The following is a 223647-nucleotide window of genomic DNA, read 5'->3' as shown; positions in this document are numbered from 1 at the left end:
TCGTCCATTGGCGGCCCCCTCCTCCCTTATCCGCCCTGTCGATCGTGCCGGCCTGCTCGAAGCCCTCGGCCAGTCTCTCGAAGCCCATATGGCGCCGCTTATCGACACTCTGCACACGCGCACCGGACTGCCCAGACGGGCGATGTGGCGGCTGGTCGGCGACGCCGTCGCGATGCGCTTTCTGGAAGCCGGCCAGCGCCTTGGCTGCGAAGCCGTGGCGAAGGCGGATGTCATGGCGGCGTTGATGCGAACCGGCTCGCCGCTCGCCAACCGGCAACTGCATTTCTTCGATGTCGAAATCGTCGATGACGCGCGCCGGGTGCTGGCCCGCCGCACCTTCCGTGCGCGCGGTGGGTGCTGCCGCTTCTACACCGCGCCCGGCGGCTCGCTCTGCACCAGTTGCGTGCTGGTCAAGCCCGAGGACCGGCGACAGCGGATCGAGGCGCGGATGCGCGCCGAGCTTGGCCTGCCGCGTGTGGCTCAGGAACCGGTCGGCCAGCTCACGACGTCATCGCTGCTTCCAGGGGGCGAGGCATGATCCATCCGCTCGCAGTTCTCACGCTCGGTCTCGCCTTGCTAGGCGCGCTCAGCACCCCGACGCGAGCCTGCGAGGGGCGCGTCATCGACTCCGCGGACATTCTGCATTCGCCGGTCTGCGTACCCGCGGATCCCCGGCGTATCGTGGTGCTCGACCCGACCTTCAGCCTTGGCATGGGGCTGGAACTGGAGCTTCCGCTGCTGGGCGCGCCGCTCGCCGTGATGAGCGACAAGGCCCTGCGCGAGAAGGCGCTGGCACGCGGCGTCACCGATCTCGGCAGCTTCATGGAGCCCAGCGTCGAGCGCATCGTGGCCTTGAGGCCCGATCTCATCCTCGGCACAGCGCAGGCGGAGCGCGCCTATCCCCTGCTGTCGCAGATCGCGCCGACCGTGCTGATCAGCGCCGGCAACTGGCAGGACTATCTGAGGCTCGTCGCGGAGGTCGCCGGGCGAGTGGAACGCGGCGAGCAACTGCTCGATGGCTACAGGACGCGCGTCGCCGCCCTGAAAGCCCGCGTGCCGGACCGTACCGTCTCGATCGTGCGCATAACCCCTTGGGACTTCCAGGTCTATCTCGACAGTCCCAAGGCCTATGGGCCGTTCGCGGTGCTGCGGGATGTCGGGGTGCGGCGCTCCGCCTATGAGACGACGAACGGGGATGAAACCCTCAAAAGGCCGGACTGGGAAGCTCTGGCCGGGCTGGACGGCGATACCCTGCTCTACATCGTCGGCGGCGTGAACAACTCCGCCACCAGCGGCCGACACGAGGAGGTACTGGCCAATCCGCTCTGGCAGATGCTACCCGCCGTGAAGGCAGGGCGCGTGCATCGCCTCGATCCGGCGGTCTGGATGGAGTTCAGCGGCGTCGGATCGGCGCATCGCGTGCTGGACGATGTCGAGCGCCTCATCATCGCCCAGCCATGAGGGCGCCCGACGACACGGCTTGCGTCCGGCAAGACCATCCGACCCGGAGCCCGCGCGGCCTTGGCCTGGCCCTGGCCGTCGCGGCCCTGCCGGTGCTTGCGCTTTGGGCGCAGAATGTGGGCCATGCCGCCATACCCCTCGATCGGCTCGCGGCCGCCGTTTTCGCGTTCGACGCCTCGCGCGAACACGTCATTGTCTGGGACGTACGCCTGCCGCGGGTGTTGGCGGGGCTGCTGGTGGGCGGGCAACTGGCCGTCGCCGGGGCCATCATGCAGGCGGTGACCGCCAACCCCCTCGCCTCGCCCGGTCTTCTCGGCATCAATGCCGGCGCGGCCTTCGCGGTGGTGCTGGCGATCGCGATGGCGGGCATCGACGGCGCCGGCACGCTCATGTGGTTCGCCTTCCTCGGCGCCGGCGCCGCGGCGGTCACGGTGTATGCACTGGGCTCGGCGGGACGGGGCGGGGCAACCCCGCTCAAGCTCGCCCTTGCCGGCGCGGTGTTGACCGCGTTCCTCGCCTCGATGACCACCGTGATCCTGCTGCGCGACCAGTCCACGCTGGACAATGTCCGCCTCTGGTCGGTCGGCAGCCTGAGCGGCCGCCCTATGAGCGCCGTTGTCGCTATTGGCCCGTGGGGCGTCGCCGGCCTGGTGGGAGCCGTGCTGGCGAGCGGCCCGATCATGACTTTGAGCCTCGGCAGCGATCTCTCCCGCGCCCTCGGCCAAAGCCTCGCTCTCTGGCGGGCGGTCAGCGCCGTTCTGGTGGTCTTGCTCGCGGGCGCCGCCGTGGCGCTCGCTGGCCCTGTTGGTTTCGTCGGGCTGGTGGTGCCGCATATGGCGCGGCTGCTGGTGGGGTCCGACTATCGCTGGATCATCGCCTACAGCGCCCCGCTCGGTGCCGGACTGGTGGTGCTGGCCGATACAGCGCTGCGGGGACTGTCCGGCGTCGACATACCGGTGGGCGTGACGCTCGCGCTGGTGGGCGGTCCGGTCTTCATCGCACTGGTGCGTCGGCAGGGATGGAACCTGCGATGATGGCCGTGGCGCTGCCCGCTCTCCTCATCCTGCCCCTCGCCCTGCTCGCCCTCGCCTGGGGCGATGCCGGTGTGGCGCCGGGCGATATCGCGGCGTGGCTGTCGGGCGATCCGGTGGCGGCGATGCTCGTGGGCTCGCTGCGCGCCCCGCGTCTTGTCGCGGCGCTCCTCGTCGGCGCGTGCCTTGGCGTAGCCGGTGCGATCACCCAGGCGGTCATGCGCAACCCGCTCGCCGAGCCGGGCCTGCTGGGCATCAATGGCGGTGCCGGACTTGCTGTCATCGTCCTGATCGTCCACCTCACTGCACCGACTGGCCAGTGGCTTCCGGTCGCCGGTTTCGCCGGCGCGGCCCTTGCGGCGGGTGCGATCTACGCGCTGTCCTGGCAGGGCGGCACCTCCTCGATCCGGCTGATCCTGATCGGCATCGGCGTGTCCGCATTGACCGGCGCCGGCATCGCCTTCATCACCGCCTTCGGCGAGGTGAGCGAGGTCCAGCGCGCCATGAGCTGGATGGCGGGGAGCCTCTATGGCTCTGACTGGACGAGGGTTTTCCTTCTCCTGGCCTGGGCCGCTCCGGCGCTGGCGGCGACCTCGCTGCTCGCGCGCGAGCTCAGGCTGATGGCCTTTGACGACGATGCCCTGCAGGGATTGGGGATGCGCCTGCAGCTGATGCGGGGAACGCTGATCCTGCTATGCACCCTGCTCGCCGGCGCCGCCGTCGCCATGGCCGGCCCGATCGCCTTCATAGGTCTGATCGCCCCACACCTCGCCCGCCTGTCCGCGAAATTGCGCTATCTCATTCCAATCACAGCACTTTATGGCGCCCTCTTGCTTCTGGTCGCCGACATCCTGGCCCGAGCCCTGATGCTGCCGGCCGGCATCCTGACGCCGTTGATCGGCGTTCCCTTCGTCGCATTTCTCCTTCGGAAACAAAGCCATGAGTGAAGTGGCCGGGATGGTTCGCCTCCAGGCGCGCGCGATCAGGGTCGGGTATCGCAGCCGCGACGTGCTCGATGATCTGACGCTCGCCGTGCCACCGGGCCAGTTCACGGCCCTCCTCGGCCCAAATGGCAGCGGCAAATCGACCTTGCTCCGAACGCTCGCCGGCCTCACTGCACCGCGCGCCGGCGAGGTGACGCTGGACGGACACGCCATAAACACCCTGTCGCGCCGGCGCCTCGCGCAAAATTTAAGCCTGCTGCCGCAGACGCCGCGTGCCCCCGACGACATTGCTGTGGCCGATCTGGTCGCGCAGGGCCGCTACCCGCACCGCCGACTCTTCACACCCTGGAGCGCGAAGGATCAGGCCATTTGCAACGAGGCGATGCAGTTGGCCGATATCGATGATCTCGCGGCGAGGCCCCTTGGCGCTCTGTCAGGGGGACAACGCCAGCGTGCCTGGATCGCGATGACCCTGGCCCAGTCCGCCGATATCCTGCTGCTCGACGAGCCCACCACCTATCTCGACATCGCCCACCAGCTCGACATCCTTGCTCTGCTCCGCCGCCTCGTCCGCGAGCAGGGAAAGACGATGGTGGCCGTTCTGCATGACATCAACCACGCAGCCCGCTTCGCCGATCATATCTGCCTGCTAAAGGAGGGGAGAATAATCGCAAGTGGCTCTGCGCACAGAGTTATCGAGCCTGAGCACCTGAGGAAGACGTTCTCGATAGAGGCGACGATTCTGTACGATCCACAGGATGGCGTGCCGGTGTGCATCGCCCGGAGATGATGCGAAACGCTCGCGGTGCGGGTGGGAGCGCGTGACGCGCCCCGCGTCGCCTATTGCTGCGACAGCCACGCTTCAGGGCGCGTACGAAGGCCCGGCCATGCCATTAGAATCCGGGCTTTCGATCGGCGTCGCCAACGGCTCAAGGCCGACCTCGCGCGCGAAGCAGCGGGACTCCTGCGCGATGTGGCCATGCCGCAGAGTCCCGGCTCGGCCGGAGGGCCTTTTTTCAATGCCGAACGGGCCCGCGGGCGGGCCCGAGGAACAAAAGCGGCAGACCGGAAGCGGGGAACCCAAAACCATCAGTCGCCAACCTTCGGCCCCGCGCCCGCAGTGCCGGATGCCACCGATCGGCGCAGATCCCGTGGTGTCATGCCATAGCGTTTGCGGAACGCACGGCTGAAATAGGATGGGTCATCGAAACCCACATCGAAAGCGATCTGGGTGATCGGCGTGAAGGTGCCATTCAGCAGGATGGCTGTCTTGGCAAGATCGAGCCGCCGCTCGAGAATATAGCCGGAAAAGGTTGTTCCCTCCCGCGTAAACAGCTTTTGGATCGCCCGCGTCGTCACACCCTCCTTCCGGGCGACATTTGCAATTGAAAACATGCTGTCGGCCAGATGGTTCTCGATATGGGACTTGACCGAGCCCAACCGATCGGACGGCGGAAAGTGGGTAATCCCCCTGGCAACAGTGTCTGCAAGCACGGGAAGTAACGCATAGAAATGCGCGATCATCATGTCGGCATCGCTCCGCACTTGGTGATCGTACTGCAGCAGATAGCCCGCATAGGTGACCAGCAGCTGCAGCGGCAGACTTTCGCCGGCTATAGGCTGCAGCAGCAAGTGTGACAGCCGCCGCCGCCCCTTTCCGAGCGCGTGGCTGGGCAGGTAGGCGCAGTCGAGGCGCCCGCCATCCGGCAGAGCAATGGACAGCGGCGCATTGGCCGCCAGGAACACGACATCGGCCTTCGCGGCTTCGATCCGCCGCTGCCTCTGCGTGACGGAGAGACGCCCGTCCATCGCGCGCAGGACGATGATGCCCTCATTCCTCATGCCGACCGCTGCCAGCTGCGTAGCCGTTTCTGGGAAATACAACGTCGTCAGCGATAGCGATACGTGGCTCCAGAACAAGCCGCGCACGCGGGACAGGTCGCCCTCCGAAAACGATATCGTGGCTGCGCCCATCATATCCTGAAGGATTGCGCGGCAGATCGTGGCGCCATTTTCGTCAGATGAGGCACCTGCGCCGAATTTCAAAGGTTTTATAGTCATTCCATTTCAAAACAACGTAAGACTGCGGAAGTTCGTTCCCATCCTATCTCAGTTCGCGCCAGTCCATGCAACAGGTATGGCAATCACCTAAACATGGTTGGATTGCGATTCACTGACAATGCCATGGACGACGACTTCGCGCTCCTGCGTGAGTCAAGCTGCTGGAGACGAACTGTGCGCGAATACGAAACGACCGCCGCCATCCTGGCCTTGCTCGCCGCGGCTGGAATGGCTGGGCCAGCAACCGCGCAGGAAGCCGAACAGTCCACAGCCCAGGCAGACGCTGCCGTCAGCGAGATCGCCCTCGATGACATCACCATCACCGGCGGGCGATCACCGCAGCAGATATCCGAAATCCCGCGCACGATCTATGTGATCGACGAGCAGACCATCCAGTTGCGTTCACGCGCCGGCCAGACTCTCCAGCAGATCCTGGCGCAGGAGATACCCAGCTTCGACCCCGCGAGCTACGGCGCACGCACCTCCTATGGGCAGAGTCTGCGTGGCCGCACGGCGCTCGTTTTGATCGACGGCATCTCGATGAACTCCGTCCGCGGCATCAGCCGGCAGTTCGATGCGATCGATCCCTTCAATGTCCAGCGTATCGAGGTGCTCTCGGGGGCGACCTCGCTCTATGGCGGTAACGCCACCGGCGGCATCATCAACATCATCACCAAGAAGGGAAAGGACGCCGCCGAGGGCCTGCACGCCGAAGTGACCGGAGGTGTGGAGAGTGGCTTTCGGGGCAGCGACGATCTCGACCGTAGTGGCGCCGCCGCCGTGACCTATAACAGCGACAAGTGGGATAGCCGGCTCTCGGTCGCGTCCGCGCGAAGCGGGGCGTTCTACGACGGCACGGGCACGCTCCTCGTTCCCGACATTACCCAGACATCTACGGCCTTCAACACGCGGATTGACCTGATGGGTTCGGTGGGGTTGCAGATCGACGCCGGCCGGCGACTGGAATTCACCGGGCAATATTTCAACAGCGAGCAAGATTCCGATTACGGCCTCTACTATGGAAAGTTCTTCGCAGCACTTGCCAACCCGAACCTATTTGAAACGCGCGACGGCTACAGTTCGGACTTCAATCCCAGCACCGAACGTTCAATGTACAACGTAGTCTATTCGGACGATGACGTCTGGGGTCAGAAGCTCTTGCTTCAGGGCTTCTATCGCAGCGAGGCGGTGACGTTCAACCCCTTCCCTACCTCGACCTACTTCTACGGCAGCTCCCAGGATACCGATTATTACGGCATCAAGGCCGCCCTCGTGGCGCAGCTGACCGACCGGCTGAGCATCACCTACGGCGTCGACGCCGACAAGGACGCCTTCTCGTCCAGCCAGAACGTCTTCAACATGACGACGGCAGCATTGAGCGGTGGCCTCGACTTCGACACCATCGGCATTGTTGGGCTCTACCCGCAGATCGACGTCTCCACCGTCGCCGGCTTCGCCGAGGCTTCCTATGAGGCGACGGACAAACTTACCCTCACCGGCGGCATCCGCTACCAATACGTCAAGACGGACGTCTCCGACTTCGTAGGCGCGGCACAGCAGGTCGCGATCCTGCAAGGCCTGGCGGGGTCGGCGGACGCCATTCCCGGCGGCGCCGTCAGCTATGACGCCTCTCTCTTCAACGCGGGCGCGGTCTACCGGCTGAACGAGACGCAGCAGGTCTATACTAACTTCAGCCAGGGGTTCGAATTGCCCGATCCCGCAAAATATTACGGCATCGGTGTCTACAGTCTCACGGGCGGTCACTACAGCCTGCTCAATGGGGTGAGCGTGTCCGACTCGGCCCTCGAGGCGATCAAGACGAACTCGGTCGAGATCGGCTATCGGCTCGATGACGGCACCTACACCATCGAAACGGCCGCCTATTATTCCTGGTCGGATCGTTCGATCGAGCTCGACCGTACGACCCTTGCCGTCGATGTCGTGGACCAGGAACGGCGCGTCTACGGTATCGAGGGCAAGGTGAGCGCCAGGCTCGGCCATGGTTTCGATGTCGGCGTGCTCGGCCAATGGGTCAAAACCGAAGTCAAGAGCGGCGGCGATTGGGTGAACGACACCGTCGGTAGCGCCAGCCCCTCCAAGCTCGGCGGCTATGTCGGATGGCAGGGCGACGCCCTGAGCCTGAAGCTGCAGGGGCAGCATGTCTTCGACCTTTCCGACGCCGACGGTTATCGGATTGACGGCTTCACCCTGTTCGATCTTATCGGCGCCTATCGTTTCGAACAGGCCGGCACGACCGTGAACTTCGGCATCCAGAATCTGTTTGACACGGACTACACGACGATCTGGGGCGCTCGCGCCAAGGCCCTTTATGGCGCTCTCGCGAGCGAGGAGATCTTCGACTACAAGGGGCGCGGCCGGACCTTCGCCATTTCCCTTACGAAGGTCTTCTGATGAACGCGCACGACCTCCAGCACAGCATGGCTCGCGCGACCGGGGAAGCGCCGGGCAAGGATCGGCGCCTCTATGTGGTGCTGGGCGGGCTCTATCTCGCCCAGGGCATTCCCACCTACCTTCTGCTGGTGGCCCTGCCACCGCTGCTGCGCGAGAGCGGCGCGTCGCGGACCGCGATCGGCTTGTTCTCGCTGCTGATGCTGCCGCTGATCCTGAAATTCGCGATCGCGCCCCTGGTCGATCGCTACGCCCTGTTGTCCCGGCTGGGACACCGGCGGGGCTGGGTCATCCCGACGCAGATCCTGGTGAGCGCGGGCATTGCCAGCATGGCACTGGTGACGCCCGATCAGGTGGGCTGGCTGTTCGGCATCTGCCTTTGCATTACCATTCTGTCTTCGCTGCAGGATATCGCGACGGACGGCTATGCGGTCCGGCACCTGACCGCACGCAGTCGTCCGATGGGCAACGCCATCCAGGCCGGCGCCGTCGCGCTCGGCGTGATCATCGGCGGCACGCTGGCGCTCGTCCTCTTCCATGAAATCGGCTGGCGCCCGACCATCCTGATCGTTGCGGCCCTGTCGCTTCTGCCCCTACTTGCGGCGGTCTGGATGGAGGAGCCCCCTGCCGCGACACAGCCGCAGGATCGCCCGCGCGCGAGCCTGCGGGCATTCTTCGCACGGCCAAACGCCTGGCTCGTCCTGGGTTTTGCCGTGACCTACCGGGCGAGCGAGGGACTGGTCCGCGGCATGGAGGGTCCCTATCTCATCGATCTCGGGGTGCCTGTCTCCTGGATCGGCTATCTCTCCGGCAGCGCCGCCGCCAGCGCCGGCCTGGTCGGGGCCGCCTGCGCCGCGCTGCTGATCCGCCGGGCTGGACTTGCCGCGACACTGGTCCTGCTCGGCCTGCTGCGCAGCCTGTGCTTCCTCACCTTCGCGCTCAGTGCGGCCGACCTGTGGCCGGGCTTCGTCGTCGCGATGTCGGCATCGGCCCTGCAGACCTTCATCCGCTACATGGAGCTTGTGGCGCTCTATTCGTTCTTCATGCAGGCCTCCTCACGGGACCAGCCGGGCACGGACTTCACCATTCTCAGCTGCGCCGAACTGATCGTCTATCTGCTTGGCTCCACACTGGCGGGCGTCCTTGCCGATGCATTCGGCTATTCCGTGCTTTTCTCCGGTGCGACGGTCATCTCCGTTGCCGGCGTCGGTCTGGCGCTTTTCCTGCTGGAAACCCTGAAGGCCCGTTCGGCGGCTTTCGCCGGCAGCGGGGATGAAGGACTGCGGGCGTGACCGCTTTCGTGACGACGACCTTCCTCCGGTTCAAGAACGCCGAACGCCTGCTGGCCGAATTGCTCACGCATTTCGCGGAACATGCCACCGTTATCCGCACGGATAGCGGTGCACGCCTGCACACCTCCTACGGGACCGTCGATATAGCCCGGCAGCAGGAAGGCCTGTCGGTAGGCGTATCGAGCCGTTCCGCCGGGGCGCTGGCAATGATCAAGGTCTTCATCGCCGAGCACGTCTTCCAGTTCGCGCACGAGCCGGTGGCCATGGTCTGGTCCGGTGACGGTGCCGACGAGCGGCGCCTGCCGAATTTCCAGAGGTTGCGGGTGCTTGCAGCATCGAGCGTCACCCCGCGAATGCGCAGGATTACCTTCCAATGCGAGGACGCCGCGCCCTTTGTTGGAGAGAGCCACTATCATGCGCGTCTGCTGATCCCTCCTCAGGGGCGCGCTCCCATCTGGCCGTCGCTGGCTGCCAGCGGCCGGATCATATGGCCGGAGGGTAAGGACGCTCTCACCAGTCGCGTGTACAGCATCCGTTCCGTCGAGCCGGCTCGCAACATCCTCACCATGGATATCGTCGTGCATGGCCAGGGCGGCTCGCCTGGCGCATGCTTTGCCAAGGACGCCCGGGAAGATGCCATCGTCGGCGTGCTGGGGCCCGGCGGTGGCGGCCGCCCCGACGCCGGAAACCTCCTGCTTCTGGGCGACGAGACCGCGCTGCCGACGATCGCACGGATGCTTGAGAACCTTCCTTCCACATCCTCCGCCGACGTCTTCATCGAAGTCGAGGATGAAGGTGAGGAACAGATGCTGGTCTCGAACGCCAGAGTGCGGATCAACTGGCTGCATCGCCATGGCGTCGAACCAGGGCGGTCGGCCCGTCTGGAACAGATCCTTCGGGAGCAGGCCGCTCGTGAGGCAGAAGCCGGCCGGTTTGTCTGGGCAGGGTGCGAGCGCGGGCAGGCGGAAAGGTTGCGGAACATCCTTGGCGAACGGTCCTCGATGCGCCGCAGCAGCCACCATATCATGGGTTTCTGGACCCGCCAGAAAGCTGCTTACGAGCCCGTCGAACCGGCGCAACCGACGTCGCATTGAACCGCCCCGCGTTATTTAGACGCCGTCGGCTTTGGCTTGTCTGCGGTTCGTGCTTGAGCAGGTTGACGAAGCTCTCGGCCACAGCGTTGTCATGGCAATTCCCGTGACGGCTCATCGAGGGCGAGCAGGTGCCGCACCACAGGCGGTCGTTCGATCTTGTGGAAGGCGCGCACCTGCTGCTGCACGTCGGCGTCGGCGTGCGACACGCGGTGGTGCTGGCGCAAATGCTCGGCCCAGGACTCGACCATGAACCATTCCGTCACCCGCGTCGGCTCGGCTGCATCCTCCATCACGCCCCAGGAGGTGGCCCCGTCGCGCCGGCGGGCATGGGACAGGCGCTGCAGCACCTTCAGGAAAGCGGGCCGGTCTTCGGTCGCGATCTCATATTCGATCAGCACCAGCACCGGCCCGCGATCGCCCGCCACGGGCTGGGCGAGCAGCGGCTCGGGCCAGTGGTTCGAGGGCGCGAGGTCGCTCTCGCCCCTCGGCAGCGCGACGCGGTGCACGATGAGGCCCGACAGCACGAGCCCGGCCGCCGCCGTCCACAGCGTCGCCGCGAGCCCGATTTCCTGGGCGATGAAGCCCCAGCCGAGGCTGCCCCCGGCCATCGCGCCGTTGAACACGGTGAGGTAGACGGCGAGCGCGCGCCCACGCACCCAGTTCGGCAGGATCGCCTGCGCCGTGGCGTTGAGCGTGGTCAGAGCGACGATCCAGGCCGCGCCCATCACCAGCAGCACCAGCACCGCCGCCCATTGGGGGGGACCGAAGGCGAGCGCCGTAGATGCCGCGCCGGTGGCCAGCGCGGCGGCGAGCATCAGCCCGTCCGGGCTCAGCTTGTCTCGCGCCATCGGCAGGGCCAGCGCACCGCCAATGGCGCCGACGCCGACCGAGCCGAGCAGGAGGCCGTAAAACGCGGCATCTCCCGCCAGCAATTGCCGCGTGACCAGCGGCAGCAGCGCCCAGACGGCGCTGGCGAAGGCGAAGAACACGGCGGCGCGCAGCAGCACCACATGCAGCTCGCGACTGGAGCGGGCATAGCGCAGCCCCGCCCCGAAGGCGCCGCCGAAATGCTCGCTCAGTTCGTCCTGCGTGTTGGCCGGCCGCTTCCACCACAGCAGTGCCGCGATGACGATGAGGTAGCTGGCGACATCAGCCCCATAGGTCACGGCCGCACCGAAGGCGGCGAGCAGCAGGCCGCCGACGGCCGGCCCGATGGAGCGGGCGATGTTGATGCCCAGCGAGTTGAGCGCCACCGCGCTCTTCAGTTCGCCGCGCGGCACCAGCTCGGGCACGATGGACTGCCAGGTCGGCCCCATCAGCGCCGCGCCGATGCCGCCGACAAAGGTGAGCATGATCAGCCCGGACACCGTGACAAGGCCGCTCGCCGACAGCAGCATCAGCGTGGCGCTGACGCAGCCGAGCATGATCTGGATGAAGATCAGGAATTTCCGCCGGTCGAGAATGTCGGAGAGCACGCCGGCGGGAATGGCGAGCAGGAAGATCGGCAGCATGCCGGCCGCCTGCACGGCGGCGACGGCGGCGGGCGAGGCGGAGAGGTCCGTCACCAGCCAGGCGCTGGCCACGTCGCGCATGAAGCTGCCGGTATTGCCCAGCACGGTGGCCGCCCACAGCACGGCGAAGACCGGGCGCCGCAGCGGCGCGAAGCTGCCGGCGGGCGGCGCGGGCGACGGGGTGGCCGTGCTCATGTCTGTCTCCTCCTCGCGCGCAGGGCGCCTGTCAGACCGCCCAGCAGGCGCAGCCGAGCGCGCCCCAGAAGGCGGGCGCGTCCGAGGTCGGCACCTCGGCCCCCCAGGCCCCCGCATGGGCGTGGCCGTGGACGTTGCACGCCTGCGCGCAGCCGCACAGCCGGGCGAAGGCGTGCCGGGCAGTGCCCGCTTCCGCGCGCTGCGTGTAGCCGTCGAAGGTGCGCACCGGCGACCAGTCCGGCATCGCCGGCGGCAGTTCGGGGGCGAGGTCGCGGAAATCTCCGGCGCCATGCACCGGCGTGCCGCCGAGCAGCGTCAGGACCGAGGTGATGTCGGCGATGGCCTCATCAGGCACGGCGAAATAATCCTCGGAGAGCACGGCGAGATCGGCCAGCTGGCCGGCGGCGATCTGGCCCTTCTTGCCCTCCTCATTGGAGAACCAGGTATTCTCATCCGTCCACAGGCGCAGCGCGGCCTCGCGGTCCAGCCGGTTCGCGGCGGGGTAGAGGGCGAGCCCGCCCACCGTCCGGCCCGTGACCAGCCAGGCGAGCGAGACCCAGGGATTGTAGGAGGCGACGCGGGTGGCATCGGTGCCCGCGCCCACCTTCACGCCCATGTCGAGCATGCGCCGCACCGGCGGGGTGCGCTCGGCGGCGCGGTGGCCGTAGCGTTCCGCAAAATACTCGCCCTGAAAGGCCATGCGGTGCTGCACCGCGATGCCGCCGCCGAGCGCGGCGACGCGCGCAATGTTGCGGTCGCTAATGGTCTCGGCATGGTCGAAGAACCAGTTGAGCCCTTCCAGCGGCACATCGCGATTGACCTTCTCGAACACGTCGAGAGCGCGCGAAATGGTCTGGTCATAGGTGGCGTGCATCCGCCACGGCCAGCGATTCTCGGCCAGCAGGCGGATGACGGGTTCGAGGTCGCCTTCCATGCTCGCCGGCATGTCGGGGCGCTCGACCCGGAAATCCTCGAAATCGGCGGCGGAATAGACCAGCATCTCGCCGGCGCCATTGCTGCGGTAGAGGTCGTCGCCCTGGCCGGGCGTCACCTGCTTCGCCCAGCCGGCAAAATCGGCGAGCTCCTCCGTCGGCTTCTGGGTGAAGAGGTTGTAGGCGATCCGCACGGTGAGCGCGCCCTCGCGGTGAAGTTCCTCGATGATCGCATAGTCGTCCGGGTAGTTCTGGAAGCCGCCGCCGGCATCGATGACGCCGGTGACGCCGAGCCGGTTCACCTCGCGCATGAAATGGCGGGTGGAGTTCTTCTGATATTCGACCGGCAGCTTCGGCCCCTTGGCCAGCGTCGCATAGAGGACGGTCGCGTTGGGCTGGGCGAGCAGAAGGCCGGTGGGGTTGCCGGCGCCATCGCGCGCGATCTCCCCGCCGGGCGGGTTCGGCGTGTCCCTGGTGTAGCCCACCGCCCGCAGCGCGGCGCCGTTGAGCAAGGCGCGGTCATAGAGGTGAAGGATGAACACCGGCGTGTCGGGGGCGACCGCGTTGATCTCCTCCAGCGTCGGCAAGCGCTTTTCCGCGAACTGGTGTTCGCTGAAGCCGCCAACCACCCGCACCCATTGTGGCGCGGGCGTGTTGTCGACCTGCTGCTTCAGCATCTCCATCGCGTGGGCGAGCGAGCGCACGCCGTCCCAGCGCAGCTCCATAGTGTAGTTCAGCCCGCCGCGGATGATGTGCATGTGGCTGTCGATCAGGCCGGGAATGACCCGGCGCCCGCCAAGGTCGATGCGCACCGTCGCCTCACCCGCCAGCGCCATCGCCTCCGGCGCGGCCCCGGCGAACAGCACCTTGCCATCCGCGATCGCCACCGCCTCGGCCTGCGGGTTGGAACGGTCGAGCGTCGTGACCTTGGCGTTGAACAGGATCAGATCGGCGGTAGATGGCATGATCGCGGTCTCCGCTGAGAGGGGCGGCCGGTCAGGAACCGGGAGGCGCCTCGTGGCCCTCGCTGGCGCTGGCCTTGCGGCCGGGCAACTGGCCGAGCACATGATCGGAACAGTCGGCGAGGCCGATGGCGGCGCGCAGGCCATCGCCCTTGAGAAGATGGCGGGCGACGGGCACAACCTGCTCGCCGAGGAGGATGCCGAACAGGCCGACCAGCGCCACGACGGGCGGGGCCGGCGAGCGGACATTGATCAGGCTGTAGACGATGCCGACCAGCAGGCCGGCACCGAGCGAGGCGAAATAGAGCTTCATCGCAGCACTCCTGCGAGGCGCGCCCAGGCTCAGCCCTTGATGAAGGCGAGCAGGTCCGGGTTGATCACCTCGGCCTCGGTGGTCAGCATGCCGTGGGGGTAGCCCTTGTAGACCTTGAGCGTGCCGTTCTTCAGCAGCTTGACCGCCTTCAGCGCCGAATCCGCAATCGGCACGATCTGGTCGTCGTCCCCATGCATCACCAGCGTCGGCACGGTGATCGCCTGGAGATCCTCGGTCTGGTCGGTCTCGGAGAAGGCCTTGATGCCGTCATAATGCGCCTTGGCGCTGCCCATCATGCCCTGCCGCCACCAATTGTTGACGACGCCGGGATAGACCTTCGCACCCTCGCGGTTAAAGCCGTAGAAAGGGCCGGCCGGCACATCGAGGAAGAACTGGGCGCGGTTCTCGGCAGTGGCCTTGCGGAAGCCGTCGAACACTTCCAGCGGCAGGCCCTCCGGATTGGCGTCGGTCTTCAGCATCAGCGGCGGCACGGCGGAGACCAGCACCGCCTTGGCGACGCGGCCGGCCGGCTCGCCATGCTTGGCGACATAGCGGGCGACTTCGCCGCCGCCGGTGGAATGGCCGATATGCACGGCGTTCCTCAGGTCGAGATGCTCGACCACGGCGAAGGCGTCGGCGGCGTAGTGGTCCATGTCGTGGCCGCCGGAGACCTGCGCCGAGCGGCCATGGCCGCGCCGGTCATGCGCGACGACGCGGAAGCCGTTCTGGACGAAGAACAGCATCTGGGCGTCCCAATCGTCCGACGACAGCGGCCAGCCATGGTGGAACATGATCGGCTGGGCGTCCTTCGGACCCCAGTCCTTGAAGAAGATCTCGACTCCGTCCTTGGTGGCGAGTGTGGTCATATCAGGGGCTCCGTGAGTGGCGATGGTTGCGGCGAAAGCGGGAGTGAGCGGGCCGAGCGCGGAAAGGACCGCGGTCGCGCCTCCGATTTCAAGGATGGCCCGGCGCGACAGCGACAGAGACTGCCCGCTCATGGCTTCATCTCAATGACCTTCGGAGGCGCCGAACATCGTCTTGGCGTAGGTGATTCCCAACCCATAGGCGCCGCCGAACTGCTTGGCGATGCCGGTGGTCATCTCGTAGCTCCCGGTTCGGGCCCAGTCGCGCTGCAGTTCGAGCAGATATTGCAGCGCGGTCATCGGCCGGGCGCCAGCCTGGATCATCCGCTGCAGGGCGCGTTCATGCGCCTCGCCCGAGACGTCGCCGCAGGCATCGGCGATGACGAAGACCTCGAAGCCCTGGTCGAGGGCGGAAAGGGCCGGGCCGACGATGCACACGCTGGTCCACAGGCCGGCCAGCACGATACGGCTTTTGCCGATCTCATTGACCCGGGCGATGACCGCCGCGTCCTCCCAGGTGTTCATCGAGGTGCGATCGAGCATGGCCGGGCCGGGAAAGGCCTCGGTGATCTCGGCGAATATCGGACCGGAAAAGCTCTTCTCCGCCACCGTGGTCAGGATGGTCGGGACCTGGAATCCGGCGGCGGCGCGGGAGACCAGCGCCGCGTTGTTGCGCAGAAGGACGGCATCGATCGAGCTGGTCGCAAAGGCCATCTGCGACTGGAAGTCGATCAGCACCAGAGCGTGGTTGTCGGGATCGAGGAGTTCCTTGCCGGGGGTCGGAGTTGCGGTTGGCATTGCACATCCCTGCGTGATGGGGTCCGCCGCAAGTCGTAGAGCGCGGGGCGCGGGCGGAACAATTGTGCGCGGGATGGGGGGGCATTGGCCCTGGGGCTAGGTCGGCCCGCTCTGCCCGGTCGCTCGGCGCAGGCAGGCGAGCAACTCCTCGGGGACCACCGGCTTGGCGAGATAGCCGTGGAACCCGGCCCGCAACGCCCGCCGGCTCGTCGCCTCGTCGGGATAGGCGGTCACGAGGATGGTCGGCACATCCAGGCCTTCCGCCCGCAGACGGCGGTGGAGCACGATGCCGCTGAAATCACGCAGACGAATATCCGCCACAAGCACATCGACCGATCGTGCCCGATCCGACGCCAGGAAGTCTGTGGGATCGGCAAAACAAAGCGGCCGGTAGCCGAGCGCGTCGACCAGCCCGCCCAGGGCCGCCAAAGCTGCGGGATCGTCGTCGACGATGGCCACTGTCTTGCGCATGCCCGGGACGGGTCCATCGCGCCGGACAGCGAGTGGCCCGGCCTGTGCGAACGAGCTTTGCCGGCCGCTCCGGTGCGCCACAATTGGCTGGTGGGTGTAGGCCCCTACTCCCCGGGGCCAGTCGCGGCCAGTTGATCGGCGATCCGTACCAGGTCGGCAAGGGTACGGGCCTGCAGCTTCTGCATGATCTGGGACCGGTGCACCTTCACCGTCGCCTCGCTCAACTGCAGCTGGGCGGCGATCTGTTTGTTCATCAGCCCGCTGGCGATGAGCGGCATCAGCTCGCGCTCGCGCGGCGTCAATGCCGCCTGACGCCGGCGCAGCGACGAGATCTCGGCGTCGCGCGCCCGGCGGCGGCGATCACGGGCGATGCCCTCGCGCACCGCGTCGAGCAGGTCTTGGTCGCGGAACGGCTTGAGCAGGAATTCGACGGCGCCGGATTTCATCGCCGTCACCGACATCGGCACGTCGCCATGGCCGGTGATGAAGACGATGGGCGTGGCGATGCCGGCGCGCGCGAGTTCGCGCTGGAATTCAAGCCCGCTCGCCCCGCGCAGCCGCACGTCGAGGATGAGACAGCCGGGAAGATCCGGGCAGCGGGCGTTCAAGAAGTCCCTGGGCGATTCATAGGCCCGCACCTCATAGCCTTCAGACGACAGAAGGCTTTCCAGCGAGGCGAGGATGGATCGGTCATCGTCGACGACATAGACCACCGCGTCCGTCATCGGGCTTTCTCCTCCACGCCAGATCTCGCCTGCGCGTCTGCCACAGACAGGATCGCCACGGGAAGCGAGAAATGGAAGATGGCCCCGTGCGGCGTGTTCGCGCTGGCCCAGATGCTGCCGCCATGCGCCTCGACCACGGCGCGGCAGAACATCAGCCCCATGCCCATGCCGCCGGGCTTGGTGGTGACGAAGGGATCGAACAGCCGCTCGGCCACCTCACTGGCGATGCCGGCGCCGGTGTCGGCGACCCCGACATGCACCTCGCCATGCGGCTCCTGCGACAGGCGCACCGTCACGCGGCGCGCCCGCAACGGCGCCGCGCGCACGGCATCGACCGCGTTCTCGATCAGGTTGCGCAGCACATGATGCAGTTGCACGGCGTTGCCGATGACGGGTGGCACCTCGCGCTCGCCCTCGACCACGATCTCGACGCCATAATGGCGCGCGTCGCGGCTCGCCTCCCCGGCCGCCCTGGCGACGATGGCCGCGAGGTCCAGCTCGGCCCGCTCGCGCGTGCCCTTGGTGAACATGGTGCGGATGCCCGCCACCACGCCATTGGCCCGATGGCCGTCCTCGACGATCCGGCGCAGCGCCAGTTCCGCCTTGTCGATGCGCGGCTCGGCCTTGGAAAGCCAGCGCAGCGCCGCGTCGGCATTGGTCACCATGCTGGCGAGGGGCTGGTTGATCTCATGGGCGATCGAGGCGGAGAGCGCCTCCATCGCGGTCAACCGCTTCTCCCGGCTGCGCAGCTCGGCCGCGACGGTGCGGGCGAGACGGATATGCACCAGCGTGGTCTGGGCGATCAGGACCAGCAGGATGATGCTCATCGCCACCAGCCCATAGAGCCGCCCGGCCCACCAGCCCACGCTCAGCCGCGTGCCGCCACCGAGATAGGAGATGAGCAGCAATTCGATACCAAGCGAGAACAGGACGATGCAGACCCACAGGCTCAGCGCCGAACGGCGGAACCAGAGGAGTAGAACGATATCAACGGCATAAAGCGCCATGGCGAGGGCCGGCACCACCTGCCACAGCAGGTTGACCTGCCGCCCGTCGCGCATCAGCGGCGGCAGTGCGTCGCGGAAATACAGCGTCACCTCGATCAGCACGGTCGCCCCGACGCACACGCAGACCGCCACCAGCGCCGCACTGGTCGTGATCTCCCGACGCGGGGCGAGGGCGAAGGCCAGCACGAAAAGCGGAAAGGCCAGCCGGCGCAGCAGGCCGAAGGCGGCCGTCACCTGCAGCCCCGCATTGATGTCGAAGCCGGTAAAGACGCCCGGGAAGGTCAGTGCCCAGGGCGCGAGCATCAGCGCGCCGAACAGATAGCCGGAGGCGAGGAAGAGCAGCGGAAGCGAGCGGCGCGCGCTGTAGAGCGCGAAGAGGAGCGCGGCCGTCATAGCTTCCAGAACAAAGGTCGCCGCTGCATAGGCCGGCACCAGGATTTCGGTGTTCTGGGTGGGCAGGCGCGCGAAGGGCATTGTCGCGACGAACAGCGCAACCAGTGCAAGCGAAAGTCCACCCGCCAAGGCGAGTTGCGGCCGCGTGACACGGAAGGACGTCTCCGCCTGCTCCTCGCTGCTCGACACCATTTTTTCCCTGCCCAAGGGCCCGAAGCACAGCTTGGATGCGATGAACCAAGAACGGCCGAAGCGAAGCGTTTCCGAATTGGTTTCGTTTGTCCATCCGGCGCCAGGATTCCCTTGGTCCCTGTTCTTCACCGGATATGGCTGGCGAATGCTGACGGAGATTTCCGCGATCGACATCCCGCTGGACGGATCGACGTGTACCCTGCGCCGAAGGCTGGCCACGGATTCAGAAGGGTAATCGGATACGCTTGGCGTGTCCAGTTTGGGACTGAAATGGCGGAGACGGAGGGATTCGAACCCTCGAGGCCCTTTTGGGGGCCTGCTCATTTAGCAAACGAGTGCCTTCAGCCTCTCGGCCACGTCTCCAGCCGGCCTCGCGTTCGCCTTGCGGCGGCGCGGTTCGAGCCGGCGACCTGTCTAGGTTTCCCCCGCCCCCCGGTCAAGGCCGAATACGCAGTTGGTCCACTGCCGGCTTCATTCATCCGGCCGGGCGCTGGCCGAACAGCACGCTCTGCGCCTGTTTGTCGGTGGCGAAGTCGATTTTGGCGCGGTCCTCGGCGTTCAGCGCCAAGCCGCGTTTCACCGCCGGCCGCGCCAGCATCCGCTCCAGCCAGGCAGCGAAATGGGGAAACTCCTTGATGTCCTGCCCCTGCCGCTCCCACAATTTCGCCCAGCCGATGCAGGCGATGTCGGCGATGGAATAGTCCCCGGCGAGGAAAGGCCGATCGCTGAGGCGCGTGTTCATCACCCCATAGAGCCGGCGCACCTCGTTGGTGTAGCGCTCGATGGCGTAGGGAATTTTCTCCGGCGCATAGATGCGGAAATGGTGCGCCTGCCCCGCCATCGGCCCGAGCCCGGCCATCTGCCAGAACAGCCACTGGTCCACCTCCACCCGCCCGCGCTCGTCGGTGGGGTAGAACAGCCCGGTCTTGCGGCCGAGATATTGCAGGATCGCCCCTGATTCGAACACTGAGAGCGGCGCGCCGTCCGGCCCCTCGGGATCGACGATCGCCGGGATCTTGTTGTTGGGCGACAGGGCGAGAAAGTCCGGCTTGAACTGGTCGCCGCGGCCGATATTGACCGGGATCACCTCATAGGGGAGGCCGCATTCCTCCAGCATGATGGAGATCTTCCAGCCATTGGGCGTCGGCCAGTAATAGACCTGGATCGGACGGGACTGAAGCTGGGCCATTACGCGAGCGCTCCCCTGCGCCCTCCATGGGGCGCTGGCCATCAGAACTAGGGCCGCCCCGCGCGGCTGGCAAGCGGTGCGGGCCCGGCTTCATGACGTGCTCGCCTCATCAGGCGGATGCGGGTAGATTTGCCCCACCCGGCGCTCCCCCCGCGCCGGCAACAAGCGAGACCCTGCGCGTGAAACCTGCCGTCCTTTCCTGCCTGCTCGGCACGCTCCTCCTGGCCGGCGCCCTCCCCGGCGCCGCGCGGGCGCAGACGCCGGCGGCCCCGTCGCCGGCCAAGATCTGCGCCGACCGCTGGAACGAGATGAAGGCGAACGACCAGACCGGCACGCAGAGCTTTCGCGATTTTTCCGCGCAATGCCTGAAGGAGCCCGGCGCGACGGCGGAAAAGCCGGCTAGCGCGGGCGAGACGGCGCCCGCGCCAAAGCGCAACACCACCCCGACCGGCGCCTCGGCCACCGCCGCCCAGCCCTCGATCAAGCAATGCGCCGACCTGTGGAACGAGATGAAGGCGAAGAACCAGACCGGCAAGCGCACCTATCGCGACTTCGCCCAGGAATGCCTCGCCGGCACCGGTGTGCTGGACGACAAGCCGGCGCAGACACCCGTGCCGGAGGAGCCGAAGGACGCGGCGCCAAAGCCGAAGACCTCGGCTCCCTCCGTGCCGCGCCCGGCGGCGGCGCCCGCGCCCGATCCCGCCCCGGCGCTGACGCGCCCGCCTGATGCCAGCGACCGCGAGGCGCTCAACCGCTGCAATGGGGAATGGCAGGCCTACAAGGCCCGGCACAACCTCACCGGCGCCAAGGCCTGGCACGTCTTCATGGCGCGCTGCCTGCCGTGAGGCGGGGCGTGTTCAGTGGCCGACGAGGTCGATCTTGAAACCGTCGAGCCGCTTCTCGAAGCCCGCGCGCTCATAGAAGCGGTGCGCGTCGGCGCGCAGCTTGTTGGAGGCCAGCTGCAGCGAGCCCGCGCCCCGGCGCCGCGCCTCGGCGATGGCGAAGTCCATCATCGCGCCGCCGACGCCCTTGCCGCGCACATCGGGGTCCACCTGCACCGCCTCGGCATGGGCGAGCAGCGTGCCGTGGCGCAGCAGCGCGCGGAAGAACACCAGCTGGAAGGTGCCGACGACGCGCCCATCGAGCCGCGCGACATAGAGCGTCGCGCGCGGATCGGCGGCGATGTCGTCAAAGGCGCGCTCATAGGCGGGGAAGTCGGCGGGGTCGGCGCTGTCGCGCACGCCGAACATCGTCTCCCGGGCGAGAATCGACACGATCGCCGGCAGGTCGGCGCGGGTGGCGGGCTCGATGGTGACGGCACCGGCCGTCACGTCAGGCGCGGAGGCCGCGCTCATATCCCGAGCTTGGCCTTGAGAAGGTCGTTCACCACCTGCGGCGCGGCCTTGCCGCCGGTCTGCTTCATCACCTGGCCGACAAACCAGCCGAGCATGGTCGGCTTGGCCAGCACCTGCGCCACCTTGTCGGGGTTGGCGGCAATGATGGCGTCCACCGCTGCCTCAATGGCGCCGGTGTCTGTGACCTGCTTCATGCCGCGCGCCTCGACAATGGCGCGGGGGTCGCCGTCCTTCTCCTCGGCGATGATGATCGCCAGCACGTCCTTGGCGATCTTGCCAGAAATGGTGCCGTCGGCGATCAGGTCGACAAGCCCGGCGATCTGCACCGGGGTGATGTGGGTCTCGTAGACCGACAGGCCAGAGGCGTTGGCGAAGGCGGAGACGTCGCCCATGATCCAGTTGGCCACCGCCTTGGCGTCGCGCGCGCCGCCGCCATGGGCGACCGCCGCCTCGTAATAGGCCGCCGTCTCCTTCTCGGCCACCAGCACGTCGGCGTCATAGGCGGAGAGGCCATAGGCGGCGACGAAGCGGGCCTTTTTCTCGTCCGGCAGTTCCGGCAGATGCGCCTTCAGCTCGGCGACGAAGGCGTCGTCGAATTCCAGCGGCAACAGGTCCGGGTCGGGGAAATAGCGGTAGTCATGCGCTTCTTCCTTGGAGCGCATGGAGCGCGTCTCGCCCTTGCCGGGGTCGAACAGGCGGGTTTCCTGGTCGATCGTGCCGCCATCTTCCAGAATGCCGATCTGCCGGCGTGCCTCGACATCGACCGCCTGGCCGATGAAGCGGATGGAGTTGACGTTCTTGATCTCGCAGCGCGTGCCGAAATCATCGCCCGGCTTGCGCACGGACACGTTCACGTCGGCGCGCAGCGAGCCCTTTTCCATGTCGCCGTCGCAGGTGCCGAGATAGCGCAGAATGGTGCGCAGCTTGGTCACATAGGCCTTGGCCTCTTCCGCCGAGCGAAGATCCGGCTTGGAGACGATCTCCATCAGCGCCACGCCGGAGCGGTTGAGATCGACCAGCGACAGGGTCGGGTGCTGGTCGTGGATCGACTTGCCCGCGTCCTGCTCCAGATGCAGCCGCTCGATGCCCACTTCGATCGGACCGTCGGCGGTGTCGACCAGCACCACGCCCTCACCGACGATGGGGCTCTTGTACTGGCTGATCTGGTAGCCCTGCGGCAGGTCCGGATAGAAGTAGTTCTTGCGGTCGAACACAGAGCGGTTGTTGATCTCGGCCTTGAGGCCCAGCCCGGTCCGCACCGCCTGCTTCACGCATTCGGCGTTGATGACAGGCAGCATGCCCGGCATCGCCGCATCGACCAGCGAGACATGGGCGTTCGGCTCGGCGCCGAATTCGGTCGAGGCGCCGGAGAACAGCTTGGAATTGGACGTGACCTGCGCATGGATTTCCATGCCGATCACGATTTCCCAGTCGCCAGTGGCCCCCTTGATCAGCTTCTTCGGGTCGGCGGGGCGGGAATGCATGTTCATCGGACGAACCTGTTCTGGCGTGCGCAAGCACGAAAGCGCGGGAGTGGCAGTTCCCTACCCTGCCCCCGCCGGTCCTGACAACCGTTTCGCGCGGCCCCGCCGGCCGAACCGGTCTGTCGGCCGCCCCGGCTGAGGGGTGAAACACCGCCCGAAATCGACCGAGCTAGACCATTGGACAAGAGGACACGCCATTTTGTCTCGCGTATTCATGGCTCCAATGCGACGATGGTCAGAATATATTACCAACGCGCAGGCTCTCGGGAGGAGCGTCCACACCAATCAACGTCGCCGCTCCGTCTGGGCTCCTGGCGGAAAAAGGCCGGCGACACAGGAGGAAACAACGGGATGTCGACAGGTCTGCTCGCCTTCCTTGCCTTTTTGCCGATCATTTCGGCAGGCGTAATGCTCATCGGTTTTCGCATCGCCGCCCGCATCGTCATGCCCATCACCTATGTGATGGCGGTGGTCATCGCCCTGCTGTTCTGGGGCGTCAGCGCCAACCGGATCGCCGCCTCAACGCTGCAGGGATTGCTGCAGACCGCCGGGCTTCTGTGGATCATCTTCGGCGCCATCCTGCTGCTCAACACGCTGAAGCACTCCGGCGCCATCTCCACCATCCGCGCCGGCTTCACCTCGATCAGCCCGGACCGGCGCGTGCAGGTCATCCTCATCGCCTGGCTGTTCGGCTCCTTCATCGAGGGCGCCTCGGGCTTCGGCACCCCGGCCGCCGTCGCCGCCCCGCTGATGGTGGCGGTCGGCTTCCCGGCCATGGCGGCCGTCGTGTTCGGCATGATGATCCAGTCGACGCCGGTGTCCTTCGGCGCCGTCGGCACGCCGCTGATCGTGGGCGTGCAGACCGGGCTGGACCAGACCGCCATAACAGCGCAACTCACTGAAGTCGGCTCCAGCTGGGCCACCTTCTTCCACCTCATCACCACGGAAGTGGCGGTCATCCACGCCATTTGCGGCACGCTGATGCCGCTGTTCCTCATCATGGTGATGACGCGCTTCTTCGGCCGCAACAAATCCTGGACCGAGGGCCTGTCCGCCGCGCCCTTCGCCATTCTCGGCGCCTTCGCCATGACGGTGCCCTATGTGCTGGCGGCGACCTTCCTCGGCGCGGAATTCCCCTCGCTGCTCGGCGGGCTGATCGGCCTCGCCATCATGACGCTGGCCGCGCGCGCCGGCTTCCTGGTGCCGAAGACCAGCTGGGACTTCGCCCCGCCCTCGGAATGGCCGAAGGAGTGGTTCGGCCAGCTCGACATCACCCTCGACAGCCTCGCCAAGCGCACCATCCCGCTGGCGCTGGCCTGGGCGCCCTATGTGCTGCTGGCGGTCTTCCTGGTGGTCAGCCGCATGGTGCCCGGCATCGGCGGCGCGCTGAAATCGGCAACGCTGGCCTTCTCCAACCTACTCGGCGAACAGGGGATCAATGGCGATTTCCCGCTGCTGTTCTCCCCCGGCGGGCTGCTGGTCATCATCTGCATGATCACGGTGCTGCTGCACCGCATGCCGCTGTCCGGCTTCGCCGCCGCCGTGCGCGAGAGCAGCGGCACGCTGATCGGCGCCGGCTTCGTGCTGATCTTCACCGTGCCGATGGTGCGGGTGATGATCAATTCCGGCGTCAACGCCAATGGGCTGGACAGCATGCCGGTGCTGGTCGCCGAATGGGTGTCGACGCAGGTCGGCGCCGTATACCCGGTGTTCGCCCCGACCATCGGCGCGCTGGGCGCATTCCTCGCCGGCTCGAACACGGTCAGCAACCTCATGCTGAGCCAGTTCCAGTTCTCGGTGGCGCAGGGTCTGGGCATCTCATCGGTGCTGATGGTGGCGGGCCAGTCGGTCGGCGCCGCCGCCGGCAACATGATCGCGATCCACAATGTGGTCGCCGCCTCGGCGACCGTCGGCCTGCTCGGGCGCGAAGGCGCGACGCTGCGCATCACCATCCTGCCGACGATCTATTATCTCGTCGTCGCCGGGACCCTGCTGCTGCTCGGCTTCTATGTCGTCGGGCTCAGCGATCCGCTGATGGGCCGGTAAAGCGAGAAGCCGGGACCGCCTGCGCGGTCCCGGCGGGCTTGCGCCAGATCAAGGCCAGCGCCCGCGCGCGCCGGCACTCTCCCCGCAAACGGGGAGAACAGCGATGAATGTCGACACGATTGACGAGCGCCTCGCGCTCTTCCGGGCCATGGCCGCCCATGCCGGCGTGGACCTGCCGGCGATCGCCGCCGAGGCGCCGCAGGAGGTACTGGCCGCCGCCCAGCGTTGCCTGGGCTGCCGCGACGCCCCCGACTGCCACCGCTGGTTCGACGCGCAGGCCGCCAGCGAAAATGCGGAAAACGCGAGTGCCAGCCAAGCGCCGGTGCCCGGCTTCTGCCGCAACGCGACTCAGTTCGATCTGTGGAAGGACGGCGAGACTCCGTCGCAGGCGGGCGAATAGGCCGGCGCGGCGGGCCTAGAGCGTTTTCGAGCAAGTGGATACTGGCTCGCGCGAAGAAACGCGAAAAACCAAGAACTAGCCCAGCCGCTCATTCTCATAGGCGATCACCCAGTCGATCAGCTGGCGCCAAAGCTTTTCCACCAGCTCCGGCGGCACGCCCTTGGTCTCGGCATGGGCGCTGACCTTGTCGATCACGTCCTCCACCCGCTCGGGCAGGAAGGCGGCGAGGCCCTCCACCTTCTTCACCGCGATGACGTGCTTGACCACCTCGAAGCGCCGGGCCAGCAGCTCGACGATCTCGGCGTCGATGGCATCGATCTCGGCCCGGAAGGGCGCGAGGGAGCGCTCATTGGCGGGCAGGCGCGGCATCGGCTCACTCCCACCAGCGGTCAGAGACCTCGAAGCGGCCGGCGGCCTCCTCGATCACCTGGCCGAGCGAAAACAGCCCCTCCTCGCCGAACGGCCGGCCGATCAGCTGCAGGCCGAGCGGCAGCCCCTCGGAGGAGAGCCCTGCCGGCACCGCGATGCCCGGCAAGCCGGCCATGTTCAGCGTCACCGTGAACACGTCCTGCAGATACATCTCCACCGGATCGGCGCCCGACTTCTCGCCGATGCCGAAGGCGGGCGAGGGCGTTGCCGGCGCCAGCACTGCGTCGATCCCCTGCGCGAACACGGTCTCGAAGTCGCGCTTGATCAGCGTGCGGACCTTCTGCGCCTTCAGGTAATAGGCGTCGTAATAGCCGGCCGAGAGCACATAGGTGCCGACCATGATGCGCCGGCGCACTTCGTCACCGAAGCCGCTCGCGCGGGTCTTCTCATACATGTCGACGATGTCGCGGCCTGCGACCCGCTCGCCATAGCGCACGCCATCATAGCGGGCGAGGTTGGAGGAGGCCTCCGCCAGCGCCACGATGTAATAGGCCGGCAGCGCGTATTTGGTGTGCGGCAGGCTGATGTCGACGATCTCCGCGCCGGCCGCGCGCAGCATGTTGGCGCCCTTGTCCCACAGCGCGGCGATCTCCGGCGACATGCCGTCGACGCGGTATTCGCGGGGAATGCCGATTCGCTTGCCCTTCACCGAGGCGCCCACCGCGGCCTCATAGTCCGGCACGGGCATGTCGACGCTGGTCGAGTCCTTGGGGTCGTGGCCGGCCATGGAGCGCAGCAGCAGCGCGGCATCGTTGACCGAGCGGGCGATCGGCCCGGCCTGGTCGAGCGAGGAGGCATAGGCGACCACGCCCCAGCGCGAGCAGCGGCCATAGGTCGGCTTGATGCCAACCGTGCCGGTGAAGGCCGCCGGCTGGCGGATCGAGCCGCCGGTGTCGGTGCCGGCCGCCCCGGCGCAGATCTGCGCCGCCACCGCCGCCGCCGAGCCGCCGGACGAGCCGCCGGGCACGAGCTTCTGGGTGGAGCCATTGCGCCGCCAGGGGTTCACCGCGGCGCCGAAGGCGCTCGATTCGGTGGAGGAGCCCATGGCGAACTCGTCCTGGTTCAGCTTGCCCAGGAGCACCGCGCCATCCTTCCATAGCCGGGAGGTGACGGTCGACTCATAGGGCGGCACGAAGTTCTTGAGGATGTTCGAGCAGGCCGTGGTGCGCACGCCCTCGGTGGCGAACATGTCCTTGACGCCGAGCGGAATGCCTTCCAGCGGCCCGGCCGTGCCGGCGGCGTAGCGGGCATCGCTGGCCTTGGCCATATCAAGCGCCTTTTCCGGCGTCGCCAGCACATAGGCGTTGAGATCGCCCGCCGCCTCGATCGCGCCGAGATAGGCATGCGTCAGCTCGGTAGCGGTGAAGTGCCCCTCGCTCAGCCCTTCATGGGCGGCGGTGAGGGTGAGGCGGGTGAGTTCGTGGCGGGAGGAGGTGCTCATCGGGCTCACTCCACCACTTTCGGGACGGCGAAGAAGCCATCCTCGGAGGCCGGGGCGTTGGCGAGCACGCGCTCGGCATATCCGCCGTCGCTCACCACATCCGCGCGCAGCGGCAGGGTCATCGGGATGACGCTGGTCATCGGTTCGACGCCATCGGTGTCGACCTCGCCGAGCTGTTCAACGAAGGCGAGGATGGCGTTCAGTTCGCCCTGGAGGTGGGCCACCTCGTCCTCTGTCACGGCGATGCGCGCCAGATGCGCCACCCGCCGGACCGTCGCCTGATCGACCGACATCCGAAATCCCAATCCACTGAAACCGATGCGCGCCCTATAGCAGGCACGCACCGCGCCCCGCAACGCGCGGCGCTACGCTCGCCACATCAATGGCGGGGATCGGATGCCGGCCGGCGCACCAAAGCGCGCCGATCTCAGGCCTCAACCGGCCGCTGGTGCGGCCGGTCGCAAGCTTCCGCCAGCCGCTCTCGCGGCCGGCCGACGCAGGTCAGGACCGCGCCTGCTCCAGGCACTGGCCGGCGGCCTGGGCGTTCGAGCGCGCATTGCCGCGGTCGATCTGGCCGGACATGGCCAGCGACTTGGTGGTGTCGGTGACAATGGTGCGCAGGTCGCCGCTGTCGCCGGCCGCCATGACAGCCGAATAGATCGCCTTGCCATCGGCCGTGAGCGAGGCGGCGCAGGCATTGCCCGCCGCTTGGTCGGCACGGGCCACGCCGGCGGCCAGCAGAACGAGCGCGGCAGCCGTGGACAGCCCGCCGATGCGAGCAAAGGAACGAAGCATCATGATAGACTCCATGGTAGAATAGGGTTCAGCGCACGCCAGCGCGGTTGACGCCGCCATTCACGTTAACGCCCGGGCCGGGGCGCGCGACGGCACGCGCATTGGCGTTGGCGCCAGCAGTGCAGCCGGCGGGAAAGCCGGGGCGGGTGCAGTAGACGGTCGCCCGGGCAGCCGGCGCGACATAGGGAGTCGGACGAACCACGCATCCGACCGGAAGGCCCGGTCCGGTGCAATAGACAACGGCTGCGTCGGCGGGGGCGGAGCTGCCCACGGCGAGAGCGACCAGCAGCCCGCCGCAGAAGGCGGCCGGCAGGAGGCGGCGCGCAAGCGGGAAGACGCGAGATTGGAGGCTCATTTCGATCTTGTCCTGTTCTGGCCCCCGCAAGGGGATCCGGACGCTACATTGGGCGATTTGTAGCGCCCTGCAATGTCGATTATTGGTCGCAACGAAAGGCTTCGATGAGAAGAATGGTTGGGCGAAATGCAGCAACGGTCCGGACCGACGATTCCACCCGCCGGCGGCTCGACGCTCTGATGCCCGGCGAATCGCAGGAACGCGCCCGGCTGCGCGCCCGCCCCGACTTTCCTTGGATCGCGCGGCAGGCGGCGATCAATCTCAGCGACGCCTATCGCGGCAATGTGCTGCTGACCCGGCTGCTGAACGATCGCGGCCGCTTTGTCCTCTCTTTGCTGATTATGGACATGCATTTGGAAGCGCCGGACGCGCCCGGCCTGACCACCGGCCGGCTGAAGGCGGAGGCGGTGGCGCTCGACGTGTGCAGCCCGGGCCGGGTCGGCGCCATCGTCGCCGCGTTCCGGGTGTTCGGCATGATCGCGCCGACGCCGGATGCCGACGGGCGCCGCCGCCGCCTCGTCGTGACCGACAAGCTGATGTCGATCCACCGCGAGCGCTGGCGGACCATGCTCAACACGCTCGCCCTGGTCGTGCCCGAAGAGGGCGAGCGGGGCCTGCGCCACCTTGACGACCCGGTCTTTCTCGCGGCCTTCGTCCGCACCCTGCTGGAGCCACTGCGCGGGGGCTGGCGTCCGTCCCATGACATTCCAGCCATCGGCCAGTTCGCCGAGCGGGACGGCGGCCTGCTGATCGCCCTGGCCCTGTTCGGCATCGGGCTCACCGGCCAGCCGCTGTCGATCTCGCAGCTCGCGCGCTCGTTCCGTATCTCCCGCTCGCATGTCGTCGGCATCGTCCAGGAGGCCACCGAGGCGGGGCTGGTGCGGCGGGTGGACGAACAGGGCGGGCGCGGGCCGGGCGTGCTGCCGCAGCCGGCGCTGATCGAGGCGATGGAGAACTTCGTCGCCCTGGCGCTGGTGCGGCAGATGGTGGCGGTGCGCGCCGGCCTCGCCGCCCTCGACCGTCGCGACGCCGCCTGAACCGGGCTTGGCCGACTCAGCCGCGCGCGAACGCCACCGGCACGCCCTTCTCAGGCACCACCACCGTCGCCTCCTCGCCCACCAGCGCGACGAATCGCTCGGCGCCGGGCTCCAGCAGCCCGAACGAGGCATAGTGCGCCGGGATGATGGTGAGGCCGCTGAGATAGCGCGACACCGCCACCGCCGCCAGTTCCGGCCCCATGGTGAAACGGTCGCCGATCGGCACGATCACCACGTCAGGCTTGTGCAACTCGGCGATCAGGCCCATGTCGGAAAAAATGTCGGTGTCGCCCATGTGCCAGACCGTGGGCTCGCCCGGCGCCTTGACGATGATGCCATTGGCATTGCCGAGATAGACGGTCCGCCCGTCCTCCATCATGCCGGAGGAATGGTCCGCCCGCACCATGCTCACGGTGAAGCCGTCGAAATGCACCGTGCCGCCAGTGTTCATCGGCTCCAGCCGGGCGACGCCCTGCTGGCCGAGCCAGCCGGCGAGGTCGGCATTGGCCACGACAGTCGCCTCGTTCGTCCGCGCGATCGCCACGCTGTCGCCGACATGGTCGCCATGGCCATGGGTGAGCAGCACATGCGAAACGTCAGCCGTCGCGTCGCCGAAATCGCCTGAAAAGGCCGGATTGCCGGTCAGGAAGGGGTCGATCAGCACCGAAGTCCCGGCAAAATCGAGCCGAAACGCCGCATGGCCGAACCAGGTGATCTTCATCGCCGATCCTCATTCATGAGCAAGGGAAGCGCCGGGGAACATAGGGCACGCACGTCGACGCACAACCCCGCCCCTCGCCCGCCCCTCGCCCGCCCCTCGCCCGCCCCTCGCCCGCCCCGCCCCTGGCCCGGCCAGCGCGGCGATGGCGCCGAGCCCGTGGCCATGCTAGGCGATCCGCCATGGCCGCCCCCATCCTCACCGTCACCGACGCCGCCCCGCTCCTGCCCCTCCGTGGCGGGCTGATCGGCCTCGATCTCGGCACCAAGACCATCGGCGTCGCCTCCTCCGATCCCGACCGGCGGCTCGCCGCCCCGGTCGAGACCATCGCACGCAAGCAGTTCACCCCGGATGCGGCGCGCATTCTGGCGCTGGGCACGGCGCGCGGCGCGGTGGGAATCGTTCTCGGCCTGCCGGTCAACATGGATGGCAGCGAGGGGCCGCGCGCGCAGTCCTCCCGCGCCTTCGCCCGCAACCTCGCCCGGCTGACCGAGCTGCCGATCATCCTGTGGGACGAGCGCCTGTCCACTGCCGCCGTCGAGCGCGACATGATCGCCATGGACATGAGTCGCGCCCGCCGCGCCGAAGTAGTGGACCAGCAGGCCGCCGCCTTCATCCTGCAGGGCGCGCTGGACCGGCTGCGCTTCATCGCCGGCAACGGCTGACACGTTCCCAGGGAGCCGGGCCGACATGTCCGCTGTGCTCGGTGCGCTGGTGCCGGTCTTTCTCATCATCGCGCTGGGCGCGGTGCTCAAGCGCGGCCTGCTGCCCGAGGCCTCGCACTGGATCGCGCTGGAGCGGCTGACCTATTTCATCCTGTTCCCCGCTTTGCTGGTGGTGAGCATCGCCCGGGCGGATCTGGGCGAGGTGGCGGTGCTGGAAGTCTCGACGGCGCTGCTGGGCGCCATTGCCCTGACCGGCGCTCTGCTTACCCTCGCGCGGGCCCCGATCTGCCGGGCCTTCGGCCTTGCCGGGCCCAGCTACACCTCGGTGTTCCAGGGGGCGCTGCGCTGGAACACCTATATCGCCCTCGCCGTCTCCGGCTCGCTCGCCGGCCCGCGCGGGCTGGCGGTGGCCGCCGTCGGGCTGGCGGTGATGATTCCCGTGCTCAACACGCTCAGCGTCATCGTGCTGGCCCGCCATGGCGAGAATGGCTCAACCAGCAATCGCCTGCTGGTGCTGCAGATTCTGCGCAATCCGTTCATCTGGTCCTGCGCCGCCGGCGCGCTGATCAACGCGCTGCACCTGCCGATCCCGCCGGTGCTCCTGACCTTCGGCGACATTCTCGGTCGTTCGTCCCTGGCGCTGGGACTTCTGGTGGTGGGGGCCGGGCTGCGGCTGGAGGATCTGCGCCGCCCGCGCCTCGCCACCTGGTTCACCTGCCTGATAAAGCTCGCGATACTCCCCTGCGTCGCGGTGGCGATCGGGCTTCTCCTGGGCCTGCGCGAGGTCGATCTGCTGATCGTCGCCGTCGGCGCCGCCGTCCCCTCCGCCCCGAACGGCTATGTGCTGGCCCGGCAGATGGGCGGCGACGCGCCGCTGCTGGCGGAAATCCTGACCCTCCAGACACTTCTGGCCGCCATCACCATGCCGCTTGTCATCGCCGCGGTGGCGCTTCTGTGAGGGAAAAAGCGCGCACGGGCGCTAAATCTCTTGCCGAGGGCCCTCGCGGCCTCTATCCAGCCGACTTCGATATGACATCGAACCCCACCGCCAGTTTCACCCTCAATCGCCGGCACCTGCTCGGCATCGAGGGCCTGTCGCCCGACGAGATAGTCGGCCTTTTGGACCTCGCCGAAGAGTTCGTGCTTCTCAACCGCCAGGTGGAGAAGAAACGGGCCACCCTGCGCGGGCGCACGCAAATCAACCTTTTCTTCGAGGCCTCGACCCGCACCCAGGCCTCGTTCGAGATCGCCGGCAAGCGGCTCGGCGCCGATGTGATGAACATGTCGGTGAGCACCTCCTCGGTGAAGAAGGGCGAGACGCTCATCGACACGGCCGCGACCCTGAACGCCATGCACCCGGATGTGCTGATCGTGCGGCATAGCGCGTCGGGCGCGGTGGAGTTGCTGGCCCGCAAGGTCGATTGCGCGGTGGTCAATGCCGGCGACGGCGCGCATGAGCACCCGACCCAGGCGCTGCTCGACGCCCTCACCATCCGCCGCAACAAGGGCCGCATCCAGGGCCTCACCGTCGCCATCTGCGGCGACATCACCCATTCGCGCGTCGCCCGCTCCAACATCCTGCTGCTGCAGGCGCTGGGCGCGCAGGTGCGGGTCATCGCCCCGCCGACCCTGCTGCCCAAGGGCATCGAGCGCTTCGGCGTCTCCGTCTATGGCGACATGCGGACCGGGCTGGCCGATGTCGATATCGTCATGATGCTGCGGCTGCAGCGCGAACGCATGAACGGCTCCTATGTGCCTTCGGTGAAAGAGTATTTCCATTTCTGGGGGCTGGACGAGGCCAAGCTGCGCTTTGCGAAGCCCGACGCGCTGGTGATGCATCCCGGCCCGATGAATCGCGGCGTCGAGATCGATTCGGCGGTGGCTGACGGCGCCCAGTCGCTCATCCGCGAACAGGTCGAGATGGGCGTCGCCGTCCGCATGGCGGTGCTGGACGCTCTCTCGCGAACCCTGCCGGGAAACCTGCCCAATGCATGAGACCCGTCCCACCCTGCTCTCCCGGGCGCGCCTTATCGACCCCTCGCGCGACCTCGACACGACAGGCGACATCCTGATCGCCGACGGCATCATCAAGGACATCGCGCCCAACCTCTCCGCCGGCCTGCCGCCTGATACCGAGATCGTCGACTGCCGCCAGCTGGTGGCGATTCCGGGCCTGGTCGACATGCGCGCCTTCATCGGCGAGCCGGGCGCCGAGCACCGCGAGACGCTGGCCTCGGCCAGCCAGGCGGCGGCGGCGGGCGGCGTCACCACCATCATCTGCCAGCCCGACACCGACCCCGTGATCGACGATCCCGCCATCGTCGACTTCATCCTGCGCCGGGCGCGCGACACCGCCATCGTTAATGTCCACCCAATGGCCGCCCTCACCAAGGGGCTCGAAGGCCGCGAGATGACCGAGATCGGCCTGCTCGGCGCCGCCGGCGCGGTCGCCTTCACCGACGGCACCCGCTCCATCGGCTCGGCACAGGTGCTGCGCCGCGCGCTGACCTATGGCCGCGACTTCGGCGCGCTGATCGTCCACCACACCCAGGATGCGAGCCTCGCCGGCGAAGGCGTTATGAATGAAGGCGAACTCGCCTCCCGGCTCGGCCTCGCCGGGCTGTCCAGGGCGGCGGAAACCATCGTGTTCGAGCGCGATGTGCGCCTCGCCGCCATCACCGGCGGGCGCTACCACGCCGCCTCGCTGACCTGCGCCGATTCGCTGGAAGTGCTGCGCCGGGCCAAAGACGCCGGCATCGACGTCACCGCCTCGGCCTCGATCAACCATCTGACGCTGAACGAGCGCGACGTCGTCGGCTACCGCACCTTCTTCAAGCTGACCCCGCCTTTGCGCGCCGAGGAGGACCGAATCGCGCTGGTGCAGGGCGTCGCCGAGGGGCTGATCGACATCATCGTCTCCGACCACAACCCGCAGGATGTCGAGGTCAAGCGCCTGCCCTTCTCGGAAGCCGCCTTCGGCGCGGTGGGGCTGGAGACGATGCTCGCCGCCGGTCTGCGCCTCGTCACGGCGGGCCTGCTCGATGTGATGACGCTGATCCGCGCCATGTCCACCCGCCCGGCGGAACGCCTCGGTCTACCCGGCGGCACGCTGCGGCCCGGCGCGCGCGCCGACATCGCCCTGCTGGCGCTTGATGAGGCGTGGATTCTCGATCCGCTCACCCTCAAATCGCGCTGCCGCAACACCCCGTTCGACGAGGCGCGGTTTGAGGGCCGGGTGGTCCGCACGCTCGTCGCCGGCCGCACGGTATATGAATACGTGTGACGAACACCGCCGAGGGCACCCGCCCATCTGTGCATTCCCCGGGAAGTCTGTAAGGTCGCAGGCATGAACTGGTCCCTGCCCCTCTTGTCGAGCTTTGCCGCGCTGCTGCTGGGCTATCTGCTCGGGTCGATCCCCTTCGGCCTGATCCTGACCCGGCTCGCCGGCACGCAGGACATTCGCAGCATCGGCTCCGGCAATATCGGCGCCACCAATGTGCTGCGCACCGGTCGCAAGGGCCTTGCCGCCGCGACCCTGCTTGGCGACGCGCTGAAAGGCACGCTCGCCGTGCTGCTGGCTGGCGGGCTGCTCGGCCCGGAGGCGGCGCTGCTGGCGGCGCTGGGCGCCTTTCTCGGCCATCTGTTCCCGGTCTGGTTGAGCTTCAAGGGCGGCAAGGGCGTCGCGACCTTTCTCGGCGTGACGCTGGCGCTGGCCTGGCCGGCGGCTTTGGTGTTCGCGGTCGCCTGGCTCGCGGTGGCCTTCCTCACCCGTTATTCCTCCCTCGCCGCCCTGGTGGCGAGCGTGTTCACCGTGCTCGCCGCCTTCCTGCTCGGCTCGCCGCAGACCGGCGGGCTGCTGGCGATCCTGGCCGCCCTGCTGTGGTTCATGCACCGGGCCAATATCCGCCGCCTGCTGGACGGAACGGAAGGGCGCATCGGCAAGAAGGGATAGCGCTTGGGCGGGCGCGGCGTTCAGCTCGATCCGGAACAGCGCCGCGACTGGCTCCGCCTGATCCGGACCGAGAATGTCGGCCCGCGTGCCTTTCGCAGCCTGATCAACCGATTCGGCGGCGCCGCTGCCGCGCTCGACGCGCTTCCCGCCCTCGCCCGGCGGGGCGGCGGGCTGCTCGCCCCGCGCGTCCCCAGCATCAGCGAGGCCGATGCCGAGATCGAGGCGCTGGCGCGGTTGGGCGGTCGCTTCGTCGCGCTCGGCGAGAGCGATTATCCCGCGTTGCTGCGCCAGATCGACGACGCCCCGCCCCTTCTCGCCCTGCGCGGCCGTGGCGAACTGCTTGATCGGCCGACCGTCGCCATTGTCGGCGCCCGGAACGCCTCGGGGGCCGGCCTCACCATTACCGCCCGCATGGCGCGCGGCCTGGGGGCCGCCGGCTGGGTCGTCGCCTCGGGGCTGGCGCGCGGCATCGACGCCGCCGCCCATGCGGCGAGCCTCGCCACCGGCACCATCGCCGTGATCGCCGGCGGGCATGACCGGCCCTATCCGCGCGAGAATGTGGCGCTGATGGAGGCCATCGCCGAGCAAGGCGTCATCCTCTCGGAAATGCCGATGGGCTGGGAGCCGCGCGCCCGCGACTTTCCCCGCCGCAACCGGCTGGTGTCCGGCGTGTCGCTCGGCGTCGTCGTGGTCGAGGCGGCCGAACGCTCCGGCTCGCTGATCACCGCCCGCCTCGCCGCCGAGCAGGGGCGCGAGGTGCTGGCCGTTCCCGGCTCGCCGCTCGATCCACGGGCGGGCGGCACCAATGCGCTGATAAAGCAGGGTGCCGCGCTGGTGACGGGCGCCGAGGATGTGCTGGAAGTGCTCACCCTGCTGCGCGACCGGCCACCGCCTCTGGCGCTCGAAGAAGATACGCTCGCCTTGGATGCCGGCGAGCCGAGCGACGACCTGCGGGCTCAGATCCTGAGCCTTCTCGGCCCGTCGCCGCTGCAGGTCGACGACCTCGTCGTCCTGTCGGGCGCCCGGGTAAGCGATGTGCAGATTCTGCTGCTCGAACTGGAGCTGGCCGGCCGGCTGGAGCGCCACCGCGACGGCAGCGTCTCACTGCTCGTCTAGGAGATTTTCGCGCGAAGCGGGTTCAGGTTCGCGGGAAGAGAATGCGTAAAACAAGAAGCCGGAGGACGTACGGTGAACTGATTTTCACCGGACGTGCTCCAGAGCGCCGGCACTACACCCGCTCCGGCTGTAGAGCAGCGGCCCGGCGCGGTTTCAACCGCCGTCACGCGGCTCCGGCTCGCCCCGCACCACGGATCGTGCCTCGTCTCGCGCCATTTCCAGGAGATAGCGCAGCACGTCCAGCCGGTTGCTGGCCGCCATGCTGGCCAGCTCGTGGGCGAGGGTGGCGATGTAGTCGGCCGCGTCCTTGGCAGGCGCACGCACGCAGTCATTTTCAGTCACGTCGGGGCGTCCGTTGCTGAATGGCCAGCGCCAAAAAAGTAGCACAGGCGCGGCGCCTGTCACGATCATTGCGTGCATTTTTGAAACAAATACGACCACAAGCTGCATTCGGTCGCATTGCGTCCTCCACTTTGCCGGCTGTTTGGCCGGAAACCCTCCCGCATCGCGGTCGTAGACCCTGCTCACCGGCAGGCGCGGCGGCACGGGTCCTGCTTGCCATTTGACACACCGGGGCCACTACCCCATTTTCCCGCCTCTTCGGGCTGGACCCTCAACGGACGTGGCGCGCACATGCAGGTCGTCATCGTCGAATCGCCTGCAAAGGCGAAGACGATCAATAAATATCTCGGATCGGGCTACGAGGTTTACGCCTCGTATGGGCACGTACGCGACCTTCCGGCCAAGGACGGTTCCGTCAATCCCGACGATGATTTCCGCATGCTCTGGGATGTCGATCCCAAGGCGCAGAAGCGGCTGTCCGATATCGCCAAGGCGGTGAAGGGGGCGGATGGCCTTATCCTCGCCACCGATCCGGATCGCGAAGGCGAGGCGATTTCCTGGCACGTGCTGGAAGTGCTGAAGGAAAAGCGGGCGCTCAAGGACCAGCCGGTTTCGCGCGTGGTGTTCAACGCCATCACCAAGCAGTCGGTGCTGGAGGCGATGAAGCACCCGCGCATCATCGACGCGGCGCTGGTCGATGCCTATCTCGCCCGCCGGGCGCTCGACTATCTCGTCGGCTTCACGCTGTCCCCGGTGCTGTGGCGCAAACTGCCTGGCGCCCGTTCGGCCGGCCGCGTGCAGTCGGTGGCGCTGCGCCTCGTCTGCGACCGCGAGCGCGAGATCGAAACCTTCGTCAAGCGCGAATACTGGTCGATCGCCGCCCAGCTGGCGACGCCCCGGCAGGAGACCTTCGAGGCCCGCCTCGTCGGTGCCGACGGCAAGAAGATCACCCGGCTGGACGTGGGCACCGAGGCGGAAGCCAAGGATTTCCGCGCCGCGCTGGAACGCGCCGATTTCAAGGTGCGCTCCGTCGAGGCCAAGCCGGCGCGCCGGCATCCCTCGCCGCCCTTCACCACCTCGACCCTGCAGCAGGAGGCGAGCCGCAAGCTCGGCTTCGCGCCGGCGATCACCATGCGGATCGCGCAGCGGCTCTATGAAGGCATCGATGTCGGCGGCGAAACCGTCGGCCTCATCACCTATATGCGAACCGACGGCGTCGACATGGCGCCGGAAGCGGTGGCTGAAGCGCGCACTGTGATCGGCCGCGAATATGGCGAGCGCTACGTGCCCTCCGCCCCGCGCAAATACACCGCCAAGGCCAAGAACGCGCAGGAAGCCCATGAGGCGATCCGCCCGACCGAACTCGCGCGCCGGCCGCGCGATGTCGCCCGCCAGCTGGAGCCCGACCAGGCCAAGCTCTATGAGCTGATCTGGCTGCGCACCATCGCCAGCCAGATGGAATCGGCCGAGCTGGAGCGCACCACGGTCGATATCGAGGCTGCCGCCGCTGGGCGCGCGCTGGAATTGCGTGCCACCGGCACGGTGGTGAAGTTCGACGGCTTCCTCACCGTCTACCGCGAGAGCAGCGACGACGACGAGGACGATGAAGAGAGCCGCCGCCTGCCGGCCATGTCGTCGGGCGAGGCGCTCGCCAATAAGGGCATCAAGGCCGACCAGCACTTTACTGAGCCGCCGCCGCGCTATTCCGAAGCCTCGCTGGTCAAGCGCATGGAAGAGCTCGGCATCGGTCGCCCCTCGACCTATGCCTCCGTGCTCGCCGTGCTGCGCGACCGTGAATATGTGAAGCTCGACAAGCGCCGGCTGGTGCCGGAGGACAAGGGACGCCTCGTCACCGCCTTCCTGGAGAGCTTCTTCGACCGCTATGTCGAATACGACTTCACGGCGGACCTGGAAGAGAAGCTCGACCGCATCTCCAATGGCGAGCTGCAGTGGAAGGACGTGCTGCGGGACTTCTGGCGCGACTTCACGGCGGCGGTGGGAGAGACCAAGGAGCTGCGCGTCTCCGACGTCATCTCGGCGCTCGACGGCATGCTGACCGCGCACATCTTCCCGCCGAGGGAAGACGGCGCCGATCCGCGCATCTGCCCCACCTGCGGCACCGGCCGGCTGTCGCTGAAGGTCGGCAAGTTCGGCGCCTTCATCGGCTGCTCGAACTATCCCGAGTGCAAATACACCCGCCCGCTGGCGGCGCAGGGCGGCGACGACGAGAATGGCGGCGACGCCAATGGCACCCGCGTGCTCGGCACCGATCCGGCCTCCGGGCTGGAGGTGACGATCCGCGCCGGCCGCTTCGGCACCTATCTGCAGCTCGGCGAGGCCAAGGACGGCGAGAAGCCCAAGCGCTCCAGCCTGCCGAAGGGGCTCGCGCCGGCCGATGTCGATCTCGAAACGGCGCTGTCGCTGCTCTCGCTGCCGCGCGAGATCGGGCTTCATCCCGAGAGCGGCGAGCCGATCCTCGCCGGCATTGGCCGCTTCGGCCCCTATGTCCAGACCGGCAAGACCTACGCCAATATCGAGCCGGGCGACGACATCCTCGCCATCGGCCTCAACCGCGCGGTGGCGCTGATCGCCGACAAGCAGAGCAAGGGCCCCGGCCGGCGCGGCGCGGTCGGCGGGCGCGAGCTGGGCGAGCATCCCACGCTCGGCGGGCCGATCACCGTGCGGCCGGGCCGGTTCGGTGCCTATGTCAACCACGGCAAGGTGAATGCCACGCTGCCCAAAAGCATCGAGCAGGATTCGGTGACGCTGGAGCAGGCGGTGGAGCTCATCACCGCCAAGGCCGGCACGATGCCGGCCAAGCCCGCGCGGCGGGCGGCGGCCAAGGCAGCCGATGGCGAGACGGCGGCCAAGAAGCCGGCCACCAAGAAGACCGCTACCAAAAAAACCGCCGCGAAAAAGCCTGCTGCCAAGAAGGCCCCGGCCAAGAAAGCGGCGGGCGCCTGAGCGCCCGCGTCCCACCCCCGCCGGATCAGTCCGGCAGGGGCGCCGGGGCGTGGCCCGAGCGCAGCGGCCGCTCTTCCATCGCGATCATGGCGATCAGCGACACCAGCAGCGAGCACGCCGCCGCGACGAACACCCAGCGGAACGCGCCGGCGAGCGGGGCCACCTGCGCCCGCCCCTCCAGCAGCCGCTCCAGCAGCGCGCTGCTCTCAATGCCGGACAGCCCGATGACGAGGGCACCGAAGCCGGCGGTGAGCACGGCCGCGCCGAGCGAGCGGAACAGGTTCACCACCCCGGTCGCGGTGCCCATTTGCGGCAGCGGCACCGCGTTCTGGATCGCCACGGTCGAGACCGGCAGCACCGTGCCGAGGCCCATCCCGGCGACGCCCATCGCCGCCCCGACGGCATAGATCGGCAGACCCAGCGGCCACAGCGCCAATACGCCCAGCGCCACGATGCTCGCCAGCAGCCCGACGATCGGCAGGCGCTTGTAATGGGTGAAATGCCCCATCACCCGCCCCGCGCCCGTCGCCCCGACCACGACGCCGGCCATCAGCGGAATCAGCGCCACGCCGGATTCCGAGGCGGTCAGCCCCATCACCCCCTCCAGATACAGCGGCATCTGGATGGAGAGACCGACCAGCGTGCCCATGGCGAAGGCGGCCGAGGGCACGCCGGTGCGCACCACCTGGTTGGACAGCACCGCAAGCGGAACCAGCGGCTCGCTCGCCGTCGCCACGCGGAAGGCGAAGCCGATCCACAGCAGCACCGCCGCCGCCAGAAGGCCGAACACCGGCAGCGAGAGCCAGGGGAAGTAGGTGCCGCCCCAGCTCAGCGCCATCAGCAGCGCGACGGTGCCCGCGCACATCAAGAGCGCGCCGAGAATGTCGAGCCGGTGCGGATGATGGTGCGCCGGCAGGCGCCGCAGCGCCCGGTCGCTCATCAGTGCCGCCACAAGGCCGAGCGGCACGTTGATCCAGAAGATCAGCGACCAGTGCAGATGCTCGGCGAAGAAGCCGCCGAGGATCGGCCCGGCGATGCTTGAGGTGATGAAGACGATGGCAAAATAGCCCTGGTAGCGGCCACGCTCGCGCGGCGCGATCAGCAGGCCGATGATGGTCTGCGCCAAAGCGATCAGCCCGCCGCCGCCCAGCCCCTGCACCGCCCGCGCCACGATCAGCCAGGGCATGCTCTGGGCGGTGGCGCACAGCACCGAGCCGATGAGGAAGGTGCCGATGGCCACCAGCAGCACCGGGCGCGGACCGTGAATATCCGCCAGCTTGCCGACCAGCGGGGTCACGGCGGTGCCGGTGAGCAGATAGGCGGTGACGACCCAGGAGAGATTTTCGAGGTCGCCGAAGCCTGCCCCGATCGTCGGCAGCGCCGTGGCGATGATGGTCTGGTCCAGCGCGCTCAGAAACATCGCGACCATGACGCCAATCACGATAACGCGGATATCGGCATGGGAAAGCGGGGCGTCGGCGGCCTCGGACGAACGGGCATCCATGGTATAGAATCCAGATCGGCGCCTCGATGCGCCGCGAAAGGCCGGCAAACTTGTCCCATCAGGGGCGAAATGCAAGCCATCTCGCAAGCCATCTCGAATGCTTGCCCGAGGGGAAGGTGGCCGCCCCGGTCGACGCGAGGCGTCGATGCCGTTAGCCTTGGGTCGCCCCTCCCACACGCGGTGAATCGTGCGTAAGCCAATAAAAGCCAAAGGGCGCAAGCCCGCCCGTCCGACCCTGCCAGCCGGCCTCACCCGGGGGCTGCCCGGTCGCGAGGAGTTGATGGCGTTCATCGCGGCGCATGGCGGCGATGTCGGCAAGCGGGACATTTCGCGCGCCTTCGGCCTCGACGGTGGCGACCGCATCGCGCTCAAGGCGCTGCTGCGCGAACTGGCCGATGAAGGCGTGCTGGGAACCAAGCGCCGCAAGATTCACCTGCCCGGCGCCCTCCCCGCCGTGGTGATGTCGGAAATCGTCGAGCGCGACGAGGATGGCGAACTGATCGCCACGCCGGTGGACTGGGACGAGGACGAGAATGGCCCGGCCCCGCGCATACTGGTGCGCCTTGCCCGTCGCGGCAGGCTGGCCGGTCCCGCGCCCACGCTCGGCGACCGTGTGCTGCTGAAGACCGAGGAAATCCCCGAGGCGGACGGCGCGATCCGCCACAATGGCGTCGTGCTCAAGCTGCTGGAGAAGGCCCGCGCCCTCACCCTCGGCATTTACCGCCGCGATGCGCAGGGCGGCGGACGGCTGATTCCTATCGACAAGCGCAATATGGGCCGCGAACTCGCCATTCCGCCCGATTTCGCCGGCGACGCGCAGGAGGGCGACCTCGTCTCGGTCGAAATCGTCCGCCACCACGCCTATGGCCTGCCCACCGCCAAGGTGAAGGAGCGGCTCGGCTCGGTATCGACGGAAAAGGCGATCAGCCTGATCGCCATTCATGCCCATGGCATTCCCAGCGTCTTCCGGCGCGAGGCGCTGGTGGAAGCGGAGGCGGCGCGCGCCGCCACGCTGGCAGGGCGCGAGGACTGGCGCGAGCTGCCGCTGCTCACCATCGACCCGCCCGATGCCAAGGACCATGACGACGCGGTGCACGCGACGGCGGACCTCGACCCGGACAATGAGGGCGGCTTCATCGTCACCGTCGCCATCGCCGATGTCGCGGCCTATGTCCGCCCCGGCAGCGGGCTGGACCGCGAGGCGCTGGCGCGCGGCAATTCGGTGTATTTCCCCGACCGCGTCGTGCCGATGCTGCCCGAGCGCATTTCCAACGATCTGTGCTCGCTGCGCCCGAACGAGGACCGCCCGGCGCTGGCGGTGCGGATGGTGATCGGCGCCAACGGTCGCAAGAAGCGCCATGCCTTCCACCGCATCATGATGCGCTCGGCCGCCAAGCTCGCCTATGCGCAGGCGCAGGCGGCCATTGATGGTCATACTGACGAGACGACCGCGCCGCTGCTGGACGACGTGCTGCGCCCGCTCTGGGCCGCCTATGGCGCGGTGAAGCAGGCCCGCGAGGCCCGCGCGCCGCTCGATCTCGACCTGCCCGAGCGCAAGATCCTGCTGAAGCCCGACGGCACGGTCGACCGGGTGATCGTGCCGGAGCGGCTCGACGCGCACAGGCTGATCGAGGAGTTCATGATCCTCGCCAATGTCGCCGCCGCCGAGACGCTGGAAGAAAAGCACATTCCGCTCATCTACCGCGTGCACGACCAGCCCTCGCTGGAGAAGATGTCGGGCCTGCGCGACTTTCTGCAGACGCTCGACATCAAGCTGCCGAAGACCGACGCCGTGCGGCCGGCGCAGTTCAACGACATTCTCGCCCGCGTCGCCGGCTCGGAGCTGGCGCCGCTGGTGAACCAGGTGATCCTGCGCAGCCAGGCGCAGGCGGAATATGCCAACGACAATTACGGCCATTTCGGCCTGCATCTGCGCCGCTACGCCCATTTCACCTCGCCGATCCGCCGCTATGCCGACCTCATCGTGCACCGGGCGCTGGTGCGGGCGCTGGGTCTCGGCCGGGACGGCCTGCCGGAGACCGTGACACCCGAGCAGCTGGCGGAGATCGCGGCGCGCATTTCCGCCAGCGAGCGCCGGGCGATGGCGGCCGAGCGCGAGACGATTGACCGGCTGATCGCCCACCATATGGCCGAGCAGATCGGCGCCACCTTCAAGGCCCGCATCTCAGGCGTCACCAAGGCCGGGCTGTTTGTCGCCCTCAACGAGACAGGCGCGGACGGCTTCATCCCCGCCGTCACGCTCGGCCAGGACTATTTTCGCTATGACGAGGTGCGCCATGCCCTCATCGGCGAGCGCACGGGCGAGATGCACCGGCTCGGCGACCGCGTCGAAGTGAAGCTCGTGGAAGCCGCGCCGGTGGCTGGCGCGCTGCGGTTCGAGCTACTATCTGAGGGCAGGCACGTAACGCCCGACAAGCGCCGGCCCGGTGGTGCGCGCGGGCGCTATGGCAGGCCGGAGTCGCGCCCCCATGGACCCAAGCGCATCGGCAAGCGCAAATAGCGCCGGAGGCGCCCCGCCATGAAGGACAAGTCCCACCAGCCCCACCGCCCGGTCGGCCCGGCGATGATGAACGGCCTGCGCCTGCGCTGCCCCGCCTGCGGCAAGGGCGCGATGTTCGGCGCCTATCTCAAGGTGAACGAGCACTGCCCGGAGTGCGGCGAGGAACTGTGGCACCACCGCGCCGACGACGCGCCGCCCTATATGGTCATCACCATTGTCGGCCATATCGTCGTGCCGCTGCTGCTGGCGGTGGAGATGGCGCTGCACCCGGCTGTGTGGATCCACCTCATCGTCTGGCTGCCGATGACCCTGCTGCTGTCGCTGCTGCTGCTGCCGCCGGTGAAGGGCGCACTCATCGCCTATCAATGGGCGCTGCACATGCATGGGTTCGACCCGACCGATTCCGAGCGCGAGGCGCTGCCCCCCAGCCGGCAGATCGACGCCGTTCCCGCCGGCAAGCGCTCCTGATCGTCCGCATTGGCCTCACTGCACTGACACTCCACCACACTGCACTCATGAAACCGACCGACGTCTCCCCGAATTTCCCGCGCGAACGGCTCGATGCGGGCCACCCGCTCGTCCGCCCGGTGGACGCGGCCGCTCTGATTCTGGTGGACCGCTCAAAGCGAATCCCACGCATCCTGCTCGGCCGACGCAACCCGTCGTTGCGCTTCATGCCGGGGAAATTCGTTTTTCCCGGCGGGCGCGTCGACGCGGCGGACCGGCAGGTTCCGGTCTATGGCATGCTCGATTCGGAGAGCGAACGCAGGCTGTTAGCCCGCGTCAGCCGCCCGAGCACAACCCGCGCCCGGGCGCTGGCGCTCGCCGCCATCCGCGAGACCTGCGAGGAGACCGGCCTGCTCATCGGCACGAACGAGGCCGGCGCGCCCGGCCAGTTTCCCGGGCCCTGGCAGGGCTTCAGCGCGGCCGGACTGTTTCCCAATCTGGAGGCGCTGACCTTCGTCGCCCGCGCCATCACCCCGCCCCGCCTCGCCCGCCGCTTCGACACCCGCTTCTTCATGGCGGAGCTTTCGGAAGTCGCCCACCGCCGGGAAGGCGTGGTCGGACCCGCGACTGAACTGGTGGAACTTCAATGGCTTACACTGGACGACGCACTGCTGGCGGACGTGCCTGAGATCACGCGGGCGATCCTTGCCGAGGTCGCCCCGCGCCTCAAGAGCGGCCACCGGCCCTGGCAGCCGGTGCCGTTCTATTTCACACGCGGTGCAAAGGTTTATCGCGAGACGCTGACGTAAACGGCGAACCCCGCCAGCAATTCCCGGCATGACATCATTGCCAAAAGTCATTCGACTTTTGCCATCCATGGGCTAGAGGCAGCGGTCCGGGACTCTACCACCCGGCGCCAGGTGCCCGCCATGCATGCCCCCGCCCTTTCGCCTCCCGTGAATGTCGCCTCCATCGCGGCCGCTATCGCAGCCATATCGGCGGTCGGGCTCGGCCTCGCGCTCTCCATTCCGCTACTCGCGTTTGAGTTGCACGACCGGGGCATCTCCTCGACCTGGATCGGCATCAACACCGCGGTGGGCGGGCTCGCCACCATCGCGCTGGCGCCCTTCCTGCCCAAGCTGGTGCGCCGCATCGGCGCCGGCCCCCTGCTGCTGGCAGCCATCCTCAGCGCCGCAATAAGCCTGCTCGCCTTCAAGATCACCCCATCCTTCATACTGTGGTTCCCGCTCCGCTTCATCTTCGGGGCGGCACTGTGCGTGCTGTTCGTGGTCAGCGAGTTCTGGATCAACGCCGCATCGCCGAACCACCGTCGCGGTCTTGTCATCGGCATCTACGGGACGGTGCTGTCGATGGGCTTCGCCGGAGGTCCCGCGATTCTCAGCCTGGTCGGAACGCAGGGCTGGGCACCCTATCTCTGCGGTGCCGCCTTCTTCGCGCTGGCGGGCATTCCGGTGTTGATCGGTGCCGCCGGCGCGCCAGCCATCGAGGAAGATCATTCCGGCGGCGGCGTGTGGACGCTCATGCGTATCGCCCCGGCCGCCACCCTCGCAGCCTTCATCTTCGGAGCTGTAGAGACGGGAATGATTAACTTCCTGCCGCTTTACGGCCTGCGGCGCGGGCTGGACGCGGGCGAGGCGGCACTTCTGCTCACTGTCGCCGAACTCGGCAATGTCGCCCTGCAACTGCCGCTCGGCCTGCTGAGCGACAGGGTTGACCGGCGCCGGCTACTGCTCGGCTGCGGGATCATCGGCGTTCTCGGCTCGTTTCTGATACCGCACCTCGCGATCGACAGCTGGGCCATGTGGATCGCGGCGTTCCTCACCACGGGAATCGTCGCCGGCCTGTACACGGTCGGCCTCGCTTTGCTCGGTGCGCGTTTCAACGGGGCGGCGCTCGCCACCGCCAATGCGGCCTTCGTGATGCTGTATTCGATTGGCCTCACCGTGGGTCCAACCGCGGTCGGTGGCGGCATGCAACTGGTGGATCCGCACGGTTTCGCCTGGGTGATCGGGGCCTTCCTTCTGCTCTATGTGCTGGTCGTCGCCGGGCAGATTTGGCGCGATCGCTGAGCGCGCTTCCTTGACATTCGCGCGCCGATCACGGATACGGACGCGCAACGAGCGGCGGATCTGCCGCGCGAACCCGTTTTCTTCGGCGTGGCGCCCCCACGTTCGAGAGCCACGCTCCAGGAGACCCGGTCATGGCCAAGGCAACGACCATCAAGATCAAGCTCGTGTCGAGCGCTGACACCGGCTTCTTTTACGTGACGAAGAAGAACTCGCGCACCATGACCGACAAGCTGGTCGTGAAGAAGTACGACCCGGTTGCGCGCAAGCATGTCGAGTTCCGCGAAGGCAAGATCAAGTGATCTGAACCGCCGCACGGGCCCAGCCCAAAACGCGAAAGGCGCCGCAAGGCGCCTTTTCTTTTGGCTGCGCCGTTGCTGGCGCGGATGGATTGGCTTGGGCTGATGTTCGGGGGACTGGTCCGTTCAGGGAGAAGCTGGAATCGGCGAGCGGTGAACGGAGAGGCCATCCGTAGACACCGCCCGCCGACCAGACCCTACGGACCCAGGAGATGCGGCGGACCCGAGCACTCCGCAGGGCAAACGGATACCGTGATCAGGCTACCCGAACGGGCGCCAATTGCAACGGGAATTGTCGACAGAATCGCAGGCGGATGTGGCGGACCTCGTCTCGCCGCTCGCCCTTTCAGGGCACGGGGGCGAACTGGCGCACGGTCTCCAGGAATTTCGCCACCGAGATCGGCTTTGAAAGATAGGCCTCGCAGCCCCCCTCGCGAATCCGCTCTTCGTCGCCCTTCATGGCGAAGGCCGTGACGGCGATGACGGGAATCGCTTTCAGCTCCGGATCGGCCTTGAGGGCGCGGGTCACGTCGAGGCCGGAGACCTCGGGAAGCTGAATGTCCATCAGAATCAGGTCCGGCCTGTGCTTGCGCGCCAGATCCATGGCTTCGATGCCATTTCGGGTGCCGACCGTGATATAGCCATGGGCTTCGAGCAGATCGTTGAAGAGCTTCATGTTGAGCTCATTGTCCTCGACGATCAGAACGGTCTTGGGCATTGCTCGACGGTCCCTGCGACGACGGCACGTTCTGGCGAGCCAGAATCGCTCGCTCATCCGCCGGTCGATACGCTAGCTTTACCCACCCATTCCTTACGGAACCGGAAATGAAGAGCCGCAACTCACGCTCCCCCACGCAGATCGAGGCGGCCCGACAGGTCGCCCTCGGCGCCCTCGCCTATCTCGCCGGCGATCCCGAGCGCATCGGCCCCTTTCTCGCCGACAGCGGTCTGTCGCCCGCCGATCTGCGCGGAGCGTTGGGCTCGGCCGCGTTCCATGTGGCGCTGCTCGACCATCTGATCAACCATCAGGAACTTCTCATCGCCTATGCCGGCGAGGCGAAGATCGATCCTGGCCATGTGGTGGCGGCGCGCGAAATTCTGTTTCACGCCGATATGGGCGAGGACTGATCGGGCAAACGGAGCACGGCCCATGGCGCGCCTGCCGGCCTTCTGCCGCGATTGCCTGAGCGAAGCCGGCGAGGAGCGCCGCTGCGCCCGTTGCGGCAGCCCGCGACTTGTGCGGCATGCCGAGCTCGACACGCTGCACGTCGCTCATATCGATTGCGACGCCTTCTACGCCTCGGTGGAGAAGCGCGACGATCGAGCGCTCCGCGATGTTCCTGTTATCATCGGCGGCGGCAAGCGCGGCGTTGTCTCCACCGCCTGCTACCTCGCCCGCGTGAAGGGGGTGCGCTCGGCAATGCCGATGTTCAAAGCCCTCGCCCTCTGCCCGGAAGCGGTGGTGATCAAGCCAAGCATGGCGAAATATGTCGCGGTCGGCCGCCAGATCCGCGAGCGCTTCTTAGGCCTGACGCCGCTGGTCGAGCCGCTCTCCATCGATGAAGCTTTTCTCGACCTAGCCGGCACCGAGCTTCTGCATGGAGAGAGCCCGGCGAGGGCCCTGGCCCGGCTTGCCCGGGCGGTGGAGAAGGAGATCGGCGTCACCATCTCGATTGGCCTCGCGCCCAACAAGTTCCTCGCCAAAATGGCCTCCGAACTCGACAAGCCGCGCGGCTTCGCGGTGATCGGGACGCAGGAAGCCGTGGCCTTTCTCGCGGAGCGGAGCGTTGGCGCGATCTGGGGGGTCGGCAAGGCGACCCAGGAGCGGCTGACGCGCGAGGGCTATCGTACCATTGCCGACCTGCAGGCCGCAGACGAGACCGCCCTCGCCCGCCGTTTCGGCAATGAGGGCCTGCGGCTTTGGCGGCTCGCACGCGGCATCGATACGCGCACCGTGAACCCTGAGCGCGAGACCAAGAGCGTCTCGACCGAGACAACCTTCGACACCGACATTGCCGACTACCGCACGTTGGAGCAGGAACTCTACCGGCTCACCCGCAAGCTCTCCGACCGGCTGAAGGCGGCCGACCTCGCCGGCCGCACCGTCACGCTGAAGCTCAAGACGTCCGATTTCCGCCTTGTCACCCGCGCCCGTTCGCTGGAGGACCCGACGCGGCTCGCCCACCGCATCTTCGACCATGCCCGCGAACTGCTCGCCCGCGAAACGGATGGACGGCGCTTTCGACTGATCGGGGTCGGCGTGTCGGAACTAGCCGACCCGGTGCTCGCCGATCCGGCGGATCTCGTCGATACTTCCGCCACCAAGCGCGGTCTGGCGGAATTGGCGACGGACGCGCTGCGCGCCCGGTTCGGCAAGGAAATCATCGACCGGGGAATCGCCCTCGACGCACCGAAACGACGCGAGCCCCAGCAGCCGCACCGCAACCGACCCGACGAGCAGGCGCCAGCGTCAGCAAGCGGCCCGGCCGATGGCGGGGAGGCTACGGCCAAACCTATTTCGCGCACTCTTCCTTCGGCAGCGCCTCGTAGGAAATGAGCGTGCCATTCAGCGCGAACTCGCCATAATCGAGCTTCAACTTGCGGCTCACGCCATTGTCGAACATGTCGAAGCTGATGACGTAGTCCGGCGTTTCACTGGTGCCGCCACGCTCGTAATAGCTGATCGTCACAGGGAAGCGGGGCCGGCCGGCCAGATCGCCTGACGTGGCCGCCTCTTCCAGCCCCTTCGCGTCGCGGGTTTCGCGGCCGATCACCGCCAGCGTGTCATAAACCTTCTTGGCGTCAGGAGACCCATCGAAGACAGGCGCTTCCAGCACCGACTCGCCGCTTTCCGCGCTGCTGATAAGGCGCAGTACGTGTTGGGTCGGAAGCAGGACATTCTTGCCGAGCACGACGGTCCGCGCCTCCGGCTTGGTCGACGTCACCGTAAGTTCACCCTCTTTGCGCTCGGCCACGCCGTCGGCTTCCTCTGATGTCTCGCCATTGAGCCTGTTGGTGACGCGGAAGCGATAGGATTTGCCCTCGCCATCCTCCCAGGTGGCCGTCGATACCGCACTGTTGAGCCGCCCCCCATCGGTTGCGAGATCGGTATCCTGTCTTAGTAGCACCGAATAACCGGCGCACGCGCTGCCGCGCATCTCATAGATAATCCGCCCCTCGGCGCCGTTGATGCGGGTTCCGGATTTCGAGGCGTCGAGCGAAACCGTATAGGTGGCGCGGTGCGATGACAGCTGAATTGCCATGGCCGGAAGGGCCGACGCGCCGAGCAGAAGGGCCGCGACAGCGAAGCGGGGGAAACTTGAGGACGGCATAGGCAAAGGGCTCCTCGCAGACGTCAGTCGCAGCTTGCGAATGGCGAACCGATCCGCCAAACATGACCCATCGAAGATGGCAATTGCAGGTCGGTTGCCGCTCATTGGCCGCCACCGCATGCCCAGCAGGCATGCGCGCTCAAGATAGCAGGAGATCCCCATGACCGGAACGGTTGAGGCCAAGCTCGCGGCCCTCGGCATCACCATCCCCGCGGCCAGCGCTCCTGCGGCAAATTATGTGCCCTTCGTCATCAGCGGCAACCTTCTGTGGATCTCCGGCCAGATTTCCATGGCCAATGGCAGCTTCATGACCGGCAAGCTCTCGGGCGAGGCCGACATTGAGGCCGGGCGTGCCGCCGCCCGCCAGTGCGCAATCAACCTCATTGCCCAGATCAAGGCGGCGCTCGGCGATCTTGACCGGGTAAAGCGGGTGGTGAAGCTGGTTGGCTTCGTCAATTCGGCGCCGGATTTCACTGACCAGCCCAAGGTGGTGAATGGCTGCTCCGACCTGTTCGTCGAGGTGTTCGGCGATGCGGGGCGGCATGCGCGCTCGGCGGTCGGCGTCGCCCAGCTGCCGTTCAATGTCAGCGTTGAAGTCGAGGCCGTGATCGAATTCGCCTGAGGCCACGCAGATGGCGGCTGATGCTCCTTCACCCAATGCGCCGGCCTGGCTCACCGCCCAGCCGATCGCCCACCGCGCGCTGCATGATGCGGTGCGCGGTGTGATCGAGAACACGCCCTCGGCGGTCGATGCCGCGATGGCGCGCGACTATGCCATCGAAGTGGACATCCAGCTCTCCGCCGATGGCGAGGCGATGGTGTTTCACGACGACACGCTGGAGCGACTGACCTTGGCGGAAGGGCCGGCGAAGGTGCGCACCACCGCGCAGCTCAAGGCAGTCGAAATGCGCGGCACCGCCGACCGAATGATGACGCTCGACGACCTGCTCGCCCGCGTCGGCGGGCGGGTGCCTCTCATCATCGAGCTGAAGAGCCATTTTGACGGCGACACCGCGGTCGCCACGCGCGCAGTCGAGGTGCTGGCTGGGTATAGCGGGCCGGCGGCGCTGATGTCGTTCGATCCGGATCTGGTGGCGGCGGTGCGGAACTTGGCGCCGCACATCCCGCGCGGGATCACCATGGAGCATCTCTACGACGACCCGGAATGGGACATGCTCAACCACGAAACCAAGCATGAATGGAGCAACCTGCTGCATCTGCCGCGCACACAACCCGACTTCATCGCCCATTATGTCAAGGAACTGCCGTCAGCAGCCGTCGACGCCGCCCGCCGGCAGCGCCCCATGCCGCTGCTGACCTGGACCGTGCGGACGGAGGGGGACCGGGCGACCGCGGCCCGCCATGCCGACCAGATGATCTTCGAGGGCTTCCTGCCCTGAGCCGGGAACACCGGTTCCCGATCGCGTGAGTGGCCTTTCGCCGAGGCGGTGTGCGGCGCACAATGAAGATCGGAGCTGTGAATCAGTTCCGCTGATCAATGCCTGCCGAGCCTCCGCCGCGAGCCACTTTCGCATGTCCGACGATACCTTCCGCCTGCGTGTCGAGAGCGAGATTGCCTCGCTCGACGCCAACGCCTGGGATGCCTGCGCCAGCGTCCCGGCTTCGCACCCCGATTCAACAAGCTTTTATAATCCCTTCGTCAGTCACGCCTTTCTCTCCGCGCTGGAGGAATCAGGCTCGGCCTGTGCCGCGACGGGATGGCTGCCGCAGCACCTCGTCCTGGAGGGGGAAGAGGGCGAGATCCTAGGCGTCTGCCCGGCCTATCTGAAGTCCCACTCGCAGGGTGAATATGTTTTCGACCATGGCTGGGCAGAGGCCTTGGAGCGGGCGGGCGGGCGCTATTATCCGAAGCTTCAGGTGAGCGTTCCTTTCACCCCTGCCACCGGCCCGCGCCTGCTGGTCGGCTCAGGGCCCCAGGCAGAAACGATCCGCGCCGCGCTGGCAGGCGGGCTCGTGGCGTTGGCGAAGCTGCGCAAGGTCTCTTCGGTGCACGCCACCTTCCTCACCGAGGCAGATGCCGGGGCGCTGGAAGCTGAGAGGTTCTTACCGCGCACTGACCAGCAGTTTCACTGGCGCAACCAGGACTATGCGGATTTCGAGACTTTCCTTGGCGCCCTCGCCTCTCGGAAGCGCAAGCAGATCCGTCGCGAGAGACGGGAGGCGCTGGAGAACGGCGTGACCATCCATTGGCTCACAGGAGCGGACCTCACCGAGGAGGTCTGGGACGCCTTCTACGGCTTTTACATCGAGACCGGTACGCGCAAATGGGGCCGTCCCTATCTCACTCGCGCCTTCTATTCCCTCATCGGCGAGCGCATGTCCGAGCACATTCTGCTGGTGATGGCGAAGCGCGCCGGACGCTGGATCGCCGGAGCGATCAACTTCATCGGCTCGGACACGCTCTATGGCCGCCACTGGGGCGCCGTTGAGCACCATCCCTTCCTGCATTTCGAGGTCTGCTACCACCAGGCCATAGACTTCGCCATCGCCCACGGCCTTTCAACGGTCGAGGCCGGCGCGCAGGGCGAGCACAAGCTGGCTCGGGGCTACATGCCGGTCATCACACGCTCGGCGCACTATATCGCCGATCCGCAGTTTCGCTCTGCCGTCGCCCACTATCTGGAGCGCGAACGCCGCTATGTCGCCGACGCCGGCGCCGAACTGAGCGAACTCGGCCCCTTCCGCCAGCAGGTCGCGGACGAACAGGCCGACGAGCCTTGAACGGGGTGGCCTTGACCCGCGTCCAGCGGCTTGCGATCAGGTCAGGCCCACAGGGAGGAAATCATGGCTTACGATCCCGGCAACATCTTCGCGAAGATCCTGCGCGGCGAGATCCCCGCTCATAAAGTCTATGAGGACGACCACGTTCTCGCTTTTCTCGACATCATGCCGCGGGCGGCAGGCCATGCTCTCGTCATCCCCAAGGCTCCGGCCCGCAACCTGCTGGACGTCGAAGCGGGCGATCTCGCCGCTGTCATGGCCGTTGCCCAACGTGTTGCGCAGGCGCAGATGAAGGTGTTCACGGCCGAGGGTATCACCCTCACCCAGCACAATGAGAAGGCGGGGGGCCAGGAGGTGTTCCACCTGCATGTCCACGTCATTCCGCGCCATGCCGGGGTCGAGTTGCTCCCGCCGCTGTCCCACACGGAAGCGCCCGACGTGCTGGCTCAGCAGGCGGCGCAGCTAAGGGCGGCGCTTATGGGCTAACGCCGAGCCACCACGCGCCCGCTACGAGCACCGCCTCGGCGACCAGCACACCGGCGAGAACGGAGCGGCGCACGATGAGGAAGCCGGCAATGCCGCTTCCCACGGCACCAGCACGGAGCCCGAGCGGCAGGGCTACCAGCGCTCCGCTCGGCACCAGCAGCAGGCGCGCCACCACCGCCGCCAGTAGCGCTGTCGCCACCGCCTGCACCCATTGCATCCACACGCTGCCGGGATCGATCCGCCGGCCGAACAGCACGCCGAGTACACGCCAGACTTCGTTCGGCAGGAAACCGAAGAAGATCACGACCAACATGGCGCCCAATTCGGTTGAATGGAAGCTCATGCGCGCTGTCTCGGCAGATGGCGGGCGATGAAGAAAGCCAGCGTGCCACCGCCCACACCCGCCCAGAACAGGTCCAGCCCGCCGGGCGAATTGGCGACCAGCGGCGAAATCGCCGCGCCAAGCCCGATGGCCAGCCAATCGACCGCCTGGCGGGCGTTTCGCACCAGCAGGATGGCGAAGGAGATCGGCGTCAGCAACAGCAACGCCACCGCCAGCGGGCCCGGCAGCGCGCCTGTGAGATAGAAGCCGATCGCGGTGCCGGCCATGCTCAGCAGGGTGAGGCCGAGCCCGAGCCCCGCAGCGTAAGCAGGTCGCCCCTCCGGTGCCACCTTCGGCAGCAGCCGGAACCCCTCCACCCACAACGTCATGGCGACGAAATGGGCGCAGAGCAGTTCCCACCCCAGACGCGGGCGCGGGCCTCGCATGAGCGGCATGAGCGAGACCACCATGGGCAGCAGCCGCACACCCGAAAGGCACACCGCCACAGCGAGCGCGGGCGGCGACGCCCCCGTCGCGAGGCCGCCGATGAGAATCACCTGCGCCGGCAAAGCCCAGATCAAAAGGGTCGACAGCAGACCCGCTCCTATCGGAAAGGCGAGGTCATGGAGCAGACCGCCAAAACCGATGAAGGTCGCAACCAGAACCAGTCCGGGCGTCGAGACGGCGCCACGCATCCCACGCGCAAACCAGCGCGCCGGAGGAGCAGTGTCGAGTGGGGGCGAAACCTGGGGGGATAGCATGTGAACTCGCCCCGGCGTTCTGGGGCGCCGTCCCCCTGGCGTCAAGCGAAACGAGAGGCCTGTAACCGCATGGCTGCCATGAGGCACCGCCGCGGGGCGTGCCGTGGAGCCTGCCATCGGCTGGTTTCGGAGCGTGCGCCACCAACTTGGCGTCGCGTGGCATGATGAAACGAAACCACCCGCGACACTGGCGCGGGTGGTTCCTCAGTTCCTGTAGATGCTTGGATCGGGTTCAGGCCTTGACCAGCGGCACCTTCGGCACTTTCGAGGAGCCGGGCTTTGCTCGGCTCGCCGTCGCGGCCGGTTTCTTGGCCTTGGCGGCGGGAGCCTTGCGACGCGGCGCCCGCTTGGCCTTGGGCGGCTCGATTTTCTCCGGCTTGGGCGTGATTGGCCCCTCCGGGAACTCGAAGCCCAGCGAGGTCTCGCCATCCTCGTCGGTCTTGAGCACGACGCGGACATGGCCACCCGAGCGCAGCTTGCCGAACAGCACCTCGTCGGCCAGCGCCTTCTTGATGTGCTCCTGGATCACCCGGCCCATGGGCCGCGCGCCCATTTGCTGGTCGTAGCCGCGCTCCACCAGCCAGGCAGTCGCCTCGTCCGACAGCTCGATGGTGACGTTTCGGTCGGCCAGCTGCGCCTCAAGCTGCAGCACGAACTTCTCCACCACCAGCGAGATGACCTCGTTGGTGAGGTGGGCGAAGGGGATGATGGCGTCGAGCCGGTTACGGAACTCCGGCGCGAAGAGGCGATTGATAGCCTCCACGTCGTCGCCTTCACGCTTGGTTCGGGTGAAGCCGAAGGCCGATTTCGACAGATCGGCAGCGCCCGCATTGGTCGTCATGATGAGAATGACGTTACGGAAATCCACCTGCTTGCCGTTGTGGTCGGTCAGCTTCCCGTGGTCCATCACCTGCAGCAGGATGTTGAACAGGTCGGGATGCGCCTTCTCGATCTCATCGAGCAGCAGCACGCAGTGCGGATGCTGGTCGATGCCGTCGGTCAGCAGGCCGCCCTGGTCGAACCCGACATATCCGGGAGGCGCGCCGATCAGCCGCGAGATGGTGTGCCGCTCCATGTACTCGGACATGTCGAAGCGCAGAAGCTCGACGCCCAGGCTCGAGGCGAGTTGCTTGGCCACCTCTGTCTTGCCGACGCCGGTGGGGCCGGAGAACAGGTAGGAACCAATCGGCTTCTCCGGCTCACGCAGGCCCGCCCGCGCCAACTTGATCGCCGAGGACAATGCCTCGATCGCCTTGTCCTGCCCATAGACGACGCGCTTGAGCGTGGTCTCCAGCGCCGAGAGGATTTCGGTATCCGACTTGGAAACCGACTTTGGCGGGATGCGGGCGATAGTGGCCACTGTGGCCTCGATCTCCTTGACGCCGATGATCTTCTTGCGCCGGCCCTCCGGGAGGAGCATCTGCGCCGCGCCTGACTCGTCGATGATGTCGATCGCCTTGTCCGGCAGCTTGCGGTCGTGGATGTAGCGCGCGGAGAGCTCCACCGCCGCCTTGATGGCGTCGTTGGTGTAACGCAGCCGGTGGTAATCCTCGAAATAAGGCTTCAACCCCTTCAGGATCTCAATCGCGTCTGGCACCGTCGGCTCCGGCACATCAATCTTCTGGAACCGGCGGACGAGGGCGCGGTCCTTTTCGAAATACTGGCGGTATTCCTTGTAGGTGGTTGAGCCGATGCAGCGCAGCGTGCCCGCCGCAAGGGCAGGCTTGAGCAGATTGGAGGCATCCATCGCCCCGCCCGAGGTCGCGCCAGCGCCGATCACGGTGTGGATTTCGTCAATGAACATGATGGCGTCGGGATACGCCTCGATCTCCTTGACCACCTGCTTGAGGCGTTCTTCGAAATCGCCGCGATAGCGGGTGCCCGCCAACAGCGCGCCCATGTCGAGCGAGAAGACGGTGGCCTTGGCAAGGACGTCGGGCACTTCGCCGGCGACGATGCGCCGTGCCAGCCCTTCCGCGATGGCTGTCTTGCCCACGCCGGGGTCGCCCACGAAGAGCGGGTTGTTCTTGGAGCGGCGGCAGAGCACCTGGATGGTGCGCTGGATCTCGCTGTCGCGACCGATCAACGGGTCGATCTTGCCCTCGCGCGCCTTCTTGTTGAGGTTCACGCAATAGGCCTCGAGCGCGTCGGCCTTCTTCTTGGTGTCCTCCCCGGTCTTCGTCTCAGTCTCCTCCTCGGCGCCGCGAACGGGTCGACTCTCCGACATGCCGGCGCGCTTGGCGATGCCGTGGCTGATGTAGTTGACGGCATCATAGCGCGTCATGTCCTGCTCTTGCAGGAAATAGGCCGCATGGCTCTCACGCTCGGCGAAGATTGCCACCAGCACGTTTGCTCCGGTGACTTCTTCACGGCCGGACGACTGTACATGAATGACGGCGCGCTGAATGACGCGCTGGAACCCGGCGGTGGGCTTTGAGTCCTCGCCGGCGTCCTGAACCAGATTTTCGAGCTCGGTATCGATGTACTCGACGAGATTGCGCCGCAGCTTGTCGATGTCGACATTGCAGGCGCGCATCACGGCCGCCGAATCCTGATCGTCGACCAATGACAGCAGCAGGTGCTCAAGCGTGGCGTATTCGTGGTGGCGCTCATTGGCGAGCGCGAGGGCCCGGTGAAGCGACTGCTCGAGGCTTCGGGAGAAGGTGGGCATCGGGACCTCTTCATTTAGCCGTCGCGGGGCGTCACTTCTTCTCCATGACGCACTGCAAAGGATGCTGGTGCTTGCGTGCGAAGTCCATCACCTGAGTGACCTTTGTCTCGGCCACTTCATAGGTGAAGATACCGCACTCCCCCACGCCATGCTGATGCACATGCAGCATGATCTGGGTGGCTTCCTCCCGGTTTTTGCTGAAAAAGTGCTCCAGCACATGCACGACGAACTCCATTGGCGTGTAGTCGTCGTTGACCAGGAGCACCCGGTAGAGATTTGGCCGCTTTGCCTGCGGCTTGGTGCGCGTGATCACCGCCGTGCCGGGCGCGTTGTCTCCCCGGCGGCGACGTTCATCGTCGGCCATCATAGCCTCACGCGGCTGGAATTCGGCGTGGTCGGACATTCATGCTTTCCCCAACCGGCGAACCGGCCTTCGGTAGCTATAATAAGTACGCATCCCCGCTCACGCCAGAGGCCCGAGCGGAACCGACTGTCGCATTCCGGTGACAATTCCATGAGCCTGGTGCCAACGCACACTGCCCCGTGCGTCGATCGAGGGGACCAAGTGCCCCGCACGCCAGCCAAAAAAGAAAAAGGCCCGGCGCTGAGGCCGGGCCTTCTAAACCACGCGGACAGCCCGAACTCCCGTTCCGGGTCGCCCTCGACACCGCACAAACGTCCGGCGCGTAAATGTCAGCTACAGCCAATCAGCGGCGGCAGATCACTTGGTGACAGAAACCTTGGCAAGCACGCTCTCATACGGCTTATAGGTTTCCTTGGCGAGATCGGCATAAAGCTCGCCCATCTTGGTCGCCTGCGCGACGAAGCTCTCATAGGCGCTCTTGAAATAAGCCGACTGGATTTCGACCGCCTTGTCGAGCGTCTTGGCGCCGAACAGCTTCTCGGCCGTGGCCGTGCCTTCCTCGAACGACTTCTTCGAGTAGTCGGCGACCTCAATGGCGATCGCCTGGACGCCCTTGGAAACCGTACCGAAGCTCTTGGTCGCGAGTTCGAGATTGTCCTTGCCGACCTTCTGGATGTCTTCAAAATTCTGCAGCATGAGCCCAACTCCTGTGGTGTTTCGCCACGCGCGTCGCGCATCAGCCGCACGCGCCCGCCCGGGAATTCTCCCTGGAACTTTTGTAATGCACCGCACCAACTCCCGTCAAGGAAATTTGTGCAACGCAACATGACGTGCCACCACACGCGGCCCCACACCATCTTCGTGCCATATCAACAGGGTTGATGGCATTCTTTACGACTCTGTAACCGTGCCCTTTTTAAGATTTGGGAAGTGATGGTTCGGCAGGGTTCCTTAACCGGTCGAGACCTTCGCAAAGGCAGCAATTGCCCTGCGATGTCTCGTCCCTGGCGGATATGTTGAGTTTCCGGCGTCAGCCGGCAGAGAGTAGCGGGACGGTCACATGCGGGTTCCGGGAATGGTTGGTACCACCTTCATGCGTGCCGCCGTAGCGGTTTTGGCAGTCTCCCTGCTGGGGGCGGGCGTGGCGGAAGCGGCGTCCAAGAAGAAGAAGTCGGTGCGCGCCAAATCGGCTGTCACCCGCAGCGTGGCCAGCACCGGCACCTGGCATCGCGGTTATTCCCACATCGTCGTCGACGCCAATACCGGACGCATTCTCGATGCCGATAATGCCGACGCACTGCGTCATCCAGCGTCCGTCACCAAGGTGATGACGCTCTATCTGCTGTTCGAGCAGTTGGAGAGTGGCCGCATGCGGCTCAACACGCCGCTGCGCGTGTCCGCCTATGCCGCTGCGCAGCAGCCTTCCAAGCTTGGTGTGAAGGCGGGCTCCACCATCTCGGTCGAGGATGCCATTCAGGCGCTCGTCACCCGCTCCGCCAACGACGTCGCCGTCGTCATCGCCGAGAATATATCCGGGAGCTCCTCCAGCTTCGCCAGCCTGATGACCCGCCGCGCCCGCCAGCTCGGCATGTCGCGCACAGTGTTCAAGAACCCTAACGGGCTACCCAGCCCTGAGCAGGTCACGACCGCTCGCGACCTCGCAACGCTCGGCCGCGCCGTTCAGGAGCGCTTCCCGAAATATTACGGCTACTTTGAAATTCGCAGCTTCCAGTACCGCGGTGTCGCCATCCGTAACCACAACCGCCTGCTCGGCCGCGTGGATGGCGTCGACGGCATCAAGACCGGGTACACCAATGCGTCCGGCTTCAACCTGCTCACCAGCGTCAAGAAGAACGGGCGCTATGTGATCGCAGTGGTGATGGGCGGCTCCAGCGCCGCCTCGCGCGACAACCAGATGGTGGCACTGCTCAACGAGAACCTCGGCAAGGCCCAGTCCGGCCGGCAGCTCGTCGCCCGCATGAGCGGCGCACCGCAAGGCGCATCGGCCGACGATGCCATCGCGCCGGTCGCTCAGATCGACGAAGCCCCGACCGCACCCAAGACCATTCCGGTGCCCACCAGCAGCCCGCGCGTCGCCATGGCGTCGGCTGTTGCCGATTTCGACACCACGGCCTCGGTGCCCACGCCGGCCCCTTCACCGGCCCGTCCGGCCCAGACAGTGGCGAGCGCCCCGACCCGCAACGCGCCGCCTGTCGGCTCCGCCGCGCCGATCGTACCGGTCGCAGTGAAGACGGTTGCGGTGGCCCGGCCGAGCGAACCTGTTGCCACCTTCAGCAATCAGCCGGGGATCCTCGGCACCTTGTCCTTCACCAACGGCTTCGTCTCAGACGCTTCCGAGACACAAGCCGCGGCACCTGCCCAGCGTGCCATCAAGCAGCAGCAGGTTCAGGTCGCCAGCGTTGGCCCGATCGAGATTCCGCGCCAGGAAGCCGAAACCGCCGAGCAGTCCACCGCACCGCGTTCGGGTTGGGCCATCCAGATTGGTGCCTTCGGCAGCGAGGCGGACGCCCGCGCCCAGATTGCCAAGGCGCAGCAGAAGGCCGGTAGCGCGCTTGCCAAGGCCGACGCCTATACCGAACAGGCGGTCAAGGGTTCGACCCGCATCGTGCGTGCCCGCTTCGCCGGCTTCGACGCCGAATCCGCTGCTCGCAAGGCCTGCCAGGCCCTTAAGCGCAGCGACTTCGGTTGCATGGTCTTCCGCAACTGAACCGGGGGATGGGATCAATGGCGGTCGAGCAGGACATCCTTCGCTTCGTTTACCCGGGCAGCGAGATAGTTCGACCCGCCCTGGTCGGGATGGAGTTTCTTCATAAGGGATCGGTGAGCCTGGCGGATCTGGTCCGCCCCCGTCCCCGGCTGAAGCCCCAGGATCTGGTAGGCCTCCTCTTCCGTCATCGCGCCGCGGCGCGGCGCGTCAGCGCTCCCCCCGCCCGCATGTCCGTCCACGTTCTCACGCCAGCCGGGCGACCGGCGGTCAAGATAAGCTTCGAGTAGCTGGCGACTCTCGACGTCGACGTCGAGGGCGAAACGGGCAAGGCTGGGCACATCAAGTGTGTCCAGGGAAGCGCCATTGAGCGGGCCATTGATCACTTTGCCGGCCAGCCGCCCGCTGTCATGATCGAGTTCCATGTCGAGAAAGGCCGTCCGCACCTTCGACGTCCGCCCTTGGCTCGGCTCGCTCTTCGCCGAAGAAAACGCCTTGCGGATGTCCCAGCCGAAAAGCGACAGGCCGAAGATGCCTAGCGGCAAGGCCGTCTCGATATGGCCGCGCATGCCGAGAAAGCCGGCCACAAGGATGAGCGCTCCGCCCCCGACCCTGCGCCCGAGCTTGGCGAGGATCGCTGGGTTGGAACGGCCAAACGCCTTCAGCCCGTAATAGAGCAAGGCGACGATCGCCGCCCCGATAACCAGATTGATCATCGCGTATCCTGCATCGCGGAAATGAGGCGGCGCGCGCCGGGCGAGGCACCCGCGAGTGCGACCAGCGCCTTCGTTCCGCCGGCGGCATAGGACGCGGCAGCGCGCAGCAGGGCCCGAAGCTCGGCCGAGGCCCCGGCGTCGAACCGGCAATAGGCGCCCTTGGTCAGTCGCGCAATCTCGCGAAAGGCGCGCTCGGCGGCGGGATCGGTCCCTTCCTGGAACATGAAGGCCGGCACGCCGCGCAGCGCCAGCGGACCCGCCTCGGCGCAGAGCGCATCGACATTCTCCTCCATCGCGTCGCCCACGAACACCAGCGCCCCGACAGGGCCTTTAGCAGCCTGTGCCCCTGCATGGTTCAGTACGCGCCCGATCTGCGTCCTCCCGCCTTGAACCTGAATGCGCGCCATCAGGGCGCCGAGCTTCGTTCCGTCGCTCATCCAGGGCGAGGCGCGGCACTCCCCAAGGCCGCGATAGTAGACAAGCTGCATATCGAGCCCGCCGATGCGGGCCGCCTCCTCGAACATCTCCATCTGCAGGGCACAGGCAAGATCCCAGGTCGGCCCCCGGCTCATCGTAGCATCGAGGCCAAAGATGAGCCGCCCTCGCCGCTCAGCGGTCAGCGGTGCGCGACGCTCCAATTCGGCGAGGAAGGCAGAGGCCTCGGTGGAGAGCGCGGCGGGTGTCGCCGTGGTGTTCTTGGTCGTTACGGTCTTGTCGGCGGCCATTGCGGTTTCCGATGCGGATTCGGCGCGAGTGTAGCGGGGGATGCGCCCCGCCGAACAGGCCCACTCGCCAAGGGTTGACCCCGGCGGCGCCACAAGGTGGGCGGTTGACCCTCAGGGCGGCTCTGCTAGCTTCCGCGCCCCGGCCGAAAGGGGTTGTTGCCATGACGAGCACCCGCGCGATCCGCACTGTTCATTCCGTCGCCGCCTTGCGCGACCAGGTGCGCCACTGGCGCACGGACGGCAAGCGGATCGCCCTCGTTCCCACCATGGGCGCGCTTCATGCCGGGCATGTCGCCTTGATGGACGTCGCGCGGGCGAAGGCGGACCGCGTCATCGTCTCGATCTTCGTCAATCCGACCCAATTCGCTCCAACGGAGGATCTGTCGCGCTACCCGCGTACGCTGGATTCCGATCTCGACAAGGCCGACAGCGCTGGTGTCGAATTGGCTTTCGTGCCGGATGTCGCGCAGATGTATCCGGAGGGGTTCTGCACCACCATTTCGCTCGCCGGGCCGGCGCTAGGCCTGGAAACAGACTTTCGCCCCACTCATTTCGCCGGCGTTGCCACGGTGGTGGCCAAGCTGCTGATCCAGGCACTGCCGGATGTCGCCCTGTTCGGCGAGAAGGATTATCAGCAACTGCAGGTTATCGCGCGCATGGCCCGCGATCTCGACTTGCCTGTCGACGTCGTGGGCGTTCCAACGGTCCGGGAGCCGGACGGCCTCGCTCTCTCTTCGCGCAATGTCTATTTGAGCCGTGAGGACCGTAAGGCTGCGCCTGCGCTGCATCGGGCGCTAACGGCCGCGGCGATGAGGATTGGCCGGGACGCCATCACGGCCCCAGCCATTGCCGAAGCGCGCGCCGCCATCACGGCTGCCGGCTTCGATCTCGACTATGTCGAGGCCCGCCACGCCGAGACACTGGCCCCCATCAGTTCCTCGGAAGAAGGCCCGGTCCGCCTGCTCGTAGCCGCCCGGATCGGCTCCACACGGCTCATCGACAATATCCCGGTGTGACGAAGCCGCCGGCGCTAGATCATGACCGTGTAGGCGATCACCATCCCGGCAATAACAAGGACGAGGCCGATACCGAGCACGTAGCGCATCGGCTTGACCTCGACAGCCTGCCGCTCCTCGGTGTTGGCCTTAACCACCACTTCGCCATTGTCGACCACGCGGTGATCATCCGAGTTGGTGTGGGTCATGCCGTCAGATTTTGTCTGGCTCATTCCAAGGTCCTTTCGCGTTCCGTAAAGGAATAACGTGCGAAAGGGGGTTAAGGTCCCTCGGAGGCGTCAGAGAAGCCCCAGCGATCGGAGTTCACGACGGAGTTCATCCGGCAGCGCGGGTGCGGCGCCCATGGCGGCAAGATCCGCCGGTGCATCTTTGGCGGCCAGATAACGCCAGCCTTGGAACGGCCGGTTGGGGCGCGGATCGACCCGGTGGACAATGGGGTCGAGCACAAGATGGCAACGGCGTATGCCGTCGCCATCCACAAAGGGCCGAATGCCGGTCAGTGTCTGGCGACAGGCCACCTCGCCTTTGACAACCCAATAAAGCGAACCGCCATCCAGCAATTCCACGGTCCGCGTCGGCACCATCCGGGTGGTGTGGACCTGTTCAGCCACCTGTCCACGGGCCGCCTTGGCAGCGAGAGATTCGGCGATCCACGCTTCGAGATCCTCAATGGACTCGGCACCGACGCAGAGTTTTAGCAGGTGGAGAGGCATGGCTTGGGCCCGTTGAGCGACGGCGCTCTATACCCGCTTGACCACCGGCCAGTCGACTTCATCCTCGGCCAGTTCGCCCGTCTCCTTCAGCGCCGCTTCTTTCCATGCCACGAACGCAGGGTGGGCATGGATCGCCTCGACATAAGCGGCCGCCACCGGGTCGATCTCGATCGCATAGGTCCGCAGCCGGGTTGCGACCGGTGCGTACATCGCATCGGCGCCGGAGAACCCGCCGAACAGAAAGTCGCCGCCCGCCCCAAAGCGTGCTCGGGCCTCGCCCCAACGGCGAACGATGCGGCGAACGTCCTTCACCGCCTCCTCGGAAAAGGCGCGAGGCTCGACCGGCCGCCAGAGATTCATCGGCGCCACGCTGCGCAGCGCGCCGAAGCCATTGTGCATCTCGGTGGCGAGAGAACGGGCATAGGCGCGGGCAACCGGCTCCCCCGGCCAAATTCCCTTCTCAGGAAATCGCTCGGCCAGATGCTCCAGAATGGCGCTTGATTCCCATACCACCGCCTCGCCATCGATTAGCACCGGTACCTTGCCGGCAGGAGAGCGTTCACGGATGCGATCCTTGAAGTCGGGCGCATCAAGCGCCACCAGCTCTTCCTCGAAAGGAATGCCGAGCGCGGTCATCGCCAGCCACGGCCGCAGCGACCACGAGGAGTAATTCTTGTTTCCGATGATGAGCCTCAGCACTGCGTCGCGCCTCCCTGTTCCGGCAACGGCCGAACAGTCCTTCATTTGGCGAATCAGGGCAAACGCAGCGCTGTGATGAGGGCGATCAATCCCGTTGATCCGCGCTCCATCTGACAGCAAGGTCCAGACATGACAGAGGCCCGGCCTTGCGGGCCGAGCCTCTGTCACGCAACTGAGCAGAAAAGCGGCCCCAAGGCCTTAGCTCAACCGGCGGCGATCTGCGCCGCCTGGAAGCCACCGAACAGGTAGACGAGAGCAATCGCCGCCAGGAAGGCGGCGACAGCCCAACGGGCAACTCCCCAACAGGAGCGCTCGGGAATGGAATTCATGATGATCCTCGGAACGATACGTTCACTACGATCCGCCAATCGACGACTCGAGATAGGGGCGCGATCTGAAACAGTATTTAATAAATCGTTACGACGTTCGCAACCGCGAAATCGCCACATTCCACCGCAGCTCATGCAGTGCAGCCCTGCCTGCCCCGCATGGACGCCCACTCGACAAGCCGTCCCGGGAGCTGTTGAAAGCACTCCTCACCACGCTCATCCTCGCCTTCCGGGCCAATTCAGAGCGGCCTACCGACCGGCGGATCTCCAGGTAACACCATGCTCGGCTTCACCTATATCGATGCGATCGCCTTCTCGGCATTCTGCCTGGCATGGGTCGCCTATCATCTGGTGATGGAAGGGAGCTGGGCCGAATCACGGACGCTGAACCGGCGGATGGATGCCTACAGGTACGAGTGGATGCGCCGCATGCTGGAGCGGGAAAACCGCATCGTCGACGCCCAGATCGTCGCTGCACTGCAAAACGGCACGGCCTTCTTCGCCTCTACCTCGCTGCTGGCCATCGGCGCTACCCTCGCCATCCTGCAATCGACCGAAGCGGTGATGGCGCTCTTTCGCGACCTGCCCTTCGGCGCCCCAAACCGCACGAGCTGGGAACTGAAGACGCTTGGCCTGACCCTCATCTTCGCTAACGCCTTTTTCAAGTTTGCCTGGGCGTACCGGTTGTTCAACTATTCCACCATTCTGCTCGGGTCGACGCCACCGCCCTCCGAGGCCGGGACGCCGCAGGCGCAGGCTCATGTCATCAAGCTCGCCCGCATGGCGACCATTGCCGGACGGCATTTCAATCGCGGTCAGCGCGCCTTCTTCTTCGCCATCGCCTATCTCGGCTGGTACATCAACGGCTGGGCGCTGATGGCTGCCACGCTCGCCATCTTTCTTGTCATGATCAACCGGCAGCTGGGCCGGGATTCGCACTGGGTACTCGACAATGACGGATAATCCTCTCCGCCCCTCTGAAGAAGCCGTCGAGGCGGCGATCCTCACTGTTGCCGGCCAGCCCGGCGCAGCGCGAACCGTGACGCCGGAGGACGTGGCGCGCAGCGTCGCCACCGGACCCGACTGGCAGAGCCTGCTGCCTTCGGTCCGGCGCGGTGCCTTGCGCCTCGCCCAGGCCGGACGGCTGGTGCTCTATCGCAAGGGCAAGCCGGTCGATCCCTCGGATCTACGTGGCGTCTACCGGGTGGGCCTGCCGTCTGAAGGCGAGGGCTAACGCGCCTCTGGACCCGGCAGCGGGCTGTCGATGCGCCCTGTAAAATAGTAGACGGCGAGACCGACCCATTCGCGCAGTGCCAGCTCGAAAAAGCTCATCCCCTCCGCCACCGAGCCGAAGAGTCGGAAATAGCCGGGGTTGCCCGTCGTGCGGAAGTCCACAGGATAGGCAGCAACCGGAAAGCCGGCCGCCCGGAAGCAGCCCACCGCACGCGGCATGTGATAGGCGGACGTGACCAGGAGCCACTTCTCGCCCGGCGCGGGATTGACCAGCGTCTTGGAAAACCGTGCATTCTCGGCCGTGTTGCGCGAGGCGTCCTCGAACGTCACCCGATCCGGCGCAAGCCCGATCTGCGGCAGCACCATGCGCACCACATTCGCCTCCTCCATCGGCGGTCGCTTCATCAGGCCGCTACCACCGGAGAAGACGACGCGGGCCTGCGGATAGCGTCGGGCAAGCTCTCCCATCGCCAGGATCCGTTCCGCCGCTTCCTGGAAGGAAGGCTGCCCGCGGGCGGCGCTGATGCCGGGGAGTTCCGAGCCGCCCAGCACGATGATCCCATCCACCGGCCGCCCGTCCTCCACATAGGAGGGGAAGCGGCCTTCCAGCGGCACCAGCATCATGCGCCCGAACGGGCCGAGGCCGATCAGGAGCAGGCCTACAGCGCCAACGGTGGCGAGCGTTAGGCCTAGCCGCGGCCAGTGCAGTGTGAGCGCCAGTCCGGCCAGTGTGAGCAGAGTGAGCAGGGTCGATGGCGCCGCGACCAGCCAGAAGATCTTAGAGGCATAGAAGAACACGCAGCGCCTCCTTCAGCGGGTCGAGGCCCCTCGTCCGGCCCGGGAATCGTCCCCACCTAGAACCACAGCGACGCGATCCCGAGAAAGGCGAAGAACCCGACCACGTCGGTGATGGTAGTCACGAACGGACCCGACGCGACTGCCGGATCGACCTTCAGGCGATCGAGCGTCAGCGGGATGAGAATGCCGCCCAGCGCGGCAGCCGCGAGATTGATCACCATCGCCAGCGCGATTACGAAACCGAGGTCGGCCACGCCAAAGCGCGCGAACACGACCACGGCCATGATCACCGCGAAGACCACGCCGTTGAACAGCCCCACCAGCAGCTCGCGCGCGATCACCCGCCGCGCATTGCTCGGCCGCAATTCCCGCGTCGCCAGCGCCCGCACCGCCACCGTCATAGTCTGGGTCGCGGCATTGCCGCCCTGGCTGGCGACGATCGGCATCAGCACGGCCAGCGCGACCATGCGCTGCAGCTCATTCTCGAACAGGGCGATGACGAAGGAGGCGATATTGGCGGCGATGAGGTTGAGGAGGAGCCAGGAGAAACGGCTGCGGGCGATGTACCAGAAGCTGTCCGACAGTTCTTCATCCCCGGCGACGCCGCCGAGCGCCTTCAGGTCCTCATCCGCCTCTTCCTGAATCACGTCGACGATGTCGTCGACGGTGAGTACGCCGACGAGGCGCCCAGCCTCGTCCACCACCGGTGCCGAAATGAGGTTGTAGCGCTCGAACACGCGCGCCACGTCCTCCTGGTCGTCGGTGGCGTTCACAACGTGACGGTCCGGCGTCACCACGTCGCCGAGCTTGGTGCCGCGCTTGGTGCGCAGAAGCCGGTCGAGCGGCACTGAGCCGTTGAGCCGATAGGTGGCATCGACGACGAACACTTCGAAGAAGGTTTCCGGCAGCCCCTCGGTCTCGCCGATATAGTCCAGCGTCTGGCCGACGGTCCAATAGGGTGGCAGCGCGATGAACTCCGTCTGCATGCGCCGGCCGGCGCTTTCCTCGGGATAATCCAGGCTGCGCTGCAGCGCGGCCCGCTCCGGGATCGACAGATTGGAGAGAATTTCCTGCTTGTCGGCGTCGTCGAGGTCTTCAAGAATATAGACCGCGTCGTCGGAATCGAGGTCGCGCATACCGTCGACGACGGTTTGGGTCGACAGCGCCTCAAGGATCTGAACGCGCACCGTCTCGTCGAGCTCGGTCAGTGCGGTGAAGTCGAAATCGCTGCCCAGCAGTTCGATCAGCTGGGGACGATCCGAGGCCGGCAGCGCTTCCAGCAGCCGCGCGACATCGGTCTCGTGCAGATCGCTAACGATGGCACGCAGGGCCGCGACATCGCCAGCGTCGATGGCTCCGACCACCGCCTCGACGAAGCCAGGCGTCTCGCTCGGATCGTTGTCGTGTTCCGGCCCGCGCAGCGGGGTGGCGAGATCGGTCTCTTCGCGCATGCCTACTCCGGACGGGTCGTGAGGGATGAACGGATCGGCCCGCGACGGGGACGGTGCGCGTTCATGGACGAGCTGGTGTTAATGAAGAGTCGGCGTAGGGACAATTCCTTAAGCCGCTTGCGGTTTCACGCTACCGAAACTTTGTTGAAGGAGTTCCCATGACGGATGTTGCGGCGACCCGCCTCATCGTGCGCGGACGGGTGCAGGGCGTTGGCTACCGCGCCTGGCTGGCGCGCGAGGCCGAAAGGCGCGGCCTGCGGGGGTGGGTGCGCAACCGGCGCGACGGAAGCGTGGAAGCGCTGGTCTTCGCCGCCATGCCGGCGCTGGACGACTTTCTCGCCGCCTGCCGGATAGGGCCCGCCGCGGCCGACGTAACGGAGTTGCTGGCGCGGGACGAAGCGGTGCCGGCGGCAGACGCCTTCGGCGACTTCGCCATCTGGCCCACCGCCTAGGGCACGCCGTCGGCGCCGTCGAGCACGGTCGGCCCGAACACCGTCTCGAAAGCGACGCGCAAGGCGAGGTCGGCATCGTCCATCGTCACCGGCAAGCCGAGATCGACAAGGCTGGTGACGCCGTGCTCGCGCACGCCGCAGGGCACGATGCCGGCGAAATGGGCGAGGTCCGGCTCCACATTGAGCGAGATGCCGTGCAGCGTCACCCAGCGGCGCACGCGGATGCCGATGGCGGCGATCTTGTCCTCGCCCGTGCCCGCCTTTTCCGGTCGGCGCACCCACACGCCGACACGGTCCTCCCGGCGCTCACCGCGCACATTGAACGAATCGAGCGCGCGGATCAGCCATTCCTCCAGCGCGGCGACATAGCGGCGAACGTCTGGTTCGCGCCGCTTGAGGTCCAGCATCACATAAGCGACGCGCTGGCCGGGGCCATGATAGGTGAACTGCCCTCCCCGCCCGGTGTCGAAGATCGGGAAGCGGCCGGGGTCGACAAGGTCCTCCGCGCGGGCGCTGGTGCCGGCGGTGTAGAGCGGGGGATGTTCCAGCAACCAGACGAGTTCGTCCGCCTGCCCGGCGGCAATCGCCTCGGCGCGCCGGTCCATCTCCGCCAGCGCTTCAGGATAGGCCACCGGCGCGGCCGATACGCGCCAGCGCACCGGCGCCGCGCCGCCCTTCGGCAGCAAAAGCGGATGGAGCCCGTCGCGATCGAGGGCACTGGCATTTACGGGGGGACGGGCCGCATGTTCCATGGCTGATACATAATGGCTGCCCCCGCTCCTGTCGCCTGCGCAGCCATGCGCGGGAGGCGACGCTGTCCACAGGCGCGTGCGGAAACCCGGCGGCTCTTGTGGACCCCTACTCCATCTGCTAGACGATGCCCCGCTCGCGACGGAAGCTGACGAAGCAGCCGGCGCCAGCGATGCGGTCGTGGCGGAATTGGTAGACGCGCTGCCTTGAGGTGGCAGTGGGTAACACCGTGGAGGTTCGAGTCCTCTCGACCGCACCATATTCTCCGGAATTCGGAACACACGGCGGCCTTCGGGCCGCCGTTGTCGTTTTAGGAGTTCGATGGGCTGGGGTAGCCGCCGCGATCACCGCGGCTGGGCCGGGGTAGCCGCGGGATCGCGGCGGCTTGGGCGCTTACGGCGCTGTCGCGGTCTTTGGGGGCGCCGGCACGATGTGCACCACGCGGTATCCCCTCTCCTTCAACGCCGAGAGAAACGCCGGCAGCATTTTGGCGGTCTGCGCCCGCGTGTCGTGGAAGAGAATGATCCCCCGGCCCGCATGGTCGAGCCGGGCCATGACCAGGCTGAGTTGCTCTTCCGGCGTCATCGGGTTCCAGTCGGATGCCCAGAGATCGGCGCCGAACACGCCGATGCCGCGCCCCTTCAGGTAATCCAGCAGCTCCGGCGAGGCGCCGAAGCCGGGAAAGCGGAAAAAGGGCACGCGCGGACGGGTGCCGGTGGCGCCGTAGGCGGCCTTGTCGTCCGCATTGATCCCCTTCTCGATGTCCGCCACGGCCTTGTCGTAGGGAATGTCGGCCAGCGTCATCGGGTGGGTCATGCTGTGATGGCCGACCGTGTGGCCCTCGGCAATCTCGCGGCGCAGCAGATCGGGATGGGCGGCGGCGTTGCGGCCGATGACAAAGAAGGTGGCACGCACGCATTCCCGCGCCAGGGTCTTCAGCACGGACGACGTCGTGCCCGGCAGCGGGCCGTCATCGAAGGTCAGCACGACCTCACGGTCGGCGAGATCGAGTGTCTGCGGGAAATGCTTGGTCCCGACCTGCAGGCCCGACGGATCGACCTGCATCACCCGCGAGGTCCCGAGCTTGCCGGCGCAGTCCTGCGCGGCCGCGGGGCCAGCGAGGCACAGAGACAGGAAAAGCGCGGCGCGGCAGGCGGCGGGCAACATGAGCAAGGCTCCCGGCAGAGGCGATTTCGCAGCTGCGTAGCCCATTGCCGGCGCCCGCGCCATCCGTGCCCGTGCGGCATCCACCAGCGGAGCCTCGCCGCCCGCCGTCGCTTCAGCTCTCCGGGGCGTCGACGATCGGGTCGTAGTGCGAGGCGTCGAAGCCGAGAACGTTCCAGCTTTGCTGCATGTGCGGGGGCAGCGGCGCCGAGACGTCGATCAGCTTGTCGCCGCGCGGATGCGGGATGACCAGCCGGCGCGCCAGAAGATGCAGCCGGTTCTGCAGCCCGCCCGGCAGCGGCCAGTTCTCGATGTCGAAATATTTCGGGTCGCCGACGATGGGATGGCCGATATGGGCGGCATGGGCGCGCAGCTGGTGAGTGCGGCCCGTGACCGGCTTCATCGACAGCCAGGCGAGCTTCTGCGCCGCATTGTCCACCACGGCATAATAGGAAATGGCATGGCTGGCCTCGTCGTCGCCATGGCGGGCGACGCGCATCTTCTCCGCCGCCTCATCCTTGGCGAGATAGGTGGAGATGCGGCCCTGCGAGGGGCGCGGCACGCCGGGAACCAGCGCCCAGTACACCTTGCGGGCCGAGCGCGAGCGGAAGGTCTTGGCCAGCGTCGAAGCTGACAGGCGGCTCTTCGCCACCAGCAGGATGCCGGACGTGTCCTTGTCGATGCGGTGGACAAGGCGCGGCTTCTGCCCGTCGGAACCGCGCAGCGCCTCCAGCATGCCGTCGACATGACGATAGGTGCCCGAACCGCCCTGGACGGCGAGGCCGAACGGCTTGTTGAGCACCAGCACGTCGCGGTCCTCGTAGAGCGTCATGTCCTTCAGCGCGCGGGCGTCCTTGTCGTCGGAGCTGGCCCGCCGCACCGCCGGGGCGGCAAGCTCCTCGCCGTCCTCGTCGGAGCGCGCGCTGCGCGCGGCCGGACGCGGCGGTGCCTCGCCACGCGCCTTCGCTTCCTCTGCCTCGAGATGGTCGGCGGCGGAAAGCTGCGGCTTTTCCTCCAGCGGAGGGATACGGATGACCTGGCCGGCGGAAAGCCTGGTATTGGTCTTCACCCGTCCGCCCTCAACACGCACCTGCCCGCTGCGCAGCAGCTTCTGCAGATGGCCAAAGGAAAGGTCGGGAAAATGCGACTTGAACCAGCGGTCGAGCCGCATGCCTTCTTCGTCCGCGTCGACGCGGCGTGTCTCAACGGCCATGGCGTGGGTACTCCTTGCCCCAGCACATAGCCGAGACCGGGCGCCACGTCACGCGGGAGGATGTCACGCGGGAGGATCAGGCGAGCGCGCGCATGAGCGCCAGCCCGGCGAACACGCCGGCCAGCGCCAGCGCAACCGAGCCGCCAACATAGAGCGCCGCCAGCCCGATTTCACCGCGCTGCACCAGCAAGGCGGTATCCAGCGAGAAGGTGGAGAAGGTGGTGAAGCCGCCGAGCACGCCGGTGATGATGAAGGCGCGCGCATGCATGGTCCAGCCGCCGCTGGCCAGGAAGGTCAGCCATCCCGCGACCAGGCCGATGGCGAAGCTGCCGATCACATTGATCGCGAAGGTGCCATAGGGAAAGCCCATGCCGAAGGTCCGCATGACCGCCAGGCCGAGCGCGTTGCGCAGGACGCCGCCAATGCCGGCCCCGATGAAGATGAGAATCATGCTCTGCACGCCGTCAGCCTCGCCTGTCCGATCTACTTTCCGCCGTGCCGTTCCGCCCGCAGCCGCGCCCAGTACTCCAGGCGCTTCTTCACCTCGCGCTCGAAGCCGCGTTCGTTCGGCGTGTAGAACTCTGCCCGGGGATCACCGGCGAGTTCTTCGGGGAAGAACTGCTGTCCGGCGAACGCATCCGGGAAATCGTGATCGTACTGGTAGCCGGCGTGATAGCCGAGCTCCTTCATCAGCTTGGTCGGGGCGTTGAGAATGTGCTTGGGCGGCGCCAGTGAGCCGGTCTTCTGGGCCAGCGCCAGCGCCGCGTTGAAGGCGGAATAGGCCGCGTTGGATTTCGGCGCCGTCGCGACATAGGCGATCGCCTGGGCCAGAAACAACCGACCCTCCGGCCAGCCGACGCGCTCAAATGCCGTCCATGCCGCCACCACCTGCGGCATCGCCTGCGGGTCGGCCATGCCGACATCCTCGGACGCCGCGCAGCAGAGCCGGCGGAACACCGTGCCCGGGTCCTCGCCGCCACTCAGCATGCGCGCCGCCCAATACATGGCTCCGTTCACATCCGAACCGCGCAGGCTCTTATGGAAACAACTGAGCAGATTATAGTGCTCGTCCTGCCCCTTGTCGTAGATCGGCGCCCGCTTCTGCATGGTCGCGGCCAGCCCAGCCACGTCGAGGTCCGGCCCATCCGGCAGCGCCAGCAATTCCTCGGCGAGGCCGAGGAGATAGCGACCATCGCCATCGGCCATGCCGGCCAGCGCCGCCCGCGCCTCGGCGTCCAGCGGCAGGCGCCGGCCCTCAAGCGTCTCCGCCCGTTCCAGCAGCTTGCCGACCGCCTCCGCGTCGAGCGCCTTGAACATCAGCACCCGCGAACGCGACAGCAGCGCCGCATTGAGCTCGAAGGACGGATTCTCCGTCGTCGCGCCGATCAGCGTGATGGTGCCGTCTTCCATGACAGGCAGGAAGCCGTCCTGCTGAGCGCGGTTGAAGCGGTGGATTTCGTCGACGAAGAGCAGCGTCCCCTGCCCGATCGCCCGCCGCCCGCGCGCGGCCTCGAACACCTTCTTCAGGTCGGCGACACCGGTGAAGATGGCGGAGACCTGCTCGAAATGCAGCCTGGTCTCGCGCGCCAGCAGCCGCGCCACCGTGGTCTTGCCGGTGCCCGGCGGGCCCCAGAAGATGAGCGAGCCGAGCGAGCGATTGGCGATCATCCGGGTGAGAGCGCCGCCCTCCCCGGTCAGGTGCTCCTGGCCCACCACTTCGGCGAGCTTCTGCGGGCGCAGCCGATCGGCCAGCGGCCGGGGGACGGCATTCTCTAGTCCGGCGGAAGCGAAGAGATCGGACAAGGCCGCCTCAACCCGGCAGCAGGGCGGAGATGACCCGCCCGCCACGCTGCAGCGTCACCCGCCAGGAACGCGCCGGCACGCGGGTGATCCGCTGCAGATCCGCCGTCGTCGCGATTGGCGTGCCGTTGATGTCGATGATGACGTCGCCGGGGCGGAAGCTGGTGCGCTCGGCCGGAGAGCCTTCCTCGACCATCAGGATCACAACGCCCTTGACCGCGTCGATCGTCCGCATTTCCTCGATAACGGCCGGCGAGAGATTGACCACCGTCGCCCCCGACAAGGGCGAGCGCCCCTGCAGCAGCACCTCGTCGCGCGGCACCGTCTCCGGCGCCGGCGCCAGCGCAACCCGCACCGTCACCGGCTTGCCCTGGCGGACGATGCCGAGATCGACCGTGCCGCCCAGCGGGCGTGTGGCGAAACGGAAGCCGAAGGCGTCGGGGTCATCGACCTCCAGCCCGGCAACGGTGACGATGAGATCGCCCGCGCGCAGGCCCGCCTTGTCAGCCGGACTGCCGGGGAAGATGTTCTGCACCAGCGCGCCGGTGGGGCGCACCACGTCCAGCCCTTCGGCGAGATCCGGCGTCATCTGCTGTAGATCAGCCCCCAGCCAGGGACGGCGTACCACCTTGCTGCCGGCCAGAGCCGACTGCAGCACCACGCGCACCATGTCGGCGGGAATGGCGAAGCCGATGCCCTGCGAGCCGCCGGAGCGCGAGAAGATCGCGGTATTGATGCCGACCACCCGGCCCGCCCCATCCACCAGCGCGCCACCGGAATTGCCCGGGTTGATCGCCGCGTCGGTCTGGATGAAGAAGCCATAGTCGGTGATGCCGCGCTGGGTGCGCGCGAGAGCGGAGACGATGCCCTGCGTCACCGTCTGGCCGACGCCGAACGGATTGCCGATCGCCAGCACGATGTCGCCGACCTGGAGATCATCCGACGAACCGAGTGTCGCCGAGGGGAAATCGGCCTTGCCGTCCTTGATCTTGAGAATCGCGATGTCCGTGCGCGGATCGCGCAGCACCACTTCGGCATCGAACTCGCGCTTGTCGGACAGCGACAGCCGGATCTCGTCGGCACCGTCAATGACGTGGTTGTTGGTGACGACGATGCCGGAGCGATCCACCAGAACCCCGGATCCCAGTGAACGCTGGATGCGTTCGCGCGGCATGTCGAAGCCGGGAACATCCGGCCCGCCCCGGTCGCCGAAGAAGCGGCGGAAGAACGGGTCGTCCAGCAGCGGGTTGTTCCGCTGGGTGGTCTTCAGCGCATAGACATTGACAATGGCCGGCGCCGTGCGCGCCACCACTGGCGCAAAGCTGAGGCCGATCTCGGCGCGCGAGGCCGGCACACGTGGCCCACCGGCGGCGGGAGCCTGTGCGAGCGCCGGCGCGGCGGCGAGAAGCGAAGCGACGATGAGGACAAAGCGTTTCATGACGCCAGATATAATCCCCGCCCTGCGGCGGAGAAAGGGCCGCCACCACCTAGCTTCGCACGCAAAGGCTACAGCCAAAAGAAAAGGGGCGGCAAAGCCGCCCCAATCCGAATTCTAACCGTCGACCTGCCGTCCCGCTCACGCGGCGGCGGCTTCCTCGGCCTTGGCGGCCTCGTGACGGGCGATGTCAGCGGCGCCCTTGGCCGATTCGTCGCGATCGACCAGCTCGATCACGGCAATCGCGGCCGAATCACCGTGGCGGAAGCCCGCCTTGATGATGCGGGTGTAGCCGCCATTGCGCTCCTTGTAGCGCGGGCCGATCACGTCGAACAGCTTGCGCACGACGGCGACGTCGCGCACTTCGGCGATCGCCTGGCGACGGGCATGCAGGCCGCCGCGCTTGCCGAGGGTGATCAGCTTCTCCACCACCGGGCGAAGATCCTTCGCCTTCGGCAGGGTGGTCATGATCTGCTCATGGGTGATGAGCGCCTGGCACATGTTCGCGAACATGGCCTTGCGGTGCTCCGCGGTGCGGTTGAACTTGCGATACGTCTTGCCGTGGTTCATGGCAAAAATCCTAAATGCGGCGGCTTTCGAGCCGGGAGATACGGGTGACGGCTCGAACGCCGCGCTCAATGCTCAATAGTGATCTTCGAACCGCTTGGCGAGATCCTCGATGTTCTCCGGCGGCCAGCCCGGCACTTCCATGCCGAGATGCAGGCCCATGCTGGCGAGAACTTCCTTGATCTCGTTCAGCGACTTGCGGCCGAAGTTCGGGGTACGGAGCATCTCCGCCTCGGTCTTCTGGATCAGGTCGCCGATATAGACGATATTGTCGTTCTTCAAGCAGTTGGCCGAACGGACAGACAGCTCCAACTCGTCCACCTTCTTGAGCAGCGCGGGATTGAAGGGCAGCTCCTGCATGACAGGGCTTTCCGTCTCGCGCTTGGGCTCCTCGAAGTTGACGAAGATCTCGAACTGATCCTGCAGGATGCGCGCGGCATAGGCCAGGGCATCCTCGGGACCGACCGAGCCATTGGTTTCAATGGTCAGCGTCAGCTTGTCATAGTCGAGAATCTGACCCTCGCGGGTGTTCTCGACCTTGTAGGAGACCTTCTTGACCGGCGAATAGAGGCTGTCGACCGGGATGAGGCCGATCGGCGCGTCTTCCGGGCGATTGCGGTCGGCCGCGATGTAGCCCTTGCCGGTGTCGACGGTGAACTCCATGCGGATCTCGGCGCCGTCGTCGAGCGTGCAGAGCACGAGCTCGGGGTTCAGCACCTGCACGTCGCCCACGGTCTGGATGTCACCGGCGGTGACAACGCCCGGACCCTGCTTCTTCACAACCATGCGCTTGGGGCCATCGCCGGCCATCTTGATGGCGATGTCCTTGATGTTGAGGACGATGTCGGTCACGTCCTCGCGCACGCCGGGGATCGACGAGAACTCGTGCAGCACCCCGTCGATATGCACGGACGTCACCGCCGCGCCCTGAAGCGACGACAGCAGGATGCGGCGCAGCGCATTGCCGAGCGTCTGCCCGAAGCCGCGCTCCAGAGGCTCGGCGACGACGGTCGCCAGGCGCTTCGGGTCGCTGCCGAGCACGACTTCAAGCTTCTCGGGCTTGATCAGCTCTTGCCAGTTCTTTTGAATCACGACGTCACCCTTGGTTTCGACGGTGCCCCGGACTCCCTGCCCGGCACCTTCCACCCCGGTCCCGACGGGAGGGGGAAGGCCGACTGCAGCGGCCCCTGCGGCGCCCGAAGCGCCGCTGGATGATTAGGCGTCAGACGCGCCGACGCTTGCGCGGACGGCAGCCATTGTGCGGGATCGGCGTCACGTCGCGGATCGACGTCACGGTGAAGCCCGCAGCCTGGAAGGCGCGAAGCGCCGACTCACGGCCGGAACCGGGACCCGAAACCTCGACCTCGATGGTGCGCATGCCGTGATCGGCGGCCTTGCGGGCGCAATCCTCGGCAGCCACCTGCGCCGCATACGGCGTGGACTTGCGCGAACCCTTGAAGCCCATGGCGCCCGCCGACGACCAGGCAATCGTGTTGCCCTGCGCGTCGGTGATGGTGATCATGGTGTTGTTGAACGACGCATTCACATGCGCGACGCCGGAGGCGATGTTCTTGCGCTCACGACGCTTGATGCGGGCAGCTTCTTTAGCCATAGACCTTGGATCCTTCGGACGCGCCCGTCATTCCAGGCGCTCGGGACAGTAAACGTAACGAATGCGCCGGCCGCCCGTGGCGCCGGCGCTGAAAAGCGGGCCTCAGCCCGCCCTCCTCACTTCTTCTTGCCGGCGATCGCCTTGGCCGGACCCTTGCGGGTGCGGGCATTCGTATGGGTACGCTGGCCGCGCACCGGCAGGCCACGACGATGACGCAGGCCGCGGTAGCAGCCGAGGTCCATCAGGCGCTTGATGTTCATCGAGACTTCGCGGCGCAGGTCGCCCTCGACCAGATAGTCGCGGTCGATGGTCTCGCGGATCTGCAGGACTTCCTGGTCGGTGAGCTGGTTGACCCGGCGCTCGACCGGGATGCCGACCTTCTCCACGATGTCGGCCGCGTTCTTCGCGCCGATGCCGTGAATGTACTGAAGCGCAATGATGACGCGCTTGTTGGTCGGGATGTTAACGCCTGCAATACGAGCCACGTCGCTCTCTCCATGTGAACCGGACGAGCCGGTGATGAAAATGCCCCGCGCCGGTGGAGGCCGGCCCTTGCGGAGATACGCACGAGGCTGCCCGACATCAGCGAATTGATGTCGATTGGCAGCACCCGCTTGAGTGAAGCGCGGCACATAGAGCGATTCCGCTCACATGTCAAGCCGCAGCCACCTCTTAGGCAAGTTCGAGGACATCCGCGATGGCCTTCGTGACCTCGTCGATGGGTTTCATCCCATCGATGGTCGCCAGCATGCCGCGCGCCGCATAATAGGGAGCGACCACGGCGGTATCCCGGTTGAAGGCTTCGAGGCGGGTCTTGAACACCTCCGGGTCATCATCCTTGCGCACCGGCTCGCCGCGCGCGGCGGTCTCGCGGGCGCGCTGGATGATGCGGTCGACCAGCTTGTCCTGGTCGACCTTCAGTTCGATCACAGCGTCGAGCTTGAGGCCCTTCTCTGCCAGGATCCGGTCCAGCGCCTCGGCCTGCGCCACCGTGCGCGGGAAGCCGTCGAGGATGAACCCCTTGGCACAGTCAGGCTGGTCGATGCGGTCGGAGATGATGCCGATCACAATCTCGTCCGAGACGAGATTGCCGGCATCCATCACCGCCTTCGCCTTGAGGCCGATCGGCGTTTCGTTGCGAACGGCTTCGCGCAGCATGTCGCCGGTCGAAAGCTGCACGATCTCGTGGCGCGCGACCAGGCGCTGCGCCTGCGTGCCCTTCCCCGCCCCCGGAGGTCCGAGCAGTATAAGCCTCATCGGCGCTTCCCCTTGAGCTTGGCCTTCTTGACCAGCCCCTCATATTGGTGCGCCAACAGATGACCCTGAACCTGGGCCACCGTATCCATCGTCACGCTCACCACGATCAGCAGCGAGGTGCCGCCGAAGTAGAACGGGACTGCGGCGTAGGAGATGAGAATCTCCGGGAAAAGGCACACGACCGCTAGGTAAGCCGCACCGATGACCGTGATGCGAGTCAGCACATAGTCGATATACTCGGCGGTACGCTCACCCGGGCGAATGCCCGGCACGAAGCCGCCATGCTTCTTCAGATTGTCCGCCGTCTCCGTCGGATTGAACACGATCGCCGTGTAGAAGAAGCAGAAAAACACGATCAGCAGCACATAGAGCAGCATGAACAGCGGCTGCCCGTGCCCGATCAGCGTCGTCACCGTCGTCAGCCAGCCGGGGCCGGAGCTCTGCATGAAGCTCGCCACCGTGGTGGGAATGAGCAGCAGCGACGAGGCGAAGATCGGCGGGATGACGCCCGATGTGTTCAGCTTCAGCGGCAGGTGCGAGGACTGACCCTCATAAACTTTGTTGCCGACCTGGCGCTTGGGATACTGGATCAGCAGCCGGCGCTGCGCCCGCTCCATGAACACGATGAACATGATGATGCCGATGGCCATCAGGATCACCGCGAGGATGATGCCGGTGGACAGCGCGCCCTGACGGCCGAGTTCCAGCGTGTTGGCGATCGCCGCCGGCAGCTCCGCCACGATACCGGCGAAGATGATCAGCGAGATGCCGTTGCCGATGCCGCGCGAGGTGATCTGCTCACCGAGCCACATCAGGAACATGGTGCCGCCGGTCAACGTGACGACCGTCGAGATACGGAAGAACCAGCCGGGATCCGACACGACGGCGCCGGAGCCTTCAAGGCCGACGGCGATGCCGTAGGACTGGAAGACCGCGAGCACCACGGTGAGGTACCGCGTGTACTGGTTGATCATCTTGCGGCCCGACTCGCCTTCCTTCTTCAGCGCTTCCAGCGTCGGGGAGACGGTGGTCAGCAGCTGAATGATGATGGAGGCCGAGATGTAGGGCATGATGTTCAGGGCGAAGATCGCCATGCGCGACACGGCGCCGCCCGAGAACATGTTGAAGAGCCCGATAATGCCCTGCTGCGCCGTGCTGAACACGTCAGCCAGCGCGTCGGGATTGATCCCGGGCATCGGGATGTAGGTGCCCAGCCGATAAACGAGAAGCGCACCCAGGGTGAACCAGATGCGCTTCTTCAGTTCGTCGGCTTTTGCCAGAGCACCGAAATTGAGGTTTGCCGCGAGCTGTTCTGCTGCCGAGGCCATGGTGGCTCCGCTCCTCGTCTGCGCCCTGTAAAGTCGGTTAGGCCTGACTTAAGTGTCAGGCCGCCGTTTCGCCAGCGTCGGTCTTGGACACCAGCAGCGTCACCTTGCCGCCGGCCTTCTCAATCGCCTCGATCGCCGACTTGGTCGCATGGGCGACCTCGAACGTGACCTTGGCGGTCAGTTCGCCGGAGCCGAGCACGCGCACGCCGTCCTTGGTGCGGCGCAGCACGCCGGCCTCGACCAGCGCCGCCTGCGTCACAACAGCCGAAGCGTCCAGCTTGCCGGCATCGATCGCGGTCTGGACGCGGCCGAGGGAAACCTCGTTCCAGTCCAGCGCGAAGATGTTGGTGAAGCCGCGCTTGGGCAGGCGCCGATGGATCGGCATCTGGCCGCCCTCGAAGCCCTTGATCGCGACGCCGGTACGCGAGGTCTGACCCTTCACGCCACGTCCGCCGGTCTTGCCCTTGCCCGAGCCGATGCCGCGGCCGACGCGCATGCGCTTCTTGCGCGCGCCGGAATTGTCCTTGATCTCGTTAAGGCTGCTCATCGCCAGTCTCCTTCTGCGCCGTCAGGCTTCGACGACGCGGACGAGGTGGCGGACCTTGTAGATCATGCCACGCACGGCCGGGGTATCTTCGAGCGTCGAGCGACGCCCAAGCTTGTTGAGGCCGAGACCGATCAGCGTCGCCCGCTGAGCCTCGGGGCGGCGGATCGGGCTGCCGGTCTGTTCGACCGTAACCGTGTTGGTGCTGTTCGCCATGATTAGCTTCCCTACCTCTCAGGCGTCAGTCGGTCGCTTCGGCGTCGTCGATGCGACGGCGCGACTGAAGCTGCGAGACCTTGAGGCTGCGACGCGCCGCGACAAGACGCGGGCTGTCCTGGTTCTTCAGCGCATCGAAGGTCGCACGGACCATGTTGTACGGGTTGGACGAGCCGAAAGACTTCGCCACCACGTCCTGCATGCCCAGCGTCTCGAAGACGGCGCGCATCGGACCGCCGGCGATGATGCCGGTACCGGCCGGAGCCGCGCGCAGAATGACCTTGCCGGCGCCATGATGGCCATGCACGTCATGATGCAGGGTGCGGCCTTCGCGCAGCGGCACGCGGATCAGCGCGCGCTTGGCGGCTTCCGTCGCCTTGCGGATGGCTTCCGGCACTTCACGCGCCTTGCCGTGACCGAAGCCAACGCGGCCCTTCTGGTCGCCCACAACCACCAGGGCGGCGAAGCCAAAGCGACGGCCACCCTTCACAACCTTCGCGACACGGTTGATGTGGACCAGCTTGTCCACGAACGTGTTGTCGCGATCCTCGCGTTCACGCTCACGTTCACGAGCCATGATCTTATCCTCGTCGTTCTGCGGGGTGATCCCGCTCGTGATCTCAGAAGTTGAGACCGCCCTCACGGGCGGACTCGGCGAGCGCCTTGACGCGGCCGTGATAGATGAAGGCGCCGCGGTCGAAGACCACGTCCTTCACACCGGCCGCGACGGCGCGTTCCGCCACGAGCTTGCCGATCGCCTGAGCCGCGGCGACATCCGCGCCGGTCTTCAGGCTTTCCCGCAGGGCCTTCTCGAGCGTCGAGGCGGACGCAATCGTCACGCCGCGCGCGTCGTCGATGATCTGCGCATAGATGTGCTTCGACGAGCGATGCACCGAGAGGCGCGGCCGCCCGTTCGCCGTCGTGCGGAGAGCACGACGGACACGCGCCTTACGGCGCTCGGTAGCGTCCTTGTACTGTGCCATGGTTCGGGTCCGTTACTTCTTCTTGCCTTCCTTGCGGAAGATGAACTCACCCGCGTACTTCACGCCCTTGCCCTTATAGGGCTCGGGGCCGCGATAGTCGCGAATCTCGGCAGCGACCTGACCGACCTTCTGCCGGTCGATGCCGCTGATGACGATTTCGGTCGGCTTCGGGGTCACGATCTGGATCCCTTCCGGGATCGCATAGTTCACATCGTGGCTGAAGCCAAGCGCCAGGCTGAGGCTCTTGCCCTGCACGGCTGCGCGATAACCGACGCCGCTGATTTCAAGCTTCTTCTCGAAGCCCTTGGTGACGCCTTCGACCAGGTTGGCCACCAGCGTGCGGGACAGGCCCCACATCGCCTTGTGGCGGTTGGTCTCGCCGTTGAGGGAGAACAGGATCGCCCCGTCCTCCATCTTCACCGCGATCTCGTCGACAACAGTGGTTTCAAGCGACCCCTTGGGTCCCTTGACCGACACCGTCTGACCATTGATCGACGCCGTGACGCCGGCCGGAATGGTGATGGGGGCTTTACCGATCTTGGACATGTGCTCTCTCTCCTCCCCGATCAGAAGACCGTGAAGAGGACCTCGCCGCCCACGTTCTTGTCGCGGGCTTCGTGGTCCGCCATCACGCCCTGCGGCGTGGAGACGACAGCGACGCCAAGGCCGTTGGCGACGCGGGGAAGGGTCTTGACGGACGAATACACCCGCCGACCCGGCTTGGAGACACGCGAGATTTCGCGGATCACCGGCTCGCCGTCATAGTACTTGAGTTCGATCTCGAACTCGGTGCGGCCATTGACCGGCTCGGAAGCCGAATAGCCGCGGATGAAGCCCTCAGCCGTCAGGACTTCCAGCACGCTAGCGCGCAGACGCGAACCGGGCGTGAGGATCTTTTCCTTGCGGCGCATCTGCGCGTTGCGGATGCGGGTAATCAGATCGCCGATCGGATCAGTCGTGGACATGGATCGACCCTCCTCACCAGCTCGACTTGACGAGGCCAGGAATCTGGCCCTGCGAACCGAGCTCGCGAAGCGCGATACGGCTCATCTTCATCTTGCGATAGTAGGCGCGCGGGCGACCGGTGATCTCGCACCGGTTGCGGATACGCACCTTCGCCGAATTGCGCGGCAGTTCCGCCAACTTCAGGACCGCTGCGAAGCGCTCCTCGATCGGCAGTTCCTTGTTGCTCACCAGGGCCTTGAGACGCGAACGCCGGCCGGCATAGCTCTTCACGAGCTTGCGACGGTGTTCGTTCTTCTCGACCGAGCTCTTCTTGGCCATATGATCTTGCTCCTAGTCTCCGCGTTTGAGGCTCCCGCCCCACAGCCGGAAGGGGATGCTTACTGACGGAACGGGAAGTTGAAGGCCTTCAGAAGCGCGCGCGCCTCGTCGTCCGTCTTCGCCGTCGTGCAGACGATGATGTCCATGCCCCACATCTGATCAACCTTGTCGTAGTTGATCTCGGGGAACACGATATGCTCCTTGATGCCGAGCGCGAAATTGCCGCGGCCGTCAAAGCTCTTCGGGTTCAGGCCACGGAAATCGCGAACGCGCGGCAGCGCGATGTTGACCAGGCGGTCGACGAACTCGAACATGCGGGTCTTGCGAAGGGTGACCTTCGCGCCGACCGGCTGGTTCTCGCGCAGCTTGAAGTTCGAGATCGCGTTGCGGGCCCGGGTGACAACCGGCCGCTGGCCGGCGATCAGCGCGAGATCCGCGGCAGCGGTCGTCACCTTCTTCGTGTCGGCCGTCGCTTCGCCAACACCCATGTTGATGACGATCTTGTCGATCGTCGGCACTTCCATGGGGTTCTTGTAGCCGAACTGCTCGATCATCTGCTTGCGAACGACGTCCTCATAGAGCGACTTCATCCGCGGGCTGTAGCTGGTCTCAGCCATCGATCTTCTCCCCCGAGCGCTTGGCGACGCGCACCTTGGTGCCGTCCGCCTGCACAAGGAAACCGACGCGAGTCGGCTTGCCATCCTTAGGATCGGCAATCGCGATGTTCGACAGGTCGAGGGCCGCCTCCTTGGAGATGATCCCGCCTTCCTGGTTCGCGGTCTGCCGCTGGTGCCGCTTCACGAGGTTGACACCGCGCACACGCGCCTTGCCTTCCTTGGGCAGCACCTCAAACACCTCGCCCGTGCGACCCTTGTCGCGGCCGGTGAGAATGACGACCTTGTCGCCCTTCTTGATCTTCGCGGCCATCAAAGCACCTCCGGCGCCAGCGAGATGATCTTCATGTGGTTCTTCGCGCGAAGCTCGCGCGGAACCGGCCCGAAGATACGGGTGCCGACCGGCTCCTTGTTGTTGTTGATCAGAACGGCCGCATTGCGGTCGAAGCGGATCACAGAACCATCGACACGACGGATATCCTTGGCGGTGCGAACGACAACCGCCTTCATCACGTCGCCCTTTTTCACGCGGCCGCGCGGGATAGCTTCCTTCACCGACACCACGATGATGTCACCGACATGGGCATACTTGCGCTTCGAACCGCCAAGCACCTTGATGCACATGACGCGACGCGCACCGGAATTGTCCGCCACGTCGAGATTGGTCTGCATCTGGATCATGACGCACCTATTTCTCGCAAAAACCGCGCGCAGCCGTCACCGGCGCGCGCCCCTCAATCCCGTTTCCGGGCGCTCAGACTTCAGCCCGCTTCTCGCCCTGGACAACGATCCAGTTCTTGAGCTTGGACAAGGGGCGGTGCTCCTCGATCCAGACGGTGTCGCCTTCCTTCCAAGCGTTGCCCTCATCATGGGCATGGTACTTCTTGGAACGGCGGACGGTCTTCTTCAGCAGCGGATGGGTGAAACGGCGCTCGACCCGGACCACGACGGTCTTGTCCTGCTTGTCGCTCACCACGACGCCCTGCAGCATACGCTTCGGCATCGCCCTCTCCTCACTTAGCCTTGGCCGCAGACGCGGCCTTCTGCGCCTGGATGGTCTTGGTCCGCGCGATGTCGCGACGCACCTGACGCACCCGCGCCGTGTTTTCGAGCTGGCCGGTCGCCTTCTGGAAGCGCAGGTTGAACTGCTCCTTCTTCAGGCCCAGCAGCTGGTCCTGCAGCTCGTCAGCGGTCTTCGTCCGAATGTCGGAAGCCTTGGTCATCTGTTCCTCCGTCACTCAGCGATGCGCTCGACGAAGCGCGTCTTGATCGGCAGCTTCGCCGCCGCCAGCCGAAGCGCTTCACGGGCGATATCCTGGCTCACGCCATCGATCTCGAACATGATACGGCCGGGCTTGATCTTGGCGGCCCAATAGTCGGGCGCGCCCTTACCCTTACCCATGCGGACTTCGGTCGGCTTCGACGAAACCGGCACGTCAGGAAACACGCGGATCCACACCCGGCCCGCACGCTTCATGTGACGGGTGAGCGCGCGGCGCGCGGCTTCGATCTGACGCGCGGTCACGCGCTCCGGCTCCAGGGCCTTAAGCCCGAACTGGCCGAAATTGAGGTCAGTTCCGCCTTTCGCAACGCCGTGGATACGGCCTTTGAACTGCTTGCGGAACTTCGTGCGCTTTGGTTGCAGCATGTCGCGCCTCTTATTCCTTCATCACTCTGTTCACGCCGCGTCGCGGCGCGACGAGCGACCACCCGAAGATTCACTTTCCGCCTGGCGCTTATCCTGCGCCATCGGATCGTGCTCCAGGATCTCGCCCTTGAAGATCCAGACCTTGACACCGCAGGTGCCGTAGGTCGTGAAGGCGGTGGCCGTACCGTAATCTACGTCCGCGCGCAAGGTGTGAAGCGGCACGCGCCCTTCACGATACCATTCGAGACGGGCGATTTCCGCGCCGCCGAGACGGCCCGCGCAGTTGATACGAATGCCTTCCGCGCCCAAACGCATCGCGGACTGGACCGCGCGCTTCATGGCGCGACGGAACGCCACACGGCGCTCAAGCTGCTGCGCGATCGATTCGGCGACCAGGCGCGCGTCGATTTCGGGCTTCCGAATCTCGACGATGTTGATGAAGACTTCCGAGTTGGTCATCTCGGCAACCTTCTTGCGAAGCTTGTCGATGTCCGCACCCTTCTTGCCGATCACCACGCCCGGACGGGCGGAGTGGATCGTCACGCGGCACTTGCGGTGCGGACGCTCGATCACGATCTTGGAGACCGCGGCCTGCTTGAGCATCTTCTGCAGCACTTCACGGATCTTGATGTCCTCGTGAAGCAGCTGGCCGTACTCGCCCTTGCTCGCGAACCAGCGCGAGTCCCAGGTGCGGTTGATGCCGAGCCGGAGCCCGACCGGGTTGACCTTCTGACCCATCAGGCCTTCTCCTCGACTTCACGCACCACGATGGTGATATGCGAGAACGGCTTCTCGATCCGGCTCGCACGACCACGGGCACGAGCGGCGAAGCGCTTCATGACCAGGCCCTTGCCGACATGAGCCTCGGCGACGATCAGATCGTCGACGTCGAGCTCATGATTGTTCTCGGCATTGGCGATCGCCGATTCGAGGCACTTCTTCACGTCGCCGGCGATCCGCTTGCGCGAAAACTGAAGGTCGGCCAGTGCGGTCGCGACCTTCTTGCCCCGGATAAGACCGGCGACGAGGTTGAGCTTCTGGGGGCTGACGCGAAGGTTACGCGCAACCGCCTTGGCTTCCGTATCCGCGAGCGTGCGCGGACGAGCTGCCTTTCCCATGACCCTGCCTCTACTTCCGCTTGGCTTTCTTGTCCGCCGCATGCCCGTAATAGGTACGGGTAGGCGCGAACTCGCCGAACTTGTGGCCAACCATGTCCTCGGAAACCGAAACCGGGACGTGCTTATTGCCGTTATAGACGCCGAAGGTGATCCCCACAAACTGCGGGAGGATCGTGGAACGGCGGCTCCAAATCTTGATGACGTCGTGTCGACCCGACGCGCGCGCGGCATCCGCCTTCTTGAGGAGGTAGCCGTCGACGAACGGACCTTTCCAGACCGATCGAGACATAGTTCAGTTTCCCTCGCTCACTTCTTGCGGGCGTGCCGGCTGGACACGATGAACTTGGTGGTCGACTTGTTCTTCCGGGTCTTCTTGCCCTTGGTGGGGAAACCCCAGGGCGTGACCGGATGACGTCCACCCGAGGTGCGGCCTTCGCCGCCGCCATGCGGATGATCGACCGGGTTCATCGTGACGCCGCGATTGTGCGGACGACGGCCGAGCCAGCGCTTACGACCGGCCTTGCCGAGATTGGTGTTCATGTGGTCCGGGTTCGACACAGCGCCGACCGTACCCATGCACTCGCCGTGAATAAGGCGCTGCTCACCCGAATTGAGACGGATGATCACATAGCCCTGGTCGCGGCCGACGATCTGAGCGTAGGAACCGGCGGAGCGGGCGATCTGACCGCCCTTGCCGATCTTCAGCTCGACATTGTGCACGATCGTGCCGACCGGCAGATTGCCGAGAGGCGCGGCGTTGCCGGGCTTCACGTCGACGCTCTTCGAGGCGACAACCTGGTCGCCGACCGAAATGCGCTGCGGGGCCAGGATATAGCCAAGCTCGCCGTCCTCATACTTGATGAGGGCGATGAAAGCGGTGCGGTTCGGATCGTACTCGATACGCTCCACGGTCGCCGCAACGTCGCGCTTGGCGCGCTTGAAGTCGACGAGGCGGTAGGCCTGCTTGTGGCCGCCGCCGCGGAAGCGCACAGTGATGCGCCCGGTGTTGTTGCGGCCGCCCGCCTCCGACTTGCCTTCCGTCAGCGTCTTGACCGGCTTTCCCTTGTACAGGGACGAGCGGTCGACGATGACGAGCTGGCGAAGGCTCGGCGTTACCGGCTTGAAGGTTTTGAGCGCCATGTCTCTGGTCCCTTAATTCCGGCTCACAGACCCGTCGTGATGTCGATGGAGTGCCCCTCGGCGAGGGTCACGACCGCCTTCTTCACGTCGTTCTGCACGCCCTTGCGGCCCTTGAAGAACTTCGTCTTCCCCTTGCGGACCAGCGTGTTGACGCTCTCGACCTTCACATCGAAGAGCTTCTCGACCGCTTCCTTGATCTGCGGCTTGGTAGCCGTCAGAGCAACCTTGAAGACGACCTTGTTGTGCTCGGACGCCATCGTGGCCTTCTCGGTGATCACCGGGGACACGATCACGTCGTAGTGGCGCGGATCGAGACTCATTTGAAGCGCGCCTCCAGAGCGTCGACAGCCGCCTTCGTCAGAACCAGGGTCTGACGGCGCAGGATGTCGTAGACGTTGATGCCCTGGACGGGCAGAACGTCGAGATGGGTGACATTGCGCGAGGCGAGGCCGAAATTGGCATCCACCTCGGCGCCGGACACGACGAGCACGCTCGACAGGCCGAGACCCGCCAGACGCTCCTTCAGCAGCTTCGTCTTCGGCTCGGACAGCACGGCATCGTCGAGGACGATGATCTGCTGGTCCTTGGCCTTGGACGACAGCGCGTGGCGCAGGGCCAGCGCACGAACCTTCTTCGGCAGCTCGCTCGCATGGCTGCGGGCGACCGGACCGAACGCCTTGGCGCCGCCGCGGAACTGCGGAGCGGAAGCCGCACCGTGGCGAGCGCCGCCGGTGCCCTTCTGCTTGTACATCTTCCGCTTGGTGCGGTTGACGTCAGCGCGCGACAGCGTCTGGTGCGTGCCGGACTGGCGACGCGAGAGCTGCCACACCACGCAGCGGTGCAGGATGTCCTGGCGCGGCTCGAGACCGTAGATCTCGTCCGACAGGGTGATGGAGCCGGCCTCGGCCCCTTCGAGAGTCTTGACGGCGAGTTCCATCACACGTTCTCCTCGGCCGCAGCCTCGGTCGCCGGCGCAACGTCAGCCGCCGGCTCGTCGCTGGCCGCTTCCGCGCCCGGCAGACGGAACTTGCCCGGCTTCGGCGCGGCTTCCGGAAGCTTCTTCTTCACCGCATCGGCCACCAGGATCCAGCCGCCCTTATTGCCGGGCACCGCACCCTCGACCGCGATCAGACCGCGTTCGACATCGGTGAGCACAACCTTCAGGTTCTGCGTCGTCACCGTCTCGTGGCCCATATGGCCAGGCATCTTCTTGTTCTTGAAGGTCTTGCCAGGGTCCTGACGACCGCCGGTCGAACCGATCGAACGATGAGAGACCGAGACGCCGTGAGTGGCGCGCAGGCCGCCGAAATTGTGGCGCTTCATACCGCCGGCAAAACCCTTGCCGATGGAGGTGCCGGTCACGTCGACGAACTGGCCGACCACGAAGTGATCAACCGTCAGCTCGGCACCGACCGGAATGAGGTCGGTTTCCTCGACGCGGAATTCCGCCATCTTGCGCTTCGGCTCAACCTTCGCGACCGCGAAGTGGCCGCGCAGGGCGCGGGTGGTGTTCTGCGGCTTCGCCTGACCGACACCGAGCTGGACGGCGGTATAGCCGTTCTTCTCGAGCGTACGGTGGGCAACCACCTGGCAATTATCGACTTTCAGCACAGTGACCGGAACATGTTCCCCAGCATCGTTAAAGATGCGGGTCATGCCGACCTTCTGGGCGATGACGCCTGACCGCATGGCCGTGTCCCTTCGCCTTCTCTCAGAGCTTGATCTCGACGTCGACACCCGCAGCGAGGTCGAGCTTCATCAGCGCGTCCACGGTCTGGGGGGTCGGGTCGACTATGTCCAGCAGACGCTTGTGCGTCCGCATCTCGAACTGCTCACGGGACTTCTTGTCCACGTGGGGAGAACGATTGACCGTGAACTTCTCGATCCGCGTCGGAAGCGGAATGGGCCCGCGAACCTGGGCGCCCGTGCGCTTGGCCGTCGAGACGATTTCGCGCGTCGAGGCATCCAGGATGCGGTGATCGAACGCCTTGAGGCGGATCCGAATATTTTGGCCGTTCATTGACTTCAGGCTCCCAGAGGGCTCGTCAGTCGGGCTCAGTAACGAGCTCCACGAAAAAGGGGCGCAGGCGTTCCAGCGCCCCTCGGGATTGTCGATGTCACTCGATGATGGAGGCGACGACGCCGGCGCCGACGGTGCGGCCGCCTTCGCGGATGGCGAAGCGCAGCTTTTCTTCCATCGCGATCGGCACGATCAGCGCCCACGTCGACCGTGATGTTGTCGCCCGGCATAACCATTTCCGTGCCTTCCGGCAGGGTCACGATGCCGGTCACGTCCGTCGTCCGGAAGTAGAACTGCGGGCGGTAATTGGTGAAGAACGGCGTGTGACGGCCACCCTCTTCCTTCGTCAGGATGTAGGCTTCGGCCTTGAACTTCGTGTGCGGCTTCACCGAACCCGGCTTGCACACGACCTGGGCCGCGCTCAACGTCCTCGCGCTTCGTGCCACGAACCAGAATGCCGACATTGTCGCCGGCCTGGCCCTGGTCGAGCAGCTTGCGGAACATCTCCACGCCCGTGACCGTCGTCTTGATGGTCGGACGAATGCCGACGATCTCGACTTCCTCGCCGACCTTGATGATGCCGCGCTCGACGCGACCCGTCACCACCGTGCCGCGACCCGAGATCGAGAACACGTCTTCGATCGGCATCAGGAACGGCAGGTCAACCGGACGCTCCGGCTGCGGGATGTAGGCGTCGACCGCCTTCATCAGCTCGAGCACGGCGTCGTGGCCGAGCTTGGCGTCGCCATTCTGCAGCGCCACAAGCGCCGAGCCACGGATGATCGGGATGTCGTCGCCCGGGAAGTCGTACTTCGACAGAAGCTCGCGCACTTCCAGCTCGACCAGCTCGAGGAGTTCCTCGTCGTCGACCTGGTCGCACTTGTTCAGGAACACAACCAGAGCCGGAACGCCGACCTGACGGGCGAGCAGGATGTGCTCGCGGGTCTGCGGCATCGGGCCGTCGGCCGCCGAAACCACCAGAATCGCGCCGTCCATCTGCGCCGCGCCGGTGATCATGTTCTTCACATAATCCGCGTGGCCGGGGCAGTCGACGTGGGCATAGTGGCGGTTCGTCGTCTCGTACTCAACGTGAGCGGTCGAGATCGTGATGCCGCGCGCCTTCTCTTCCGGCGCCTTGTCGATCTGGTCGTACGCCGTGAACGTCGCGCCGCCCGTCTCCGCAAGAACCTTCGTGATCGCAGCCGTCAGAGACGTCTTGCCATGGTCAACATGGCCAATCGTCCCGATGTTGCAGTGAGGCTTCGAACGGTTGAACTTCTCTTTGGCCACGGGGCTCTCCGTCGGTCTTATCGATGTGGATACGAAATCGCTTCAAAAATTCAGGCCTGCCGCATCATGCGTACTTGGCCTGAACCTCCTGAGCGACGTTCGACGGCACCTGCTCGTAGTGGTCGAACTGCATGGTGAAGGTAGCGCGGCCCTGCGAGAAGGACCGGAGCGTATTGACGTAGCCAAACATGTTGGCCAGCGGCACCATCGCATTCACGACGTTCGCATTGCCACGCATGTCCTGGCCCTGGATCTGGCCGCGACGGGAGTTGAGGTCGCCGATGACCGAGCCGGTATAGTCTTCCGGGGTGACGACCTCGACCTTCATGATCGGCTCCAGCAGCACCGCGCCGCCCTTCTGCAGGGCCTCACGGAACGCCGCACGGGACGCGATCTCGAAGGCCAGGGCCGACGAGTCGACTTCGTGGTAGGCGCCGTCGATGAGCTCGACCTTGACGTCGACAACCGGGAAGCCAGCCAGCACGCCCGAACCGAGCACGCTTTCCAGACCCTTGTTGACGCCGGGGATGTACTCCTTCGGCACCGCGCCGCCGATGACCTTGCTCTCGAACGAGAAACCCTTGCCGACTTCGTTCGGCTCGACCACGAACTTCACCCGGGCGAACTGACCGGTACCGCCGGTCTGCTTCTTGTGGGTGTAGTCGATCTCGGTCTTGCGGGTGATCGTCTCGCGATAGGCGACCTGGGGGGCGCCGATATTGGCATCCACCTTGTAGGTGCGCTTCAGGATGTCGACCTTGATGTCGAGGTGCAGTTCGCCCATGCCCTTGAGGATGGTCTGGCCGCTCTCGAAATCGGTCGACACGCGGAAGGACGGATCCTCCGCCGCGAGCTTCGCCAGAGCGAGGCCCAGCTTCTCCTGGTCGGCCTTGGACTTCGGCTCGATCGCGATCTCAATGACCGGCTCGGGGAATTCCATCTTCTCAAGGATGACCGGTTTGGCCGGGTCGCACAGCGTATCGCCGGTGCGCACTTCCTTGAGGCCCGCCAGAGCGACGATGTCGCCGGCATAGGCTTCCTTGATGTCTTCGCGGTTGTTCGCATGCATGAGCAGCATGCGACCGACGCGCTCCTTCTTGTCGCGGGTCGAGTTCAGCAGACCCATGCCGGTTTCGAGCTTGCCCGAATAGACGCGGCAGAAGGTGATGGTGCCGACGAAGGGGTCGTCCATGATCTTGAACGCGAGGACCGACAGCGGGTCGCTATCGTTCGGGTTGCGAACGGTCTCTTCTTCGGTGTCGAAGTCGATGCCCTTGATCGCGCCACGATCGATCGGCGACGGCAGGAAGTCGCACACTGCGTCGAGCAGCGGCTGGACGCCTTTGTTCTTGAACGCCGAGCCACAGAACACCGGGTTGAACACGCGGCCGATGACGGCCTTGCGGATCAGACCCTTGAGGGTGGCTTCGTCGGGCTCGACGCCTTCGAGATAGGCGGAGAGCACGTCGTCATCGAGCTCGACAGCCGCTTCGAGCAGCTTGCCGCGATATTCGATGGCCTGGTCGAGCAGCTCAGCCGGGATCTCTTCGTCGTGATACTTCGCGCCGAGCTCTTCATTGTCCCACACGACCGCCTTCATGCGGACGAGGTCAATGATGCCCTTGAAGTTGTTCTCGGAACCGATGGGCAGCTGGCAGCAGACCGGCTTGCCGTCAACGCGGTCGATAATCATCTCCACGCAGCGGAAGAAGTCGGCGCCGGTCTTGTCCATCTTGTTGACGAACACGATGCGCGGAACGTTGTACTTGTCGGCCTGGCGCCAGACGGTCTCGGTCTGGGGCTCGACGCCCTGGTTGCCGTCAAGAACGCAGACGGCGCCATCGAGCACACGCAGCGAGCGCTCGACTTCAATGGTGAAGTCGACGTGGCCGGGGGTGTCGATGATGTTCAGGCGCTTGCCATGCCAGAAAGCGGTCGTCGCGGCCGACGTAATCGTGATGCCGCGCTCCTGCTCCTGGGTCATCCAGTCCATGGTGGCAGCGCCATCATGGACTTCGCCGATCTTGTGGCTCTTGCCGGTGTAATAGAGGATCCGTTCGGTCGTGGTGGTCTTGCCGGCATCAATGTGGGCCATGATGCCGAAGTTACGGTAGTCTTCAATAGCATGAATGCGCGACATATCAGATCCTCGTCCCGGCTCTCGTCATCACCAGCGGTAGTGAGAGAAGGCGCGGTTGGCCTCCGCCATGCGGTGCGTGTCTTCACGTTTCTTCACGGCAGTGCCGCGGTTGTTCGAGGCGTCGAGCAGTTCGCCTGACAGACGCTCGACCATGGTCTTCTCGTTGCGGGCACGTGCCGCAATGATCAGCCAGCGGATCGCGAGAGCCTGACGGCGCTCGGGACGCACTTCGACGGGCACCTGGTAGGTGGCGCCGCCGACACGGCGGGAACGCACCTCGATGGCCGGGCTGACATTGTCCAGCGCCTGGGTGAACACACCCAGAGGCTCGGACTTGGCGCGGTTCTCGACCAGGTCGAGGGCGCCATAAACGATCTGCTCGGCAACCGACTTCTTGCCGTCATACATGACGGCGTTCATGAAGCGGCTCAGCACCTCGCTCCCGAACTTGGGATCCGGGGTAACTTCGCGGCGCTCTGCACGATGACGACGGGACATCGCTCAATCCTCACTTCGGCCGCTTGGCGCCGTACTTGGAACGGCGCTGCTTACGATTCTTGACGCCCTGCGTATCGAGCACGCCGCGCAGGATGTGATAGCGCACGCCAGGAAGATCCTTGACGCGGCCGCCGCGGATCATCACCACGGAGTGTTCCTGCAGGTTGTGCCCCTCGCCGGGGATGTAACCGATGACTTCATAGCCATTGGTCAAACGAACCTTGGCGACCTTACGAAGCGCCGAGTTCGGCTTCTTCGGGGTCGTCGTATAGACGCGGGTGCAAACACCACGCTTCTGCGGGCTGGCCTGCAGCGCCGGAACCTTGTTCCGGGCCTTCTGGGCTTCCCGCGGCTTGCGGATCAGCTGGTTGATCGTCGGCACGTGTCTCGCCTTCGTCTCGCTGCGCTACGGACAGGAATGCCCTCGCGCTAACCCAATTTCCGCGGCCGCAACCGCATTCTTCTTCTCGGCAATTCGGAACAATCAGCACGCCGGCCTGCCTGCGAACGAAAGAAGCGCCGCCGGCCAGATCCTGGCCGAGGGCGCTGTACGTTCAGAGGATCACGCGATGGCTCGAAAGCCACCAGATGCGCGATCATGCGCCGGATTTGGTCGTGCTTGCGTCCCGGCAGCGTCTTGAAATTCTGTGTCCAGACAGGGTGTCCGAACGCGGTAACTTCAACCGCCTGCCGTGAAAGTAGGCGCCTTCTACCCGCCGACTCGCCTGACGTCAACCCTTAACCGTAAGAATGGCCGCTCACAGGGTCGTGCGAGGCTTTGCGGACGCTGAATTCCCGCGAAAGGGGGCGCCAGGAGGCCGAGTAGACGCCGACTCGCCAACCTGTCGCTGTCGTCGTTTAACAGATTCGCAGGCCCGCCCCCTACGAAGGCGACTCGCGAGTCGCGGAATGACGAATCGCGACTCGCAGTCTTGGCGCCGATGCTGCGGGAGGACTGTTGCAAGGCGCCCCTCCCCTGTGCCGCGAAGAACCGGCGGAACGGCCGGACCCGGCGACACTGGAGGCCGCCCCAAATCGCCACCGGCCCCGCACGGCGGCCTCCGACGTCCGAACGGCAGCGGGGCTGACGTCAACAGAGAGCCTGCCACCGGGGCGGCCTGCCCCGTTAACCATGCCAGGGCGCCTTCACCCTCCGAAGCCGCCTCGGCTGCGCGCTGTCCCGCACAAAGCAAAAGGGCCGCCCCTGAGGGACGGCCCTTTCCATTTCTACCAGGCTGCGACGCCGATCACTCGGCGGCGGCCGGTCCTTCCAGACGCGGAGCGTTGGACGCCACGCCGTCCTGTTCGTTCTGCGCGGCGATGAGTTCGTCGCGCGAGGTCGCGGTGACGCGGAGCTTGGCCATCTGCGCCCCGGTGCCCGCCGGGATCAGGCGGCCGACGATGACGTTCTCCTTGAGGCCAGCGAGATCATCGGACTTGCCGTTGACCGCCGCCTCGGTGAGCACCCGGGTCGTCTCCTGGAAGGAGGCGGCCGAGATGAAGGAGCGCGTCTGCAGGCTCGCCTTGGTGATGCCGAGCAGCACGGGATGACCAGACGCGGGCTTCTTGCCCTCGGCGACCAGCACCTCGTTGATCTCGTTCAGCTCCGAGGCGTCGATCTGCTCGTTGGTGAGCAGGTCGCTTTCGCCAGCGTCGTCGATCTCGACCTTCTGCAGCATCTGGCGAACGATCACCTCGATGTGCTTGTCGTTGATGAGCACGCCCTGCAGCCGGTAGACCTCCTGGATCTCGTTGACGAGATAGGCGGCGAGTTCCTCGACGCCCTTGATGGCCAGGATGTCGTGCGGCGCGGGGTTGCCGTCGACGATGAAGTCGCCCTTCTCGACGAGGTCGCCATCCTGCAGATGGATGTGCTTGCCCTTCGGGATCAGGTACTCGGCCGTGTCGTCGGTCGAATCCTGCGGCTCGATGCTCACGCGGCGCTTGTTCTTGTAGTCCTTGCCGAACCGGATCGTGCCGGAGATTTCGGCGATGATCGCCGCATCCTTCGGACGACGCGCCTCGAACAGCTCCGCCACGCGCGGCAGACCGCCCGTGATGTCGCGGGTCTTGGCGGACTCCATCGGCACGCGGGCGAGAACGTCGCCAGCCTTGATGGTGGAGCCGGGATCGGCCGACAGAATGGCTTCCACCGGCAGCGTGTAGCGGGCATCGCCGCCGCGCTGCAGCTTCAGCACCTTGCCGTCCGCACCCTTCACCACCAGCGAGGGACGCAGTTCCGAGCCACGGCCCGTGCGCCAGTCGGTGACGACGCGCTTGGCGATGCCGGTCGATTCGTCGACCGTCTCGCTGAGCGAAGCGCCTTCGACCAGATCCTCGTAACCCACGATACCCTCGACCTCGGTGAGGATCGGACGGGTATAGGGGTCCCACTCGGCGATGCGCTGGCCACGCTTGATGGCGTCGCCGTCATCGACCTTCAGCTTGGCGCCGAACTGGATGCGGTGCGCCGCCTTTTCCGAACCGTCGTGATCGATGATCAGGACGGACAGGTTGCGGCTCATGGCGATCAGCTCGCCTTCCGAGTTCCGCACCACATTGCGGTTGCGGATCTTCACCGTGCCCTCGAAAGAGGCCTCGATGAAGGACTGCTCGGAGAGCTGCGCCGCGCCGCCGATGTGGAAGGTGCGCATGGTGAGCTGGGTGCCCGGCTCGCCGATCGACTGCGCCGCGATGACGCCGACCGCCTCGCCCATGTTGACAGGCGTGCCGCGAGCCAGATCGCGGCCGTAGCAGGTCCCGCAGACGCCATTCTTGGCCTCGCAGGTCAGCACGGAGCGGATCTTGATCTCCTGCACGCCCGCCTTGGAGATGCGCTCGATATCCGCCTCGTCCATCATGTGGCCGGCCGGCACGATCACATTGCCAGTCGCGCCCTCGATCACGTCCTCGGCCGCGGTACGGCCCAGAACGCGCGAGCCGAGCGTGGCGACGATGTTGCCCGCGTCGATGATGGCGCGCATGGCGATGCCGTTGGTGGTGCCGCAGTCGCGCAACGTGATGATGCTGTCCTGGGCCACGTCGACGAGACGACGGGTCAGGTAGCCCGAGTTGGCGGTCTTCAGCGCGGTGTCGGCCAGGCCCTTACGGGCACCGTGGGTCGAGTTGAAGTACTCGAGCACGGAGAGGCCTTCCTTGAAGTTCGAGATGATCGGCGTCTCGATGATCTCGCCCGACGGCTTGGCCATCAGACCGCGCATGGCGGCGAGCTGGCGCATCTGCTCGCGCGAACCACGCGCGCCGGAATGGGCCATCATGTAGATCGAGTTGATCTGCTTCTCGCGACCCGTCACCGGGTCCTTCTTCACCGCCGAAATCTCGGCCATCATCTCGTCGGCGAGGCGGGCGGAGCACTTGCCCCACGCATCGACGACCTTGTTGTACTTTTCGCCCTGGGTGATCAGGCCGTCATTGTACTGCTGCTCGTACTCCTTGGTGAGCGAACGGGTCTCTTCGACCATGTCCCACTTCTTGGAGGGCACCACCATGTCGTCCTTGCCGAAGGAAATGCCGGCGCGGAAGGCGTTGGAGAAGCCGAGCGTCATGATGCGATCGCAGAAGATGACCGTCTCCTTCTGACCGCAGTGGCGGTAGACGGTGTCGATCATGTTCGAGATTTCCTTCTTGGTCATCAGCTTGTTGACGACGTCGAAGGGGGTCTTGGCGTTCTTCGGCAGCAATTCGCCGAGCTTCATGCGGCCGGGCGTGGTCTCGTGGATCTTCGAGACGGGCTTGCCGTCCTCGCCCACGCCGATATAGCGCCCACGCACCTTAGTGTGCAGCGTGATGGCCTTGACCGCCAGCGCGTGGTCGATCTCGCCCATGTTGGCGAACGCCATGCCCTGACCGGGCTCGTTCTCCTTCATCATGGTGAGGTAATACAGACCGAGCACGATATCCTGCGACGGCACGATGATCGGAGCGCCGTTGGCCGGGTGCAGGATGTTGTTTGTCGACATCATCAGCACGCGCGCTTCAAGCTGCGCCTCGATGGACAGGGGCACGTGCACCGCCATCTGGTCGCCGTCGAAGTCCGCGTTGAAGGCCGAGCAGACCAGCGGGTGAAGCTGGATCGCCTTGCCTTCGATCAGCACCGGCTCGAACGCCTGGATGCCCAGGCGATGCAGCGTCGGGGCGCGGTTCAGCATCACCGGATGCTCGCGAATGACCTCGTCGAGGATGTCCCACACCTCGGGACGCTCCTTCTCGACGAGCTTCTTCGCCTGCTTCACAGTGGCGGACAGGCCCTTGGCGTCGAGGCGCGAATAGATGAAGGGCTTGAACAGCTCCAGCGCCATCTTCTTCGGCAGGCCGCACTGGTGCAGCTTCAGCTCGGGACCGACGACGATCACCGAACGACCGGAATAGTCGACGCGCTTGCCGAGCAGGTTCTGGCGGAACCGGCCCTGCTTGCCCTTCAGCATATCGGCGAGCGACTTCAGCGGGCGCTTGTTGGCACCCGTGATGACGCGGCCGCGACGGCCATTGTCGAACAGCGCATCGACCGCTTCCTGAAGCATGCGCTTCTCGTTGCGGATGATGATATCCGGGGCCTTCAGCTCGATCAGCCGCTTGAGGCGGTTGTTACGGTTGATGACGCGGCGGTAGAGGTCGTTCAGGTCGGACGTGGCGAAACGGCCGCCGTCCAGCGGGACGAGCGGGCGCAGGTCCGGCGGGATCACCGGAACATGCGTCAGGATCATCCATTCCGGCTTGTTGCCGGATTCCTGGAAGGCTTCGACAATCTTCAGCCGCTTGGCGAGCTTCTTCGGCTTCAGCTCGGTGGTCGCCTCGGCGATCTCCTTGCGCAGGTTGCCGGCGATCTTCTCCAGATCCATGCCGCGCAGAATCTCACGGATCGCCTCGGCGCCGATCAGCGCCGTGAACGAGTCATCACCATATTCTTCCTGCGCGCGCAGATAGTCCTCTTCCGAGAGGAGCTGACGCTCCTTCAGCGGGGTGAGGCCCGGCTCGATGACGCAGTAATATTCAAAGTACAGGATGCGTTCGAGGTCCTTGAGCGTCATGTCGAGCAGCAGGCCGATGCGGCTCGGCAGCGACTTCAGGAACCAGATATGCGCGACCGGGGCGGCAAGCTCGATGTGGCCCATGCGCTCGCGACGCACGCGCGACAGCGTGACTTCCACGCCGCACTTCTCGCAGATGATGCCCTTGTACTTCATGCGCTTGTACTTGCCGCACAGGCACTCATAGTCCTTGATCGGACCGAAGATGCGCGCGCAGAACAAGCCGTCACGCTCGGGCTTGAACGTGCGGTAGTTGATCGTCTCCGGCTTCTTGATCTCACCGAAGGACCACGACAGGATCTTCTCCGGACTCGCGATCGAGATCTTGATCTGATCGAAAGTCGGCGCCGGCGCCGCCGGGTTGAAGAGATTCATCACCTCTTGATTCATCGCCGTCTCCTTCGGCTGGACCCCGCCTCCGCCGCCGCGGCTGGTTGGGGTCACGGAAAAGTCTGGTCTGTCGAACGATCGAAAGGGCGGACACGCCTGCGCGTCCGCCCCCTTGGTTCAGTCGGTCATTCGGCCGCTGGCAGGCTCTCGCCCGGGCTTGCGACCGCGGAGAGGGTCTTGGAGTTCATCAGCTCGACGTTCAGGCCGAGCGAACGCATCTCCTTCACGAGAACGTTGAAGCTCTCGGGGATACCCGCCTCGAACGTGTCGTCGCCGCGCACGATCGCCTCATAGACCTTGGTGCGGCCCGCCACGTCGTCCGACTTGACGGTGAGCATCTCCTGCAGGGTGTAGGCGGCGCCATAGGCCTCCAACGCCCACACTTCCATCTCACCGAAGCGCTGACCGCCGAACTGCGCCTTGCCGCCCAGCGGCTGCTGGGTGACGAGCGAGTACGGGCCGATCGAGCGTGCATGGATCTTGTCGTCGACAAGGTGATGCAGCTTCAGCATGTAGATGTAGCCGACCGTAACCTTACGGTCGAACTGCTCGCCGGTGCGGCCGTCGAACAGGGTCGACTGCGCCGACTTGTCGAGACCCGCCAGCTCCAGCATGTGCTCGATATCGGCCTCGCGGGCACCGTCGAACACCGGCGTGGCGATCGGGACGCCGCGACGCAAATTCGATCCCAGCTCGACCAGACCGTCCTCGTCGAGCGAGTCGATTGTCTCGTCCTTGCCGTAGATCTTGCTGAACGCGTCCTTGAGCGGCGCGATATCGTGCGTCTGGCGGTAACCTTCGATGGCGCGGTCGATCACCCGGCCGAGGCCGGCGCAGGCCCAACCCAGATGGGTTTCAAGGATCTGCCCGACATTCATGCGCGAGGGCACGCCGAGCGGGTTGAGCACCATGTCGACCGGGGTGCCGTCCTCAAGGAACGGCATGTCCTCGACCGGGACGATGCGCGAGACCACGCCTTTGTTGCCATGCCGGCCGGCCATCTTGTCGCCCGGCTGGATCTTGCGCTTCACCGCGATGAAGACCTTGACCATCTTCATCACGCCGGGCGGCAGCTCGTCGCCGCGCTGCAGCTTTTCGACCTTGTCGAGGAAGCGCTGCTCAAGGCGCTTCTTCGATTCGTCGTACTGGTTGCGGATCGCCTCCAGCTCGCTCATCACATGGTCGTCGGCGATGGCGAACTGCCACCACTGGCTGCGCGGGTACTCGGTCAGCACCGAACGGGTGAGCGGCGTGTCCTTCTTGAACCCCTTCGGGCCCGCCACGCCGACCTTGCCGTCCAGCATCTCGGCCAGACGGCCGAAGACGTTGCGGTCGAGGATCGCCTGCTCGTCGTCGCGATCCTTGGCGAGACGCTCGATCTCCTCGCGCTCGATCGCCTGGGCGCGCTCGTCCTTGTCCACACCGTGGCGGTTGAACACGCGCACTTCGACGACCGTGCCGGTGACGCCCGGGGGAACGCGCAGCGAGGTGTCGCGCACGTCGGCCGCCTTCTCGCCGAAGATGGCGCGAAGCAGCTTTTCTTCCGGGGTCATCGGGCTCTCACCCTTCGGCGTGATCTTGCCGCAAAGGATGTCGCCCGCCTGAACTTCGGCGCCGATATAGACGATGCCGGCTTCGTCGAGGTTCTTCAGCGCCTCTTCCGACACGTTCGGAATGTCGCGCGTGATTTCCTCCGGACCCAGCTTCGTATCGCGGGCCATCACTTCGAATTCCTCGATGTGGATCGAGGAGAAGATGTCACCCTTGGAGATGTTCTCCGACAGCAGGATGGAATCTTCGAAGTTGTAGCCATTCCACGGCATGAAGGCGACGAGGATGTTCCGGCCGAGCGCCAGATCGCCGAGATCGGTCGAGGGACCGTCGGCAATGATGTCGCCCTTGCGCACCCGGTCACCCACCCGCACCAGCGGACGCTGGTTGATGCAGGTCGACTGGTTGGAGCGCTGGAACTTCTGCAGCCGGTAGATGTCGACGCCCGACTTGGAGGCATCGGCCTCTTCCGTCGCACGGATAACGATACGGGTCGCGTCCACCTGGTCGACAACGCCGGTACGGCGCGCACCGATGGCGGCACCGGAATCGCGGGCCACCACTGATTCCATGCCCGTGCCCACGAAGGGGGCGTCGGCACGCACCAGCGGCACCGCCTGGCGCTGCATGTTCGAGCCCATCAGCGCGCGGTTGGCGTCGTCGTTCTCAAGGAACGGAATGAGCGCCGCGGCGACCGAGACCAGCTGCTTGGGCGACACGTCCATGAAGTCGACGCGATCGGGCGTGACCAGCAGAACGTCACCGGCATGCCGGCAGACGATCAGGTCCTCGGTGAAGCGGCCTTCGGCGTCGAGCGGGATGTTGGCCTGCGCGACGTAGTACTTCCCCTCCTCCATGGCGGAGAGATAGACCACCTCGTCCTGAACCTGGCTGTCCTTAACGCGGCGATAGGGCGCCTCGATGAAGCCGTACTTGTTCACGCGGGCAAAGGTGGCCAGCGAGTTGATCAGGCCGATATTCGGGCCTTCCGGCGTCTCGATCGGGCAAATACGGCCGTAATGCGTCGGGTGCACGTCGCGCACCTCGAAGCCGGCGCGCTCGCGCGTCAGACCGCCCGGGCCAAGCGCCGAGAGACGGCGCTTGTGGGTGATCTCGGACAGCGGGTTGGTCTGGTCCATGAACTGCGAGAGCTGCGACGAGCCGAAGAACTCGCGCACCGCCGCCGCCACCGGCTTGGCGTTGATCAGGTCCTGCGGCATCACGGTGTCGATGTCGACGGACGACATGCGCTCCTTGATGGCGCGCTCCATGCGCAGCAGGCCGACGCGATACTGATTCTCCATCAGCTCGCCGACAGAGCGGACGCGGCGATTGCCGAGATGATCGATATCGTCGATCTCGCCCTTGCCGTCGCGCAGCTGAACCAGCGTCTGGATGACCGCGAGAATGTCCTCGCGGCGCAGCACACGCACCGTGTCCTCGGCATCGAGGTCGAGGCGCATGTTCATCTTCACGCGGCCGACCGCGGACAGGTCGTAGCGCTCGCTGTCGAAGAACAGCGAGTGGAACATGGCCTGCGCGGAATCGAGCGTCGGCGGCTCGCCGGGACGCATCACGCGGTAGATGTCGAACAGCGCATCCTCACGGGTGACGTTCTTGTCGACCGTCAGCGTGTTGCGGATATAGGCGCCCACATTGATGTGGTCGATGTCGAGGATCGGCACTTCTTCGTAGCCGAGCTCGACAAGCTGCTTCAGCATCTTCTCGGTGACTTCTTCACCGGCTTCGACATAGATCTCGCCCGAGGTCGGGTTGACCATGTCCTCGGCCACATATTGGCCGACCATCTCCTCGTCGGAGATCTTGAGCGCCTTGAGGCCCTTCTCGGCGAGCTGGCGGGCCTGGCGGACCGTCACCTTCTTGCCGGCCTCGACCACGACTTCGCCGGTGTCGGCGTCGACGAGATCGGAAACCGCCTTGTAGCCCTTCATCCGCTTGGGATCGAAAGGCATGCGCCAGCCATCCTTCGCCCGGGCGAAGGTGATGGTCTCGTAGAAGGTGTCGAGGATCTCCTCGCCGGCGAGGCCGAGGGCGAAGAGCAGGCTCGTCACCGGAATCTTGCGGCGGCGATCAATGCGCGCATAGACGATGTCCTTGGCGTCGAACTCGATGTCGAGCCAGGAACCGCGATAGGGAATGATGCGGGCGGCGAAAAGCAGCTTGCCCGAGGAGTGCGTCTTGCCCTTGTCGTGGTCGAAGAACACGCCCGGCGAGCGGTGCATCTGCGAGACGATGACGCGCTCGGTGCCGTTGACGATGAACGTACCGTTCATGGTCATCAGCGGGATGTCGCCCATATAGACATCCTGCTCCTTGATGTCCTTGACGGACTTGGAGCCGGTATCGGGATCGACATCGAACACGATGAGGCGCAGCGTCACCTTGAGCGGCGCGGCAAAGGTCATGCCCCGCTGGCGGCACTCGTCAACGTCGTACTTCGGCGGTTCGAACTCGTAGCGGACGAATTCGAGCATAGCAGCGCCCGAAAAGTCCGAAATCGGGAATACCGACTTGAAAACCGCCTGAATGCCGTCGTCTGCGCGGCCGCCCTTCGGCTCAACGATCTGCAGGAACTGGTCGTAGGATGCCTTCTGAACCTCGATGAGGTTCGGCATCTCCGCCACTTCCTGGATCTTGCCGAAAAACTTGCGGACCCGCTTACGACCGGTGAACGTCTGCGCCATGTCGCTCCTCGCTCCGTCCGAGTATCCGTCAGCGCCATCCACGATCCCGGCGGGAGGGCCGGGTGGCCATCCGTGGAGGCTTATGATCACCGAACAATCCGACGAGGATGAGGCACCAAAGCGCCCTGCCCTCCGACCGTTCTGTAACCGACGGCTCCCCAGACGATCCGGTCCCGGATCGTCTGGGAAGCCGTCGGGCTTCCCTCAGTCACGCCCTCGGCCATGCGAAGGCAGAGGCCGCCGGCGAACCGGCGGCCTCGAATGATCAGATGATCACTTGAGCTCGACCTTGGCGCCGGCCTTCTCGATCTGCGCCTTGATCTTCTCGGCTTCGTCCTTGGTCACGCCTTCCTTGACAGCCTTGGGGGCCGCCTCGACGAGATCCTTGGCTTCCTTGAGGCCCAGGCCGGTGATGGCGCGGACTTCCTTGATGACCTCGATCTTCTTATCGCCGGCCGAGGCCAGGATAACGGTGAACTCGGTCTGCTCTTCAACGGGGGCAGCCGCAGCAGCCGGGGCAGCGGCGACAGCCACGGCGGCGGCGGCGGAAACGCCCCACTTCTCTTCGAGGAGCTTCGCGAGCTCGGCGGCCTCGAGAACGGTCAGGGCGGACAGCTCGTCAACGAGCTTCGACAGATCAGCCATTTTACTTAAGTCCTTGGATTTCGGTTCGAACCAGTATTACCGGGAAGCCTCACGCGGCTTCGTTCTCTTTGGCATAGGCCGCAAACACGCGGGCGAGCTTGGCCGCCGGCGCGGTGCTGAGCTGGGCGATCTTGGTCGCCGGGGCCTGGATAAGGCCGACGAGCTTCGCGCGCAGTTCATCAAGGGACGGCATGGTGGCCAGAGCCTTCACACCATCCACATTCAGGGCCGTGGTGCCGAACGCTCCGCCAAGGATGACGAACTTGTCGTTCGTCTTGGCGAAGTCGACGGCAACCTTCGGGGCCGCAACAGGATCGCTCGAATAAGCGATGATGGTCGGACCCTTCAGCAGGGCCGCGACATGTGCGACGTCCGAACCTTCGAGAGCGATCTTGGCGAGGCGGTTCTTCGCCACCTTCACGGTCGCACCATTCGCCTTCATCTGGCGGCGCAGAGCCGACAGCTGGGCGACGGTGAGGCCGGAATAGTGGGCCACTACGACGACCGAGGTGCTCTGAAACACATCGGTCAGCGTCGTGACGAGCTCTTCTTTTTGTGCTCGATCCACTTCACTTGCTCTCCGGTGGCGAGGAAGATGACCTTCCCCGCCGGGTTTGCGCCTTGCCGCCCCTCCTTGCGGAGCGACGACGGTTGGTATCCTGTCCCCTGGGACCGAAAAACCGGCCAAGGCGCTGGTTCGAGCCGCAATCCAGGACCCGGTTGCCCGGAACCCTTCCTGCGGTCGTACCCCGTCTATGCTGGCCCCGATCGGGATTAAGCCACCTCAGGCGAGGGGCACCGGCAGTCTCGGACAGGACGTAAAGCCGGCAAGGCGAACCCTGCCGGCCTCTCCGCCCGTTTTTACACGGGCGAAAGCTGAAATTTCATCGGCACGCGACCGACATTGTCGGCAACGAAACCGCCCATATAGTGAGTCGCTTGGGATTTGTCACCCCTGATAGCACCAAGGGCTTGACAAATCCACACCGTCGCAATCACGGGACCGCGACCGGTCCCGTGACGACGATGCGACAGGGCGATCAGCCGGCAACCAGAACGCTCGCGGGCTCGACCTTAAGGCCGGGGCCCATGGTCGAGGAGACGGCGACGCGCTGAACATAGGTGCCCTTGGCGCCGGTCGGCTTGGCCTTGACGACCGCGTCAACGAAGGCGCGGATGTTCTCGGCGAGCTTGTCGACCGGGAACGAGGCCTTGCCGATGCCGCCATGGATGATGCCAGCCTTCTCGACGCGGAACTCGACCGCGCCGCCCTTGGCCGCCTCGACCGCACCCTTCACGTCCATGGTGACGGTGCCGACCTTCGGGTTCGGCATCAGGCCGCGTGGGCCGAGCACCTTGCCGAGACGGCCGACGAGCGGCATCAGGTCCGGGGTGGCGATGCAGCGATCGAACTCGATCGTGCCGCCCTGGATGGTCTCGAGCAGATCCTCAGCACCGACGATGTCGGCGCCCGCCGCCTTGGCTTCATCCGCCTTGGCGCCGCGCGCGAACACGGCGACGCGGACAGTACGGCCCGAGCCGTTCGGCAGGTTGCACACGCCGCGCACCATCTGGTCGGCGTGACGGGGATCGACGCCGAGATTGAGCGCCACTTCGATGGTCTCGTCGAACTTGGCGTTGGCCCGGTCCTTGAGAAGCGTCAGCGCCTCATCGAGACCGTACAGCTTCACCGGATCGATGCCCTCGCGGACGGAGCGAACACGCTTGGAAATCTTGGCCATCAGCTCAACCCACCACTTCGAGGCCCATGGAACGGGCGGAGCCCTCGATCATGCGCACCGCCGCTTCGACGGTCTCGCAGTTGAGGTCCTTCATCTTCTTGCCGGCGATTTCGCGCATCTGTTCCTGCGAGATCTTGCCGACGAAGCCGCCCTTGCCCGGCGTCTTGTGGCCGGAGCCGGGCTTCTTCTTGGTCTCAAGGCCGGCGGCCTTCTTCAAGAAGTAGGAGACCGGCGGGGTCTTCAGCTCGAAGGTGAACGAACGGTCCTGATAGGCCGTGATCACCACCGGAATCGGCATGCCCTTTTCGAGCTGGCCGGTCTGGGCGTTGAACGCCTTGCAGAATTCCATGATGTTGAGGCCGCGCTGACCGAGCGCAGGGCCGATCGGCGGCGCGGGGTTGGCCGAGCCGGCCGGCACCTGCAACTTGATGTAGCCGGTGATCTTCTTCGCCATGACGAACTCCTCGGCGGTGCGACTGCCAGTCGCAAACGCCAAAGCACGCCGTCGCGACGGCTTCATCGCGGGCGGCGTAAATGGAGGGGCGCGGTAGCGGCACGTTTAAAACGCTGGCTGGCGAACCTGCCGTGCCTCCCGCGCATGAACGCACCGGGAGGCCTTACTCCCGGATGCAACGCATGCCATACAGGATGGCGCGGTCAAACGCAACGGTGGCCTTGCCGTCGCCTCTCGCGCTGACACCCGGTGAGGAGTTCAGGCCGCCGAGGACAGGCTACGCCGGCTGCGATGCGCCTCGCGCGCCAGAATCGCGTCGGCGTCGAGGCTGCGAATGGGCGTGCCCAGGTCGCGCGGCACATCGCCTTCCAGCTGGAGCGCGAGATAGCGCCCGCAGCACACCCGCAGGAACGAGGCAAAGTTCTCCACCCCGCCATGGGCGAAGGTCAGTTCCTCATGCAGCCTGGCCAGGAGCTGCGGCAGGCTCATACCGTCGCGCTGGGCGATTTCCTCCAGCACCTGCCAATAGAGATTCTCCAGCCGCACGCTGGTGGAAAAGCCGCTCAAGCGCAGCGATTTCAGCCGCGTCTGCCACAGGGCCGGATCGGCTTCGATGAAAAGCTTGCACATGGTGCGCCTCCCTCGGCGGCGGAGCGTGCCGCCCCGCCGCGCGCATCATAGTCCCGTTCCGCCGGGTCGTGAAGACGCCTCACGCGGCCTTGCGCGCACCGATAGTGGCCTCACCATGCGCGATGGTAGTGCCGAGCACGGCGAGGAACTGGCCGATCCAGGCCGGATGCGCCGGCCAGGCGGGGGCGCTCACCAGATTGCCGTCCGTCACCGCCGCATCAATCGCGATGTCGGCATAGGTGCCCCCGGCGAGTTCCACCTCGGCGCGGCAGGCGGGATAGGCCGAACAGGTGCGCCCTTCCAGCACCCGGGCGCCGGCCAGCAGCTGGGCGCCGTGGCAGATGGCGGCGACCGGCTTGTCGGCCTCGAAGAAGTGGCGGACCATCTCGATGGCGCGGGCGTTCATGCGCAGATATTCCGGCGCGCGCCCGCCAGGAATCACCAGCGCGTCGTAGCGGGCCGGATCGATGTCGGCGAAGGTGGCATTCAGCGCGAAATTGTGGCCGCGCTTTTCCGAATAGGTCTGCTGCCCCTCGAAATCGTGGATCGCCGTCGCCACGCTGTCGCCGGCCGTCTTGTCCGGGCAGACGGCATGCACCGTGTGCCCGACCGCCAGCAGGGCCTGGAACGGCACCATGGTCTCATAGTCCTCGACGAAGTCGCCGACGATCATCAGGATGCGTTTGCCAGCCATTGTGACCTCCCCTGTTGCGCCGCCGTCCGCTCGGTGCGGCGGCTGGCTTGCAGGGAGGATAGGACGCGCGCCCGGACCGAGGGTGTTAACCCGTTAACGCGGCCGCCCACGAAAAAGGGCGCCGCCGAAGCTGCGCCCTTGAAAGAATTCCGAAGGATCGGCCCTCAGACCTTCTCGACCTGACCGAATTCAAGCTCGACCGGGGTGGCGCGACCGAAGATCGACACCGCCACCTTGAGGCGGGAGCGGCCCTCGTCGACTTCCTCGACGATGCCATTGAAGGAAGCGAAGGGACCGTCCGACACCTTGACCGTCTCGCCGACCTCGAAGGTGATCGAGGGCTTGGGCCGCTCAATGCCTTCCTGCACCTGCTGAAGGATGCGCATGGCCTCCTTCTCGGCGATCGGCATCGGCTTGTTGTCGGCGCCGAGGAAGCCGGTGACTTTCGGCGTGTTCTTGATGAGGTGGAAGGCCTCGTCGGTGAGGTCCATCTTCACCAGCACATAGCCGGGGAAGAACTTGCGCTCGGCATCGACCTTGCGGCCGCGGCGCACCTCGACGACCTTCTCGGTCGGCACCAGCACCTGCTCGAAGAGATCGGTGAGGCCGCGCTGTGCAGCCTGTTCCTTGATGGAATCCGCGACCTTCTTCTCAAAGTTGGAATAGGCGTGGACGATGTACCAGCGCATCGGCATCGCGTCTCTCCTCAACGGCCGATTTGCAGGATCTGAGCGACAACGAAGCTCAGAATCTGGTCGGCGACCAGGAAGAACAGCGAGGCCAGCACCACCATGACGAACACCATCGCGGTAGTGATGAGCGTCTCGCGACGGGTCGGCCAGGTGACCTTGCGGGCTTCCGCGCGGACCTGCTGAAAGAACTCGACCGGGTTCGTCTTCGCCATGCTCGTCTCGAAACGCCTCTGATGCGGCCCGCGCCGGTATCGGCTGATCGCGGCGCGCCGCCTGCGGGTCCCGCCGCGCACCGCCCTTAGGCGACGCTTCGGCACGACCCTCTAAAAATGCACGAAGCGGGCGTATAGCCCGCAAAGCCGCCTCGCGTCAAAGAACCTTTGCCGCCGTGCCTGCCACCCTCTTGGGAAGGGTGGCAGGAGTGGAGGGGCTCGAACCCCCAACCCCCGGTTTTGGAGACCGGTGCTCTACCAGTTGAGCTACACTCCTAGAAGAGGCGGACGGGGCAATGCCCCGGAGGTCCGCCTCTCGAATCGCGAGGCACTATAACCGGCGGCGCGTCCACGTCGAGGGGCGCGCGCGCCGGTTTCAACAGTTCGGCATCGAAGTGGGAAAAACTTCGGTACCGGAAAGGGATGCGGCCAGCGCATCCCTGCCTTGGTCCATCACGCGATGATGGAGACGCCGACGACGGCGCCGCAACCGTTCGCGCTTGACGCGAACGGTCCGCTCGCTTCGATCACTCGATGATGGAGGCGACGACGCCGGCGCCGACGGTGCGGCCGCCTTCGCGGATGGCGAAGCGCAGCTTTTCTTCCATCGCGATCGGCACGATCAGCGCCACGTCGACCGTGATGTTGTCGCCCGGCATAACCATTTCCGTGCCTTCCGGCAGGGTCACGATGCCGGTCACGTCCGTCGTCCGGAAGTAGAACTGCGGGCGGTAATTGGTGAAGAACGGCGTGTGACGGCCACCCTCTTCCTTCGTCAGGATGTAGGCTTCGGCCTTGAACTTCGTGTGCGGCTTCACCGAACCCGGCTTGCACACGACCTGGCCGCGCTCGACGTCCTCGCGCTTCGTGCCGCGAACCAGAATGCCGACATTGTCGCCGGCCTGGCCCTGGTCGAGCAGCTTGCGGAACATTTCCACGCCCGTGACCGTCGTCTTGATGGTCGGACGAATGCCGACGATCTCGACTTCCTCGCCGACCTTGATGATGCCGCGCTCGACGCGACCCGTCACCACCGTGCCGCGACCCGAGATCGAGAACACGTCTTCGATCGGCATCAGGAACGGCAGGTCAACCGGACGCTCCGGCTGCGGGATGTAGGCGTCGACCGCCTTCATCAACTCGAGCACGGCGTCGTGGCCGAGCTTGGCGTCGCCGTTCTGCAGCGCCACCAGCGCCGAGCCACGGATGATCGGGATGTCGTCGCCCGGGAAGTCGTACTTCGACAGCAGCTCGCGAACCTCGAGCTCGACCAGCTCGAGCAGCTCTTCGTCGTCGACCTGGTCGCACTTGTTCAGGAACACCACCAGCGCCGGAACGCCGACCTGGCGGGCCAGAAGGATGTGCTCGCGGGTCTGCGGCATCGGGCCGTCAGCCGCCGAAACCACCAGGATCGCGCCGTCCATCTGCGCCGCGCCGGTGATCATGTTCTTCACATAATCCGCGTGGCCGGGGCAGTCGACGTGGGCGTAGTGGCGGTTCGTCGTCTCGTACTCAACGTGAGCGGTCGAGATCGTGATGCCGCGCGCCTTCTCTTCCGGCGCCTTGTCGATCTGGTCGTACGCCGTGAACGTCGCGCCGCCCGTCTCCGCAAGAACCTTCGTGATCGCAGCCGTCAGAGACGTCTTGCCATGGTCAACATGGCCAATCGTCCCGATGTTGCAGTGAGGCTTCGAACGGTTGAACTTCTCTTTGGCCATATCTCGTTTCCTTCAGCGACATGCGGGCCGCGAAAAATCGGGCCGTGGGATAGGCGGTTTCCGACGTTTCCGCAAGTGCCGCGTTGCGCGGCCTCTGCACGGACGGGGATAACGCTCAGCCCTCGGAGGGTGCCGGCCGTCCTGCGAAGGGACCGCGCCGACGCCTCATATGGGGGCTGCGCGGAAAAAGTGGAGCGGGTGAAGGGAATCGAACCCTCGTCATCAGCTTGGAAGGCTGTTGCTCTACCATTGAGCTACACCCGCGAAGATCGGCGCATTCTATCGGAAGGCGACGTGGTGGGGGAGGTAGGACTCGAACCTACGAAGGCATAGCCAGCGGATTTACAGTCCGCCCCCTTTGCCGCTCGGGACACTCCCCCTCGCACGTCGGCCGATCTGCGGTGCGTCGAGATACACCGGCTTGTCGACCTGACGGAAAAACCGGCGCGATGCGCGGCTCCCGTGCGGCCGGCTTTATGGTGAGGTGCCCGTTCCCTGTCAACCCCGCCGCGTCGTTCCTCGCCGCAAGCTGTGGATCACGCAGCTGTTCCGTCACCTCGCACAGGCGATGCCGGATAGGAAAGCGACAGGAAACACCGCCCCGCCCTGCCCGATGGCATGCGATGTGGGTGATCTCGGCGCATCCGGCCCGGGTCACGTGAGCGCGGCCGGACCGCTCGCATGGCGGCATGGAATGACCGTGCCTGACCGGCGCACGGGTTCGCGCGGCGACGGGGTGCCGATTCTGCGCAAGGCTTGCCGATTCTCAAGGCTGGTGAACGTCGTCGCAGGCCACCCCGATCGCCCACCAGCCTCCCCTTCGTGGGCCGGCGGCCTGATACCCGTGTGAAATTGCCAAGCGGCGCGCGCCGTGACAGAACGCGCGCATGAACGATCGCCCCAGCCGTCCGCCCGGCCGTCCCAAGCCTTCCGCCGGACGCCCCCGCCAGCCTCGCCCCCGTCCCGCCGGACGCCCCTTCGGCGCGTGGCCGGACGATGTGGCGATTCTGTATGGCTGGCACAGCGTCGTCGAGGCGCTACGCAACCCGCGCCGCAAGCTGCGCCGGCTGATGCTGACCGAGAACGCGGCGCGCCGGCTGGAAGAAGAGGCGATTCCCCAGCGCATCGCCCCCGAGATCGTCCGGCCCGGCGAGATCGACCGGCTTCTCGACCCCGACGCGGTGCATCAGGGGATGCTCGCCGAATGCGATCCCCTCCCCTCGCTCAGCCTGTCCAAGGCGGCGGAGTGCGATCTTCTGCTCGTGCTCGACCAGATCACCGATCCGCACAATGTGGGGGCTATCGTGCGCTCAGCGGCGGCGCTGAAGGTCGGCGCCATCGTCACCACGGCGCGCCACAGCCCGGCCGCCACCGGCGTTCTGGCCAAGAGCGCCAGCGGCGGGCTGGAATATGTCCCGTTCTGCTTTGTCGGCAACCTCGCCCGGGCGCTGGACGAATTGAAGCAGAACGGCGTGCTCGTCGTCGGCCTCGACAGCGAAGGCGGGGCCGATCTCGTCGACACGCGGCTCACCGCACCGACCGCGCTGGTTCTGGGCGCGGAGGGCAAGGGCCTGCGACACCTCACTCGCCAGACCTGCGACACCCTGGCGCGCATCGATCTTCCCGGCTCCATCATCAGCCTGAACGTGTCCAATGCCGCCGTGCTGGCGCTCTATATCGCCCGGCGAGCCATCGGCAGCACGGCCTGATCCGCGGTTTTACTTCGCCGTGAAGGTTTTTTCTGCCGCAGCGCAGCATCTGCGGCAGTTTACGACCAATTGCCAATCGTCAAACTGTCCCAGTTTCGCCACTCTCCCCTGAGGCATGCGACGGAATCAGAGAATTCCGCGCGCCAAGTCACCGGGGAAAGGCGCCGCATCCGTCATAGCGGGCCGCCTCCGGGAGGAGACAGCCCGAGCGTAAGGCGTTCCCCGAAGGGACTCCCAAACTCGGCCATCACAACGGGCGGCTCTCGCGAGCTGGTCTTTTTGCGCGTGCGATCGACGTCGCACGTCTCTGCATTGGCGCGACCTAATCTTGGGGAAGGGAAACACATGAGCGTAACAACTGCGGGACCGGCCGGAAAGACCGCTCCCATGACCCGCGAAGAAAGGAAGGTCATCTTCGCCTCTTCGCTGGGCACCGTCTTCGAGTGGTACGATTTCTATCTGTACGGCTCACTCTCGGCGATCATCGCCGCTCAGTTCTTCTCGGGCGTGAACCCGACAGCGGCCTTCATCTTCGCCCTTATGGCCTTCGCCGCCGGCTTCGCGGTTCGCCCGTTCGGCGCCATCTTCTTCGGCCGGCTCGGCGATCTCGTCGGCCGCAAATACACCTTCCTCATCACCATCCTGCTGATGGGCGCATCGACCTTCGTGGTCGGCATCCTGCCCAATTACGCCAGCTGGGGTATCGCCGCGCCGGTGATCCTGATCATCCTCCGACTGTTCCAGGGCCTTGCGCTGGGCGGTGAATATGGCGGCGCCGCCACCTATGTCGCCGAGCACGCGCCTGCGGGTCGCCGCGGCTTCTACACCTCGTGGATCCAGACCACGGCGACGCTCGGCCTGTTCCTGTCGCTGCTGGTCATCCTCGGCACCCGCACCTATCTCGGCGAGGCCGCCTTCGCGGAGTGGGGCTGGCGCATTCCGTTCCTGGTGTCGATCATCCTGCTCGCCGTCTCGGTCTGGATCCGTCTGACGCTGAACGAATCACCCGTCTTCAAGAAGATGAAAGAAGAGGGCAAGACCTCGAAGGCCCCGCTCACCGAAGCCTTCGGCCGCTGGGAAAATGCCAAGGTCGGCCTCATCGCCCTGTTCGGCGGCACTGCCGGCCAGGCCGTGGTGTGGTACACGGGCCAGTTCTACGCCCTGTTCTTCCTCACCCAGACGCTGAAGGTCGACGGCTGGACCGCCAACGTGCTGATCGCCATCTCGCTGCTGATCGGTACGCCGTTCTTCATCGTGTTCGGCTGGCTGTCCGACAAGATCGGCCGCAAGCCGATCATCCTCGGCGGCTGCCTCATCGCGGCGCTGACCTATTTCCCGATCTTCGCCGCCATCACGCACTATGCCAATCCGGCGCTTGAGCGGGCACAGGCCACCTCGCCTGTCACCGTCGTCGCCGATCCCGCCGAGTGCTCGTTCCAGTTCAACCCGGTCGGCACGGCCAAGTTCGTCAGTTCGTGCGACGTCGCCAAGTCCTTCCTAGCGCGCAATTCGGTGAACTACTCGAACGAAGCGGCCCCCGCCGGCACGCTTGCCAGCGTCAAGGTCGGCGACAAGGTGATCTCGTCCGTCAGCGGCGTCGGTGCCGACCCGGCCGCCTTCAAGACCGCGTCCGACGCCTTCACGGCCAGCATGACCGACGCCATCCGTGCCGCCGGCTATCCCGCCAAGGCGGACCCGGCCGCCATCAACACGCCGATGGTGGTCGCGCTCCTGACCGTCCTCGTACTGTTTGTGACCATGGTGTACGGCCCCATCGCGGCCTGGCTGGTCGAACTGTTCCCGACCCGCATCCGCTACACCGCCATGTCGCTGCCCTACCATATCGGCAATGGCTGGTTCGGCGGCTTCCTGCCCACCACGGCCTTCGCCATGGTGGCGGCCACCGGCGACATCTATTACGGCCTCTGGTACCCGATCATCGTGGCTCTCGCGACCTTCGTCATCGGCCTCGTCCTGGCGCCGGAGACCAACAAGCGCGACCTCGAGAACTGGCATTGAGGACGTGCCCGGCGCCGCCCTTCGGGGCGGTGCCGCTCAAAAAAGCAAAGGCCCCGTCTCGCGACGGGGCCTTTTTCTTGCGCCTTGCCGGTGCCTGACCGGCAGATCTCAGATCGCCGCCTTGACGACGATCTCGACCTTGTAGTCCGGCGTCGCCAGCGCCGCTTCGACCGTGGCGCGGGCCGGGGTGTTCCCGGCCGAGACCCATGTGTCCCACACCGCGTTCATCTCGGCGAAGGTTGCGATGTCGGCGAGATAGATGGTGGCGGTCAGCAGCTTGGTCTTGTCGGTGCCGGCCTGCGCGAGCAGCGCGTCGATCTGGTCGAGCACGGCCTGCGTCTGCGCCGTCACACTGTCGCCCTTGGCGACCTGGCCGGCCAGATACACGACCGACCCGTGGATCACGGCCTCGCTCATGCGCGGACCGACTTCGATTCTCTTGATGCTCATCTGCTCAAACTCTGGATTTGACGGAAAGGGCTGGCCGCAAGCGAAAGCCGGCCGGTGCGCGAGGCACCGGCCGGCTTCCTAACACACGAAAAAAGCGGCGTCCTGCTCAGGGCGCGCTGGTGGGCACCGGACTACCCATCGGGCCGACGGTGCCGATGGTGAAGATCTGCACGCGGCGGTTGATCGGGTCCTGCGGCTTGGAGGGCACCTGCAGCGCCTCCTGACCAAGGCCGACGGCCTCCAGGCGATCCGGCGAGATGCCGTACACGACGATAAGCGCCTGCACGATGGCCTGGGCGCGCTCCTGGCTGAGCTTGAGGTTAAAGGCGCGCGTGCCTGTCGTGTCGGTGTTGCCGACCACGATGAACTTGTAGTTCGCCAGGATCGGGTGGTGCATCGCATCGGCGATGGAGCCCAGCGTCCGGTAGGACTCGGGACGGATGACGTCCGAGCCGAGCGCGAACTGGATCTGCACGGTGATCTGGGCGAGCTTGTCGAGCCGCTTGGCGATCTCGGACTTGTCGAGCGTCAGCGGCAGGTTCTGGGTGACTGCGTCCTGCGCCATCTGGCGCAGAACCTGGGCGGTCAGCGCCGGATCGAACAGCGTGGCCTGCGAAAGGCCCTGCATGATCTGCGCGTCGGTATCGGACGACTGCGCGGTCGCGGTGCCGGCGAGCGGCGCGGCGAGCGCGGCGGCGAGGGCGAGCCCACCGACGAAACGGGTGATACGGGTCATGATCTGTCTCTTTTCCCTAGCGTTTCGCCGCTCGTCACTGCCACCAGCCGGCATCGACCAGGATGTCCTTGCAGGCAGGCCGGATCACCTTGCTGGCCGACTGCAGACAGGTGAGAATGTTGGCATCGCCCGGCTGCACGCCGGCGCAGGCCTGGCGGATATTGGCGTTGCACACGTTCCAGGCGTCGCCCTGCGCCGCGAGTCGCTTGGCGATCGACGAGCGCGCGGCGGCGTAATCGTCGAAGCACTGCTGCGGCACCTGGTCCTGGTGCGCCATCAGGCAGTTGCGAACCGCGCCGGTGCCGAGATTGTCCTTGGCGCAGAACTTCTCGATGGAGGGACCGCAGCTCTTGGCGATCAGGGCTCCGGCTTCCGCATAGCTCATCGTCTGGGCCGACGCGCTGCCGGCCATGCCGGCCAGCAGCAGTGCCGCCAGTCCGACCAAAAATCGCTTCATAGTCCAGCCTCCCAAATGGCGTGCCCGTGGTGATCCTCACCGCAGGGGGATTCGGCACGCGCCGTTGCGAACGGATCCCACGGATTCGTCTCGCAGAAGGCAGCGTTTCGCGCAATGGCGTATTTTGCTCAGTTTGCGGGGGAAGGCCCGGTATTTGGGGATTGGATGGGCATCATACCGGCCTACCAACCAAACGGGCCTATCCTACCGATGCCGCTGCGGCAGTGGAATGGCTCGACCGTACACGCCCTAGCCCCTTCGCTGCGCAGGCGAATCAGCCGTGTGGTGGTGTTTGATGGTGCACGCAGCGTCAGACTGTCCCCCGCCGGAAAGCGCTGGCGCGCCAGCGTGGGCATTAACATCACGGGCACGTCAGCAGCCGTTCTGGAGCAGCGAAAGGCGAGCAGGTTGATTTGCATCCCTCCAACGCGCGGTGGATGGCAACTCCCGGCCAGAGCGCGCCGCACTGGAACCGCTGTCGCCAGCGCTTGACAGTCTCGCCGGCGCGCCGCACGCAATGGACATCTCACGGGGGCCGACGATCTTGCGACACCTGCTTTCAACCTTAACGGCACTGCTGCTCACAGTGGCACCGGCATTCGCCCAATACCCGCCACCCTCACCCTATCCTCCACCCTATCCCCCGGCTTATCCGCCGGCCTATCCGACCCCGGATCAGGCAGATGACGCCAAGTGCCGCTCCTGGGGCCTGGCGCCGGGCACGCGGGCCTATTCCGACTGCCGGATGACGCTGGATCAGAATCGCCCTGCACCTCCGCCGCCTTACCCCTATCCGGCCCCCCCGCCACCTTATCCCTATCCGAACCCGCCGCCGCCGTGGCGTCCCGGGCCCCCTCCCATTCCCAACGAGATTTCCGACCGGGATGCGTTGAACTACTGCGAGAAAGCGGCACGGGCGGCGCCGCCCTACCCGGTCGTCAAGCTCGCCGCCAAGATCGTGGTCCCCGGTCGCGAGAAGGTGGTGAAGCTCTCTTTCAACGTCATCAAGCCCGGGGCAAAGCCCGGATTCTGGAATGTCGAATGCCGTTTCCGCGGCGGCAAGATGACAAGCTTCAGCGCCCCTCGCTGAGCAACTGGCAGAGCCACGCCGCGCGCCCGTCTTGACCGGGCGGCGGCCATCGGCGAAGAGAACCTTGTCGCCTCCGACGCAGTCACCGAGGCGGCAGAAGCGAACCGATGCCGCCAGCCCCCCAAGGGCGAGGACGGGTTGGTGCGGACTGGCTTGGCCGGCGTAGCACAGCGGTAGTGCAGCGGTTTTGTAAACCGAAGGTCGGGGGTTCGATCCCCTCCGCCGGCACCAGTCCCCTCCCCTTCAGCCAGGCTGAGCGGGCAATCCCGCCACGTGCCCTCACCGCCAGGCTGTCGGAAGTCGGCAGGAAGCCTCGGACGCGCGCTCACTCCTCATCGGAATAGCGCTCCTCCTTCCACGGATCTGCGTGGTTGTGGTAGCCATTCTCCTCCCAGAAGCCGCGCTTGTCGGCAGCGACGAACTCGATCTTCTTGAGCCATTTCGCGCTCTTCCAGAAATACAGATGCGGCACCACGAGCCGCGCCGGGCCGCCATGCTCTGTGGTGAGCGGCTTGTCCTCCCAGCTGTGGACGATCAGCGCGTCCTCCGCGGCGAAATCCTCCAGGGCAAGATTGGTGACGTAGCCATCATAGGAGTGGAGCAGCACGAAGCGCGCGCCATCGCGCGGCATCACGAGGTCGAGCAGATCGCGGGTGGCGAGCCCCTCCCAGCGATTGTCATAGCGCGACCAGGTGGTGACGCAGTGGATGTCGGTGGTTTCCTGCGTCTGCTTCTAGGCACGAAACGTCGCCCAGTCCCAGGAGATGGGTTGTTCCACCTCGCCGGTCACGTCGAGCCGCCAGCGGTCGAGCGAAATGCGCGGCTGCATGCCGAGGTCCAGCACCGGCCAGTCGCGCACCAAATGCTGTCCGGGGGGAAGCCGTTCCTCCTCCGGTCGGGTGATGCGGCCCGTGAGGAACTTGCCTTGCCGCGCCCAGGCCCGCTTGGTGCGGGTGAGTTTGCTGTCGGCGGGCGGCTCGGGCGCGCGGCCAACGGCGGCCTGCGGGTCGCTTGTATCCGTCATGATCCGGGTCTCCTTCGCTGGAGGGAGCCCGGATCATAGCATTGTCAGGCGGCGGAGCCTTTCACTTCGGCACGCCGCCTCAGCGTTATCACGCGCCCACGCGCCCCTGATCGACCGGCGCCGCGTCCGGCGCCGGGTGAGGATTGCCCGTCATTGCCTGGCCGATCGCCGTGGGCCGGCGCTTGCGCTGGGCCATGTTCAAGCCCTCGACGAGGGCCGAGAAGGCCATCGCCGCGTAGATGTAGCCCTTCGAGACGTGGGCACCGAAGCCTTCAGCGATCAGCGTCGTGCCGATCAGCAGCAAGAAGCCGAGCGCCAGCATCACGATGGACGGGTTGCGGTTGATGAAGTTCGCCAGCGGACCGGCCGCGAACAGCATGGTCAGCACCGCGAACACGACCGCGATCACCATGATCGGAATGTGCTCGGTCATGCCGACGGCGGTGATGATGCTGTCGACCGAGAAGACGAGGTCGAGAATCAGGATCTGCACGATGGCAGCACCGAAGCTCAACTGAAGCGTCCCGCCGAGCGAGGCTTCCTGCTCGTCATGCGACGCCATGCTGTGGTGGATTTCCTTCGTCGCCTTCCACACTAGGAAGAGGCCGCCGGCGATCAGAATAAGGTCGCGCCACGAGAAGGGATGGCCGAACACGGAGAAAACCGGCTCAACCAGCGTCACGATGATCGCGATGGTGCTGAGCAGGCCGAGGCGCATGATCAGCGCCAGCCCGATGCCGATTCGCCGGGCACGCGGACGAATATCTGCGGGCAGCTTGTTGGTCAGGATCGAGATGAACAGCAGGTTGTCGATGCCGAGCACGACTTCCATCGCAATCAGCGTAATCAGCGCCGCCCAGGCTGCCGGGCTGGCGGCAAGTTCCATCAAATAGTCCACCGGATCACTCCCCAGAAATCGCCAAGAGACGGGTCGGCGCAGCAACGCGCTCGCGGCGCGTTAACGCACGATGAGGCATTTTGGATCGACGTGAAGGGGGTATCGAGTTCATCTGCACACAGTCCTGCCGGCGCGACGTCGGGAAGCGATCCGACATCACGCGAACGCCGGCGGCTCGCGTCAGAGGGGCCCGGATCAACGGGTGCGCAGAAACTAAGGCAGACACGTCGCAAAGCCACCCTTGTCGCACATGACAGATTGTCGCACCCCCACGGGCCTGCCCCGCCTGTCCCGACGGCGCCGCCGTCTCTCCTCGCTGAACAATTCCGACAAGTGACTGTCACTGCGCGACAGCGGCTTTCTCGCGCGGATTTACCGTGTCATCGTCACTTCATCGCCCCGAACTAGAGCGGACGCAGTTTCGCCCTCCGGGGGCAATGGGAGGTAATGATGACCCGCTTTTCTCGTCGTGACCTGATGAAGGCTGGCGCCTTCGCGCTCGCTGCGCCGGCCGTGCTGCGCGCCCACGACGCGCTCGCCACCTCCGGCTCGCTCAATGTCTATGCCTGGGGTGACTATTTCGACAAGAACACCCTGCTGGCCGATTACACCAACGCCACCGGCGTGAAGGTGAACCTGTCGACCTACGGTTCCAACGAAGAGTGCGAGAACAAGCTGCGCGCCGCCGGCGGCAAGGGCTTCGACATCATCTTCCCGTCCGTCGACACCGGCCCGAACTACTACAAGGACAACCTGCTCCAGCCGATCGACGAAGCTAAGTTCCAGAGCGCGCTGATCATTCCTTCGATCTATCGCAATTCGCTCAAGCTCGGCGCCGCCTATCGTGGCAAGCGCTATCTCGTGCCGTTCGACTGGGGCACCGAGGGCATCACCTGGGATTCGACCAAGTTCCCCGGCAAGAAGTCCGGCGACATTTCCTATGGTGACATGTGGCTGGCCGACCACCCGAAGCAGACCGCGATCCGCCAGAAGTCGGTGTTCAACGGCGTGGCGCTCTATCTCGATGCCACGGGTGAACTGAAGTCGGATCGCGGCATGGACCTCTACAAGTCCGAGGCCGATTCGCGCCGCGTCTTCGAGGGCGTGCTGAAGTACATCCTCGCCCATAAGGGCAATATCGGCGCCTACTGGAACAACGCCACCGAGGCGACCGCCGCCTTCACCGACGCCGGCTGCACCATCGGCCAGACCTGGGACACCACCGGCATCCTGCTCCACCGCAACACCGACAAGAAGTGGAGCTACGGCATGCCGAAGGAAGGCGGTCTCGCCTGGACCGACACGCTCGGCATCCCCTCGGGCGCCGAGAATGTCGAGCAGGCCTACGCCTTCGCCAACTTCATCTACCAGCCGGAAGTCGGCGCGCGTTTCGCCAACACCACCGGCTACAACAGCTGCGCCGCCGGCGCCCAGCAGTTCCTCTCTGAGGAAGCGCGGGCGGCCTTCGATGCGGCCTACCCGGCCGGCACCATCGACAACCTGTTCTGGTGGCCGATGCAGACCGACTTCTACGCCAAGCTGCGCGGCGAGTATGTCGAGAAGCTGACCAACAGCTGATCCCGTCATCTCTCCCTGTGAAACCCATCCCCGGGCGCACCCCGGGGATGCTCGCCGTTCTCGTGGATGCTCCCGAGGGCGTGGACGGCCGGATAGGCCCGGCCAGGACGGACCACCTCATGGCTGATGGAACTCCCATGCGCGGCAAGGACGTGCGTCTCGACCAGGTGTCGATCCGCTTTGGCGATTCCACCGCCGTGCAGCCGACCAACCTCGCCATCCAAGCCGGCGAGTTCTTCTCCATCCTTGGGCCCTCCGGCTGTGGCAAGACCACGCTGCTGCGCACCATTTCCGGCTTCATCGAGCCGACAGCCGGCCGGGTGCTGATCGGCGGCGAGGACATGGCCGGCAAGGGCCCCAATGAGCGGCCCACCGCGCTGATCTTCCAGAACCTCGCGCTTTTCCCGCTGATGAGCGTGGCCGAGAACGTCGCTTTCGGGCTCGAGGCGCGCGGCATGCGCAAGGCCGAGCGGCTGAAGCGTGCGCAGGAGCTGCTCGAACTCGTGGCGCTCGGTGGCTATGGCGACAAGAAGCCCGCCGACCTCTCGGGCGGCCAGCGCCAGCGTGTCGCCATCGCCCGGGCGCTGGCGGTGGAACCCGCTGTCCTGCTGCTCGACGAACCGCTCTCGGCGCTTGATCTCAAGCTGCGCCAGCACATGCGCAGCGAGCTGCGTGCGATCCAGAAGCGTGTCGGCATCACCTTCATCTACATCACCCACGACCAGGGCGAGGCGCTCGCCATGTCCGACCGCGTGGCGGTGATGAGCCGGGGCAAGCTGGAGCAGGTCGCCGATGCCGACACGCTCTATGCCGAGCCGGCCACGCCCTTCGTCGCCACCTTTGTCGGCGAGCAGAACGTGCTGCGCGGCACGGTGGCGAGCCTCGCCGATACGGTCGCTACGGTCGACACGCCGATCGGTCGGATCGAGGGACGGGTGAAGGGCCCGATCCGGCTGGGCGAGGCCGCACTGCTCATGGTTCGCCCCGAACGCATCGTGCTCGGGCCCGGCGGTACCAACACGGTCACCGCCCGCCTCGCCGCGCGCAATCTCGAAGGCCCATCGGTACATCTGCACTGCGCCGCCGCGGGGCAGACGCTCGTCGTCACCGTGCCGAACGGCCCCTCGGTCCGCGATCTGCCCGAAGAACTGACCCTGTCCTTCGGGATCGATGATGCGCTGGTCTACCCGGTGGGAGCGCTGGCCCATGGGTAGCCTCGCCCGCGCCTATGGCCGCCCCCTCGCCTCGGCGATCGCCGGCATCGCGGTGATCTGGGTCCTGGTACTGATCCTGGTGCCGCTCGGGGCGATGGTTGAGCAGTCGCTGTGGTGGCGCGAATCGAAGGGGGACATCTCGCTCACCATCGATCGGCTCTATAACGACATCTCGCTGATCGAGCTGGACCGTGAGGTCGAAACCGACCCGGCGAAGAAAACGGCGTTCGACCAGAGCCTCGCGGAGAAACAGGCCGCGATCGCCACGCTGGAGGCGCAGGAGACAAACCCGCCAAAGAGCTACGGCCTCGCCAATTTCACCCGCATGAGCGGGCTGCATTTCTATATCTTCGTTCGCACCATTTTCTACGCGCTGCTGGTGACGGCGCTGGCGCTGGTCGTCTGCTACCCCGTCGCCTATGTCGTCGCGCTGGCGAGTGGGCCGCGCAAGGCGATCATCCTGATGGTCGCGCTGATCGTGCCCTATGCGATCAACGAATTGCTGCGGGTCTATGCCTGGCTGATGATTCTGGACTATCGCGGCGTCATCAACGGCGTGCTGCAATGGATGGGGTTCATCGATCTCGACGCGCGCGAGTGGATCCCCTTCCTGGAGAATCCCTCCGCCGTCTTCCTGGCGATGATCTACACCTATGTGCTGTTCATGGTGTTCCCAATGGTAAACACACTGGAGACGCTGGACCGCAACCAGATCGAAGCGGCGCGGGACCTCGGGGCCTCCACCTTCCGCATCCATCGCCGTGTCATCATCCCGCACGCCAAGCCGGGCATCGCGGTGGGCTGCATCATGACCTTCATGCTCTCCGCCGGCTCCTATTCCGTGCCGGCGATCATGACGCGCGGCCAGGGCGGCGACTGGTTCAGCCAGTTGGTGTACCGGCAGTTCTATGAGAGCAACAACTGGAACATGGGCTCGGCCTATGCCGTCTCGCTCCTCGTGGTCTGCACCGCTTTCATCCTCCTGATGATGCGCCTGTTCGGCGTCGGGCTGAGGGACATCGCGAAATGAGCACCGCCACCGAGAGCGCCGGCGCGCGGCTGGTGCTGAATATCTATATCGGCCTGTTCGTTCTCTACCTCTTCCTGCCGCTGGCGGTGATGTCGGCGGCGGCGTTCAACTCCTTCGACTACCCGTCTGTGACCCAATGGCAGGGCTTCACCTTCAAATGGTTCGTCGCCCTCGCCAATGACCAACGCCTGCTGCAGGGGCTGGTGAATTCCGTGCTGGTGGCGCTCGGGGTCATCGCCGTGTCGATCCCCGCCGGCCTGTCGGGCGCGCTGATTCTCACGCGGCTCGGCGAGCGTTCCGGCACGATGCTCTATTCCGTGCTGGTCTCGCCGGTGCTGACGCCGGGCATTATTCTGGGCATTTCCAGCCTGATCTTCTGGCGCGAATTCGGCGTGCCGGGCGGGCTGTTCGTCGCCGTCATGGCGCAGTCGAGCTTCATCGCCTCCTACGCGATGCTGCTCTTCCTCGCGCGGCTGCAGCGGCAGGACCGCACACTGGAGGAAGCGGCGCTCGACCTCGGCGCCAGCCATCTGCTGGTGTTCCGGCGCATCACCCTGCCCTTTCTCGCGCCGACCTGCTTCACCGCCGCCGTCGTCGCATTCCTGCAATCGTTCGAGAACTACAACACCACGGTGTTCGCCATCGGAGGCGAGTGGACTCTTGTCACCGAGATCGCTTCGAGGCTGCGCTTCGGGCTCTCGCCGGTGATCAACGTCGTGGGCGTGATCTTCGTGGCGCTGACCCTGGTCGCCGCCATAACCTATGTCGTTCTGAAGCAAAAGCCGAAGACCTGAGGCCGCGACAGCTTCGACATAACTCGAATTACTGGCCACACGCCGGGATCCGATAGCTCGGGACCTCCGATGTCGCGCACGCTCCGAACAACAACCTTTGGGGTTAGTTCATGCGCGCCGGCACCCTCGCTGCTTCCTGTCTTTTTCTCTGCCTCTCGCCGCTGACGCCGGCCCTTGCCGGCAGCACCACACTTTCCGGCAACGTGACGACAGAGCGCGTCCCGGACGATTTCAGCGATACCAAAGGGACCGACTGGGGGCTCGGCATCGCCCACACCTTCGACAACCATTTCATCATTGCCGCGAATGGAAAGTACTACGACACGGCGCGAACCACCGACTACAAGGTCAATGTCGACGCATCGGTCGGCTACACGCACAATTTCGGCGCCTTCGCCCTGACGGGCATGGCCGGCATCGGCCAACATTTCATCGAGTCGGACGATCCCAGCAATTTCCCTTACTATTTCTTCAGCGTTGCGGCCGACATACCGTTCACCAAGCAGTTCACCTGGACCGCGTTCAAGCTGCGCTACCGCAATGCCTTCGACACGGCCAACGATTACAACACGCCCGAAATCGCCACCGGCATCAGCTATTGGGCCACCGACCATACCGCCATCACGCTCTTCATCGAGCGCGACTGGACCGATGGCGAGCCCGCCTATAACGGCATCGAGCTTGGCTTCAAGCACAAGTTCTGAGCCGGCTAGCCTCACCCGAACGTGATGCATGCGGTCGTGACCACGGCACGCGGCATCACTAGCGTGCGGCGACGGACCCGAAGGGTCGCCCCCTCACGACGGAGCCTGCGATGACGATCATGTCCCGCCGCCATGCGCTTGCCGGTGCCGCCAGCCTGGCGGCACTTCCCGCTATATTGCCGCTGTTCGCTGCGGGCGCCTCCCCGGCCGCCGCCCAGGCAGGTGCGGGCCAGCAGGTGCCCGGTCTCTACCGCTATCTCATCGGCAGCGCCGAACTGACGGCGGTCAATGACGGCATGCGGACCTTTCCGCTCCCCGACGGTTTCGTGCGCAACGCCTCGCGCGACGAGATCAACGCGGCGCTCGAACTCGCCTTCCAGCCCAAGGATACGATGTCGATCCCGTTCAATCCGCTGCTGATCAATAATGGCGGCAAGCTGACGCTGATCGATACGGGCAACGGCCCGCAATCCGGCAATGCGCCGGTCGGGCGACTGCAGGCCAATCTGGCCTGGGCGGGCGTCAAGCCGGCGGACATCGAGACGGTGGTCATCTCGCATTTCCATGGCGACCACATTAACGGCCTGCGCGCCGCCGATGGCGGGCTCGCCTTCCCCAATGCGGAGATTCTCGTCCCTGAGGCTGAATGGACCTTCTGGATGGACGACGGCGAGATGAGCCGCGCGCCGGAAGGCCAGAAGGCCGCCTTCCAGAATGTGAGGCGGGTGTTCAAAGATATAGACAGCAAGGTGAACCGCTATGGCTGGGACAAGGAGATCGCCCCCGGCCTGACCGCCGTGGATGCCTCTGGCCACACGCCCGGCCACACGGCGTTCATCTTTGCCTCCGGCAATGACCGCCTTTTCATCCAGTCCGACACCACCAACACGCCCATCCTGTTCGCCCCGAACCCGGACTGGCAGGTGCAGTACGACATGGACGGCGCCAAGGCGGCCCAGACGCGGCGGCGCATCTACGACATGGTAGCGAGCGAACGGCTCCAGCTCACCGGCTATCACTACCCCTTCCCGGCAACCGGCTTCATCCGCAAGCAAGGTGACGGCTATGCGGTGGTGCCGGCGCTTTGGCGGCCCGTTCTCTGACGAGCCGTCGCTGTATCCGTCGATGCGACGGGGCCGGCCTTTTGGCATGCGGCTTGGCAAAACCGGCGGCGCGGGGCTATGTCTCGCGCAACCATTTCAATAAGCCGAGGCCCCACCCATGTCCGAACCTCTTCCCGACCGTCTGTCGAGCGACCCGAGCAGCCCGTTCCACAATGCGGAGCTTCTGGAGCGTGGCATCGGCATCCGCTTCAAGGGCGCGGAGAAAACCAATGTCGAGGAGTATTGCGTTAGCGAGGGCTGGATCCGTGTCTCGGTCGGCAAGGCGAAGGACCGCGCCGGCAACCCGATGACGGTGAAGCTGGTCGGGCCGGTGGAACCCTATCTGCGCGACGCCGAAGACTGAGCCGCGCCGAAGCGCCGCCGTCCGGCCGGATAGACCACTGCCGTCCCGTCGCCGAATTGGGCCTAGCCACTTCACCCCCACCGGGCTGTCCGCATGAACGAAGTCGCCCGCCCCTCCGCTCCAGGCAGCGCCGAGACCGAACCTGCGGTGGCCTTTGGCCGAATCGCCTTCGTCGCCAGCGAAGCACCGGACGCCCTGCAGGCCCAGGCGCGCCTGATCGCGCGCTATGGCACGGTGGCTCTGGAGGACGCGGATGTCATTGTCGCCCTCGGCGGCGATGGCTTCATGTTGCAGACGCTTCACCGCTGCCGCGACAGCGGAACGCCGATCTACGGCATGAACCGCGGGTCGGTCGGCTTTCTCATGAACAGTTTTCGCGAGGAGGACCTGCCCGCGCGCCTCGCCGCCTCGCAGCGTGTGGTCATTCATCCGCTGATGATGGAAGCGACCGATATCAAGGGGCGCCAGCACCGCGCCTGGGCGATCAACGAGGTTTCCCTCATCCGCCAGTCCTACCAGGCGGCCAAACTGCGCATCGCCATCGACGGCAAGGTGCGGATGGAAGAGCTGATCTGCGACGGGGTGCTGGTGGCGACCCCGGCCGGTTCGACAGCCTATAACCTTTCCGCCCAAGGGCCGATCCTGCCGATCGGTACGCCGCTGCTCGCCGTCACGCCGATCTCCGCCTTCCGGCCCCGCCGCTGGCGCGGAGCACTGGTGCCCGACCGTGCCCGCGTCGACATCGCCGTGATGGAGTTTGAAAAGCGCCCGGTGAATGCCACGGCCGATCATTTCGAGGTGCGCGATGTCGTGGCCGTCCGCGCCCGGCTCGATCCGAACTCGTCCATGACCATGCTGGTCGACCGGGATCACTCGATCGAGGAACGCATTCTGGCCGAGCAGTTCGGCTGAAGCGCCCTCACGCGGCGAGCGTGAGCCTTTCGGATCGCTCGCGCGCCTCGCCCTGCCAACGGTGCAGCATACCGACGATGCGGTTGCCCTGCGCGCTCTCACCCGCTTCTTCATAAGCCGCGAGCACGTCATCCAGAATGCGCAGGCGAAGCCCCGGCTCCGCGTCGCGCTCGTCCAGATAGGTCTCCGACTGGACGACACTGAGAGCGGTGCGAAACGCGATGAAGGCGCCGGCCGGCAAGGCCAGGCGGTGGTAGAGAACGCGGAACGCCTCGCCCGAACGGTCGGCCGCAAGGGCGGCGACGTGATCGACGGAAATTCCCGAGAGCACCGAGACGGCCTCGAGGAAAAGCCTCATCTGCCCCGACAGCAGAGAACGCAGCACCAGTGCCGAGGTGAGTTCTCCCCTCGCCTGCAGGCCCTGAACCAGCGTGCGGGTCTGGGTGAATTGGGAGGCTGAGGCCTGCGTCACCGTGGCCTGGTCGCAGGCCTCGCGCGCCAGCCGCGCCGTCTCGGCCGGCGACAGCCATTGACGCTCCTCGACAAGGGCCGAGAGCGCCCCAGCCACGAGGCGGATCAGCGCTTGATGCGCCGCCGCTGGAAGATCAGGCCGGCTCAGCAGCGCCTCGCGCAGTTCCGGCACACCGCCAAAACGCGCCACGATTTGCCCGAGCGCAAAGCCAGGCACGTCGGCCGTCGGATTTCTCACCAATGCCAGCAGGGGGCCGACATCCGCCACTTCCGCCAGTAGGGCGGCGATGGGCGCGGGAAGCCCTTCCCGTCGGGCGATGGCCTCCTGCTTGCCGGCATCGCCTCCGGCACACAAGGCAATCAATTCGCGGACATTGAGCACGGCTGAATGCTGCAGAACCAGCGCACCTGCCGCACCCGGAAGACGTGCCAGCTGCAGGACGACATCGGCGGGCACCAGCGGGTGGCGGCAGAGCGCCGAGGAGAGCTGGAACTGCACAAGGGGCGAAGGGTCAGCCACCAGGCCCGGCAGGGCCTCGTCTATATCAGCCCGCTCGGCGGCGCCCAGCTCGGGCCGCACATAGGCGCGGGCGAGAGCGGCGACAGCCTTGGCCCGCGCATCCTCCGGAGCGGTTCGCGCCCATTCCAGAAACTGCCGCACGATCATTGCGCACTCCCGGCCCGGTTCAACACGACGGCAATGATGCGCACCGGCCGCTTAAGAAAGCGTTGACCATATGAGGCACAAAAAAGGCCAGCGATCAGTCGCCGCTGCCGTCCTGCGTATCCAGCGCGTCCGGCGTCACCTGCTCGCCGACACGCACCTCGACCGAGCCGTTCGTGCCGGACTCGACATTGAAGACCTTGGAGTAGGTCTTGCCTTCGAAGCGCGCGACCGCCGTGTACTCGCCTTCCGCCAGCACGAAGGTCGGCTCGGCATTGATCGATTCCTTCACGCTGTCGCCGCCCGGCGTGCCGATCGACCATTGTGTCTCGGGCAGCGGGTTGCCACCGGCCACCTTCACCAGCCGCAGCGTGACCTCGCCGGCGCGATGGTGCAGCGTCGCGTCCGTCACTTTGCCCGGTGCCACGGCAAGGTCGGCCTGGATCACGGCATTGCCGTCGCCATAGGTGGAGACGACGTAGTAATCGCCGGCCGGCAGAATGATGAGGTCGCCCGGAATCGCGCCGCGATAATAGGGACGGCTCGACGCCCTGCCCTGCAGGAAGCTGCCCTCGAAGAGATCATAGGTCACCTTCTCCGCCGGAAGCGGCCTGTCGGCGACATCGCTGTGCAGCGTCACGGCGCCGGCCGGAACGACCAGTTGCTCGCGCCGTGATTCCTCTCCAACCACAATCCGCCGCGCCACGCTGGCGAGGCCATAGGCCACATGCACCACATAGCCACCCGGCGAGAGGAAGAACACCGGCGCGGGATCAGCCGCCTCCGCCACCAGCGGATAGGCGCCGGAAGCTTCCGGCCGGTCGGCAAAAACCCGCCAGATGAGGCCGCGCGGGATCAGCCCCTCCTTCTCGCCGAAACGGGCGCTCATCCCGATCGCCACCTTTCCGGCGGGCGGCTGCGGCAGGATGGTGTGCGGGTCGCCGCCCTCCGCCCGCCCAGTGGCGGGAATGCGGGCGGCCGGCCCGGCGCTGCCCGAGGGCGCACCAACCGGCGGCGCGCCGACGAAAGGCAGCGCGCGCGAGGGCTGGATCTGCGACGGATTGAACGGCGCAGGCGAAAGCGTCGGGGTCGGCGACTGGAACGGCGAGAGCTGAGCCACACGCAACGGAGCTGCGGGCCCCGCCTCCTGGGCCACGGCCCCTGCCGGAACTGCCAGCGTCAGCAGGGTGGCGATCGCCGCGCGCCGCTGGACGGCCTTCGCTTCGGCGCGGCCACGTGCCAAGGCCTGCCGAACACCGAGCACGAGCCGACGAAGTGAAGAGTGAAGAAGCTGAGACATCGCTGCCGTTGGTGCCTTCAAACAGAGGCAAATTCAAGTCACCTCTCGGCGGCGCCCTCTCCCCCACGCGCCGCGTTCTCGCGTGGCGGCGCGGCCTCGCCTTGCGGACTGGCGCTCCTCGCGGCCATCCGCGACGTCCCCCAATCCCGACATCCAGCCAACGTTCGGCACACCGCCATTGGCGCACGCCTCGCCTGCACCGCGAACCATCTCGAACAAGGCGGCATCGGTTTCCGCAGCATCGCCCCCCCCGCAGCGCGCAGCCTGCCCGAGGAATCGCCGCCCGGCCGATGAACGAACATGACCGTGGCTGCGGGCATTCATCCTGCCGGAACCCGCTGACCTGCCCATTTCACCCCCACCTGTAAACCGCGGAGGCACTGCGCGTCAGCGGCCGGGCCGTGCCGGTCAGCAGGCCGCCTTGCACGGCGGGGCCGGAGCCGATCCTTTTCCTCTTCCCTGCCCAAGACCGACACCATACCTATGAACCGACGCCTGCAATCGCCCCGAGAGCATTTTCGAGCGACGCGGCTTCGAGTTAGCGTGAATAAAATGCGTAGAAGCAAAAACCGAGAGCACGTCCGGTGAACGGACCTTCACCGGACGTGCTCTCGCCGACCACATGCCCTCGCCACCCCACTTTGGCATGGCGGAGCCGGCTCCTCGGCATCGACATATCGGGTACGCCACGCTTGGGGCCGCCCCACCCTTCGCCCCGTCCCACCACTGGAAAGACGCCATGACCCTTGCCGGATCTGCCCTTGAACTTCTAAAGACTCGCAAAAGCCCGAAGGTCTTTGATCTCACCACACCCGGGCCGAACGAGGCCGAACTGGACTCGATGCTGACGGTCGCCTCGCGCGTGCCCGATCACGGCAAGCTTGCCCCCTGGCGCTTCATCCTCTTCCAGGGCGAGGCCCGCGGCCGGGCAGGCGACGCCATCGCCGCCGCCTTTCTCGCCGACAACCCTGAGGCCGAGCCTGAGCGCGTCGCCATCGAACAGGGACGCCTCACCCGCGCACCGCTGGTGATTGCCGTCGTCTCGAAGGCAGCTCCCCACGTCAAGATTCCGGAATGGGAACAGACGCTCTCCGGTGCCGCGGCCTGCACGCTTCTGCTGCTCGCCGCTCATGCCCAAGGCTACGCCGCCACCTGGCTCACCGAATGGTACGCTTACGATGCCCGTGTACGCGCGGCGCTGGGCCTTTCCGAAAACGAGCGGATCATCGGATTTGTTCATATCGGCACTCTGGCCCGGCCGCAGGAAGACCGGCCGCGCCCAGTTCTCGCCGATCTCGTCACCCGGTACTAAGCCATGTTCTACGAACCCGCCCGCAACAATCACGGCCTGCCGCATAACCCGCTCAAGGCGATCATCGCACCGCGCCCGATCGGATGGATTTCCACCCTCTCGGCGGAGGGAGTGGCCAACCTTGCCCCCTACTCCTTCTTCAACATGGTCAGCGAAAGCCCCGATATCGTCATGTTCTCGAGCGCCGGCCTGAAGGACACGGTGCGCAACGTGATGGCGACCGGCGAGTTCGTCTGCAACCTGGCGACGCGGGAACTGATGGCGGCGGTCAACCTCACCTCCAAGGCCATCCCCCCCGGCGAAAGCGAGTTCGACCTCGCTGAACTGGAGCGCGCGCCCTGCCGGCTGGTGAAACCGCCCCGCGTTGCCGCCTCCCCCTGCGCTCTCGAGTGTGTCTGGATAGACACAGTCGACGTCGCCGACCGACACGGCAAAACCCATGGTCGACACGTCACATTCGGCGAGATCGTCGGCGTCCACATCGATGAACGCTTCATCGAGGACGGACTGGTTCGCACGGAACGGTTGCAGGCGCTCGCCCGTGACGGCTATTTCGACTATTCCTGGGTCGACACGGTGAGCTCGCTTCCGCGCCCGCGCTGATACCCCTCGGCTCCCAACGCCGCCCCAGCGCATTGCCGGGGCGGCTGGGGACGGCCCGACGTCAACGCGCTAGCAGGCGACCGCCTGGAGATAGCCTGTCTCGGCATAGTCGAGCATGAGCCGGTCCCGCGTCATCAAGCGATAGCCCTGGTCGCGCGCCGTCGCGATCAATACCCGGTCCACCGGGTCGAGCGGCGGCACGCCGGGCAGGAAGGAGGAGGCGATCAACGTCTCCGGCGACATCGCCGCGATGCTCATGCCCGGCAGGCCGGCCAGCGCCGCGAACCACTTGGCCGGCTCCATGGCGAGACGCACCCGCCCCTGCTCGACGAGCTTTCCGATCTCCCAGGCAGACATCGGCGAGATGGAAATGGGCGCGCCGCGAAGTCGCGCCTCGATGAGTATGCCCCGTGCCTCATCAGAAATCGGCGCCCCCTGGGCCACCCACAGCGCAGCGCATGTATCGAGGAGAAGCGGCATACCCATGTCAGTTTCCCCCGGTCCAATCAACGCCCGCTTGCGGATTAAATTCCTCGATTGAAGCAGGCCCACTACCGCTGTGGCTTGACGGCCACACCTCTTGCGGCGGCGCCACGTCTCGTTGCGAGGCTTCCAGTTCACCTCCGTCATAGAGGTAGATCGGCGCCGTGCTGGGCAGAGTGAGGTCGGTGCCTGGCTCGATATGCACCGTGCCCTTTAGACCGCCAAATAGACCCGCCAGCGGCGAACCGGTCGAGGCCGGCGCCACCCGAGTCGCGCCGCCGGACGAGGCGTTCGGCAAGTGCCGGCTGAACACCAGCTTGCGCGCCGTCATGTCCACTTCCTCGGAACGGAAGCCTGCCGCAAGCCAAGCCTTGGTCATTACACTGTTGGTTGGATTGTTGCTCCACCAAGCGCGATGATTGAAGGCAGATTGCGGAAGTCGTGCGCCAACAATCCGCTCTATGTCCTCGAACGACATAGAGATTCTTGGTTGCGTTCGGCTCGAAAGAAAAGTGGTTAAGGCGCTGTATTTCGACATAGAAAGCCCCCCCGATTTGAACGGCAGGACATAGCATACCTACGTCAGTGTAAATTTTCAGTGCCTATCAAACGGCCGCCACCAGCCTTCGGCCTGTCGACACCACCCACCACCCCGCCCCTCCACCGTCAGCCAAGACCCGAAGAGCGCGCATCAAAAAGCAAAACTCAACCTGAGGTGCCTATATAAACACAGAGTTGTTGACCTCTTAGTAGCCACTATGGTGCAGCCCAGTCACTCCTACCGCACCACATCAGTTTATCTCGCTATCTAATTGGAATTACGCACCAATCTACAATCTAATTGGATAGTGAACCGCAGGTGTCACCCCGACAAAGGCAAACAGCATCCGCACCTATCGCATACAGTAACGATTCTGATGTCGTCACTGAAAGTGAATGTGAATTGCCACGCTTGGCATTGCCGAAATCACTGCCCTGAACCCGCAGGAACAGGCCGACAAGACCTCGATCACTTCCCCACCTACCGACGGCCTGCCGAAGGAAATCACCCCGGGCGCGCTATCAATAGATGCCAGATCCGTCACCCTGCAGCGCCCCCCCCCCCCACGAAGAGGACAGCCACCCCCTCCATTGTCGGGCCCACAGGCCACGAGCCACCCTCCAGCGGGCGCACGAACTATCCTTCTGCCTCAAAGTTCGTACTGACTGTTGGTGTAACTATCCAGACCGACTTCTTCGGTAATATTTTGGATCAATAGATTGGCACATCTAATTGCTAAAACGTCGTTTTTTAGCCAGAGAGAAGGCGCCAAATGACACTCGCAGAACATTTATAATGGTGCCTTTTTACGTGTTGTGAATTCAGAACTAAAGTTACTGCAAACTACTTCTTTGGCTGCAGCCTCCACAGGCTGACGCGATATGCACAATAGCGAAGCCGATATTCACAACACATGCCTTGAGCGGAACGAATCAATTCCGACTGAATCGCACACGTCTTGGCGTATCCACTAGGATCGCAGCAAGGACTTGTTTACCAAGTTTGCATTAAGATTCTGCGAACGCTGCCTAAGGGGTTGATTCATGCTCACACTTCATCGTCGCGCCATTCTCGGGCTCTGCATGGCCGGCGCGGCGGCGGCCCTGGCAGGCTGCAAACGCACCACCTCCGCCAGCAGGCCCCTGGTCGCAACGAGCGCCGTGTCCGCCTACGCATCCACAGGAATGTACGGCCCGGTAGCGGATAAATTTCCTATCGCGGGTGTCGACGTTTCTCAGATCGACCCCATCTATCTTCGTCGGGAAGTGGCCTATGCCTCCAGCTATCCACCTGGCACGGTCGTCATCGATCCGAACGCCCACTTCCTCTATCTCGTCCAGCCTGGTGGGACGGCGATCCGTTATGGCGTTGGCGTTGGCAAGGAGGGCTTCGGCTGGTCCGGGGATGCCACAATCAACTCCAAGCAGGAGTGGCCCGACTGGTACCCCCCGAAAGAGATGATCCAGCGGCGCCCTGACATTCAGGCCCAGCTGACCCGCCTGCAGAGCGGCGAGGGCGTTCCGGGCGGGTTGTCCAACCCACTTGGAGCGCGGGCCATGTATCTCTGGCAAAACGGCCGCGACACGCTGTACCGCATCCATGGCACGCTGGAGCCCGATACAATTGGGACAAATGTGTCATCGGGCTGCATTCGGATGATCAACCAGGACGCCATAGACCTTTATGGCCGGGTCGGGGTCGGCGCCAAGGTCGTCGTCCTCGGCGCCAGGGCAGGCGCATGACCCTTCGGGCAGACCACTCTGCCGCACAACTCTTGCGTGAGCCACGAATCGGCCCCGCGCCAGACCAGGTCACCGTTGCCAACCCGCCACATGTTGTATTTTAGCTACGCCTCAAACGTGACGCGGGAATGGGTGGCTCGGGATGAGTGGCAAAATTATCACTATCGCCCAGCAGAAGGGCGGGTCCGGCAAGACGACGTTGGCGGCCCATCTCGCTGTTGCCCTTTCGCGACAGTCCGTCCTGGGTGCTCGTGCACGGGTTGCTCTGCTCGATTGTGATCCGCAGGGAAGCCTCGGTGAATGGTTCGAGGCGCGTGAGGCCACTTTGGGCGAGGACGGCACCGGATTGTCCTTCCGGACCGCCTCGGGCTGGGGAGCGCGCCGTGAAGCGCGGAGCCTGGCTCGTGACTACAGCTTCGTCGTTATCGACACCCCGCCGAAATCCGATGTGGAATCGCGCCCTGCTATTGAGGTGGCGGATCTCGTCGCCGTTCCCGTGCAGCCGACCCCGATCGACCTCTGGGCCACGCGGCCGACGCTGGAGATGATCAGCAAAGAGGGCACGTCGTGTCTGTTGGTCATCAACAGGGCGCAGTCGCGTGCCGCTCTCACCCAGGAAATGGGAATCGCTATCGAAGCGCTCGGCCATCCCGCCGCGCGCGCCCGGCTCGGCAATCGCGTGGGTTTCGCTGCCAGCATGGGCAGGGGGCTCACGCTGCTGGAAACCGAACCCGGCTCCAAGGGGGCCGCTGAGATCGAGGCGCTGGCGGCCGAGCTGCGCGACCTTCTCGCGAAATAGGGCGGCGGCAAAACCGCTCCATCTGCTGCTGTTCGCCGGCGCCCACTCGTGACGCCTGACGCCGCCTGGATACGTCAGCACGCTTCGGAACGCCGGAGGGCGGGGAGAAGGTGCATCGGGCGAGCCGGCGCATAATCGAAAGCAACCGCCCTTGGCGCGCCGCGCCATTCCATCGTCGGACGAAACCTGATTGAGGGCGTGTCCCGTCGGTGCGGAGAGCGCGTAGCGAGCTCGGCCTCAAGGCAGAACGCGGCGGCAAGCCGATGGCGCCATAGCGCTAGCATTGGGGCGCGCCACTGCGCCGACATTAGTACACGCATCTGATGGCAGGGAACTTTTCACCGGTTGGGCCGTAGAGCAGCGGGCGGCGTGGCGGCGCTTCGTGGGGAGGATAGACGTTTGTGCGGACGAGGCGATTGAAGGTACCCGGCGCCAGATCAAACGCTAATCAGCTTGCGTGGCACTCTGATCAGCGCGTTCGCGATCCTGGAGTTAGCGGGCGATTTAACGATCAGATTGGTTCAATCTGATCGGACAGCGCTCTCGCGTCGCAACGGCAAGCCCCTGCCGATGGCCAGATTTCTGCTTTCCACGCGCACGGAACTTTGCATTCTTCGGTCTGCACGGTTGACGCTTCCCGGTTTCGCACGGCAATCAGGAGCAGGCTCTCCTATGGAAAGCTGCTGTTCATGGTCGCTGTTTTAGTTTCGCGGCTCGGTGGGCGGCGCCACGGCAGGCGGCCGTCAGGCCTTTGATGCGGGAGGATACGGGTTGGCGGGTGGAGGGCGGAAAGGACAGCTCTGGTTTGCGCTCGCTTTTTGCGTGGTGCTGGCTCTGCCTGTTCTCGCTTTGCCTGCGTCCGCCCAGCTCTTCGGCGGCACAAATGACGCGACGGCCGAGGAAGGGCAGAGTGCCGGGTTCTTCGGCCCTCTCATCAACCTGTTCAGCCCGAGGCCCATGTCTGCCGGCCCGCCTGCCCCTGATGCCACGCCCTACACCTTGACCCTCAACGTCACCGGCGGCGACAGCGCGCTGACCGACCGTGTCGAGGCGGCGTCCAATCTCGAGCGCTTGAGCGATCGTCCCCCCTCCGGCGCCGCCGGCCTGGTGCGCCGGGCGCTGGCAGATCGGCGCGACATCAACGCCGCGCTCTACGCCGCCGGCTATTATGGCGGAATCATCCGCATCCGCGTCGCGGGAAGCCCGCCGGATGCACCCGATGTGTTCCAGCGCGTGGAAGCGGCGCGCACGCGGGGGCCCGTGCCTGTCGAGGTCGCGGTAGAAGCCGGCCCGCAGTTCCAGTTCGGACGCATCGAACTGCTGGATGCCAAGACGCGCCGCGCCCTGGCCGATGCTCCGACCCTGGCGCGGCTGCGGCTGGTGCCGGGAGAGCCGGCGCTCGCCACCTCCATCGTCCGCGCCGAAGGCCTGATCGTCGACCACTGGCGGCGGATGGCCCATCCCTTCGCCCGGGTCGAGAGCAAGGAGATCGTGGCCGACCATGTGTCGCACACGGTGGACGTCACGTTCTTCGTCGCGCCGGGCCCCGTCGCCACCTTCGGTCACTTCACTGTGGTCGGCGCCGACTTTCTCACCCCAGGCTTCATAGAAGAGCGGATCGAGATCGCGCCAGGCACGCCGTACTCGCCGGAAGTACTGGATCGGTTGCGCCGGCGCCTGCTGGAATATGAGGCCATTGCCAGCGTGCGCGTGCGCGAGGCCGACCAGCTGGAGGCTGATGGCAGCCTGCCCATCACGATCGAGGTCTCGCCGCGCAAGCCGCGCTATGTCGGCTTCAGCGCCACCTATTCCTCAACCGACGGGTCGGCCCTCAATGCCTATTGGGGCCATCGCAACCTGTTCGGCGGCGGAGAGACGCTGCGGCTTGATGCCCAGGTCTCCTGGTTCGGCGAGAAGTCGGAGGCCGTGCCCACGGCCGACCCGTTCGGCTACAAGCTCGCCGCCGCCTTCGTGAAGCCCGGCATTTACACCGCGCAGGACGACCTTGTCGCCAATGCCGCGGTGCTTCGAGAGGTGACGAACGCCTATGTGCGCGAGGCGGTGACGCTGCTGGTCGGCGTTCGGCACCGCTACAGCGACGACCTGACCCTGCAGGTGAGCCTCGACCTCGAACAGTCCCAGGTGGAGGACAGCACCAGCACACGAGATTACGGCATTGTCGGCGTGCCGTTCGAACTGACCTATGACAACACCGACAGCAAGCTCGATCCCTCCCGCGGCTGGCGTGCGGCGGCGACGGTCGAACCGTTCGCCTATCTCGGTGATGCCGGCGCCGGCCCCACCCTGTTCAAGGGGTCTGTCTCCACCTACCACGCCTTCGATGAGCGCAAGCGCTTCATCCTGGCCGGCCGCATGTCTGCTGGCAGCATCATCGGCGCTGGCCTCTACGACGTGCCTCCGCAGCGGCGCTTCTATGTCGGCGGTGGCGGCTCGCTGCGGGGCTATGAGTACCAGTCGGCCAGCCCTCGCAACGAGGACGGCATCATCATTGGCGGGCGTAGCTTCTTTGAGGCCTCGCTGGAAGCGCGGCTGCGCGTTACCGATACGATCGGCATCGTTCCGTTCTTCGACATGGGCTCGGCTTTCGCCTCCGAATGGCCGGACTTCGACGGCATGAAATATTCGGCGGGCGTCGGCCTGCGCTATTATACGGCGATTGGCCCACTGCGGGTGGATTTCGCCTTCCCGCTCAATCCGGGGCCGGAGGATGGTGATTTCGGCGTCTATGTCAGTCTGGGGCAGGCCTTCTGATGACACGTGCGCTCAAAATAATCGCAATGTCACTGCTATCGCTGCTGGTGCTGCTCGTGGGGGCCTTCGGCGCGCTGCAGACCCCGCCGGGCAAGGCGCTGCTCGCCAGTTTCGCCTCGTCGCTGGCCTCCTCGCCCGGGCTCGCCGTCACCATTCGCGGGCTGGGCGGTTTCGTGCCGTTCGACATGAGCGTCGAGAGCATCGCGCTCTCCGACGCCGAAGGCCCATTTGCCCGCATTGAAGACGCGCGGCTCGACTGGCGGCCCCTGGCGCTGCTCTCCGGGCGGGTGGATGTGACAACGCTCTCTGCAACGCGCGTCCGCATCGATCGCCGGCCGGTCCTCCCGCCCGCGCCACCTTCCACCGATGGCGGAACGTCCTTCGCCCTCCCCGTGCGGCTCGAAACACTCGCCATTCCCGATATCGTCCTCGCCGAGCCGGTGCTCGGCCACGCGGCGCGCCTGTCGCTGAACGGTTCGGCCAATCTCGCCACGCTGGCGCAGGGCGTGTCGGCAAGCTTCGCGATAGAGCGGCTCGACAGCCCCGGCACGCTGACGGGCTCGCTCGGCTATGCCCCGGAAACCGGTCACCTCGACCTCGATATAGCCGCGCGCGAGCCGGCGGGCGGGCTGATGGCTCGCGCAGCCGGCTTTGACGGGCTGCCTGAAATCGCCGCCTCGCTGCAAGGGGCGGGCCCGCTCGACGCCTGGGACGGGCATCTGCGCTTCAACATTGGCGAACTCGCCGAGGCCAGTGGCGCGGCGGGCATTCGCGCCGTAGCCGACGGGCACAAGGTAAACGTCGCGATCGATGCCGATATCGCCAAAATTTTGCCGGCAAACATTTCGTCGCTGTTTGAGGGACGAAGTGAGTTAGCCGGCTCAGCAACGGTCGATTCGGCCCGCACACTCGCCATCGATACGCTCACCGCCCGCGCTGCTGGCTTCCGCGCCACGGTGAGCGGCAGGCTGGACGCAGCGGAAATCGCCGACATCACCTTCGACGCCACACTGGGCGAGGCCGCACGCTTCACCACCCTCGCCCCCGGCGTCGGCTGGCAGAGCCTCGGCCTTGCCGGAACGCTGAAGGGGGCGCTGCGCGCGCCCGCCATCGAGGCGCGGGTCACCGCGACTCAGCTCACTGGGCTAGATTACCGTGCCGGCAGCCTCGCCGCCATGCTGAGGACCCTCCCCGCTGTGCCCGGCCTCCTCGCTTTTTCAATCGAGGGAACGGCCGATGGCCTGACGGCGGCGGACCCGCAGGTGGCTGCCGCCTTGGGCACGCAAGGACGCTTCTCGGCGGCAGGGACGCTGCCCACCAGCGGAGACGCCGTGCTGGAGGCGGCGTCGGTCGAGCTGTCCGCGATCACGGCGCGTTTTGCCGGCCGAGCGGATGGGCGTGAAATCGAAGGCGATCTTGGCGTCAGCCGGCTGAACCTCGCCGCCTTCTCGCCGTTCGCCGGCCGCCCCCTCGCCGGCACCGCCACGCTTGACGCCCGGCTCTCCGCCTCGACCGATCTGACGCGCGCCAGCGCCGTGCTGAAGGGCCGCGCGCAGGGGCTCGAGACCGGCATCGCACGCCTCGATGCACTTATCGGGCAGGGGCTGAGCATCGATGGCGCTCTCGCCCGGGATGGCGCCAATGCGCTCTCGGTCGATAATCTCAAGATCGACACCGACGGAATCGCCGCCACCGTCAATGGCCGGCTCGCCACCGACATCGCCAACCTCAACGCGACGCTCGCCCTCGACGATCTCGCGCGGATCGATCCCCGCCTCGCCGGCGCGCTGCAGGCCAATGCCGCTTTTTCCGGAACGCTCGATGCCCTCGGCGTCAAGGCGACCTTGCGGGTGCCGGACGGCATGGCCGAAGGCCGCCCGCTTCGCGATGTGACGGTCGATGTCTCGGCGACTGATATCACCAAAGACGTGGGCGGCACCTTCGCTCTCTCCGGCGATATCGGCGGCAAGCCGGCGCGAGGCTCGGCCGCTCTGGCGACGCTGCCAGACGGAACCCGCCGGCTGTCAGACCTCGATCTCGCCATTGGCTCGGTCACGGCGCGCGGTGATCTGGCGCTCGATCCGGCCAGCCTCGCCACGGGACGGCTCACCATCGCCGCCGGCGACCTCGCCGACATCGCCGCGCTGGCTCTCACCGAAATGGCCGGCGCCCTCAACGCCGATGTCACGCTCAGCGTCGCCGACGGCCGGCAGAACGCCGATGTACGCGCCAGCGCCGAACGGCTCCGAGCGTTCAGCCAGAGCGTAGGATCGGCCAGTATCAATGGCAGGGTGCTTGATCTGCGCGGCGTACCACTGGTCGATGGCACCGCCGAGCTGCGGGCGGTGGCTTTATCCGGCGTAGCGATCGAGACCGCAACCCTTCGCGCCAATGGCAATGCAACCGGCACCGATCTCACGCTGGAGGCGCTCGCCCAGGGCACCAATCTGCGCGCCGCCGGCCGGCTGGAGCCGACGACGGACGGCGCGCGGCTGCGGCTTGCCCGGTTCACTGCGGCACGGCCTGGGCTCAACGCGGCGTTGAACGCACCGGCAACCTTTACGCTTGTCGGCGGCACGGTCTCCATCGACCGGCTGGCGCTGTCCGCCGGCGGCGGCACCGCCACCGTGTCCGGCACGGCCGGCGAGCGGCTCGATCTTTCGGTCGACCTGCGCGCCCTGCCGCTGGCTCTCGTCAGCCTCGCTGTGCCGGATGCGAATCTCTCGGGCACGCTGGCGGGCACGGCGCGCCTCGCCGGAACCGCCTCCGCGCCCACGGGGCCTTTTGATCTGCGCATCACCCGCCTGAGCCGCCCCGACCTTTCGAGCTCCGGCGCCGGGCCTTTCGACATCGCCGCCAATGGCACGCTGGGCAATGGCAGAGCGCAGCTGCGCGCCACCATCACCGGGCAGAATGTGCAGGGCCTCACTTTGAGTGGTTCAGTGCCGCTCGGCGCCGGCGATCTGGATCTCGCCCTGCGTGGCGCCATAAACCTCGCCATCGCCAATCCCATGCTGGCCGCGACGGGTGCGCGCGTCACCGGCATCGCCACAGTCGACGCCACGCTGCGCGGCACCCTCGCCGCCCCTCGTGCCGGCGGCACCGTAAGGCTCAGCGGCGGGCGTTTCGACGATTCCGTCAACGGCGTGGCGCTGGGCAATATCGAGGCGGTTCTGACCGGCACGGATCGCTCGGTCACGCTGACCAGTTTCCGCGCCACCACCACCAATGGCGGCAACATCAGCGGGCGCGGCAATGTCGCGCTCGACCCCTCCGCCGGCTATCCCGGCCGCATCGACCTCGATCTCGTAAATGCGGCGCTGGTCAACAGCGATCTCATGCGCCTGGTGGCGGAAGGTCGGCTCGGCATCGAAGGCGCGTTCCTGAACGGCCCTCGCCTGACCGGCCGGCTTGTCCTTCGTGCGCTCGACATCAACGTGCCGGACCGCTTCCCCGGCGGGGTGCAGGACCTGAATGTCCGCCATGTGAATGCCAGTGCGGAGTTCAAGCGCAAGAGCCCCACCGTGCAGCGCCAGCAGGGACCCGCCCCGCCGACCCGCAGCGGCATCGCGCTGGATCTGGTTCTGTCGGCGCCGAGCAACAATGTGTTCGTGCGCGGCCTCGGCATCGAGGCGCAGCTGGGCGGCGAGCTGAAGCTCAGCGGCACGACGCGGGCGCCGGTGACGCTGGGCGCCTTCCAGCTACGTCGCGGCTCCTTCGATTTCGGCGGACGCCGCCTCACCTTCACCCGCGGCAACATCACCTTCACCGGCACCACCGACCCGGAACTCGACTTCATCGCCGAGACCACGACCACCGACATCACCGCGCGCGTGCTGGTGTCGGGCCCGGCCTCCCGCCCGGTGGTCAGTTTCTCCTCGACGCCAACCCTGCCGCAGGACGAGGTGATCTCTCGCCTGCTGTTCGGCCGCTCCGCCGGCTCGCTCAATGGCGGCCAGGCACTGCAGCTCGCGCAGGCGGCGGCACAGTTCTCCGGCGGCGCCGGCGTGCTGGAAAACGTGCGCCGCTCGCTCGGCGTCGACAGCCTCGAACTGGGCACGGATTCGGCAGGAACCGGCGGCCAGGTCGGCATCGGTCGGCGGCTGAACGACAACATCTATCTCGGCGTGCGCCAGGGCACTTCGGCGGGGTCGAGCCGCGTCACGGTCGATGTGGATGTGACGAAGAACATCCGCCTGCAGGGCGCGACGGGCGCCAACGGGGCCGCCGAAGTCGGCATCGGCGCCCAGTGGGATTATTGAAGCGAGCCCGGTTTAGGTGATACCGCCCTGCCCGGCGAACCGGCCGGCGCAGCGGGGCCCGCGCTTGGAGGCCAGCGCCTCGGCATCATGCCCGCTCACGAGTCGAAGTGATCGATTGGCGCCGGTGCTGCGTACTAGAACAGTCTCCGCAGGATTAGACGCATGCGCTCGCCGTCCGACCGCCCCGCCCTCGTCTGGTTTCGTGACGATCTGCGCCTTGATGACAATCCCGCACTCCACGCGGCGCAGGCGACGGGTCGGCCGCTCACCCTCGTCTTCCTGCTCGACGAGCAGAGCGAAGGCATGCGGGCCCTCGGCGGCGCGGCGCGCTGGTGGCTGGGCCGCTCGCTTGGCGCTCTGGAGAGGGCGATCGAAGCCAAGGGCGGCAGGCTGATCCTGCGCCGTGGCCGGGCAATCGAGACGATCCCCGAACTGGCGCGGAGTATCGGCGCCGAGGCCGTATACTGGAACCGCCGCTACGGCGCCGCCGAGATCGCCGTCGACAAGGCGGTGAAGTCGACGCTCACGACAGGCGGAATTGTCGCGGAGAGTTTCGGCGGCAATTTGCTTCACGAGCCGTGGACCGTCGTGACCCAGTCCGGGGGGCCGTTCCGCGTCTTCACGCCCTTCTTTCGGCGGGCGGTGACGCAAGCCGTGCGTGCGCCCGCACGGGTCACCTTGCCGTGGTCCTTCGGCAGCCCGCCGGATGGCGAGAGGCTGGAGGATTGGGCGCTTGAGCCCTCCCAGCCTGATTGGGCGGACGGGCTGCGGCAAGCCTGGACTCCCGGTGAGGAGGGCGCGCTAACGGCTCTCGCCGCCTTTATCGATGGCGGGCTCACCGGCTACGCCGACGAGCGCGACCGCCCGGACCTTGCTTCCACGTCTCGCCTCTCGCCGCATCTGCGTTTCGGCGAAATCTCGCCCCACCGGGCGCTGGCCGCGGTGCGGCATGCGGAGGCTGACGGAAGCGCAGCGCCGCGCGATGTCGCCAAGTTTGTCAGCGAGGTCTACTGGCGCGAGTTCAGCTATCATCTGCTGTTCCACTTCCCCGACATCGGGCACGCCAATTTCAACGAACGCTTCGACGCCTTTGAATGGACCGATGACGAGGCGCTGATGCGAGCCTGGAGGCGCGGCCGGACGGGCTACCCCCTCGTCGATGCCGGCATGCGCCAACTCTGGCAGACCGGCTGGATGCATAACCGCGTCCGCATGGTGGCGGCATCCTTCCTCATCAAGCATGGCCTCACCGACTGGCGGCGGGGCGAGGAATGGTTCTGGGACACGCTGGTGGATGCCGATCCCGCCAACAACCCGGCGAGCTGGCAGTGGGTCGCGGGTTCGGGCGCCGACGCCGCCCCCTATTTCCGCGTCTTCAATCCCGTTGCGCAGGGCGAGAAGTTCGATCCCGATGGCCATTACGTCAGGCAGTTCGTGCCCGAACTGGCAGGGCTGCCGTCCACCATCCTCCACAAGCCCTGGGAGGCCGCGCCCGCTGTGCTTGCGCGGGCCGGCGTGGTTCTCGGCGAAACCTATCCGCGCCCCGTCGTTGACCATGCGTGGGCCCGCCAGCGAGCTCTCGACCGATTTCAGCGCATTCGCGCCCAATAGCGCCGTCCTGCCAGTTGCCGAGGGGGAGCGGGATCACTAATTTCGTGACCCCCGGCACACGGCAAAAGAAATCAGGTCCATGGATATCCGTAACGGTCTCGTCGAGGCGATCGGCAACACGCCGCTCATCAAGCTCCAGCGCGCCTCGCAGGCCACCGGCTGCACGATTCTGGGCAAAGCGGAGTTCCTCAACCCCGGCCAGTCGGTAAAGGACCGCGCCGCCCTGTTCATCATCCAGGACGCGGTGGCGCGCGGGCAGCTGCGCCCCGGCGGCGTCATCGTCGAGGGCACCGCCGGCAATACCGGCATCGGCCTCGCGCTGGTGGGCAACGCGCTCGGCTTCCGCTCGGTGATCGTCATTCCCGAGACGCAGAGCCAGGAAAAGAAGGACATGCTCCGCCTCGCCGGCGCCACGCTGGTGGAGGTGCCGGCCGTCGCCTATGCCAACCCGAACAACTATGTGAAGGTGTCAGGTCGGCTGGCCGAGGCGCTGGCGGCGACCGAGCCGAATGGCGCGGTCTGGGCCAACCAGTTTGACAATGTCGCCAACCGCCTCGCCCATATCGAGACCACGGGTCCGGAAATCTGGGCGCAGACCGACGGCAAGGTCGATGGCTTCGTGTGCGCCGTGGGCACCGGTGGCACGCTCGCCGGCACGGGCATCGCCCTGAAGGCGCGCAACCCGGCGATCCGGATCGGGCTCGCCGACCCCTTCGGAGCGGCGCTCTACAGCTATTACACAATAGGCGAACTGAAATCCGAGGGCTCCTCCATCACCGAGGGCATCGGCCAGGGGCGGATCACCGCCAACCTGGAAGGCGCGCCCATCGACTGCGCCTATCAGATCGGCGACGCCGAAGCGGTTGAGATCGTGTTCGACCTGCTTGAGCATGAGGGCCTGTGCCTGGGCGGATCGTCCGGCATCAATATCGCCGGGGCGATCCGGCTGGCGAAGGAACTCGGCCCCGGCCATACCATCGTCACCATATTGTGTGACTTCGGCACCCGCTATCAGTCGAAGCTCTTCAACCCCGACTTCCTGCGCGAGAAAGGCCTGCCCGTGCCGGGCTGGCTTGAGCGCAGCGTCGATGTGCCCAACGTGCTGGTGTAATGACAACCCTCCTCCTGTTCCGCGACGACGCCTATTGTCAGGAAACATCCGCCGTTGTGACGGCGGTGACGCCAGAGGGCGGCATCGTCGTCGACCGGACTGTGTTCTATGCCAATGCCGGCGGCCAGCCGGGCGATCGCGGCACGCTGACAAGGGCCGATGGCTGCGAGATCGCCATCGAGACGGCGATCTACAGCCCGTCCAAGGTCGACGTGATCCATGTTCCGGCGACCGGTTGCGAACTGCCCGAGCTGGGAGAGGCCGTCACGCTGCGGCTGGACTGGTCCACCCGCCACAAGCGGATGCGGATGCACACCGCCCTCCACCTGCTCTCCGTCGCCCTGCCCTTTCCCGTCACCGGGGGCTCGATCGGCGAGGAGGAGAGCCGCCTGGACTTCGATATTCCCGAAGGCGGGCTCGACAAGGACGCGATCACTATCAGGCTCGCCGAGATGATCGCGACCGGCGCCAAGGTACGCGAGCGCTGGATTTCCGATGAGGAGCTTCTCGCCAATCCCGGGCTGGTCAAGACCATGGCGGTCAAGCCGCCGATGGGGACGGGCAAGGTCCGCCTGGTCGAAATCGAGGGTCTCGACCTCCAGCCCTGCGGCGGCACCCATGTGCGCGGCCTAGACGAGATCGGCGCCGTGCAGGTGACGAAGATTGAGAAGAAGGGCCAGCAGAACCGCCGCGTGCGGCTGGCCTGGGCCTAACGCCCGCGCGGCGCCTCGGAGTGCTCCATGAACGACACGGCCTCGCCTGAAAGCCGCTATCTCGTCTCGACTGACTGGCTCGCCGCCCATCTCGGCGCCCCGAACCTCGTCATCGTCGATGGCTCGTGGCACATGCCGGCGACCGGCCGGAAGGGGCGTGAGGAATTTCTCAAGGCCCACATCCCCGGCGCCGTATTCTTCGACATCGACGCGATCTCGGACATTTCGAGCCCGCTGCCACATATGCTGCCCACCGAGACATTGTTCCGGGCGGCGATGGAGTCCCTCGGCATCGGCCGGCAGATGAAGATCGTGGTCTATGATGCGCTGGGCCTGTTCTCGGCGCCGCGCGTCTGGTGGACGCTGCGCGCTTTCGGAGCGGTGGATGTCGCCATTCTCGATGGCGGCTTGCCGAAATGGCTCGCCGAGGGCCGGCCGACCGAAGCCGGCGAGGCGCCCTATTACCCCGCCCGGTTCGACGCGACCCTCGACCGCGACTGGGTAGCCTCAATCGACGATGTGGCCGCCCACCTCGCCGATCGGCGCGCCCAGGTGCTGGATGCGCGCGCGGCGGAGCGGTTCCGTGGCGAGGCGCCGGAGCCGCGTGCCGGTGTCCGGCCCGGCCATATTCCCGGTGCCCGCAACCTGCCGGTTTCCGAGGTGGTGAAAGATGGCCGCCTCGCCGATCCCGACGCGATCCACAAGGCGGTCGAGGCGGCCGGCATCGACCTGTCGAAGCCGGTCATCACCAGCTGCGGCTCCGGCGTCACCGCCGCGATTCTCTGGCTGGCGCTGGAGACCATCGGCGCCCCGCCCGCCGCGCTCTATGATGGCTCCTGGACCGAATGGGGCGCCTCCGAAAAGCCGGTGGCAACCGGTCCGGCCGACTGACGCCTGCCAACCGACACAAAAATGGCCGAGCCGCCTAAGCGGCCCGGCCATTTTTGTTCGAGAACCCCGCCTAGTGCAGGATCTGGCTGAGGAACAGCCTTGTGCGCTCGTGCTGCGGGTTGGAGAAGAACGCTTCCGGCTCGTTCATCTCGATGATCTGCCCGGCATCCATGAAGATCACCCGGTTGGCCACCTGGCGGGCGAAGCCCATCTCGTGCGTCACGCACAGCATGGTCATGCCCTCTTCCGCCAGGCTCACCATGGTCTCCAGCACTTCCTTGACCATTTCCGGGTCGAGCGCCGAGGTCGGCTCGTCGAACAGCATGATCTTCGGCTTCATGCACAAGGCGCGGGCGATGGCGACGCGCTGCTGCTGGCCGCCGGAGAGCTGGCCGGGATATTTATGCGCCTGCTCGGGGATCTTCACCTTGGTGAGGAAGTGCATCGCCAGCTCGTCCGCCTCCTTCTTCGGCATCTTGCGGACCCAGATCGGCGCCAGCGTCAGATTTTCCAGAATGGTGAGATGCGGGAACAGGTTGAAGTGCTGGAAGCACATGCCGACCTCGCGGCGGATCTCGTCGATCCGCTTGAGGTCATTGGTCAGCTCGATGCCGTCGACCACGATCGAGCCCTGCTGGTGCTCCTCCAGCCGGTTGATGCAGCGGATCATCGTCGACTTGCCCGAGCCCGAAGGCCCGCAAATGACGATGCGCTCGCCGCGATGCACCTTGAGATTGATGTCCTTGAGTACGTGGAACTCGCCATACCATTTGTGCACGCCGACGAGATCGACGGCGACCTCCCGCCCCGGTGGCGTATGGACGGCGGGCAGCTCTTCGGGGGAAACGGTCGAATGGAGTTCGCTCATGATGGGTTTCTCCGTTTCTCAATGCCGGTGAGAGGTGTTCAGCCGTCGCTCGACGAAGAGCGAGTAGCGTGACATGCCGAAGCAGAAGAGGAAATAGACCACCCCGGCAAAGGCGAAGCCGGTGTAGAGCGTCACCGGCGTCGCCCAGTTGGGGTCGGTAAAGGAGGCGCGTAGCTGGCCGAGAAAGTCGAAGATCGACACGATCAGCACCAGCGTGGTGTCCTTGAACAGGCTGATGAAGCTGTTGACGATGCCAGGGATGACCAGGGTCAGCGCCTGCGGCAGCACAATGAGGCGCATCATCTGGCTCCAGGTCAGTCCCATCGCCATCGCCCCCTCATACTGCCCCTTCGGGATCGCCTGCAGGCCGCCGCGCACCACCTCCGCCATATAGGCGGCGGAGAACAGCGCCACGCCGACCAGCGCGCGCAGCAGCGCGTCCGGATTGGTGCCCTGCGGCAGGAAGAGCGGCAGCATATAGGTGGCGAAGAACAGCACCGTGATCAGCGGCACGCCGCGCCAGAACTCGATGAAGACCACCGAGAGCAGCCGCACCACCGGCATCTGCGAACGCCGGCCGAGCGCCAACAGGATGCCGAGCGGCAGCGAGGCGACGATGCCGGTCACCGCGATCACCAGCGTCACCAGCAGCCCGCCCCATTGCCGGGTCTCGACATAATCGAGGCCGACATCGACATCCCAGATGAAGATCAGCAGGCCGAACGCCAGGAAGACCCAGAAGGTGGTCCGCGCAGCGGAGCGGCCACTGCCGCCCAGCAGGGCGATCAGGCCACCGATCGCGGCCATAACGAGCAGCGCAGTCAGCACATAATCAACCCAGAATACAAGGTTGACCCCGGCAATCTGCGCATCGCCGACAAGGCCGCGGATCAGCCCGAACCGCTCCAGCAGGAAGGCCGAGGCGTTGATGTTGCCGCCGGTCAGCAGCACGAAGGCGACAACCGGATAGGCGACGAAGAACAGGAAGGCGTTGATCCGCTTGAAAGGCCAGCTCAGCACCATCAGCGGCACCAGAAGCAGCGCGCCGGCGGCGAAAACGATGTCGACCCGCCAGCGTTCGCTGATCGGATAGAAGCCATAGATCAGCTGGCCGAACTTGGCCTGGATGAAGGGCCAGCAGGCACCGACCTCCGGACCCAAACAGGCCTCGCGGTTCTCCCCGGCCCAGACCGCGTCGAGAAACATGAAGCGGACGAAGGGCGGCACGATCAGCGCCACCAGACAAATGCCGAACACGGTCAGCAGGGTGTTGAGAACGCCGGAGAACAGGTTCTCCCGCATCCACGCTACAGCGCCGATCCGCTGCGTGGGTGGCGGCAACACCGGCGCCATTTCATTGCGGATGAAGGTCCCGTCGTCGAAGGTCATGCTCATGGCCGGGCCCTCACCGTTCAACCAGCGCGACGCGCTTGTTGTACACATTCATGATCGTCGCGGTGATGATCGACAGCAGGAGATAGACGCCCATGGTGATGGCGATGATCTCGATCGCCTGCCCGGTCTGGTTCAGCGCCGTGCCGGCGAACACCGCCACGAGATCGGGATAGCCGATGCCTACCGCCAGCGAGGAGTTCTTGGTCAGGTTGAGGTACTGGCTGGTCAGAGGGGGAATGATCACGCGCATCGCCTGCGGAATGATCACCAGCCGCAGCGTCTGCGCATGGCGCAGGCCGAGCGAATGCGCCGCCTCGGTCTGGCCGTGGCTGACCGACTGGATGCCGGAGCGCACATTCTCGGCAATGAAGGCGGCGGTATAGGTCGCCAGGGCCACAGTCAGCGCGACGAACTCCGGAATCACCTGCACGCCGCCGACGAAGTTGAACCCCTTGAGCTGCGGCACCTCGAAGCTGATCGGAAAACCTGTGGCGATCATGGCGATGAGCGGAAGGCCGATAATCAGGGCGAGATTGACCCACAGCACCGGCAGGAAGCGGCCGGTCTCCTCCTGGCGGCTGGCCGCCCAGTGGCGGAAGAGAATGGCCAGGAGAATGGCAAGGCCGATCGCCCACACGACGATGCCTGCCCCCTCGCCGAACAGCGGGCGCGGAATGATGATGCCGCGATTGGAGATGAACACCTCGCCGAACAGGCTGATGCTGTTGCGGGGGCCAGGCATTGCGCTGAGCACCGCCAGATACCAGAACAGGATCTGGAACAGCGGCGGCAAGTTGCGCAGAACCTCGACATAGACGGTGGAAAGCGTCCGCACGACGAAGTTCTTCGACAGGCGGCCAATCCCGACCAGGAAGCCTATGATGGTAGCCAGGAAGATGCCGACCACCGCGACCAGGAGGGTATTGAGCAGGCCGACGACGAAGGCGCGGCCATAGGTCGATGTTTCGCTATAGGGGATCAGCGTCTGGTTGATGCCGAAGCCCGCCGTATTGTCCAGGAAGCCAAAGCCTGTGGCGATCTTCTGTGCCGCGAGGTTGTCGCGGGCATTCTCGGTGAAGCTCCAGCCCAGGAAAACGACCACGACCAGAGCGATCAGCTGAAGGCCGATGCTGCGAACCTTCGGGTCGTTGATGAATGAACTCTTTGCACGCCCGCCGACGGGCCCAGCCAAATCCGTCATAGTCCCCCTCGCCTCGGATCGAGGCCCCAATATCCCCGGCGCCGAACTTGTGTCGGCTTTGCCGGAGCGAAGAGGCTCCCGATGGTTCGGGAGCCTCTGGTTTCAGAGCCTTCAGCGGATCGGCGGGGCGTACTGGATGCCGCCCTTGTTCCACAGCGCGTTGAGGCCGCGGGCGAGCTTCAGCGGGGTGTCGGGACCGACGGTGCGATCATAAATTTCGGCATAGTTGCCGACATTCTTGATGATCAGGTAGCCCCAGTCATTGCCGATGCCCATGCCCTCGCCATACTTGCCCTCGGTGCCGAGGAGACGCTTGATTTCCGGATTGACGGCGGACTTGAGCTGCTCGTCGACGTTCTTGGAGTTGACGCCCAGCTCTTCGGCGTTCAGCTGGGCATAGAGCACCCACTTCACGATATCGAACCACTGGTCGTCGCCATGGGCGACCACCGGGCCGAGCGGCTCCTTGGAGATGATCTCGGGCAGCACGATATGGTCGTCGGGATTGGTCAGCTTGAGCCGCTCGCCGGCGAGGCCCGAACGGTCGGTGGTGAGCACGTCGCAGCGGCCGGCGTCATAGGCCTTGACCACTTCGTCATTGGTGGCGAAAGCGATGACCTCATAGGTCATGTTGTTGGCGCGGAAATAGTCGGCGAGGTTCTGCTCGGTGGTGGTGCCGGTCTGGGTGCAGACCGAGGCGCCGGAGAGCTCCAGGGCCGAGTTCACCTTCTTGTCCTTGCGGATCATGAAGCCCTGGCCGTCATAATAGGTGACGCCGGTGAAGTTCAGGCCCAGCGAGGTATCGCGGGTGATGGTCCAGGTGGTGTTGCGCGACAGGATGTCGATGTCGCCCGACTGCAGGGCGGTGAAGCGATCCTTGGCGGAAAGGGGCGTGAACTTCACCTTGGTGGCATCGCCGAAGATGGCAGCGGCGACGGCGCGGCAGAATTCCACATCAAGGCCACTCCACTCACCCTTGTCGTTGGGGTTGGAGAAGCCGGGCAGCCCCTGGCTGACGCCGCACTGGACGAAGCCCTTCGACTTCACCTGCTCGAGCTTCGTGGCGGCCTGCGCGCCGAACGCGCAGAGACCCATGGCACCCGCAAGGGCGAACGTGGAGAGGAGGCGTTTCATGATGGCAGCCTTCTTCATTCGGATTGGAGCTGACGTATCCGCTGCGAGGATGCGAGCGGCACGAGTGACAGAAAAGGCAATTCGCATGCCGCCGATGGCATCGGGCAACGTGTCATGCCTGCTTCCTTCGTCTGACGGCGCCCAGAAGACCCCCTCGGGCACCACCATGGCAGACGCAACGTCATCAGAGCGCCGCAACCGGGTCCGGTCAAGCGCTTGACGGGGCAACTCCGCTCCGTTCCCTATGCGACCTTCGATAAACGCGCTCCAACAGGCTACAACCATGGCGAACAAGACAAAAAGCACCGTTCCCGGCAACCTTGCGATGGAGACCGAGCTCGTTCTCGCCGGTCGCGACCCTTTTCGCCATGACGGCTTCGTGAACACGCCGATCGTCCGGGGATCCACCGTCCTCTCCCCCACCGTCGCCGATCTCGAAGGCCATACCGGCCGCTACACCTATGGACGGCGCGGCAACCCCACCGTCGAGAGCCTGGAGGCCGCACTGACCCGGATCGAGGGCGGCGCCGGCGTCGTGCTCACGCCGTCCGGCCTGTCCGCCGTCAGCGTCGCCCTGCTCGCCGTGCTGAAGGCCGGCGACCATCTGCTCATGGTCGACAGCGCCTATCAGCCGACACGCCGCATCTGCGACGAGGTGCTGACGCGCTACGGCATCGAGACCACCTATTACGACCCGCTCATCGGCGGTGACATTGCCGGCCTCATCCGCACCAATACGCGGGCGATCTTCATGGAATCGCCGGGCTCGCAATCCTTCGAGATTCAGGACGTGCCGGCCATCGTTGCCGCCGCTGCCGCCGCTGCCGCGCACGACATCACCACGCTGATGGACAATACATGGGCAACGCCGCTCTTTTTCCGCCCGCATGATGTCGGCGTCGACGTTTCCATCCAGGCCGGCACGAAGTATCTCGGCGGTCATTCGGACCTGAACATCGGCACCATTTCCGCCAATGCGCGGACCTTCCGCCGGGTTCACCTCACCCATGGCGACCTCGGCATCACCGTGGCGCCCGAAGACGCTTTCCTGGCCGCGCGCGGGCTGCGCACCATGGCGGTGCGGCTGGAGCGTCACCAGCACTCGGCCCTCGCCGTGGCGCGGTGGCTGTCCGGGCGGCCGGAAGTCCTGACGGTGCTGCACCCCGCCCTGCCGGAACATCCCAGCCACGCCCTGTGGAAGCGCGACTTCAAGGGCGCTTCGGGCCTGTTCAGCATCATCCTGCAGCCGGTGCACAAACCGGCGGTGGACGCCTTTCTCGACAGTCTCGCGCTGTTCGGTCTCGGCTACAGCTGGGGTGGCTTCGAGAGCCTGGCCATTCCCTTCGACTGCGGCAGCTACCGCACCGCGACGCGCTGGAACCCGGGCGGCCCGGCAATCCGGCTTCAAATCGGCCTTGAAGACCCCGCCGATCTCATCGCTGACCTCGATGCCGGCTTCGCCGCGCTGGCGGCGGCGCGCTGACTGGCGCCATCCTCCCCGGCGGTGATGGGCTTGTGCCCATCATCCCGGGCGGTAGGGGGCGAGCCGAACCTCCCGCAGGCCGTTATAGTCGAAGCCGCGCAGATCGGCGCCGCGCTGGATGCGCAAGCCGATCGCTTCCGCCCGCCGGGCAAAGCGTGGTTCCTGCCGCCGCTCGACGAAGACGACCCGGCAGGCACCTCCCACCTTGAGGAAATCGGCGGCCGCCGCCCCGTCCAGAAAGCGCGGCGCTTGCGGCAGCAGAAGCGCGAAGCTCGGCTCGTTAAAGCCGGCAATGCCGACCTCGATCGGGCCGGCGCCGGCGCCGCAGGGCTCGCGCGCCACCGCCGCCGCCACACGGGGCGCCAGCCAGAAGCTGTCAATATTCGGCAGCACCAGCTGCATCACCCCAAAGCCGGACACCAGCATGCCGGCAATGGCGACGAGCGCCGACTTCTCGACGCCATAATCGCGCACCGACGCCGCCGCGATCACCAGCGCGAAGAAGCCGATCAGCAGCAGGGGCCAGGCGAGCACGCTGGTCGTTTGGTCGAACACCGCCATGCCGAGCAGCGCCCCTACGGCGATCACCGCGCCGATCAGCGGCCATAGCCAGAGCACGCGGGCGAGCCGCATATTGCCGAGAGCCAGCGCGCCGCGCTCCACTGCAAGGGCGATGAGTATGGCGATCGCCGGCAGGGTCGGCGCCACATAGGCCGGCACCTTGGTCGGCAGGATCTCGAACAGCAGCCAGACCGGCACCACCCAGGCCAGAAGGAAGCGCACCGTACCGATGCGGCGGGCCTTCCAGACAATGGGAAAGGCAAGGGCCGCCAGTGGCGCCGCCGGCCAGAACAGCGCGAAGAACAGCAGCAGATAGACGCCCGGCAGGCCGGCAAACCCCTGATACTCGCCGGCCACCGGACCGAGCAGGGTACGCACGACGAATTCCGCCTGCGTCTCAGGGGGGCCGTAGCGGCGCAGCAGGAACCAGCCGATGGCGACGACGAGGATCACGGCGAGGCCGGCATAGGAGCGGGCACGCCGCAGGAACAGCGCCGACCGGTCCACCGCCACCAGCGCCATCAGCGGCATCAGCACATAAAGCGGCGTCACCAGCCCCTTGGTGAACAGGCTGAAGGCGAGCGCGGACCAGAAAATGAGGGCCAGCCGGGCCTCGTGCGCAGACTGTCGCCAGTCGCCCGGGCCCCGGCTCTGGCGCTCCGCGAGATAAAGACGGCCCATGGCCCCCATCATCGCCGCCACGGAGCCGACCAGGAACACTTCCGGCACGGCGAGCCGCCCCCCGACACCGAGGGCGACGCTGCTCGCCAGCAGGCTGGCGGCCAGAACCGCCGCGCGGCGGTGGGTGAAAGCCAGCGCCGCCCAGTACGTCAGCAGCACGGCGCCGATCGCGGCGGCGAGCGAGGGCGCGCGATAGAGCCAGATGCGCGTGGGCGCTTCGGGAACTCCGACCAGTTCGGCGGCCTTGACCATTCCGGCCTGCAGCCAGTGCAGGCCCAGCGCCTGGGTGCGCTTGGCCTCCCAGCCGAGCCTCGTCTCAGTGAGATTGCCGGTTTCCACCATATGGCGGGAAATCAGCGCAAAGCGGGCCCCGTCCCTGTCCACAGGCGGAATCGAGAAGAACCCCGGCAGCAGCGCCACCAGGCACAGGCCGACAAGAAACAGGCAGGCCCGGCGGTCGGTGCGGCAGCACGCCTCGAAAAGCTCGACGATCCGATCAGGAAGACGCGGGCCGCGCGGTGAGTAGAGCGGGGCCGAACGTGCCTTACGGCCCGCAGCAAATGACTTCATCTAATGGAATCCCTTCCAAGCCGATGAAACCATAGCAGACGGAAAGCCCGCGCCGCATCTGCGCGGCCATCGAGACCCAAGATATGCGCGGATGGGGCCACCCGGACTCATCGCGCCGGGCGGTCCGTCACCTCAGGCCGGGGCGGTCTCGGCACCCATATCGGGCGCCGCGACGGTGAGCCCACCCGCCTCCTCGATGAAGCGCGCCACCTCGGCGACGCCGTCGCCGGCGCGCACATTGGCGAAAACGAAGGGTCGACGCCCGCGCATGCGGCGTGAATCACGGTCCATCACCTCCAGTGAGGCGCCGACCATCGGCGCCAGGTCCACCTTGTTGATCACCAGAAGATCGGAGCGGGTGATGCCCGGCCCGCCCTTGCGGGGAATCTTCTCGCCGGCGGAAACGTCGATCACATAGATGGTGAGGTCGGCCAGTTCCGGCGAGAAGGTCGCGGCGAGGTTGTCGCCCCCGGACTCGATCAGGATCAGGTCGAGCTTCGGGAAACGCCCGCGCATCTCGGCAATGGCGGCGAGATTGGCGGAAGCGTCCTCGCGGATCGCTGTGTGCGGGCAGCCGCCCGTTTCCACGCCCATGATGCGCTCGGCCGGCAGCGCCCCGGCACGGGTGAGGATTTCCGCGTCCTCCTTGGTGTAGATGTCGTTGGTGATGGCGGCGAGGTCGTAGCGCTCCCGAAAGGTCCGGCACAGCGCCTCCATCAGCGCTGTCTTGCCTGAGCCGACCGGCCCGCCAATGCCGACCCGGAGCGGGCCGCTGCTATCGCTCGCCATGGAATTTCCCCTCGTTCAGCTTCGGAACAGCCGCGTGTACTGCGTCTCGTGCCGCATCGACGCGATATCGGATTTCAACGCTGCGCCACCGAGCTGGTCGAGCGGCGTGACGGTCGCCAGCGGCGCGATCTCCCGCACCGTTCGCGTCGCGGCGGCCAGCGCCCGGTTGCCGTCGGTCTGGCCCAGCGGGACGAGCCGCACGGCGGCGGAGATGAGGTTCGCGGCCACCGCCGAGAGATAGGCGGAAAGCGTCGCCGGCAGCGGCAGGCCGTGCGCGGCGGCGGCGATGCCAACCGCCACGGGATAGGCGACGCGGCCATCCCACAGCCCCATTGCCCATTCCAGCGCCGGGGCCGGCCAGGCGGCGCGGGTCGCGGCGAGAAAGGCGTCGCCCTGGTTCAGCGTCTCCATCTGGCGCTCACGCGAGGGCGCGAACGCCGCCGCCAGCTCCAGCACGTCGCGCAGGCGACTGTCGTCCTCCGCCAGCACCGCCTCGAAGGCATGGGCCAGCAGGACGGCATCGGCGAAGGGACCGCCGTGACGGAGCAGATCGTCCACCCATCCGTTCAGCGAGGCAAGATCGCTGATCGCCTGGGTCTCGACCGCCCATTCGAGGCCGTGCGAATAGGCGAAGGCGCCGACGGGATAGGCGGGGGAGAGCCAGACGAACAGCGCCAGCAGATCGGGCGAGGCGCCGGGCGGCGCCGCAGCGGCCTCGCTCATCGACTGCCCCTAATGGCCGTGCTTGTGGCCATCGTGAGCGGCATGGGCGTGATCGTCGTGCGCGTGATCATGGGCATGATCATGGGCGTGATCGTGTCCATGGTCATGCCCGCAGCCGCAGCCGGCGCCGTGCTCATTGGCCGGCTTCTCGCCCTGCACATGCAGCACATCGCGCGCCTTGGCGTGCGGCTCATGGCCGTGGTCGTGATGCGCATGACCATGTTCGTGATGATCATGGCCGCAGCCGCAATCGTCGCCATGCGCGTGACCATGGTGGTCATGGGCATGATCGGGATGATCATGGGCATGTCCGTGCGCATGGTGGCCATGCGCCTCAGCGGCCTCATAGGCCCCGCCCTCGGGCTCGAAGGCCGCCTCGACGGTCTCGACGCTGGCGCCGAGGCCCCGCGCCATCTCCTCCAGCACGCTGTCGCGGGCGATGCGGATGCGGTCCGCCAGCAGTTCCGCCGGCACATGGCGGTTGCCGAGATGCCAGGCGAGGCGTGCAAGGTGATGGGCGTCGCGGGCAACGATCTCCGCCACCGGCTCCTCGGCAGCGACCACCGCGACGACGCGCGCGTCCTCCAGCTGCAACCCATCCCCATCCTTCAGCCGCGTCGCCTCGTCTAGATCGAGCAGAAACGCCACATCACCTTCGCCACGAATGGCGATACGCCGGCGGTAGCGCCCGTCATGGGGCAGCACGACACGGTCAGCGGCGGTGGCGGCATCCCAGCTGCCGGCGGGAAGGACGGTGCGGGCACGGATCATGGCGGAACTCCGGTAGACATGGCGGCGCTGTGTTCAGGCATCCTTCGAGGCTCGCGGCGCTCGCACCTCAGGATGACGTGGCACCGGATCGGGCATCATCCTGACGTGCCGACCCTAGGGTCGCCCTTCAGGGATGCCAGGCCCAAGCGGTTGCTCCCACACTTAGAACAGGAAGTAGCGCTGCGCCATGGGCAGTTCGGTGGCCGGGGCGCAGGTCAGCAGTTCCCCATCGGCCCGCACCTCATAGGTTTCCGGGTCGATCTCCAGATGCGGCGTCGCATGATTGTGAATCATCGACGCCTTGGAGATGCCGCCGCGCACATTCTCCACCGCCACGACTCGTTTCTCCAGTCCGAGCCTGCCGGCGACGTTGAGGTCGACCGCCGCCTGCGAGACGAAGGTGAGGCATGTCGCCGTGCGCGCCTTGCCATAGGCGCCCCACATCGGCCGGTAATGCACCGGCTGCGGGGTGGGGATCGAGGCATTGGGATCGCCCATGACGGCCGCGACGATGGTCCCGCCCTTGATCACCATATCAGGCTTGGTGCCGAAGAAGGCCGGCGACCACACCACGAGATCGGCCAGCTTGCCGTTCTCGACGGAGCCGATATGGCGCGAGACGCCATGCGCGATGGCGGGGTTGATGGTGTATTTGGCGATGTAGCGCTTGGCGCGGGCATTGTCGTTGCGCTCGCTATCGCCCGGCAGCAGGCCACGCTGCAGCTTCATCTTGTGCGCGGTCTGCCAGGTGCGGGTGATCACTTCGCCCAGCCGGCCCATGGCCTGGCTGTCGGAGGAGATCATCGAGATCGCGCCGAGATCGTGCAGAATATCCTCCGCCGCGATGGTCTCCTTGCGGATGCGGCTCTCGGCGAAGGCGAGGTCCTCGGCGATCAGCGGGTCGAGATGGTGGCACACCATGAGCATGTCGAGATGCTCGTCCAGCGTGTTGATGGTGAAGGGCCGCGTCGGGTTGGTGGAGGACGGCAGCACGTTCGGCAGGCCGGCCACCTTCATAATATCTGGCGCATGGCCGCCGCCCGCCCCTTCGGTGTGGAAGGCGTGGATGGTGCGGCCCTTGAAGGCGGCGATGGTGTCCTCGACAAAGCCGCTCTCATTGAGCGTGTCGGTGTGGATCATCACCTGGATATCGTACTCGTCCGCCACCGAGAGGCAGTTGTCGATCGCCGCCGGGGTCGTGCCCCAGTCCTCGTGCAGCTTGAGCGAACAGGCGCCGGCCTCGATCTGCTCCACCAGCGGACCGGGCAGCGAGGCGTTGCCCTTGCCGGACAAAGCGAGGTTGACCGGGAAGCTGTCAAAGGCGCGCAGCATCATTTCGATATGCCACGGGCCGGGCGTGCAGGTGGTGGCGTTGGTGCCCGCCGCCGGGCCGGTGCCCCCGCCCAGCATGGTGGTGACGCCGCTCATCAGCGCATGCTCGATCTGCTGCGGGCAGATAAAATGGATGTGACAGTCGAAGCCGCCGGCGGTGATGATCTTGCCCTCGCCCGCGATCACTTCGGTCGAGGCGCCGATGATGATGTCGACGCCGGGCTGGATGTCCGGGTTGCCGGCCTTGCCGATGCCGTGGATGCGCCCGTCGCGGATGCCGATATCGGCCTTCACGATGCCCCAGTGATCGAGGATCAGCGCATTGGTGATGACGGTGTCGACCGCCCCCTCCGACCGCATCGCCTGCGACTGGCCCATGCCGTCGCGAATGGTCTTGCCGCCGCCGAACTTCACTTCCTCGCCATAGACGGTGAAGTCCTTCTCCACCTCGATGACGAGGCTGGTGTCAGCGAGGCGCACCCGGTCGCCGGTGGTCGGGCCGAACATCTCGGCATAGGAGGCGCGGGACATCTTGATGGACATGAGACAATCCGTTTCGGCAAGGGGCAGCAGGGCGGCGGGTGCCTTTGGGCGGCAGGTCCTAAGCGAGAGGCGTCACAGCTTGCCCATCAAATCCTGGCGGAAGCCGTAGACCTCCCGCTTGCCGGCAAGCGCCACCAGGGTCACCTCCCGGCTCTGGCCGGGCTCGAAGCGCACGGCGGTTCCCGAGGCGATGGCGAGGCGCATGCCTCGCGCCTTCTCCCGCTCAAAGGCAAGGGCCGGATTGGTCTCGTAGAAATGGTAGTGGCTGCCGACCTGGATCGGCCGGTCGCCGGTATTGGCGACGGTGACGGAGACGAACTCACGCCCGGCCAGCAGTTCGATCTCGCCCTCCTCCACCAGAAGCTCGCCCGGCGCCCCGGCGCCATGGCTGGAGGCGATCGGCTCATGCACGGTGACGAGCTTGGTGCCGTCCGGGAAAGTGGCCTCGACCTGAATCTCGGCGATCATCTCGGCGACGCCCGGCATCACCTGGTCAGCCGTCAGCACCGTGGTGCCGAGCGTCATCAGCTCGGCCACCGTTCGGCCGTCGCGCGCGCCCTCGACCACCACATCGGTGATGAGCGCGACCGCTTCCGGGAAATTGAGCTTCACGCCCCGCTCCAGGCGGCGGCGGGCCACCATGGCCGCCATGGCGACCAGCAGCTTGTCCTTCTCGCGCGGGCTGAGGTTCATCGATAGTCTCCGGCTCTTCTGAAGCGAGTTTCAGTTCAAACGAGGGGTGGCTTGCATCAGGAGTGCCAGATGCGCGGCACCTCGCCGACACCCAGCGCGGCGATCGCCCGACGGATCGCGGTTTCCAGCGGTGCGCCGTCGCGCGCGAGCAGGCGGACGGACAGCATGCCGTCCCAAGCGCTCGCCCCGGCATCGAGGCCATCGGGGAGTTCCCGGGCCATGCCATCCTGTTCGCTTTCCCCCAGACCGAGCGCTGCGCGCACGTCGTCCAGCCGGCTTTCGGCGTCGGGCGAAACCAGCAGCAGCGTGGCGAAGGCGGCCCAGCCGCCGGCGGTGGCACGGCGGTCGAGCGTGGCGGCGATATCGCCTTCGAGCTGCAGCCCGTCGGCATAGACCAGCCGTCCGCCCCGGCGGATGCGCCAGCGATCAAACAGCCTGCCATAGGAGAGCCGCTCGCCGCGCGCCGTGCGGCCGAGAATGACCGGCTCGACCAGCAGCAGGCGGGCATCCGGCGCCACCTCGGCGGCGATTGAGCGCTCCACCCGCGCCCCATCGAACACGATGGTCGCCTGCGGCATCCAGTGCAGGCTGGCGCCTACCTCGGCCGTGAGTTCGACAGCGATATGGGAGGTCGCCCCGTCGGAGCGGTAGATCTTCTCGGCCGCCTGCGTGGTGACTACCAATTGGGCATCGCGCCCGGCATGAAGGCAGCTTTGCGAGGCATCGCCGCCGGCGAGCCCGCCGCCGGTGTTGATCATCACCGCTTCCAGGGCGCGACCGCGCCGGCCGGAACGCGGAAAGCGCACGCGGGCGAATCCCTCCTCCTCGATCCGTCCGCGGGCGGTGCGCCCGTCCAGTGCCCGGGCTTCGACCAGCAACCGCCCCTGCCCGCGCCGCTCGACCGGAATGGTGACGGCGGCGTCAGACGGCAATGCGGTTGCGAACATCGGGATCCTCAAGTGCTGCGCCATCGCCGGACATCACCACCGCCCCGCGCTCCATCACGATGAAATGGTCCGCGAGTTCCTTGGCGAAGTCGAAATACTGCTCGACCAGCACGATGGCCATGTCACCCTTGGAGCGCAGATAGCGGATGGCGTTGCCGATATCCTTGATGATCGAGGGCTGGATGCCCTCGGTCGGCTCGTCCAGCACCAGCACCTTGGGTCGCATGGTAAGCGCCCGGCCGATGGCGAGTTGCTGCTGCTGGCCGCCGGAGAGGTCGCCGCCGCGCCGGCGCATCATCGAATCCAGCACCGGAAACAGCGAGAACACATCGTCGGGTATGAACCGCTCCGCACGCTTGAGCGGCGCGAAACCGGTTTCCAGATTTTCCGCCACCGTGAGCAGCGGAAAGATCTCGCGCCCCTGCGGCACGAAGGCGATGCCGCGGCGTGCCCGCTCGGCGGGCGCCATGGAGGTGATGTCCTCGCCATTGAAGCGGATGGACCCTTTCGCCACCGGCGCCTGCCCTACGATGGCGCGCATCAGGCTGGTCTTGCCCACGCCGTTGCGACCGAGCACGCATGTGACCTTGCCCGGCTCCGCCTTCAGCGAGACGCCGCGCAACGCCTGTGCCGCGCCGTAGAAGAGGTTGATATCCTGAACTTCCAGCATGAGCCCTAGCGTCCCAGATAGACTTCGATGACGCGCTCATTGGCGCTGACCTGGTCGAGTGTGCCCTCGGCCAGAACCGAGCCTTCATGCAGGCACATGACCCGCACACCGAGATCGCGCACGAAGGTCATGTCGTGCTCGACCACGACGACCGAGTGGCCATTGGCGTTGATTTCGCGCAGCAATTCGGCGGTCTGGGCGGTCTCGGCATCGGTCATGCCGGCTACTGGCTCGTCCACCAGCAGGAGCTTGGGGTCCTGCGCCAGCAGCATGCCGATCTCCAGCCACTGCTTCTGACCATGCGACAGCGCGCCGCCGAGCCGATCGCGGTGTTCGGTCAACCGGATAGTCTCGAAGATCTCGTCGATCCGCTCGCGCGCCGCCGCGCTCTCGCGGTGGAAGATGTTGGGCAGCGCCCGGCGCTGGCCCTTTAGCGCAAGCCGCAGATTGTCGAGCACCGTATGGTTCTCGAAGACCGTCGGCTTCTGGAACTTGCGGCCAATGCCCAGCGTGGCGATCTGCGTCTCGTCCAGCTTGGTCAGGTCGGTGGTGCCGCCATTGAAGAAGACGTCGCCCCGGTCGGGACGGGTCTTGCCGGTGATGACGTCCATCATCGTCGTCTTGCCGGCGCCGTTCGGGCCGATGACGGCGCGCATCTCGCCGGGATCGACGGTGAACGACAACGCATTGAGCGCGCGGAAACCGTCAAAGGTGACGGTGACGGCGTCGAGATAGAGCAGCGCCTCGGTCAGTTCCTTCTTTGCGGCAGGAGCCGGCTCGGCGGTGGCGTGGGTTGCGGGTTCGAGCGTCGCGGTAGCGGTCATATCGGTTTCCCTCACTCGGCCGGCCGGGGCGAGGCGAGCGGTTCGCCGGGTATGTCGTCATGCTGCCGGCGCTTCTCGCGCCACTCATAGAAGGTGCCGACAATGCCCTTGGGCAGGAACAGGGTGACGGCGACGAACAGGCCGCCGAGCATGAACAGCCAGTAGGGCGCCAGCATGCCTGACGTGAAATAGGTCTTGGCGTAGTTCACCAGTACCGCCCCCAGTGCCGCCCCCACCAGCGTGCCGCGACCGCCGACCGCCACCCAGACGATGATCTCGATCGAATTGGCCGGCGAGAATTCCGACGGGTTGATGATGCCGACCTGCGGCACGTAGAGCGCGCCGGCGACGCCCGCCAGCATGGCGGAGACGACGAAGGCGACCAGCTTGTAGTTTTCCGCCCGGTAGCCGGTGAAGCGCACCCGCGTCTCGGCATCGCGAATGGCGACGAGCACCTTGCCGAAATGCGAGCGCACCAGGAAGCGGCAGAGCACATAGCCGAGCCCCAGCGCCAGCGCCGACAGCACGAACAACACCAGCCGCGTCCCATCCGCCTGGATGTTGAAGCCGAGAATGTCCTTGAAGTCGGTCAGGCCATTATTGCCGCCGAAGCCCATGTCGTTGCGGAAGAAGGCCAGCAGCAAAGCGAATGTCATCGCTTGGGTGATGATCGACAGGTACACGCCGGTGACGCGCGAACGGAAGGCGAACCAGCCGAACACCAGCGCGAGGATGCCCGGCGCCAGCAGCACCATGAGCGCGGCGAAGGGGAACATGTCGAAGCCGTACCAGAACCAGGGCAGTTCCTTCCAGTTGAGGAACACCATGAAATCCGGCAGAACCGGGTCGCCATAGACGCCGCGCGTACCGATCTGGCGCATCAGATACATGCCCATCGCATAGCCGCCGAGGGCGAAGAACGCGCCCTGGCCAAGCGAAAGGATGCCGACATAGCCCCAGATGAGGTCCACCGAGAGCGCAAGCAGCGCATAGGTGAGGTATTTGCCGAGCAGAGAGACCACATAGGTGGGCACATGCACGGCCGAGTCCGGGGCCACGGCGAGGTTGAGCACCGGCACCAGCACCGAGACGGCGATCAGCACCGCGAGGAAAATGAGGCCGCTGGTGCCGAGCAAGGCGGGTTGACGGGTCATGTTTGTCACGGGCGCACTCATGCCTCGATCGACCTCCCCTTGAGGGCGAAGAGGCCTCTGGGGCGCTTTTGGATGAAGAGGATAACGATGACCAGCAGCGCGATCTTGCCGAGCACCGCGCCGGCATAGGGTTCGAGCAGCTTGTTAGCGACGCCGAGCGTCATGGCGCCGACCAGCGTGCCCCACAGGTTGCCCACTCCGCCGAACACAACCACCAGGAAGCTGTCGATGATGTAACTCTGTCCGAGATTCGGCGACACATTGTCGATCTGGCTGAGTGCCACGCCGGCCATGCCGGCAATCCCGGAGCCGAGGCCGAAGGTCATGGCGTCGACCCAGTTGGTGCGGATTCCCATGGAGGCCGCCATGCGGCGATTCTGCGTAACCGCCCGCATTTCAAGGCCGATTCGCGTCAGCCGCAGGGTGGCGAGCAGCGCGAAGAACACCATCAGCGCGAAGATGATAATCCACAGCCGGCCATAGGTGATGGCGAGATGGCCGACATCGAAGGTGCCGGACATCCAGCTCGGGGCGCCGACCTCGCGGTTGGTGGGTCCGAAGATGGTGCGGATCGCCTGCTGCAGGATCAGCGAGATGCCCCAGGTGGCGAGCAGCGTTTCCAGCGCCCGACCGTAGAGAAAACGGATGACAGTGCGTTCGATGAGGACGCCGATCAGGCCGGTGAAGACGAAGGCGAGCGGGATGGCGATCAGCAGCGAGGCGTCGAACAGGCCGGGATAGGAGGTGCGGATCACCTCCTGCACCACGAAGGTGGTGTAGGCGCCGAGCATGACCATTTCGCCATGCGCCATGTTGATGACGCCCATCACGCCGAAGGTGATGGCGAGGCCGATGGCGGCGAGCAGCAGCACCGAGCCGAGCGACAGCCCGTACCAGAGATTCTGCGCCATGCCCCACATGGCGAGGTTGCGCTCGATGCTCTCGATCGCCGCCGCCGCCGCCTGCTTCACCTCGGGCGCCGCGCTTTCGGGCACCGAGCGCAGGATGGCGAGCGCGTCCTGGTTGCCCTCGGCACCGACCAGATCCACGGCGGCGATGCGCTCGGCCGGGGTGATGCCCTCCTTGCCGATCAGGATCGAGGCCCGCGCCAGGTTCATCGCCGACTTGACCTTGAGGTCGGTCTCCTTGGCGAGCGCGGCGTCGAGGGCCGGCAGCGCCGCCTCATCGCGCGAGCGGCCCACCGCCAGCGCGGCTTCCCGGCGCTTGGCGGCGTCGGGGCTCACCAGCGACAGCGCGCCGCTGGCGGCGTCAATGGCGCGGCGGATGCGGTTGTTGACCCGCACCGGCTTGACGGCGGGCGCGTCAGCGACGGCCTGCATCGTCAGCGGGTCGAGCAGCGCCCCGCCCGCCCCTTCGATGAAGACACGCGGCGGAGTGCCGCCGAAAACGAGCTTGCCGTCGGCAAGGGCGGAGACGATCCCGGCGGCGGCTGAGCTGCCGCTGAGCGCGAGCGCGCCGAGCGCGGCTTCGGTATCGTCATATTTGTTGGTGGTCAGCTGGGCGAGCGGGGCGCTGATATCCTGTGCCTCGACACGCTCGATGAGCGCGGCGGCGAACAGGAGGGCGAGCGCGGCGCAGAGCACGCGAGCAAGGCGGGAAAGGCGAGCGCGTGAGGTCATCATCGTCCGTCGATGTGGCGCTGCGGATGGCCGGGGCGGGGCTCCGGCGGCGACGGCGGTACGCGGGGATGGAGGCCCGGCATTCGGGCCGGGCCCGGCCGCCACGCGGGCGGCCGGGGTTGTCAGAGTGCTCAGGCAGGAGCGTGGGCGCCCCGCCTGCGGGCTGGCCTCACTGGCCGGCGCCGCCGCACTTGCCGGTCTTGACGTTGAAGTTGCCGCAGCTCAGCGGCTTGCGCCAATCGGCGATCAGGTCCTTGGAGCCTTCCAGATAGGGGGACCATTCCTCGGCGACGATCAGGCCGGGGGTCTGCTCGACGATGTCGAACTGGCCATCTTCCTTGATCTCGCCGATGAGCACCGGCTTGGTGATGTGGTGGTTCGGCATCATGGCCGAGAAGCCACCCGAGAGGTTCGGCACGGTCACGCCGATCAGCGCGTCGATAACGGCGTCAGCATCGGTGGTGCCGGCCTTCTCGACCGCCTTGACCCACATGTTGAAGCCGATGACGGTGGCTTCCATCGGGTCGTTGGTCACGCGCTTGTCGTTCTTGGTGTAGGCCTGCCACTTCTTGATGAAGGCGGCGTTCTCCGGCACGTCGACCGACTGGAAGTAGTTCCACGCGGCGAGGTGGCCGAGCAGCGGCTTGGTGTCGATGCCGGCGAGTTCTTCCTCACCCACCGAGAAGGCCACGACCGGAATGTCGGTCGCCTTGATGCCCTGATTGCCGAGTTCCTTGTAGAACGGCACGTTGGCGTCGCCATTGATGGTGGAGACGACAGCGGTCTTCTTACCCGCCGAGCCGAACTTCTTGATGTCGGCGACGATGGTCTGCCAGTCGGAATGACCGAACGGCGTGTAGTTGATCATGATGTCTTCGGCCTTGACGCCCTTCGACTTCAGATAGGCTTCAAGGATCTTGTTGGTCGTGCGCGGATAGACATAGTCAGTGCCGGCCAGCACCCAGCGCTGAACGCCTTCATTTTCCATCAGATAGTCGACGGCCGGAATGGCCTGCTGGTTCGGGGCGGCGCCGGTGTAGAACACGTTGCGCTCGCTCTCCTCGCCCTCATACTGGACCGGGTAGAACAGAATGCTGTTGAGCTCCTTGAACACCGGGAGCACGGACTTGCGCGACACCGAGGTCCAGCAGCCGAACACGACCGCGACCTTTTCCTTGGCGATGAGTTCGCGCGCCTTTTCGGCGAAGAGCGGCCAGTTCGAGGCGGGATCGACCACCACGGCTTCCAGCTTCTTGCCGAGCACGCCGCCGGCGGCATTCTGCTCCTGCACCATGAACAGAACGGTGTCCTTCAGCGTGGTTTCGCTGATCGCCATGGTGCCGGACAACGAATGCAGCACGCCGACCTTGATCGTCTCCTGGGCGCTTGCAACGCCGCCTCCGGCCAGCGCCAGAGCAGCCGCACCCACAAGCGCGCGACCGGCCATGCGCCGGGCATGCGTGAACATGTTCAGCATCTTTATTCCCTTCTGGAGTACACACGCAGGACCCCCGTCCGCGTGCCAAAGGGTATGTTTGCAACCCGCGTGCCAAGGGCGGGAATGGGGAGGTTGGGCGATTTTCCGATCCATGAAACGTGCGCGCACGCTTCGCCCGGCGACATTCTGCCTATAATGAAGGCATCCAAGTGCGGCGGCTGCACAGTCACCAAAGCAAGACGACGGACTGCCCATTTTCTGTGCAGTCCGCCGTCATTCGCGAAGGGACACGCGCGCCCTGGCCGTTCTTTGGAACTGTGCCGCGAAGGCGCGCCTGACGGATGCCGGGCGCCTCGCCCGTGCCAGACCGCCGCAGGCCCGTCAGAACACGTAGTTGATGGACAGCGCCACCGCTTGATTGTTCGCGGTCGCGGAATAGGTACCGCCCGAGGTGCCGGAGAATTCCACCGTCGGGTAGACCGTATCGAACTTGTTGAGGAAGTTGTTCGTCGTGGTCGCGGACGCCGTATAGGAGTAGTTCAGGTCCAGGAACCAGTTAGCCGTGAGGAAATAGGTGACGCCGACCGTCGCGGTGCCGCCCCATACCCAATCCGACGACGAGAAATAGCCGGGTGTTCCCGAGACATCATAGCGATGGTCCAGTTCGGCGAAGCCGATCAGGCCGTTCATGTTGGCATTGACCTGCGACAGCGTCGGGCCGGCGCCGGCATAGAGAAAGCCCCGCCCGAAGGAATAGCCGATCAGCGGCACCAGCGCGAACTGATGCTCGACTTCCACCTTGTAGCTCTGCAGCAGGTAATTGCCGCTGAACGTACCGGAGATTTCGCCGGAATAGCTGCCGGTCTGCGGAATAAGGATATTGTCCCGCGAGCCGGTGAGGCCAAGGCTATTATAGCTGAACTTCGCGCCCCAGACCCAGGGAGTGTCATTGATCGTGCGGTAGAAGCCGCCCTGCAGCACCAAGGAGGCGCCCGTTTCGGTCCCGAGATCAGGATAGGTCGATCCCGCCGCCTGCCCATCCGCCACCCAGTAGCCGAGCGCGTAAATTTCGCTGACGCCGAACGCGGCAAGGTCCTGATTGCCGAAATTCGCCTGGTTCAGCGCCGCGCCGGCGCCGATAAAGACGCCGTTCGCCGGCATTAGCGGCTGCGACGATTCCTGGGCCTGTGCCGCCAGCGGCAAGCCCGCCAGGCAGAGTGCAAATCCCATTATGCGGCAGTTCATGGTCACATCCCCCGTGAAGAATGCGGCGGAGGATAGGGACGATGCTACCACCCTCAATGTCGAATTTTGTTCAGATTTGGCTAACCATAGCGGCGCGACATCGGCGGTAATATGATCCGCTCCAGCCCGCGCTCAGGCGTAGCTAAGCTTGCTCAATCGCTCCAGCGCGCGGTCGAGCGTTGCGTCGGTCTTGGCGAAGCACAGCCGCACCACGCTCTCCACCGGGTCCTGCGCGTAGAAGGCGGAGACGGGGATCGCCGCCACGCCCTGCCGCGCCACCAGCGAGAGGCAGAACGCCTCGTCGCGCAGGCCGGGATCCAGCGAGGCGAGGTCGACATTGAGGAAATAGGTGCCGGCCGAGGGCAGCACCGGCAGGCCGAGCGCCGTCAGCCCCTCCGCCAGCCGGTCGCGCGAGCGCTGCAGGCTGGCGCGCGTGGCGAGGAACCACTCCCGCTCCTTGACCAGCCCGTAGGCCACCGCGTGCTGCAGCGCCGGTGGCGTGGTGAAGGTGAGGAACTGGTGCGCCTTCGACAGCACCCGCATCAGTTCCGGTGCGGCGCAGACGAAGCCGACCTTCCAGCCGGTCATGCCGAAGATCTTGCCGGCCGAGCCGATCTTCACCGCGCGCTCGCGCATCCCCGGCAGGGCGAGAACGGACTGATGCTCCAGACCGTCGAAGATCACATGCTCCCACACCTCGTCGCTCACCAGCACTGCGTCCGAGCGTGTACAGAAGCGCGTGAGCAGCGCCAGTTCCCCGGTGTCGAACACCCGGCCGGTGGGGTTGTGCGGGTTGTTGAACAGCACCAGCTTCGTGCGCGGGGTGAAGGCCTCGTCCAGCGCCTCCTCGGTGAGCCGCCAGTGCGGCGGCACCAGCCGCACGAGGCGCGGCACCCCGCCGGCACGCTTCACCAGCGGCAGATAGGCGTCATAGAGCGGCTGGAACAGCACCACCTCGTCGCCCGGCTCGATCAGCGCCAGCAGCGCGCCGGCGATCGCCTCGGTGGCGCCCGAGGTGATCATCACCTCGCGCTCGGGGTCGAGGTCGAGCCCCTGCCAGTCGCGATAATGGGAAGCGACGGCGCGGCGCAGATCGAGGGTCCCCATCATCGGCGGATACTGGTTCCAGCCGTCGAGCACGGCCTCCGCCGCCTTCTCGCGCACGTCGCGTGGCCCGGGATCGTCCGGGAAACCCTGGCCGAGATTGACCGCGTCGTGCTGACGAGCCAGCGCCGACATGGTCTCGAACACGGTGGTCGGCAGGGCGGCGAAGAGCGAGTTCATGGCGCGGAACCGGACGAGCAAGCGAGGGGCAAAGCCGCCGCGTTCTAGCCGGTTCCGGCCGTTCAGGCATCCGCAAAACGCGCCGCCGCCGGCCTCAGCCCACCAGCACGGCGTGGTTGTCGTAGCGCGGGCCACCGGAGCGGCGGGCGATGACGCCTACCCCGGCGCCGTCGGTGCCGATCAGCACCGTCTCGCCGAGCCCGCTGGTGGCGAGGAACTGGCCGGCCTCCCGCGTCGGCGCGAGGCCGCAGCCATCGACCAACGGCAGCGCGCCGATATAGCGCCCGTCGCGCCGCCACAGCGCCACCCGGTTGCCGCGCGGGCTGGCGGCGGCGACATAGGCGCCCGACGCATCCAGCGCCACCGAGCCGACATAGGTGCGCAGATTGCGCCACGCCTCGTCAGGCGCGTCGAAGGCGCGCAACCCCTCTCCCTCCACGGCGTAGAGCAACGGGCGGGCGATGCCATCGGCCAGCAGGTCCTGCGCCGCCACCACGGTGAAGCCGTCCGCGCCTGATGTGAGGTGGCGCAGCGACAGCGAGGCGAGGTCGTCGCTGAGCGAAGCGGTCGTGCGCACGGCGCCGGTGGCGGGGTCCAGCCGGGCGATGCCCGAGCCGGCGATCTCGGCGCCGAGCGCTTCCGGCGTGTGCGGCTCGATGCCGCCATTGGCGACGATGAGCGCGCCGCCGGCCGGGAGCATGTCGTGCGGGCCGATGCCGGCCGAGGCCCATTCCGCCTCTACCGCGAAACCGGCCTCGACCACGCGGCGGGTGACGACGCCCTGCCCGTCCGCTCGGGCGATCTCCACCGCGAGGAAGCGCCGTCCGCTGTCGATGAAGCGGCCATGGCCGGAGAACACCCGCCCCTCGCCCGGCTCGAAAGTCGCCAGCACCGTGCCGGCGCGGCGGTCGAACAGCACGGCGGTCGTGCCGGGACGCCGCGCCACCGCCACGGCGGTGCGCCCGTCGGGGCTCGGCTCCACCCAGTGCAGGCGTTGGGTGGCGCCGCCGATTGTCGTCGGCTCGCGGTCGGGGGAGAGCACGACGGGGGCGAAGCCGCCCTCCACGCCGGCCGTCGCCAGCCATTCGGCATCAAGCAGATGGTCGCGCGCATGCGCCGCCCCGCCGGCGAACAGAACGCGCGGCCCGGCGGCGAGCGCGCCAAAGGTGCCGAGGAGTGAGCGGCGGGTGAGGTCGAGAAGGCCCATGGGGTGCGCCCTCAATCGCCATCGAGCGCGTTGAAGCCAAGCGGCACGCCGAGCCCGGCGGCCAGCGGCTTGGCGATGCCGGCCTGCGCCGCCTTGAACGCGGCCACCGCCGCCTGCAGAATCTTGCGGCCCTCGGGCGTGGTGGCGGCGGCGCCGATATCCTCCGGCAGCCCCTGCGCCGTCGCCTCCGCCACCTGCAGCGTTGCGGCAAGGCTGGCGCGGTCCTTCGGGTCGAGCCCGGCGCTCAGCGCCTGCGCCAGCGCGCCGGCGCTGGTGACGATGGCGACGATGGTCTCCTTCGACAGTCCGCTGCGGCGGCGGTCGGCGAGCAGCGGCTTGGCCTCGTCCGCGCTCTTGCCGAGAACGACAAGCAGGCGCTGGTCGACCACGCGCTGATAGGCGCCGGCAAGGTCGGTGACGATCTGGCTGAGCAGGGCGTTCGGATCGGGGAAATAGACCGGATCGGCCTTGCCGGCGATCAGCTGCGCCAGCAGCCCCTCGCTCTTGTCACCCCAGCCGGCGCGGATCTCCTGCGCGATGGTGGCGAGGTTGCGCGCCACGGCGCGGCCGATGTCGCAGCGCCGCACCGCTTCCGGCCCCGCCAGCAGTGTCGCGTCCGCGCCTTCGTCATAGAGCACGCGCTCCAGCGCCGGCAGGCCCTGCGCCGCGGCGCTGAGGCGGAAGAAGCGCTGCGGCTGCAGCCGCTCATCGGTGGGGTCAGCGACGAGTTCAGCCACCGAGCGGCCAACCGCGTTGCGCCGTTCCGGGAACAGGTTGAAGCGGTCCGGCCGCAGCGACAGCATCACCGGGCCGAAGGTGATGAACTCAACCGATGACCACGCCTGCGACACGGCGGCGAAGCGCGCCTTGAGCGTCGCCAGCCTTTCCGCCGAAGGTGCGGCGCAGAAGCCTTCCCACGCCTCCTGCTGCGCCTTCGCGCTCGCGAGCAGCGTGTCGTAGCGCGGCAGCAGCCAGCTCTCCACGATCTCGGGCGCGGAGACCGGCGCGGCATGGGCGCGGCCGATGAACAGGGTGGTGAGCAGCGTGCTCGCCGCGGCGATGGCCGGCACGCCCTGGGCCGCCTGCCCGATCTGGCTCGCCAGCGCCAGCGCCACGGCGAAGGGGGATCGGTTCATGAGGAGAGCCTCGCTCTAAAGGGAAGACACATAGTCGATCAGCCGCGCGCGCTCGGTCTTGCCCAGCGCCTCGAAGCGGGCGCGCGCGCCGGAGGCCTCGCCGCCATGCCAGCCAATGGCCTCCGCCACCGTGGCGGCGCGGCCGTCATGCAGCAGGCCGACGCGCCGTTCCAGCGCGCCGGACAGCCCGGCAAGCGGCGCGGTCCGCCATTCGCCAGCCGCCGCGCCGGGAACGCCGGCGGGGTCGGCAAGTCCTTCGCCCATCTCGTGCAGCAGCACATCGGTGTAGAGCGCCACTGTGCCGCCGCCGCTCAGGGGCAGCGCCGGGCGGTGGCAGGTGGCGCAGCCGGTGGCGGCAAACAGCCTTCTGCCACGCGCGTCGCCGCCGCCTTCCGGCACTTTCAGCGCCCGAAGATAGGCGACGAGGCGCTGGACGATGGCTTGGGAAATCTCCGGCTCGCCCTCGACCTCGCGCCCATGCGGCGCGTTGCGGCAGGCGGTCTGCAGGTCGGTGCAGTCGCCCCAGGGCTCGGGCCGAAGGGGCGTCGACAGGCCGAGATCGAGCGAAAACGCCTCCGAGGCCTGACCGGCCAGCGTCGGGTGGCTCGCCTTCCAGCCGAAGCGGCCAATGGACGAGCCGCCCTCCGGCGTTGCGAGCCGGCGGGCCCGCCCGCGCACGCCGTCGCCGTCGCGGTCGTCGGGGTCTTCGAGCGCGAGGATCGTCGCGTCGTCGACCTGCTCCAGCTTGCCGCGCCCGCGCAGGTCAGGCGCCGCGCGCAGAGACATGTGCGTGGCGGGATCGAGCGGGCCGTAGCCGGGGGCGTCGATGCGGGGGATGCGGCGGCCGTTCTGCACCGTGACGGAGAAGGCGCCCTCGGCCGGTATGCCGGGCAGCGTCATCGTCTCCAGCCGGTGGCCATAGAGCGGATCTCCGCTGCCGTCGCTGCGGAAGAGGGAGAGCACCAGCCCCAACCCTTGCGGGCGGCCGGCCGCGTCCAGCGCCGTCGCCCCGGCCCCACCGCCGCCGGGGTGACAAGCCGAGCAGGAACGCGCGTCGAACAGGGGCCCGAGCCCATCATTGGCGCGGGTGGAACTCGGCGCCGGCACCCAGGGCCGTTCGAACAGCGCCTTGCCGATGGCGGCGTCGAGGCGGGCGTCCTCGGCGATGGCGGGCGTGGAGGCGGCGATGAGAAGGGAACAGAGGAGTGCGACGCGACGGGCAAGGCCGCTGCGCGGGGCCTTTCCCAGGTCCCGGATCGGCGCCGCGCTCCGCGCAGCTTGTCCGGGAAACAAGGCCGTGTCCCGGACCAGCGGAGGCACAGCCGGAGCGCCGATCCGGGACCCAGGGGAGCCTCCGCCGAAGGCGGCATCCGCGCTGATTTGTCGGCTGTGATGGCGCTCCATCACACGATCCGGAACCAGCCCATCATCCCGGTCTCCATATGCTCCAGGATGTGGCAGTGAAACACCCAGTCACCGGGGGCGGCGACGAAGGCGATCTCGACCGCCTCGCCCGGCTGCACCAGCACCGTATCGGCGAAGTGGCGCGGCAGGCGATCGAGGCTGGAACTCAGTACCTCGAAGGCATGGCCGTGCAGGTGGACAGGGTGGGGAAAGCGCGTCTCGTTCTTGATCTCGACCCGATAGGAATTTCCGGTCGTCATGCGGGCGAGCGGCGGCGGCACGTTGCGATTGGCCCCGGTGGGCCAGGATTCGGACTGGATGCCCCAATAGGTGGTCGCGCCGACGCAAAGGCTGTCGATCAGCGCCTTGGCCAGCGGATCGTCCGCCGGCAGGGCGATTTCCTTCACCGCCTGCCCGGTCGCCTGCTGCAGGGTGAAAGAGAGCCGCGCCGCCCGCTTCATCTCGGGCTTGGGCAGTTCCGCCTTTGGCAGGGCCAGCGGCCCCTTGCGGGGCTTGCCCACCCGCCCCTCGGCGGTCAGGGTGGCGAAGCGGTAGATGTCGGCGGCGCGGTAGTCGCCCAGCGTCACCGGCGAGCCGTCGGCCGGCATGCGGATATCGAGGTCGATGCGCTGGGCCGGGCCCATGCGCCAGATGCCGTCCGGCAAATCGTCGAGCCGCACCGGGGCCAGCGCGTGGCCATCCACGGCGATCAGCCAGGCTTCTCCGCCTTCGACGCCGATATCCATGATGCGGGTGGAATCGATGTTGAGGATGCGCAGCCGCACATGGCCGGCGGCGGGCGCCTTCAGCTCGACAGCCGCCGCGCCGTTGACGGTGCGGGTGGCGCCGAAGGTGCCGGCCTTGGAGGCGCCCTCCGGCTCGGTGAGGGGGAGGAAGCTGCCATCCGGCGCGAGGCGCCAGTCCTTCAGGCAGAGCACATGCTCGGCGTCGAAGGCAGGGTCGCGCGTGTCCTCGACGATCAGCACGCCGGCAAGGCCCATGCCGGCCTGCCCGGTCTCGTCGCAATGGGGATGAAAGAAGAAAGTGCCGGGATCGTCCAGCGGCAGCAGGTGGACGAAGCGGCTGCCCGGCTGCACCAGAGGCTGGGTGAGCGTGGGCACCCCGTCATATTCGTTCGGCATGCGGACGCCGTGGAAATGCAGGGTCGAGCCCTCGTCAATGCCGTTGACGAAGGTCGCCTTCAGCCGCGTGCCGCGCGGCATTCGCAGCGTCTGGAACGGGTTGCCGTCATAAGCGAGAATGCGGGTCGCCGGCTTGTCCGGACCGAGAAGCTTCAGCTCCATCTCGCCGGCGGTGAGCGTCACCTCGCGGGTCGGCTCGAACGGCGCGGCCGCGCGGGCCACGCCGGCGCGGGTCGGCGCGAGCAGGGCCAGCCCACCGATCGCCGCGCCCGCGCCAAGAAAGGCGCGGCGCGAGAAACCCGCGCCGCCGTTGTTCATATCACTCTCACTCGCCGACCTTGGAGGGATCGTCCAGGCTGTCGGAACCTTCGACCTTGATCTTCAGCTTTAGCGCCCCGACCACGCCTTCAAGGGCGCGGGTCTGGGCGACGAGCGAATCGACACCCTTCTGCACCAGCGCGTTGCCCTCGGCATTGCCTTCGCCGATCATCTGGTCATAGGCCTGCTTGCCGCTGTCGGCCTCGTCCTTGATCGCCTTCAGCGCGGCCAGCGCGGCATCGATCTTGGCCTCGGCCTCCTCGGCGGCCTTCGGCGCCTTGGCGCTCGCATAGGCGGCGACCGACGCGCCCTCGACCACCGAACCATCGACGCGGGTGTACTTGCCGCGGTAGATCGCGGCGATGCCGACCTCGTCGTAGTAATGCGAGTTGTGGGTGTTGTCGGAGAAGCAGTCGTGCTCCTCCTCGGGGTCGTGCAGGATGAGGCCGAGCTTCATCCGCTCGCCCGCCAGCTCGCCATAGGAGAGCGAGCCGAGGCCGGTGAGGATGGTGCCGAGCGCGGCCTTGTCCTTCTGCTTCACGACGGCGGCGCGGGCCTTGCCCTTCTTGCCCCACCACTTGGCCATGTCTTCGAGGTCGGTCACCAGAAGGTCGGTGGCGGCCTTGAGATAGGCGGCGCGGCGCTCGCAATGGCCATTGCTGCAATTGGCGGTGTCGTAGTCGGTGACGGGGCGCTTGCCGGCGCCCGGGCCCGTGCCGTTGAGGTCCTGGCCCCAGAGCAGGAACTCGATGGCGTGGTAGCCGATGGCGACGTTGGATTCGACGCCGCCGGCCTCCTGCAGGCTGTCGAGCAGCTTCGGGGTGATCTTGGTGGCGTCGATGGTCTTCTTGCCGACGCGGATCTTGGTATTGGCGATCACGTTGGCGGTGTAGAGCGGGTTCTCGTCGGACGCATCGCCATAGCTCTTGTCGACATAGTCGATCAGCCCCTCATCCAGCGGCCAGGCGTTCACGCGGCCTTCCCACTCGTCGACGATGGGATTGCCGAAGCGAAAGCCCTCGGTCTGCTGGTAGGGCACGCGCGCGGCCTTCCAGGCGGCCTTGGCGGCGTCGAGATTGGCCTCGGTCGGGGTGGCGATGAGGGTGTTCACCGCGCCCTGCAGCGCCTTGGCGGTGGTCAGGCTGTCCGTGTACATCGCCTCGGCAATGTCGGCATAGGTGGCGACAATGTCCTTCACCTTCGGCGCCGGAGTATCGGCGGCGGCCGGACCGACGGCAAAGGCCGCCCCCAGCGCGAAGGCCGCGACTAGCGGCGCGGCGAACAGTGATCTGGCTCGCATGGATGGTCTCCTTCCGCGCCCCCGGGCGCCTTAGCGGGAGACTCCTACGCCACCGCCGGAAGCAGTCGCAAGTGTTCGGCGGCACATTAGAATTGTTTCACTTTAAAACAACGACCGCTATCTAAGCGCCATCACGAACCGGGGGCGAAAATACTTTGACTCACGCTATCGATGATGACGCAGCGTCAAACAAAGGCTGCAGCGCCTCCGCCAGTTCCGCGTCAGTGACGGTGGAGAGCGGCTTCATCAGCTTGGCCGCCTCGGTGCGGCGCCCCGGCCGCATCACCAGCACAACGGTCTCGGCGCCGCCGCAGGCAGGATCCCCGCAGGCGATCTCGCTGATGGAAATGGTGGTTTCCTCGTCCGCCCCGAGGATGAGCCGCGCCTTCGCGGCCAACTCGCGGGCGGCGTCGGGTGCCGCCTCGGCGCTGGCGCCCCGACGGAAGAACAGACGTGCCATCATGCCTCCTGCATATTCGCGCCGCCCCCGCCCACACATAGCGCTCCCCGCCAGCAGGTAAGCCCCTCGCCGTCCCGGCGCAAGCGGGCCCGCCCGGCCCCGGCAGGCACAAGTAAAACGCCAGCCATTAGTTTAGAACTATAACAATACTGGAAGATAATCATTGTCCGAGACGAAGAACGCGCGTATTCATCGCATCAACGCCGGAGAGAAACCGCGAATACATCAAGCGGCACCTGCTCCCACCGGCTCCGATTTCGCGAGGCCACTTCCCGGCAGGTCTCGTGAACCACGCGGGACGACGGCACGCGCTCCCTCAGCCGTCGTCCCGCGACCACTCCCCGGCGACACCCGCCGCCTCTCCCGCTTCCCATCGACCGCTCCACGGCTCCGGCCGGCCAAGGCCGAGCCGCGCCAGAATCCCGCACGCGGCGGCATGGCCGGTGGCGAACGAGGCTTGCAGCAGATAGCCGCCGGTCGGCGCCTCCCAGTCCAGCATCTCGCCGGCGACGAACACGCCCGGCCGCGCCTTTAGCATCAGCTGGTCGTCGATCATGGCGCGGGTGACGCCGCCGGCGGTGGAGATCGCCCGCTCCAGCCCCGCCATGCCGGTGGCGGCGAGCGGCAGCGCCTTGATCAGGTGCGCCAGCACGGCAGGATCGGCCGGCAGCGGCCCGGCCTCGCGCAGCAGGCCGGCGGCGGCGGGGGCAAGGCCGGCCGCCTTGCGCAGGCGGTTGGACGTGGATTCGCCCTTGCGGCTGGCTGCCAGCCGCGCGGCGAGCGCGTCGGCCGCCACATCCGGGCGCAGGTCGATATGAAGAATGGCGGTGCCGTGAACGGCAATCGCCTCGCGCAGGGTGGCGGAGAGCGCATAGACCGCGCCGCCCTCCAGCCCGGCGCCGTCGATCATCGCCTCGCCGCGCACCCGCGCCTCCCCGACGGAGAGCGCGATGCGCTTGAGCGGCGCTCCGGCGAAGCGGGCGCGGAACGGGGCCGACCAGTCGATCCGCACGCCGCTATTGGCCGGGCGCAGCGGGGCGATCGCCACCCCCTGCTCACCCAGAAGATCCGCCCAGCCGCCATCGCTGCCGAGGCGCGGCCAGCTGGCGCCGCCAAGCGCGAGCAGGACCGCATCGGCCGCCACCTCCATTTCGCCCTCCGGCCCGGCCAGGCGCAGCGCGCCCTCGCGGTTCCAGCCAAGCCAGCGGTGGCGGCTCTTCAGCACCACGCCGAGGCCGTCGAGCCGCGCCAGCCAGGCCCGCAGCAGCGGCGAGGCCTTGAAACTGCGGGGGAACACCCGGCCGCTGGAGCCGACGAAAATCGGCTCGCCCAGGCCTTCCGCCCAAGCCCGCAGACGGGCGGGCGGGAAGGCATCGATGAACGGCGCCAGCCAGTCGGCCGCCGTGCCATAGCGGGCGAGGAAAGGCGCGCGCGGCTCGGAATGGGTGAGGTTGAGCCCGCCGCGTCCGGCGATGAGGAATTTCCGCGCCGGGGACGGCATGCGGTCATAGAGCGTCACCGCGCAGCCGGCGCTCGCCAGAAGTTCCGCCGCCATCAGCCCGGCCGGGCCGGCGCCGACGATGGCGATGCGAGGATTTCGCGAGTCATCTCCGGCCTCTGGCGTCACGGGCTCAGCTTCCGATTCAAAGTGAACCGCGCCCGGATTGCCGAGTCGCGCCCCAGGCATGCGGTCCGCGGCTGAAACGCCGTTTCTAGGCCGCCCTTCCGTCCGTCAGGGCCGGACTCACCCCCTACCTCCACAGAGAACCGGCCGCGCGGCGGCATGGATCCCCGGGTCAAGCCCGGGGATGACGATGCATAAGCGGATCGCTCACTGCCTGATTCCGGAACGGTCCCCAACCCCATGATGCGTCAGCCGATTTCGGGGGAGCAGGCGTCTGATATGCGCAGGCTCACCTGGGTGCGGCCCTGCCAGGAGTCGAGATCGAGCGTGCCGGCCACATGCAGCAATTGCCCGCGCGCCTCCAGCAGCGCATTGCCGAGCGGGGTGTCGACGGCGCGGAACACCACGCCTGATATCGTCGCCCCATCGGTGCTGCGCAGGCGCACGCGGATCTGGCCGGCGCTGCCCGGCTCGGCATAGACGACGCGATGAGCGGGGAAGGCGAAGATCGGCTGCGGGTTGCCCGCGCCGAAGGGCCCGGCCCGCTCCACCAGTTCCACCAGCTCGGGCGTCGCCCCGGCCGCCGAGAGGGCACCGTCGATCAGGACCTCGTCCACGGCCCGCGCCTCCTCCACCGTTGCCGTCAGCGCCTGTTCGAGATAGGCGCGCAGATCGCCCAGCCGGGCGCGGGTGATCGTGAGGCCCGCCGCCATGGCGTGGCCGCCGCCCTTCACCAATATGCCGGCCTCCACCGCGCCGCGCACCGCCCGGCCGACATCGACGCCGGGAATGGAGCGGGCCGAGCCGGCGCCCGTCTCGCCGGTGAAGGCGATGGCGAAGGCGGGGCGGCCGAATTTCTCCTTCAGCCGCGCCGCCACCAGCCCGACCACGCCGGGGTGCCAGCCCTGCCCGCTGGAGAGCACGACGGCGCCGACTCCGGCGAGGCCCAGCGCCGCCTCGGCCTCCGCTTCCGCCTCGGCGACGATGGCGCGCTCCACCTGCTGGCGCTCGGCGTTGAGCCGGTCGAGCTCGGCGGCAATCTTCTCCGCCTCGAGCGGGTCGCGGGTGAGCAGCAGCCTTGTGCCGAGCGTGGCGTCGCCAATACGCCCGCCCGCATTGATGCGCGGGCCGAGCAGAAAGCCGAGATGCCACGCCTTGGGCGGGCCGGTGAGCCGGGCGGCGTCCATCAGCGCGGTCAACCCCGACCGCTCGCGCTTGCGCAGCTGGATCAGCCCCTTGGTGACATAGGCGCGGTTGAGCCCCAGCAGCGGCACCACATCCGCCACCGTGCCGAGCGCCACGAGGTCGAGGCTGGCGAGCAGGTCCGGCGCCGGCCGCTCTTTGGTCCACCAGCCGCGCTGGCGCAGTTCGCGCAGCAGCCCGACGGCGACCACGAAGACGAGGCCGACGGCGCAGAGATGGCCGAGGCCGGATAGATCGTCGGCGCGGTTGGGGTTCACCAGCGCCGCCACGGCAGGCAGCTCCTCACCCGCCTGGTGATGGTCGATCACCACCACGTCGAGCCCCAGCTCGCGGGCGCGGGCGAAGGGCTCGAAGCTCATCGTGCCGCAATCCACCGTGACCAGCAGCGTCGCCCCGCGCTCGGCGAGCGCCTCGATGGCGGGAATGTTCGGGCCGTAGCCCTCGAAAATGCGGTCGGGAATGTGGAAGGCCGGATCGAGCCCGCCGGCGCGCAGCACATCCACCATGAGCGCGGTCGAGGTAGCGCCATCAACGTCGTAGTCGCCGAACACCGCCACCTTCTCGCCCCGCATCACCGCATCGGCGAGGCGGGCGACGCAGGGCGCCATGTCGGTCAGCGTGTCGGGGTCCGGCAGCAGGCGCTTCACCGTCGGGTCGAGCCAGGCCTCGACGGCATCGATGGCGACGCCGCGCCCGGCCAGCACGCGGGCCAAAATCTCCGGCACGCCGTGGCGCTGCACGATGGCGAGCGTTGTCTGCGCGCCGCGCGCGTCCAGCCGCTCGCGCCAGAAGCGGCCGGTGGCGGAGCGGGAGACGCCGAGAAAGGGACGCGGCGCGGGAGCGGCGGTGGGAAGGTTCAGACTCATGGCGCGCAGGATAAGCCCGAACAACGCGCCCGCGTCGAGAGCCATGCCGCGCCGGCCGGCCCTCCCGCTGCCGGGGATGGGCACTGAGGGTCATTTATCTGTCATCGCGGCGTTGCGCGGTCGACATGGGCAGGGGTCAGGAAGGCGGCTCGGCATTGCCGACCTCAGGCATTGCCGATCTCTCTTGCCCCCCAAAGGAGAAGCGCCATGGCCCTCCCCGTCCTCCGCCCCTGCCTGCTTGCCGGCGCCGCCCTGGCGGCGATGGTCCTCGGCTCCACCGGCCTGCGTGCCGACGAGGCCTTTCCCGTCACCCTGGCCGGCCACGCCGTGCTGCCGGCGCAGACCTTCCTTGCCATGCCGGACGACGCGCCCGCCGACCTCAAGGTCTCCGGCAAATTCACGTCAGGCACCCGCGTCGAGGCGGTCGGCGCGGTGATGGGCAAGTCGGCCGGCCGCCCCACCGGCGTCTCTGTGCCGTTCCAGGGCCAGCCGGTGCAGGGTCATTCCGGCATCAAGGCGATGCCGGATGGCAGCTTCTGGATCATCACAGATAACGGCTTCGGCTCGAAGGCCAACAGCCCGGACGCGGCGCTGTTCCTGCGCCATTACACGGTGGATTGGGCGACCGGCGCCTTCCAGCCGATCGAGACGGTGTTCCTCACCGATCCCGATAAGAAGGTGCCGTTCCGCATCGTCCATGAGGGCACGGAAAAGCGCTATCTGACCGGCGCCGATCTCGACCTCGAGAGCTTCCAGATCATCGGCGACCAGATCTGGATCGGCGAGGAATTCGGCCCCTATCTGATCAAGGCCGACAAGAGCGGCCGGGTGCTGGCCCTGTTCGAAACTGTGGCCGGCGAGACGCCGGTGCGCTCGCCCGACCATTACGCGGTCGCCTCACCCGCCACGCCGAACGCGCCCGCGACCTTCAACGCTCGCCGCTCCAAGGGCTATGAGGGCATGGCCGCCTCCAAGGACGGCAAATATCTCTACGCCCTGCTGGAAGGCCCGCTGTGGGACGCGGACAAGAAGGACTGGCAGAAGACCGGCGACGGCAAGGAGTTTTTGCCGATCCTCGAATTCGATGTCGCCGCTGAGAAGTGGACGGGGCGCATGTGGCAGTACGTTCTGGAGCAGAACGGCAACGCCATCGGCGATTTCAACATGATCGACGGCACGACCGGCCTCATCATCGAGCGCGACAATGGCGAGGGCACGCAAGACAAGGCCTGCGCCTCCGGGACCAAGGGGCCGGACTGCTTCCACGACCTCGCCAAGTTCAAGCGCATCGTCAAGATCGAGCTGACCGACGCCAATGCCGGCGGCCCGGTGCGCAAGATCGGCCATATCGACCTGATGAAGATCGCCGATCCGGACAAGAAGGCGCGCAAGCCGCTCAATGATGGCGTGCTGACCTTCCCCTTCTTCACCATCGAGAATGTCGACGTGGTCGACGCCACCCACATCGTGGTCGGCAACGACAACAACCTGCCCTTCTCCTCCTCGCGCGACCCGGCGAAGGCGGACGACAATGAGCTGATCCTGCTGGAAGTGGGCGAGTTCCTGAAGGCGAAGTGAGCCGAGCCGCGCCTCGGCAGTCGAACATTTCCTTCCCTCATCCCCGGGCTTGACCCGGGGACCCAGCCAATTCGTGGTACGCGGCATCGCCCCTGGGTGGCCGGGTCAAGCCCGGCCATGAGGGTGACGGATGGGATATAGGATAAAGGCGGCCGGGGCGGTAACGCTCCGGCCGTCGCGCATTCACGCCGTATCGGGCAGCGTCGGGTCCGGCAGGTTGCGCGGCCGGCGCAGAATGAGAGCGACGCCCGCCACCATGACCAGCGCGCCGATAATCTTCACCGGCGAAGGATCGTCGCCGATAAGCAATATGCCGAACGCCACGGTGAGCAGCGGGTTGAGCATCGAATAGGGCACGACGGCACTGATCGAATGGCGCTGCAGCAGCCAGTACCAGATGCCGTAGCCGATGATCGACGAGCCGATGGCGCTGTAGACCACGCAGAACCAGCCATGCCAGCCGGCCGTCGTCACCATCCACCAGCGGTCGGATTCAAAGATCCACGACATAACAAGCAATTGCGGAATCGCCAGCAGCGAGGACCAGCCCATCATGGTCATCGGCCGCACCCCCTTGAGTTCCTTGACGATGAGGTTCGTCACCGCCCAGCCGGTGGCGCTGGCCAGCAGCAACACCAGCGAGAGCGGCGGCGGCAGGGTCGGTCCGGCGGCGATCAACCCGATGCCGGCCACCGAGACGAGGAGACCGGCGAGCCGGACCTTGCCGAGGCGCTCCTTCAGCACCAGGCAGGCGAGCACGGTGGCGATCGGCGCGCCGAGCTGGATGATGACGGCGCTGGTGCCGGCCTCGGAATTGGCCAGCGCCGCGAACAGCAGGCCGAAATGCATCGTGCCGAAGGTGAAGGACACCAGCAGTACGCCGAGGAACTGGTCGCGGGTGATGCGCAGCACGGGGCACAGCAGCACGGACACGAGCGTGAAGCGCAGCGCGCTCATCATCATGGGCGGGATTTCCGCGATGCCGAGCTTCACGGCAATCATGTTCAGCGCCCACACGCCGACAACGGCGAGGGCGAGCAGCTTGTGCGTGAACGGCATCGAGAACCGGCGGCGGCAGGAGACGACAGGACGGCCCCAGGGTGAGCCGCGCACCGCCCGCGGCGAGTCGCGTGTCGGCAGATGGGCTGATAGTCCACCGCCCGGCATCTGCAAAGACCCGCACCGCCATGCCTGCCCTGCGTGGCCCTCATGACGCGGCAACCGGCCGGGTTGCACGCGCGGGCGGGGACATTATGGTGCGCGCCATGCTGAACCTGTCGCTCCTCGGTCGCCTCGCCTTCACCCATGCCGCCCCAACCAAGCCGGCGCTCGCGCCCGGCCGTCATGATCTCGGCCTGTTCGAGACCCGGGACGCGGTGCTGATCGTGCCTGATGGAATCGACCCCGCCCGCCCGACGCCGCTGGTCACGCTGTTCCATGGCGGCGGCGGCAGCGCCGAGAAGATCCTGCCGATGTTTCGCGCGCATGCGGAGGAACGCGGCTTCCTGCTGCTGGTGCCGCAATCGCTGCTGCCGACCTGGGACATCGTGATCGCCGGCAACGGGCCGGATCTGGAGCGGCTCGACATCGCGCTGGCCGAGGTCGCCGCGCGTTTCGCGCTCGACCCCACCCATTTCGCCTTCGCCGGCCATTCGGATGGGGGCAGCTATTCGCTCTCCACCGGGCTCAGCAATGGGCGGATCGTCACCCATATCCTCGCCTTCTCCGCCGGCTTCATGACCGTGCTGGCGCAGGAAGGCGCGCCCAAAGTGTTCATCGCCCACGGCCAGAACGACACCCAGACGCCCATACACACCGCCGGCCGCTCCCACGCCGCCAAGCTGCGCCCGGCCGGCTATGAGCTGACCTATGTCGAGCACCCCGGCCCGCACGCCTGGCAGCCAGAGATGGTGCGGCTCGGGGTGGACACGTTCCTGAAGGATGTGGCGAAGGCGGGGTGAGAACGCTCTCCCGGACGCGCCGCGCGGACGCCCCGCGCGCGCGTCGTCATGCCTGGGTTGGCGGGCATCCATGACGTGATCCGGCCGCACCGCAGGAGACGTGGAGGACCGGTCCAAGCCCGACCACGACAGCGCTCTGTTTTGCGGGCGCCGTGAATAGCCATCCGACAACGCAGCCGCGACACGAAAAAGGCCGGCGCGAGGCCGGCCTTTCCGCAGACGATGCGCAGCCGTCAGTGGCTCACGCGACCTTCTTCGCGCCCTTGGCGATCTCGGCGATTTCGCCCTCATATTTGGCGACCAGCGCCGCGAAATCGCTCGGGCCGGCCTTCAGCGCGGCCTTCACGTCCGACGCCCAGGTGGTGTTGCGCAGGGTGAAGGTGTTGGTGGCGGAGGAGCCGTACTTCGTCGAGAAGGCCACGTTCAGCTTGAACGGGATCGGCTCGGAAGCGAGGTAATTGGTGGTCGGGTGCTCCTTGACGAAGGCCGTATAGGCCTCGGCGACCTCCTGGTACTTCTCGGCGCCGATCAGCGCGGCGATCTGGGTCAGCAGGGGCGGAAGCAGCGAATGAGGAGCGGTCATGATGGGTCGTTCCCTTGGCAATTGGCTTGGCGTTCGGGTGCGGGGCGCCCCTGGCGGGGGCGCCTGCGCACGGCTCTGGTATACAGCACACCGAGCCACGGCCAAAGCGCGCGATGAGGGGCGGCGTTCCGGCGCTCTGCACCACGCGGCGAAATGAAAACGGGGCGCCGAGGCACCCCGTGTGGAAGATCCGTCATCCCGGCCGCAGCGTAGCGGAGAGCCGGGATCGCTCTCGCTTCTGCACGCGATCCCGGCTCGGCCTCCGGCCGTCCGGGATGACCGCTGCCGCGTTCGGGATGACAGCTCGCGTGCGGTCGCTCAGCCGAGATGGAACTTGGAGAGGTCGCGGTGCTCGGCCTCGATCCAGCGCACCGTACCGGTGGCCGAGCGCATGACGACGGTGTGGGTCTTCACCACGCCCCGCTCATACTTCACGCCCTTGAGCAGATTGCCTGTCGTGACGCCGGTCGCCGCGATCAAGCAGTCGCCGCGCACCATGTCGGTGATGGTGTAGATCTTCTTCGGGTCGGACACGCCCATCTTCTTGGCGCGCTCGCGCTTGGCCTCGCTGTCGAGGATGAGGCGGGTGTACATCTCGCCGCCGATGCAGCGCAGCGCCGCCGCCGCCAGCACGCCCTCGGGCGCGCCGCCGGTGCCGAGATAGATGTCGATGCCGGTCTCGTCGGGATTGGTGGTGTGGATCACGCCGGCGACGTCGCCATCGGCGATCAGCTGCACCGCCGCGCCGGTGCGGCGGGCGGCCTCGATGATGGCGGCATGGCGCGGCCGGTCGAGGATGAGCGCGGTGATCTCGGAGGGCTTCACGCCCTTTGCCCGGGCCAGCGACTGGATGTTGTCCTCGGGGCTGGCGTCGATGTTGATCGTGCCCTTGGGGTAGCCCGGGCCGATAGCGATCTTCTCCATGTAGACGTCGGGCGCGTAGAGCATGGTGCCGCCCTCGGCCATCGCCATCACGGCGATGGAGCCGGGCATGTCCTTGGCGCAGAGCGTGGTGCCTTCCAGCGGGTCGACGGCGATATCCACCGCCGGGCCCTTGCCGGTGCCGACCTCCTCGCCGATGAACAGCATCGGCGCCTCGTCGCGCTCGCCCTCGCCGATGACGATGCGGCCGGCGATAGGCAGGCGGTTCAGCTCGCGGCGCATGGCGTCCACCGCCGCCTTGTCAGCCGCCTTCTCGTCGCCGCGCCCGCGCAGGCTGGCCGATGCCACCGCCGCGCGCTCGGTGACGCGCACCAGCTCAAGCGTCAGGATGCGCTCCAGCGCCTGGTCCGCCTTGACCCTAATCTCCGCCATCGTCCCCGCCCCCTCAGTCCTTCTCGATCCGTATCACCTGCGGCGGCGAGGCGATGACGCCATCGATCTCGATGGCCTCGATCGCGCGGCGCACCGCGTCCTCATTGGTGGCGTAGGTGACCAGCACCACGGGTGCCGGGTTCTCCGCGCTTTCCGCGCGCTCCCCCCCATGAGGTCGGCCGCGACGGTGCTGCATTATGGACTCGAGCGAGATGTTCTGCTCGGCCATATGGCGGGCAATGGCTGCCGCCGTTCCGGGCCGGTCGACGGCGGCGAGACGGATATAGTAGCCGCCCTCGTGACGCCGGATGGCGGCCTTCTCGGCCGGCTGCAGGCTCTGCGCCTTCCAGCCGAAAGGCGCGCCACCCATTGCCGCTGCGGCATCGCACAGGTCAGCGACCACGGCGGAGGCCGTGGCATCGCCGCCGGCGCCGGGGCCGACAAGGGTCAGCGCCACCGCGTCGCCATCGATCGCCACCGCATTGGTGACGCCGGAAACCTGCGCGATCGGCCAATGTTTAGGCACCATGGTGGGATGCACGCGCAGTTCCACCTGCCCGCCGATTCGGGCGGCGACGCCGAGCAGTTTGATCCGGTAGCCCAGCTCGTCCGCCGCCTCGATGTCGGCCAGCGTGATCGAGCGGATGCCTTCGATATGGATCGCTTCCGGGTCCGGCTGCACGCCGAAGGCCAGCGCGGCGAGCAGGGCGAGCTTGTGGGCGGTGTCAAAGCCGTCGACGTCGAAGGTCGGGTCGGCCTCGGCGTAGCCGAGCTTCTGCGCCTGATCGAGGCAGAGGTCGAAGGACAGCCCCTCCTCCTGCATCCGTGTGAGGATGTAGTTGCAGGTGCCGTTGAGAATGCCGGAGACGCGGGCGATCTCGTTGCCGGCGAGCGCCTCGCGCAGGGTTTTGATGACCGGAATGCCACCGGCCACCGCCGCCTCGAAATGGATGGCGACGCCCGCTGCCTCGGCGGCGGCGGCCAGCGCGACGCCATGATGAGCGAGCAGCGCCTTGTTGGCGGTGACGACCGAATGGCCGGCGGCGATGGCCGCCTCGACCGCCGCCTTGGCGGTGCCGTCCGGCCCGCCGATCAGCTCGACGAAGACATCGATATCGGGATCGCGGGCGAGCTCCACCGGGTCGTCAAACCAGCGCAGGCCGGTGAGATCGCAATCGCGGTTGCGCGAACGGTCGCGGGCGCTCACCGCCACCACTTCGACCGGCCTGCCGACGCGCGTGGCAATCGCCTCCGCCCGCCGGGCCAGCATACGCACCACACCCGCGCCGACCGTACCGAGGCCGGCGATGCCAATTTTCAGCGGCGGCGCCATTGTGTGTCCGAACTCAACAAACGTTCCGAATGCGGCGCCGCCCGAAGGGGCCGGGCCTTAACGCGCCGCGGCGAGAGGGACGACGTTGTGCAATGTTTCCGCGCCGGTTTCAAGGAAGCGGCGGATGTTGCGCGCCGCCTGACGGATGCGCTGCTCGTTCTCCACAAGGGCGATACGCACATAATCGTCGCCATGCTCGCCGAAGCCGACGCCCGGCGCGACCGCGACATCCGCCTTCTCGATCAACAGCTTGGAGAATTCGAGGCTGCGCAGGTGGCGGAATTTTTCCGGGATCGGCGCCCAGGCGAACATGGAGGCGGTGGGCACGGGAATCTCCCAGCCCGCCTTGCCGAAACTGTCGACCAGCGCGTCGCGGCGCTTCTTGTAGACGCTGCGCATCTCGGCGATGCAGTCCTGCGGGCCGTTCAGCGCCGCCGTCGCCGCGACCTGGATCGGCGTGTAGGCGCCATAGTCGAGATAGGACTTCACCCGCGCCAGCGCCGCGATCAGCCGGTCATTGCCGACCGCGAAGCCCATGCGCCAGCCGGCCATGGAGAAGGTCTTGGACATGGAGGTGAATTCCACCGTCACATCCATCGCACCCGGCACCTGCAGCACCGAGGGGGGCGGGTTGTCGTCGAAATACACTTCCGAATAGGCGAGGTCGGACAGCACGATCAGGTCGTGCTTCTTCGCGAAGGCGACGACGTCGCGGTAGAAATCGAGATCGGCGACCTGCGCGGTGGGGTTGGACGGGTAGCAAAGCACCAGCGCCAGCGGCGAGGGAATCGAGTGCGCCACCGCGCGCTCCAGCGCGTGGAAGAACTCCGGCCCCGGCTCGCACGGCACGGAGCGGATCGCGGCGCCGGCCATCAGGAAGCCGAAGGCGTGGATGGGGTAGCTGGGGTTCGGCACCAGGATCACGTCGCCCGGGGCGGTGATCGCCTGCGCCATATTGGCGAAGCCTTCCTTCGAGCCGAGCGTCGCCACCACCTGGGTGTCCGGGTTCAGCTTCACGCCGAAGCGGCGCTCATAATAGGCCGCCTGCGCGCGGCGCAGGCCGGGAATGCCCTTGGAGGCGGAATAGCGATCGGTGCGCGGCCGGCCGATGGTTTCCTTGAGCTTGTCCACCACATGGGCCGGGGCATCGAGATCCGGGTTGCCCATGCCGAGGTCGACAATGTCGGCGCCGCCATTGCGGGCGCCGGCCTTCACACGGTTGACCTGCTCGAACACGTAAGGCGGCAGCCGGCGGATGCGATGGAAATCGGTCATGGGTCTCAAGCTCCAGGGCCGCCCCGTATCCCCCGGCGGCGGCGTCACGCGCGCTTCATATCACCCTTCGCGCGCCCGCACAGCGACGGATGTCAGCCCAAAGGGGCAGAAGAATGGTAATCGTGCCCGCTGCGGGGCGCGGGCCTATTCGGGGGCCTCGATCTGCCGCAGCATCTCCTTCTCGCGCTGGCTGGCGAGATTTTCCAGGTTCTTCTGCATCGCATCCCGCTGCTGCTGGGTCAGCACCGGCCGGTCGCCGACCTGCGCCGGAGCGCCGAAAGTGGGATAGGCCGGCTCGGGCGGCTTCTGGCGCCCGGTTGGCGCCGGCGCGGCGCGCGACTGCCCGGCGGCGGCACGCGGATCGACCTCCGCGCCGCCGGCGGACACGCCCGCTGATTCGACGCTGCCCTGCGCCAGTGCCGCCTCGGAGATTCCCGCCGAGGGCCCCTCCGCCGAGGCGCAGCCGGCCAGCAGCAGCGCTACCAGGGCACAGCCCGCAAGAATGTGCACCGGCCCGAACGCCCCGCCGGCCTGCCTGCCTTGCCCGTGACCCACTCTGGTCTCCTCCCCTGCGCCGGCCTGCCCACACGTCAGCTTGCGCGTGTACGGCCCGTTACGCACTCGCTAGCGTCCGATAGCGCGTCTATTATGGCCACCTATGAACGCACCAACCCGCGGGGACAAGCGGTGAGCAACCGACGCACCAGCAAGATACCTCCCACAGCGGCAAAGTCCGCGCCGGCGACGAACGCCGCCCCGGCCGAGGCGCGGGAACCGTCCGCCCCGGTGGTGAAGAAGGCCGGGCGGAAACCGGCGCCAAAGCCCGTCGCGGCCCCTGCGGCTGCGGCCCCTGCTCCTGTGCCCCCTGCCGCACCGCCGGCGCGCAAGGCGGCCGCGAAGAAGGCGACGGCGGAAAAGCCGGTGGCAAGCACGGCAGCAACCGAATCACAGGCACCGGCCAAGGCGCCGCGTTCCCCGGCGGCCCGAACCCCGCGCCCGCCAGTGGAGCAGGCGGCGGCGCCGCGCCGCCCTGCGGCAAAGGCGGCCGCCCCCACGCCGGCCGCCGCCGCGCCGACGCCTGAGCCGCCCCCGGCAAAACCGGCCCCTGCCACTGCTGCACCCGCTGCCGACACCGCCGGACCCGAGGCCGCCCGGACAAGCCCGATCGACCTCGAAATCTTCGCCGCCAATCTGGCGCGGATGGTGGAGGAAGGCGGGCGGGCCATGGCCGCTTATCTGCGCCCGCGCGAGGAAGGACGCATCCGCGACGAGGTGGCCGAGGACCTAGCCGACGTCGCCAAGACCATCGGCAATGTCGCCGAATACTGGCTGGCCGACCCCCAGCGCACGGTGGAGGCGCAGTCGCGCCTGATCGGCGGCTATCTCGATCTGTGGACCACGGCGCTGAAGAAGCTGGGCGGCGAGAAGACCCGGCCCGTGGTGGAGCCGGCCACGCGAGACTCTCGCTTTTCCGACCCGGAATGGAACTCCAATCCCTTCTTCGACGCGCTCAAGCAGGCCTACCTCCTCACCGCCAACTGGGCGGCGGATATGGTTGAGGAAGCCGAGATCGACGCCCGAACCAAGCACAAGGCCGAGTTCTATGTGCGCCAGATCGCCGGCGCAGTCTCGCCTTCCAATTTCGTGCTGACCAATCCCGAGCTGCTGCGCACCACGCTGACCTCCAATGGCGAAAACCTGGTGCGCGGCATGAAGATGCTGGCCGAGGACATCGAGGCCGGTGGCGGCGACCTGAAGATCCGCCAGACCGACGATTCCAAGTTCCAGGTCGGCGAGAATCTGGCGGTGACGCCGGGCAAGGTGATCTTCCAGAACGAGCTGATGCAGCTCATCCAGTACGCGCCGCAGACCGAGAACGTGCTGGCGACGCCTGTTGTCATCATTCCGCCCTGGATCAACAAGTTCTACGTGCTCGACCTCACGGCGGAAAAGTCCTTCGTGCGCTGGGCGGTGGAGCACGGGCTCACCGTGTTTATGGTGTCCTGGGTGAACCCCGGCCCGGAACTCGCCGCCAAGGGCTTCGAGGCCTACATGAAGGACGGTGTGCTCACCGCCTTCGAGGTGGCGAAGAAGGCCGCCGGCACCAAGGATTTCCACGCGGTGGGCTATTGCGTCGGCGGCACCATGCTGGCGATGACGCTCGCCTGGCTGGCCGCCACCGGGAAAAAGCCCGGCCTCGCCAGCGCCACCTTCCTCACCACCCAGGTCGACTTCACCTTTGCCGGCGACCTCAAAGTGTTCATCGACGAGGAACAGATCGCCAGCCTCGAACGCAAGATGCTGGAATCGGGCGTGATGGAAGGCCGAAAGATGGCCAACGCCTTCAATATGCTGCGGTCCAATGACCTGATCTGGCCTTATGTGGTGAACAACTATCTGAAGGGGCAGGCGCCCTTCCCGTTCGACATTCTCTACTGGAATTCGGACTCGACCCGGCTGCCAGCGGCCAATCACTCTTTCTATCTGCGCAATTGCTATCTCGACAACAAGCTGGCGCAGGGCAGCCTGATGCTCGCCGGCAAGACGCTCGACCTCAAGGCGATCGACCTGCCGATGTACAGCGTGGCGACGCGCGAGGACCACATCGCGCCGGCGGCCTCGGTGTTCCTCGGCCTGCAGAAATTCGCCCGGCCCGGCCGCTTCGTGCTGGCCGGCTCCGGCCACATCGCCGGCGTCATCAACCCGCCGGCACGCGGCAAATACCAGTACTGGACCGGCGGGCCGGCGGCGGGGAAGCTGGAGGAGTGGATCGCCGGTGCGCAGATGCACCCCGGCTCCTGGTGGCCGGACTGGCTGGGCTGGATCGAGGCGCCGGACGGAAAGCGCATGCCCGCCGCCAAACGCATCCCCGGCGAAGGGCCCTATAAAGCGATAGAGGACGCGCCGGGCAGCTATGTGAAGGTGAAGTCTTAGCGTACAGGAGCGCGGTGGCCGGACGTGATCCGGCCATCCGCGGCGTCGCCCCGGCTCCAGTGTGAAGTCGTGGATCCCCGGGTCACGCCCGGGGATGACGATGCGCGCTGGGGCTGCCGCCCCCTCACGGGAACAGCGCGATCTGCTCCAGCCCCAACGTCTCGGGATAGCCGAGCACGAGGTTCATGTTCTGCACCGCCTGGCCGGAGGCGCCCTTCACTAGATTGTCGGTGGTGGAGATCACGATCACCCGGTCCGGCGCGCGGTCCTTCACAACGCCGATGAAGGCCATGTTCGAGCCCTTGACGAAGCGCGACTGCGGCACCTGGCCAAGCGGCATCACATGCACGAAGGGCTCGCTGCGATAGAAATCCGCCAGCACGCGATGCACGCCCTCGGCGCCGACGCCCGCCCCGGTCTTCAGGTAGATCGTGGCGTAGATGCCGCGCGTCATCGGCACCAGATGCGGCGTGAAGCTCGGCGCGAGGGTGCGACCGGCGGCCTTGGAAAATTCCTGGTCCAGCTCGGCCATGTGGCGATGGCCGCCGACGCCATAGGCGTGCATGCCCTCCGTCACCTCGGTGAACAGCAGGTTCTCCTTCGCCGAACGCCCCGCGCCGGTCACGCCGCTCTTGGCGTCGATGACGATGTGCTCGGGCTCGATGGCGCCGGCCTCGATCAGCGGTACCACGGGCAGGATGGCGGTCGTGGTGTAGCAGCCGGGATTGGCGATCAGCCGCGCCTTGCGGATATCGTCGCGGTAGAGCTCGACCACGCCGTAGACGGCTTCCTGCTGCAGCTCCAGCGCCTGGTGCGGATGGCCATACCAGCGCTCATAGGCGCCGTCGTCGCGCAGCCGGAAATCGGCGGAGAGATCGACCACCTTCACATGCGGCGCGGTCTCGAACACGTTCTTGATGACAAGCTGCGTGGTGCCGTGCGGCAGGGCGCAGAAGACGAGATCAACCTCCTTCCACGCCACCTGTTCGATGGTGATGAGGCCCGGCAGCTTGAACGGCGCGAATTGCGGAAACACGTCCGCCACCGCCTGCCCGGCCTTGCGGTCGGCGGTCAGCGCGACGATCTCGACGCGGGGATGGCGCAGCAGCAGGCGCAGCAGTTCCGAGCCGGTATAGCCCGAAGCCCCGAGGATGGCGATCCGCGCCTTGCTGTCCGTCATGGTGGCGACCCTTCCTGCTGGCGCGCCGGCCGTCTCGGGGCGGGCGCGCGTGGATTTGCGCCATTACACCTTTCGCATGTCCGACGAAAGACAAGAGGGGCTCGCCCCGCGCATGGCGGCTGCGCGTCGGCTATCGGAACTGAACCGTGCAGTGCGGGCTTCTCCTCCCGCCTCTCACCGGCCGGAGCCTTTGCGATGACGTCTCCCCTTTCCTGGTTCTCCACTGGCATGGAGCTGGCCCGGCTCGGCATGGACATGCAGTTCGTCATCGCGGAACGGCTGAACCGGCTGGCGCGCGGCGATGCCGCCGCCGGGGTGGAAGCGCTCCGCATGGTGACGGAGAAGACGCTGGCGCTGGGCGAGGTCAATGCCCGGCTGATGAAGGCGGCAGCCGCCGGCCGGCTCGACGCTGTCGGGCCGGAGATCGTCGCGCTGTACGGCCGCAAGGTGCGGGCGAACCGGAAGCGGCTGACGCGCTGACGCTCGGACTCGCGCCTGTCCAGCCCGGCATGGGCGGCGGTTCGCTCGCGCGCCCCTTGTCCGGGAAACGCTGGCACAGCCAGCCCGCATGGCGCCCATGTTCACGGAGCGTTCCGGTTTCGCGCGGGCCCTGCCATAGTGCTAGGAAGACCGAATCGGTTCCTGACCACGACGAGACCACCCGCGCCCATGTCGAATTCTGACGACCTCTTCGCCGCCGTTCCCGCCCCGCGTCCGCGTGCCAGCGCGCGCCCCGCCGCGCTGCGCGAGGGCACGCCGGGCGAGGCCGGCTACACCGCCGCCGACATCGAGGTGCTGGAGGGGCTGGAGCCGGTGCGGCGCCGGCCGGGCATGTATATTGGCGGCACGGACGAGAAGGCGCTGCATCACCTCTTCTCCGAGGTGATCGACAATTCGATGGACGAGGCGGTGGCGGGCCACGCCAATTTCATCGAGGTGGAACTGACCAGCGACGGCTTCCTCACCGTGACCGACAATGGGCGCGGCATTCCGATCGAGGAACACCCGAAATATCCCGGCAAGTCGGCGCTGGAGGTCATCCTCACCACGCTGCATGCCGGCGGCAAGTTCGACTCGAAGGTCTATGAGACGTCAGGCGGCCTGCACGGCGTCGGCGTCTCGGTGGTCAACGCCCTGTCCGACGTGCTGGAGATCGAGGTCGCCCGCGGCCAGACGCTGTACCGCCAGACCTATTCGCGCGGCGTGCCGCAGGGGCCGATCCAGGAGGTCGGACGCATTCTCAACCGCCGCGGCACGCGGGTAAGCTTCCACCCGGACGCGCAGATTTTTGGCGAAGGCGCCCGCTTCAAGCCGGCCCGCGTGTTCAAGATGGCCCGCTCCAAGGCCTATCTGTTCGGCGGGGTCGAAATCCGCTGGAGCTGCGACGCCGCGCTGGTGGCCGGCACCGACATCCCCGAAAAGGCCGTGTTCCGCTTTCCCGGCGGCCTGCGCGACTATCTCGCCGCCGACATTGAGGGCAGCACCCGGGTTCATCCCGATATCTTCTCCGGCAAGACGACGCGGCCCGGCGGCCATGGCGCGGCGGAATGGGCGGTGGCGTGGCTGGGCGACGCCGACGGCGCCATTTCCTCCTATTGCAACACCATCCCCACCGCCGAAGGCGGCACCCATGAGACCGGCCTGCGCGCCGTGCTGCTGAAGGGCCTGCGCGACCATGCCGAGCGCACCGGCGGCGCCAAGCGCGCCGCCATCGTCACGGCGGACGATGTCATGGCCGGCTGCGTCGCCATGCTCTCGGTCTTCGTGCGCGAGCCGGAATTCCAGGGCCAGACCAAGGAAAAGCTCGCCACCGCCGAGGCGACCCGCATCGTCGAGGCGGCGCTGCGCGACCCGTTCGATCATTGGCTCGGCGGCAACCCGACCCAGGCCAACCGCCTGCTCGACTGGGTGGTGGAGCGCGCCGAGGAGCGCTTGCGCCGCCGGCAGGAAAAGGAAATCTCCCGCAAGACCGCCGTGCGCAAGCTGCGCCTGCCGGGCAAGCTGGCCGACTGCTCCAATAATTCGGCGGCAGGGTCCGAACTCTTCATCGTCGAGGGCGATTCCGCCGGCGGCTCGGCCAAGCAGGCGCGCGAGCGCCAGACCCAGGCCGTGCTGCCGCTGCGCGGAAAAATCCTCAACGTCGCCAGTGCCGGCCGCGACAAGCTGGCGGCGAACCAGCAGCTCGGCGATCTCGTGCAGGCGCTGGGCGCCGGCACCGGGGCGCAGTATCGCGACGAGGATCTGCGCTATGAGCGGGTCATCATCATGACCGACGCCGATGTCGACGGCGCCCATATCGCCTCGCTGCTCGTCACCTTCTTCTACCGGCAGATGCCGAAGCTGATCGAGAACGGCCATCTGTTTCTCGCCGTGCCGCCGCTCTACCGGCTCAGCCAGGGCGCCAAGACGCTGTATGCGCGCGACGAGGCGCATCGCGACCAGCTGCTGGCCAAGGAATTCTCCTCGCGCGGCAAGGTCGATATCGGCCGCTTCAAGGGCCTTGGCGAGATGATGCCGGCGCAGCTCAAGGAAACCACGATGAGCCGGAAGTCGCGCACTCTGCTGCGCGTCACCATCGAGGAAGCCGAGCGCGCCATGACCGCCGACATCGTCGAGCGGCTGATGGGCAACAAGCCGGAAAGCCGCTTCGCCTTCATCTCCGAGCGCGCCGCCTTCGCCAATGAGGAACTGTTGGATATCTGAGGCGGGCCTGCGTCGCCCGCCCGGGCGGGGCAGAGGTCTCGATCTCGGTCTTCGCGAACACGCGCAAAGGGATGGCGAGCGCCATAGGCGCGGGCGGTGTCGGTGTCGAACGGTCATCCCGCTGTACCGCCCTTCCTCCCTACCCCCGCCGCTCCAAGGCGATACGGGCGGCAATGGACAGCAGGAGTATCGCGGTGAGCTTTTCCGCCATCCGCGCCAGGCTCGGCCGGCTGCCCAGCCAGCGGCCGATGCGGCCGGCGAAGGCGCCCACCAGACCGTTCACCACCGTGCCGCCAATGTTGAGGATGAGGCCCAGCACCATGAACTGGGCAAAGGCGCTGCCGCGCGACAGGTCGACGAATTGCGGCAGGAAGGCCAGCACGAACACCGCCACTTTCGGGTTGAGCAGGCTGACCAGCACCGCCGCCCGCCACGCCTTTACGGCCGAGGCGCGGGTGGGCGCGGCGTGCGCCGCCACCAGCGCGCCGGAGCCGCGCAGCGCCTGCACCGCGAGAGTGACGAGATAGGCGACGCCGGCCCAGCGCAGCACCTCAAAGGCGGCCGGATGCGTCGCCAGCAGCGCCGCCAGCCCCACCGCCGCCGCGCAGCTGTGCAGCAACACCCCGGTGGCGATGCCGAAGCTCGCGGCAATGCCGGCGCGCGGGCCCGAGCGCATGCCCTGGCTGAGGCAGAACAGCATGTCATTGCCGGGTGTGAGATTCAGCGCCAGTGCCGCCGGGACGAAGACGAGCAGCGTTTCGGCGGGGATCAGCACGGCTCACGCCTCTTCCGGGCGCGGATCGACGGCGACGATCTCCATCGACCCGGCCGGTAGGGCGACCTCGTCGCCGATCCATTTGCCCAGCAGCGCACGGGCCACCGGCGACACCCAGCCGATGCGCCCCTGCGCCGGATCGGCCTCGTCCTCGCCGACGATGCGAAAGCGGCGCCGCGCGCCCTTCCCGTCTTCCAGCGTCACCGCCATGCCGAAGGTGATGGCCTCCCCCTCCTGCGGCGGGTCCACCGGCTCGGCGCTGGACCGGCGGGCCGACCAGTAGCGCAGCTCCCGCGAGGCCGCCGCCACCGCGTCCCGGTCGCCCCGGGCGCCGGCCGCGGAAAGGGCCTCACGCTGGCCCGCCAGTTCGGCGTCGATCTGCGCCAGTCCCCGGCGGGTAACGAGGTTGCGATTGGTGCTGACCGGGCGCTCGGGAAGTGTGTCGGCGCCGCTGTCTTCCTTCACGAATGCACGGCTCATCGCCCGACCTGCCTTCCCTTGAGATGGCCGCCGGGGCCGGAACACGCCGAAATGCCCTTGACAGCGGCCAAATCCGTTGACTTTCCGAGCGTTATGCCTATGGTGCATCGCGTCGTCATACCATATCCGACTGATGCGCTCCGCGCGACGACGATGCAACCATCCCCGGTTACGGCTCGGGGAGCCGGTGTGCGGTGCGCAGCCGCAGAATTGATCCAGATGCCTTTTAACGAACTGGGCCTGAGCGACAAGGTGCTCGCGGCCGTTGCCGATACGGGCTACACCGAGCCGACGCCGATCCAGGCGCAGGCTATCCCGCACATTCTCGCGCGCCGCGATGTGCTGGGGCTCGCCCAGACGGGCACCGGCAAGACCGCTGCCTTCACCCTGCCGATGCTGACGCTGCTGGAGCAGGGCCGAGCCCGCGCCCGCATGCCCCGCACGCTGATCCTCGAACCGACGCGCGAACTCGCCGCGCAGGTCGAGGAGAACTTCACGCGCTACGGCAAGAACCACAAGCTCAACGTCGCCCTGCTGATCGGCGGCGTTTCCTTCGGCGACCAGGACGCCAAGCTGCTGCGCGGGGTCGATATTCTCATCGCCACACCGGGCCGGCTGCTCGACCATGTCGAGCGTGGCCGCCTGCTGCTCTCCGGCATCGAGATCCTCGTCATCGACGAGGCCGACCGCATGCTGGACATGGGCTTCATCCCGGACATCGAACGGGTCTGCAAGCTGGTGCCGTTCACCCGGCAGACGCTGTTCTTCTCGGCCACCATGCCGCCGGAAATCCAGCGCCTCGTCGCGCAGTTCCTGTCGAACCCGGTGCAGATCGAAGCCTCTCGCCCCTCTTCCACCGCCTCGACGATCACCCAGTTGCTCGTCGCCTCCGGCAAGGAAGACTTCACCAAGCGCGACACGCTGCGCCACCTGATCAACACCGCCGACGCCCTGCAGAACGGCATCATCTTCTGCAACCGCAAGAGCGAAGTGGCCGTGGTGCACAAGTCGCTGCTGCGGCACGGCTACAAGGCCGTCTGCCTGCATGGCGACATGGACCAGCGCTCGCGCATGCAGGCGCTCGACCAGTTCCGCACCGGCGAGGCCACGCTGCTGGTGGCGTCCGACGTCGCCGCGCGCGGGCTCGACATTCCCGCCGTGAGCCATGTCTTCAACTATGACACGCCGCACCACGCGGAGGACTATGTCCACCGCATCGGCCGCACCGGCCGGGCGGGTCGTGCCGGCGCCGCCTTCACCATCGTCACATCAGGCGAGGTCAAGTCGCTGGCAGCGATCGAGAAGCTGATTGGCCGCCCGATCGACTGGAAGGACGGCGCCGGGCTCGACAGCGTGCCGGCTTCCGAGGCCCGCGCCCGCCCGACCCGCGAAAAGGCCGGTGGCGAGAAGACGTCGCGCGAAAAGCCCGCCCGCGAGAAGGGTCGCGGCGGCCGCAGCGCCGGCCGCGAGCGCGAGGATGGCGGCGAGAGCCGTGGTGCCCGTCCCGCCCGTCGTCGCGATGCCGAGGCCGCGCCCGTGCCGGTCGAGATTGTCGAGGCTCCGCTCGCCGCTGTCGCCGACGAGGCCGTGAAGCCGACCGCCAAGCCGGCGCGCCGTCGTGGCCGTGAAAAGGCGGTGGACGCCGAGGCAGCTCCGGTGGCCGCTCCGGCAGTTGCTCCCGCACCTGTCGCCGCCCGCCCCCCGCGCGAGCGCAACCGCGAAAAGCCCGCCCCGGCCCCCGCCCGGGCGCCGGTGACGCCGCTCACCCATCGCCGCTCCGAGCGGGCGCCGATGGACGAGCCGGCGGATACCTCGCACCTGCCGGCCTTCCTGCTGCGGCCGGTGAAGATCAAGGCCGGCTGAACGGCTCGCCCGAGAGTGGCTTGAGGAAGGCCGAGCCGGTTTCCGGCCGGTCGCCCTCCGTCGCCTCGGACCCGTTCAGTCCCCTGGCCGGCGGCGCGGCCGCAATCGCCCGCTCCGGCTTGGCCAAACCATGGACCTTCAGGCTATGGGCGCGCAGGCGACGAATAAGGTCGCCGCGCACCGCCCCTGCCTCGCTCGCCGAGGCCCAGCCGGAGAAACCGACCTCCACCCGGTCCAGCCCCATCTTGGCGATCGAGGCGGACGGGCCGGGCGCCTGGTTCACGCGCGGGTCCGCGCGCAGGAAAGCGAGTCCGTCCTCCATCATCCCCTCGATATCGGCGTCCGGCTTCAGCTCCAGCGCGAAGCTGAAGCTTCGCGTGCCATAGACCGACTTGTTGACGATGGGCGCGCCCCAGACTCGGCCATTGGGCATCAGCACTTGCACATTGTCGCCGGCGGCAAGTTCGGTGGTAAACAGCGACAGAGCCTTGACCGTGCCGCTCTGGCCGCCGACCTCCACCGCATCGCCGACCTTGAACGGGCGGAACAGCAGCAGCATCACCCCGGCGGCGAGATTGGACAGCGTGCCCTGCAGCGCGAGGCCGACAGCCAGCGAGGTGGCGCCGAGAACGGCGATGATGCTGGTGGTCTGGATGCCGAAGCGCTGCAGCACCGCCACCCCGACGAACACCAATATGCCGTAGCGGGCAAAGCTGGCGAAGAAACCGACCACGGTGGATTCGATCCGGCGCGTGCTGGCGAGCCCGCGCAGCACCAGCCGCTCCGCCAGCCCGGCCAGCCACCAGCCGATGAGCAGCATGGCCAGCGCATAGAGCGCGTTCAGCCCGTAGAGAATGAAGAGATTGCCGAGTTGGTCCAGGTTCATGCCGTCGCTCCATGGGGAAGTCCCCCGCATGGAAACGACGAAGCGGCGGCCGGGTTCACGCGGCGCGGTGATTTCACACCGCTCGCCCGCGCGTGGGGCGCCGGGACGCGGCAGCCTTGTGCGCAAGGTTTACGGCCAGCCCGGCAAGCTCGGCCGCGAGATCGAGATCGTCCAGCGCCGCCTCGGGCAGCGACCAGAAGCCGAGCGTCACCGCCCGGCCCAGCCGCTCATAGGTGAAGATCCGCGAGCCGGCGGCAGCGAGCCGCGTGGCGAAAGCGGCATCCGCCTTGAGATAAAGGGTGTCGTCGACCGCCAGGGCAAACATCACCCCTCCGGCATAGACCCCGAGCCCGCCGAACATGCGCCGGCAGCGCACGGGGCCGAAGGCGGCGAAGATGTCGACGATGCCGGCCTCGTCCATCGCCCGAAGGTCAGGCGCTGGCTTCGGCCCGCTCCGGCTGCACCGGGGTGATGGCGACCGATTCGCCGCAGCCGCAGGCCGAGGTCTGGTTCGGGTTGTTGAACACGAACTGGGCGGAGAGCTTGTCGGCCTTGAAGTCCATCTGGGTGCCGAGCAGGTACAGGATCGCCTTGGGGTCGATCAGCACCTTCACGCCCTTGTCCTCGACCACCTCGTCGAACTTGCCGGCCGCTTCGGCGAATTCCATCGTGTATTCCATGCCGGCACAGCCGCCATTCTTGACGCCGATGCGCAGGCCGGCAATCGGCTTTTCCGAACGCGCGATCACCGCGCGCACGCGCTCGGCGGCGGCATCGGTGAGGGTCATTACCTGCGGGCGGGGGCGAGGCTGGGGCTGGGTCATTTCGCTGTCTCCACATCGACGCCGGTTCAAGGCCGGCGGATCGGTACGCTTAAGATGGGGGATGCACGGGGCGCAGGCAAGGGCGAGCCTTCGCTACCGGCGAGCGTGCCCGCAATCTCTGGAACTCAGAGTCGGTCTGCGATAACGCCCAACATGATAATGACCCCGAAAAGCAGGAAGGAAATCAACTTAAGATCCTGCCGAATATGGAGTTTGACCATAGAGTCGCGAGCCAAACCATCAGACCCATCATAGAGACGGCGGTCACTCTCATTTGCCCGACCGGCGAGATAGGCGATCAAGCCCGCAATAAACACTGCCGCTAATGTCCACATCGACGCCCCCATTTTTCGTGCCGCGCGCTCGCAGAATGGGAATTGCCGGCTTGCCACGCAACTCGGTTAACCTATGAGAGCAAGCGGAGTCGTCAATAGTTCGGCCACAGCCCCGGCGTCGCCAGTTCCACCAGATGGTTGTCCGGGTCGCGGAAATACAGGCTGACGCCGCCGCCCTGCCACGCCACCCGGCTCTCCAGCGCAACGTCATGCGCCGCCAGATGCTGCTCCCACTGCGCCACGGAGCTGGCGGGAATCGCCAGCGCGTAGTGCAGCGGGCCATGGCCGTCATGCGGGGGAATGGTGCCCTCCGCCATCACGACAGGCTCCAGCGTCTGGCCACGCAGGAACAGCAGCAGCACGCTGCCCGGCCCGGCATTATAGGCGCAGAAGCGCTCATCGGCGATCATCGGCCGGAGGCCCAGCACGCGCTCATAGAAGCCGCGCGCGCGGGGCAGGTCGTCGACATAAAGCCCGGTTTCCACCACGCCGGAAAGCGGCGGTGCGGCAGGTGTTTCGCTCACGACCACGTCTCGCTCACCACTGAGTCTCGCTCAACACTGGACCTCGCTCACCAGAGATTGAGCGCCAGCCGCGCTTCCTCGGACATCCGGCCCTGGTCCCAGGGCGGATCGAAGGTGAGGTTGACGCTGGCGCCGGAGACGCCGCCGACATTGGCCACAGCGCCCTCCACCATGCCGGGAAGTTCGGCGGCAGCGGGGCAGTTCGGCGTGGTCAGCGTCATCTCGACCGCCACCTGGCGGTCATCGGCGATGTCGACCTTATAGATGAGCCCGAGCTCATAGATGTCGACCGGGATTTCCGGATCATAGACGGTCTTGAGCGCCGCGACGATGTCGTCGGTGAGGCGCGCAAGCTCCTCCTCCGGAATACCGGACTGTACCGCCGGGGCGTTCGGACTTTCGGACGTGTGGGCTTCGCTCATGCGAAAAGATCCTGAGCCTTGATGAGGGCGTCGGCGAGAGCGTCGACTTCCTCATGCGTGTTATAGAGCGCGAACGACGCCCGGCACGTCGCATTCACACCATATCGCCCTAGAAGCGGCATCGCGCAATGGGTGCCGGCGCGCACGGCCACGCCGGCGCGGTCGATAACGGTGGCGATGTCGTGCGCATGCGCGCCCTTCACGTCGAAGGCGAAGATGGCGCCCTTGCCCGGCGCATCGCCATAGACCTGCACCGAATTGATCTGCGCCAGACGCTGGCGGGCATAGGCGCCGAGCGAGGCTTCATGCGCGGCGATGCGTTCGCGCCCGAGGCTTTCCATATAGGCCAGCGCCGCGCCGAGACCAATCGCCTGCACGATGGGCGGCGTGCCGGCCTCGAAGCGGTGCGGGGGCTCGCCGTAGGTAACGCCCTCTTCGGTGACGGTGCGGATCATCTCGCCGCCGCCTTCATAGGGCGGCATCTTCTCCAGCAGCGCCCGCTTGCCATAGAGCAGGCCGATGCCGGTCGGCCCGTAGAGCTTGTGCCCGGTGACGGCGTAGAAATCGACATCGAGGTCCACCACGTCCACCGGCATGTGCACGGCGGCCTGCGAGCCGTCGACCACCACCAGCGCGCCGACCTCATGGGCGAGGCGGGCGATCTCCTTGATCGGCGTCACCGTGCCCAGCACATTCGACATGTGGGTGATGGCGACGATCTTGGTGCGCTCGGTCAGCAGCGCCTTGAAGGCGTCGAGATCGAAGGCCCCGTCTTCCGTCACCGGCGCCCATTTGATGACCGCGCCCTTGCGCTCGCGCAGATAGTTCCACGGCACGATGTTGGAATGGTGCTCCATGATCGAGAGCACGATCTCGTCGCCCTCGCCGATCGACTGGCCGAGCGAGGAGGCCACCAGGTTGAGCGCGCCGGTGGCCGAGCGGGTGAAGATCACCTCCTCCAGCGTCGGCGCCCCGAGAAACGCGCGGCAGCGCTCGCGCGCTTCCTCATAGGCCTCGGTCATCGCATTGGCGAGGAAGTGCAGGCCGCGATGGACGTTGGAATACTCGTTCTCATAGGCGAAGCGCATGCGGTCCAGCACCTGCACCGGCTTTTGCGCCGAGGCGGCGTTGTCGAGATAGACCAGCGGCTTGCCATAGACCTGTTTCGACAGGATCGGAAAATCCTGCCGCACGCGCTGAACATCATAGGTGCCGTTGGCGACGGCGGGGTGGAGGGTGATGGTCATCGATCGACCTTTCTGGCGCCACACGGGCGAACATCCTTCGAGGCCGGCCTTTGGCCGGCACCTCAGGATGACGTGGTTCTCAAGGGCAACGTCATCCTGAGGTGCGAGCGAAGCGAGCCTCGAAGGATGCCCGCCTCGTCGTCCCGCCTTACGCGCGCCCCGCGAGCCAGGCTTCGGCGCGCTCGACCAGCGCCTCGCGCAGCCCGTCATGCTCGACGGTTTCCACCGCCTCGCCGACAAAGGCCTGCACAAGAAGGCTCTGCGCCTCCTTCAGCGGAATGCCGCGGGCGCGCAGATAAAACAGCAGCTCGTCGTCGATCGCCCCGCAGGTGGCGCCATGGCCGCACTGCACGTCGTCGGCGAAGATCTCCAGCTCCGGCTTGTTGTCCATCTCGGCCTCGTCGCCGAGAACCAGCGCGCGGCTCATCATCCGCCCGTCGGTCTTCTGCGCCGCCTGGCGGACGACGATCTTGCCCTGGAACACGCCGCGCGCGCTGTCATCAAGTACGGTCTTGAACAGTTCGCGGCTCTCGCAGCCCGCCACCTGATGGTCGAGAAACAGCGTCGAATCCGCGTGCTGCCGGCCCTTCAGCAGGGTGGCGCCGTTGAAGCCGACATGACTGTCCTCGCCCGAAAGAGTGGCGTAGAGCGTGGTGCGCGCCACCGCCGCGCCGAGGCCGAAGGTGAAGGCGTGGACCTTCGATTCCCGCCCGACATCGAACAGCAGCGTCGAGAGGTGGAACGCCGAGGCGCCCTCCTCCTGCAGCCGCACCACGTCGAGATGTGCGCCGTCGCCGACCACGAATTCGGTCGCCGAATTGGCTTGGTAGGCCAGCCCGTCCGCCCCCTCGAAGCTCTCGGCAAAGGTGAAGGAGGCCCCCGCCCCCACCACCACGAGCGAGCGGGCATACATCGCCGCCGCCGTGCCGCTGGCGAACACATGCGCCACATGCACCGGCCGCTGGATCGCCGCGCCGGGGGCGACGGTGATAACCACGCCGTCCCGGGCCAGCGCGGTGTTCAGCGCCAGTGAGGCGTCGTAGCGGCTGGGCACGATGCCGCCGATGCGGCTCAGCACCTCGTCGCCCGCCGCCATGGCCGCCGCGAAGGTGGTGAGGCTCAGCCCCTCCTCCAGATCGGCAAGGTCGGAAAGCTCCGGCACGACAGCGCCATTGGCGATGACGATACGGCGGGCCTCGACGCCGCGCAGCAGACGGGCGCGGGCATCCGCCTCGGCGATGGCGGCCGTGCCGGCCACCGGCACCGCCTCGCGCATCAGGCTGCGCAGATCGGTGTATTTCCATTCCTCGACCCGCCGGTGCGGCAGGCCGTTCTCCTCGAAGGAGCGGGCGGCGGCGCGGCGCAGATCGGCCAGCCGGTCGCCGCCTCCCGCCACGCTGCCGAGGGAGGCGAGGATCGCCTGCTCGGCCTGCGTGCGGATCGGACGGATGTCAGCGTTCATCTCAGCCACCTCACGCCGCGTCCTGCTGGTACTCGGCATAGCCATTGGCTTCGAGTTCCAGCGCCAGCTCCTTGCCGCCGGAGCGGACGATGCGGCCCTTGTTCATCACATGTACGAAGTCGGGCACGATGTGGTTCAGAAGGCGCTGGTAATGCGTGATGACGATCATCGCCCGGTCGGGCGCGCGCAGCGCGTTGACGCCCTCGGAGACCACCTTCAGCGCGTCGATATCGAGGCCGGAATCGGTCTCGTCGAGCACGCAGAGCTTGGGCTCCAGAATGGCCATCTGCAGGATTTCCGCGCGCTTCTTCTCGCCGCCGGAAAAGCCGACATTGACTCCGCGCCGCAGCATGTCCTGGTTGATGCCGAGATGCGCCGCCTTGTCCTTCACCAGCCGCAGGAAGTCCGGGGTGGAGACTTCCGCCTCGCCGCGCTTCTTGCGCTGGGCGTTCAACGAGGCGCGCAGAAAGGTCATGGTGGCGACGCCGGGCACTTCCACCGGGTACTGGAAGGCGAGGAACACGCCCTTGGCGGCGCGCTCGTCGATTTCCATTTCCAGCAGGTCATCGCCGTCGAGGGTGACGGAGCCGTCCGTGACCTCATAATCCTCCTTGCCGGCGAGGATGTAGGAGAGGGTGGACTTGCCGGAGCCGTTCGGCCCCATGATGGCGTGGACCTCGCCCGGGTTCACCTTGAGCGAGAGGCCCTTGAGGATTTCCTTGCCGTGTTCGCCGTCGATCTTGGCGTGGAGGTTTGCGATGTCGAGCAGAGCCATGTCATCTGTTCCGTTGTCTTGAACCCGATCCGTGGAGGGCCGGACAAAATCCGGCGATGACGAATGCGAGGGTTCTGAAAAATCCGACGTCATGCCCGGGCCTGGCCCGGGCATCCACGATTTCGCGCGTCAGCCCACCGAGCCTTCGAGGCTCACCGCGATCAGCTTCTGCGCTTCCACGGCGAACTCCATGGGCAGCTGCTGCAGCACGTCCTTGACGAAGCCGTTGACGATCAGCGCCGTCGCTTCCTCGGGATCGAGGCCGCGCTGGCGGCAGTAGAACAGCTGGTCGTCGGAGATCTTCGAGGTGGTGGCCTCGTGCTCGAACTGGGCGGAGGAGTTCTTCGACTCGATATAGGGCACGGTGTGCGCCCCGCACTTGTCGCCGATCAGCAGGCTGTCGCAATTGGTGAAGTTGCGCGCGCCGGTAGCCTTGCGGTGGGCGGTGACGAGGCCGCGGTAGGTGTTGTCGGAATAGCCCGCCGCGATGCCCTTGGAGATGATGCGGCTCGACGTGTTCTTGCCGAGATGGATCATCTTGGTGCCGCTATCGACCTGCTGGCGCCCGTTCGAGATGGCGATCGAGTAGAACTCGCCCTGGGAATTGTCGCCGCGCAGGATGCAGCTCGGGTATTTCCAGGTGATGGCCGAACCGGTTTCCACCTGCGTCCAGGAAATCTTCGAACGGTCGCCGCGGCAGTCGCCGCGCTTGGTGACGAAGTTGAAGATGCCGCCCTTGCCGTCCTTGTCGCCGGGGTACCAGTTCTGCACCGTCGAGTACTTGATCTCGGCGTCATCAAGCGCCACCAGTTCGACCACGGCGGCGTGCAGCTGGTTCTCGTCGCGCATCGGCGCGGTGCAGCCTTCGAGATAGCTCACATAGGCGCCCGCGTCGGCGATGATGAGGGTGCGCTCGAACTGGCCGGTGTTGCGCTCATTGATGCGGAAATAGGTCGACAGCTCCATCGGGCAGCGCACGCCCTTCGGCACGTAGACGAACGACCCGTCGGAGAACACCGCCGAGTTCAGCGTGGCGAAGTAGTTGTCCGTCACCGGCACGACCGAGCCGAGATATTTCTTCACCAGCTCGGGATATTCGCGCACCGCCTCGGAGATCGGCATGAAGATCACGCCGGCCTTGGAGAGCTCTTCCTTGAAGGTGGTGGCGACGGAGACGCTGTCGAACACCGCATCGACCGCCACCTTGGTGCCGCCGCTGGCAATACCGAGCAGCGCGTCGCGCTCGCGCAGCGGAATGCCGAGCTTCTCGTAGGTGGCGAGAATCTCCGGATCGATGTCGTCGATCGACAGTTCGCTCGGGCGCTTGGGCGCGGAATAGTAATAGAGGTCCTGATAGTCGATGGGCGGGTAGCTCACCCGCGCCCAGTCCGGCTCGCGCATGGTGAGCCAGCGACGGAACGCCTCCAGCCGCCATTCGAGCATCCATTCGGGCTCGTTCTTCTTCGCCGAAATGAAGCGGACCGTGTCCTCGCTCAGGCCCTTGGGAGCCTTCTCGGTCTCGATTTCGGTGAAGAACCCGTACTTGTACTGATCGACATCAAGCGAGCGGACCTGGTCCACTGTCTCCTGTACGGCCGGCATCGTCTCATCTCCTCTCCCACGCGGGGTCAAGGCCCGCGGGTCAGGTCAACCATTCCCGCAGGCGCCGCCAGCTTCGGCATCGCCCGCGTCGTCCTGCGCCACCCGAAGGCCGCGCAAATCTCACCTCACGCCGCCGCGCGGCGACGCAAAAGGCCGGGCAACACCCGGCGAAACACGCCGAGCGCCCGGTCGACATCCTCTTCCCCGCTCGACCAGCCGAAGGACAGGCGGATCGCCGAACGCGCGATGCGCTCGGACACACCCATCGCCCCCAGCACATGCGAGGCCGCGACCTTGCCCGAGGAGCAGGCGGCGCCGGCACTCGCCGCCACGCCCGCGAGATCGAGGGCGATGACGACGGTTTCGGCGGGCACGCCCGGCAGCGCGAGGCACGAGGTGTTCGGCAGCCGGTCGACATCGCCCACGAGCAGGACAAGCTCGGGAAACTCGCACCTTAGAGCGTCTTCAAGCCGTTCGCGCAAGCCATTGATGCGCGTGCCATCGGCTTCCACACAATCGGCCGCGCGCAGCGCCGCCGCCCCGAAGGCGGCAATGGCCGGCACGTTCTCACTGCCGGCCCGGCGCCCCCTCTCCTGCTCGCCACCGCCGATGAGCGGCGCCGGGCGAAGGTCGGGGTCGGCGAGGATCAGCGCGGCCGCCCCCGGCGCGCCGCCGAGCTTGTGGGCGGAAACCGACATCATGTCGGCGCCGAGCAGGGGCAGCGACAGCGGAATGCGGCCGGCGGCCTGCACGGCGTCGGTATGCACCAGCGCGCCATGGGCATGGGCGCGGCGTGCCGCCTCCGCCAGCGGCTGGATCACGCCGGTCTCGTTATTGGCCACCATCAGCGAGAGCAGCACCCGCCGCCCGGCGGCGGAATGGCGCTCCAGCGCCGCGTCGAGCGCATCGAGCTTCACCCGCCCGCGCGCATCGACGGGCAAAACCTCCACCCGGTCGGTAGGGAAACGATGGCCGCGCAGCACGGCGGCATGTTCCACCGCGCTGACCAGCAGCACATCGCAGCGGATGGGCGTCTCGCCGCGCCGGTAATCGGGCGTCAGCGCCAGCGCATCGGCCTCGGTGCCGCTTGATGTGAAGATCACCCCGGCTGGGTTCGCCCCCACCAGCGCCGCCACCCGCGCCCGCGCCACATCCATCACCCCGCGCGACGCACGGCCCTCGGCATGCACGGAAGAACCATTGCCGGTGGCGTCCAGCGCCGCCAGCAGGGCCTCGCGCGCTTCCGGGCGAACCGGCGATGTCGCGTTATGGTCGAGATAGGTGCGTGCGTTCATGGGCTCGGGGGCTCGTGGTTCCGTTTGCCTCTCCTATATAGGAAGGCGCCGCGCCGTCTGCCCCTTCCTTTGCGCTAAAGCTTGCAAATTCAGGCGTCGTCCGGCATAGCTGACCGTCCCGTCTTCTTCGTAGGGTGCCCGGCCACGCGCAGGTTGAACGCGACGTGACCGCAACTCAACGTAGATATTTAGAATTATTCTAATAAGTTAGGGCTCCCGCCCCAGGTCGTCAAGGCGCATGCGGTAAGGCAGTCTTTCGGGACGCAGGCCGGAACGGGTTCACGGCCCACCGGACCAATCTCGCCTTGCCCCGCCGCATTCAAGGTCACGAACTTCATGCCCGAGGTCATCTTCACCGGCGAGAAGGGGCGGCTCGAAGGCCGCTACCAGCCGGCCAAGGCGCGCCATGCGCCCATCGCCATCATCCTGCACCCGCACCCCCAGTTCGGCGGCACGATGAACAATCCGGTCGTCTACAACCTCTATTACCAGTTCGTGAACCGGGGCTTCTCGACCCTGCGCTTCAATTTCCGGGGCGTCGGCCGCTCGCAGGGCTCGTTCGACCATGGCCAGGGCGAACTGGCCGATGCCGCCGCCGCGCTCGACTGGGCGCAGTCGATCAACCCGGACGCGCGCGCCTGCTGGATCGCCGGCTTCTCGTTCGGCGCCTGGATCGGCATGCAGCTACTGATGCGCCGCCCGGAGGTGGAGGGCTTCATCTCCATCGCCGCGCCGGCGAATCTCTATGACTTCTCGTTCCTCGCCCCCTGCCCCTCCTCCGGCCTGTTCGTGCATGGCGACAAGGACGCGGTGGTGCCTTTCTCTGCCGTCACCGGCCTCGTCGAGAAGCTGAAGACGCAGAAGGGCATCGTCATCGACCAGCAGACCGTGCCGGGCGCGAACCACTTCTTCGACGGCAAGACCGAGGACCTGATGGAGGTCGTCGGCGCCTATCTCGACAAGCGCCTGCCCGAGACCGCCAAGAAGACCAGCGCCGCCTGAGGCGCCCTTCCTTAAGGTCCCGACAAACGAAAAGCCCGGCGCTGCAAACGCCGGGCTTTTTACGTAGTGGTTCAGCCTTGGCTCAGTTGAGCACGAGCCGGGTCGGCGGGTTAGTCAGCGTGATCGCGTCGCCATGGCGGGCGATCTGAACGATGCTCTCGGCCGTGTCGGCAGCGCCGGGCACGGAGAAGCTGACCACCTGATCGGGCTGCAGCGTGGCGGAGACGCGGATCGGGGCGCCGCCGGCGACGGTCAGCGTGGCGACGACGTGATAGCCGTCGGCCTGGGGGGTGTAATACGCAACGCCGTTCACATAGCCGATATTGATGGTCTGGGCCGTGGCCGGCTTCAGGCCGGCCTTGTCGGCGGCACGGACGGGGGCGATGACGGCGACGGCAATGAGGCCGCCGGCGACGGCAAGCGGCAGGATATCGCGGCTGAGGCTGCGCATGTCGAGGGCTCCAAAGTTTCTGTCCAGGCGTTTTGAAGAGGAAGCTGCCTGCCTGGCGAGCCGGACTTCCGGGAGCCCTCAAACTACATGGAATATTGTGCACCGCATCATCGGATTTCGCATCGCACCAATGCGTTTCAGGAATACTGCGACATTCTGTGTATGAAATTCAGATTTTCTGAATGACACCTTCAGCTTCTCTTCACGCCGGCGCGATCACCCGGCCCCCCAGCATCGGGGACGGCACCCCGGTGGTGGTAGGGAAGCTCAATGGCAGGCCCCTGAGCGCCCGCACTGCCAGAAAGCCGAAGGCTTGCGCCTCCAGCGCGTCGGTCGACCAGCCCACATCATCGGCCGTCGCCACCTCGATGCCGAGCCGGGCGCGCAGGAAGCGCAGCAGCGTCGCGTTATGCGCGCCCCCGCCGGCGGCGATCAGCCTGTCCGGCCGCTTCGGCAGATGCGGCAGCACCGCCGCGACACTCGCCGCACTCAGCGCCGTCAGCGTCGCCACCCCGTCCGCCGTGTTCATCGCATCGAGCCCGGCATGTTGGTTGACCCAGGCGCGGAAGTCGTTGCGGTCGAGCGATTTCGGCGGCGGCCGGTGGAAGAAGGGGTGGGTCATCAGCCGGTCGACGGCGGCCTCATCCACCGAACCGTGGGCAGCGATGATTCCCTCGTCGTCAAAGGGAAGATCGGTGCGGGCTTTCAGAAAATCATCGATCAGCGCATTGGCCGGGCCGGTGTCGCAGGCGATCGGGTCGGCCCTGCCGTCGACATAGGTGACATTGGCCACCCCGCCGAGATTAAGCACCAGCAAGGGCTTGGGCGGCCCCAGCCCGCGCGCCAGCGCGCGGTGATACACCGGCACCAGCGGCGCGCCCTGCCCGCCGGCGGCGACATCGGCGGCGCGCATGTCGTAAACCAGCGTCGGCCCGCGCCCCGTGGTCATCATGCGGGCCGTCCGCGCCAAGGCGGGCCCATCACCCAGCTGGACGGTCAGCCCAATCTCCGGCCGGTGCAGCACGGTCTGGCCGTGATAGCCGATGACGTCGACTTCCCGATAGGCCGGAAACTCCTTGAGAAAGGCCGCCAGCGCCTGCCCGTGGCGCTCGGTCGAGAGCCGCTCGGCGCGGGCGAGAATGCCGGGACGGGCGTCGCGGTCGGTCATCTCGTGCGCGTCGGCCAGCGCCCGGAACAGCAATTCCCGCGTTTCCGGCGCATAGACATAGGTCCGCCCCGGCCCGAACGAGGCGATGGTCTCGCCATCGGTCTCGATCAGCGCCACGTCAATGCCGTCGAGCGAGGTCCCACTCATCAGCCCAATCGCCAACATTGGCCGATCCATCTCTGTCCTCGGGGTGCTTTCGCCGCGCGAAACTGTTAAATCACCCGCCCGTTCCTAACATGGCGTTGATGCCCGCAGGCCCGAGATGAGCACGTTCAAATCCGACTTCCTCCGCACCCTCAGCGAGCGCGGCTTCATTCATCAGATCTCCGATGAACAGGGCCTCGACGCTCTCTTCGCCAAGGAAACGGTGACGGCCTATATCGGCTTCGACCCCACCGCGCCGAGCCTTCATGCCGGCGGCCTGATCCAGATCATGATGCTGCACTGGCTGCAGAAGACCGGCCACCGCGCCGTCTCGCTGATGGGCGGCGGCACCGGCATGGTGGGCGACCCCTCCTTCAAGGACGATGCGCGCCAGCTGATGACGGTGGACACGATCGAGGCCAACATCGCCTCGATCAAGCGCGTCTTCTCGAACTACCTCACCTATGGCGAGGGCCCGACCGACGCGCTGATGATCAACAATGCCGACTGGCTGCGCGATCTCAACTATCTGGAATTCCTGCGCGATGTCGGCCGGCATTTCTCGGTCAACCGCATGCTGTCCTTCGACAGCGTGAAGACGCGGCTGGACCGCGAGCAGTCGCTGTCCTTCCTCGAATTCAACTACATGATTCTGCAGGCCTATGACTTCGTCGAACTGTCGAAGCGCTATGATGTCCGGCTGCAGATGGGCGGCTCCGACCAATGGGGCAACATCGTCAATGGCATCGATCTCGGCCACCGCATGGGCACGCAGCAGCTCTACGCGCTGACCTCGCCGCTGCTCACCACCGCCTCCGGCGCCAAGATGGGCAAGTCACTGAACGGGGCGGTGTGGCTGAACGCCGACATGCTCGGGCCCTATGAGTTCTGGCAGTACTGGCGCAACACCGAGGACGCGGATGTCGAGCGCTTCCTCAAGCTCTACACCACCCTGCCGATGGACGAGATCGCGCGCCTGGCGCAGGAGGCGAAGGGCTCGGCCATCAACGAGGTGAAGAAGCTCCTCGCCACCGAGATCACCGCCCTGCTGCACGGGCGCGCGGCGGCGGAAGCGGCGGCAGAAACCGCGCGCAAAACCTTCGAGGAAGGCGGCATCGCTGCCGATCTGCCGACTATCGAGGTGCCGACGGCCGACCTCGCGGCTGGCATCGGCGTGCTGGCCGCCTTCGCCGAGAAGAGCGGGCTCGTCGCCTCCAATGGCGAGGCGAGGCGTCAGGTCAAGGGCGGCGGGTTGAAGGTGAACGACGCCACCGTCACCGACGAGAAGGCGGTGCTCACCGAGCGCGACCTGACCCCGGAAGGCGTGATCAAGCTCTCGCTCGGCAAGAAGAAGCACGTGCTGCTGAAACCGGTGTGAGTGGCGCCGCCGCGCGGCTGCCATTTTAACAACGCCATGGCCGGGCTTGACCCGGGCATCCACGTCTTGCGTTCCGCCCACCAAAGTCATGGATCCCCGGGTCAAGCCCGGGGATGACGGTGTGAGGGTGTACGTCGCCCCGCGTCATGGCGCCTTCAGAGCCTCGTCATGGCCGGACTCGCCCCGCCGATCCACGACTTCACGTCACGCCCACCCAAGTCACGAATCCCCGGCTCAAGCCCCGGGGATGACGACCTTTTGACGGCCGTGGCCCTGCCTACCGCGTCGGCACCACCGCCGGCGGGGTCGGGTCGGGGGCCTGGCGGAACTCGAAGATCTTGCGCAGGAAGCCCGGCGCCACCGCCGAGATCGGGTTGACCCGCAGCGTCGGGCCGGACACCGGGCCGACAATCTCATAGGTCACGCCGACCAGCCCCTCATTGGGACCGCCGCCGAGGAAGAAGCCGAGCACCGGTAGGCGGCTGAACAGATTATTCAGCCCATAGGCCGGCACATACGTGCCGCGCACCGACACGCGGTCATTGGCGAGATCGAGCGTGCCATCGAAGGTCGAGCCGATCGACGGCCCCCAGATCGCCCCGTCGCGCAGGGTGATCTGCTGGGCGGAGCGCTGGAACTCGACCTGCAGCTTGCGGAAGGAGATGGCCGAGCCCGGCTGCGGGCGGCCGTCGCGCATGGTCGCCGGGGCGGCGGCGATCAGCCGGTCGAGCCCGGCCTCGCCCCGGATCACGAAGTCGCGCACATTGATAACGCCACTCTGTGGCCGGCCATCGCCCGCAGGCGCGTCGACATCGATCCAGAGATCGCCGCCATAGATCTTGGGGTAGAGGTCGATGAAGCGCAGCAGCGCCCCGGCGTCGCTGGTGGCCACCCGCAGCTGCGGCCGGCCATTGCCTTGCGCTTTCAGCTCGCCGGTCACGCCGCCGGTGCGCCCGACGAGCGCTCCGAGCGAGAAGGCGCGTAGATCGCCATTTCGGCGCGAGATCACGAGGGCGACGTCGCGCATCGCCTCGCCATTATTGCCGACGACGACACCGAGCTTGACGTCGAGATCGATGTCGGGCGGGCGGCTCGTGCCCGGCCCGCTGGGAGGCTTGTCGGTGAGCTGCTTGAGGAAGGCACGCGCCTCGATCACCTCGCCGCGCACCGTCACCTTGTAGGTGCCGTCTGCGTTCTCCAGCTTCACGCTGGCCTTGTCGCCATCGGAAAGCTTGAAGGTCGGCAGGTTGGCGCTGACCACGGCCGCCTTGGAATCGAGTTCCACCGTGCCGCGAATGTCCACCCCCTGCCCGGTCACCACCAGATCTTCGAGCCGTGTGCCATTGCCGGTGATGACGGCCTTGGCGGTCATCTTTGCCGGCTTGCCGGCGGGCTTGGTCCATCCGGGCACCAGGTCCGCGAGCTTCACGCCGGTGAGGTCGAGCTCGACATCCGCCGTCTTCGCCTTGGCGCCGACCGTGCCGGCCAGCTTGACACCCAGCGTGCCGGACATGCCGGGCAGCTCGAAGCCGAGCTTCTGCCGCGCGGCGTCGTCCAGCGAGGCGGCGAGCGCGAAGGTCATGTCGCCGGTGGCCGGGCGGCTATAGTCGAAGCTGGCCGGTGCGCCGCCGAACTTGCCCTGGCCGCGCGCCACCGTCGCCGCCTGGGTCACGAAGGCGCGCACCGTGGCGTCACTGAGATTCTGGTTGAACACCATTTTCGACGCGCCGAAATCGCTGAGCGTGGCGTCGAAGGCGTAGTCGATATCCGAAGGCTGGATATTGTCGGACAGCTTCACGCTGATCTGCGCCGTGCCCTTGATCGTTCCCGCGACCGTCTGCGGCTCGATCGGCACATAGGTCGGCCCGCGCAGCGGCGGAATGCCGGCCAGTTCGATGGCGGCGGCGGCCTGGCCGCTCACATTCACCTGCACCTTCGCCTCCGGCTTTTCCGGAGCGGTGTCGGAAATGTCGAAGATGCTCTCGCCAATCTCCAGTCGGCGGTCGCCCGGCGTCTGCATCGCCGCCTTGGCCACCTTCACATGCGCGGTGCGGCCGGTGATCTTCACCACCACGTCGGCATCGATCACCGGGGGAAGACCGGGCACCGGAATGAAGCGCCCATTGGTGCCTTTGATGTCGATGCTCAGTGCCTCTTCGGCGAGCGGGCGGTCATCATTGCCGATGGAATCCAGCGGAGCGTTGAAGAAGATCTTCGCTTCGCTGACATCGCCCGAAACCAGATGGTCGTACACCCATTTGCGCGGTGCCGGCGCGGCGACGGCGGGCCAGAGCCGGATCAGCGACGGCACCGTCATCGGGGTGGCGGCAACGGTCATGGAGAGCGAGGGCGCGGGCCCCGCGAGTTCCAGCGCGCCGCCCAGCGTGATGCCGCCCTGCGGCCCTTTCAGCTCACCGCGATCAATGCTGGCGCGCTGCGCCACCGGATCGAAGGAGAGATCGAACACGATATCGTCGAGGACAAAGGGCGGCACCTGCGTCTGGTGCGGGCCGCCGCCGAGGAAGCTGGCCCGCGCCGAATGGCTGTGCAGCCGCCAGAGGCCGGCGCTGTCGGCGGGAATCTCCACCGTGCCGGCGAGGTCCATGGCGAAGGGGCCGGCTTGGGCGGTCACGGAGGTGAGGTTGATCCGCCGCGCCGCCGGATCGAGCGAAAAGGCCAGCACCGCCTCGTCAATCAACATGCGCCCGTCCACGTCCGGGCCGACCTGAAGCTCGCCCGCCCCGGCCGCCAGTCGCCCGCTGCTCGCCAGCACCACGCCGCGCGGGTCGATGGTGGCGACGAAATCGATCGACAGCGGCGAGGTGGCAAGAATATCCGCCCCGGCCTTACCGGCGGAGATCAGCAGATCGCGCGGCGCGAGGTCGCGCACTTCCAGTTCCAGGTCGCGCCGCCCCTCGTTGAGCGCGCCGACCGTGGCCCGCGCCGACCACGGCCCGTCCATGCCGCCAGCCTTGATGTCGAAGGTCACGCCACCGGCCGCCGGGCGCGACAGCGACAGGTCGATGTCGTCGAAGGTCCATTCCCGCCCGCTGGCCTCGTTGCGGATGACAAGGATGCCTTCCTTGAGCCCGATCTCGCTCAGCGTGCCGCCATCGAGGCCGCCCTGGTCGAACTGTCGGGCCAGCGCGGCGAGGCTGGCAAGGCGGAGCGGGCCGAACGGCGTCGGCACCTCGCCCTCCGCCACAGCGACACCGGGCGCGCCCTCCGCAGGCACCGGCGCGCCGGCCGGCGCGGGGACGGGTCCGGCCGTTTGGTCGGCCGCGGGATCGGCCGTCGGCACGGTGGTGAGCAGCTTGGGCTGCACCCGGGCGCCGTCGGCAGCGTCCGCCTCGGTCGAGATGGAGAGCTGGCCCTGCGCATCGATGAACACATTCAGCCGGACGCCGACCAGATCGACCCGCTCGGGCTGCATCAGCCAGGGCAGCCAGCTGTTCTGCAGCGCCACTTCCGCTTGCGGCGCGGTGGCTATGAGGTCGCCATCGCTGTCGCGCACGGTGATATCGGCCGCGTGCAGCACGATGCCGCCCTCCGGCGCACGCTCGGCGACGATGGCGCCGATCTGCACGGTGCGCCCGGCCCCGAGCCGCGCTTCAAGCGTGCGCTCGACATAGGGGCGCGCCATGTCGACGGTGAGCACACCGGCACTGAACAGAAGGTAGATGCCGGCGATCGCGGCGGCCAGAAGCACGAAGGTGGAGCCGCCCGACCAGGCGCAAAGGCGCAGCCAGCGCCGCCGGCGAGCGGGCGTCGCGCACACCTTCGGCGGCCGCTTGACGCGAAGGCGCTTCACCTGGCGCTTGCCGGCCGTCGGCGACCTGTGCGTCGTCTGCTCTTTCATCTACGGCACGAATCCTTGAGGCTGGGTCATAATGCCCGCGCGCATGACAGGCGGCGACACCTTATCCACCTGCATGCTGACATCCCGCTGATCGCTCCGCACAATTGGCGGGCCCGCACGTCCACCGGCAAGCCCCAACGGCATGCCACCCCCAGCCGATCCCCCCCAAACACGCCGAAAGGAAGGCACATGACCGAGATAGAGGTGGGAGCCCCCGCGCCCGACTTCACTTTGACCACCGATTCGGGCGAGGTGCTGTCCCTCGCCGCCTGCCGTGGCCGAAAGCTGGTGCTCTATTTCTACCCCAAGGCCGGCACGTCAGGCTGCACGGTGGAGGCGCATGACTTCAACCGCCTGAAGGCCGATTTCGATGCCGCCGACACGCTGGTGGTCGGCGTCTCGCCCGACCCGGACAAGGCGCTCGCCAAGTTCCGCGCCAAGGAGGGCCTCACCTTCCCGCTCGCCGGGAACGAGGACCATGCCATGCTCGAAGCCTATGGCGTGTGGGGCGAGAAATCCATGTACGGCAAGAAATACATGGGCGTCGAGCGGACCACCATGCTGATCGACCGCGAGGGGCGGGTCGCCCGCCTCTGGCCGAAGGTGAAGGTCGCCGGCCACGCGGACGAGGTGCTGGCGGCGGCGCAGGCGCTGTGAGGCGCGGCGGGGCGCGACAGGCGTCCCGCCTCTGCGCTCAGTCCACATCCTCGACGCTGGCCGGCCCGCCGCCATAGGCGCGCTGCGCCAGCGCCGCTTCCATGAACGGGTCGAGATCGCCGTCCAGCACTTCCTGCGGCGTGCCCGAGGTGACGCCGGTGCGCAGATCCTTCACCAGTTGGTAGGGCTGGAGCACATAGGAGCGGATCTGATGGCCCCAGCCGATATCGGTCTTGGCGGCCTGGTCGGCGGCGGCCTGCGCCTCGCGCTTCTTCAGCTCCATCTCGTAGAGCTTGGCGCGCAGCATTTCCCACGCCGTGGCGCGGTTCTTGTGCTGGGAACGGTCGCCCTGTGCCACCACGGCGATGCCGGTGGGAATATGGGTGAAGCGGACGGCGGATTCGGTCTTGTTGACGTGCTGGCCGCCGGCGCCGCCGGAACGCATCGTGTCGATGCGCAGATCGCTTTCCTTGATGTCGACGACGATGCGGTCGTCGATCACGGGGTAGACGTCGACGCTGGCGAAGGAGGTCTGGCGCCGGGCGTTGGAATCGAAGGGCGAGATCCGCACCAGCCGGTGCACGCCGCCCTCGGTCTTCATCCAGCCATAGGCGTTGTGGCCCTTGACCAGGATGGTCGCGGATTTCAGCCCGGCGGTTTCGCCCGCCTGCTCGTCCACCAGCTCCACCTTGAAGCCGCGGCGCTCGGCCCAGCGCGTATACATGCGCAGCAGCATCAGCGCCCAGTCCTGGCTGTCGGTGCCGCCGGCGCCGGCATGGACTTCGAGATAGCTGTCATTGGCGTCCGCCTCGCCGGACAGCAGCGCTTCCAGCTGGCGGCGCGCGACCTCAGCCTTCAGTTTGGTGAGCGCGTTTGCCGCCTCGTCGACGATCGAGGCGTCGCCCTCGGCCTCGCCCATCTCGATCAGCTCGACATTGTCGGAGAGCTCGCGGGTGATGCGCTCCAGCGCACCGAGCCCGTCCTCCAGCGTGCCGCGCTCCTGCATCAGCTTCTGCGCGCGCTCGGGATCGTTCCACAGATTGGGGTCCTCGGCGAGCGCATTCAGCTCGGCAAGGCGGGCCTTGGAACGGTCGAAATCGATGTGCTGCCGCAGCAACTGGGCGGCTTCCCGGATTTCGTCGACGCTCGCGGCGAGCTCGGCGCGCATGATGGCTACTCTCGATAGGACATTGAAGGCGGCGGAAAATAGAGGCGTTGCCGCACAGTGTAAACGCCCCGCGCGCCGGTTGGCTCCGCAGGCGTCGCGCCGAGCGGCTTGCGGGGCGCGCCGGCGGCCCTAGGATGCGGCGAACCCTGGCAAAAGGAACATCAGATGCACCTCGTCGGCATGCTCGATTCGCCCTATGTGCGCCGCGTCGCGGTGTCACTGACCACTCTCGGCCTGCCCTTCACCCACGAGTCCGTGTCCGTGTTCCGCCATTATGAGCGATTTCAGGGAATCAATCCGGTGGTGAAGGCGCCGACGCTGATCACCGATGGCGGCGTCGTGCTGATGGATTCGACCCTCATCCTCGAACATACCGAGAAGCTGGCCGGCCGCTCGCTCGCCCCGGACGAACTTTCCGCGCATGCCCGGGCGCAGCGGCTGATCGGCCTGGCGCTGGCCGCCTGCGAGAAGAGCGTGCAGATCGTCTATGAGAACCAGCTGCGCCCGGAGGAGAAGCGCCACCAGCCCTGGCTGGACCGGGTGAACGAGCAACTCCTCGCCGCCTACCGCCTGATCGAGGCGGAGATCGGCGACGCGACGATGGAAGATGGGGAGGGCTGGCTGTTCGGCCCGGCGCCGCTGCAGGCCGACATCACCACCGCCATCGCCTGGACCTTCACCACCCGCATGCTGCCGGATCTGATGCCGGCGGACGCCTTTCCGGCGCTCACCCGCCTCACCACCCGCGCCGAGGCGCAGGAGGCGTTCAAGGCCTGGCCCTATGATGGCTGAGGACGCCGCCGGCGCGGCTCAGTAGAGCCCGCCGGTGCCGCTGGCGCCCACGGCGCGGTCGGCGTCGGGGTTGATGCCGATCGGATTGCCAGCGGCATCGGTAGCGCCGATGATCGAATAGCTGTCGGGCGGCGCCGTGCCCGGCTTGAACGCCTCAAGGATCGAGCCCTCGCCCGGCCCGGCGCGCAGGCCGCTCTTCGGGTTGATGCGGATCAGCTTGATGCCGGGCGGCACGCGGAAGGGCACGGCCGGCCGGTCGGCCAGCGCCAGCTTCATGAAGTCGCGGACCACGGGGGCGGCGATCAGGCCGCCGGTCGAGCCCTTGCCCATCGGCTTGGGCGTATCGAAGCCGAGATAGACCGCCACCACCAGCTCCGGGGTGTAGCCGACGAACCAGGCGTCCTTTTCCTCGTTGGTGGTGCCGGTCTTGCCGGCAATCGGCTTGCCCAGCACCTTCAGCGCCGTGCCGGTGCCGCGCTGGACCACGCCTTCCAGCATCGAGGTGATCTGGTAGGCCGTCATCGGGTCGAGCACCTGCTCGCGCCGGTCGATCAGCACCGGCTCATTCTGGCCCTGCCAGCCGGCGGCGTCGCAGCCGCGGCATTCGCGCTCGTCATGGCGGTAGATGGTCTTGCCGTAGCGGTCCTGCACGCGGTCGATCAGCGTCGGCTTGATGCGCTTGCCGCCATTGGCGAACATCGAATAGCCGCCGGCCATGCGCAGCGCCGTGGTCTCGCCGGCGCCGAGCGACATGGAGAGCACGGGGAGCAGATTGTCGGAGACGCCGAAGCGCTTGGCGTATTCGACGATCAGCGGCATGCCGAGATCGTTCGCCAGCCGCACCGTCATCACGTTGCGCGACTGCTCGATGCCGAAGCGCAGCGTCTGAGGGCCATAGAACTTGCCGGAATAGTTTTCCGGCCGCCAGGTCGCCTGCCCCTGCTGGGCCAGCTCAAACGGCGCGTCCATGATGACGCTGGACGGCGTGTAGCCATTGTCGATGGCGGCCGCGTAGACATAGGGCTTGAACGACGAGCCTGGCTGGCGCTGGGCCTGGGTGGCGCGGTTGAACTGGCTTTCGTCGAAGGAGAAGCCGCCGGCCATGGCCAGCACGCGCCCGGTCGAGGGGTCCATCGCGACAAGCGCGCCTTCGATCTGCGGCTGCTGGCGCAGGCGCCATTGGTCGGGCTTGCCGTCCACCGGCTCGACATAGACCACGTCGCCGGGCTTCAGCACGCCGGCCACGCCGCCCTTGGCGTTGCGGATCGCCCATTTGGCGCCGTCGGCGGTGATCATGCCGACATCGCGCTGGGTGCCGAGCACGCCGGAACGGTCGCGCTGCGGCTGCAGGCCGATGCGCGCGCCCTTGGCGTCAGAATCCAGCACCACGGCGAGCCGCCAGGGAATGTCGGTGAAGGTGCGCACATCGGCGAGGCGCGCGCCCCAGTCGCCCGTCGTCTCGATCCGCGTGACCGGACCGCGGAAGCCGCGCTGCTCGTCATAGCGGGTCAGCCCGTCGAGAAGCGCTTCCTTGGCATACTGCTGTAGCTTGGGGTTCAGCGAGGTCCGCACCGAGAGGCCGCCGCCATAGAGCTTGTCCTCGCCATAGCGCTCGAAAATCTCGCGGCGCACTTCCTCGGCGAAATATTCGGCCGAGAAGATATGCGCGCCGGTCGGGCGCACGGTCACGGACAGGTCGGTCTTCTTGGCGTCGTCGGCCTGCTGCTGGGTGATATAGCCGTTCTCGGCCATGCGATCGATCACCCAGTTGCGGCGCTCGACAGCGGCGTCGTGGCGGCGGAACGGGTGATAATTGTTCGGGCCCTTCGGCAGGGCGGCGAGATAGGCGGCCTCGGCGATGGTCAGCTCGGAGACCGACTTGTCGAAATAGAGCAGCGAGGCGGCGGCGACGCCATAGGAGCCGATGCCGAGATAGATCTCGTTCAGATAGAGTTCGAGGATCTTGTCCTTGGAATAGGCGCGCTCCATGCGCAGCGCCAGCAGCGCCTCCTTCACCTTGCGGTCGATCGAGACCTCATTGGTCAGCAGGAAGTTCTTCGCCACCTGCTGGGTGATGGTGGAGGCGCCCTGCGGGCGGCGGCCGGAGCCGTAATTCTGCAGGAAGGCGAAGGCGGCGCGGCCGATGCCGGTCAGGTCGATGCCGCCATGGGAATAGAAGTTCTTGTCCTCGGCGGCGAGGAACGCCTCCTTCACCAGCGGCGGGATGTTCTGGATCGGCAGATAGAGCCGGCGCTCGCGGGCATATTCGGCCAGCAGCGAGCCGTCCGCGGCATGGACGCGGGTCATGACCGGCGGCTCGTAGTTCTGCAGCTGGCTGTAGTCCGGCAGGTCCTGCGAGAATTTCCACGCAAAATAGCCGGCCGCCGCCCCGCCGATCACGAAGACGATCGTGCCGAGCGCGAACATGAACCCCAAGAACCGCAGAAGCAGCCGCATACGGCCAGGCCCCCAATAAGCTGAGAACACCCCCGCGCGGCAGCGCGATAAGAGTCCGAATGTGGTCGTCGCCCGAAGGGCAGCGTTTGCGCGGCAACTATGGCCTAATCGCGACCGTTATGGCCCGGTCGCGGCCAGCGGCTCGCCGCTTGTGCGGCCAACGCTGGCCGGCAGCGCCACAGGGGTACCCTCGACGGGCCCCTGCGCGGCGAAATAGGCCTCGATCGCCACAACCATGGCCTCGGTTACACTAGCCTGCCACGCGGACGATGTCATGAGTTCGAGGTCCTTGGCGCTGGAAAGATAGCCCAGCTCGAACAGCACGGAGGGCACGTCCGGCGCCTTCAACACCTTGAATCCCGCCGCTTTGAGCGGCGATTTGTGCATGCGCGCCACGCCGCTGACACTGCCGGCGAGGCTGCGGGCGAAAAGCGCGGAAAAATTGCGGGTTTCGCGCTGGGCGAGGTCAAACAATATGCCGGCCACATCCGCCGGCTCCTCGGAAAGATCGAGGCCCGCGATCATGTCCGCCTTGTTTTCCGCATCCGCCAGGCGCTGCGATTCGGCGTCGGAGGCGCGGTCGGACAGGGTGTAAATCGTCGCCCCGCGCACGTCGCCATCGCGCGAGCCGAGCGAATCGGCGTGCAGCGAGATGAACAGCCTTGCTCCGTTGTCGCGGGCGAAGCGCACGCGCTGGCCGAGCGAGACATAGGTGTCCTTGGTGCGCGTCAGCAGCACGCGGTAGCGGCCCGTCTCCGCCAGGCGCCGCTCCAGCTGGCGGGCGATGGTGAGCACGAGGTGCTTCTCGGTGACGTTGAATTTGGGGTTCACCGCGCCTGGGTCGATGCCGCCATGGCCGGGATCGAGCACGATCACCGGGCGATGGTCGCCGGCAGCGGCCGCTTCGGCCTGCGGCATTTCCGGCTGCTCGGTGGCGCGCAGCGGCGCCGCCGCCGCTTGAAGGAATCTGGCCCGGTCGGTCTTGACGAGATCGATGACGAGCCGTGCCGGCTGGTCGTCCATCGGCTCCAGCACGAAGGCCTTGTCGACCGTCACCGGGTCGGTGAGGTCGAGCACGATGCGCGCCTTGCCCGGGGCGAAAAGGCCGAAGCGATAGGCGGCGACAAGGCCCCGCCCCTCCTGCCCGGCCGAGTCCGGCAGTGCAAAAATGACATCGGGGATGTCGACCACGACCCGGTAGGGATCGGCAAGGGTAAAGGCGCCGAGCGGCACCGAACGCGACAGGTCGATCACCAGACGCGTGCGCTCGCCATCGCCGGCGAGGCGGGCATCGCTGGCCACGACAGGCTCGCTGGCGCCGGCGGCATGGGAGGTTGCCGAAGACATGGAGACCCACGCCGGCAACAGCGCGAGCGCCGCCGCCAGACAGATCCTCCGTATCCCCGTTCGCCACGCCATGGTTGCTCGCGTCGTCCTCTATCCCCGCCCCCGCCATCACAGGCGGGGTCCTTCCCCCACCCTTCTAGCGAAATTACAACGAACCGTTAACCGGCCGCTGTGCCCGGCGTCGCTTCGCCCGGCGAACGTGGCCGGCGGGCAACGGCGGCCAGGCGCGCCTTGTCCGACGCGATCCTTGCCAAAACGTCACGCATGCCGCTATTAAGAGCAGGCATATGGTTCGCATTCCGGTCGCCCGTCGACGTCCGGCTCTCGCGGCCCCTGCGGCGAAGGGCTGTCCAGCGATGGAGGGGCCCGGCACAAGGCGCGAATTCCGTTCAGGACCCGTAGCCGTGCCTTGGCGGTCGTCATGACTGCGCGCCAGGGGGACGCGGCCCGGTTTTGTCATTCACGGACGAGTGGACGTGGTGTCTTCGCGCGGCGCATTTCGTCGTGTCGTCCCCCACGCGCCTTCGCGGCCAGCTGCCTCGAGCCGGATCGCGCGCGGTCGCGGCTTGCCCTGTTCGGTCGTGTAAGGACGGCAACCAACGATGATGCGTCAGCCGGCAAGTGTGGGTTTCGTGCGTGGGGCGGTTTTCCGCCGCGCACCTGCCCGCAGGCCCGCGACCTGCGCACCGCGTCGGCGCCCCGCCTGCGAGGCACCCCGTCCTGACCGCCGCATCCTCTTCACGCTTTCAATTTCCGCTTACTGGCACGGCCTGAGCCGTCCGGCGTCGCTGGCGACGTCGACGCGACCGTTGCCCCATATGAGAGTTCAATGGCCAACAAGATGCTCATCGACGCCACCCATCCCGAGGAGACTCGGGTGGTGGTGGTGCGCGGCAACCGAGTCGAGGAATTCGACTTCGAGGCCGCCAACCGCAAGCCGCTGCGCGGCAACATCTACCTCGCCAAGGTTACGCGGGTAGAACCTTCCCTCCAGGCCGCCTTCGTCGAATATGGCGGCAACCGGCATGGCTTCCTCGCCTTCAGCGAGATCCATCCCGACTACTACCAGATCCCGGTCGCCGACCGGCAGGCGCTCCTCGCCGAGGAAGAACGCCAGCAGCGGCGCGATGCCGAGGCCGAGAACGAGGACAAGCCCAAGAGCCGCCCTCGCCGGGCACGCGGCGCGGCCAAGTCGGCCGAGGGCGACGAGAGCGTTTCCGAAGACACCAACGCCGAGACGACCAGCGAGAGCGAGGGCGACGCCACCCCGGCCCGCCGCTCGCGCCGCCGCCGCTCCTCCTCCGATGACGAGGCTGGCGGCGAAGGCGGCGGCGAGGTCGAGGAGATCGCCGACGAGGAAGAGATCGTCGACGAGGTCGGCTCCGACGACGCGATGGAGGAAATGCCCGAGCGTGCGCCCCCGCGCGGCCGGGCCCGCACCTACAAGATCCAGGAAGTCATCAAGCGCCGCCAGGTGATGCTGGTGCAGGTGGTCAAGGAAGAGCGCGGCAACAAGGGCGCGGCGCTCACCACCTATCTCTCGCTCGCCGGCCGCTATTCGGTGCTGATGCCCAACACCGCGCGCGGCGGCGGCATCTCCCGCAAGATCACCTCGGCCGAGGACCGCAAGCGGCTGAAGGAGGTCGCCTCCGATCTCGAAGTGCCGGAGGGCATGGGCGTCATCCTGCGCACCGCCGGCGCCAACCGCACCAAGCCGGAAATCAAGCGCGACTTCGAATATCTCCTGCGCCTGTGGGAGAATGTGCGCGAGCTGACGCTGGGCTCGACCGCGCCCTCGCTGGTCTATGAGGAAGGCTCGCTGATCAAGCGCTCGATCCGCGACCTCTACAACAAGGACATCGACGAGGTTCTCGTCGCCGGCGACGAAGGCTATCGCGAGGCCAAGGACTTCATGCGCATGCTCATGCCGAGCCATGCGAAGAACGTGAAGGTCTACAAGGATCTGCAGCCGGTGTTCACCCGCTTCGGGGTGGAGAGCCAGCTCGACGCGATGTTCCTGCCGCAGGTGCAGCTGAAGTCCGGCGGCTACCTCGTCATCAACCCGACCGAGGCTCTGGTCTCGATCGACGTGAACTCCGGGCGCTCGACCCGCGAGCACAATATCGAGGACACCGCGCTTAAGACCAACCTGGAGGCCGCCGAGGAGGTGGCCCGCCAGTTGCGCCTGCGCGACCTTGCCGGCCTTGTCGTGATCGACTTCATCGACATGGACGAAAAGCGCAACAACCGGGCGGTGGAGCGCAAGCTCAAGGACTGCCTGAAGAACGACCGCGCCCGCATCCAGCTCGGCCGCATCTCGCATTTCGGCCTGATGGAAATGAGCCGGCAGCGCATCCGCACCGGCGTGCTGGAATCCTCCACCGAGGTCTGCCCGCATTGCGGCGGCACCGGCCATGTGCGCTCCTCGCCCTCGGTCGCGCTGCAGATGCTGCGCGGCGCCGAGGACATTCTCCAGCGCTCGAACACGCATAACCTCGTCATCCGCACCCGCGCCGAGAACGCGCTCTATGTGCTCAACCACAAGCGCGCGCATCTGCACGAGCTGGAAGAGCGCTTCGGCGTCCTCATCACCATCGCGGCCGACCAGACGCTGACCGGGCTCACCCCCTTCGCCATCGACAAGGGCGACGCGGTGCTCAACCCGATCCCGCTGCCGCGCCCGCCCGAGCTGGTGTTCGAGCCGGAGGATGAGATGGACCTCGCCGCGGCCGATGAAGCCGAGGACGAGGCCGAGACCACGACGGCGACCGAAGAGACGGTGGAAGCCGCCGCCGAGCCGGAAGCCGGCGAGAGCCACAACGCCCCGCCGGCCCCCGCTGCCGGCGACCCGGCCGGCGATGGCGGACGTCGTCGTCGCCGTCGGCGTCGGCGTCGGCGCGGCGGTGGCGCCAATGGCGAGAACGGCGAGAATGGCGAGCGTCATGCCGAGGGCGAGCAGGGGTCGGACATGTCCGGCGCCGAGTTCGAGGATGATGGCGAGGAGGGCGACGACGAGGAGCGCTCCAGCGAGCGCGCCGAAGCGGCTCCCGAGGTGATGGCCGAGATTGGGACCGACGTCACCGCCGAGGTCCCCCTCGCCGGCGAACCGGCCGAACAGGCGGTCGCATTGGCCGAAGAAGCCACCGCCACGCCGGAAGAGACGCCGGCCGAGACCTCCGCCGAGATTGCGCCGGAAGCGACAGCGGAAGCCGCACCCGTCGAGGACGAGAAGCCGCGCCGCGGCCGTCGCGGTGGACGCCGCACCAAGGCGGCGGCGGCAGAGACGGCGGAAGCCGTCGACGCCCCCAGCGCCGACGCCGCTGCGGCAGAACCCGCCGCCGAAGCACCCGCCGCGGATGCGGCCGATGCGCCTGAAGCCGCCAAGCCGAAGCCCCGCCGCCGTCGCTCGACGGTGCGGGAGAAGGCGCCGGCCGTCGTTGCCGAAAGTGATGGCGTGAGCGATGCCCCCGCGCCGGAAACTCCCGCGCCTGAAGCCCCGGCGCCGGAAGCCCCGGCCGAGACTGGCGCGAGCGTCGACGAGGCGGCCGTCGCCACCCCGACGGAAGAGCCGAGCGCTCCGGAAGCGGCCCCCGCTCCCACCGAGGCGCCCGCTGCCACCGAGGCGGCAGCCCCGGCCGAGCCGGAACCCGATCGCCCGCGCCGCACCGGCTGGTGGCAGCGCAAGATCTTCGGCGAGTAATCGTCGCCGACGCACGACCAGCAGGGGCCTATCCCGCCACCGCTCATGGAAACGGCGCCTCACGGCGCCGTTTTCTTATTCCGCCTGCCTGCAATCTCGGCACAAGTCGCCGGAACCTCCGCCCGCGAACGGTGTTCTGTTCTGCAATGACGGCGATGCGGGGCTCGGAATGATCACCATACAATGCGGGTACCGGATCGAGATCGTCTGCAACCAGCCGACCGCCGGCATCACCCTGCTCGACCCGCACCCGGAACGACAGGTCGACATCATCGACGTCGCCACGATGAGCGTAACCGCGCTGAGCGACGGCAGCCCGGTGGCCAGCGAGGATTATGACGACAGCTTCGGCAATATCTGCCGGCGCCTGCTCATCCCGACCGGCGGCGCCCGCTTCGAGAGCCGGATCAACGTCGCCGATCCCGGCACGCTTGATGTGTTCGACCAAAACGCCATCGAGCACCCGCCGGCCGAACTGCCGCCGGAGGTGCTGCAGTTCCTGCTGCCGAGCCGCTATTGCGAGGTCGACGAACTCTCGGGCGTGGCGTGGAACCTGTTCGGCAACTACGCCCCCGGCTGGAACCGGGTCCAGCAGATCTGCAATTTCGTCAACGCGCAGATCCGCTTCGACTATCAGTTCGCCCGCAACACCCGCACCGCCGCCCAGGCGTTCAACGAGCGGGTCGGCGTCTGCCGCGATTTCACCCATCTGGCGGTGGCGCTTACCCGCGCCATGAACATCCCGGCCCGCTACTGCAACGGCTTTCTCGGCGATATCGGCGTGCCACCGGACCCGGCGCCGATGGACTATAATGCGTGGTTCGAGGCCTATATTGGCGGCCACTGGCACACCTTCGACGCCCGCCACAACGTGCCGCGTATCGGCCGGGTGCTGGTGGCGCGCGGGCGCGACGCCGCCGACATCCCGATGGTCCACACTTTCGGGCCGCATATGCTGCAGCGTTTCGAGGTGATCACCGAGCAGGTGGCGGCGTAACCGCGCCGCTGTCTCCCGGCAGCGCCCGAGAGACAGCGGCGCGCAACATCACGCCCGAAGCGCGGCCGCGTTTTCCTGCGCCCACTCGCCCACCGAGCGCGGCGCGTGGCCGGTCAGCGTCTGCACCGTATCGGTGACGCCGGCGGTCCAGCCCTCCCGCACGGGGTAGAAGATGCTGGCGAGGAAGCGGGCATAGTCTTCGCCGATGCCGACCCCGGTCAGGATGCCAACGAACGTGTCGTCGTCGACCGGGGTGTAGGCGACGCTCTTGCCCATGACAGGCGCGAGGATCGCCGCCGCCTCGGCATAGCTCAGCGCCGCCGGCCCGGAGAGATTGAACGCCCGTCCGTCAAAGGCGTCGCTGGTCAGCGCGCTCGCGGCGCTGGCCGCGATGTCGCGGGCGTCGATAAAGGCGGACTTGCCCTCGCCCGCCGGCACGGCGATGACGCCGGCATGGTCGATGCCCGGCTTCCAGAAGTTCAGGAAATTGTCGGTGAACCAGTTCGGCCGCAGGATCACATAGGGCGTGCCCGAGGCGATCAGCGCCAGCTCGACCTGGCGATAGGGGATGGAATCGTCGGCATCGACGCCGAGCGCGGTCTGCAGCACCACCTTCACCTTGCGGGCGGCGGCGGCCTCGATCACCGGAATCAGCAATTCCCGGGAATTCACATAGCCACCCGGCAGCATCACGAAGACGCGGTCGACGCCGTCAAACGCCGCCGCGAAGTCAGGCGCGGCGAAGTCGAAGGTGACGCCCTCGGCGCCCTCGATCG

General features: G+C 66.6%; 211 protein-coding genes, 6 tRNA genes and 2 pseudogenes (2 of these 219 only partly in view). 71 read left to right on the top strand and 148 right to left on the bottom strand.

Annotation, left to right across the window (positions count from 1 at the left end):
- The 5 genes in view from A3M1_RS0119660 to A3M1_RS0119640 are tightly spaced (each overlapping or abutting the next) and all read left to right on the top strand, a layout consistent with a single transcriptional unit that may run on beyond the window.
- A protein-coding gene (locus A3M1_RS0119660) for a ferric iron reductase (RefSeq protein WP_245261763.1) crosses the window boundary here: on the top strand, positions 1–538 show its 3' portion. 314 nt of this gene lie to the left of the window's left edge; only the last 538 of its 852 coding nucleotides appear in the window; the start codon falls outside the window, past its left edge; it ends in the stop codon at positions 536–538.
- Entirely contained in the window at positions 535–1461 is a 927-nt protein-coding gene (locus A3M1_RS0119655; RefSeq protein WP_018390699.1) for an iron-siderophore ABC transporter substrate-binding protein, read from the top strand. Before A3M1_RS0119660 ends, A3M1_RS0119655 begins: the two co-directional genes overlap by 4 nt.
- Entirely contained in the window at positions 1458–2495 is a 1038-nt protein-coding gene (locus A3M1_RS0119650) for an iron ABC transporter permease (protein ID WP_018390698.1), read from the top strand. Before A3M1_RS0119655 ends, A3M1_RS0119650 begins: the two co-directional genes overlap by 4 nt.
- Positions 2492–3439 (top strand): iron ABC transporter permease, encoded by a 948-nt coding sequence (locus A3M1_RS0119645; RefSeq protein ID WP_018390697.1) that lies wholly within the window; start codon positions 2492–2494, stop codon positions 3437–3439. The genes A3M1_RS0119650 and A3M1_RS0119645 overlap by 4 nt, the downstream gene beginning before the upstream one ends.
- A complete protein-coding gene (locus A3M1_RS0119640) occupies positions 3432–4226 on the top strand; it encodes an ABC transporter ATP-binding protein (RefSeq protein ID WP_018390696.1) in 795 nt (264 codons plus the stop codon). The genes A3M1_RS0119645 and A3M1_RS0119640 overlap by 8 nt, the downstream gene beginning before the upstream one ends.
- 299 nt (positions 4227–4525) lie before the next feature.
- Here the strand turns inward: A3M1_RS0119640 and A3M1_RS0119635 are convergent, their stop codons facing one another.
- Positions 4526–5497: an AraC family transcriptional regulator gene (locus A3M1_RS0119635; RefSeq protein ID WP_026221409.1), complete on the bottom strand. Its 972-nt coding sequence runs from the start codon at positions 5495–5497 to the stop codon at positions 4526–4528.
- Positions 5498–5725: 228 nt separating this feature from the next.
- On the opposite strand from A3M1_RS0119635, the gene A3M1_RS0119630 reads away from it, so the two are divergent.
- From A3M1_RS0119630 to A3M1_RS0119620, 3 genes are read left to right on the top strand one after another with little or no spacing between them, the layout of a single operon-like run.
- The gene (locus A3M1_RS0119630; RefSeq protein ID WP_245261901.1) at positions 5726–7909 is read left to right on the top strand and encodes a TonB-dependent receptor; all 2184 of its coding nucleotides are present in this window, start codon (positions 5726–5728) and stop codon (positions 7907–7909) included.
- Positions 7909–9198: a RhtX/FptX family siderophore transporter gene (locus tag A3M1_RS0119625; protein WP_018390693.1), complete on the top strand. Its 1290-nt coding sequence runs from the start codon at positions 7909–7911 to the stop codon at positions 9196–9198. Before A3M1_RS0119630 ends, A3M1_RS0119625 begins: the two co-directional genes overlap by 1 nt.
- Positions 9195–10292 (top strand): siderophore-interacting protein, encoded by a 1098-nt coding sequence (locus A3M1_RS0119620; protein ID WP_018390692.1) that lies wholly within the window; start codon positions 9195–9197, stop codon positions 10290–10292. Before A3M1_RS0119625 ends, A3M1_RS0119620 begins: the two co-directional genes overlap by 4 nt.
- 89 nt (positions 10293–10381) lie before the next feature.
- Here A3M1_RS0119620 and A3M1_RS0119615 read toward each other — a convergent pair whose 3' ends face one another.
- The 10 genes from A3M1_RS0119615 to A3M1_RS0119570 all read right to left on the bottom strand — a co-directional run bounded on the left by A3M1_RS0119615 (position 10382) and on the right by A3M1_RS0119570 (position 19843).
- A complete protein-coding gene (locus A3M1_RS0119615) occupies positions 10382–11998 on the bottom strand; it encodes an MFS transporter (RefSeq protein ID WP_018390691.1) in 1617 nt (538 codons plus the stop codon).
- A gap of 31 nt (positions 11999–12029) precedes the next feature.
- Positions 12030–13895: an amidohydrolase gene (locus A3M1_RS0119610; protein ID WP_018390690.1), complete on the bottom strand. Its 1866-nt coding sequence runs from the start codon at positions 13893–13895 to the stop codon at positions 12030–12032.
- Between the two features lie 31 nt (positions 13896–13926).
- On the bottom strand, positions 13927–14205 hold the full coding sequence (locus A3M1_RS0119605; RefSeq protein WP_018390689.1) for a XapX domain-containing protein: 279 nt from the start codon (positions 14203–14205) through the stop codon (positions 13927–13929).
- Between the two features lie 29 nt (positions 14206–14234).
- Positions 14235–15071, bottom strand: coding sequence for an alpha/beta fold hydrolase (locus A3M1_RS0119600; protein WP_371258763.1), 837 nt, complete (start codon positions 15069–15071; stop codon positions 14235–14237).
- Between the two features lie 141 nt (positions 15072–15212).
- Complete coding sequence (locus tag A3M1_RS0119595; protein ID WP_018390687.1) at positions 15213–15866, bottom strand: hydrolase; 654 nt, start codon at positions 15864–15866, stop codon at positions 15213–15215.
- A gap of 96 nt (positions 15867–15962) precedes the next feature.
- Positions 15963–16337 (bottom strand): response regulator transcription factor, encoded by a 375-nt coding sequence (locus A3M1_RS0119590; protein ID WP_018390686.1) that lies wholly within the window; start codon positions 16335–16337, stop codon positions 15963–15965.
- A 104-nt stretch (positions 16338–16441) separates the two neighbouring features.
- Complete coding sequence (locus tag A3M1_RS0119585; protein WP_018390685.1) at positions 16442–17062, bottom strand: response regulator transcription factor; 621 nt, start codon at positions 17060–17062, stop codon at positions 16442–16444.
- A complete protein-coding gene (locus A3M1_RS0119580) occupies positions 17059–18654 on the bottom strand; it encodes an ATP-binding protein (protein WP_018390684.1) in 1596 nt (531 codons plus the stop codon). Before A3M1_RS0119580 ends, A3M1_RS0119585 begins: the two co-directional genes overlap by 4 nt.
- Before the next feature lie 271 nt (positions 18655–18925).
- Positions 18926–19017 (bottom strand) — tRNA-Ser (locus A3M1_RS0119575).
- A gap of 112 nt (positions 19018–19129) precedes the next feature.
- Complete coding sequence (locus A3M1_RS0119570) at positions 19130–19843, bottom strand: glutathione S-transferase N-terminal domain-containing protein (RefSeq protein ID WP_018390683.1); 714 nt, start codon at positions 19841–19843, stop codon at positions 19130–19132.
- A 179-nt stretch (positions 19844–20022) separates the two neighbouring features.
- Between A3M1_RS0119570 and A3M1_RS0119565 the strand changes: the two genes are divergently transcribed.
- The gene (locus A3M1_RS0119565; protein WP_026221407.1) at positions 20023–20688 is read left to right on the top strand and encodes a hypothetical protein; all 666 of its coding nucleotides are present in this window, start codon (positions 20023–20025) and stop codon (positions 20686–20688) included.
- Positions 20689–20700: 12 nt separating this feature from the next.
- On the opposite strand, the gene A3M1_RS0119560 is transcribed toward A3M1_RS0119565, so the two are convergent.
- Together A3M1_RS0119560 and gatB are read right to left on the bottom strand one after the other, a co-directional pair.
- Positions 20701–21198, bottom strand: coding sequence for a GNAT family N-acetyltransferase (locus A3M1_RS0119560; protein WP_018390682.1), 498 nt, complete (start codon positions 21196–21198; stop codon positions 20701–20703).
- Complete coding sequence (gatB, locus tag A3M1_RS0119555) at positions 21195–22688, bottom strand: Asp-tRNA(Asn)/Glu-tRNA(Gln) amidotransferase subunit GatB (protein ID WP_018390681.1); 1494 nt, start codon at positions 22686–22688, stop codon at positions 21195–21197. Before gatB ends, A3M1_RS0119560 begins: the two co-directional genes overlap by 4 nt.
- A gap of 345 nt (positions 22689–23033) precedes the next feature.
- Between gatB and A3M1_RS0119550 the strand changes: the two genes are divergently transcribed.
- Complete coding sequence (locus tag A3M1_RS0119550; RefSeq protein WP_018390680.1) at positions 23034–24728, top strand: L-lactate permease; 1695 nt, start codon at positions 23034–23036, stop codon at positions 24726–24728.
- Between the two features lie 103 nt (positions 24729–24831).
- Positions 24832–25128 (top strand): DUF6455 family protein, encoded by a 297-nt coding sequence (locus A3M1_RS0119545; protein WP_018390679.1) that lies wholly within the window; start codon positions 24832–24834, stop codon positions 25126–25128.
- A gap of 75 nt (positions 25129–25203) precedes the next feature.
- On the opposite strand, the gene A3M1_RS0119540 is transcribed toward A3M1_RS0119545, so the two are convergent.
- From A3M1_RS0119540 to A3M1_RS0119520, 5 genes are all read right to left on the bottom strand, one after another.
- Positions 25204–25497, bottom strand: coding sequence for a chorismate mutase (locus tag A3M1_RS0119540; RefSeq protein ID WP_018390678.1), 294 nt, complete (start codon positions 25495–25497; stop codon positions 25204–25206).
- 4 nt (positions 25498–25501) lie between these two features.
- Positions 25502–26998 carry an Asp-tRNA(Asn)/Glu-tRNA(Gln) amidotransferase subunit GatA gene (gatA, locus tag A3M1_RS0119535; RefSeq protein WP_018390677.1) on the bottom strand — a complete coding sequence of 499 codons (1497 nt, stop codon included), beginning with the start codon at positions 26996–26998 and terminating at the stop codon, positions 25502–25504.
- Positions 26999–27003: 5 nt separating this feature from the next.
- Positions 27004–27291 carry an Asp-tRNA(Asn)/Glu-tRNA(Gln) amidotransferase subunit GatC gene (gene gatC / locus A3M1_RS0119530; protein WP_018390676.1) on the bottom strand — a complete coding sequence of 96 codons (288 nt, stop codon included), beginning with the start codon at positions 27289–27291 and terminating at the stop codon, positions 27004–27006.
- Between the two features lie 208 nt (positions 27292–27499).
- Positions 27500–27796, bottom strand: coding sequence for a hypothetical protein (locus tag A3M1_RS0119525; protein ID WP_018390675.1), 297 nt, complete (start codon positions 27794–27796; stop codon positions 27500–27502).
- A gap of 25 nt (positions 27797–27821) precedes the next feature.
- The gene (locus A3M1_RS0119520; RefSeq protein ID WP_018390674.1) at positions 27822–28148 is read right to left on the bottom strand and encodes a hypothetical protein; all 327 of its coding nucleotides are present in this window, start codon (positions 28146–28148) and stop codon (positions 27822–27824) included.
- Between the two features lie 113 nt (positions 28149–28261).
- On the opposite strand from A3M1_RS0119520, the gene A3M1_RS0119515 reads away from it, so the two are divergent.
- Complete coding sequence (locus A3M1_RS0119515) at positions 28262–29185, top strand: MarR family transcriptional regulator (RefSeq protein WP_018390673.1); 924 nt, start codon at positions 28262–28264, stop codon at positions 29183–29185.
- Between the two features lie 16 nt (positions 29186–29201).
- Here A3M1_RS0119515 and A3M1_RS0119510 read toward each other — a convergent pair whose 3' ends face one another.
- Positions 29202–29906, bottom strand: a complete 705-nt coding sequence (locus tag A3M1_RS0119510; protein WP_018390672.1) for a metal-dependent hydrolase — start codon at positions 29904–29906, stop codon at positions 29202–29204.
- Between the two features lie 179 nt (positions 29907–30085).
- Here A3M1_RS0119510 and ruvX point away from each other — a divergent pair, with 179 nt between their 5' ends.
- The 6 genes from ruvX to dprA all read left to right on the top strand — a co-directional run bounded on the left by ruvX (position 30086) and on the right by dprA (position 35636).
- Positions 30086–30568, top strand: a complete 483-nt coding sequence (ruvX, locus tag A3M1_RS0119505) for a Holliday junction resolvase RuvX (RefSeq protein ID WP_018390671.1) — start codon at positions 30086–30088, stop codon at positions 30566–30568.
- A 25-nt stretch (positions 30569–30593) separates the two neighbouring features.
- Positions 30594–31526 carry an AEC family transporter gene (locus A3M1_RS0119500; RefSeq protein ID WP_018390670.1) on the top strand — a complete coding sequence of 311 codons (933 nt, stop codon included), beginning with the start codon at positions 30594–30596 and terminating at the stop codon, positions 31524–31526.
- Between the two features lie 71 nt (positions 31527–31597).
- On the top strand, positions 31598–32563 hold the full coding sequence (locus A3M1_RS0119495; protein WP_018390669.1) for an aspartate carbamoyltransferase catalytic subunit: 966 nt from the start codon (positions 31598–31600) through the stop codon (positions 32561–32563).
- Positions 32556–33851: a dihydroorotase gene (locus A3M1_RS0119490; RefSeq protein ID WP_018390668.1), complete on the top strand. Its 1296-nt coding sequence runs from the start codon at positions 32556–32558 to the stop codon at positions 33849–33851. The genes A3M1_RS0119495 and A3M1_RS0119490 overlap by 8 nt, the downstream gene beginning before the upstream one ends.
- Positions 33852–33914: 63 nt before the next feature.
- Complete coding sequence (plsY, locus tag A3M1_RS0119485; protein WP_018390667.1) at positions 33915–34520, top strand: glycerol-3-phosphate 1-O-acyltransferase PlsY; 606 nt, start codon at positions 33915–33917, stop codon at positions 34518–34520.
- 3 nt (positions 34521–34523) lie between these two features.
- Positions 34524–35636, top strand: coding sequence for a DNA-processing protein DprA (gene dprA / locus A3M1_RS0119480; protein WP_018390666.1), 1113 nt, complete (start codon positions 34524–34526; stop codon positions 35634–35636).
- Between the two features lie 153 nt (positions 35637–35789).
- Here the strand turns inward: dprA and A3M1_RS26760 are convergent, their stop codons facing one another.
- The gene (locus A3M1_RS26760) at positions 35790–36086 is read right to left on the bottom strand and encodes a hypothetical protein (RefSeq protein WP_198291194.1); all 297 of its coding nucleotides are present in this window, start codon (positions 36084–36086) and stop codon (positions 35790–35792) included.
- 183 nt (positions 36087–36269) lie between these two features.
- Here A3M1_RS26760 and topA point away from each other — a divergent pair, with 183 nt between their 5' ends.
- The gene (gene topA, locus A3M1_RS0119470) at positions 36270–38942 is read left to right on the top strand and encodes a type I DNA topoisomerase (RefSeq protein ID WP_018390664.1); all 2673 of its coding nucleotides are present in this window, start codon (positions 36270–36272) and stop codon (positions 38940–38942) included.
- Positions 38943–38967: 25 nt separating this feature from the next.
- Here the strand turns inward: topA and A3M1_RS0119465 are convergent, their stop codons facing one another.
- Positions 38968–40446 (bottom strand): MDR family MFS transporter, encoded by a 1479-nt coding sequence (locus A3M1_RS0119465; RefSeq protein WP_018390663.1) that lies wholly within the window; start codon positions 40444–40446, stop codon positions 38968–38970.
- 235 nt (positions 40447–40681) lie between these two features.
- On the opposite strand from A3M1_RS0119465, the gene rnr reads away from it, so the two are divergent.
- From rnr to rpmG, 5 genes are all read left to right on the top strand, one after another.
- Positions 40682–42967, top strand: a complete 2286-nt coding sequence (gene rnr, locus A3M1_RS0119460) for a ribonuclease R (protein WP_256379655.1) — start codon at positions 40682–40684, stop codon at positions 42965–42967.
- Between the two features lie 18 nt (positions 42968–42985).
- A complete protein-coding gene (locus A3M1_RS0119455; RefSeq protein WP_018390661.1) occupies positions 42986–43435 on the top strand; it encodes a DUF983 domain-containing protein in 450 nt (149 codons plus the stop codon).
- Positions 43436–43482: 47 nt separating this feature from the next.
- On the top strand, positions 43483–44223 hold the full coding sequence (locus A3M1_RS0119450; protein WP_018390660.1) for an NUDIX domain-containing protein: 741 nt from the start codon (positions 43483–43485) through the stop codon (positions 44221–44223).
- 120 nt (positions 44224–44343) lie between these two features.
- Positions 44344–45504: an MFS transporter gene (locus A3M1_RS0119445; protein WP_018390659.1), complete on the top strand. Its 1161-nt coding sequence runs from the start codon at positions 44344–44346 to the stop codon at positions 45502–45504.
- A 131-nt stretch (positions 45505–45635) separates the two neighbouring features.
- On the top strand, positions 45636–45803 hold the full coding sequence (gene rpmG / locus A3M1_RS0119440) for a 50S ribosomal protein L33 (protein ID WP_018390658.1): 168 nt from the start codon (positions 45636–45638) through the stop codon (positions 45801–45803).
- A 343-nt stretch (positions 45804–46146) separates the two neighbouring features.
- Here the strand turns inward: rpmG and A3M1_RS0119435 are convergent, their stop codons facing one another.
- A complete protein-coding gene (locus tag A3M1_RS0119435; protein WP_018390657.1) occupies positions 46147–46518 on the bottom strand; it encodes a response regulator in 372 nt (123 codons plus the stop codon).
- 107 nt (positions 46519–46625) lie between these two features.
- Here A3M1_RS0119435 and A3M1_RS0119430 point away from each other — a divergent pair, with 107 nt between their 5' ends.
- Positions 46626–46928: a DUF3572 domain-containing protein gene (locus A3M1_RS0119430; RefSeq protein WP_018390656.1), complete on the top strand. Its 303-nt coding sequence runs from the start codon at positions 46626–46628 to the stop codon at positions 46926–46928.
- Positions 46929–46950: 22 nt separating this feature from the next.
- Positions 46951–48357 carry a DNA polymerase IV gene (locus A3M1_RS0119425; protein WP_018390655.1) on the top strand — a complete coding sequence of 469 codons (1407 nt, stop codon included), beginning with the start codon at positions 46951–46953 and terminating at the stop codon, positions 48355–48357.
- Here A3M1_RS0119425 and A3M1_RS0119420 read toward each other — a convergent pair.
- Positions 48314–49132, bottom strand: coding sequence for a cell envelope integrity EipB family protein (locus tag A3M1_RS0119420; protein WP_018390654.1), 819 nt, complete (start codon positions 49130–49132; stop codon positions 48314–48316). The genes A3M1_RS0119425 and A3M1_RS0119420 overlap by 44 nt on opposite strands.
- A gap of 160 nt (positions 49133–49292) precedes the next feature.
- Here A3M1_RS0119420 and A3M1_RS0119415 point away from each other — a divergent pair, with 160 nt between their 5' ends.
- The 4 genes from A3M1_RS0119415 to A3M1_RS0119400 all read left to right on the top strand — a co-directional run bounded on the left by A3M1_RS0119415 (position 49293) and on the right by A3M1_RS0119400 (position 52360).
- The gene (locus A3M1_RS0119415) at positions 49293–49754 is read left to right on the top strand and encodes a RidA family protein (RefSeq protein ID WP_018390653.1); all 462 of its coding nucleotides are present in this window, start codon (positions 49293–49295) and stop codon (positions 49752–49754) included.
- 10 nt (positions 49755–49764) lie between these two features.
- Positions 49765–50532: a glycerophosphodiester phosphodiesterase family protein gene (locus A3M1_RS0119410; RefSeq protein ID WP_018390652.1), complete on the top strand. Its 768-nt coding sequence runs from the start codon at positions 49765–49767 to the stop codon at positions 50530–50532.
- Between the two features lie 133 nt (positions 50533–50665).
- Entirely contained in the window at positions 50666–51874 is a 1209-nt protein-coding gene (locus tag A3M1_RS0119405; protein ID WP_018390651.1) for a GNAT family N-acetyltransferase, read from the top strand.
- 63 nt (positions 51875–51937) lie between these two features.
- A complete protein-coding gene (locus A3M1_RS0119400) occupies positions 51938–52360 on the top strand; it encodes an HIT family protein (protein WP_018390650.1) in 423 nt (140 codons plus the stop codon).
- Here the strand turns inward: A3M1_RS0119400 and A3M1_RS0119395 are convergent.
- From A3M1_RS0119395 to A3M1_RS0119375, 5 genes are all read right to left on the bottom strand, one after another.
- Positions 52350–52703 (bottom strand): AzlD domain-containing protein, encoded by a 354-nt coding sequence (locus A3M1_RS0119395; RefSeq protein WP_018390649.1) that lies wholly within the window; start codon positions 52701–52703, stop codon positions 52350–52352. The two genes, A3M1_RS0119400 and A3M1_RS0119395, sit on opposite strands and share 11 nt — an antisense overlap.
- Positions 52700–53377 carry an AzlC family ABC transporter permease gene (locus A3M1_RS0119390; RefSeq protein WP_018390648.1) on the bottom strand — a complete coding sequence of 226 codons (678 nt, stop codon included), beginning with the start codon at positions 53375–53377 and terminating at the stop codon, positions 52700–52702. Before A3M1_RS0119390 ends, A3M1_RS0119395 begins: the two co-directional genes overlap by 4 nt.
- 298 nt (positions 53378–53675) lie before the next feature.
- Positions 53676–56114 (bottom strand): ATP-dependent Clp protease ATP-binding subunit ClpA, encoded by a 2439-nt coding sequence (gene clpA / locus A3M1_RS0119385; protein ID WP_018390647.1) that lies wholly within the window; start codon positions 56112–56114, stop codon positions 53676–53678.
- Between the two features lie 31 nt (positions 56115–56145).
- Entirely contained in the window at positions 56146–56517 is a 372-nt protein-coding gene (clpS, locus tag A3M1_RS0119380) for an ATP-dependent Clp protease adapter ClpS (protein WP_018390646.1), read from the bottom strand.
- A 318-nt stretch (positions 56518–56835) separates the two neighbouring features.
- Entirely contained in the window at positions 56836–57174 is a 339-nt protein-coding gene (locus A3M1_RS0119375; RefSeq protein ID WP_018390645.1) for a phasin family protein, read from the bottom strand.
- A 445-nt stretch (positions 57175–57619) separates the two neighbouring features.
- Between A3M1_RS0119375 and A3M1_RS0119370 the strand changes: the two genes are divergently transcribed.
- A complete protein-coding gene (locus A3M1_RS0119370) occupies positions 57620–59206 on the top strand; it encodes a D-alanyl-D-alanine carboxypeptidase (RefSeq protein WP_245261758.1) in 1587 nt (528 codons plus the stop codon).
- A 14-nt stretch (positions 59207–59220) separates the two neighbouring features.
- Here the strand turns inward: A3M1_RS0119370 and A3M1_RS0119365 are convergent, their stop codons facing one another.
- Both A3M1_RS0119365 and A3M1_RS0119360 read right to left on the bottom strand, forming a co-directional pair.
- Positions 59221–59919 (bottom strand): DnaJ domain-containing protein, encoded by a 699-nt coding sequence (locus A3M1_RS0119365; protein WP_018390643.1) that lies wholly within the window; start codon positions 59917–59919, stop codon positions 59221–59223.
- Positions 59916–60644 carry a hypothetical protein gene (locus tag A3M1_RS0119360; protein ID WP_018390642.1) on the bottom strand — a complete coding sequence of 243 codons (729 nt, stop codon included), beginning with the start codon at positions 60642–60644 and terminating at the stop codon, positions 59916–59918. Before A3M1_RS0119360 ends, A3M1_RS0119365 begins: the two co-directional genes overlap by 4 nt.
- A 161-nt stretch (positions 60645–60805) precedes the next feature.
- Between A3M1_RS0119360 and panC the strand changes: the two genes are divergently transcribed.
- Positions 60806–61660, top strand: coding sequence for a pantoate--beta-alanine ligase (gene panC / locus A3M1_RS0119355; protein ID WP_018390641.1), 855 nt, complete (start codon positions 60806–60808; stop codon positions 61658–61660).
- A gap of 14 nt (positions 61661–61674) precedes the next feature.
- Here the strand turns inward: panC and A3M1_RS26525 are convergent, their stop codons facing one another.
- The 4 genes from A3M1_RS26525 to A3M1_RS27100 form a co-directional block, all read right to left on the bottom strand.
- Positions 61675–61872: a hypothetical protein gene (locus tag A3M1_RS26525; protein WP_156029601.1), complete on the bottom strand. Its 198-nt coding sequence runs from the start codon at positions 61870–61872 to the stop codon at positions 61675–61677.
- Positions 61873–61938: 66 nt separating this feature from the next.
- Positions 61939–62373 (bottom strand): DUF1489 family protein, encoded by a 435-nt coding sequence (locus A3M1_RS0119345; protein ID WP_018964002.1) that lies wholly within the window; start codon positions 62371–62373, stop codon positions 61939–61941.
- 27 nt (positions 62374–62400) lie between these two features.
- Positions 62401–63072 carry a glutathione S-transferase family protein gene (locus tag A3M1_RS0119340; protein WP_018390638.1) on the bottom strand — a complete coding sequence of 224 codons (672 nt, stop codon included), beginning with the start codon at positions 63070–63072 and terminating at the stop codon, positions 62401–62403.
- Positions 63073–63275: 203 nt separating this feature from the next.
- Positions 63276–63401, bottom strand: coding sequence for a hypothetical protein (locus A3M1_RS27100; RefSeq protein WP_018390637.1), 126 nt, complete (start codon positions 63399–63401; stop codon positions 63276–63278).
- A 279-nt stretch (positions 63402–63680) separates the two neighbouring features.
- Between A3M1_RS27100 and A3M1_RS0119330 the strand changes: the two genes are divergently transcribed.
- Positions 63681–64364 carry a DUF599 domain-containing protein gene (locus tag A3M1_RS0119330; protein WP_018390636.1) on the top strand — a complete coding sequence of 228 codons (684 nt, stop codon included), beginning with the start codon at positions 63681–63683 and terminating at the stop codon, positions 64362–64364.
- Positions 64354–64635: a DUF3253 domain-containing protein gene (locus A3M1_RS0119325; protein ID WP_018964003.1), complete on the top strand. Its 282-nt coding sequence runs from the start codon at positions 64354–64356 to the stop codon at positions 64633–64635. The genes A3M1_RS0119330 and A3M1_RS0119325 overlap by 11 nt, the downstream gene beginning before the upstream one ends.
- Here the strand turns inward: A3M1_RS0119325 and A3M1_RS0119320 are convergent.
- Positions 64632–65432, bottom strand: a complete 801-nt coding sequence (locus tag A3M1_RS0119320) for a YdcF family protein (RefSeq protein WP_018390634.1) — start codon at positions 65430–65432, stop codon at positions 64632–64634. The two genes, A3M1_RS0119325 and A3M1_RS0119320, sit on opposite strands and share 4 nt — an antisense overlap.
- Before the next feature lie 56 nt (positions 65433–65488).
- Positions 65489–66883 carry a magnesium transporter gene (gene mgtE / locus A3M1_RS0119315; RefSeq protein ID WP_018390633.1) on the bottom strand — a complete coding sequence of 465 codons (1395 nt, stop codon included), beginning with the start codon at positions 66881–66883 and terminating at the stop codon, positions 65489–65491.
- Positions 66884–67041: 158 nt separating this feature from the next.
- Here mgtE and A3M1_RS0119310 point away from each other — a divergent pair, with 158 nt between their 5' ends.
- On the top strand, positions 67042–67335 hold the full coding sequence (locus tag A3M1_RS0119310) for an acylphosphatase (protein WP_018390632.1): 294 nt from the start codon (positions 67042–67044) through the stop codon (positions 67333–67335).
- On the opposite strand, the gene lipB is transcribed toward A3M1_RS0119310, so the two are convergent.
- Positions 67332–68087 carry a lipoyl(octanoyl) transferase LipB gene (gene lipB, locus A3M1_RS0119305; RefSeq protein WP_018390631.1) on the bottom strand — a complete coding sequence of 252 codons (756 nt, stop codon included), beginning with the start codon at positions 68085–68087 and terminating at the stop codon, positions 67332–67334. The genes A3M1_RS0119310 and lipB overlap by 4 nt on opposite strands.
- A gap of 172 nt (positions 68088–68259) precedes the next feature.
- On the opposite strand from lipB, the gene A3M1_RS0119300 reads away from it, so the two are divergent.
- Positions 68260–68344: transfer RNA gene (locus A3M1_RS0119300), tRNA-Leu, on the top strand.
- A gap of 134 nt (positions 68345–68478) precedes the next feature.
- Here the strand turns inward: A3M1_RS0119300 and A3M1_RS0119295 are convergent.
- The 50 genes and pseudogenes from A3M1_RS0119295 to A3M1_RS0119050 all read right to left on the bottom strand — a co-directional run bounded on the left by A3M1_RS0119295 (position 68479) and on the right by A3M1_RS0119050 (position 108817).
- Positions 68479–69252, bottom strand: coding sequence for a polysaccharide deacetylase family protein (locus A3M1_RS0119295; RefSeq protein ID WP_018390630.1), 774 nt, complete (start codon positions 69250–69252; stop codon positions 68479–68481).
- Between the two features lie 112 nt (positions 69253–69364).
- A complete protein-coding gene (locus A3M1_RS0119290; protein WP_018390629.1) occupies positions 69365–70462 on the bottom strand; it encodes an RluA family pseudouridine synthase in 1098 nt (365 codons plus the stop codon).
- Positions 70463–70538: 76 nt separating this feature from the next.
- On the bottom strand, positions 70539–70913 hold the full coding sequence (gene crcB, locus A3M1_RS0119285) for a fluoride efflux transporter CrcB (RefSeq protein WP_018964004.1): 375 nt from the start codon (positions 70911–70913) through the stop codon (positions 70539–70541).
- Between the two features lie 32 nt (positions 70914–70945).
- Positions 70946–72265, bottom strand: a complete 1320-nt coding sequence (locus tag A3M1_RS0119280; RefSeq protein ID WP_018390627.1) for a replication-associated recombination protein A — start codon at positions 72263–72265, stop codon at positions 70946–70948.
- 7 nt (positions 72266–72272) lie between these two features.
- Complete coding sequence (locus A3M1_RS0119275) at positions 72273–73700, bottom strand: DegQ family serine endoprotease (RefSeq protein ID WP_018390626.1); 1428 nt, start codon at positions 73698–73700, stop codon at positions 72273–72275.
- Positions 73701–73838: 138 nt separating this feature from the next.
- Positions 73839–74267: a 50S ribosomal protein L17 gene (rplQ, locus tag A3M1_RS0119270; RefSeq protein WP_018390625.1), complete on the bottom strand. Its 429-nt coding sequence runs from the start codon at positions 74265–74267 to the stop codon at positions 73839–73841.
- Between the two features lie 72 nt (positions 74268–74339).
- Positions 74340–75410, bottom strand: coding sequence for a DNA-directed RNA polymerase subunit alpha (locus A3M1_RS0119265; protein WP_198291146.1), 1071 nt, complete (start codon positions 75408–75410; stop codon positions 74340–74342).
- A gap of 76 nt (positions 75411–75486) precedes the next feature.
- On the bottom strand, positions 75487–75876 hold the full coding sequence (rpsK, locus tag A3M1_RS0119260; RefSeq protein ID WP_018390623.1) for a 30S ribosomal protein S11: 390 nt from the start codon (positions 75874–75876) through the stop codon (positions 75487–75489).
- Between the two features lie 116 nt (positions 75877–75992).
- Positions 75993–76361 carry a 30S ribosomal protein S13 gene (rpsM, locus tag A3M1_RS0119255; protein ID WP_018390622.1) on the bottom strand — a complete coding sequence of 123 codons (369 nt, stop codon included), beginning with the start codon at positions 76359–76361 and terminating at the stop codon, positions 75993–75995.
- 187 nt (positions 76362–76548) lie between these two features.
- Entirely contained in the window at positions 76549–77133 is a 585-nt protein-coding gene (locus A3M1_RS0119250) for an adenylate kinase (RefSeq protein ID WP_018390621.1), read from the bottom strand.
- A complete protein-coding gene (gene secY, locus A3M1_RS0119245; protein WP_018390620.1) occupies positions 77130–78461 on the bottom strand; it encodes a preprotein translocase subunit SecY in 1332 nt (443 codons plus the stop codon). The genes A3M1_RS0119250 and secY overlap by 4 nt, the downstream gene beginning before the upstream one ends.
- A gap of 55 nt (positions 78462–78516) precedes the next feature.
- Positions 78517–79008, bottom strand: coding sequence for a 50S ribosomal protein L15 (rplO, locus tag A3M1_RS0119240; protein ID WP_018390619.1), 492 nt, complete (start codon positions 79006–79008; stop codon positions 78517–78519).
- Positions 79009–79029: 21 nt separating this feature from the next.
- The gene (gene rpmD / locus A3M1_RS0119235) at positions 79030–79221 is read right to left on the bottom strand and encodes a 50S ribosomal protein L30 (protein ID WP_018390618.1); all 192 of its coding nucleotides are present in this window, start codon (positions 79219–79221) and stop codon (positions 79030–79032) included.
- Between the two features lie 25 nt (positions 79222–79246).
- Positions 79247–79798 (bottom strand): 30S ribosomal protein S5, encoded by a 552-nt coding sequence (rpsE, locus tag A3M1_RS0119230; protein WP_018390617.1) that lies wholly within the window; start codon positions 79796–79798, stop codon positions 79247–79249.
- A 43-nt stretch (positions 79799–79841) separates the two neighbouring features.
- Positions 79842–80204 carry a 50S ribosomal protein L18 gene (gene rplR / locus A3M1_RS0119225; RefSeq protein WP_018390616.1) on the bottom strand — a complete coding sequence of 121 codons (363 nt, stop codon included), beginning with the start codon at positions 80202–80204 and terminating at the stop codon, positions 79842–79844.
- A 12-nt stretch (positions 80205–80216) separates the two neighbouring features.
- Positions 80217–80750, bottom strand: coding sequence for a 50S ribosomal protein L6 (gene rplF, locus A3M1_RS0119220; protein WP_018390615.1), 534 nt, complete (start codon positions 80748–80750; stop codon positions 80217–80219).
- Positions 80751–80770: 20 nt separating this feature from the next.
- Positions 80771–81169, bottom strand: a complete 399-nt coding sequence (rpsH, locus tag A3M1_RS0119215) for a 30S ribosomal protein S8 (RefSeq protein ID WP_018390614.1) — start codon at positions 81167–81169, stop codon at positions 80771–80773.
- A 13-nt stretch (positions 81170–81182) separates the two neighbouring features.
- Positions 81183–81488, bottom strand: coding sequence for a 30S ribosomal protein S14 (gene rpsN, locus A3M1_RS0119210; protein WP_018390613.1), 306 nt, complete (start codon positions 81486–81488; stop codon positions 81183–81185).
- Between the two features lie 59 nt (positions 81489–81547).
- Positions 81548–82105 carry a 50S ribosomal protein L5 gene (rplE, locus tag A3M1_RS0119205; RefSeq protein WP_018390612.1) on the bottom strand — a complete coding sequence of 186 codons (558 nt, stop codon included), beginning with the start codon at positions 82103–82105 and terminating at the stop codon, positions 81548–81550.
- Positions 82098–82415 (bottom strand): 50S ribosomal protein L24, encoded by a 318-nt coding sequence (rplX, locus tag A3M1_RS0119200; protein WP_018390611.1) that lies wholly within the window; start codon positions 82413–82415, stop codon positions 82098–82100. Before rplX ends, rplE begins: the two co-directional genes overlap by 8 nt.
- Entirely contained in the window at positions 82415–82783 is a 369-nt protein-coding gene (gene rplN / locus A3M1_RS0119195; protein WP_018390610.1) for a 50S ribosomal protein L14, read from the bottom strand. The genes rplX and rplN overlap by 1 nt, the downstream gene beginning before the upstream one ends.
- Positions 82784–82856: 73 nt before the next feature.
- Positions 82857–83105: a 30S ribosomal protein S17 gene (gene rpsQ / locus A3M1_RS0119190; RefSeq protein ID WP_018390609.1), complete on the bottom strand. Its 249-nt coding sequence runs from the start codon at positions 83103–83105 to the stop codon at positions 82857–82859.
- A 10-nt stretch (positions 83106–83115) separates the two neighbouring features.
- Positions 83116–83325 (bottom strand): 50S ribosomal protein L29, encoded by a 210-nt coding sequence (gene rpmC, locus A3M1_RS0119185; RefSeq protein ID WP_018390608.1) that lies wholly within the window; start codon positions 83323–83325, stop codon positions 83116–83118.
- A gap of 11 nt (positions 83326–83336) precedes the next feature.
- A complete protein-coding gene (gene rplP / locus A3M1_RS0119180; RefSeq protein WP_018390607.1) occupies positions 83337–83750 on the bottom strand; it encodes a 50S ribosomal protein L16 in 414 nt (137 codons plus the stop codon).
- 30 nt (positions 83751–83780) lie between these two features.
- Positions 83781–84488, bottom strand: a complete 708-nt coding sequence (rpsC, locus tag A3M1_RS0119175; RefSeq protein WP_018390606.1) for a 30S ribosomal protein S3 — start codon at positions 84486–84488, stop codon at positions 83781–83783.
- A complete protein-coding gene (gene rplV, locus A3M1_RS0119170) occupies positions 84488–84868 on the bottom strand; it encodes a 50S ribosomal protein L22 (protein ID WP_018390605.1) in 381 nt (126 codons plus the stop codon). The genes rpsC and rplV overlap by 1 nt, the downstream gene beginning before the upstream one ends.
- 10 nt (positions 84869–84878) lie before the next feature.
- Entirely contained in the window at positions 84879–85157 is a 279-nt protein-coding gene (gene rpsS, locus A3M1_RS0119165) for a 30S ribosomal protein S19 (protein ID WP_018390604.1), read from the bottom strand.
- Between the two features lie 17 nt (positions 85158–85174).
- Complete coding sequence (gene rplB / locus A3M1_RS0119160) at positions 85175–86008, bottom strand: 50S ribosomal protein L2 (RefSeq protein WP_018390603.1); 834 nt, start codon at positions 86006–86008, stop codon at positions 85175–85177.
- A gap of 23 nt (positions 86009–86031) precedes the next feature.
- The gene (locus A3M1_RS0119155) at positions 86032–86328 is read right to left on the bottom strand and encodes a 50S ribosomal protein L23 (protein WP_018390602.1); all 297 of its coding nucleotides are present in this window, start codon (positions 86326–86328) and stop codon (positions 86032–86034) included.
- Positions 86325–86945: a 50S ribosomal protein L4 gene (rplD, locus tag A3M1_RS0119150; RefSeq protein ID WP_018390601.1), complete on the bottom strand. Its 621-nt coding sequence runs from the start codon at positions 86943–86945 to the stop codon at positions 86325–86327. Before rplD ends, A3M1_RS0119155 begins: the two co-directional genes overlap by 4 nt.
- Positions 86945–87697: a 50S ribosomal protein L3 gene (gene rplC / locus A3M1_RS0119145; RefSeq protein ID WP_018390600.1), complete on the bottom strand. Its 753-nt coding sequence runs from the start codon at positions 87695–87697 to the stop codon at positions 86945–86947. The genes rplD and rplC overlap by 1 nt, the downstream gene beginning before the upstream one ends.
- Before the next feature lie 22 nt (positions 87698–87719).
- On the bottom strand, positions 87720–88028 hold the full coding sequence (gene rpsJ, locus A3M1_RS0119140) for a 30S ribosomal protein S10 (protein ID WP_013166261.1): 309 nt from the start codon (positions 88026–88028) through the stop codon (positions 87720–87722).
- Between the two features lie 97 nt (positions 88029–88125).
- Positions 88126–89318: pseudogene (gene tuf, locus A3M1_RS25190) on the bottom strand (elongation factor Tu).
- 64 nt (positions 89319–89382) lie between these two features.
- Positions 89383–91458, bottom strand: coding sequence for an elongation factor G (fusA, locus tag A3M1_RS0119130; protein ID WP_018390599.1), 2076 nt, complete (start codon positions 91456–91458; stop codon positions 89383–89385).
- Between the two features lie 27 nt (positions 91459–91485).
- A complete protein-coding gene (gene rpsG / locus A3M1_RS0119125) occupies positions 91486–91956 on the bottom strand; it encodes a 30S ribosomal protein S7 (RefSeq protein ID WP_018390598.1) in 471 nt (156 codons plus the stop codon).
- Positions 91957–91966: 10 nt separating this feature from the next.
- Positions 91967–92338 (bottom strand): 30S ribosomal protein S12, encoded by a 372-nt coding sequence (gene rpsL, locus A3M1_RS0119120; RefSeq protein WP_018390597.1) that lies wholly within the window; start codon positions 92336–92338, stop codon positions 91967–91969.
- An 865-nt stretch (positions 92339–93203) separates the two neighbouring features.
- Positions 93204–97394, bottom strand: a complete 4191-nt coding sequence (rpoC, locus tag A3M1_RS0119115) for a DNA-directed RNA polymerase subunit beta' (RefSeq protein WP_018390596.1) — start codon at positions 97392–97394, stop codon at positions 93204–93206.
- A 125-nt stretch (positions 97395–97519) separates the two neighbouring features.
- Complete coding sequence (rpoB, locus tag A3M1_RS0119110) at positions 97520–101650, bottom strand: DNA-directed RNA polymerase subunit beta (protein WP_018390595.1); 4131 nt, start codon at positions 101648–101650, stop codon at positions 97520–97522.
- 273 nt (positions 101651–101923) lie between these two features.
- Positions 101924–102295 (bottom strand): 50S ribosomal protein L7/L12, encoded by a 372-nt coding sequence (gene rplL, locus A3M1_RS0119105; protein WP_018390594.1) that lies wholly within the window; start codon positions 102293–102295, stop codon positions 101924–101926.
- Between the two features lie 49 nt (positions 102296–102344).
- A complete protein-coding gene (gene rplJ / locus A3M1_RS0119100) occupies positions 102345–102863 on the bottom strand; it encodes a 50S ribosomal protein L10 (RefSeq protein WP_018390593.1) in 519 nt (172 codons plus the stop codon).
- 472 nt (positions 102864–103335) lie between these two features.
- Entirely contained in the window at positions 103336–104037 is a 702-nt protein-coding gene (gene rplA, locus A3M1_RS0119095; RefSeq protein WP_018390592.1) for a 50S ribosomal protein L1, read from the bottom strand.
- A gap of 4 nt (positions 104038–104041) precedes the next feature.
- Positions 104042–104491: a 50S ribosomal protein L11 gene (gene rplK / locus A3M1_RS0119090; protein WP_018390591.1), complete on the bottom strand. Its 450-nt coding sequence runs from the start codon at positions 104489–104491 to the stop codon at positions 104042–104044.
- Positions 104492–104749: 258 nt separating this feature from the next.
- Positions 104750–105121 (bottom strand): ribbon-helix-helix domain-containing protein, encoded by a 372-nt coding sequence (locus A3M1_RS0119085; RefSeq protein WP_018390590.1) that lies wholly within the window; start codon positions 105119–105121, stop codon positions 104750–104752.
- Positions 105122–105200: 79 nt separating this feature from the next.
- A complete protein-coding gene (locus tag A3M1_RS0119080; RefSeq protein ID WP_018390589.1) occupies positions 105201–105815 on the bottom strand; it encodes a DJ-1/PfpI family protein in 615 nt (204 codons plus the stop codon).
- Positions 105816–105979: 164 nt separating this feature from the next.
- The gene (gene nusG / locus A3M1_RS0119075) at positions 105980–106510 is read right to left on the bottom strand and encodes a transcription termination/antitermination protein NusG (protein ID WP_018390588.1); all 531 of its coding nucleotides are present in this window, start codon (positions 106508–106510) and stop codon (positions 105980–105982) included.
- 11 nt (positions 106511–106521) lie between these two features.
- Positions 106522–106719: a preprotein translocase subunit SecE gene (gene secE, locus A3M1_RS0119070; protein WP_018390587.1), complete on the bottom strand. Its 198-nt coding sequence runs from the start codon at positions 106717–106719 to the stop codon at positions 106522–106524.
- A gap of 201 nt (positions 106720–106920) precedes the next feature.
- Positions 106921–106996, bottom strand: a tRNA-Trp gene (locus A3M1_RS0119065).
- A gap of 250 nt (positions 106997–107246) precedes the next feature.
- Positions 107247–108437 (bottom strand): elongation factor Tu, encoded by a 1191-nt coding sequence (gene tuf, locus A3M1_RS0119060; RefSeq protein ID WP_018390586.1) that lies wholly within the window; start codon positions 108435–108437, stop codon positions 107247–107249.
- Positions 108438–108627: 190 nt separating this feature from the next.
- Positions 108628–108701: transfer RNA gene (locus tag A3M1_RS0119055), tRNA-Gly, on the bottom strand.
- Between the two features lie 31 nt (positions 108702–108732).
- Positions 108733–108817: transfer RNA gene (locus tag A3M1_RS0119050), tRNA-Tyr, on the bottom strand.
- A gap of 507 nt (positions 108818–109324) precedes the next feature.
- On the opposite strand from A3M1_RS0119050, the gene rlmB reads away from it, so the two are divergent.
- Positions 109325–110146: a 23S rRNA (guanosine(2251)-2'-O)-methyltransferase RlmB gene (gene rlmB, locus A3M1_RS0119045; RefSeq protein WP_026291362.1), complete on the top strand. Its 822-nt coding sequence runs from the start codon at positions 109325–109327 to the stop codon at positions 110144–110146.
- Between the two features lie 387 nt (positions 110147–110533).
- Complete coding sequence (locus A3M1_RS0119040) at positions 110534–112165, top strand: MFS transporter (protein WP_018390584.1); 1632 nt, start codon at positions 110534–110536, stop codon at positions 112163–112165.
- A gap of 108 nt (positions 112166–112273) precedes the next feature.
- On the opposite strand, the gene A3M1_RS0119035 is transcribed toward A3M1_RS0119040, so the two are convergent.
- From A3M1_RS0119035 to A3M1_RS0119025, 3 genes are all read right to left on the bottom strand, one after another.
- Positions 112274–112615: a RidA family protein gene (locus A3M1_RS0119035; RefSeq protein ID WP_018390583.1), complete on the bottom strand. Its 342-nt coding sequence runs from the start codon at positions 112613–112615 to the stop codon at positions 112274–112276.
- 106 nt (positions 112616–112721) lie between these two features.
- The gene (locus A3M1_RS0119030) at positions 112722–113351 is read right to left on the bottom strand and encodes an OmpA family protein (protein WP_018390582.1); all 630 of its coding nucleotides are present in this window, start codon (positions 113349–113351) and stop codon (positions 112722–112724) included.
- A 34-nt stretch (positions 113352–113385) separates the two neighbouring features.
- Complete coding sequence (locus tag A3M1_RS0119025) at positions 113386–113808, bottom strand: hypothetical protein (RefSeq protein WP_018390581.1); 423 nt, start codon at positions 113806–113808, stop codon at positions 113386–113388.
- A 745-nt stretch (positions 113809–114553) separates the two neighbouring features.
- On the opposite strand from A3M1_RS0119025, the gene A3M1_RS26955 reads away from it, so the two are divergent.
- Both A3M1_RS26955 and A3M1_RS0119015 read left to right on the top strand, forming a co-directional pair.
- Positions 114554–114898: a hypothetical protein gene (locus A3M1_RS26955; protein ID WP_245261755.1), complete on the top strand. Its 345-nt coding sequence runs from the start codon at positions 114554–114556 to the stop codon at positions 114896–114898.
- A 156-nt stretch (positions 114899–115054) separates the two neighbouring features.
- Positions 115055–115129, top strand: a tRNA-Thr gene (locus tag A3M1_RS0119015).
- Between the two features lie 94 nt (positions 115130–115223).
- On the opposite strand, the pseudogene A3M1_RS26755 reads toward A3M1_RS0119015, so the two are convergent.
- A pseudogene (locus A3M1_RS26755) lies at positions 115224–115922 on the bottom strand (sulfite oxidase-like oxidoreductase).
- Between the two features lie 88 nt (positions 115923–116010).
- Entirely contained in the window at positions 116011–116820 is an 810-nt protein-coding gene (locus tag A3M1_RS0119000; RefSeq protein ID WP_018390577.1) for a TerC family protein, read from the bottom strand.
- 450 nt (positions 116821–117270) lie between these two features.
- On the opposite strand from A3M1_RS0119000, the gene A3M1_RS0118995 reads away from it, so the two are divergent.
- The 8 genes from A3M1_RS0118995 (at position 117271) to A3M1_RS0118960 (ending at position 124519) form a co-directional block, all read left to right on the top strand.
- On the top strand, positions 117271–118398 hold the full coding sequence (locus A3M1_RS0118995) for an extracellular solute-binding protein (protein WP_026221400.1): 1128 nt from the start codon (positions 117271–117273) through the stop codon (positions 118396–118398).
- Between the two features lie 137 nt (positions 118399–118535).
- Positions 118536–119612, top strand: a complete 1077-nt coding sequence (locus tag A3M1_RS0118990; RefSeq protein WP_018390575.1) for an ABC transporter ATP-binding protein — start codon at positions 118536–118538, stop codon at positions 119610–119612.
- Positions 119605–120642 carry an ABC transporter permease gene (locus tag A3M1_RS0118985; protein ID WP_018390574.1) on the top strand — a complete coding sequence of 346 codons (1038 nt, stop codon included), beginning with the start codon at positions 119605–119607 and terminating at the stop codon, positions 120640–120642. The genes A3M1_RS0118990 and A3M1_RS0118985 overlap by 8 nt, the downstream gene beginning before the upstream one ends.
- On the top strand, positions 120639–121436 hold the full coding sequence (locus A3M1_RS0118980) for an ABC transporter permease (RefSeq protein ID WP_018390573.1): 798 nt from the start codon (positions 120639–120641) through the stop codon (positions 121434–121436). The genes A3M1_RS0118985 and A3M1_RS0118980 overlap by 4 nt, the downstream gene beginning before the upstream one ends.
- Before the next feature lie 110 nt (positions 121437–121546).
- Positions 121547–122140, top strand: coding sequence for a hypothetical protein (locus A3M1_RS0118975; RefSeq protein WP_018390572.1), 594 nt, complete (start codon positions 121547–121549; stop codon positions 122138–122140).
- Positions 122141–122250: 110 nt separating this feature from the next.
- The gene (locus A3M1_RS0118970; protein WP_018390571.1) at positions 122251–123243 is read left to right on the top strand and encodes an MBL fold metallo-hydrolase; all 993 of its coding nucleotides are present in this window, start codon (positions 122251–122253) and stop codon (positions 123241–123243) included.
- A 118-nt stretch (positions 123244–123361) separates the two neighbouring features.
- Positions 123362–123607 carry a DUF3297 family protein gene (locus tag A3M1_RS0118965; protein ID WP_018390570.1) on the top strand — a complete coding sequence of 82 codons (246 nt, stop codon included), beginning with the start codon at positions 123362–123364 and terminating at the stop codon, positions 123605–123607.
- Between the two features lie 93 nt (positions 123608–123700).
- Positions 123701–124519 (top strand): NAD kinase, encoded by an 819-nt coding sequence (locus A3M1_RS0118960; RefSeq protein WP_018390569.1) that lies wholly within the window; start codon positions 123701–123703, stop codon positions 124517–124519.
- A gap of 7 nt (positions 124520–124526) precedes the next feature.
- On the opposite strand, the gene A3M1_RS0118955 is transcribed toward A3M1_RS0118960, so the two are convergent.
- Together A3M1_RS0118955 and A3M1_RS0118950 are read right to left on the bottom strand one after the other, a co-directional pair.
- Positions 124527–125657, bottom strand: coding sequence for a DUF2336 domain-containing protein (locus tag A3M1_RS0118955; RefSeq protein WP_018390568.1), 1131 nt, complete (start codon positions 125655–125657; stop codon positions 124527–124529).
- Positions 125658–125751: 94 nt separating this feature from the next.
- Positions 125752–126774, bottom strand: coding sequence for a hypothetical protein (locus tag A3M1_RS0118950; RefSeq protein WP_018964005.1), 1023 nt, complete (start codon positions 126772–126774; stop codon positions 125752–125754).
- Positions 126775–127693: 919 nt separating this feature from the next.
- Here A3M1_RS0118950 and A3M1_RS0118945 point away from each other — a divergent pair.
- Positions 127694–128266: a nitroreductase gene (locus A3M1_RS0118945; protein ID WP_018390566.1), complete on the top strand. Its 573-nt coding sequence runs from the start codon at positions 127694–127696 to the stop codon at positions 128264–128266.
- A gap of 3 nt (positions 128267–128269) precedes the next feature.
- A complete protein-coding gene (locus A3M1_RS0118940; RefSeq protein WP_018390565.1) occupies positions 128270–128869 on the top strand; it encodes a flavin reductase family protein in 600 nt (199 codons plus the stop codon).
- A gap of 69 nt (positions 128870–128938) precedes the next feature.
- Here A3M1_RS0118940 and A3M1_RS0118935 read toward each other — a convergent pair whose 3' ends face one another.
- Both A3M1_RS0118935 and A3M1_RS25535 read right to left on the bottom strand, forming a co-directional pair.
- The gene (locus A3M1_RS0118935) at positions 128939–129355 is read right to left on the bottom strand and encodes a type II toxin-antitoxin system VapC family toxin (RefSeq protein ID WP_018390564.1); all 417 of its coding nucleotides are present in this window, start codon (positions 129353–129355) and stop codon (positions 128939–128941) included.
- A 1-nt stretch (position 129356) separates the two neighbouring features.
- The gene (locus A3M1_RS25535; protein WP_156029605.1) at positions 129357–129830 is read right to left on the bottom strand and encodes a hypothetical protein; all 474 of its coding nucleotides are present in this window, start codon (positions 129828–129830) and stop codon (positions 129357–129359) included.
- Positions 129831–130936: 1106 nt separating this feature from the next.
- Here A3M1_RS25535 and A3M1_RS25180 point away from each other — a divergent pair.
- The 8 genes from A3M1_RS25180 to sseA all read left to right on the top strand — a co-directional run bounded on the left by A3M1_RS25180 (position 130937) and on the right by sseA (position 143794).
- Positions 130937–131635, top strand: a complete 699-nt coding sequence (locus tag A3M1_RS25180; protein ID WP_026291363.1) for a L,D-transpeptidase — start codon at positions 130937–130939, stop codon at positions 131633–131635.
- Between the two features lie 142 nt (positions 131636–131777).
- Positions 131778–132434, top strand: a complete 657-nt coding sequence (parA, locus tag A3M1_RS0118925) for a ParA family partition ATPase (protein ID WP_018390563.1) — start codon at positions 131778–131780, stop codon at positions 132432–132434.
- A 957-nt stretch (positions 132435–133391) separates the two neighbouring features.
- Positions 133392–135206, top strand: coding sequence for an autotransporter assembly complex family protein (locus A3M1_RS0118920; RefSeq protein WP_245261753.1), 1815 nt, complete (start codon positions 133392–133394; stop codon positions 135204–135206).
- Between the two features lie 26 nt (positions 135207–135232).
- On the top strand, positions 135233–139468 hold the full coding sequence (locus A3M1_RS0118915; protein ID WP_018390561.1) for a translocation/assembly module TamB domain-containing protein: 4236 nt from the start codon (positions 135233–135235) through the stop codon (positions 139466–139468).
- 162 nt (positions 139469–139630) lie between these two features.
- Complete coding sequence (locus A3M1_RS0118905) at positions 139631–141079, top strand: deoxyribodipyrimidine photo-lyase (RefSeq protein ID WP_018390560.1); 1449 nt, start codon at positions 139631–139633, stop codon at positions 141077–141079.
- A 79-nt stretch (positions 141080–141158) separates the two neighbouring features.
- The gene (locus A3M1_RS0118900; protein WP_018390559.1) at positions 141159–142190 is read left to right on the top strand and encodes a cysteine synthase A; all 1032 of its coding nucleotides are present in this window, start codon (positions 141159–141161) and stop codon (positions 142188–142190) included.
- Positions 142190–142903: an alanyl-tRNA editing protein gene (locus tag A3M1_RS0118895; protein ID WP_018390558.1), complete on the top strand. Its 714-nt coding sequence runs from the start codon at positions 142190–142192 to the stop codon at positions 142901–142903. Before A3M1_RS0118900 ends, A3M1_RS0118895 begins: the two co-directional genes overlap by 1 nt.
- 27 nt (positions 142904–142930) lie before the next feature.
- A complete protein-coding gene (sseA, locus tag A3M1_RS0118890) occupies positions 142931–143794 on the top strand; it encodes a 3-mercaptopyruvate sulfurtransferase (protein ID WP_018390557.1) in 864 nt (287 codons plus the stop codon).
- Positions 143795–143864: 70 nt separating this feature from the next.
- On the opposite strand, the gene A3M1_RS0118885 is transcribed toward sseA, so the two are convergent.
- From A3M1_RS0118885 to A3M1_RS0118870, 4 genes are all read right to left on the bottom strand, one after another.
- Positions 143865–144662: an amino acid ABC transporter ATP-binding protein gene (locus A3M1_RS0118885; protein ID WP_018390556.1), complete on the bottom strand. Its 798-nt coding sequence runs from the start codon at positions 144660–144662 to the stop codon at positions 143865–143867.
- 18 nt (positions 144663–144680) lie between these two features.
- Positions 144681–146057: an amino acid ABC transporter permease gene (locus tag A3M1_RS0118880; RefSeq protein WP_018390555.1), complete on the bottom strand. Its 1377-nt coding sequence runs from the start codon at positions 146055–146057 to the stop codon at positions 144681–144683.
- A gap of 10 nt (positions 146058–146067) precedes the next feature.
- Positions 146068–147258 carry an amino acid ABC transporter permease gene (locus tag A3M1_RS0118875; RefSeq protein ID WP_018390554.1) on the bottom strand — a complete coding sequence of 397 codons (1191 nt, stop codon included), beginning with the start codon at positions 147256–147258 and terminating at the stop codon, positions 146068–146070.
- Positions 147259–147369: 111 nt separating this feature from the next.
- A complete protein-coding gene (locus A3M1_RS0118870) occupies positions 147370–148392 on the bottom strand; it encodes an amino acid ABC transporter substrate-binding protein (protein ID WP_026221398.1) in 1023 nt (340 codons plus the stop codon).
- A 283-nt stretch (positions 148393–148675) separates the two neighbouring features.
- Here A3M1_RS0118870 and metC point away from each other — a divergent pair, with 283 nt between their 5' ends.
- A complete protein-coding gene (metC, locus tag A3M1_RS0118865; protein WP_018390552.1) occupies positions 148676–149875 on the top strand; it encodes a cystathionine beta-lyase in 1200 nt (399 codons plus the stop codon).
- A gap of 39 nt (positions 149876–149914) precedes the next feature.
- Here metC and A3M1_RS0118860 read toward each other — a convergent pair whose 3' ends face one another.
- From A3M1_RS0118860 to recJ, 22 genes are all read right to left on the bottom strand, one after another.
- Positions 149915–151687, bottom strand: a complete 1773-nt coding sequence (locus tag A3M1_RS0118860; protein ID WP_018390551.1) for a glycosyltransferase family 39 protein — start codon at positions 151685–151687, stop codon at positions 149915–149917.
- A gap of 132 nt (positions 151688–151819) precedes the next feature.
- Positions 151820–152476, bottom strand: a complete 657-nt coding sequence (gene ureG, locus A3M1_RS0118855) for an urease accessory protein UreG (RefSeq protein ID WP_018390550.1) — start codon at positions 152474–152476, stop codon at positions 151820–151822.
- Between the two features lie 15 nt (positions 152477–152491).
- A complete protein-coding gene (locus A3M1_RS0118850) occupies positions 152492–153199 on the bottom strand; it encodes an urease accessory protein UreF (RefSeq protein WP_018390549.1) in 708 nt (235 codons plus the stop codon).
- 9 nt (positions 153200–153208) lie between these two features.
- A complete protein-coding gene (locus A3M1_RS26025) occupies positions 153209–153970 on the bottom strand; it encodes an urease accessory protein UreE (protein WP_081620330.1) in 762 nt (253 codons plus the stop codon).
- Positions 153971–154132: 162 nt separating this feature from the next.
- A complete protein-coding gene (ureC, locus tag A3M1_RS0118840) occupies positions 154133–155845 on the bottom strand; it encodes an urease subunit alpha (RefSeq protein WP_018390547.1) in 1713 nt (570 codons plus the stop codon).
- Between the two features lie 72 nt (positions 155846–155917).
- Positions 155918–156538, bottom strand: a complete 621-nt coding sequence (locus A3M1_RS25175) for an urease subunit gamma (protein WP_018390546.1) — start codon at positions 156536–156538, stop codon at positions 155918–155920.
- 56 nt (positions 156539–156594) lie between these two features.
- Complete coding sequence (locus tag A3M1_RS0118830) at positions 156595–157485, bottom strand: urease accessory protein UreD (RefSeq protein ID WP_018390545.1); 891 nt, start codon at positions 157483–157485, stop codon at positions 156595–156597.
- The gene (urtE, locus tag A3M1_RS0118825; RefSeq protein ID WP_018390544.1) at positions 157460–158155 is read right to left on the bottom strand and encodes an urea ABC transporter ATP-binding subunit UrtE; all 696 of its coding nucleotides are present in this window, start codon (positions 158153–158155) and stop codon (positions 157460–157462) included. The genes A3M1_RS0118830 and urtE overlap by 26 nt, the downstream gene beginning before the upstream one ends.
- A gap of 5 nt (positions 158156–158160) precedes the next feature.
- On the bottom strand, positions 158161–158979 hold the full coding sequence (urtD, locus tag A3M1_RS0118820) for an urea ABC transporter ATP-binding protein UrtD (RefSeq protein ID WP_018390543.1): 819 nt from the start codon (positions 158977–158979) through the stop codon (positions 158161–158163).
- Between the two features lie 11 nt (positions 158980–158990).
- A complete protein-coding gene (gene urtC / locus A3M1_RS0118815; protein WP_018390542.1) occupies positions 158991–160133 on the bottom strand; it encodes an urea ABC transporter permease subunit UrtC in 1143 nt (380 codons plus the stop codon).
- A 17-nt stretch (positions 160134–160150) separates the two neighbouring features.
- Positions 160151–161773, bottom strand: coding sequence for an urea ABC transporter permease subunit UrtB (urtB, locus tag A3M1_RS0118810; RefSeq protein ID WP_245261751.1), 1623 nt, complete (start codon positions 161771–161773; stop codon positions 160151–160153).
- Positions 161774–161942: 169 nt separating this feature from the next.
- A complete protein-coding gene (urtA, locus tag A3M1_RS0118805; RefSeq protein WP_018390540.1) occupies positions 161943–163250 on the bottom strand; it encodes an urea ABC transporter substrate-binding protein in 1308 nt (435 codons plus the stop codon).
- Between the two features lie 342 nt (positions 163251–163592).
- On the bottom strand, positions 163593–164456 hold the full coding sequence (locus A3M1_RS0118800) for an outer membrane protein (protein WP_245261748.1): 864 nt from the start codon (positions 164454–164456) through the stop codon (positions 163593–163595).
- A gap of 132 nt (positions 164457–164588) precedes the next feature.
- Positions 164589–165740 carry an aminotransferase gene (locus A3M1_RS0118795; RefSeq protein WP_026221396.1) on the bottom strand — a complete coding sequence of 384 codons (1152 nt, stop codon included), beginning with the start codon at positions 165738–165740 and terminating at the stop codon, positions 164589–164591.
- Positions 165741–165834: 94 nt separating this feature from the next.
- A complete protein-coding gene (locus A3M1_RS0118790) occupies positions 165835–166947 on the bottom strand; it encodes a DUF1513 domain-containing protein (RefSeq protein WP_018390537.1) in 1113 nt (370 codons plus the stop codon).
- Between the two features lie 11 nt (positions 166948–166958).
- Positions 166959–168083: an imelysin family protein gene (locus A3M1_RS0118785; RefSeq protein WP_018390536.1), complete on the bottom strand. Its 1125-nt coding sequence runs from the start codon at positions 168081–168083 to the stop codon at positions 166959–166961.
- Positions 168084–168098: 15 nt separating this feature from the next.
- Entirely contained in the window at positions 168099–169376 is a 1278-nt protein-coding gene (locus A3M1_RS0118780) for a di-heme oxidoredictase family protein (RefSeq protein ID WP_245261746.1), read from the bottom strand.
- Between the two features lie 110 nt (positions 169377–169486).
- Entirely contained in the window at positions 169487–170947 is a 1461-nt protein-coding gene (locus A3M1_RS0118775; RefSeq protein WP_018390534.1) for a multicopper oxidase family protein, read from the bottom strand.
- A 7-nt stretch (positions 170948–170954) separates the two neighbouring features.
- Positions 170955–172247 carry an imelysin family protein gene (locus tag A3M1_RS0118770; RefSeq protein ID WP_018390533.1) on the bottom strand — a complete coding sequence of 431 codons (1293 nt, stop codon included), beginning with the start codon at positions 172245–172247 and terminating at the stop codon, positions 170955–170957.
- Between the two features lie 160 nt (positions 172248–172407).
- Positions 172408–172707: a hypothetical protein gene (locus A3M1_RS0118765; protein ID WP_018964008.1), complete on the bottom strand. Its 300-nt coding sequence runs from the start codon at positions 172705–172707 to the stop codon at positions 172408–172410.
- 316 nt (positions 172708–173023) lie between these two features.
- Entirely contained in the window at positions 173024–174334 is a 1311-nt protein-coding gene (locus A3M1_RS0118760) for a TIGR03862 family flavoprotein (protein WP_018390531.1), read from the bottom strand.
- Positions 174335–174579: 245 nt separating this feature from the next.
- Positions 174580–176445, bottom strand: coding sequence for a single-stranded-DNA-specific exonuclease RecJ (gene recJ, locus A3M1_RS0118755; RefSeq protein ID WP_018390530.1), 1866 nt, complete (start codon positions 176443–176445; stop codon positions 174580–174582).
- A gap of 162 nt (positions 176446–176607) precedes the next feature.
- On the opposite strand from recJ, the gene A3M1_RS0118750 reads away from it, so the two are divergent.
- Positions 176608–177978, top strand: a complete 1371-nt coding sequence (locus tag A3M1_RS0118750) for an esterase-like activity of phytase family protein (protein ID WP_018390529.1) — start codon at positions 176608–176610, stop codon at positions 177976–177978.
- 183 nt (positions 177979–178161) lie between these two features.
- Here the strand turns inward: A3M1_RS0118750 and A3M1_RS0118745 are convergent, their stop codons facing one another.
- A complete protein-coding gene (locus A3M1_RS0118745) occupies positions 178162–179037 on the bottom strand; it encodes a DMT family transporter (RefSeq protein ID WP_018390528.1) in 876 nt (291 codons plus the stop codon).
- A gap of 194 nt (positions 179038–179231) precedes the next feature.
- On the opposite strand from A3M1_RS0118745, the gene A3M1_RS0118740 reads away from it, so the two are divergent.
- On the top strand, positions 179232–179939 hold the full coding sequence (locus A3M1_RS0118740; protein WP_018390527.1) for an alpha/beta hydrolase: 708 nt from the start codon (positions 179232–179234) through the stop codon (positions 179937–179939).
- 241 nt (positions 179940–180180) lie between these two features.
- Here A3M1_RS0118740 and A3M1_RS0118735 read toward each other — a convergent pair whose 3' ends face one another.
- From A3M1_RS0118735 to A3M1_RS0118715, 5 genes are all read right to left on the bottom strand, one after another.
- Complete coding sequence (locus A3M1_RS0118735) at positions 180181–180522, bottom strand: hypothetical protein (RefSeq protein WP_018390526.1); 342 nt, start codon at positions 180520–180522, stop codon at positions 180181–180183.
- 318 nt (positions 180523–180840) lie between these two features.
- Positions 180841–181836 carry a class II fructose-bisphosphatase gene (gene glpX, locus A3M1_RS0118730; protein WP_018390525.1) on the bottom strand — a complete coding sequence of 332 codons (996 nt, stop codon included), beginning with the start codon at positions 181834–181836 and terminating at the stop codon, positions 180841–180843.
- A 13-nt stretch (positions 181837–181849) separates the two neighbouring features.
- Positions 181850–183169, bottom strand: a complete 1320-nt coding sequence (locus A3M1_RS0118725) for a homoserine dehydrogenase (RefSeq protein ID WP_018390524.1) — start codon at positions 183167–183169, stop codon at positions 181850–181852.
- 57 nt (positions 183170–183226) lie between these two features.
- Entirely contained in the window at positions 183227–184444 is a 1218-nt protein-coding gene (locus tag A3M1_RS0118720; RefSeq protein WP_018390523.1) for an LL-diaminopimelate aminotransferase, read from the bottom strand.
- A 144-nt stretch (positions 184445–184588) separates the two neighbouring features.
- Positions 184589–184999, bottom strand: coding sequence for a hypothetical protein (locus A3M1_RS0118715; protein ID WP_018390522.1), 411 nt, complete (start codon positions 184997–184999; stop codon positions 184589–184591).
- A gap of 645 nt (positions 185000–185644) precedes the next feature.
- On the opposite strand from A3M1_RS0118715, the gene phaC reads away from it, so the two are divergent.
- Entirely contained in the window at positions 185645–187378 is a 1734-nt protein-coding gene (gene phaC, locus A3M1_RS0118705) for a class I poly(R)-hydroxyalkanoic acid synthase (RefSeq protein WP_018964011.1), read from the top strand.
- Positions 187379–187502: 124 nt separating this feature from the next.
- On the opposite strand, the gene argC is transcribed toward phaC, so the two are convergent.
- Entirely contained in the window at positions 187503–188558 is a 1056-nt protein-coding gene (gene argC, locus A3M1_RS0118700; protein WP_018390519.1) for an N-acetyl-gamma-glutamyl-phosphate reductase, read from the bottom strand.
- A 195-nt stretch (positions 188559–188753) separates the two neighbouring features.
- Here argC and A3M1_RS0118695 point away from each other — a divergent pair, with 195 nt between their 5' ends.
- Complete coding sequence (locus A3M1_RS0118695) at positions 188754–189038, top strand: hypothetical protein (protein WP_018964012.1); 285 nt, start codon at positions 188754–188756, stop codon at positions 189036–189038.
- A gap of 189 nt (positions 189039–189227) precedes the next feature.
- Complete coding sequence (parE, locus tag A3M1_RS0118690; RefSeq protein ID WP_018390517.1) at positions 189228–191261, top strand: DNA topoisomerase IV subunit B; 2034 nt, start codon at positions 189228–189230, stop codon at positions 191259–191261.
- A 139-nt stretch (positions 191262–191400) separates the two neighbouring features.
- Here the strand turns inward: parE and A3M1_RS0118685 are convergent, their stop codons facing one another.
- Positions 191401–192036: a LysE family translocator gene (locus tag A3M1_RS0118685; protein ID WP_018390516.1), complete on the bottom strand. Its 636-nt coding sequence runs from the start codon at positions 192034–192036 to the stop codon at positions 191401–191403.
- A 3-nt stretch (positions 192037–192039) separates the two neighbouring features.
- Positions 192040–192516 carry a GreA/GreB family elongation factor gene (locus tag A3M1_RS0118680; RefSeq protein ID WP_018390515.1) on the bottom strand — a complete coding sequence of 159 codons (477 nt, stop codon included), beginning with the start codon at positions 192514–192516 and terminating at the stop codon, positions 192040–192042.
- Between the two features lie 219 nt (positions 192517–192735).
- Between A3M1_RS0118680 and A3M1_RS0118675 the strand changes: the two genes are divergently transcribed.
- Positions 192736–194379, top strand: coding sequence for a DEAD/DEAH box helicase (locus tag A3M1_RS0118675; RefSeq protein WP_018390514.1), 1644 nt, complete (start codon positions 192736–192738; stop codon positions 194377–194379).
- Here A3M1_RS0118675 and A3M1_RS0118670 read toward each other — a convergent pair.
- The 10 genes from A3M1_RS0118670 to A3M1_RS0118620 all read right to left on the bottom strand — a co-directional run bounded on the left by A3M1_RS0118670 (position 194366) and on the right by A3M1_RS0118620 (position 203751).
- Positions 194366–195265, bottom strand: coding sequence for a mechanosensitive ion channel family protein (locus A3M1_RS0118670; protein WP_018390513.1), 900 nt, complete (start codon positions 195263–195265; stop codon positions 194366–194368). The genes A3M1_RS0118675 and A3M1_RS0118670 overlap by 14 nt on opposite strands.
- Before the next feature lie 73 nt (positions 195266–195338).
- The gene (locus A3M1_RS0118665; protein WP_018390512.1) at positions 195339–195686 is read right to left on the bottom strand and encodes a TfoX/Sxy family protein; all 348 of its coding nucleotides are present in this window, start codon (positions 195684–195686) and stop codon (positions 195339–195341) included.
- Positions 195687–195696: 10 nt separating this feature from the next.
- Positions 195697–196053: an iron-sulfur cluster assembly accessory protein gene (locus tag A3M1_RS0118660; RefSeq protein WP_018390511.1), complete on the bottom strand. Its 357-nt coding sequence runs from the start codon at positions 196051–196053 to the stop codon at positions 195697–195699.
- Positions 196054–196516: 463 nt separating this feature from the next.
- Positions 196517–196954: a VOC family protein gene (locus A3M1_RS0118650; protein WP_018390509.1), complete on the bottom strand. Its 438-nt coding sequence runs from the start codon at positions 196952–196954 to the stop codon at positions 196517–196519.
- A 41-nt stretch (positions 196955–196995) separates the two neighbouring features.
- The gene (locus A3M1_RS0118645; protein WP_018390508.1) at positions 196996–197370 is read right to left on the bottom strand and encodes an SUF system Fe-S cluster assembly protein; all 375 of its coding nucleotides are present in this window, start codon (positions 197368–197370) and stop codon (positions 196996–196998) included.
- Positions 197367–198617 carry a cysteine desulfurase gene (locus A3M1_RS0118640; RefSeq protein WP_018390507.1) on the bottom strand — a complete coding sequence of 417 codons (1251 nt, stop codon included), beginning with the start codon at positions 198615–198617 and terminating at the stop codon, positions 197367–197369. The genes A3M1_RS0118645 and A3M1_RS0118640 overlap by 4 nt, the downstream gene beginning before the upstream one ends.
- Positions 198618–198765: 148 nt before the next feature.
- Positions 198766–200079 (bottom strand): Fe-S cluster assembly protein SufD, encoded by a 1314-nt coding sequence (gene sufD / locus A3M1_RS0118635; protein WP_018390506.1) that lies wholly within the window; start codon positions 200077–200079, stop codon positions 198766–198768.
- Between the two features lie 10 nt (positions 200080–200089).
- Complete coding sequence (sufC, locus tag A3M1_RS0118630) at positions 200090–200854, bottom strand: Fe-S cluster assembly ATPase SufC (protein WP_018390505.1); 765 nt, start codon at positions 200852–200854, stop codon at positions 200090–200092.
- Positions 200855–200983: 129 nt separating this feature from the next.
- Complete coding sequence (gene sufB / locus A3M1_RS0118625; protein WP_018390504.1) at positions 200984–202456, bottom strand: Fe-S cluster assembly protein SufB; 1473 nt, start codon at positions 202454–202456, stop codon at positions 200984–200986.
- A 125-nt stretch (positions 202457–202581) separates the two neighbouring features.
- Positions 202582–203751, bottom strand: coding sequence for a cysteine desulfurase family protein (locus A3M1_RS0118620; RefSeq protein ID WP_018390503.1), 1170 nt, complete (start codon positions 203749–203751; stop codon positions 202582–202584).
- A 336-nt stretch (positions 203752–204087) separates the two neighbouring features.
- On the opposite strand from A3M1_RS0118620, the gene A3M1_RS0118615 reads away from it, so the two are divergent.
- Complete coding sequence (locus A3M1_RS0118615) at positions 204088–204753, top strand: alpha/beta hydrolase (protein ID WP_018390502.1); 666 nt, start codon at positions 204088–204090, stop codon at positions 204751–204753.
- Between the two features lie 82 nt (positions 204754–204835).
- Here A3M1_RS0118615 and A3M1_RS0118610 read toward each other — a convergent pair whose 3' ends face one another.
- Both A3M1_RS0118610 and A3M1_RS0118605 read right to left on the bottom strand, forming a co-directional pair.
- Positions 204836–205204 (bottom strand): hypothetical protein, encoded by a 369-nt coding sequence (locus A3M1_RS0118610; RefSeq protein WP_018390501.1) that lies wholly within the window; start codon positions 205202–205204, stop codon positions 204836–204838.
- Between the two features lie 202 nt (positions 205205–205406).
- Positions 205407–206537, bottom strand: a complete 1131-nt coding sequence (locus A3M1_RS0118605) for an anhydro-N-acetylmuramic acid kinase (RefSeq protein WP_018390500.1) — start codon at positions 206535–206537, stop codon at positions 205407–205409.
- A gap of 97 nt (positions 206538–206634) precedes the next feature.
- Here A3M1_RS0118605 and tyrS point away from each other — a divergent pair, with 97 nt between their 5' ends.
- Positions 206635–207894: a tyrosine--tRNA ligase gene (tyrS, locus tag A3M1_RS0118600; protein ID WP_018390499.1), complete on the top strand. Its 1260-nt coding sequence runs from the start codon at positions 206635–206637 to the stop codon at positions 207892–207894.
- Positions 207895–208171: 277 nt separating this feature from the next.
- On the opposite strand, the gene A3M1_RS0118595 is transcribed toward tyrS, so the two are convergent.
- Complete coding sequence (locus tag A3M1_RS0118595) at positions 208172–211753, bottom strand: DUF3971 domain-containing protein (RefSeq protein ID WP_018390498.1); 3582 nt, start codon at positions 211751–211753, stop codon at positions 208172–208174.
- Between the two features lie 189 nt (positions 211754–211942).
- Here A3M1_RS0118595 and bcp point away from each other — a divergent pair, with 189 nt between their 5' ends.
- Positions 211943–212410 carry a thioredoxin-dependent thiol peroxidase gene (gene bcp / locus A3M1_RS0118590; protein WP_018390497.1) on the top strand — a complete coding sequence of 156 codons (468 nt, stop codon included), beginning with the start codon at positions 211943–211945 and terminating at the stop codon, positions 212408–212410.
- A gap of 37 nt (positions 212411–212447) precedes the next feature.
- On the opposite strand, the gene prfB is transcribed toward bcp, so the two are convergent.
- Complete coding sequence (gene prfB / locus A3M1_RS0118585) at positions 212448–213578, bottom strand: peptide chain release factor 2 (protein ID WP_018390496.1); 1131 nt, start codon at positions 213576–213578, stop codon at positions 212448–212450.
- 165 nt (positions 213579–213743) lie between these two features.
- Between prfB and A3M1_RS0118580 the strand changes: the two genes are divergently transcribed.
- On the top strand, positions 213744–214370 hold the full coding sequence (locus A3M1_RS0118580; RefSeq protein ID WP_018390495.1) for a glutathione S-transferase: 627 nt from the start codon (positions 213744–213746) through the stop codon (positions 214368–214370).
- An 18-nt stretch (positions 214371–214388) separates the two neighbouring features.
- On the opposite strand, the gene A3M1_RS0118575 is transcribed toward A3M1_RS0118580, so the two are convergent.
- Both A3M1_RS0118575 and A3M1_RS0118570 read right to left on the bottom strand, forming a co-directional pair.
- Positions 214389–216827: a penicillin-binding protein 1A gene (locus tag A3M1_RS0118575; protein ID WP_018390494.1), complete on the bottom strand. Its 2439-nt coding sequence runs from the start codon at positions 216825–216827 to the stop codon at positions 214389–214391.
- Positions 216828–216944: 117 nt separating this feature from the next.
- A complete protein-coding gene (locus tag A3M1_RS0118570) occupies positions 216945–218174 on the bottom strand; it encodes an N-acetylmuramoyl-L-alanine amidase (protein ID WP_018964013.1) in 1230 nt (409 codons plus the stop codon).
- A gap of 829 nt (positions 218175–219003) precedes the next feature.
- Here A3M1_RS0118570 and A3M1_RS0118565 point away from each other — a divergent pair.
- On the top strand, positions 219004–221874 hold the full coding sequence (locus tag A3M1_RS0118565) for a ribonuclease E/G (RefSeq protein WP_018390492.1): 2871 nt from the start codon (positions 219004–219006) through the stop codon (positions 221872–221874).
- 169 nt (positions 221875–222043) lie between these two features.
- Positions 222044–222871: a transglutaminase family protein gene (locus A3M1_RS0118560; RefSeq protein ID WP_018390491.1), complete on the top strand. Its 828-nt coding sequence runs from the start codon at positions 222044–222046 to the stop codon at positions 222869–222871.
- Positions 222872–222919: 48 nt separating this feature from the next.
- On the opposite strand, the gene A3M1_RS0118555 is transcribed toward A3M1_RS0118560, so the two are convergent.
- Positions 222920–223647: the 3' portion of an NAD(P)H-binding protein gene (locus A3M1_RS0118555; RefSeq protein WP_018390490.1), read on the bottom strand. Its footprint extends 112 nt past the window's final position; only the last 728 of its 840 coding nucleotides appear in the window; its start codon lies beyond the right edge, outside the window; its stop codon occupies positions 222920–222922.

The organism is Ancylobacter sp. FA202, from assembly GCF_000380205.1.
GTDB lineage: Bacteria > Pseudomonadota > Alphaproteobacteria > Rhizobiales > Xanthobacteraceae > Ancylobacter.
The sequence above is the reverse complement of the archived record's forward strand: the minus strand, read 5'-3'. Positions and strand labels throughout refer to the sequence as shown.

What these genes read in the sequence shown, in the direction of transcription:
- A3M1_RS0119500 (WP_018390670.1), top strand. Translation starts at nt 30,594, where the DNA reads ATGTCCGCTGTGCTCGGTGCGCTGGTGCCGGTCTTTCTCATCATCGCG.
- rpsG (WP_018390598.1), bottom strand. Translation starts at nt 91,956, where the DNA reads ATGTCCCGTCGTCATCGTGCAGAGCGCCGCGAAGTTACCCCGGATCCC.
- rpmC (WP_018390608.1), bottom strand. Translation starts at nt 83,325, where the DNA reads ATGACCAAGGCTTCCGACATTCGGACGAAGACCGCTGACGAGCTGCAG.
- A3M1_RS0118670 (WP_018390513.1), bottom strand. Translation starts at nt 195,265, where the DNA reads ATGAACCTGGACCAACTCGGCAATCTCTTCATTCTCTACGGGCTGAAC.
- clpA (WP_018390647.1), bottom strand. Translation starts at nt 56,114, where the DNA reads ATGCCCACCTTCTCCCGAAGCCTCGAGCAGTCGCTTCACCGGGCCCTC.
- A3M1_RS0118975 (WP_018390572.1), top strand. Translation starts at nt 121,547, where the DNA reads ATGCGCGCCGGCACCCTCGCTGCTTCCTGTCTTTTTCTCTGCCTCTCG.
- A3M1_RS0118800 (WP_245261748.1), bottom strand. Translation starts at nt 164,456, where the DNA reads ATGAACTGCCGCATAATGGGATTTGCACTCTGCCTGGCGGGCTTGCCG.
- phaC (WP_018964011.1), top strand. Translation starts at nt 185,645, where the DNA reads ATGGTGGAGGAAGGCGGGCGGGCCATGGCCGCTTATCTGCGCCCGCGC.
- A3M1_RS0119525 (WP_018390675.1), bottom strand. Translation starts at nt 27,796, where the DNA reads ATGATGCTTCGTTCCTTTGCTCGCATCGGCGGGCTGTCCACGGCTGCC.
- lipB (WP_018390631.1), bottom strand. Translation starts at nt 68,087, where the DNA reads ATGGAACATGCGGCCCGTCCCCCCGTAAATGCCAGTGCCCTCGATCGC.
- A3M1_RS0119030 (WP_018390582.1), bottom strand. Translation starts at nt 113,351, where the DNA reads ATGACCCGTATCACCCGTTTCGTCGGTGGGCTCGCCCTCGCCGCCGCG.
- A3M1_RS0118615 (WP_018390502.1), top strand. Translation starts at nt 204,088, where the DNA reads ATGCCCGAGGTCATCTTCACCGGCGAGAAGGGGCGGCTCGAAGGCCGC.
- A3M1_RS0119275 (WP_018390626.1), bottom strand. Translation starts at nt 73,700, where the DNA reads ATGAAACGCTTTGTCCTCATCGTCGCTTCGCTTCTCGCCGCCGCGCCG.
- rplL (WP_018390594.1), bottom strand. Translation starts at nt 102,295, where the DNA reads ATGGCTGATCTGTCGAAGCTCGTTGACGAGCTGTCCGCCCTGACCGTT.
- rplK (WP_018390591.1), bottom strand. Translation starts at nt 104,491, where the DNA reads ATGGCGAAGAAGATCACCGGCTACATCAAGTTGCAGGTGCCGGCCGGC.
- A3M1_RS0119490 (WP_018390668.1), top strand. Translation starts at nt 32,556, where the DNA reads ATGCATGAGACCCGTCCCACCCTGCTCTCCCGGGCGCGCCTTATCGAC.
- A3M1_RS0119360 (WP_018390642.1), bottom strand. Translation starts at nt 60,644, where the DNA reads ATGGCCGCCGACAAGACCGTAACGACCAAGAACACCACGGCGACACCC.
- A3M1_RS0118740 (WP_018390527.1), top strand. Translation starts at nt 179,232, where the DNA reads ATGGTGCGCGCCATGCTGAACCTGTCGCTCCTCGGTCGCCTCGCCTTC.
- A3M1_RS0118870 (WP_026221398.1), bottom strand. Translation starts at nt 148,392, where the DNA reads ATGAAACGCCTCCTCTCCACGTTCGCCCTTGCGGGTGCCATGGGTCTC.
- A3M1_RS0119605 (WP_018390689.1), bottom strand. Translation starts at nt 14,205, where the DNA reads ATGAAGCTCTATTTCGCCTCGCTCGGTGCCGGCCTGCTGGTCGGCATC.
- A3M1_RS0119415 (WP_018390653.1), top strand. Translation starts at nt 49,293, where the DNA reads ATGACCGGAACGGTTGAGGCCAAGCTCGCGGCCCTCGGCATCACCATC.
- A3M1_RS0119325 (WP_018964003.1), top strand. Translation starts at nt 64,354, where the DNA reads ATGACGGATAATCCTCTCCGCCCCTCTGAAGAAGCCGTCGAGGCGGCG.
- A3M1_RS0118675 (WP_018390514.1), top strand. Translation starts at nt 192,736, where the DNA reads ATGCCTTTTAACGAACTGGGCCTGAGCGACAAGGTGCTCGCGGCCGTT.
- rplA (WP_018390592.1), bottom strand. Translation starts at nt 104,037, where the DNA reads ATGGCCAAGATTTCCAAGCGTGTTCGCTCCGTCCGCGAGGGCATCGAT.
- rplO (WP_018390619.1), bottom strand. Translation starts at nt 79,008, where the DNA reads ATGAGCAGCCTTAACGAGATCAAGGACAATTCCGGCGCGCGCAAGAAG.
- A3M1_RS0118895 (WP_018390558.1), top strand. Translation starts at nt 142,190, where the DNA reads ATGACAACCCTCCTCCTGTTCCGCGACGACGCCTATTGTCAGGAAACA.
- A3M1_RS0118885 (WP_018390556.1), bottom strand. Translation starts at nt 144,662, where the DNA reads ATGAGCGAACTCCATTCGACCGTTTCCCCCGAAGAGCTGCCCGCCGTC.
- urtD (WP_018390543.1), bottom strand. Translation starts at nt 158,979, where the DNA reads ATGACCGCTACCGCGACGCTCGAACCCGCAACCCACGCCACCGCCGAG.
- rplN (WP_018390610.1), bottom strand. Translation starts at nt 82,783, where the DNA reads ATGATCCAGATGCAGACCAATCTCGACGTGGCGGACAATTCCGGTGCG.
- urtE (WP_018390544.1), bottom strand. Translation starts at nt 158,155, where the DNA reads ATGCTGGAAGTTCAGGATATCAACCTCTTCTACGGCGCGGCACAGGCG.
- prfB (WP_018390496.1), bottom strand. Translation starts at nt 213,578, where the DNA reads ATGCGCGCCGAGCTCGCCGCGAGCGTCGACGAAATCCGGGAAGCCGCC.
- A3M1_RS0119290 (WP_018390629.1), bottom strand. Translation starts at nt 70,462, where the DNA reads ATGGCCGTTGAGACACGCCGCGTCGACGCGGACGAAGAAGGCATGCGG.
- panC (WP_018390641.1), top strand. Translation starts at nt 60,806, where the DNA reads ATGACGAGCACCCGCGCGATCCGCACTGTTCATTCCGTCGCCGCCTTG.
- rpmD (WP_018390618.1), bottom strand. Translation starts at nt 79,221, where the DNA reads ATGGCGAACAGCACCAACACGGTTACGGTCGAACAGACCGGCAGCCCG.
- A3M1_RS0119510 (WP_018390672.1), bottom strand. Translation starts at nt 29,906, where the DNA reads ATGAAGATCACCTGGTTCGGCCATGCGGCGTTTCGGCTCGATTTTGCC.
- A3M1_RS0118620 (WP_018390503.1), bottom strand. Translation starts at nt 203,751, where the DNA reads ATGAACGCACGCACCTATCTCGACCATAACGCGACATCGCCGGTTCGC.
- topA (WP_018390664.1), top strand. Translation starts at nt 36,270, where the DNA reads ATGCAGGTCGTCATCGTCGAATCGCCTGCAAAGGCGAAGACGATCAAT.
- A3M1_RS0118920 (WP_245261753.1), top strand. Translation starts at nt 133,392, where the DNA reads ATGTCTGCCGGCCCGCCTGCCCCTGATGCCACGCCCTACACCTTGACC.
- gatC (WP_018390676.1), bottom strand. Translation starts at nt 27,291, where the DNA reads ATGTCGGTCGATCAGGCGACGGTCCGGCGGGTGGCGCATCTGGCGCGC.
- A3M1_RS0119645 (WP_018390697.1), top strand. Translation starts at nt 2,492, where the DNA reads ATGATGGCCGTGGCGCTGCCCGCTCTCCTCATCCTGCCCCTCGCCCTG.
- rlmB (WP_026291362.1), top strand. Translation starts at nt 109,325, where the DNA reads ATGAACGATCGCCCCAGCCGTCCGCCCGGCCGTCCCAAGCCTTCCGCC.
- A3M1_RS0118875 (WP_018390554.1), bottom strand. Translation starts at nt 147,258, where the DNA reads ATGACGGATTTGGCTGGGCCCGTCGGCGGGCGTGCAAAGAGTTCATTC.
- A3M1_RS25175 (WP_018390546.1), bottom strand. Translation starts at nt 156,538, where the DNA reads ATGAACCTCAGCCCGCGCGAGAAGGACAAGCTGCTGGTCGCCATGGCG.
- A3M1_RS0119085 (WP_018390590.1), bottom strand. Translation starts at nt 105,121, where the DNA reads ATGTGCAAGCTTTTCATCGAAGCCGATCCGGCCCTGTGGCAGACGCGG.
- sufD (WP_018390506.1), bottom strand. Translation starts at nt 200,079, where the DNA reads ATGAACGCTGACATCCGTCCGATCCGCACGCAGGCCGAGCAGGCGATC.
- A3M1_RS0118960 (WP_018390569.1), top strand. Translation starts at nt 123,701, where the DNA reads ATGAACGAAGTCGCCCGCCCCTCCGCTCCAGGCAGCGCCGAGACCGAA.
- A3M1_RS0118640 (WP_018390507.1), bottom strand. Translation starts at nt 198,617, where the DNA reads ATGACCATCACCCTCCACCCCGCCGTCGCCAACGGCACCTATGATGTT.
- secY (WP_018390620.1), bottom strand. Translation starts at nt 78,461, where the DNA reads ATGGCCTCGGCAGCAGAACAGCTCGCGGCAAACCTCAATTTCGGTGCT.
- A3M1_RS0119455 (WP_018390661.1), top strand. Translation starts at nt 42,986, where the DNA reads ATGAAGGACAAGTCCCACCAGCCCCACCGCCCGGTCGGCCCGGCGATG.
- A3M1_RS0119595 (WP_018390687.1), bottom strand. Translation starts at nt 15,866, where the DNA reads ATGCCAACCGCAACTCCGACCCCCGGCAAGGAACTCCTCGATCCCGAC.
- rplV (WP_018390605.1), bottom strand. Translation starts at nt 84,868, where the DNA reads ATGGGAAAGGCAGCTCGTCCGCGCACGCTCGCGGATACGGAAGCCAAG.
- A3M1_RS0118980 (WP_018390573.1), top strand. Translation starts at nt 120,639, where the DNA reads ATGAGCACCGCCACCGAGAGCGCCGGCGCGCGGCTGGTGCTGAATATC.
- A3M1_RS0119550 (WP_018390680.1), top strand. Translation starts at nt 23,034, where the DNA reads ATGTCGACAGGTCTGCTCGCCTTCCTTGCCTTTTTGCCGATCATTTCG.
- A3M1_RS0119375 (WP_018390645.1), bottom strand. Translation starts at nt 57,174, where the DNA reads ATGCTGCAGAATTTTGAAGACATCCAGAAGGTCGGCAAGGACAATCTC.
- tuf (WP_018390586.1), bottom strand. Translation starts at nt 108,437, where the DNA reads ATGGCCAAAGAGAAGTTCAACCGTTCGAAGCCTCACTGCAACATCGGG.
- rplE (WP_018390612.1), bottom strand. Translation starts at nt 82,105, where the DNA reads ATGGCTGAGACCAGCTACAGCCCGCGGATGAAGTCGCTCTATGAGGAC.
- A3M1_RS0118900 (WP_018390559.1), top strand. Translation starts at nt 141,159, where the DNA reads ATGGATATCCGTAACGGTCTCGTCGAGGCGATCGGCAACACGCCGCTC.
- A3M1_RS0118915 (WP_018390561.1), top strand. Translation starts at nt 135,233, where the DNA reads ATGTCACTGCTATCGCTGCTGGTGCTGCTCGTGGGGGCCTTCGGCGCG.
- A3M1_RS0118940 (WP_018390565.1), top strand. Translation starts at nt 128,270, where the DNA reads ATGTTCTACGAACCCGCCCGCAACAATCACGGCCTGCCGCATAACCCG.
- A3M1_RS0118745 (WP_018390528.1), bottom strand. Translation starts at nt 179,037, where the DNA reads ATGCCGTTCACGCACAAGCTGCTCGCCCTCGCCGTTGTCGGCGTGTGG.
- A3M1_RS0118965 (WP_018390570.1), top strand. Translation starts at nt 123,362, where the DNA reads ATGTCCGAACCTCTTCCCGACCGTCTGTCGAGCGACCCGAGCAGCCCG.
- sufB (WP_018390504.1), bottom strand. Translation starts at nt 202,456, where the DNA reads ATGCCGGCCGTACAGGAGACAGTGGACCAGGTCCGCTCGCTTGATGTC.
- ureG (WP_018390550.1), bottom strand. Translation starts at nt 152,476, where the DNA reads ATGGCGAGCGATAGCAGCGGCCCGCTCCGGGTCGGCATTGGCGGGCCG.
- A3M1_RS0118565 (WP_018390492.1), top strand. Translation starts at nt 219,004, where the DNA reads ATGGCCAACAAGATGCTCATCGACGCCACCCATCCCGAGGAGACTCGG.
- A3M1_RS0119615 (WP_018390691.1), bottom strand. Translation starts at nt 11,998, where the DNA reads ATGAGCACGGCCACCCCGTCGCCCGCGCCGCCCGCCGGCAGCTTCGCG.
- A3M1_RS25180 (WP_026291363.1), top strand. Translation starts at nt 130,937, where the DNA reads ATGCTCACACTTCATCGTCGCGCCATTCTCGGGCTCTGCATGGCCGGC.
- A3M1_RS0119630 (WP_245261901.1), top strand. Translation starts at nt 5,726, where the DNA reads ATGGCTGGGCCAGCAACCGCGCAGGAAGCCGAACAGTCCACAGCCCAG.
- A3M1_RS26955 (WP_245261755.1), top strand. Translation starts at nt 114,554, where the DNA reads ATGACGCTGGATCAGAATCGCCCTGCACCTCCGCCGCCTTACCCCTAT.
- A3M1_RS0118645 (WP_018390508.1), bottom strand. Translation starts at nt 197,370, where the DNA reads ATGAGCGAAGCCCACACGTCCGAAAGTCCGAACGCCCCGGCGGTACAG.
- A3M1_RS0119540 (WP_018390678.1), bottom strand. Translation starts at nt 25,497, where the DNA reads ATGCCGCGCCTGCCCGCCAATGAGCGCTCCCTCGCGCCCTTCCGGGCC.
- A3M1_RS0118785 (WP_018390536.1), bottom strand. Translation starts at nt 168,083, where the DNA reads ATGAACCGATCCCCCTTCGCCGTGGCGCTGGCGCTGGCGAGCCAGATC.
- mgtE (WP_018390633.1), bottom strand. Translation starts at nt 66,883, where the DNA reads ATGCGCGAAGAGACCGATCTCGCCACCCCGCTGCGCGGGCCGGAACAC.
- rplC (WP_018390600.1), bottom strand. Translation starts at nt 87,697, where the DNA reads ATGCGGTCAGGCGTCATCGCCCAGAAGGTCGGCATGACCCGCATCTTT.
- A3M1_RS0118775 (WP_018390534.1), bottom strand. Translation starts at nt 170,947, where the DNA reads ATGAACAACGGCGGCGCGGGTTTCTCGCGCCGCGCCTTTCTTGGCGCG.
- A3M1_RS0119625 (WP_018390693.1), top strand. Translation starts at nt 7,909, where the DNA reads ATGAACGCGCACGACCTCCAGCACAGCATGGCTCGCGCGACCGGGGAA.
- A3M1_RS0118955 (WP_018390568.1), bottom strand. Translation starts at nt 125,657, where the DNA reads ATGATCGTGCGGCAGTTTCTGGAATGGGCGCGAACCGCTCCGGAGGAT.
- A3M1_RS0119585 (WP_018390685.1), bottom strand. Translation starts at nt 17,062, where the DNA reads ATGACGGACGCGGTGGTCTATGTCGTCGACGATGACCGATCCATCCTC.
- A3M1_RS0119400 (WP_018390650.1), top strand. Translation starts at nt 51,938, where the DNA reads ATGGCTTACGATCCCGGCAACATCTTCGCGAAGATCCTGCGCGGCGAG.
- A3M1_RS0119590 (WP_018390686.1), bottom strand. Translation starts at nt 16,337, where the DNA reads ATGCGCAAGACAGTGGCCATCGTCGACGACGATCCCGCAGCTTTGGCG.
- A3M1_RS25535 (WP_156029605.1), bottom strand. Translation starts at nt 129,830, where the DNA reads ATGTCGTTCGAGGACATAGAGCGGATTGTTGGCGCACGACTTCCGCAA.
- A3M1_RS0118935 (WP_018390564.1), bottom strand. Translation starts at nt 129,355, where the DNA reads ATGGGTATGCCGCTTCTCCTCGATACATGCGCTGCGCTGTGGGTGGCC.
- A3M1_RS0119025 (WP_018390581.1), bottom strand. Translation starts at nt 113,808, where the DNA reads ATGAAGCGATTTTTGGTCGGACTGGCGGCACTGCTGCTGGCCGGCATG.
- rpsK (WP_018390623.1), bottom strand. Translation starts at nt 75,876, where the DNA reads ATGGCTAAAGAAGCTGCCCGCATCAAGCGTCGTGAGCGCAAGAACATC.
- rpsH (WP_018390614.1), bottom strand. Translation starts at nt 81,169, where the DNA reads ATGTCCACGACTGATCCGATCGGCGATCTGATTACCCGCATCCGCAAC.
- glpX (WP_018390525.1), bottom strand. Translation starts at nt 181,836, where the DNA reads ATGGCGGAGATTAGGGTCAAGGCGGACCAGGCGCTGGAGCGCATCCTG.
- A3M1_RS0118765 (WP_018964008.1), bottom strand. Translation starts at nt 172,707, where the DNA reads ATGGCACGTCTGTTCTTCCGTCGGGGCGCCAGCGCCGAGGCGGCACCC.
- rpsE (WP_018390617.1), bottom strand. Translation starts at nt 79,798, where the DNA reads ATGGCTCGTGAACGTGAGCGTGAACGCGAGGATCGCGACAACACGTTC.
- A3M1_RS0119425 (WP_018390655.1), top strand. Translation starts at nt 46,951, where the DNA reads ATGGCGCGCCTGCCGGCCTTCTGCCGCGATTGCCTGAGCGAAGCCGGC.
- A3M1_RS0118610 (WP_018390501.1), bottom strand. Translation starts at nt 205,204, where the DNA reads ATGCGCAGCCTCAGCCGCGATATCCTGCCGCTTGCCGTCGCCGGCGGC.
- A3M1_RS0118790 (WP_018390537.1), bottom strand. Translation starts at nt 166,947, where the DNA reads ATGGGCCTTCTCGACCTCACCCGCCGCTCACTCCTCGGCACCTTTGGC.
- A3M1_RS26760 (WP_198291194.1), bottom strand. Translation starts at nt 36,086, where the DNA reads ATGCAGCTTGTGGTCGTATTTGTTTCAAAAATGCACGCAATGATCGTG.
- A3M1_RS0119635 (WP_026221409.1), bottom strand. Translation starts at nt 5,497, where the DNA reads ATGACTATAAAACCTTTGAAATTCGGCGCAGGTGCCTCATCTGACGAA.
- rpsJ (WP_013166261.1), bottom strand. Translation starts at nt 88,028, where the DNA reads ATGAACGGCCAAAATATTCGGATCCGCCTCAAGGCGTTCGATCACCGC.
- A3M1_RS0119390 (WP_018390648.1), bottom strand. Translation starts at nt 53,377, where the DNA reads ATGCGTGGCGCCGTCTCGACGCCCGGACTGGTTCTGGTTGCGACCTTC.
- A3M1_RS0118570 (WP_018964013.1), bottom strand. Translation starts at nt 218,174, where the DNA reads ATGTCTTCGGCAACCTCCCATGCCGCCGGCGCCAGCGAGCCTGTCGTG.
- A3M1_RS0118605 (WP_018390500.1), bottom strand. Translation starts at nt 206,537, where the DNA reads ATGTTGGCGATTGGGCTGATGAGTGGGACCTCGCTCGACGGCATTGAC.
- A3M1_RS0118725 (WP_018390524.1), bottom strand. Translation starts at nt 183,169, where the DNA reads ATGGCGCCGCCGCTGAAAATTGGCATCGCCGGCCTCGGTACGGTCGGC.
- A3M1_RS0118995 (WP_026221400.1), top strand. Translation starts at nt 117,271, where the DNA reads ATGACCCGCTTTTCTCGTCGTGACCTGATGAAGGCTGGCGCCTTCGCG.
- rpoC (WP_018390596.1), bottom strand. Translation starts at nt 97,394, where the DNA reads ATGAATCAAGAGGTGATGAATCTCTTCAACCCGGCGGCGCCGGCGCCG.
- clpS (WP_018390646.1), bottom strand. Translation starts at nt 56,517, where the DNA reads ATGTCCGACCACGCCGAATTCCAGCCGCGTGAGGCTATGATGGCCGAC.
- A3M1_RS0119405 (WP_018390651.1), top strand. Translation starts at nt 50,666, where the DNA reads ATGTCCGACGATACCTTCCGCCTGCGTGTCGAGAGCGAGATTGCCTCG.
- ruvX (WP_018390671.1), top strand. Translation starts at nt 30,086, where the DNA reads ATGGCCGCCCCCATCCTCACCGTCACCGACGCCGCCCCGCTCCTGCCC.
- ureC (WP_018390547.1), bottom strand. Translation starts at nt 155,845, where the DNA reads ATGTCCATCAAGATGTCCCGCGCCTCCTATGCCGAGATGTTCGGCCCG.
- rpsQ (WP_018390609.1), bottom strand. Translation starts at nt 83,105, where the DNA reads ATGCCGAAGCGTATGCTGCAGGGCGTCGTGGTGAGCGACAAGCAGGAC.
- A3M1_RS0119395 (WP_018390649.1), bottom strand. Translation starts at nt 52,703, where the DNA reads ATGAGCTTCCATTCAACCGAATTGGGCGCCATGTTGGTCGTGATCTTC.
- plsY (WP_018390667.1), top strand. Translation starts at nt 33,915, where the DNA reads ATGAACTGGTCCCTGCCCCTCTTGTCGAGCTTTGCCGCGCTGCTGCTG.
- A3M1_RS0119365 (WP_018390643.1), bottom strand. Translation starts at nt 59,919, where the DNA reads ATGATCAATCTGGTTATCGGGGCGGCGATCGTCGCCTTGCTCTATTAC.
- rplX (WP_018390611.1), bottom strand. Translation starts at nt 82,415, where the DNA reads ATGGCCGCGAAGATCAAGAAGGGCGACAAGGTCGTCATTCTCACCGGC.
- bcp (WP_018390497.1), top strand. Translation starts at nt 211,943, where the DNA reads ATGACCGAGATAGAGGTGGGAGCCCCCGCGCCCGACTTCACTTTGACC.
- A3M1_RS26525 (WP_156029601.1), bottom strand. Translation starts at nt 61,872, where the DNA reads ATGAGCCAGACAAAATCTGACGGCATGACCCACACCAACTCGGATGAT.
- A3M1_RS0119295 (WP_018390630.1), bottom strand. Translation starts at nt 69,252, where the DNA reads ATGTTGCCCGCCGCCTGCCGCGCCGCGCTTTTCCTGTCTCTGTGCCTC.
- A3M1_RS0119345 (WP_018964002.1), bottom strand. Translation starts at nt 62,373, where the DNA reads ATGCCTCTCCACCTGCTAAAACTCTGCGTCGGTGCCGAGTCCATTGAG.
- A3M1_RS0119655 (WP_018390699.1), top strand. Translation starts at nt 535, where the DNA reads ATGATCCATCCGCTCGCAGTTCTCACGCTCGGTCTCGCCTTGCTAGGC.
- A3M1_RS0118850 (WP_018390549.1), bottom strand. Translation starts at nt 153,199, where the DNA reads ATGAGCGAGGCCGCTGCGGCGCCGCCCGGCGCCTCGCCCGATCTGCTG.
- nusG (WP_018390588.1), bottom strand. Translation starts at nt 106,510, where the DNA reads ATGCCGATGCGCTGGTACATCGTCCACGCCTATTCCAACTTTGAGAAG.
- sufC (WP_018390505.1), bottom strand. Translation starts at nt 200,854, where the DNA reads ATGGCTCTGCTCGACATCGCAAACCTCCACGCCAAGATCGACGGCGAA.
- rplD (WP_018390601.1), bottom strand. Translation starts at nt 86,945, where the DNA reads ATGGAACTCGCCGTCAAGACTCTCGAAGGGGCCGAGGCCGGCTCCATC.
- rpsS (WP_018390604.1), bottom strand. Translation starts at nt 85,157, where the DNA reads ATGTCTCGATCGGTCTGGAAAGGTCCGTTCGTCGACGGCTACCTCCTC.
- A3M1_RS0119330 (WP_018390636.1), top strand. Translation starts at nt 63,681, where the DNA reads ATGCTCGGCTTCACCTATATCGATGCGATCGCCTTCTCGGCATTCTGC.
- A3M1_RS27100 (WP_018390637.1), bottom strand. Translation starts at nt 63,401, where the DNA reads ATGAATTCCATTCCCGAGCGCTCCTGTTGGGGAGTTGCCCGTTGGGCT.
- A3M1_RS0119035 (WP_018390583.1), bottom strand. Translation starts at nt 112,615, where the DNA reads ATGAGCATCAAGAGAATCGAAGTCGGTCCGCGCATGAGCGAGGCCGTG.
- A3M1_RS0118680 (WP_018390515.1), bottom strand. Translation starts at nt 192,516, where the DNA reads ATGAGCCGTGCATTCGTGAAGGAAGACAGCGGCGCCGACACACTTCCC.
- A3M1_RS0119450 (WP_018390660.1), top strand. Translation starts at nt 43,483, where the DNA reads ATGAAACCGACCGACGTCTCCCCGAATTTCCCGCGCGAACGGCTCGAT.
- A3M1_RS0118770 (WP_018390533.1), bottom strand. Translation starts at nt 172,247, where the DNA reads ATGCGAGCCAGATCACTGTTCGCCGCGCCGCTAGTCGCGGCCTTCGCG.
- A3M1_RS0119495 (WP_018390669.1), top strand. Translation starts at nt 31,598, where the DNA reads ATGACATCGAACCCCACCGCCAGTTTCACCCTCAATCGCCGGCACCTG.
- gatB (WP_018390681.1), bottom strand. Translation starts at nt 22,688, where the DNA reads ATGAACATGCATTCCCGCCCCGCCGACCCGAAGAAGCTGATCAAGGGG.
- A3M1_RS0118860 (WP_018390551.1), bottom strand. Translation starts at nt 151,687, where the DNA reads ATGAAGTCATTTGCTGCGGGCCGTAAGGCACGTTCGGCCCCGCTCTAC.
- A3M1_RS0118720 (WP_018390523.1), bottom strand. Translation starts at nt 184,444, where the DNA reads ATGACCGATTTCCATCGCATCCGCCGGCTGCCGCCTTACGTGTTCGAG.
- rplP (WP_018390607.1), bottom strand. Translation starts at nt 83,750, where the DNA reads ATGCTGCAACCAAAGCGCACGAAGTTCCGCAAGCAGTTCAAAGGCCGT.
- tyrS (WP_018390499.1), top strand. Translation starts at nt 206,635, where the DNA reads ATGAGCACGTTCAAATCCGACTTCCTCCGCACCCTCAGCGAGCGCGGC.
- A3M1_RS0118660 (WP_018390511.1), bottom strand. Translation starts at nt 196,053, where the DNA reads ATGACCCTCACCGATGCCGCCGCCGAGCGCGTGCGCGCGGTGATCGCG.
- A3M1_RS0119250 (WP_018390621.1), bottom strand. Translation starts at nt 77,133, where the DNA reads ATGAGGCTTATACTGCTCGGACCTCCGGGGGCGGGGAAGGGCACGCAG.
- metC (WP_018390552.1), top strand. Translation starts at nt 148,676, where the DNA reads ATGGCGAACAAGACAAAAAGCACCGTTCCCGGCAACCTTGCGATGGAG.
- A3M1_RS26025 (WP_081620330.1), bottom strand. Translation starts at nt 153,970, where the DNA reads ATGATCCGTGCCCGCACCGTCCTTCCCGCCGGCAGCTGGGATGCCGCC.
- A3M1_RS0119310 (WP_018390632.1), top strand. Translation starts at nt 67,042, where the DNA reads ATGACGGATGTTGCGGCGACCCGCCTCATCGTGCGCGGACGGGTGCAG.
- A3M1_RS0119465 (WP_018390663.1), bottom strand. Translation starts at nt 40,446, where the DNA reads ATGGATGCCCGTTCGTCCGAGGCCGCCGACGCCCCGCTTTCCCATGCC.
- A3M1_RS0118595 (WP_018390498.1), bottom strand. Translation starts at nt 211,753, where the DNA reads ATGAAAGAGCAGACGACGCACAGGTCGCCGACGGCCGGCAAGCGCCAG.
- A3M1_RS0118735 (WP_018390526.1), bottom strand. Translation starts at nt 180,522, where the DNA reads ATGACCGCTCCTCATTCGCTGCTTCCGCCCCTGCTGACCCAGATCGCC.
- secE (WP_018390587.1), bottom strand. Translation starts at nt 106,719, where the DNA reads ATGGCGAAGACGAACCCGGTCGAGTTCTTTCAGCAGGTCCGCGCGGAA.
- A3M1_RS0119650 (WP_018390698.1), top strand. Translation starts at nt 1,458, where the DNA reads ATGAGGGCGCCCGACGACACGGCTTGCGTCCGGCAAGACCATCCGACC.
- A3M1_RS0119515 (WP_018390673.1), top strand. Translation starts at nt 28,262, where the DNA reads ATGGTTGGGCGAAATGCAGCAACGGTCCGGACCGACGATTCCACCCGC.
- A3M1_RS0118750 (WP_018390529.1), top strand. Translation starts at nt 176,608, where the DNA reads ATGGCCCTCCCCGTCCTCCGCCCCTGCCTGCTTGCCGGCGCCGCCCTG.
- parE (WP_018390517.1), top strand. Translation starts at nt 189,228, where the DNA reads ATGTCGAATTCTGACGACCTCTTCGCCGCCGTTCCCGCCCCGCGTCCG.
- A3M1_RS0119410 (WP_018390652.1), top strand. Translation starts at nt 49,765, where the DNA reads ATGGCGGCTGATGCTCCTTCACCCAATGCGCCGGCCTGGCTCACCGCC.
- fusA (WP_018390599.1), bottom strand. Translation starts at nt 91,458, where the DNA reads ATGTCGCGCATTCATGCTATTGAAGACTACCGTAACTTCGGCATCATG.
- parA (WP_018390563.1), top strand. Translation starts at nt 131,778, where the DNA reads ATGAGTGGCAAAATTATCACTATCGCCCAGCAGAAGGGCGGGTCCGGC.
- sseA (WP_018390557.1), top strand. Translation starts at nt 142,931, where the DNA reads ATGAACGACACGGCCTCGCCTGAAAGCCGCTATCTCGTCTCGACTGAC.
- A3M1_RS0118560 (WP_018390491.1), top strand. Translation starts at nt 222,044, where the DNA reads ATGATCACCATACAATGCGGGTACCGGATCGAGATCGTCTGCAACCAG.
- A3M1_RS0118905 (WP_018390560.1), top strand. Translation starts at nt 139,631, where the DNA reads ATGCGCTCGCCGTCCGACCGCCCCGCCCTCGTCTGGTTTCGTGACGAT.
- A3M1_RS0118970 (WP_018390571.1), top strand. Translation starts at nt 122,251, where the DNA reads ATGACGATCATGTCCCGCCGCCATGCGCTTGCCGGTGCCGCCAGCCTG.
- A3M1_RS0118575 (WP_018390494.1), bottom strand. Translation starts at nt 216,827, where the DNA reads ATGCGGCTGCTTCTGCGGTTCTTGGGGTTCATGTTCGCGCTCGGCACG.
- A3M1_RS0119155 (WP_018390602.1), bottom strand. Translation starts at nt 86,328, where the DNA reads ATGAGTCTCGATCCGCGCCACTACGACGTGATCGTGTCCCCGGTGATC.
- rplR (WP_018390616.1), bottom strand. Translation starts at nt 80,204, where the DNA reads ATGGCACAGTACAAGGACGCTACCGAGCGCCGTAAGGCGCGTGTCCGT.
- A3M1_RS0119445 (WP_018390659.1), top strand. Translation starts at nt 44,344, where the DNA reads ATGCATGCCCCCGCCCTTTCGCCTCCCGTGAATGTCGCCTCCATCGCG.
- crcB (WP_018964004.1), bottom strand. Translation starts at nt 70,913, where the DNA reads ATGATTCTCATCTTCATCGGGGCCGGCATTGGCGGCGTCCTGCGCAAC.
- urtB (WP_245261751.1), bottom strand. Translation starts at nt 161,773, where the DNA reads ATGACCTCACGCGCTCGCCTTTCCCGCCTTGCTCGCGTGCTCTGCGCC.
- rplQ (WP_018390625.1), bottom strand. Translation starts at nt 74,267, where the DNA reads ATGAACCACGGCAAGACGTATCGCAAGTTCAACCGCACCGCGGAGCAC.
- A3M1_RS0119040 (WP_018390584.1), top strand. Translation starts at nt 110,534, where the DNA reads ATGACCCGCGAAGAAAGGAAGGTCATCTTCGCCTCTTCGCTGGGCACC.
- A3M1_RS0119430 (WP_018390656.1), top strand. Translation starts at nt 46,626, where the DNA reads ATGAAGAGCCGCAACTCACGCTCCCCCACGCAGATCGAGGCGGCCCGA.
- A3M1_RS0119435 (WP_018390657.1), bottom strand. Translation starts at nt 46,518, where the DNA reads ATGCCCAAGACCGTTCTGATCGTCGAGGACAATGAGCTCAACATGAAG.
- A3M1_RS0119580 (WP_018390684.1), bottom strand. Translation starts at nt 18,654, where the DNA reads ATGGTGTCGAGCAGCGAGGAGCAGGCGGAGACGTCCTTCCGTGTCACG.
- rplF (WP_018390615.1), bottom strand. Translation starts at nt 80,750, where the DNA reads ATGTCCAAGATCGGTAAAGCCCCCATCACCATTCCGGCCGGCGTCACG.
- A3M1_RS0118695 (WP_018964012.1), top strand. Translation starts at nt 188,754, where the DNA reads ATGACGTCTCCCCTTTCCTGGTTCTCCACTGGCATGGAGCTGGCCCGG.
- A3M1_RS0118945 (WP_018390566.1), top strand. Translation starts at nt 127,694, where the DNA reads ATGACCCTTGCCGGATCTGCCCTTGAACTTCTAAAGACTCGCAAAAGC.
- A3M1_RS0118830 (WP_018390545.1), bottom strand. Translation starts at nt 157,485, where the DNA reads ATGTTCGCAACCGCATTGCCGTCTGACGCCGCCGTCACCATTCCGGTC.
- A3M1_RS0119640 (WP_018390696.1), top strand. Translation starts at nt 3,432, where the DNA reads ATGAGTGAAGTGGCCGGGATGGTTCGCCTCCAGGCGCGCGCGATCAGG.
- A3M1_RS0119600 (WP_371258763.1), bottom strand. Translation starts at nt 15,071, where the DNA reads ATGACCACACTCGCCACCAAGGACGGAGTCGAGATCTTCTTCAAGGAC.
- A3M1_RS0119560 (WP_018390682.1), bottom strand. Translation starts at nt 21,198, where the DNA reads ATGAGCGCGGCCTCCGCGCCTGACGTGACGGCCGGTGCCGTCACCATC.
- A3M1_RS0119545 (WP_018390679.1), top strand. Translation starts at nt 24,832, where the DNA reads ATGAATGTCGACACGATTGACGAGCGCCTCGCGCTCTTCCGGGCCATG.
- A3M1_RS0119520 (WP_018390674.1), bottom strand. Translation starts at nt 28,148, where the DNA reads ATGAGCCTCCAATCTCGCGTCTTCCCGCTTGCGCGCCGCCTCCTGCCG.
- A3M1_RS0118665 (WP_018390512.1), bottom strand. Translation starts at nt 195,686, where the DNA reads ATGGACGAGGCCGGCATCGTCGACATCTTCGCCGCCTTCGGCCCCGTG.
- argC (WP_018390519.1), bottom strand. Translation starts at nt 188,558, where the DNA reads ATGACGGACAGCAAGGCGCGGATCGCCATCCTCGGGGCTTCGGGCTAT.
- A3M1_RS0119610 (WP_018390690.1), bottom strand. Translation starts at nt 13,895, where the DNA reads ATGCCATCTACCGCCGATCTGATCCTGTTCAACGCCAAGGTCACGACG.
- rpsN (WP_018390613.1), bottom strand. Translation starts at nt 81,488, where the DNA reads ATGGCCAAGAAGAGCTCGGTCGAGAAGAACGAACACCGTCGCAAGCTC.
- urtA (WP_018390540.1), bottom strand. Translation starts at nt 163,250, where the DNA reads ATGCTGAACATGTTCACGCATGCCCGGCGCATGGCCGGTCGCGCGCTT.
- A3M1_RS0118985 (WP_018390574.1), top strand. Translation starts at nt 119,605, where the DNA reads ATGGGTAGCCTCGCCCGCGCCTATGGCCGCCCCCTCGCCTCGGCGATC.
- rpmG (WP_018390658.1), top strand. Translation starts at nt 45,636, where the DNA reads ATGGCCAAGGCAACGACCATCAAGATCAAGCTCGTGTCGAGCGCTGAC.
- A3M1_RS0119570 (WP_018390683.1), bottom strand. Translation starts at nt 19,843, where the DNA reads ATGGCCCAGCTTCAGTCCCGTCCGATCCAGGTCTATTACTGGCCGACG.
- A3M1_RS0119080 (WP_018390589.1), bottom strand. Translation starts at nt 105,815, where the DNA reads ATGGCTGGCAAACGCATCCTGATGATCGTCGGCGACTTCGTCGAGGAC.
- rplB (WP_018390603.1), bottom strand. Translation starts at nt 86,008, where the DNA reads ATGGCGCTCAAAACCTTCAAGCCGGTAACGCCGAGCCTTCGCCAGCTC.
- rpoB (WP_018390595.1), bottom strand. Translation starts at nt 101,650, where the DNA reads ATGGCGCAGACGTTCACCGGTCGTAAGCGGGTCCGCAAGTTTTTCGGC.
- urtC (WP_018390542.1), bottom strand. Translation starts at nt 160,133, where the DNA reads ATGACCCGTCAACCCGCCTTGCTCGGCACCAGCGGCCTCATTTTCCTC.
- A3M1_RS0118580 (WP_018390495.1), top strand. Translation starts at nt 213,744, where the DNA reads ATGCACCTCGTCGGCATGCTCGATTCGCCCTATGTGCGCCGCGTCGCG.
- A3M1_RS0118795 (WP_026221396.1), bottom strand. Translation starts at nt 165,740, where the DNA reads ATGAACTCGCTCTTCGCCGCCCTGCCGACCACCGTGTTCGAGACCATG.
- A3M1_RS0118880 (WP_018390555.1), bottom strand. Translation starts at nt 146,057, where the DNA reads ATGAGCATGACCTTCGACGACGGGACCTTCATCCGCAATGAAATGGCG.
- gatA (WP_018390677.1), bottom strand. Translation starts at nt 26,998, where the DNA reads ATGAGCACCTCCTCCCGCCACGAACTCACCCGCCTCACCCTCACCGCC.
- A3M1_RS0119420 (WP_018390654.1), bottom strand. Translation starts at nt 49,132, where the DNA reads ATGCCGTCCTCAAGTTTCCCCCGCTTCGCTGTCGCGGCCCTTCTGCTC.
- recJ (WP_018390530.1), bottom strand. Translation starts at nt 176,445, where the DNA reads ATGGCTCTCGACGCGGGCGCGTTGTTCGGGCTTATCCTGCGCGCCATG.
- rpsC (WP_018390606.1), bottom strand. Translation starts at nt 84,488, where the DNA reads ATGGGTCAGAAGGTCAACCCGGTCGGGCTCCGGCTCGGCATCAACCGC.
- A3M1_RS0118990 (WP_018390575.1), top strand. Translation starts at nt 118,536, where the DNA reads ATGCGCGGCAAGGACGTGCGTCTCGACCAGGTGTCGATCCGCTTTGGC.